We start from the raw sequence: 230,686 nt of genomic DNA, 5'->3' as shown, positions 1-230,686 counted from the left end.
ATCAAGTCTCAGGGCAGTGGCGATCGGCGGGAAGCGTGCCGGACGTCGATACAGAGCGGTCACGAGCCGCGGGTTCGACGCGGGCGGAATAGAGAGTATTGCCGGGAAACTAACGTTCGTAAGGGACGGGCGAAATCACTCATTTGAATGCCGATAGACTATCGTAACTACGTCGACGGTGAGTGGGTAGAATCGAGTTCGGGCGAGACGTTCGAGGTACTGAATCCCGCGAACACCGACGAGGTCGTTGGAACGTTTCAGTCGTCGACGTCCGAAGACGCCGAGGCGGCGATCGAGGCTGCGGTCGCCGCCCAGGACGAGTGGGCGTCGACGCCCGGCCCGGAACGGGGAGCGATACTCGCGGAGACGGCGCGGTCGCTCGAGGCCCAGAAGGACGACCTGGCCGAGACGCTGACCCGCGAGGAGGGCAAGACCCTCGCCGAGGCCGGCGGCGAGGTAGGGCGGGCGATCGACATCTTCGACTACTACGCGCAGAAGGCCCGCGACCTCGGCGGCGCCGTCAAGTCGCCCAGCGGGACGAACAAGAACCTCTACACCAAACGGGAGCCGCTCGGGACCGTCTCGCTGATCACGCCGTGGAACTACCCGATCGCCATCCCCGCCTGGAAGCTCGCGCCCGCGCTGGCGGCCGGCAACACGGCCGTCCTCAAGCCCGCCTCGGCGGCGCCGACCGTCGCCTGGAAGCTGCTCGAGGCGCTCGACGAAGCGGGGCTGCCCGCCGGCGTCGCCAACTCCGTCACCGGCTCCGGGAGCGAGGTCGGCGCGCCGCTGACCGACCACGAGGGCGTCGATGCCGTCTCCTTTACCGGCTCCACGGCGGTCGGCACCGCGGTCGCGAAGGCCGCCGGCGACGACCTCACGCGGGTCCAGTGCGAGATGGGCGGGAAGAATCCGACGGTCGTCATGCCAAGTGCCAGCGTCGACGACGCGGTCGACATCGTCGGCGCCGGTGCGTTCGGCGTCACCGGGCAGGCCTGCACCGCCTGCTCCCGAGCGATCGTCCACGAGAACGTCTACGACGAGTTCGTCGAGGGCGTCACGGCGTACGCCGAGTCGCTCGCGATCGGCTCCGGTCTCGACGACGTTGACATGGGCCCCCACGTCACGCGCAGCGAACTGGAGGGAACGCTCGAGTACGTCGAGATCGCCGCGAAAGAGGACGGCGCCACCCTCGAGACCGGCGGCGAGCGGCTCACCGGCGGCGAGTACGACGACGGCTACTACGTCGAACCGACCGTCTTCTCGGACGCGACCCGCGACATGCGCATCGCCCAGGAGGAGGTCTTCGGCCCCGTGCTGGCGGTGCTGAAAGTCGGCAGCTTCGAGGAAGGCCTCGAGGTCGCCAACGACGTCGACTACGGCCTCTCGGCGAGCATCGTCACGCAGGACCTCACCGAGGCCAACGAGTTCGCCGAGCGCGTCGAGGCGGGCGTCGCGAAGGTCAACGAGAAGACGACCGGGCTCGAACTGCACGTCCCCTTCGGCGGCTACAAGGAGTCCTCGACGGACACCTACCGCGAACAGGGCGACGCCGGCCTGGACTTCTTCACGTCGACGAAGACGGTCTACATGAACTACTAGAGCGCCTGTCGCCGACCGTTCCACAGCGCTCGGTTTTCTCGCTCGGACCCTCGTCGAGTCGGTCGTTCGAACCGCGACCGTTCCGCTCGCGTCGACACCAGCTACCGCGATCGCCGCGGTGAACGGTAAAAGACGGCTACCAGGTCCGATCGCGGGACGACGTCGGCGGTCCCAGGACGGCCGCCGCCGGCGTTGATCACGCCGGCGGTTCGTCCCACTCCTCGCCGTCGTCTTGCGGATCGTAGCCGATCCGGGCCCGGGCGTGCTCGAGGCCGTACCAGCGCCGGCGGTTGTCGCTGACGCCGCTGAACACGTCGAACTCGACGCTGTCGTCCTGCAGGCAGCAGTCGATCTGGTGGGCGAAGTCCCGGCGGGACTGCCAGGTCGCTTTCATCCGCGCGACCTCCTCCTCGTACTCGGCGCTGCCTCGCTCCCACTCGCCCTCCGCCACGCCGATCTCGGCGTCGCCGTAGGGGTGGTCGTACTCCTCGCTACGGACGCTGCAGATCCGGAGCGTGTAGAACCGCTTCGGGTACTCATAGCCCTCGACGTAGTAGCGACCCAGGTCCTCGCCGAAGCTCTTCGACGCCCCGTAGTAGGAGTCGGGGCGCACGGGGTCGGTGTGGTCGATGACGAGGTCGTGGTCCCGCTCGTAGATCTCGGGGGCGTTCTCGAGTTCGTACATCCCCATCACGTGGTTGGTCGACCCGAAGACGATCGACTCGACCTCGGCCTCGCGGGCGGCCTCTAAGACGTTGTACATTCCGAGAATGTTCGGCTCGAAGATGTCGGTCCACTCGCCGTCGGTGTAGGGGTAGGCGGCGAGGTGAACGACGGCGTCCTGCCCCTCGCAGGCCTTCCGGAGCGCCTCGTAGTCGGAGATGTCGCCGACGACCGTCTCGTAGCCGGCGTAAGGACCCTCGTCTCGGTCCGATCGGTTGTAGTACGTGAACTCGTACCGGTCGTCGTCGTGCAGGTGATCGATTATCGCCGTTCCGCAGCGTCCGTACGACCCGGTCACTAGTACGTCCATACGCCATAGGCTCGCGGAATCACTATCAAAATACCGGTCTCCACGGCGGGCTCAGCGCATCCGCACGGTCACCAGCCCGTCGAAGTTGAGGAGGATGCGCTGGGCGACGTCGCCGAAGATCGCCTTGCCGGTTGGCGATCGCTTGCGCCCGACGAGGAAGACGTGATCGCAGTCCAGGCGGTCGGCTGCCGAGAGTATCGCGTCGTCGAGATCGCCGTCCTCCGCGATGACGGTCTCGATGCGCACGTCGCCGTCGTCGCCAATCACGTCGTCGACGAACTCCCGGGCGAACTGCCGCGTCATGGCGTCCGGGTCGGTCTCCTCGTACGTCGTCCGTTCGACCTTCTCGACCCACTCGAGCGCGTCGATGCGTTCCTCGGCGGCTTCCGGTGTCGTCCACGCGAAGGCGACCAGGTCGGCGCCGTCGGCCTGCGCGAACGCGGCCGCTTCGGCGAGCAGCTGTCTGTGCGATTCCGTGTCGTCGATGACGACGAGTGCGCGATCCATACCTCCCACCTCGAACGGTAGTCAGATAAAAGTACCTCCGAGCGGGAGGCTGGACGACGGGACTCGCCCCCGGCACCGGGTCAATCTGCGCGGTATCGCTCCAGGGCGGCCGCGTCGATCTCGATTCCGAGGCCCGGCTCCTGTGGGACGTCGATCGTCCCGCCCGACGGATCGAACGGCGTCTCCAGCAGGTCGCTCCGCAGCGGGTTCTCGCTGCGGTCGAACTCGATCAGCATCGGCTCGGGGACGTTCCGCGTGTGGGGGTAGTTCGACACGCTGGCGGCGAACTGCACCGCGGCGGCCATGCCCACGGCGCTGTTCCAGATGTGGGGCCTCACGGCCACGTTCTCGGTCGACGCCATCCCCGCGATGAGGCGCGCCTCCGACAGGCCGCCGCAGCGGCCGAGGTTCGGCTGGACGATGTCGACCGTCCGATCGTCGATCAGCCGCTTGAACGCGAAGCGACCGTAGTGCGCCTCGCCGGCCGCGATCGGGACGTCGATCTTCTCGCGGAGTTCGCGGTATCCCGATCGGTTCTCCGGCGGCACGGGCTCTTCGATCCACGCGACGTCGTACTCGCCGATCGCGCGAGCCGATTTGACCGCCTGGTGCGGGCGGTAGTTGCCGTTCATGTCGACCATCAAGTCGGCGTCGTCGCCCAGGATCTCCCGCGCCGTGCGCACGCGCTCGACGTCCGACTCGACGCCCGCGCCGATCTTGATCTTCGCGGCGGTGAACCCCTCGGCGACGGCCTCGCGGATGGGTTCGTCGATCGGTTTCTCCGCCTCCGTGAAGTACATCGTCGAGGCGTACGGCGTCAGCCGTTCACAGCGCGTCCCGCCGAGCAGCCGGTGGACCGGACGCCCGACGGCCTTTCCGATGATATCCCAGCAGGCGACGTCGATCGCGCTGACGGCGCTCTGGACGAACACGTCGCCGCCGAAGTGGTACGGATCGACGTAGGACCGTTCGGCGAGCGACTCGACCTCGAAGGGATCCATCCCGACGACGTCGTCGGCGAACAGCGTTTCGATCGTCGCCGTTCCGATCGGGCCCGGCGCGAAGGCCTCGCCCCAGCCGACGAGGCCGTCGTCGGTCTCGATGCGTACCAGCGTCGTTCCGCGGTCCGTTCCGAAGCCCCGCGCGTCGCCGAGCCCCCGACCGTCCGGCAGCGAGTGTGCGAGCGGAATCGCCCGGATGTCCGTGATCTCCATGGAGACAGCGACAGACTCGCGGCCAATATAGCTTGCGTTGATTCGGTCGAGATTCGATCCGGAACGGCGCTTCTCGCAGAGCCCCCCCGCACCGGTGACCGACGGAGACCCCAGCGATCTCGGCGCCGACGCGGCGCACGGGGAACACATTTATTACGGACGTTCGGCGTAGTAGCGGTCACCACATGACCAGCGCTGCTCTCAGAGATCGCTTTCGCGACGTCGCGTTCACCACCGCGGTGCCGTTCGGCGACGACGGAGCCGTCCTGTTCGATGACCTCGCCGAGAACCTCAGGACGCAGTACGAGGCCGGTGCCCGGCTGTTCGTCCCGTGTGGCAACACCGGCGAGTACTACTCGCTCACCGGCGAGGAGCGGATCGCGATCGTCGCCGCCCACGTCGAGGCGACCGGCGACGACGCGACGATCGCCGGCGGGGTCGCCGGCAGCGTCGCGGAAGTCGGACGACTCGCCGACGCCTACGAAGACGCCGGTGCGGACGCCATCATGGTGATGCACCCGGATCACACCTACGTCCACGAGTCCGGGCTGGCGAACTACTACCACCGGATCTGCGATGAAACCGACCTCGGCGTCGTCATCTACAAGCGCGGCCCCGAGATCACGCGCGACGTGCTCGTCGAGTTGAGCGATCGCGAGTCCGTCGTCGCGGTCAAATTCGCGGTGAACGACATCAAGGAGTTCTCGCAGACGGTTTCGGACGCGCCCGGCGACGTGACGTGGCTCAACGGAATCGCCGAGCGGTACGCCCTCGCGTTCGCGATCGAGGGTGCGACGGGGTACACCACCGGGATCGGCAACTTCGCGCCGGAGGCGACGCTCGCGCTGTTCGAGGCCGTCGAGAGCGAGAACTGGGAGCGCGCCCGCTCGATCCAGCGGCTGCTCCGCCCGATCGAGGACCTCCGCGAGGAACCGGGCGTGGGGAACGCGCTACCCGGCGCAAACAACGTTCCCGTCGTCAAGTACGGAATGGAGCTCGCGGAGTACTCGGGCGGCGCGGTTCGCGATCCGCTGGTCGACCTCGCCGAGAGCGACGCGGCGCGTCTCGAGGAGCACTACGATCGACTGCGAAGCGCCCCGCTGCACGAACCGGCCTAATCCCCTCGTGTCGTGATCGCGTCGCGACGGCGTATCGTCGGTGCCCGGTCCGACGTCACGGTGCGCCGTCGATCGGAGCGGAGGCTCGAGTACAGGTCGGCGTCCGGCTACTCGTCGTAGCGGAATTCCGTCCACGGACCGTCGACGAACGGATACTCGTCGAGGACGTCGAGATCGACGTCGATGCCGAGGCCGGGCGCGTCCGAGAGGAGCAGGCGGCCGTTCTCGACGGTCGGCTGTCCGTCGACGATGTCGAACGCGAGGTCGAACGGGTACATTCCGGGGTCGATCTCCGTTTCGGCGAGCGCCGGATCGTTCTCGAAGACCGGGTATTCCAGGAGCCCGACGCCCGGGGCCGCGGCGACGAGGTGCGCGTTGGCCTGGAGCCCGAGCCAGGTGCCGAAATTGTGCGGAACGAACTCGACGTCGCCGTCGGCGCAGCACTCGATCGCGTCCCGACAGCCGGTGTACCCCTCGTGGTGGCGAACGTCGCCCTGGAGGAAGTCGACCGCACCGGTCCGGCCGAGACGAACCAATCCTTCGGGCGACTCCTCGCTTTCACCGCCGGCCAGCGGTGCGCCGGATTCGGCCAGTTCGACGTACCCCGCGTGATCGTCGGGTTCGACCGGTTCTTCGACCCAGTAGGCGCCCCGCTCGGCGGCGTGTTCGACCAGTTCGCGGACGGTGTCGCGCCCGTACGAGTCGCGGAGCTTCCACCACGTGTGGACGTCGAGCATGAGCTCGATGTCGTCGACCGCGTCGGCGAGCAGGTCGATCGTCCGCCGGTCCTCGTCGGGGCCGATTCCGGGCCGGTACTTGTACCCGAAAAAGCCCAGTTCCTCGAGCGCTTCGGCCTGCTCGACGTACCCCTCCGGTTCCATGTACATCCCCGCGCTGGCGTACAGCGGCATGTCGGTCTCCGGTTCGGTTCCGTACTCGTCGGCCAGCAGTTCGTAGATGGGCGCGCCCAGTTCCTTCCCCCGGAGGTCGTACAGCGCCACGTCGATCGCCGAGACCGCCTCCGTTCGGAGGTGCGCGGGGAGGTCCGTCGCGGCGAGCAGGTCATGGGCGTCGCGGATCTCGGCGATCGACTCGCCCTCGAGCGCGTCGGCGACGGACTCCTCGACGACGTCGGCGAACGTTCCCTGCGAGTCGCCCTCGAAGTACTCGCGCATCGCGGAACTGCTGGCGCCCGCGGTCGAGAATCCCCGGCGGCCGTCGCGGGTTTCGACGACGACGAGTACGACGTCTCGCTTGCGAAGCCGCCGCGCTCCGCCGTGGAACGGTCGGTCCTGGACCGGATCGATCGGGGAGGACAGCGCGTGCCCTCTCACGGTGGCGATATCCATACCTCGTCCATTCGCGGCCTGACCTATAAATCATCCGAGTACTTCCCCGGCGCGCACTCGACGAATTTCGCGCGGAGCGCCGATCGTAGCGGGATTTTTCCTGGGCTCCCTTGCTGCCCATCCGACGGCGCGGAGGCGGCTCTGCGATCGGTGTGGTAGTCGATCGTTCCCGTGACGGGAACAGAACGCGCCGCGATCGGGCGGCAATCGACGAGTGAACTGCCGATTAGCCGGGTACTGTCGGGTTGATGCCCTCGCGACGGTCACCGCACCGACTCTTTCGATGCCGGCCGAATCGTTCGCGACTTGGGAACGATTTTGCGGGAGAACGGCCGTCGCTCACGCCTGGTAGTTCGATCTAACGATGGCGTTCACCGCCCCGCGGGCCGGTTTCCTCGTCCGTCTCGCCAACGCGTCCGAACTGTCGCTCGGTTCGCACGTCCCGTCGGCATTCGGGATTTTCCCACCGCGAATGCGCCGATATCGGGACCATCTGTCCCGATGCGCCCGAAATCCGGCGAGTGGGTCATCTGTCCCTCTGTGGTTCGAATCTGCAGCGGCGGTTCCACCCGTACGATTTACAGTAGTACTCGTGTAACTCATCGTTACAATAGTACGGTTGTAATGTTCCCTATAGGGGAACGAGAATCTCGCGATCGGGCCTCGATCGCGGCCGCGAGAACGGCTCATCGCCGACCGACCGCAGCGTCGACTACCCAGTGGATTCGGCTGTCTAGGCGCTATTGTACCCGTCCGAAGAGCCGTGCTGCCAGTCGCAGGCGGGTTCTCGTCCGAGCGACGGGAAGGGGATCGATCCTGGGGCCGAATCGTGACACCCTGACGTGTCCGCGATCACGGGATTTATCACCGTTCCCGACGAGCCCCGCGTATGAGCGTTCAGGTTACGGTTTGGAACGAGAACGTCCACGAACGGGAGGAGGAGTCGGTCGCCGAACGTTATCCGGACGGCATTCACGGCGCGATCGCTGACGCCCTCGACGGTGACGGACGAATCGTCCGGACGGCCACGCTCCGGGAGCCGGACCACGGTCTGACCGAGGACGTCCTCGCGAACACCGACGTCCTCGTGTGGTGGTCCCACTGCGCGAACGACGAGGTTTCGGACGCCGTCGCCGATCGCGTCGTTGATCGGGTTCACGAGGGGATGGGGTTCGTTCCGGTTCACTCGGGGAAGAACTCGAAGCCGTTCAAGCGGCTGATGGGGACCACCTGTAACATCAAATACCGCCACGGCGGCGAAACCGAACGCATCTGGGTCGCCGACCCCGGCCACCCGATCGCGGACGGCCTCGACGAGTCGTTCGACGTCCCCTCGACGGAGATGTACGGCGAGCCCTACGACGTGCCGGAACCCGATCGAACCGTCTTCGTCTCGTGGTTCGAGGGCGGGGAAGTGTTCCGCTCGGGCATCTGCTACCGCCGCGGTCGGGGGCGCATCTTCGCGTTCCGCCCGGGTCACGAGGAGTACCCGATCTTCTATCAGGACGAGGTCCGACGGGTGCTGAACAACGCCGTCGACTGGGCGGCCCCGACCGAGGGCGCGCAGGCGGTCTACGAGGAAGTCGAACCCATCGAACCGCTCGAAGACGATCACTGAGTTGGCTGCCGTCGCGCGCCGCCGAGGAAGACGGGGAGCACCGCCACGCCCGAATCCGGTATCCCTCACCGTCGTCCCATTCGGTTCGATCGCTAGATGAATTCGCGTCGAATCTGCTTGACGGGGGCGATCGGCTCGACGGGGATTTTCCTCGGCGCACTCGGTGGCGCATCTGGATCGGCGGCCGAGGTCACCGGCGTCGAAAACGGCGCCGAATACCGGATCACGCCAGCCCACAGCGGTACGACGCTGGATCTGGGCGGGCGCCTCGATCGACGACGAGACGTCGGTTCCCGGGGCTGGCGAACTCGTGACCGGTTCGATTCGGTCTACCGATACAGAGTTCGATTTACTCCCCATTTCCGCTGATACATATCGTGATATACTAGAATAAACTTATAGTAATTGCTCCTTACATTCTGAACGGTGTCAAAAAGTGGCACACAATAGACGCGCGTTTTTACGCGCCATCGGAGCAGGAGGTATCGGCGCCGCGGTCGCGTCCGGCGGAACCGCCGCGGCAGCAGAGACAATCACTGTCGAAGGGGCAGGAGCGGACATCTGGAACGATTACGACGAGTTCCACTACTACTACGAGGAAGTCACCGGCGACTTCGACGTGACGGTACGGGTAGACTCCCTCGAAGACACGAGTGAGTACGCGAAAGCCGGCCTGATGGTCCGCCAGACGCTGGCGGACGACGAGGAACACGCGATGGTCCGGAAGATGCCGGGTCACGACACCTCGTTCCAGTGGCGATCGAACAGCGGCGACCAGGCGGTGAGTACGACGTCCGACGGCGGCAGCGGCGAGAGCGAGGTTTCCGGTGGGACGGTACAGGCCGCGTACCAGCGGCTGGTCCGGTCGGGCGACACCATCGAAGCCTACGGCTCGACCGACGGCAGTAGCTGGACGCTCATCGCCGACATCTCGCCGGGCGAGATCGACTTCGCCGACAGCGCCTACGTCGGGCTCGCGGTGACGAGTCACAACACCGGCACGCTCTGTACGGCGGAGTTCTCCGAGCTATCGGGGCTCACACCGACGAACAACCAGGACGTCGGCGACGTCGACGTCGCCGGCAGCGTCACCGACGACGGCGGGACGGCTGATCCCGCACCGATCGTCGCCACGGGCTCCGTCTCGAATCTCGGCACGTCCTCGGTGACCCTCACCGGATCGCTCCAGGATCTCGGCGATGCTGCCTCGGCGGACGTCGCCTTCGAGTACCGCCAGTCCGGGGCGAGTTCGTGGAGTACGACGGGGACCCAGGCCCGATCGTCGACCGGGTCGTTCAGCGCGGACGTCTCCGACCTATCCAGCGAGACGGAGTACGAGTATCGCGCGATCGTTACCGCCAGCGACGGCGACGCCAACGTCGGTTCCATCGACACGTTCACCACGAACGGGGACTCGGGCGGCGGCGGCCCGATCACCGTCAACGGTGCCGGCGCCGACATCTGGAACCAGGCCGACGAGGGCCACTACTACTTCACCGACGTCAGGGGCGACTTCGACGCGGTCGTCGAGGTCACGAGCGTCGAGGACACGGACAGCTGGGCCAAGGCGGGCCTGATGTTCCGCGAGTTCCTCGCCGCCGATTCGAAGAACGCCATGGTGCGGAAGACGCCGGGGAACGACTCGTCGTTCTCCTGGCGCGAGAGCACCGGCGGGACCGCGGAGAGTACGACCTCGGACGGCGGCGACGTCATCCGGAACGGCGGGCAGATGGCCGCCGACTGGCAGCGACTCGTCCGCACCGGAGACACGATCCGGGCGTACCTCTCGACCGACGGCAGCGACTGGACGCTGATCGCCGAGTTGAATGCGTCGACCTTCTCGACCGAGGGCTACCTCGGACTCGCCGTCACGAGCGCGAACCCCGGAACGCTGTGTGCGAGCGAGTTCACCGACCTGGCGGGCGTCACCCTGACGAACAACCAGGATCTGGGCAACCCGGACGTCTCCGGAAGCGTCTCCGGCGGAGCCGGCGGCGACGACACGCTTCCGCTCGTGTCGACCGGCTCGGCATCGAACGTCCAGGATGCGAGCGCGACGCTGTCGGCATCGCTCGACTCGCTCGGGAACGCCGCGTCGGCCGACGTCTCCTTCGAGTACCGCGAGACCGGCGCCGGTTCGTGGACCGCCACCGGATCCCAGACGGTCTCCTCGGCGACGGCGTTCAGCATCGACGTCTCCGGGCTCTCGAACGACACGGAGTACGAGTACCGGGCGGTCGCCGACGCGAGCGACGGCGACACCGACGTCGGCTTCGTCGAGACGTTCACGACGCGGCCGCCGGACACTCAGCCGATCGTCTCGACGGGCTCGGCGTCCGACATCTCCTCGTCGGCGGCGACCCTCTCGGGATCGCTCGACGACCTCGGGGGCGCGTTCCACGCGGACGTGTACTTCGAGTACCGCGAAAGCAGTGCCTCCTCGTGGACCGAGACGACGCCCCAGAACCTCGACGAGACGGGGTCGTTCGAACAGACCGAATTCGGACTCGCCAGCGACACGAGCTACGAGTTCCGCGCGGCGCTCGAAGCCGAAGACGGCGACACGGCCGCGGGTGACGTCGCGACGTTCTCGACGACCGAGGGCGTCAGCGGCGGCTCGCACTTCGACCTCGAGGACGGGTTCGCCGACGCCTCCTGGTTCGACGACAGCATCCAGGTCATCAAAGTCGGCGCGAACTACGGCGAGATCCAGGCCGCCCTCGAAACGACGGGACCGCGCCTGGTCGTCTTCGAGGAGAGCGGCGTCCTCGACCTGCAGAACCAGACGCTCGAGGTCACCGAGCCCAACTGCTGGGTCGCCGGTCAAACCGCCCCCTCGCCGGGCATCACGTTCACCAACGGATTCTTCCAGGTCGACGCCGACGACTGCGTCGTCCAGCACGTCCGCGTCTTCCGCGGCGACGAGAGCGGCGGCGAGGGTACCGACCCGATGAACAGCGCCGACGGCACGCAGAACGTCATCTTCGACCACTGTACGGCGTTCTGGGGTCGCGACGAGAACCTCTCGATCGGCTACGACTCGACCAACACCACCCTCTCGAACTGCATGATCGCGGAGGGGCTCGAGGACCCCGAGGAGAACTCCAACGGGACCCTCGTCGGCGACGGCGCCGACAACGTTGCCATCCTCGGGACGATCTACGCCAAGAACAACGACCGGAACCCGCGGCTCAAATCCGACACGCGGACCGTCGTGGTCAACGGCCTCAACTACTACCACGACAAGGCCATCTGGATCGACGAGAGCGCCGAAGCGTCCGTCGTCGGCAACGCCTACATCCACCGCTTCAGCTTCCGCGACCCGATCGTCTTCGGCGACGGCAGCGTCCACATGGAGGACAACTACGTCGCCGATCCGCCCCTCGACGGGCGGCCCTTTTCCGACGTCGGCACCGAACTGAGTTCGCCGCCGCTGTGGCCGAGCGGACTCGAAGCCCTGCCCGCCGGGGACGTCGAGAGCCACAACAAGACCTTCGCGGGCGCACGACCGGCCGATCGAATCTACCAGGAGGAGAAGATCGTCCAGCAGATCACCGACCGCTGGGGCAGCCTCGACGTCGATCCGAACGACGACAACGCCGGCTACTCCGACATCCCGGACAGCGCCGCGGAAGCCGGCGGCTACCCCGACCACGGCGGCACCACCCGCACGCTCGACGTACCCGACTCCGGCCTGCGCGACTGGATCGACCAGCACGCGGTGGCCGTCGAGACCGGCGACGGTTCGTCCGGCGGCGGTGGCGGCGGTGGCGACGCCGACCCGTCGGTGACCACCGATTCGGCGTCGGAGATCGGCACTTCGTCGGCCACGCTCAACGGGTCGCTCGACGGCCTGGGCGGCGCCGACGGCGTCGACGTCTCCTTCGAGTGGCGAACCACGACCGACGACGCCTGGACGACGACGGGAACGCAGGCGCTCTCGTCGACCGGGTCGTTCAGCGCCGACGTCTCCGGCCTCTCGAGCGGGACCAGCTACGAGTATCGCGCCGTCGCGAACGCGAACGACGGCGACGCCGCGACGGGATCGACGAGCACGTTCAGCACGTCGACGGACACGGACTTCTCTGGCGGCGCGTACTTCGACCTCGGCGACGGGTTCGCCTCGCCCGACTGGTTCGACGACAGCGTCGACGTCTACCGGATCCAGAACGCCACCCGGAGCGAACTCGAGGACGCGCTCACCGCGAGCGGTCCCCGGCTGGTCGTCTTCGAGACCAGCGGGACGATCAGCCTCGGCGGAAGTCCGCTGCAGATTACGAACGACAAGTGCTGGATCGCCGGCCAGACCGCGCCCTCGCCCGGCATCACGCTGACCGAGGGGCTGTTCCAGATCGACGCGAACGACTGCGTCGTCCAGCACATCCGCTCGCGCGTCGGCCCCGGTCCCAACGGGGACATCCAGGGTAACGACTCGTTCAACACCCAGGACGAGACGACGAACAACATCTTCGATCACTGTACGGCCTCGTGGGGCGTCGACGAGTGCATGTCCGTCGGCTACGACACCGACCGAACCACGTTCGCGAACTGCCTCATCTACGAGGGGCTGTACGACCCCTACGGCGACGGCTCCGACCACAATTACTGCACGCTCGTCGGCGACGGCGCCGACCACGTCGCGCTGCTCGGGACCGTGTGGGCGAAAGCGCGCAACCGCATCCCGCGGCTCAAAAGCGACACCAGATCGGTCGTCGCCAACAACTTCTGTTACTTCTTCGACGAGGCGTCGAACGTCGACAGCTCCGCCGAGACGACGTGGGTCGGCAACAAGTACACCGGCCTTCTCGCGACCGGCGAGTCCATCGTCGAGGGTAGCGGGACGGTGTACAGCGAGGACAACATCACGGCGGACCCGCCCACGGACTCGGACGTCTCGTTCGTCGAACAGAGCACGACGAGTTCGCGTCCGCTTTGGCCGAGCGGTCTCTCGGCGATGTCGTCGGGCGACGTCGAGAGCCACAACCTCAACTACGCGGGCGCGCGACCCGCCGATCGGACCGGGAACGACTCCCGGATCATCCAGGAGATCCGCGACCGCGCGGGTAACGACCGCCTCGACTCCGAGTACGACTACTGGATCGCCGACCACGAGGAGGTCGGCGGTTACCCCAGCCTGCCGGAGAACGCGCACACGTTGAACGTGCCGGACGCCGGTCTGCGCGACTGGCTCGAGCAGTGGGCGCTGGCCGTCGAGGAGGAAGACGCCAGCCCGCCCTGATCGGCGACGACGACGGAGACCGTCAGCGGTGCCAACCGGCGCTGGACGTTCGAATCGGTGTACCGACCGCGAACCGCGACGCGACGGAGACGCCGCCCGAAGCGCCGCGTTCGAGCCACCCGCGAGCACTCGGCTCGCGCTTCTCCCGCCGTCCGGATCTATCGTTCGCCGACGCTTCCGTCGGCCCGGTGCCCCGGCGATCGATCGAAGCCGAGATCCGTCCCCGCGAGTTCCCGGACGCGATCCTCGTCGATTTCGATACCGAGCCCTGGCTCCTCGGGCAGATCGAGGTAGCCGTCGGTCGGTTCGAATATCGACTCGTTCTCGACGTACCGCATCGCCTCGTCGTCGTCGAGGATTACCTGTTCCTGGATCAGCGCGTTCGGCGCGGCCGCGTCGACGTGGAGCGACGCCGCCAGCGCCAGCGGCCCGATCGGGCAGTGGGGTGCGATCGCGGCGTCGTAGGTCTCGGCCAGATCGGCGATCTTCTTCGTCTCGGTGATCCCGCCCGCGCTCGAGACGTCGGGCTGGACGACGTCGACCGCGTCCGCTTCGAGGATCGGCCGGAACTCCCACCGAGAGTACAGCCGCTCGCCGGTGGCGATCGGGATCGACGTCGCCTCGGCGATTCGGGGAAGCGCGTGGCCGTGTTCGGGCGTCACCGGTTCCTCGACGAACATCGGTTCGAAGGGTTCGAGCGCCCTCGCCAGGCGGCGGGCCATCGCTTTCGAGGTGCGGCCGTGGAAATCGAGCGCGACGTCGACGTCGGGACCGACAGCGTCGCGAACGGCGCCGACGATCTTGCGTGCGCGCTCGACGGCCGCCGGCGCGTCGATCAGTTCGAGCCCGGCCGTCGGAACGAGCTTCACCGCGGTGTACCCCGCCTCGGCGTGTTCGTGCGCTTCCGCGGCGGCGGCCGCCGCCGGATCGGTGACGCCCTCGGCACCGTGGGCCCTGACGTGGCGGTAGAGCCGGACGCGATCTCGAGCGGGTCCGCCCAACAGTTCGTAGACCGGCATCCCGGCCGCCTTTCCCTTCAGATCCCACAGCGCCTCGTCGACGCCGGCGATCGCGCTCATGTGAACCGGGCCGCCGCGGTAGAAGCTGCTGCGGTACATCGCCTGCCAGAGGTACTCGATCCGCCGCGGGTCCTCTCCGAGCACGTACTGGTGCAGCAGCTGGTCGACCGCGCTGCGCGTCGCCGGCTCGCTGCCACCCGCGAAGTGCCACTTGGTGTACACCTCACCCCAGCCGGCGCGTCCGTCGCTCGTCTCGAGCTTGAGAAACTGCCAGCGCGGCGGGACGTCGTAGAGCTCGTAGTCCGTAACGTGCATCCATCGGGGATGCGGACGGTCCGGTCTTGAACGTTCCGGCGAACGGACGCGATTACCCGCGCGAGACGATCGCGACCGCGGTGTCAATCGTCCGACGTCATTGTTTCAGCCCGAGTAAAATTATAAATATCCCCACCTATCAGTAGGTGTCATGGCGAAAGGTAGCAACTGCCAACGGACCGGCACGACTCGACGAGACGTTCTCAAATACGGCGCTGCGGGCGGGATCGCGCTGGTCGCGGGATGCACGAGCGGATCCAACAGCACCGATCGGTTTCGCATGTTCGACGCGGAGACGAGCGGCGCGCCCCCGTCGGAACGACACTGCAACCCGTGGAACTTCGCGCAGCGCGGGGCGTGGCACCCGGGCGCGCTCGTCCACGATCGCCCCGTCGTGTACAGTCCGGTGGAGGACGAGGCGTACCCGCTGATCGCGACCGAGTGGGAGATGGCCGACGAGACGACCGTCGAATTCACGTTCAGCGACGAGTGGACCTGGCACGACGGCGATCAGGTCGTCGCCGACGACTGGGTCATGCAGCTGCAGATAGCGCTGGAAATCCTCGACTATCAGTCCCAGTCGGACGACGAGCGGCCCCACGAGTTCATCGAGTCCGCCGAGGCCGTCGATGAACGGACGGCGCGAGTCAGCCTCCACGACCCGCTGGTGACCACGTACGCGGTCCGGACCGCCGTCTCCGATCTGGTCGGCGACGAGAGCCGCGGCATCTTCACCAAGCACACCGACGACCAGTGGGCCGAGTGGCACCAGCGACTGCGGGACGGCGACGGGGACGAAGTAGACGCTGTCGTCCAGGAGCTCACGACGACGAACTACCCGTCGCTCGACGAAGTGGTCGGGAACGGACCGTTCGAGGTCGCCGACGTCGGGGACAACCTCGTGATCTTCGAGAAGTACGACGACCATCCGAACGCCGACAACCTCAACTTCGACGAGTGCTCGGTACGCGTGTTCGAAAACGACGATCCGACGCAGCCGTACGCCGCCGGCGAGGTCGACGCCGCGCACATCCAGTTCCCGGTCAAGGACGGGTCCAAGCAGCAGCTCCCCGACGGACACACGCTCGTCAGGGAGAACCTGTCCACTAACCTGCTGTTCACGTTCAACTGCGGGCACGGCGTCGACTACGACACGCCGTTCGCGAGCGCGAACGTCCGCAAGGCGGTCTGTCACGTCTTCGATCGCCAGCAGGCCGTCCAGCTTTTGGAGGGCGTCAACCGCATGTTCGACTGGCCGCCGTGTCGCGTCCCGGGAAGCATCCTGGGAGACGGCTCCCACGAGGCGACGGAGTGGGTTCAGGACTTCACCAAGTACGGGCAAAACGACACCGAGCGCGCCGCGGAACTCCTTCGAGAGGAAGGGTACGAGCGCGACGACAACGGCGAGTGGCTGACGCCGGGCGGCGAGCGGTTCGAGATCGACATCATGAACGGAACGGATCGGAAGGATTTCGGGGTACTCAAACAGAACCTGAACGACTTCGGCATCGCGACGAACCAAGAGCAGGTCGACGACGCGACGTTCGACGAACGTCGGCACGCCGGCGAGTACGACATGATGCCCGACAGATCGTCCGCCAACGGCGTCACCGCGATGTGGGGACTCGACCTCGTTCCCCGCTGGCTCCAGTCGATCGCCCACTTCGAGCTCGAAGCGGAGATCCCGATGCCCGTCGGCGATCCGGACGGCTCCGGCGGAACGAAGACGATCAACATCGAGGAGCACATCCGTCAGTGGCAGGTCACCGGCGACGACGAGTACCACCGAGAGCTGATGTGGTGGTGGAACCAGACGCTCCCGCAGATGGAGGCGATGTTCCAGCCGGACGCCGGCGCCTACAACGCCGATACCTGGAACCTCGACGCGCCGGAGGGGGTCATCGACGGCACCGAGGACGCGCTGTACCTCGTTCCGAAGATGCGGGACGCGACGATGGAGTACAAGGGCTGAAACCGGAGTTCCGCCATCTCGCTCGGCCACGCCGTCGGCCGTCCACGCGGATTCCGGCCGGCTGACGGCGATCGGCGATGAACGCTCCGTTCCGAGCGGCGTCACGCAGGCGACGCGCCGGATCCGATCGCTCGGCCCGTGAAAATACTTCATAGTTAAATATATATATCACCTCCCGACAGTATAGGGTATGCCGAAGGGTAACGACTGGCGGAGTTACGAAACTAGTCGGCGAGACGTCCTCAAATACAGCGCCGCAGGCGGTGCAGCGGCAGTCGCGGGATGTCTCGGTGGTGGTGAGAGCGAGAGTACGGATCGATTCCGAGTGTTCGACCCGGAGACGAGCGGCACGCTCCCCTCGGAGCGTCACTGTAACCCGTGGAACCCGACGCAACGCGGGACGTGGCATCCAGGCGCGCTGATCTTCGATCGGCCCGTGGTGTACAGTCCGTCGGAGGACTCGGTGTATCCGCTGATCGCGACCGAGTGGGTGATGCCCGACGAGACGACCCTCGAGTTCACGTTCAGCGACGAGTGGACCTGGCACGACGGCGATCAGGTCGTCGCCGACGACTGGGTCATGCAGTTGCAGATGGCGCTCGCGATCATGGACTACCAGTCGGAGGACGGCGAGCGGCCCCACCAGTTCATCGAGTCCGCCGAGGCCGTCGACGAACAGACCGCGCGGGTCAGCCTCTACGATCCGCTGTCGACGACGGTCGCGGTCCAGAACGTCGTCGCGGACCTCGTCGGCGACGAGAGCCGCGGCATCTTCACCAAGCACACCGACGACCAGTGGACTGAGTGGCACAGGCGGCTTCAGGAGACCGACGACGGCGAGATGGACGCCCTCCTGGAAGAGCTCACGACGGAGAAATATCCGCGGCTCGAAGACGCGGTCGGAAACGGACCGTTCCAGGTCTCTGACGTCGGGGACAACATCATGGTCTTCGAGAAGTACGAGGATCACCCGAACGCCGACAACATCAACTTCAGCGAGTACTCGCTCCACCTCTACGAGAACAACAACCCGACCCAGCCGTACGCGAACGACGAAATCGACGCCACGCACACGCAGTTCCCGGTCGAGGACGACGTCAAACAGCAACTCCCCGACGAGCACACGCTCATCAAGCAGAGCTTCTCGACGAACAAACTGCTGACCTTCAACTGCGGGTACGACGTCGACTACGACACGCCCCTCGCGAGCGCGAACGTCCGCAAGGCGATCTGTCACGTCTTCGATCGCCAGCAGGTCGTCCAGTTGCTCGAGGGCGTCAACCGCATGTTCGACTGGCCGCCGTGTCGCGTCCCGGGGAACGTATTGGAAAACGAGTCTCACAAGGCGGCGGAGTGGGTTCAGGACTTCACCAAGTACGGGCAAAACGACACCGAACGCGCCGCGGAACTCCTCGAACGAGAAGGCTTCGAGCGCGACGATAACGGCGAGTGGCTGACGCCGGACGGCGAGCGGTTCGAGATCGACATCATGAACGGGACCGAGCGAAAGGACATCGGCGTGCTCAAAAAGAACCTGAACGACTTCGGCATCGCGACGAACCAAGAGCAGGTCGACGACGCGACGTTCGACGAGCGCCGCCAGTCCGGCGAGTACGACATGATGCCCGACGGGTCGTCCGCCAACGGCATCAGGGCGCTCTGGGCGCTTGACCTCGTTCCGAACTGGGTGCAGTCGATCACCCACTTCGAGCCCGAAGCGGAGATCCCGATGCCCGTCGGCGATCCGGACGGCTCCGGCGGAACGAAGACGATCAACATCGAGGAGCACATCCGTCAGTGGCAGGTCACCGGCGACGACGAGTACCACCGAGAGCTGATGTGGTGGTGGAACCAGACGCTCCCGCAGATGGAGGCGATGTTCCAGCCGGACGCCGGCGCCTACAACGCCGCCAACTGGAACCTCGACGCGTCCGACGGCATCATCGACGGCACCGAGGACGCGCTGTACCTCATTCCGAAGATGGACGAGGCGACGATCGAGTACACCGGCAACTGACGCGGCGCCACTCGCCGAGTTCCGGATCCGCGAACGAAGATTTAAGAGCGCTTCTGAGAACCGTTTCGTATGGGATTCCTCAAAGCCGCTTCGCAGCTCGTTCTCGGGGTGAGTATTCTGTTTTTGTTACTGCTGGGTTTCTCGTTTCTCTACCTCGAGCCGGGATCCGGCCCGTACGTCGTGGCAGTGCTAACGCTCGTTCCGATCGTCCTCTCGCTGGGCGCCAGTATCGTGATTCTCTACACCGGGTGGGATCCGTTCTGATCCGCGCCGGCTCCCGTCACCCCTGCCGAATCGACGTTCTGCAGGACTGCTCGGCCGATCGCATCCGTTATGGCACCGGAAGTCGGGCGTTTTCGCACCGACGACGCGATCGTGTCCGTCTCCGTATATGTCCGCGGTCAATGGGAAACCTTGATTACGGCTCATTCTGAAAGAATAGTCATTCAGTATGCTAACGATAGACTGGCGTATCAGGCGATTAGGCCAAGCAGTGTTCACGGTGTGGGCCGTCCTCACCCTGTCCTTCGCGTTAATACGCCTGATGCCGGGAAACATCATGGGCGCGATGATCACCCGAATGGCACAGCAGGGGATCAATCCGGTGAGAGCTCGCGAACTCGTCGAACTCCGCATGACGATCGATCCGGACAAGCCGATTCACATCGCGTACGTCAACTACCTCGCGAATACGCTGCAGGGGGATTTAGGGGAATCGGTGACCTACGCTAAGCCGGTCACGAAGGTTCTCGCGGAGGCGATGCCGTGGACCCTCTTCGTTCTGAGTTGGGCGGTCTTCATCAGCTTCTTTATCGGAATCGCCGTCGGCGCGCTGATGGCCTACTGGGAAGGCGGAAAGCTGGACGTCGGCCTGACGTCCTACGCCGTCTTGATGGGATCGATCCCGTTCTACGTGCTCGCGATTCTCCTGTTGATCTTCCTCTCGTACCGACTGGGCTGGTTCCCGAGCGGCGGCCGGCAACCGACCGGCGTCGACCCCGGGTTCAATCTCCCCTACATCAGCGGCATCGTCGCCCACGCGTCGTTACCGGTGCTGTCCATGCTCGTCGCCTCCGGCGTCGCCTCTCTGGGAATGCGCGGCAACAGTATCCGGGTCCTCGGCGAGGATTACCTCCGCGTCGCCCGCCTTCGAGGCCTGTCGGACATCACGATCTCCACCCAGTACGTCGCCCGCAACGCCGTTCTGCCGATGTACACGACGCTGCTGATCAGTATCGGCGAGATGTTCGGCGGTTCGGTCGTCTTGGAGCACGTGTTCCAGTACCACGGGCTCGGCTGGTACATGTTATCGGCCACGCACCAACGCGACTACCCGCTCATGATGGGCGGCTTCATGGTCATCACGCTGGCGCTCGTCACCGCACTCCTGCTGGCCGATCTGACCTACGGCTACGTCGACCCGCGGGCACGGAGGGCACAATGACTCGAAACGACGATCGAGACCCCGCGGCGGATGACCCGCATGCGGATCTCGAGAGCGCGGTTGGCGACGATCGAGACGAAGCGCTAGAAACCGACGGCGGCGCCGTCAGCACGCCGTTCGAGGTCGTCTCGGAGTACGAGGAGACGAGGCGCGACCGGTACCGGAAACTGTACGACGCGTACGTCTACGCACCGGTCGCCATCGTCTGGCGCGACTGGCGGGCCCGAATCGGGTTCACGATCGTGGTGCTGTACGTGCTGATGGGGACCGTCGGCACGCTGATCGTCGAACCGACGGGCGTAACCGAAGGACCGGCGCTGGTCGCGCCGTTCGAAACCTTGGAGTACCCGCTCGGAACGGACGCGCTCGGGCGCGACCTGTTCGCCCAGACCGTCCACTCGACGTCCACGATCCTCAAGATGGTCGCCTCGGGCGCCGTGTTCACCGTCGGTATCGGAACCACCGTCGGCGCCATCGCCGGCTACAAGGGCGGTATGACCGACACCGTGCTGAGTTCGATCACCGACGTGTTCATCAACATCCCCGGATTCCCGCTCGTGATGGTGCTGGGGCTCATGTTCTCCGACGTGATCCTCGGCAACCCGTACGCGGTCGGGTTGTTGCTCAGCATCGCGGCGTGGGGCGGACTCGCTCGGGCGATTCGGTCCCAGATGCTCACGCTCCGCAGGGAGTCGTTCGTCGAAGCGTCACAAGCGATGGGGATTCCGACGCGCACGATCGTCTTCAAGGAGATCGTTCCCCACCTGATGCCGTTCGTGGTGATCAACCTCACGAACTCCGGCCGGAAGGTCATCTTCGAGGCGGTCGCCCTGTACTACCTCGGCATCCTGCCGTTCGAGAACCTCAACTGGGGGAACATCCTGCAACTCGCCTACGAGGGGAACGCGCACGCCCGACCCGACGCGCTCCACTGGTTCCTCGTTCCCATGTTCGCGATCGTGTTCATCTCGGTCGGGCTGACCCTGCTGGGCCAGTCGCTGGATCGCGTGTTTAACCCCCGCGTTCGGGCGCGACACGAGAAGACGAGCGCCGACACCGCGGGCGCCGACGACGACGAACCAAGTACGACCGACACGATGGGAGGTATCTAACCATGACCGTTTCCGAAACCGGCTACAAACACGACACGACCGTAGACGATCCGATCCTGGAGATCCGGAACACGTCCGTCACGTTCGACATGGAGCGCGGCGAATCCCGCGTCCTCGACGACGTCGACCTGGACATCCAGCGAAACGAGATCCTCGGCGTCGTCGGCGAGAGCGGCAGCGGCAAGTCCATGCTCGCGTCGGCCCTGCTCGACGCGATCGTCGACCCGGGCATCCTCCACGGGGACATCACGTACCGGCCTCCCGACGGAGAGCCGATCGACATCCTCAATCTCGACAAACAGGGGCTCAAGGAGCTCCGCTGGGAGGAAATTTCGATGGTGTTTCAGGGGGCGATGAGCTCGTTCAATCCCGTCCGAAAGATCCGCACCCACTTCGTCGAGACGCTCGACGCCCACGACTACGACATCGATGAGGGCATGGAGCGAGCAAAGGACATTCTCGCGGACCTGTACCTGGATCCCGAGCGCGTCCTCGACTCCTATCCCCACGAACTCTCCGGCGGGATGAAACAGCGGGCGCTGATCGCCTTGAGTCTGGTGTTGGAGCCGGAGGTGCTCGTCATGGACGAGCCGACGGCGGCGCTCGACCTGCTGATGCAGCGGTCGATCATCTCGCTGATCCAGGATGTCAAAGAGGAGTACGACCTGACGATCGTCTTCATCACGCACGACCTGCCGCTGGTCGCGGACATCGCGGACCGGATCGGCGTGCTGTACGCCTTCGAGTTCGTCGAACTCGGCCCGACGGACGAGATCCTCGAGGACGCCGCCCACCCGTACACGCGGTTGCTCTTGAAGTCCACGCCGAACCTTCAGGCGCCGATCGAAACGATGCAGCCGGTCGAGGGAAGCGCGCCGGACCCGGTGAACGTCCCGGCGGGCTGTTCGTTCCACCCGCGGTGTCCGCTCGCGGACGGCGAGTGTCGCGACGTCGATCCCGGACCGTACGAGGTACACGGGAGCCACCACGTCCACTGCCACCACTGGGGGGACGCGCGCGCGAAGATTCCGATGACGCACGACCTCGACGAGCTGGCGGGAGGCGACGGGCCGGCGATGACCGATCCCGGAATGACCCCCTCGCGGTCCGCGTCGGCCGAGCCGGTCGTCTCGCTCGACGACGTCGAAGTACACTTCGAGAAGGAGAAGGGGTTCCTCGACATGTTCGCCGACCCCGAGGTCGTCGAGGCCGTCGACGGCGTCTCGCTCGACATCTACGAGAAGGACGTGGTCGTGCTCGTCGGCGAGTCCGGCTGCGGCAAGACGACGCTCGGCAAGACGACGGTCGGCCTCCAGAAGCCGACCGGCGGGAGCGTCACGTACCGCGGTCACGACATCTGGGACGTCAAAGCGGGCGCCGATGACGGAAGCTCGTGGGGCGAGATCCGCCGATCGCTCCAGATCGTCCACCAGGATCCGGGCAGCGCGCTGAATCCGCACCGTCGAGTCAAGGCGAGCCTCGAAGCGCCGCTCAAGCGCTGGAACGACGAACTCGACGGAAACGACAGGCGACAGCGCATCCTGAGCCTGCTCGAGCACGTCGGGATGTCGCCGGCGGAAGACTACATCGAGCGCTACCCCCACCAGCTCTCGGGCGGCGAGCAACAGCGCGTCGCGATCATCCGGGCGATGCTGATGAACCCCGACGTGATCATGGCCGACGAGCCGGTCAGCGCGCTGGACGTCTCGCTGCGCGTCGAGATGATGGACCTCCTGATCCAGCTTCAGGACACGTTCGACACGTCGTACCTGTTCGTCTCTCACGATCTCTCGAACGCCAGGTACATCGCCGAGAAGACCGGTGGACGGATCGGCGTCGTCTATCTGGGTCGTCTCGTCGAGATCGGACCGCCGGAACAGATCATCCACGACCCACAACACCCCTACACGCAGGCGCTGTGCTGGGCGACGCCGGAGCTGGGCGCTGACAACGACGACGAGTCGCCGATCCGGAAGATCGACATTCCAGACCCGACGAACCCGCCGAGCGGCTGTCGCTATCACACGCGCTGTGCCAAGGCGAGGGAGGTCTGTCGAGCCCAGGATCCGTCCTCGTTCGACGTCCCCGACGGCGAGTTACACGAAGCCGCCTGTTTCCGCGTCGACGACGACCACGAGTACTGGAACAGCGCGTCGATTACGATGGACGACGACCCGATCGCAACGCAAAGCGATTGAGCCGTCTCGAACCCGTCTGCGCACCCCGCCCCCTCACGCCGATCGGCCGGCGGAGTGGCGTCTCGAATCCGTCGATCGCTCTGCCGTCGGGTCGGCGGTCCGAGTCGCGCGATCGCGTCGCGGCTCTGGTCGCCGGGGGTGACTCGTTCAGCAGGGATAATCGAACAGTACGCAGCGGTGATACGAATCGGAAGGGCGCGTTCACGCCATCCGATGGACTTATACCTCATTGGATATATGTGGAATCTATGCCATTGTCAGCCGAGCAGGTACGGACCCGTCTCCGCGGTGTTGCTGTCGGTCTCCTGACGCCGTTCGACGACGACCTCGAAATCGAACACGAGAAGATCGCGGAAAACGCACAGGAGCTATACAGCGCAGGGGTTCGAACGTTCTTGGCGACCGCCAACATCAGCGAGTACCACTCGCTCGCCACCAACGAACGCATCGACGTCGCCGAGACGAGCGTCGATGCGCTTCCATCGGACGCTTGCGTCCTCGCCGGCGTCGGCGGAAGCACGGACGATGCGCGGAATCTGATCCACGCGTACGATCGCATCGGCGTCGACGCGATGATGATCATGCCGCCCGATCACACCTACATCCACGAACAGGGACTGCTTGAGTACTACCGGAGTCTCTCCTCGGCGACGGACACGCCGCTCGTTCCCTACGTCCGCGGATTCGACCCGTCCATCGAGTATCTCGCCAGCCTCACCCGCGTCGAGGGAGTCGTCGGGATCAAGTACGCGCTGAAAGATCCGGTGAAGCTCGGCGCGGGCGTCGCCGCCGGCAGCGACGACGTCGTCTGGGTCGACGGTCTCGCGGAACCGTTTGCCGTCTCCTTCTGGGCCGAGGGCGCGGAGGGCTTCTCCGCGGGCGTCAGTAATTTCCGACCCGAGATCGGCCTCGAACTGTTCGACGCGCTCTCCGACGGCGACTGGGACCGCGCCCGCGAACTCCGGAACATCTGCCTTCCCTACCAGAACTTCCGGGACGAGACCGGACAAGGAAACGAGATCGAGGGCGCGATCAGCGTTTCGGCGGTCAAGAAGGGGCTCGAACTCGCCGGCCTCAACGGCGGAAACGTTCGGGAACCGATCCGACCGCTGGCGTCCGAAGAGGAGCGGAAAGCCGAGGAACTCTACAGCCAACTCGAAGACGACATCGACTCCCTCATCGACTGATCCGTACTCGCAGGCCGAACGGCGACAGAAGCACTACCCCGTTCGTGAGCCACAATTTTGGCAGAGAACCTCGATTCGGGAGCGGACGGTGCGGCGGCAGTCGACGATAACTCGATCGCAACGACCCGCGAGAACTGGTCGAACGGCCGTCGCTTGCAGCCGAACTCGATCGGCAGATCGCGCGTCCGATCGCCGATCGTTGGTTCCCCTATCGGGAACCACAATTGCGCCGATGCACCTTAGTAGCCGTCGGAATCCGAGATCGGGTCCGCAGTACTTCCGCGAATCCCATCGGGAGGGCAACGGGGAAGCGGCCGACACTGGCTATGCATCGCGATGATGCGACGATCGGTGCCGCTCCGTCCGCACGCCGTCGGACGAGCAGCGCCGCCAATCCGGGGCGGATCGGATCGCAATCTGCTATTCACTCCTGGGGAACGAGGGAGTACGGTCCTCGGAGCCGTCGAAAACCGCGGCTTCGGCTGAGCTTCGGTCCCAGCGTGACCGATCGCTAGCGAGACGAACGGCTCCCGATCGCGGGATTCGGCGAACTTTATTACATTCGTACCGATGTAATCGTTCGCGCTGTGTGAACCACCCGCACCGATCGGCGGTCCGAACCTCGGAACGGGAGCGAGCGTCGGACCTTGATACGCGAGCCGAACGGGACATCGTAATCGCGTGAATTTATGGGTCTCCGCCGCGCCAGTCAGAACTCAGGACATGGCTCCGACAGACGACGGCCCGCCGAGACGATCCGGTAGCGACCACCTGTACGACGCCCTCGTCGACGCCGGAATCGACCTCCTCGTCGGCATCCCCGGAACGCAAACGCTCCCGCTCGATCGGACCGTCGATCGCCGGGACGACGTTCGATACGTAATGGCGCGCCACGAGACGGCGATCCCGCACATCGCGTGGGGATACTACGAAGCCGGCGGCGGCGTGGCCGCGACGCTCACCGTCCCCGGGCCCGGCGACACGAACGCGATGCACGGGTTGAAAAACGCGCTCGACGACCGCGTCCCGTTGATCCACGTCGCCGCGGAGGCCGATCCGGACGACAGGGGGAAGGGGCCGATCCACGAGATCGAGCCCGAAACGTTCGATACCGTCGTCAAAGCGAACCACTCGATCGAGCGCCCGGCCGAGTTCCACCGGCTGGTTCGTTCGGGGATCGAAACCGCGCTGACGCCGCCGTACGGGCCGGTCAGGCTGGGCGTTCCGAAGTCCCTCCTCGACGCCGAGTTTCGTTCGCCGCCGGTGACGATCGAGCCGCCGACGAGCCGGTTCGACGGCGACGCCGAATACCGAGCCGCGACGCGCGCGCTCGCCGGCGCCGAGCGGCCGCTCGTCTACCTCGGCGTCGGCGCCCGTCGATCGGGCGATCCGGAGGCGATCCGCGACCTCGTCGAGACGCTCAACGCTCCCATCGTCGCGTCCTACAAGGGGAAAGGGATCTTCCCGGAGGACGATCCACGCTGGCTCGGGGTCACGGGGAGTCACCTCCCGGCGGGCGCGAGACGGGCCCTCGAAGCGGCCGACGTCGTTCTCGCGCTCGGAACTCGGTTCGACGGCGTCACCACCGCCGACTGGTCGCTCCCCTTCGGCGAGACGCTCGTCCACGTCACCCTCGACGCGAGCCGAATTAACGCGTCCTACGAGGCCGACGTTCCGATCGTCGCGAACGTCGCCGACGCGGTCGACCGCTTGCACCGTCGCCTCCGGTCCGAACCTCGCCCCGATACCGCCTGGGACGGGGCGGTCGTCGGCGATCGCGTTCGGCGGGAGTACGACGATCGCCTCCGTGCCCGCGGGCTCCTCGAGGACGAGACACCGATCGCGACGGCCGGCGCGCTTCGGACGCTCCGGGATGCGTTACCGGCGGAAACGGTCGTAACGACCGACATCGGCGGCTTCCGGCTCTGGGCCAAACAGACCTTCGAGACGTACGAACCCGAGACGTACGTCACCGCCGGCTCGTGGGCGGGAATGGGTGTCGGGATCCCCGCCGCGATCGGCGCGAGCCTCGCGTCGCCGGATCGGCCGGTCGTCGCGCTGACGGGCGACGGCGGCGCCATGATGTGTCTGCAGGAGCTCCACACGGCGGTCGAACACGAGATCGACGTGATCGCGATCGTCTTCAACAATCAGGACTACGGGATCATCAGCAAGTCCCCGGAGATCGATCGGTACGCCGAGGGGCATCGGTTCGACTGGTCGTCGCCCGAGTTCGCAACCGTCGCGGGGGGCTTCGGCTGTCGGGGCGAGACGGTACGAACGCTTGCGGGTCTCGCGGACGCGATCGACATCGCGGTGGCGCGCGCGGACGGCCCCGAACTGATCGACGTTCGCATCGATCCGGACGAGCCGACGGCCCCCTCCGCCGGGGACTACGATACCGACGTCTCGTTCTAGGTCGTGCGCTGTTCGCCGCTCGCGAAAGGCGACGTCTCGCGAATCGGCGCAATCGGATACCCGACGGTTCCCGGCACAGTTATCAGATTTCAATATTGCCAATACATTGGAAAGTTCGCACCGAACGGGGGCAATCTCCCGGCTAGAACTGAGCGGACAAACGCAGAATCACAGTCGAGGATCCACTCCGATCGTCTCGCGCCGCGATCGGCGAATTTGCAATTCGACTCGGCGATCGGTGCTACTGTTGCTGTCCACCTGCTTGTCCGAAACGGACGATCCACCCCTATCAAATCACATCCAACGCGGATTAGCAATTACCGACATGCTTCTCAGCGAGCGAGAACGGAGCGCGACGGCGTTGCATTCTGTTACGATTCCGTGCCCGAATTCAAAGCTGTACGTCCCGCCGCGAGTTTCGATTCCGACGCGAAAAGCGCGGTACTCGGAACGCTGCTGAATATATAGTTTAGACATCATATTCATATACTTATCAACTATCCACTATTGGAGAAACGGCCCGGAAACCGTTGTAGTGTTCTATCAAAGCTAAACCTGAATCCAGTTCCGTCCAAGGGACGATATTCCTCCCGGCACCGATCGCGCCGATCACGTTCCATGCGAACGGACTCTCACCTTGCGTCGAGGTCCAGGGGTGGTAGTGGTCGGAGATCATCGCGTACTCGAATGCCGACCGATCGGCGAGGGTGGCGTACTCGACGAGGTCGTTCGGACCGTGCTCGTCGCGGATGAGTTTGTAGCCGAGTTCGGTCACGTGTAGAACGCGCGACCACGGTCGGATCCTTAGCGTGTGCCCTTACAATCGCGACACATCGTGGAGCCGTTGTATCGAGACCTCGGCACGCGACTCCGCAAGCGGGTAGTCCGACGACTTTGCGGGCGATCGCCGGTCACGAGCGCACGTCGCCGGCTCCAGTGGGTGCTGGTGGGACGGATCTTCGGCACCTTCGCGGCGGGCATCGACGCGCATCCGGCTTCAGCGTCGAGCTCGACGGTGCTGATCCGGATCGACGAAACGGATATCGTCTACTGTCGCGTTACGTAGTGTGTGAGCAATAATCGCGCGGACGAACCAGCCGGAAAACTCGTCGTGGGAACGTTTCTGACGCTCGACGGCGTGATGCAGGCGCCCGGCGGCCCCGACGAGGACCGCGACGGTGGATTCGAACAGGGCGGGTGGTCGGTCAATTACTGGGACGAGCGGATGGGTGCGGTTATGGACGACCAGTTCGCCGAGGCCGACGCGCTGTTGCTCGGCCGGAAGACGTACGAGATCTTCGCCGCACACTGGCCTAACGTCGAGACGGAGGACGATCCCGTGGCGGCGAAATTAAATAGCATGCCCAAATACGTCGCCTCCAGGACCCTCGACGAGGTTGAGTGGAACAACTCGACGTTGCTCTCTGGAACCGTCGAGGAAGCCGTCGCGGATCTCAAGAGCGATCGCAGGGACGTGATCTCCGTGCAGGGAAGCCACGACCTGATTCAGACGCTGCTCGCGCACGATCTCGTCGACGAGTTCTGGCTGTGGATCTTCCCCCTGGTCGTCGGGGACGGAAAGCGGTTGTTCGGCGATGGGACGATTCCCGCGGCCCTCGAGCTGACGGATGCCGAAACGTCGAGCACTGGGGTCCAAATGCTTCGATACGATCGAGCGGGGGAGATCGAGTACGACTCGTTCGCGTTGGACGATGCGGCGGAGTGAATCCCGGTGTTTTCGCGGCTCAGTGTATCGATCGTTGTTCTTCGTTACGAGACTAATGCTGAACGCGGTGTTACGTATAAGTGATGTAGAGAGCAGACAGGATCTGCCTATCGATTTAGAAGGCGGTCAACTGTTGTCCCGAACACCGCTAATAAAACAAGGGTCACTGCAACTTGACCCAGCGTACCGAGTGTGAGGAGGTCAGTTGCAATTACACCGAAAAGGACGGCAACGGCGGCTGTGATTGAAGCAATCCAAGTTGGGAGGGTGCCCGAGAATGTAACGGTATCCATGGTTGATTCTCGGATGCGAGTTTGTCGTGACGAGGATTATATCTTCTGGGTGGACGGATGGTGCGACAACAGGAATGATATGTGCGCATCTCTATATACCGATCGTCGTCCTCTATCACGTGCTGGTGCGAGTGAATGGTGTGTCCGTACAGGCGAAAGGCAGGGGAGGGGTGATCGACCACTACGAAAGTTCTATCTCACTCATGGAGACAACAGTAGTACGATGACCGTGACACGGATCACGAGACGGCGGGCAGTCCTCAGCGTTGTCGGTCTTACACCGCTGCTCGGTAGCGGTTGTCTCGACAATCCCCTTGCTGAAGACGATCACGAACACGAACACGATGATCCGCCGTGGGAATGGGGCGGTCTGTACGAACTCCGGTCGGGGATGTACACGTACACGTACTACGAGGGGCCCGATCCCGAGATGCACCTCGCGGTCGTCCCGACGGACGAGAGCGGCGATCACGGCCTCTTCCACGCGGGAGAAACAGCGACGGGACTATTCGAGGAAGACGAGGCGGGGACGGTGGTCGCTGACGGTGACGCCGTACAACCCTCGTCCGATACGCTGTATCGCGTGGACTTCGAGCCGAGCGGCGAAACGACGATCGAACTCCGCGTCGCGTCCGATGGCTTCTACTCGATTTTCACCGCACACGTCCCCGAGGAGTTCGAGGCAGAACTTCGATCCGAGGCTGACGACGAAGTAACGCCGATTGTAACGGAACTCCACTCGAGCCACAGCCACGGAAACGAGAGCCACGATCACGACCACTGACGAGCCAGCAGTTCATTCGGCCGGTTCGCATCGCTACGTGCCGATCGTCGTTCTCCGTCGCCGACTGGTGCGAGTGAAGGCGTGGTCCACACGGAGAAGTCGTTCATCTTTTCGCCTGTCGTACAACTCACCACTATTTGCCCTGAAAATACGCACGTTGTCTGCAGCACGACGTTGGTAGCGTTATCAGTAGCCGATAGAAGTACCCGGAGTAGGCCCGATAGCTTGCTCATCAAACTCGTGGGGGAGCGACGCGGTTCGTTCGGCCGCTGAGTAATCGATATGTCGATCGCTATCGCCCTTCTCTGGGCTTCTTGGGCGCTTGGTTCTTCCGAAAGAGAATCGTTCGTATCCGATCGCTGCTGCTCTGAGAGCGGTCTCGGTCGACGTCGTAGCGGATCGCCTGGAAGATTTGCTCGTGAAGCGTGTCAACCGGTAGTTCTGCACGGAATGACAGCCACTCGGGAGTCGCACAGTCGTCGTACAGGTCGATTACGGTGGCGTAGTACCGCTCGTCGACCGCCCGATCGACGGCGTCCATCCGCGCCTGGACCGTGGTGAGGTCAGCGTCCAAGTAAATCGTCCGCCACGGTTGGGGAAGGAGATGCGAGAGTGGGATACCCGCCGATCCATACACGTCATAGAAGAACTGGTGGTAGTACCGATCGAACACCACTATTTGCCGCTTGTTGCGACCCCGGACGGAAACGATCCCGATCGTGAGCAACGCGAACCAAACGCTAACGAGACCGAACAGCGCTCGTCGAACGAGGTAGAACGGGCCGTGTCCCGGCGCTTGGGTGCGCGTTTTCCGCGGCCCGAGACGTCTCCGAAGTCGGTCTGCACAGGGGACGGTGTCGGAAAGATAGTACAGGGCGTGGACGTACTGCGCATCGTAGCCGGTCGCCTGCAGACGCTCGACGAGGAGTTTTGCTTGCGTGGTTTTGCCGCTTCCATCCGGCCCGACGATGGCGACCGTGCGTGGTAGCTGTGGCATTCGGTGAGAATCCTATAACCGTTCGCATCGGACGAACATATCCCTTCCTCCGACGTCGGAGTGCGACCCAGTGCTCCGTGCGTATCCCGCTGCAACGATCGCCGCACTTCGTTACAGAGTGATGTGAGTGAATACTGCGTTCCGTTCAGGCCAAGCAGGAAACAGTTCAGCAGTCGATCTAACTGAAATCTGTCAAGATTGCCGTGCTGAATACAGAAGGTGTATTCAGCAAGTGTATTCTGTGAACTCACTATTACAGCGGTCGCGTGGTTACTCTGTCCGAAGGTTGTTCAGGAAGTATCTTTGCGACGGAAACGGTGAACGATTTCATCGCCAAGAGTCAGCAGAGCCAACCCTATGACCGCAAAGATGAGTAGCCACGATAATTGAGCGACCGCCTGTGATTCAGTTGTGATTGCGATGAGATGGGAGGCGGTCAAGGCCACGAGTCCGAGCAGGAGAGCCTTTGCGGGGAGGCGCATACGTATTGTTCCTTGAGAAAGGCAATAAAACCCTCACACCGTGCGTAGATTCTCTGTCCGTAACTACGTCTGACCGATACGCGCTCTGTATTCAGCACGGCTCTACTATCACTACCGTTAGTTGATAGAAGGAACCGTGTTAGGTTCGCATCTCTACGTACCGATCGCCGCGTTGTCACAGTCTACTGCGAGTGACCGGTTTCCGACCGGATCTACCGGATTCGCGCAGTCGGCGACGTCCTCGGAGTCACCCGTCGCCTTCGCCGATCGAGCTGTCGCCGTGCGCCACCGATGACCATCGCGTTCTGGTGCCAACCTTATCGACGCTACCAAGCCGGATAGAATTCTCGATGGGATGGTCGGCGTGTGGGGTCAACAGGACGACCAGTACGACGTGACGATTCGGGCCTCGGCTCGATGGAGGATTCGACTGACCACCGATTTGTGAACCTTCAGAATCGACGCGAGATCCGTCACCGTGCACGATCGAGGTGACTCGTAGTATCCGTGTTCGATCGCTAATTCGACGACTTCCCGCTGCCGATCGGTGAGTAAGTCCCGCGCGTCGGTCGTCGCGGATACCTGGACGAGCTCGTACGCGATCCCCGCCGCCTCGAGTTCGTCGCGAAACGCGGGCAGTTGGTTCTTGGACGCGGTAAGATCGCCGATAAGCCACCCGTCTTCGAGCCGTAACGGGAACGAGGGCACGATCCCCGACTCCGCCATCGCGCCGTGGGGGTCGGGAATCGGGGTGTTCGCTTCGAACAGGATGGACCGCTCCGTCGCGTGTCTGAGTTCGACGGCTGTCAGTTCGGGTATCTCCGCTATCGTCTCGGTAAGCGACGGGAGCTCGATCGCAGACGTTTCGACGAGTACTCTGAGCTTCCCGTCGGTCGGCCACGCGCTCCGGACTTCGAACCGGACGTCGGGATGCGACTTCGACAGCGCGATCAGCGCCTCGTTGGACTTGAGTTTCAGTGTCGCCCGTGGCATCGTTCCGATCGATCGCGTCTTATTCGCTCGTCGGGTCCACTCCCAATTGGTTCAAGAGCCCGAGTTGGTCGCTCTGGGTCCACGTTTCGATGAGTTTCCCGTGCTCGAAGCGATTGATTTCGATGGCCGGGAGTTCGACCCGCCGTCCGGTCGGTTCCACGCCGAACGTCGTTCCCCGATGCATGCCCGTCATCGTCCACCGGAGCGCGACCGTCTCACCGGCGGCGACCGTGTCCTCTATCGCGAACGCCATATCGGGAAAGACGGCTCGCGCTCCGCTCGCGAGCGCCTTGTACAACTCGGGCCCCCGAAGTTCCGCTGCCAGCTCGCGATCGTGGATGACGTACTCCTCGTGTACGAGTTCGTCCGCCGTATTCGGATCCGTTCCGTTCCAGACGTCTTCGTACAACCGCTCCAGCGCGTCCGCGGGCGTTTCCATGTCGTACGGTATCGCTGCGATCGGGGGTACGTGTTGCGGTCAACATGTTGCTGTCGGCGTGTCGGCAGCGGGCACCGATCCGCCACGGGATGGACTCGTGCTCTGGGTGAATACTCGTAGATATAGTTCACTGGCGATCGCTGTCACGGACGCACATCACTCAGCGCGGTTACGCGTCCTCCGGAGACGCTCACGAAGATGGCATCCGGAGTCGCGACGATTTCCCCGGTACCGTCCGTCTCGACGTCCCACTGTGGTGTTCCGTCGGCTTGTCCGAGTGCCGTTAGGGTCCTCCCGTCGTAGATGAGCACCTGATCGCCGGCGATCGTCGGAGGACGGTCCGCCTTCGCGGAGAGGTCGACGGACGAGCGGTCTCGAGAAACGCACCCGGCGAGTCCAACGCCGGCCTGCCGGACAGTGCGAGTACGCGGCGGCGCGTGTGGGAGGGCATTTTCTCATCCGCCATCATGATGTCTAATTACTACTTCGCTTCTCAACGCAGCTACCTGGTGAGCAGATGAGACCGGACATGGGAACGCTTCCGAACGTCCGCTTCACGGGAGAAGCTGACGCAGTATTAGAAACGGCTTCGATTCGCCCTTCCGGAACTTCCGATCGCGGCTGCTGAGGTGCGCGCTGCTGGCGCCAGCGGATCCGAACGATGCCCGCCGACGGTCGCTCCCGTTACGCCCGGAACGGTTGGTGGTTACGTCCCGCCGACGCCGAGGTACTGCTCCTGAACCGAGTCGTCGGCCTCCAACTCGTCGACCGAGCCCTCGTAGACGATCTTCCCCTGATCGAGAACGTAGACCCGATCCGCCACCTCGAGGACGGTGTTTAGATTCTGTTCGACCAGCAGGATCGGAATCCCTCGCTGTTTGATCGACTCGATCGTTTCGATTACGTCTTGGACGATTTGCGGCGCGAGCCCCTCGGTCGGCTCGTCCAGCAGCAACAAGTCCGTCTTGCTCACCAGCGCGCGCCCGATCGCCAGCATTTGCTGCTCGCCGCCGCTCAATTTCGACGCCTTCAGGCTTTGCCGTTCCGCGAGTCGAGGCATCCAGTCGAGTATCTCGTCGATCGTCATGATCCCGCCGTTGTCCTCGATCGCGCCCATCTGAAGGTTTTCGTGGACCGTCAGATCCGGAAACATCGCCCGTTCTTCGGGAACGAAACTGATGCCGCGGGTGCTGATCTCGTAGTCCGGACGATCGGTGATATCCGCTCCTTCGAACTTGATCGTTCCCTCGCGCGGCGTGAGGACGCCCGCGATCGACCGCAGCGTCGTCGTCTTTCCGGCGCCGTTTCGACCGAGTAAGCCGACGACCTCGCCGTCTCGAACGTTCAGAGAGGCGCCTCGGAGGACGAGTCCGGAACCGTACGACGAGCTGATCTCGTCCACTGACAGTATCGGTTCGGCGGTCATCCGATTAGTCCTCCCCCGTACCGATGTACGCTTCTTGAACCGATTCGTTCGACCGGATCGCCTCCGGGTCGCCCTCCGCTAAGACTCCCCCTCTGTGTAGCACCGTAATTCGATCTGATATCTCCATTACCATTTCTATATCGTGTTCGATCACGATCAGTTTTATATCTCGCTCCTCGGCGATCCGCTGTATCATTCGCACCATGGCTCTCGATTCCTGCTTTCCCATTCCGGCCGCCGGTTCGTCGAGAAGGACGAGGTCCGGTTCGACGGCGATCGCGAGACCGATCTCGAGTTTTCGCTGGTCGCCGTGGCTGAGCGCGTCCGCTCGCGTCTCGGCGAACTCGTCCAACTCCAGTTCGGCCATGAGGTGCTCCGCCTTTCGAACCGGGGTCGAGAGCGAATCGGCTTCGGCCCAGAAAGAATTCCGCCGATCGTCGAGGGATTGCGTCGCTATCTGTAGGTTTTCCTCTACAGTTAATCCCTCAAATAAATCATTTATTTGAAAAGATCGGCTGACGCCCTTTCGGACGATCTTCCGGGGCGCGAGCCCGGTGATGTTCTCGCCCCGGTAGTGGATTTCCCCCGCTGTCGGGGAAAGGTATCCGGTCAACAGGTGGAACAGGGTCGATTTTCCCGCGCCGTTCGGGCCGATGACCGCGTGGATCCCGTCGCGCTCGATGTCGAGATCGACGCCGTCTACGGCCGTCAGTTCGCCGAATTTTTTCGTGAGGTTGTGTGTCTCGAGCATGCTTATCGTTCAGGTTTCGCGGAGTCGCCGTCGCCGTCGGAGGCGATCTCCGCGTTTCGGTCGACCAACGGATTCCGATCGCCGGAGACGAGCTCTTGAGCGATGTAGTAGAAGCTAACGAGACCTCGCGGAGCAAAGAGCACGATCACGATCATAATCAACCCGAGGATCAGCCGCCAGTGGTCGAAGTAGATCGTCAGTATCTGATCCAGGCCGATCAGCACGGCGCCGCCGATAATCGGTCCGAAGAGCGTCCCGACGCCGCCGAGGATCATCGCGAACAGCGCGTCGCCGGAGACGATCCAGACGAGCGTCTCCGGGCTGGTAAACGTCTGGTGGGTGACGAACAGCGCACCGGCGACGCCGCCGATCGCGCCCGAAATTGCGAAAATTCGCCGTTTCGCCTTGTTGGTGTCGTAGCCGAGGAAGGCGGCCCGCCGTTCGCTTTCGCGGATCGCCTTCAGCTGCAGCCCGAACGGGGAGTACATGATCCGCTTTGCGAAGTAGTACAGCCCGACGAGAAGCGCGAGCGAGACGTAGTAGAACGTGAGCGTCTCGGACACGTCGATAACGCCGACCAGCTCGACGCGGTCGATGGCGAGGCCGTTGCTGCCGCCGGTGAAATCGGACCACGTCACCGAAAGCTCGTACAGCATCTGGGCGACCGCGAACGTGACGACGGCGAAGTACAGACCCGACAGCCTCGCCGAGACTGCACCGACCAGCCACGCGACGATTCCGGCGAAGAGCATGGCGAGTACGAGCCCCAGGAGGAACGAATTGGTGACGTGTATCGTACCCAACGCGACCGCGTACCCCCCGATCCCGTAGAACGCCGCGTGGCCGAACGATATCAACCCCGTGTATCCGGTCACGGTGTCGAGACTGAGCGCAAGGATGCCCCACACGAACATGAGCGCGACCAGGCCCACGCCGTACATGCTCATGAAGGTGTTCAGGCCGACGAACGGCAGGAGCAACAGGACGAACAACGCGGAGAGCACCTTGCGATCGGTGAGGTTCACCGGCGGAATCGTCTCGTCGTAGGATAGCTTCGCGGATTGATCGCGTATCTCGTACGCGCCGAGTATCCCCTCGGGCTTCAACAGGAGTACGGCGAGCAGCAGGATGTAAAACACGAATCCCGACAACTCCGGGACGAACGTGTTCGCTGCGGTTTGGGCGAGGCCGACGATGATCCCGGCGACGATCGACCCCCCGAAACTCCCCAGGCCGCCGATGGCGACGATAACGAACGCGACGATGAGCGCTCCGTTGCCCATCTCCGGGTTGACGCTCAGAAACGGCGCGGCCAACACGCCGGCGATCGCGGCCAGGAGGGTTCCCAGCCCGAAGACGAGGGTGTAGTACTTCGAGATGTCGACGCCCATGAGCCGCACCGTTCCCTGATCCTGAGCCCCCGCACGGACGATCAGCCCGAAGTCGGAATACCTGAACAGGAGCCACGTGGCCAGGGCGACGACCGCACCCGCAACTATCGTGAAGAGTCGATATCGGGGATACATGATCGGGCCGACGGTCGCCGCGCCGCTGAGCGCGTCCGGGGTCTGGAAGAACTGCGTTCCCGTTCCCCAGACGATTTCGACGAGATCGGTGACCACTAGCAACACGCCGAAGGTTATCAACACGTGATACAGCGGCGATCGATCGTAGATGTGGTGAAGCGTGAGCCGTTCGATTAGTACTCCGATCCCCGCGACGGCCAGCGGTGCCAGGAAGAGCGCCAGGAAGAAACTGCCCGTCGCGTCGACGACGGTCAAGGCGAGATAGGCGCCCAGCATATAGAAGATACCGTGTGCGAAGTTGAGCACGTCGGTGATGCCGAAAATGACCGCGAATCCCGACGCGATCAGGATATACAGCATGCTCAGCGCGAGGCCGTTCAGAATCAGGAACGCCAGCCGCTCCGTACTTATTCCGATCGCCAGTACGTGGACATCCGGTATCATAGTGACAGAGTGTGCATAGTCGGCATGGACGCTACAGCGAGGGCATCTCGCAGCCGGTCTCGCCGCAGTCTCGAGTGATTTCTTCGGCCGGCCGTTCGGCGACGATCTCCTGTCCGGGCCAGTCGTACTGATCCGGCTCCGTGATCCGCCCGATGAAGCCGTCTCGAAGGGCCTGGTGATCGCACTCTCGCAGGGTCGTCGATCCCATCGGCTCGTCGCTCTCGAGACCCTCCAGCGCCGAAACGATCGCGGCCGTTTCGAGGGATCCCGCTTCGTCGGCGGCCTGGGCGTACAACCGAAGGCTGGTCCACATTACCAGGGCGTGGTCCGTCGGCGGCTCGTCGTGCGTGTTCGTGTACTGATCGACCAGCGTCTGGTTGGCCTCGCTGTCGTAGGCGGGATCGTATCGGATCGTGGTGTACGTATCGACGGCCGAACTTCCGGCGCCCTGGCGGAGCGGGAGGTACGTGTTCGTCGTGCTCATGATGTCCTGCTGGAGACCGAACTGTTCGGCCTGGCTGAGGAAGTTCACGGCGTCGCTCCCGCTGAAGCCCTGCAGCACCCAGTCCGCATCCGACGCCTGGATCTCGCTCAGGGTCGCCGAGAAGTCGTCGTGTCCGAGCGGGGTCTGCGTTTCGTTGACGATCGTGTAGTCCATCCCGGACGCCTCGAAGGCGCGTTTCCACTCCCGCCGGATGGATTGTCCGAACGCGTAGTCCGCGATGTGGATCCAGACGTTTTCGCCGAGATTCTCGATGGACCACGCCGCGCCCGTCCGCGCGATTTGAGCGTCGGAATACTGGTATCGGAACGTCGTCGGTCGACACTCGCTCCCCGTCAGCTCTTCGGGGCCGCCGTACGCGAAATACGGAACGCCGGCGTCGGCGGCGTAATCGGAGATGGACAGGTTCACGGCGCCGGAGACGCCGCCGATCAGCACGTCGACCTCGTTCGTTTTGACGTGCCGTCTGGCCATATCCCGACCCTGACCCGGATCTCCTTCGGTGTCCTCGACGAATCGGACGACTTCCCGGTCGAGAATCCCGCCGAGATCGTTGTTCACGTGATTTACGGCCACCTCGGATCCCATGTCTTGGGCGTCGCCCAAGGCCGCGAACGGCCCGGTGAACGGGTGTAAGTAGCCCACTCTCACGGCGTTCTCGTCTACTTCGTCGGGGTCGGGGTTGTTCGTGCCGTCGCCGCCGTCCCCGTCGTCACCATTTCCCCCGCCCGTACAGCCGGAGAGTGACGCCATCGCGACGATTCCGGTGGCGCCGGCTCCGGTTCGTTTCAGAACGGCCCGTCTACTAGGATTGTCACTGCTTACCATATCCCACATATGAGAGTTATACTATATAAATGTTCTTTCATCTAGTTTTCAAAAGTGAAAGACTAGGTTGCGATCGTCTGTACGATCGGGTTCGATACTCGCCGCGGAATACCCTAGCGCTTCTCGTTGGCCTCGGCGAGGAGCAGTACGGCCCCGCCGAGAAGGGCCGCGTTCTTGAGGAAGTTGATTTTGTTCGCGGCCCGCTCTCCGCCCTCCATGTTCCAAAAGTCGTGAATCTTCGGGGTCGTTCCGAGGAAGAAGCCGATAACGGCGACGGCGGACGCCCGCGGATATTTCCAGAGGAGGATACCGACGTTCGCCGCGAGAAGCACCGCGGTAACGGCCGGCACAAGCAGTTCCGGCATCGGGACGCCCTTCGATCGGGCGATCTCGACGCGCTTCTCGTTGTTTTTGAAGCCGTCGATCGCCATGTAGGCGAGTACGCCGCTGTAAAACGCTCGACCGAGCGGAGACGGTGGATCGCGATCCGTGGACGAATCAGTCATGGGACACCACGTGTACTGTTCCGGCTTGCGTGCTGAGTACTACCATCCTTCGCTGAGAAATTGCGGTACGCCGCATATATTTGTATCGAATACCCGGTCAGACGCCGCCTCGACCGCTCCGTTCCTGCTTCCCGATCGGCAGACCGCCGCACAGGCGACGGGGCGGCAAGCAGTCATTCCCAGCACGAACCCGCGTCGACGTTGATATCCTGTCCGCTGATGTGACGGGCGTCCTCGCTGGCGAGGAACGCGGCCAGGTCCGCGGTGTCGCGCTCCTCGATAAGGGCGCCGAGAGCTGCGTTCCCGGTGAACAATCGTTCTTTCGTCTCCTCGAACGAGAGGCCTAATTTCTCGGACTGCTCCGAAATGGATCGCTCGATGCGCTTCCCCCGGGTCGCTCCCGGACAGATCGCGTTCACGGTGATCCCGTCGTCGCCGAGATCCAGCGCGAGCGATCGGGTCAGGGCGATGACGGCCATCTTCGAGGCGTTGTACGGCGCCCGACTCGGGATGACGTCCTTCGCGGCGGTCGACGAGACGTTGATGATCCGTCCGCGAGGACTCTCCCGGAGGTGCGGGACGGCCGCCCGCACGGTGCGGACCTGCCCCAGGAGATTCACGTCGAGCGTCCGCTCCCACTCCTCGATCGGCGTGTCTTCGATCGGCGCCGTCGGCCCCGCGATACCCGCGTTGTTGACGAGGCAGTCGAGCCCGCCGAACGTTTCGACGGTCTCCTCGATCGACCTCGCAACCGAGTCGGAATCGGTCACGTCCGTTTCGACGGCGAGCACTCGATCGGCGTCGTCGACGAGGTCGACCGTCTCGTCGATCCCGTCGCTTCGGGCTGCAACGGCGACGTTCGCCCCGCGATCGGCGAACGTGAGCGCGATCTGTCGGCCGATGTTCTGGCTCGCGCCCGTAACGAAGGCTGTCGTTCCGTCCAACATGAATTCGGGTTGCGCAACCACGCTCTTAAGCGTTCCTGCCGGGCGTTCACGCGATTCCCGACGCGTCGCTGCGCGGCCGGCCGGTATCGACCGCCACACTCGACGAGAAGCCGCGCTCAGATGATGATTTGGTCGAGGAACGCAGCCCCTTTTTCTATCCCTCCGTGAAGATCCTCGGGCGTGTTGAGCTGTTGGATGCTCACCGGACCGTCGTACCCGACCAGATCGAGGGTGCTGATGATGTCGCGCCAGGTTTCCTCGCCGTGCCCGTAGCCGACCGGACAGAACGACCAGGATCGGTCGAGCGCGTCGTCCAGCGGCGTCATGTCCCACGTTCCCTTCACCGCGAGGTTCGAGTCGTTCCGCCTGACGTCGGAGGCCTCGACGTGGAAAATCGCGTCGTCCTCGGCGAGGTAGCGGACCGATTCGACGGGGTCGATCTCCTGGAGCCACAGGTGGCCCGGATCCAGGTACCCGCCGATCCGCTCGTGGGTTTCGCGTCGCAACGTCCGCATCGTCGCCGGGCTGTTGACGAGCGTGTTCACGTGGATCTCGATCGCGACGTCGATGCCGTAGCCGTCCGCGTACTCGCCGAGTTCCTCCCAGTACGGGATCGCGACGTCCTCCCACTGGTACTCGTAGTACTCGTGTTGCCGCCCCGGCGGCACGGGCGTCGCGATCCAGTTCGGCGATCGATCGTCCGGCGTGGCGCCGGGAAGCCCCGAGAAGGACGAGACGACGTCGACGCCGAGCTGGTCTGCAAGCCGGATCGTCTTCCGGAGCCGCTCGTCGGCCTCGTCGGCCCGTTCGTCGACGGGGTGGAGCGGATTGTACCCGGTCGCCCCTAGCATGCTGATCGTCACGTCCCGTTCGGCGACGGTTTCGAGCAGGATCTCTTGCTTTTCCGGATCGTCGAGGTAGTCGTCGGGTTCGCACCGCCAGTCGATACTCTCGACGCCGAGATCGGCGAGGAACTCGACCGTCGATTCCAGTGGCTCGTCGAACGGAAGCGTCTGTACTGCGAGGTGCATGCCATCACGTGGCGTGCGATTCGTTATAAAACTATAGGAGCGACGGGACGGCGTCGCGAGTTAGACCGGTTCGATGCGGCTGATATTCGCGTCGATCCGTCCGACCGTTTCGTAGTCGCCGTCGCCAGTTCGCCGCATGAGACGGCCCCGGACGTCGTCGCGCTGATCGGGAACGTCGAACAGCCCGGACCCGCAGATCACGTCGCCGCCGTAGACGGCCCACGTTTCGACGACTTCGTGCGGTTCGCCGGGGAAGGAGACGCGCTCGAAGTCCCGGCCGAAGTTCGTCGACTCGAACAGCGCCGCCTCGTGGTCGTCGTTCACCCACGCCGGCGGCGCCTCTTCCCCGCCGCAGAAGAACACCGTCCCGTCGTGGACGAACACGCGCCTGATGTACGAGAAGTCGTTCCCCGTATCGATTCGCGTCCACGATTCGCCGGCATCGGTCGTTCGGTAGAGGCCGCCTTCGCCGACGGCGTGACCGAGGCCGAGGTTTTCCAGGTCGTGGTCGAGGTAGCCGGTCGCAGCGAGCCACACGTCCTCGGAAACCGGGAGGATCTGGTGAATGTCGTCGATGATCGTGTCGCGACGATCGATCCACGTTCGCCCCGCGTCGACGCTGAGGTGGACGCCGCCCGCTTCGACGCCGGCGATGAGCCGTTCCGGACGGCCGGGCACGCATTCGAGCGCTCGTAGCCGCGCGTAGTGGGGATCGATCGGTGATTCCCAGCGCCCTCGAGACGGAAGGTCTCGGAATCCCCTGAGTTCGGTCCACGTCTCGCCGTCGTCGACCGAGCGGTACACGTACGGATCGTTCGTTCCGGCGTACAGCGTCCCGTCGGCGGTCGCCAGGATCGACCAGACCTCGCTCTCGCCGGCGTGCCAGAAGCGGTCCCCCAGCGGAACGCCGAGGACCGCCCACGTCTCGCCGCCGTCGAGGGAGCGGTACGCGCCGGTCGACGACGCGACGAACACGCCGTCCGTGTGGTCGAACGTTCTCACCGCGGTTACGGTGCCGCAGTCGAGCACCCGCTCCGGGTCTCCGTCTTCGAACGGAATCGCGTCGACGCGGTACAGTCCGGTATCCGTTCCGATCAGCAGCGTCATACCGTCCATGTGAACACGACCCATAATAAGTTTTAGCTATCCGAAAAGTGCTAAGTGCCCCTCTCGCTAATAACGGACTCGACGGCGAGATCGGCCGCGCCGGCCGTTCGGACGCCGTAGATCTTCGAACCCATGACACCGACACCGCCAACGAAGCGCCCGACCGACGCCGCATACCTCGACGACGAACCGTTCGACCCGCCGACGGAGCTTCTCAACCAACCCTGGATCGACGTCCACAATCACGCCCACACGCTCTCCTGGGACGACCGAGAGCGGTACGCCCTCTCCGGCTGTGAGGCGATGGTGATGGTCGCCTCCGGCTACCACTGGACGCCGTACAAGCCGGTCAGGGCGGCGGACGTCCGCTTCCTCTGGGACGACGCGATCAACCGACGCGCGGCGATCGAACGCAACCACTTCTTCGAGGCCAAACTCGGCCTCGGTATCCATACGGGCGTTCGCATCGAGAACCCGGACGAGTTGCTCGACGCGATGGACGACTACTGCGCGCTTGACGAGGTCGTGGCGATCGGCGAGACCGGCGTCACGCCGTCCCAGCACGTCAGCGCCTGGGACGTGGACCAACAGCGAGCGATCGTGCAGGCGCAGATGGAACTCGCGGACGATCACGACCTGCCGGTTATCCTGCATACCCCGAATCGATCGAGCGAGTCGAGACGATCGTATCGAGCGGACGTCCAGATCCCCGGCTACGAGAAAAACACCGGCCTCGGTCAGGAACCCGTGATCACCGGTGATAACCCCGCGCTCGAGGCGGTGAAGATCGACGTCGAAGCGATGCGCGACGCGGGGCTGGACGACGAGCGAGTCGTCGCCTCGCACGCGGATCGGAACAATACCGACTATCTCATGGCGGAGACGGAGTGCTACCTGAGTTATACCATCGGCCACTCGTGGCTGATCGGCGTTACCGCCGCGGACGTCGCCGACGCGATCGACGAGTACGGGCCGGAGCGGATCATGATCGACACCGACTGCGCGAACGTCCTCCGGACGGATCCCTTCGCGCTGAAACGGGCCATCTTCGAACTGTATCGGTACGGGATCGACGAGGAGGCGATCCGGAAAGTCGTTCGGGAGAACCCTCGAGACGTCTTCGACGTCGCGAGATGAGTCGCTCGGCCGGGACTCCCCGTCATCGGTGCGGTCGGTGCGGATCCGCGTCGATTTTTCGGGTCCGCAGCCCCGATCGCGGTGCGAACGTCGTCCTCGAAACTCGCGGTCGCTATTCGACGGCTATCAATCGGGGCTCGGCGGCCTCGATTCCGTCGCGAAGCCGATACGAGCCGGCGAACGTAACTCGGTCTCCGATCGAAACGTCGTTAGCATCCAACTGGGCGATCAATTGGATGTCGCCGAATCGAACGAGACCGATCCAGTTCGGGCTTCGGACATCGGGCGGCGTCACGGCGATTTCGGTTCGCGCGACGAGTTCGCCGTCGCCGAGTTCGTACGTCGAGGACTCGTCCGCGCCGCAGTCGGGGCAGCGACTGCGCGTGTAGTACCACCGACGGCCGCAGCCGGTACAGACGAACGCGCGATCGGCCGGAACGGGCGGCGTCTCCGAGGACGAATTGCGGTCGGTCATGCTTGTAAGAGCGTGCACACGCTGTTGTTCCCGAAACCCGCGACGTTGATCGCGAATCCCGTCTCCGCGCCGGGAACCTGCCGTTCGTCCGGAAGGTCACCGCGTAACTGCCACGTCAGTTCGACGAGTTGGGAGACGCCCGTCGCACCGAGGGGATGGCCGCGCGCTTTCAGCCCGCCGCCCGGATTCACCGGAAGCTCCCCGTCGAGGCGCGTTTCGCCCTCAAGCGTCGCTTCCCACGCCGCCCCGCGATCGTAGAAGCCCAGTTCCTCGAGCTCGAGGAGTTCGAGGACGGTGAAGGCGTCGTGAACGCACGCGACGTCGACGTCTCGAGGGGAGAGGTTCGTTCCGTCGAACAGCCGTTCACCGGCGATCCGAACGCTCTCGATCGCGAGCGGATCGGCTCGATCCGCGACGGCGTGGGTCCCGGTGGCACTGGCGGTACTCGCCACGCGCACTCCCCGCTCCCGCGAAAGGACGAGCGCAGCGGCGCCGTCCGTCATCGGGCAGCAGTCGTACAATCGAAGCGGGTCGGCGACGAGCGGCGACTCGAGCGCGTCAGCGACGGAGATCCGTTTTCGGAACTGCGCGACCGGGTTGTGTACCGCGTTCGCGTGATTTTTCACGGCGACGGCGGCGAGCGCTTCGCGTGGCACGCCGTACCGGTCGAGATACGCGCTCGCCGCCAGGCCGGCGAACGAGGGGAGCGTGAGCCCCTGTACGTACTCCCGATCGTGGACGAGCCGACTCATCGACTCGGTCACGTCGGCCGTCTCGGCGACGGACATCTTTTCGACGCCGACGACAAGTGCGACGCTCGATCCGCCGCTTGCAACGGCTTCGACGCCGCGATGAACGGCGCTCGCCCCGCTCGCACTGGTGTTCTCGATTCGATCCGCACGAACTCCCTCCGCGCCGAGGCTGGCCGTAACCGCGTTCGCGATCCCGGTCTGCGTTCCGAGCGCCTCCGCGAGCGCGTTACCGACGTGAATCGACGTGACGTCCGTCGTCGCGTAGCCGGCATCGGCGAGCGCGTCGTCCGCCGCGGCGGTCGCGAGTTCGAGAAGGGACCGATCCGATGCCGCCTCGAATCGGGTCATTCCGGCGCCGGAAACGCGTGTGGCCGTCATTTGCGTTCACGCCCCGGAATCGCGTTCTCCGAAGACGCCGGCCGCCTCCATCTCGTCGAGTTCCGCGTCCGAATACCCCGCCTCTCGGAGCACCTCGCGGTTGTGTTCGCCGAGCAACGGCGGCGGCAACTCGAATCCGCTCTCGGCGCGATCGAACTTCAACGGATGTTCGATCACGGGGATGTCGCCGAGTTCCGGGTGTTCGATTTCGGTCAGCGCTTCGCGGGCTTCGACTTGCGGGTTATTCAACGCCTCCTCGACGTCGAACACGGGACCCGCCGGAACGCCGCCGTCCTCGGCGATGATCTCGATCCACTCGTCGGTCGTCTTCGTCCGGAGCGTGCTTTCGAGCTCCGTTTCGAGCTCCTCGAGATGTTCGACGCGATCGGCGTTCGTTTCGAAGCGATCGTCCGCCGGCAGGTCGGGTCGATCGATGACCGCGCACAGTTCTCCCCAGAGTTTCTCGTTCAGAATGCAGATGTTGATGTAGCTGTCTTCGGTCTCGAACGTCTGATACGGTGCGAGAACGGGATCTTTCGTCCCCATCCGTCGGGGCTCGCTGCCGGCGAAAACTTGACCGGCTTGTTTGGTGAGCCACGGAAGCGCCGACTCGAGCATTCCGAGGTCGATGTACTCGCCGTCGCCGGTCGATTGTCGTCGATAGAGGGCCGCCGTCGCCCCGAACGCCGCCCACATCGCCGTAACGAGGTCCGTCATCGGCAACCCGACCTTTACGGGCCGTCGTCCGCTTTCGCCGGTGACGCTCATGATGCCGCTCATCCCTTGAATGAGCAGATCGTACCCGGAGCGTTCCCGCCACGGACCGGTTTGACCGAACGCCGAAATCGCGAGGTAGATGATCCCTTCGTTGTGTTCGGCTATCGACTCGTAATCGACGTCGAGACGTGCCGCAGTACCCGGACGGAAGTTCTGAATGAAGATATCCGCCTCGGAGGCGAGCTCGTACAGGACCTCTTTGGCCGTCGGGTTCTTCAGGTCGAGTTCCAGACTCCGCTTCCCGTAATTCACCGTCCAGTAGTACGGCGATTCGCCGTCGACGAACGGCGGCCCAGTATGCCGGATAGCATCGCCGTAGCCGGGTTGTTCGATCTTGATGACTTCCGCGCCTTGATTTGCGAGCATCGTCGAACAGAATCCCCCGGTGACGAACGTGGAGAGGTCTACAACCGTTACGCCGTCCAGTATTTTTTCTCTATCTTCCATAGTCGCGTTTGTGGTGTCTCGGGTAGTATCGTTTTCTGCCATCGGTTCGGGCTGGTGGGCTAGGCGCCGCCTCGTGCGGTGAATTGCGGGGCTCGAACGCGATCCGATCGGAGTTGATTGGGGTCGTCACTGCGTAGTGAAACCGCGCGTGTCGAACTGCGATCGCTGGTCGTGACCGCGACGGTCACCGGAGCGTCGTGACGGGTTCGCCGACCGAACTTCGCCCGAGAATCTGCACTATCAGTAAACCGGCTCATGACCCACAATACGCGTATCCCTTTGTAAAGCTACCGACGGAATATAACACGTGTAACATATTCGCGGTCACCCGCGCGGTAAGTCGCTTCGTAACCTGGGACGAGGCTGAATCTTCCCGGTTTTCGTTCACCCAGATCGTAGTCGCGTTCGAACCGAAACGAATTCGTTCCCGACGCGAGTGATCCCGTATTTCGGGATGGGTTACGTGCGTGGATATCGGCATTATCGCCGCTAGTTTCGCGATTTGGTCGCCTTCGACCTCATCGACGGGACTCCCGGAAACCGGGGCCGGTTTATTACAGTTGTACATGTGTAAACACACGGTTCACACGCGCTAACAACGCACGTGATCCGATCACGATCGACCGGTCTATCCCAGAATTCGGGATCAGAATTTTACGGCAGTACGATTATAAAACCCCGACTGCCTCACGATGTCACCGTCGATCGTAAACGGCGAAATCAGCTTCGTTCGCATTCTGCATGCGTTTTTTGGCGGCAAACAACCCAACCCCGGAAACTGGGATCCGCGTTCGGCCGGCGTATCCGTGGCACGATCGGTAGGGGAAGATCGCAGCCAGTCTCGCGTCCGAGATCTCACGGTCAGTAGTCTCGGTACGTTTCCAGTACGATAGTCGAATTCACGCCGATCGATCATGCGATCCGAATATGCGGGATTTATTGTGTTCGAGTACCATGGATGGGCATGGCAAACGAACTCCGCTCGACGGTCAAGACGACCGAAACGTCGATCGAGATCGTTCACGCGATCCAAGAACTCGACGGCGCGACTATCGAAGAGATTTCCGCGTTCCTCGGCCTGTCCCAGAGCACCGTCCACCGTCATCTGGTGACCCTCAGAACGCACAACTACGTGGTAGCCGATCGGGAGAAATACCAGGTCGGTCTCGGGTTTCTCACGATGGGCGGGTACGCACAGCGACAGGTAACCGCCTATCCGAAGATCAAAGAGAAGGTCGACAAACTCGCGGCGGAAACGGGAGAGCGCGCGCAATTTATCGTCGAAGAGCATGGGGAACGCGTGTACCTCTACACCGAAGTGGGCCAGAGCGCCGTCCAGACCGGAGCACACGTGGGCAAACGCGGAGAGATACACACCAGTGCGGCGGGGAAAGCGATTCTCGCCAATCTGCCGGACGAACGCGTTACGGCGATCGTCGCGGAACACGGTCTCCCGGAAGGAACGCACAACAGCATTTCGACGCGAGACGAACTGTTCGAGGAGTTAGAGCGGATCCGACGACGGGGATACGCGTTCAATAGACAGGAAACGACGGGCGGCGTGAACGCGGTTGGTTCCGCGGTACTCGATTCCGAGGAGGCCGTTATCGGCGCCTTGAGCGTCTCAGGCCCCGCCAATCGGATCAAGGGCGAGTGGCTGACCGAGGAGCTACCCGAGCAGGTTCTCGGCGCGGTCAACGAACTGGAACTCGATATCAAGCACTCGGTTTGATACCCGTCCACGATCGAAGTCCGCGGGATCTCCTCGATTCATCACGTCTACAGGTACGCACAGCTATTCGTCAATTCGCCGATTCCGTCGATCCCGATCGTCACGCTGTCGCCGTCCTCCAGGAGCACCGGCGGCTCCCGGTAGACGCCCACTCCGGGGGGCGTTCCGGTGAAAATCAGGTCGCCCGGCTTGAGCGTAAACGCCTGGCTGCAAAACGACACCAGGTCGTCGACGCCGAAGATCAGGTTCGACGTGGACGACTCCTGCAGGCGCTCCCCGTTCACCTCGGCCCAGATGTCGAGGTCGTGGGGGTCGTCCACCTCGTCGGTCGTCACGAGCTCCGGACCGATCGGCGCGAACGTATCGAGGCTTTTCCCGCGAACCCACTGGCCGTCGCCGTGCTGGAGGTCCCGTGCGGAGACGTCGTTGCCGACCAGATAGCCGGCGACGTGATCGAACGCGTCCTCCCGATCGACCCGCCGCGTCTCGCGACCGATCACGACGACCAGTTCCGCCTCGTAATCGACCTTCTCCGTGAGGTCCGGGTCCCAGGTGATCGCGCTTCCCGGACCAGTTACCGTCGTGGGGAACTTCGAGAAGAGCACGGGTTCGTCGGGGATGGGGTTGTCGCCTTCCTCGGCGTGATCCCGGTAATTGAGGCCGACGCACACCACCTTCTCCGGATCCGTTATCGGTGCAAGTCGGTCCACCTCGTCGGTATCGTAGACGCCGGTTCCCGTCTCCGCGGCGTATTCGACGGCTAATTCGACCTTGCGTTGCCACTGCCAGTCGGTCAGTAAGTCGGTGCTCCGTCTCGGGATATCGACACCAGCGGCGGCGCCGGCTTTCGGGAGGTTGATAACGGTTCTCGCGTTCGTCGTTACGCCGCACCAGAGCTGTCCGGTGTCCGCCGTCTCGTATTGTCCAATTCGCATACGCACTGTCGATTCGGCTCTATTTTTTAATAACTCATTCGGTACGCTGAAAGACGGACGCCGCTACGGATCGAGTTCTGTTTCGGTGATCGAAGATTGCCAAACCGCGCGAACCGATACGATCGGGTACTCGATCAGATCCCAAAATACCAGTTCCGAATATAGTATGTGAATAAGAGCGATACAGCATCGATCGAGTACGATTAATGTCAGATAGCTGAGTACACAAAACCGATCTACAGTCGACGGACGGGAAAGTACCCGGATCGCGTCGCGATTGATGAAGCCGTGACCCAGCTCACCGATCGGCGGTGCTGATCGTACATTGCAGCGATCCTCTACCCGTCTTATTTCCCGCATCAGGCCCTATACGCCCAGAACCGAAGACGCGGTTTCGATCTTCTGCTCGGAGCCCACCGAGAAACACGGTGTTCTCGACGTCGCGTTTCTCGACGATTTTGCGTCCCGGCCGAAAGCAGCGATCCTACGACACGACTTCGATTTCGACGCAAAAAACGTCGAAATCAGAATGCCACTGAATATTTCTGTAGAGAGATAAAACGGTGTATCATCCGGTTTGAGAACAGTTTCGGAAACACCGATTCCGAATTTGAGAGAAGGAAGTGTATCACATCAGATATTTTTACAAACTTGTATGTTTAGAAAAATCCTCAATTAGACGATTAGATGAGAATACAGTACAGTATTCGACCGATTACTCTCATGAAACGTAAACATACAATCCAATGCGGGAAAGATAACAAATACATCTTTGTTGAATTCTCTCGTGCGATGGACGACCTCACCGGATTCCAACGGGACCTGTTGTACGTCATCGCGGGCGCCGACCAGCCGTCCGGCCAAGAAGTCAAAGACGAAGTCGAGACGTACTATAGCGCCGAGATCAATCACGGTCGGCTCTATCCGAACCTCGATACCCTCGTCAACAACGAGTTGGTCGAGAAAGGGCAACTCGACAGGCGGACTAACTACTACGCCATTACCGACGCAGGGAAAGAGACGATCGACGACCGACGAGAGTGGGAGAGCCAGTACGTCGATCTGTAAGTCGGCCGCCTTCGCCCGCCGATGCGATCGCAACGGCAGCAGAAAGGCCGGTACCACGCACCAGCGGCGTCACCGCGCGCTCGCGTAGCGCGGCCAGCACCGTAGATTCCGCGCCGCGAAGTGCGAACCCGCCTGCCGTGAGAGACGTCTCTCGAAACTCGGGGCCGGAAAATCCCCAGACGCCGATCCCGAGAACGAACAGGAGAGACAGCCGAACGCTGTGAGGGAGTACGGATTCGCGTCGCCGAGCGCGAGCTCGGTCATCGATTCCGGACTTCCCGCCCGTCCAATCGTCTTTTTGTTCTCGTATATCTCCAATTTTGATATTTCAAGTATCACTGATATTTCCAAATTCTATCAGTGAGCTGTGGATGCTCCGAAGTACATAGTCCAGACGGCGAGCAAGCTGGGTAAGACGTAGACCGCGGCGAAGAACGAATAGACGATCGTCAGCGCCGTGACGAGACCGAACTGCTGGAGACCGGGCTGAAACGCGAAAGCGAGCACGCCGAAGACGCCCGCGGTCGTCGCCGCGCTTCCGAGAAGCGCTCCACCCGTGCCGGTCACCGCAGTGTTCATCGCCGTCTCCGGCGCGTGACCATCGTTCAACTCCTGCGTATAGCGCTCGCTCAGGTGGATGCTGTAGTCGATCCCGAGACCGATGGTGAGACTCGTGATCATCCCCGTCAGCGGGTTGAACGAGATATCGAGGAGCGCCATCGTTCCGAGAATCCAGATCAGAACGAAAACGACCGGAAGCATCGTCACGACGCCTAACACCGCACTCCCGCTCATCAGCCGATACCCGACGACGAGAAGCGCCGCGATAACGACGAGGGCGACGGTTAGCGTCGTAACGAACGTGTCGTGTATCTCGCTGGAAACGATTTCGAACAGGATCGGATCGCCAGTCGCGGTGGCGCGGGTGGTTTCACCGTCGGCGACCGCCGCAACGGCTCGCATTTCGTCGGTGACTTCGCTGTGGGTTACGTCGCCCGCTGTCACAACGGTCATTCGAAGGGCGCGATACTCGCCGTCGTCGGTCCGATGGATGACTGCGGCGGCGCTGTCGGGCGCCGTGTCGAACAACTCGTCGTACACCTGCCGGACGTTACGATCGGGGTCACCGTCACCGTCGGTATCAGCCGCACCGAGGGTCGCCTCGAAGGATTCGTTCTCCGCAGCGACCCGCTGCATCACGCCGGTTGGGGACTGAGTTCGCGCCTCGCCCGTCGAAAGGCGTTGCGTTATCGGGCTTTCGGCCGCCTTCGTCTCGGCCCGATCGAGACGCTGAAGAGCGTCGGGATCGGTCACGTTCCCTCGGAGAAGAATGTACGCCTGGGAGTCCTGACGGGAGAAGTGGTCGTTGAGATACGCCAGATTCTGCTGCATCGAATACTCGTGGGGTTCGAGCGCCTCCGGCAAGTGGTCCATCCACTCGGGCGAGTCCGCCGCCAAGAAGTCTTCCCGTGCGAACTCCGCTTCGACTTGTGCGGCGCCGTACAGTCCGCCCGCGCTCACGAGAAGCACCAACGCGATTACGATCGCGGGCGATTTGTGAGCGACATTCGAGCCGAGCGAGAGAATCCGGCTGAACCGTCCGCCGTCGGTGCCGAACGCCCGTTTTTCTCGATCGTAGCCGCGCGCTTCGAGCGCGCCGTCGATCTCGATTTTCAGGGCGGGCAATAAAACGGTAAAGACGACGAACGCCGACGCGATTCCGATGGCGCTGATCACGGCGAAATCGCGAATCGGCGCGACCGGGCTCAGGAAGTTCATGAGGAATCCGATCGCCGTCGTCGCCGTCACCCACACCAACGCCAAGCTGACGTCGGCGAGCGAAACCGCCATCGAATCCCGGACGCTCCCGCCGGAGTGCTGTCGCCGTTCCCGGTAGCGCATGATCACGTGAAGCGCGAAGTCGATGGCGAGTCCGATCAGCAGGACGGGAACGGCGATGAAGATCTGGTTGAAATCGATCCCGAGCCAGCCCATGGCGCCGAACATCCAGACGAAGACGACACCGAGGCCGGCGAGACCGAGGAGGATGTCGAGCAGGTCCCGATACGCGAGTATCAGCGTCGCGAGAACGAGAACGAGCGCGAACGGACCCGTAATTTTGAGGCTATCCGCCATCGAGCGGTTGATCTCGCCACCCATGGCGCCGATCCCGAATACGAACGCGTCGACGTCGTGCGAATCGGAGAACTCCTCCGCGATCGATTGCATCGCGAGTTGGGAATCGATGATCTCGGGCGGCGCGGTGTCCGGATCGAGAATGACGTCTTCGCCGGTCTCCTGTGCGATAATGACCATCGTGGCGTTCGCCGTCGTCGACCCCGGATCGTAGTCGACCGGCATCAGTGCGAGCGCCTCGGTCGAATCGGACGCGTTCGGATCGAGAACGCGTTCCAGTAGTCGATCGATCGCCGACTGATTCATCGATTCCAGCTGCTTGGCCTGCTCTTCGAGCGTCGGTGAAGCTGCGCTTTCGAGGCTGTTCCGACCCGCTCGCAGATCCTCGCCGAGCGTTTCGAGTCGGTCTTGCGCAGCTCGCAGTTCGGCACTTCGTCGCTCGAAGTCCGCGTACTCTTCGGCCAGCACTCCCCGTGTGCCCATCTCGTACGCGGTCTCGGCCTCTGAGTCGGTCTCGGCCGCACGCAGCAATCGGACCGCATCGGCGAACGTTCGATAGTCGCTCTCGTTCAGATCGAGCTCCGAGTTCGCGCGTACGTCGTCAAACGCGTCTTCGGGTGACGCCGACCGATTTTCGTCGAGCGCTTCGAGACGGGTTCGAAGCAGCTGCTGCGTTTCGTTCACCGCCGTACGATCCTGCTGAAGCGTCTCCGCCCGAAGGCGGACGGTTCGGTTCAGTTCTTCGAATTCGTTCGCCGCCGTCTCCACTTCTGACCGCTGCTCCGCAACGACGCCTCTCGTCGCGACGACGTTCGCGATACCGATCGGCTGTTGCGAATCGGCGAGCGTGTCGTTGATCTCCCGATCCGCCTGGAACGACTGCTGCAAGCGGATCGTTTGAATCAGCGACTCTTTCGAGAGAACGTTCTCGCCTCTCACGACGACTTGAACGTAGGTCGTGTTCTCGCTTCCGGCCGAAAAGTTGTCAGCGACGTACTCGTGCGCCTCCGCAGCGTCGGTATCGCTGTAGTACTGATCGAGTGATGAATCCTGTTCGACGAATCCCGCGCCGGTCCCGATGACGAGCGTAAATGCGAGCAGTATAGCGATGACAACCCGACTGTGTGCCGTGATCGCGGCCGAGAAACGATCGGTCCATTCCATACCCGTTCATGAGTCTATGAGTCAATAGCTTTTTCGCTCATAGACTCAGGAGCTCATGAGCGAAAAGGCCATTTATTTTTAATTCGAGAGTAGAACCATGCGCGGCTTCAGCGACGAGGAACGCGACGAAATACGAGACGAACTCGTCGAGACGGCTCGACGGTTATTCGAGGTGCACGGATTTCAAAAGACCACGGTCGAGGACGTGACCGAACCCGTCGGGATCGCCGAGAGCACGTTTTATAGGTTTTTTGACACTAAGTCGGAGCTGTATACGGAAGTTCTCATCCGGGAGAACGAACAACTCATGGACGCGATCGAAGGGGAAGTCGCGACGGCGAACGATCCCGAGGAGAAGCTTCGACGGTTTCTGCAAACGTGGGCTCGCGAATTCGAAGAACGGCCCCTGCTGATACAGACGCACCAGAATCCCCAGGAGACGTATCTCCATATCGATGAATCGATGTTCGAGTCCGCTGTGGACAGATTTTTCGACCGCTTCCTCCCGATCATGGAGGACATCCAAGCGCAAACTGACGGCTTTATCTCGAATGCGGACCCGGGAACTATCGTAGAAGTGTTGGGAGTCATCGAACTGATAATAGCTCAGAGAGAGCTCTACGAAGAGTGGGGGAACACCGACTATTCCGAGTTCCAGAGTGCCCTGCAAACAGTATTAGTACGGGGTCTGCTAGCGGAACCGTAGGTTATAACACCGCTCTCGGGTAGTCGAATCCGCGTGAATGGTTGCAGTTTAAAGCGTCAACTAAGTGATTTTGATTGCGAACGCGCGGCATCGGTTATCAGGTCAACGCCGCGAAAGCGGGAGCTCCGCCGAAACTACTCGGCGAACGATCGACGAACTCGACGCGACGCGAACGTCACGACTCGTCTACGATCTCGACCGTCCCTTGCGCGCCGTCGATTCGCACTCGCTGTCCGGTTTCGATGCGTCGGGTCGCGTCGGGGACCGACACCACCGCCGGAATCCCGTACTCCCGAGCGACGAGCGCGCCGTGGCTCATCCGACCGCCGACTTCCACGACCATCCCCGCCGCGTTCAGGAACAGTGGCGTCCACCCGGGATCGGACGACGGTGCGACGAGTATCTCTCCCTTCGCTATCGTCTCCTCAGCGGGATCGTAGACGACCCGGGCCCGCCCTTCGACGACCCCGCTTGAGACGCCGGTTCCGGTGAGCGTCCCGTCCGGCACGTCCGCGGACTCCCGACGCGAGGTCGGCGCTTCGCCTTCGCTCGTGAGCACCGGCGGCGCGTCTAACGACGCGTGTTAGGATAATATTGCTGGAGCAGTGGTAAATAGAACGCGCGTATAACGTACTAAAATAGCGGGCTACTGTATACTTATATTGCTATCGCCGAGCGCTTATATGTCCGCACCGATATACAGAGGCCATGGGATCTCCTGGGCCAACGCCGCGAATCACGAAAGATGACCTCCGGGAGATCTTCGACCGAGCAGACAAGCCGCCAACGCCGTTCTTTACCGAGGAAGTCGCTGATGCGCTGGGGTGTACGCAGCAAACTGCACGCCGCTATCTAGAGGAGCTCGCCGAACAAGGAGAAGTTCAAACCAAACAAGCGGGCGATTCAGACAGAATCTGGTGGCTGTCCGAGGAGCAACGATCGGATTCCCGACAACCCGACGAGGAGCAGTTCGGCGCCTTCGTGAGCGCGGTCAAAGATTACGCGATCTTCATGCTCGATCCCGAGGGCACGATCGTCAGCTGGAACCAGGGGGCAGAGCGGATCAAGGGCTACTCGAAGGACGAAATCGTCGGCGAACACTTCTCGACGTTCTACACCGACGACGACGTCGTCGACGACGTGCCAGATCGGAATCTCGAAATCGCTGCAACCGAGGGCCGGGTCGAGGATGAGGGGTGGCGCATCCGCGAGGACGGCTCGCGCTTCTGGGCGAACGTCACGATCACCGCCATCCGGGACGACGAGGGCGCACTCCAGGGATTCACGAAGGTTACCCGCGACATGACCGAGCGTCGGGAGTACGAGCACCAACTGGAGGAGCAAGCAGCGCGACTCGAACGCCAGCGCGACGACCTCAAACAGGAACTCGACGATATCTTCGAGCGGATCGACGACGCCTTCTGCGCTCTCAACGACGAGTTCCGGTTCGAGTACGTGAACGAACGCGCCGAAACATACCTCGGCAAGCCAGCAGGAGAACTTCTCGGACGGAAACCGTGGGAAGTGATCGATGTCGACGAGACCAATCCGCTCTTCGAGACACTGGAGAAGGCGATGGCCACCCAGGAACCGGTGCGTTTCGAGCGGGAATTGGACCCGCTGGGGATTTGGGCGGCGGTACGGGTTTACCCCTCGGAGTCCGGCCTCTCCGTGTACTTCGAAGATATCACCGATCGCAAGGAGCGCGAACAGGAACTCGAACGAATCCGTGAACTTCTCGAAAAGACGGAACGCATTGCGGACGTCAGCGGTTGGGAGATCGAAACGGCTACCCGCGAGGTGTTCTGGACCGATCACGTTTTCGATATTTTGGGGGTTCCCCGCGACGAGGAACCGCCGCTGGAGGAGGCGCTCGATGTCTACCACGAGGATGACCGACCGATCGTCGAGGACGCCGTTGAAACGGCACTCGATTCCGGAGAGCCGTTCGACGTAGAGGCCCGGTTTCGAAGGCCCAGCGGCGAGGTGCGCTGGCTCCACATCAAAGGAGATCCCCACGTAGAAGACGGAGAGATCGTCTCGGTCCGCGGCGCGGTTCAGGACGTAACCGAGCGCAAAGAGCGCGAGCAGGACCTCCAACGTATCCGAGAGCGAATGGAGTTAGCCCTCGATGCGACCGACGCGGTCGTCTGGGACTGGAACATCGAGACCGATGAAGCGTCGTTCTACCCTTCGGCGGAGTCGCTCTATGGGACCACGGTCGAAAACTGGGAGGGGTTCGTCGGAGTGATTCACCCGGAGGACAGAGAGAGGGCTCGCGAGGCGATCGACAATACGCTCGAAACGGGCGATCCGAAGCACGAGGAGCTTCGTATCGTTCGAGATGGGAATGTCCGGTGGATCACGGCCCCCGGCTATCTCGTCCACGATGCTGACGGTTCGACGCGGATGGTCGGCGTCGCTCGCGACATCACCGAACGGAAGACGTACGAGCATAAACTCGAGGAGTCGAACGAACGCCTCCAACAGTTCGCCTACGCGGCCTCTCACGACCTCCAGGAGCCGTTGCGCATGATATCGAGCTACCTCCGGCTCATCGAGGATCGATACGCCGGCGATCTCGACGAGACCGGGGAGGAATTCATCGAGTTCGCCGTGGACGGTGCCAATCGAATGCGGGAAATGATCGACGGCTTGCTCGAGTACTCTCGCGTCGAGACGCAGGGTGATCCGTTCGAACCGGTAGACCTCAACGCCGTCCTTGCGGACGTACTGGCCGACCTCCAGTTCCGGATCGAGGAACACGACGCCGAGATTACGACCGAGGACCTTCCGGATGTCAGGGGTGACGCCAGTCAGCTCCGCCAGCTGTTTCAGAACCTGCTCGAGAACGCGATCGAGTACAGCGGCGACGAGCCCCCGCGCGTTCACGTCGCGGCCGAGCGGTCGGGATCGATGTGGGAGGTGTCGGTCCGCGACGAGGGGATCGGCATCGACCCCGAGGATCAGGATCGTATTTTCGAGGTGTTCCAGCGGCTCCACACGCAGGACGAGTACACCGGTACCGGTATCGGGTTAGCGCTGTCCAAGCGGATCGTCGATCGCCACGACGGAGAGATCCAGGTCGATTCGGAACCGGGGGAGGGAGCAACGTTCTCGGTGTCGCTCCCGACGCCGGACGACGCCTGAGTGAGCGCAGACACTGACCGGTTGAACACATCTCTGTATCCAGTACGCCATTTCCGACAAGTAATAGGGAGGTCGGAATCCATCGCGTTACACTGTTTCATCGATTCGGGCTCTGCTGGTGGGTAGTTCCCCGGTGTGAGTCGTGCTCTCCAGCGTCCAGACAAGGCTCGATTTCGTCCCCTCACGCTCGCTTGCCTCGATCCTGATCTCGACGAACCGCCGCAGCCGGTAGCCGGCGGGCTACGCGTTCGCGGCCAGCCGGCGGAACGGACGAATAACTCGCCGTGGAAGCCAGACGAGGGCCTGGACGGCTGGATCCAAGCGACCCCATCGGGGCGGCACCGCCCGGTACCGATTTTCTATCCGATCGACGCGGCCCTTGGTTTCCATAAATCCGAGGGCGCTCTCGACGCGCGATTCGGTGAGATCGAGGTCGGCGGCAAGCGCCGCGGCCGTTTGCGGTTCCGAGGCGTCTCTGAGACCCTGATACACCACGTTCAACGTCTGCATTCGAAGCAGTATCTCGCCCGAATCGTCGTCATCGAGGTCGGACACGTACTCGTGGTCCTCCCGAGACGGCTCGTACCGCATCGTCGTCGCGCCGTCGAAGACGAACCAGAGACCCGTGAGGGCCAAGAGACCGCCGACCTGCGGGGGAGAATTGACGATCGCCAAGTACGCACCCGCGGTAAAGACGGACGTTCCGTAGACGAGTAGGTTCGTCCCGTCGGGCAGGTCGTACTCCTCGTCCGCAGCGTCGTGTAACAGCACCGCGAAAAGCATAACGGCTAACGGGACGGTCGTTCGCAGCGTCATCTCCGTGAAACTCACGAATACGGCGAGGACGCCGATCGTGCCGATGACGGTCCGGAACGGCTTGTTCTCGTAAAGGGAACCGATGCGGGAGAGCATTCGTACTATACTAGACAGGTCCAGGTATTAAATATTCGTGCGAGCGATGCATGTGCGCATTCGTCACCGACAGGTTCGATGCCCGTTCACTCCGTTTCGGTCGTCACCTCCAGGAAGACGTCTTCGAGCGTCGAGTCGCGACCGGCTTCGAGTCGGTCGCGGAGGTCGTCCGGCGACCCCGACTCGACTAACCGTCCGTCGTAGAGGATCCCGACCGCCGTCGCGACCCGTTCGACGACGGGGAGAACGTGCGTCGAGAGAAAGATCGTCGTCCCGCCGTCCGCGAGCTCGGCGATCAGGTCTCGAACCGTGCGCACGGCCCGCGGATCCAGTCCGGAGGTTGGCTCGTCCAAAAAGACTACGTCGGGGTCGGTCACGATCGCCTGGATGAACCCCGTCTTCTGGCGCATCCCCTTCGAATAGGTGACGATTCGATCGTCGGCGTCGGCGGCCAGATCGAGCCGGTCGAGCAGCGTCTCGATCCGCTCCTCGAGCGCCTCCGGATCCATCCCGCACAGTCCGCCGTAGTACTCGAGCTGTTCGCGGGCCGTGAGCTGTTCGTAGATCGGCGGCGTCTCGGGAAGGTAGCCGATGCGGTCGATGAGCGCCTCGCGGTCCGTGATCGACGCCCCGGCGACGGTCCCGGAACCGCTCGTCGGGGGCGTCAACGCGGTCAGCATTCGAATCGTCGTCGTCTTTCCCGCCCCGTTCGGGCCGAGAAAACCGTACACCGAGCCGGCGGCGACCTCGAGGTTCAGCCCCTCGACGGCCGTCGTCGCTCCGTAGGTCTTGGTGAGGTCGTTCGTGACGATGGCCGGCTCGTCGTTCGGTTCCGCGTTCGAGTTCTCGAATCCGTCGGTCGTTGCTCTGGTCATAGCTCACTCGAGGTGGTAGTCGCGGTAGCGGTCGACGGCGACTCGAAACGCGAGCCTCGAGACGCCGATCGCGAGGACGATCGTACAGCATAGCGCGCCGATGCGGACGGCCGCGGTGGGGATTCCGAGTGCGGCCAACGGTTCGAACACCGGTCGCGACGTGCCGAGAAACGCCGGGACGGTTACGACCGAGACGACCGCGAACGTCTTTGCCATCCCGTAGAACGCCGATACTCCCGTTTCCGAGTACACTGGAACGTCGATGAAAAAGCCGGGCACCCGAACGAGATCCGCGCGATCGGCGTTCATCTCGAAGGCGACGTTCACCGTCGCAGTACACGCACAGATCGCGAAACCGGTGCAGATCAACGCGAGCGTCTCCGCGAGACTCGCGTCGCTCGCGATCCCGAGCAGGAGGACGACGGCCGCGATGAGCGGGGCTCCGAGGACGAGACTCGCGAGTAGCAGTCCGCCGACGAAATCCCGCCCTCGAACCGTCGTGAGTAGCATCGGAAGGACGCGGTACGTCTTCCCGATCGGCTCGGTGCCGAAGACGAGTCCGGTCGCCAGCCCGAGGGTGAACACGACGAGCACGAATCCGGGCGCACCCAGGAGGACTCCGAACAGCGGCATGCCTACCAGACCGACGAAACAGAGCGCATAGCCCGCCGACAACACCCCCCGCGGGACGCGTCGCTCCGCGAGCAGGCGCTCCCTGGCGACGACGAGGCTCGGACGCGAGACGTGCTCGCCGAGAAGCCGTTCTAACCGCCCGTCAACGACCAGCGAGTGCGAGCCGGACGACCGCGCCGATCGCGTCGAACCTGCGGGATCGGTCTCCCAGAGTCGACGGGCGAACACGGTCGCGAGCGTGAGCAGCAGCGGGACGGCGAGCGCGACGGTTCCGAGCGCGGCCAGTCCACGGATCGGTTCGACGCCAGCGCGCTCGCCCGCACCCAGCAACGCGAGATCGGCCAGGAGCGCGAGCGGCAGGTACTCGAGCCACGACGACAGCTCGTCGATCGGCACCGACAGCTCCTGACGCAGAACCCAGAGGGCCGCGATCGGAATCCAGCCGAACGCGACGAGCAGATCCCGGTACAAGCCGCCCCGTGCCAGCCGTCGACCGACTATCGTACCCGCGAGTCTGCCGGCGACGCCGACCGCGGCGGCGAACGCCGCGAGGGCCGTGATCGCCGCGATCGTAGAGAGCGCGACGGCCGCCGATCCGGCGCCGAGCGCGAGTCCGACGGCGACGCCGATCGCCGGAATCGCGAGCGCGACGCCGACTCGAGCGAACACGAACAGCACCAGGCCGACGGTGGCCGTCCGCGCGGAAACCGCCGTCAGCAGGGCGTCGGGAGCCAGCTGCTCGAAGCGTCCGTTCGTCAGCGACGAGCTCCGGACCGCGAGCAAGACGAACCCGATCGCCGCCGCGAGCGACGCCTCGGAACGCGGCGGCTGTCCACCGGTGGCCAGTTCGCGACCGAGTAGCCACGAAACGACGCCGAGGGCGACGGCAGTCGCACAGAATACGAGAATCAGGGCGGCTCGGCGGCCCCGCGAGTGGCCAAACTCGCGGCGGTAGCGTCTCCACTCGATTCGGGCGATTCGCACGCTACCGTCGAGCCAGGTGGCGATCATTCGATCCCTTACCGTCTGCACCTGCACCTTCAGCGTACTTATTTTTGGTCAAATAATATCCGCCGGACTACAAGTACGATCTGAGACGGCCGTGTTGAAATCCTCGGGGGCGTACAGGCTCAGTCGATACAACGACCAGAAAACACGACACACAGATCGCTCCATCGCCGATCAACCAGAACACCGACGACGTTGCGATTCACCACGGCGACAAGGGCCACGAGACCAGAAGATTCGCGCAGTAACCCATGGAGAAGGACACGTCCCCTCATCAAACACCGCGACTTCTCGTCGGTCCACAAGGAGTGGAATGCACGATTAGACGCTGAGTTGCACGCTTCTGGGTCCGGGCTCTCGGCCGCTTGTCCGACCCTGATGACAGCCGCGAAAATATCGAGGAGTGGTCCGACCGAACGGTCGCGGTCAGATAAGCTGGTTCCTGCGAACGCACCAATTTGAGCCACTGATCAGCAATTGGTGCTTCGGCGTTGCTGAAGAAGTTTGAAAACGGTACGGTTTGTCGTTTTATCTCCCAAAATATATGTTTGACACTGTTCCGATTCCCATGTCGTTCGCGTCTGAAATCGAGAGCGTGCCACTGGCGAGCATAGTTCAGCGTCTTCTCGTCATCGATGAGAAACACGGCGTCGTCGACATCGTGTTTCTCCCGCAGATCCGTAAAGAACAAACTGGCTATCCTCGGTTATAGCCGGTTCAAGCGCCGTGTGAAGCACGTCGTTCGTTTCGGGTGCGACAGCAGCATACAGCCAGTACTGTTCGTCGTTGAGTCGGATCACGGCTTCATCGACCGCGACGCGATCCGGGTTCCGTCCGGACTCGGACTGTAGATCGACTTTGTGCGCTCAGTTATGACGGGCGATCGTACCCGGGTCACACCGAATATCTCGGTATCTCGAACAGTATTCGAAAGCGAGAGTCAATCGAGGTGGAGCGGAACACCGAGCTTCATCAACAGCCGTGGTGTTGCTTCTCGATCCACAAAATCCAAATCGCTCCGGCTGAGACGCCTGTTGAGACGAATTTTCGGGCATAGACACGTATGAACGCTCTGCCCACCTTTCAACCCTTATCTGAACACCGCCGTTGAGGCGGTCTTCGCATCTCACCTGCGACGTGACGACGACTAAAAAGGCTCGTCTTTTTCCGAGTCGCGCGATCTCCGCGGTCAGGCGAGCGATTTATCGCGTTTCCCGGATCGTTTCAGTCACGGATACATACCTGTCGCCGCCGATGTAGCGAACGTTGCCGTGGATCAAAACCACCCTCATTTTCCCACGGTCGACATCAGAGCCATAGACCGAACTCAGAGCGATGAAACGGTTTGCCGGATTTCGCGGAAGCGATGGTCGAACCAGAAGCGTGACGATCGTACGGACGATAGCGGGTCGAGTCGATGAAGGGAAGACCGCTTCCGTTACGGTTCAAATGGAGCTATCATCTCGTCGTCGAACGGAACAGCCGCCCCGGTCCGGTCGAAGCAGCCGTATTCCGTAATTCCGCTAATATTCGTTTTTCCACCGCTGGTCAATTCGTGAGCGACTCGAATGGTCTCTCGATCAACGCTTACCACAGTACATTCGACGTGGAGTTCAGTTTGAAACCGAACGGGTGACCGAAATTCCCACTTCCAATCACGGATCCGATACGGCTGTTTCTCCTCGGCGAGTTCGCCGAGACTCGTCCCGCACTCGATGAGATACTCCTCGAGAGCTATCCCCGCGAAGCGAGGATACTCCTCGAAGTAAGCCAGGTTTGCACCCTCGACGTAGGGACTCCGAATCGGGACCGACGTCGAATACGAGGGCAAGTGCGCTCCTTCATTTGTCCCGGTCGCCGGACCGACTTCGGGATCGCGGTCAACACATGCCTCGGCGAACGCCGATTGAACCCGTTCGGGTAACGCGAGTGCAGCGCCAGTCGACGAGATAGTCACGTGGGTCATTCGTGCCGTCGCAAGGCGTTCTCCGTCGCCGTCGATAATTTCGTAGAGGAGTTCGACGCTCGATCTCCCGACGTCGATCGGGACCGTCGAGACGGTGATACGATCGCCGAGAGCTGGATACCTGTGGACGGACGTCTCGACCACGACAGGCGCGTAGGGAATGCCGTCGTCGTCGAGGAGTTCCTCGAACGAGTAATCGAAGGCGGCGGCCACTTCCTGTGTCGAAACCAACTGCCAGTCGAAGAGGACGGAGCCGTGAACAAGCGGTCCAGCAAGCTCCCCGAATCGTACCTCCGTATCGCTAATCGTTTTCACACCGCGTCCGTACTGGGTCGAGTACTACTATACTACAGGAAACGGCAAACGAAGTTACATCCAGGTACGAGTTCGACCCGGTTTGGTGCGCTGGAAGGCTCGTCGACCGAGCGGCGCGTCTTTCTGTACGACGACGGGCATTCGGTGCTATGGCCGCCACGATGGTTCGAGCCGAACGTCTCCTTTCTCACGACGATCGAGCACCCACTCGAAGCTCGATCGGAGCCGTTCGTACGGCCGTGGAGGCGACTACACGACGTTGTCCGCCGCGGATGCTTCGTCTAGCAAAATTTAACAGCCGCGGCGGAATTGGTGGCGTATGATCGTCGACGACGAGAACGGCGTGCGAACGGTCACGTTCGATCGACCCGACTCGCTGAACGCATTCACGGCCGAGGCGGCCGAATCGTTAGCTGACGCCATCGACGGCGCCGACGCCGACGGGCACGACGCGATCGTTCTCACCGGCGAGGGCGACGCGTTCAGCGCTGGTGGCGACCTCGAGGCGATGGCCGAGCGCGACGAGACCCCGAAGGAATCGTTCGACCGGACGAGCGAGACGCTCGGCCGAGTCGTCGAAACGGCCCTCACGTCCGAAGTACCGATCGTCGCGAAAGTAAACGGCGATGCGGTCGGTGCCGGACTCGCGGTAACGGCCGTCAGCGACTTCGCATACGCCGCCGACTCAGCGTCGTTTAGCTGTGCGTTCGCGCGAGTCGGACTCGTCCCGGATACCGGGGGGACGTTCTTACTTCCGCGACTCATCGGCCTTCGCACCGCCAAACGGCTAGCGCTGACCGCCGAATTCGTCTCCGCGGCTGAAGCCGCGGAGATCGGCCTCGTAAACGAGGCCGTCCCGGACGGCGACCTCGAGGCGACCGTCGACGACCTCCTCGAGACGCTCCGACAGCGTCCAACGACGACGCTCGGGCTGACAAAACGCGCGATTCACGAAAACATGGGTCGGTACTGGCGGGAGGCGCTCGACCACGAACTTCTCACCCAATCGATCGCGTACGGCACGCCGGAACACGAAGACGGCGTGAACGCGTTCTTGGAACGGTGATCCCGGACCGACTGTCGGCCGTTCGATCGTGGATACGTTCGAACTCTTGCCGAGCCACATCACTGGTCGCCCCGCGACTCGAGGCTCAAACGGCTTCAAGCCGGCGGTCAACGCAAGCCGCGAGTACGAGTCGGTACGATCGCCAGCACTTGTAACGGAATCCCACATCGCGGGTAGTGGATCGACGTAGCTGGATCGACTCGTCCCGTAAACCGCAACCAGGTAACGTCGGTCAGCCCGTTCCAGCGCGCCGAATTTCGCCGCTCGACTAGCTCGTAATTCTCGAGTGAGAGTACCTCGGTTTCCGTCCGGTTGGTCACCGAGATCCGTTCGCGGACGACGCCGGTGGTCGGATCGCTCTCGGACGGGCGACTATCGAGAACCGTCGTCGTCACGGAGAGCGTCTCGCTCGGCCGAACCGGTTCGTGCCAGCGGACGTCGTCGATTCCGAGACCGGCGATGACGGCCCGTTTGCTTCGAACTTCCTCGACGACGAGCCGAACCGAGAGGGAGAGCGTGCGGTAGCCGCTAGCGATGAGGCCGCCGTATCGACTCTCCGACGCGGCCTCCGGATCGGTGTGAAACTCGAGCGGATCGAATTGCTCCGCAAAGGCGACGATCTCGTCCGCCGAAACGGTGATTTCGCCACACTCTTCTCGTCGTTCCGGTTTCGATATTCTCGAGATAGCGCGCCTTCTGATCGGCGCTGAGCATACGTCCAGGTAGCCACTCTGGCCCCATCTCTGTTACTACTCGACGGACACGGCGGAGGCGATAGATACAGTCGGACGAGGCGATCCGAAACGGGATTCGATCAGCGTCGTTCTGTCGGAACGAGACTTCCCTCAAAACGCGCGAATATGTTAGTTAACTTAGATAGGGTTTTTATTTGGAGGACGAGCGACTAGTCGACAACTGGCATGGCAGGGAAATACGTTACGTCGGAAAGTAACCTACCCGACGATCCAGAGGGGGAGGAAATCCAGTTACAAGTGAGCGACGAAGAAACGAAAGAGATCTTCGACATCCGGGCCAAGATCGATCGAGATCCGGACAATCTCACCGATCCGGACACGCTGACCGTCGTCAAAGGGCCGCACGAGAACACCAAAGAAGAGTGGTATCTCGACGTCCTCGAGACGGACAGCGGCGATTCGATCGATACCGATCTGCTCGAGTCGACGATGGCCGAGGTCGAGGAACAGTCGACCGTGATCAACACCAGGTCGAAGGAAGTGAAGACGCTCCTGCAGTATCTCACGGAGAAAGGAGAGCACGAGTCCGTCTCCGAGGCGAGCCGAACGATCATGCTCGACTACCTGTCCGATACGTATCCGGAACTCGTGAGCGAGTACATCGACCTCAAAGTGCAGTCCGAGCGCGACGAACTGGCAAACGAGTTGCACAATCACAAATGACGATCCACAGCTTCCGACAGTACCTTCAGACGCTCGAGACGAGAGGCGATCTCCATCGGATCTCCGAGCCCGTTTCGTGGAATCTCGAGGCCAGTGCCGTCACGATGCTGTTGAACGTCGAAGACAGCGCCGTTCCGCTGTTTGAGAGCGTCGAATCGGCGCAACTCGTCGGCGACCCGTATCGAGGAACCCAGCGCAGACCGTGGGATCGAATCGCACTCGGGCTGGGATTGCCACCGGATCTCTCGTACAGTGAATACTACGAATCGGTGATCGATCGACTGAAGGATCCGATCGAACCGGTGACGGTTTCCGCGGACGATGCACCCTGTAAAGAAGAAATCCGGACAGGTGACGAGATCGATCTCCTTGACTTCCCGTGGCCGTACATTCACGCGGGCGACGGCGGGCGCTATTCGAACGTCCACACGCTTATCGCACCGGATCCCGATTCCGACTGGGTCGACTGGTCGAATCATCGAACGATGATCCACGACAGCGAAACGAGTAGCGTCCTCCTGTTAGCGGGCGAGCAAACACCGAACCTCTACTACTACAAGTACGAAGAGCGAAACGAACCGATGCCCGTCGCGATCGCCGTCGGCGTCGAACCAGCGGTCCGGTACACGTCCGTAATGTGGATTCCGACGGGTCGGAACGAGGCCGAATACGCGGGCGGGTTGAAACGGGAGCCGGTTGAACTCGTTCCGTGTGAAACGAACGATCTCCTCGTTCCGGCGACAGCCGAACTCGTCATCGAGGGCGAGATCCTTCCGAACGAGCGCCGCGACGAAGGCCCCTTCGGCGACTATTTCGGCTATATGCACGGTCCCAGAAGATCGATGCCCCTCTTTCGAGTGACAGGAATCACGCACCAGACGGATCCGATACTCCCGTTCTGCGTCGAAGGTACCGGCGTCGGGCATTCGGAGAACACGACCAGTTCGATGGAGGTCGGTTGCGTCGGCCCGGATGCGACGCTCGGACTACGAACCGCCCAGTTCGACGTCGAGTGCTGTGCCCCGTGGAAGTCGACGCCGCGAACGATCTATACGATCTCGACCGAGAAGACCAATCCCAGCTATCTCCACGATATGGCGAATTTCATCTTTACGACGTGGGGGATGCTCCACGTCGACTTCTTTATATTCGTCGACGCGGACGTCAATCCGCTCGACCAACGAGAGGTACTCGAGGCGCTCGCGTTATACGCGGATCCGGATACCGACTTTCACCAGTTCGGGGTCGAAACGATGCCGAAAGTTCCGCTGAACATCTATCAAACGCCGACCGAAAAGGGCGACATCCAGACCGGAACGTCGAAAGCGAAGACGGCGAAGGCGTACATCGATGCGACCAGCGATAGGTCTGCGCGGAAATCGCAGCCGACCGGCGACGTCGAGCGCAGATATCGGGCGCAAAAGATACTCGAACGGGCCGGCGTCGACACGAGCACGCTGTCGTTCGTCGATCCCGGGGAGGGTGCGCAATGACGGCGCTACGACGACATCTCGAGCGACTTCGGGAGACCGACGACCTGGTTTCCGTTACGGAACACGTCCACTGGGACGGTGCAGTCGCCGAGGTCGCGAGCGAGGCGATCCGCCATAACTGTCCCGTCACGCTCTTCGAGAACACGTCCGGTGCGGTCCGCCCGGTGAGCGGCGTTTACGGCGGCGCCGACCAGTTCGCCAGCGCCGATCAACAACCGTGGCAACGCATTACGCAGGCCCTCGATCTCGGCGCGGAACGATCGTATATCGAACTGATCGAGCGCCTGGCTCGGTGGCAGTCGTCCGCGGTCGACGACCGCGTCACTGACAAACCGGCCGCAACCGTCCGTGAGGGGATCGATATGTACTCCCTCGGGCTGCCGACGGACGGTAACGGGACGCCGCTCGTCTCCATGGGTCTGCTCGTCGTGGAGGCCAACGGCGTCACGACCTGGGCTCCGATCAGGGGTCGAGTACAGCGGAGCCGGACGTTACGACTCGCTGTCCCCGAGGCGGTCACCAAGTGGTGTTCGCCGTCGGCCGACGTAAGCGTCGTTTTCGGTGTCTCGGCCGCCGCTCTCATCGCGGCGCTTCAGGGGTGGACACAGGGCCAGACGACGCCGACCGTCCCGGAATTGGCAGCGGGATTGACCGACGTCCCTGTGACGACGATCGATTCGCGGATCGTTCCGACGGACGCCGAAGTACGCATCGACGGCCGGATGAGTCCCGTCGAATCGGAGGCAGTGATCGACGAAACCAAGCCGAAAGCAGCGTGGGAACTGGCGTGCGAGACGACGACCGTCGATGTCGACGCCGAGGCGATCGCACTCCGTGAGGAACCGATCGTTCCGTTTACTCCGCTCGGCGAGCCCTTAACCGACGATCTGCACCTGATGTGTCTTGTCGAGACGGCGAAGCTCTTCCGTCGAGTGAACAACTACTGGGGCGTCTCGCCCGTCGAGTGGATTCAGTTGCCGGTCGAAGGGCAACTTGGCTTCTGTATCGTCTCGAGCGAAATCCTGTACGCCGGATTCGAGTGGCAGCTCGCTAATACGCTCTTCTCGTTCTCGGACCTGTTCGACAAGGTACTCATACTTGACGAGCAGGCTGATCCGTCGAACCTGGCTCGAGCGATCGACGACATGTGGGTCAAGGCCCACCCCGCCAACGACTGGATCTTCAGCGAACCGAACGCCTCGAGCGCGACGGCGCCGCTATACCGTTCCGACGGATCGAACGGCTCCCGGCTCTACATCAATGCGACGTGGGATCCGCGGTGGGACGAAGAGTACATCGCACCTCGCGTGAATTTCGAGACGTCCTTTTCCGAGAACGTGCTGGAGTCGGTCGCCGACAGGTGGGAGGAACTAGGGCTCGACGCGCTCCTCGACGAGCGCGGAGTGAGCGACGTCCGTGAGTGACGTCGTCAGGGTTTCCGTCGGCGGCGGATCGCCGGAGGGAACGAACTGTGCGTACCTGCTTCCGGCCCGCGGCGTCGTCATCGATCCAGGTCCGCCGTCCGATACTGCGTGGACTGCGCTTCGGGACGGGATCGCGGACGCCGGGATCGCGATAACGGACGTGGATCACGTCCTTCTCACCCACTGGCACATCGACCACGCCGGCCTCGCGTCCCGTCTCGCGGATCGCGCCGACGCCTCGATACACGCTCACGCCGATGATACGCTGCTGATCGGCGACTACGCGGCCGCTCGCGAGCGGCGATGTCGTCGCGATCGACGGGTTCTCGAGCGATGGGGCGTCCCGGAGTCGGTTCGGGACGACGTCTCGAGCGCCGATACGCCGTCTCCGGTACCCGACTCGTTCGCGGTGACGCCCCACGGAGACGGTGATACTGTCGTCGACGTCGAGTTCGTTCACACGCCGGGTCACACCGTCGGTCACGTCTCGTTCCGGACGGACGAGGGGATCTTCCTCGGGGACCTGCTGCTACCAACGTACACGCCGAACGTCGGAGGGAGCGATACGCGACTCGACGATTCGCTCGGTCAGTATCTCGCATCGCTGAATCGCTTCGAATCGATACGGACGGACGGATACCCAGGACACGGTATGGAAATCGAGATTCCGACGGCGATCGACGAAGCGCGACGCCACCACCGGAACCGGGCCAGAGCGGCCTTTCGTGCGATCGCGACACCGGAACCGTCGGCGCGGACGCCGTGGGATGTAGCGCGAGAGCTGTTCGGTGAACTGCGCGGTATCCACGCGAAATTCGGCGCGGGCGAGGCGGCCGCGCACCTGCGGCGACTCGCCGAACTGGGTCCCGTCGAACGTCTTGACGGAACGCCGGTTCGATACCGTCCTGCGATCGACTCGTATCCGACCGGCCTTCTGCTGACGCCGTAATTCGAATCGGCGACGGCCGCCGTTCTCTGGTCGACGCCCTATCGTGGCCGCAGCGTTCGCCGCGAGTCGTCGGTCGAGACGAAGAGATACGGCGGCGCCTCTCTCGTCTCTTCTCGCTACGGGCTGAGAACGGGCGCGGACGGTATGTCAGAGGCGAGACCGACGGTACCGCGAGCGACCGTTACTCCTCATCGCCCGGTTCCTTGTCGCCGAGTTCGACGCCCACGAAGTCGGGCTTGCGGTCGTTGAGGAAGGCGTCGACGCCCTCCTTCGCGACGTCGGAACCGAGGAGGCGGTTCTGCAGTTCGCGCTCGTGGGCCAGCGCGTCCGACAGCGGCATTTCGAGGCCCTCGTTGACGGCGAGCTTGTTGTTACCCACCGCGACGCTCGGCTTCTCGGCGATCTCCTGTGCGAACTCGAAGGCGGCGTCTTCGACCTCTTCCGGCGGATGGATCTCGTCGAAAATCCCCCTCTCCGTCGCTTCTTCCGGCGTGAGAGTATCGCCGGTGAGCATCATCCGTAGCGCTTCGGAGCGATCGATGTATCGAGGTAGCAGTTGCGTCCCCGCCTCGCCGGCGATGAGTCCGAGGTGAATCTCGGGCATGCCGATGTTGTAGTCGTCATCGTCGCCGATGTATCGGAAGTCACAGCCGAGCGCGAGCTCGAGGCCGCCGCCCATGCAGTGACCGTTGACCATCGCGATGAAGATAGTGTCGGTCGTCCGCATCTTCATGATGATCTCCTTGCTCGTCTGACTCGCGTAGCCGACCTGCCGACCGGACTCCTCCTGCAGAACCTGAATGTCGAAGCCCGTCGAGAAGAACTTCTCGTTGGAACTGCCGAAGAGGACGGCGCGGACGTTCTCGTCGAACCGAACGGCCTCGATGGCGCGCTGGAGGTCCAGCAAGACCTCGATGTCGTGTGCGTTCGCCGGCGGCCGGTCGAGGCGAAGGATACCGACGTGGCTGTTTATTTCCGTCGTGAAATACTCCAGATCTAGCTCACTGAACGCTGGGAGCTCCATACAGGACTCACATCGCTACCGCGCCATAAAAAGCTTTCTAAATTCGGAAAATATATTTTGTGTAAATAATGGGGAAGCTGTCGCTATGGGTACCGAGGGCGAACGTCGAACACGAGGTCGGTTACCGACCGGTGTCCGGATTCGCGCCGTCGTATTTGATCCGTTCGAACACTGTGTTGCAGCCGTTGCAGTAGTACTGGGCCTTCGAAATTTCGCTGCCGAAAGCGGACTCCCGTTCCGTATCCGCCGACTCACAGAACGGACACGTCACGGTCAATTTCGAGAGTCGATCGTTCATTCCCATCATCAGTTCATAAAGAACAGCTCGTTCTCTTCGCCGCGGAGCTGTCGGACGTCTTCGTCGCTGATTGCCCCGCCGCCGGCGCGTCGTTGCGTCTCGTCCCACTCCTCGAGAGCCGGAGCGTTCCAGTCGACGTTCTCGAGAGAGACGTCCGTTTCCGCGAACAGCTCTCGGTAGTGGTTGGCGAACGACTCACGGATCTCGGCGACCGGCCGATCCGTGAATCCGGAACCGAACACCGGATCCTCGTCAGCATCGTACGCGGTCGGACCGATCAGCGAGAGCGTCTGCGGGAGCGTCGTCTCCAGGGTTCGCTGGATCGTTTCCGGATCGTCTTCGGCCAGCGTTTCCAGCCGGGCGTCGTGGTACTCCAGGTGGAAGTACTCGTCTTCGCCCATCTTGGTGATCAGGCCGAACAGGTCGTCCCGATCGATCGCGTCGATCAGGTACCACGACGCGCGGTCTGCCGGAGCGATCGACGCGATGTACGACGGCCACTCGCCGTCGATGCGGTCGAGACAGGCCGCGTTGGCGAACTCATCGGGCTCGCGGTCGCCGCTCAGCCAGTCGGCGTCTCGACCCTGTCCTTCGAGTTCGCGCGCTAGCTGGCGGACGTGGCCGATTTCCTCCTGTGCGGCGCTCGCACCGCCGATGTCGTCCTCGAGCGACGGACCCGAGAGGCTCCACTGGGCGTACCGGTGTCCGAGCAGGAGCTTCGTGTCGTAGACGGCCTGTACGTAGTCGAGCGCCAGTTCGGGCCAGGTATCGTCACTCACTGGCACTCACCTCGAGTTCGGGTCGGCCGCCGGTCACTTCGAGGAGATCCGCCTCGTTGATGACGGCGAGGAAGTCCCAGTCTTCTTCGTTGAACGTGTTGTGTGCGTACATCTTTGCGAGTCGATCGCTCTCCGCGGTGACGTTACCGATATGTTTGGTATCATCACCTTGATTGATTCGTGCGAATACTTCGTATTTCATGGCGGTTAGAGGCTGATTCCTGCTTCGCGCATCTTTTCTCGGACGGCATCGGTGAGCATGTCCTTCGACCAAACGGGATCCCAGACGACGTCGATTTCGACCTCGTCGACGCCGTCAACGACCGCCAGACAGCTCCGGATATCGTTGTGGATCATGTCGTAGGCCGGGCAGCCCATACAGGGGAATGTCAACTCGACGGTGACGTGGCTGTCCTCTTCGCAGATGTCGTAAACCATCGCCATTTCGACGAGGCTCACCGGGATGTGCGGATCCGGAATCTCGTCGAGGATATCCCACAGCTCCCGCTCGAACGGCGTCGCATCGGCGCGGCGCCGTTCGACGAACTCACTGGTCAGTGACGCGTTCGCCGATACATTCGCCGGTTTTCGTGCACTCGACATAACTAGGCCCCGATGTCAACGGTACTGGACTGGATCATGTCGATGTACTTCTCGTTCGCCGGACCGCGGGAGCGCCAGCGATCCATCACGTCGGACCACGAAATTGGCTCGTCGAAGCGCCACTCCTTGTTGTCGGCGTCGAAAGCGACCGGCATATCGTAGTCGAGGACGTACTCGTCGCGCTTCTCGTCGTAGCGGGCCGGCACGTCAAGCTCCAGTTCGTTCGTCAGCGGCAGCGTTCGGGACAGCCAGTCCTGGCGGAGCTCGTCGTTGGACTTACCCTTGATCCGGTACTCGAGCTGGTCGTCGTGTTTCTTCTTGTCGTCGGGCATGCCGAACCACTCGACGCCCATCGGGAACATCCAGTCGACGGCCTCCTGGAGACGCTGCTTGGTCTTGTCGCTGTTGTTCGCAAGTCGCCGCATCCACGTCTCGCCGTGACGGAGGTGGAACTGCTCTTCCTTGCTCACTTTTGTCAGCGCGCGCTTCCACGGCGCGTAGGAGGTGTTCTCGTGGATGTCGCTGAGGAGAACGATCCCTGCGCGGTCGAACAGCCCGTGGGCCGTGACGAGCTCGGCGAAGTTGTCGATGTGCTGGTCGAACCCGTAGGTATTGCGAAATTCGTGGGGTTCGCGCTCGTAGATGAGTTCCTCGCGGTCCTCGCCTAAGTCCTCGAGCAGTCGGTAGGCGATGTGGCCGTGGCCGAGCTCGTCCTGAATGACGCTGATACACGACGCGCGGGCGTCGAGCGACGGCGCGTTCAGCGACTGTTCGTAGTACGCTGGCGCGCTCATCAACTCCGTATCGCCCGATACCGTCAGGATCTGTTTGAGCGCCTTCTTGTACCCGTCGGTCATCTCTTCCGTCGATTCGATCATCCGCCCGTTCTGCAGCTCCTCTTTGAATCGCTTCTCGGTGGGCATAGCTCTAATCTTCCAACAGAACCTTTCTACTCGAAGGTAATAATTGTTTCCTGTATACGGTTCGTGTATCTACCGAATTGGGGCGCGACGGGATTCGCGGTTCGATCGGTCCGACGTGAGCGCCCCGGCGACCCCCGATATCCCTCGGTCTCCATCCGGGTATCCATCGCTCACCAGCTGCCCCGCGCCACTTCGGACCGGACCAACCGCGAAAAGTGTAAAAAAACGGAACTCAATGACCAGTGCATTTTTTAGTAGTCCATCTCTGACGATAATGCATGACGTACGAGATACGCCAGGCAACCTTAGATGACGGTACCGAACTGCTGGAACTGTGGCACGGGTTCACGAGCCACCTCTCGGAGTACGACGACCGGTACGAACACAAGGAGAGCGCCGACGATCGCTGGCTGCAGTACTTCGAGAATCAGCTCGTCGGTTCGAAATACGGGACCGTTATCGTCGCTGAAGAGGAGAGGACGGGCGAACTCATTGGCGTCCTGGAGGCACGCATCATGGGGAATCACCCGATCTTCCGGCTGCAGGACCACGGGTACATCAACGGCCACTACGTCGCGGAGGAATACCGGGGTAGCGGCGTCGGCGCCGCGCTGCTGGACGAAGTTCACGACTGGTTCGAGCAGTCGGAGAAAGACATCGACTTCTATCGCGTCGACGCGATCCACGGCGACGAGTCCGCGGAAGCGTTCTATGAGTCGAACGGCTTCGAACCGGTCGAACACGTCTTCGAACGATCTATCGATCGAGAGCAGTAAGCAATGGTCGAGAGTTACACAGTCGAGTTCGTCGACGAGGGACAGACGATCGAAGTGCCGGCCGACAAGCCGATCCTCGAAGCGGCTGAGGAAGCCGGCCTCGCCCCGCCCTACCAGTGCCGAATGGGCGTCTGTGGGGTCTGCAGCGGCATGCTCGTCGAAGACGGTGAAGTCGACCAGACGGAAGGAATGTTCCTCTCGGATAGCGAGAAAGAGGAAGGATACGTCCTGACCTGTATCGCGAAGCCGCGCTCGAACCTCCGGATCCGGACGGACGAAAGCCCCTAAAACCGACAGGCGGATCACACTCTTTTCGCTCCGATCGTACCACCTATACCGCAGTATCCGTCGCGGTTCGCTACGACGATCCCGGTCGCTGGACGGTGCGACGGGCGCCGGCTGTCGCGAGACGATCACCAGCGAGTCGCCGATTCGCTGTCATCTCCTCCGGGCAGCCGTGGCTGTCCCTCCGTCTCGTATACGGCTAGCGTATACGCCACTATCCCGTTCGTCGAGTTGTGTTTACACCAGTACTACTGTAATAGAATCGATCGACGTTCGACGGAGTACGATGCTATCGGAACGAGTGGCGAGCTCACTTTTTTTACAACAGTATGTGTGTAATATATCGCTGTTAGTACCGAGCAGTTCAGGACGTGAGATGGTGGAGTGACCTGGTATGTATACGATTTACGAATACGAATCCGTATACGCCATATGTTATCGTTCACCATCAGTAACAGCGTCCCGGCGAAGCCGTCCAGAACGGGTGATTTATCGCTGCGATCGTCGGAACCGACGTACTCACCCGCGCGTCGCATGCGGTTTCCACTGGTTGATGGACTGAACCGGTCGGGAGTTCAGTTTTCTACCCGAGGTGGCGTCGCTGGGAGGAAATCAGTGTGCGGCGTCGATTGATCCGCGCCTCGAGTCGATCGGTGACGCGGTCGAGAACGAGCGCTACCGAGATATTCGACCAGGGCGGCTGCGTGTTCTATCGCTACTGGTGTTCCGCTTCTCGCAGTTCGGTTCGTCGGATCTTCCCGGTTTCCGTTCGCGGGAGCCCTTCCCGGAACTCGACCTCGCGTGGGTACTTGTACGGCGCGAGCACGTCCTTGACGTGGTTTTGAATCTCCGTGATGAGTTCTTCTCCGGGCTCGACGTCGTCGTAGAGGACAACGAACGCTTTCACGATCTCACCGCGCTCCTCGTGGGGACTGCCGACGACGGCGACTTCAGCGACCGACTCGTGTTCTTCGATGACCGCCTCGACCTCTGGGCCGGGGATGTTATACCCACTCGAGATAATGAGATCGTCGCTGCGGGACTTGTACTCCAGTCGACCGTCCTCATACTGGACGAAGATATCGCCTGGGATCGACCAGCCGTCCTGATTGACCTCAAGTTGCTTTTCGGGGCGGTCCCAATACGCGATCCCGGTCGGTCCGCGGACCGCGAGCAGACCCGCTTCGCCGCGTTCGAGGTCCTCACCGGTGTCGGGATCAACGATCTTACACTCGTATCCGGGGACCGGATAGCCGGTCACGCTTGGATCGATCTTCTCGGTATGGCGGTGACTGATGAAGATGTGAAGCATCTCCGTCGTTCCAATCCCGTCGAGGAGGTTGATCCCGTACTCCCTCTCGAAGTTCTCGTAGGTCGTCGGCGTCAGCGGCTCGCCGGCGCTGAGACCGAGTCGCAACGACGAGACGTCGTACTCCTCGGGACCGTCGGGGTGCTGGGAGAGGATTTGATTGAATCCGGTTGGGATCGAACAGAGGATCGAGATCCCGTGATCCTCGATCGCTTCCAGCAGGTCGCCGGGGTCGGCGTCCGCGACGAGGCTCGTACTCGCACCAAACCGGAGCGGGAACGTGACGAGATCGCCGTAGCCGTACGCGAAGGGAAGCGGCGGATTTCCGCCGAAGACGTCGTCTTCAGTCGGTTCGAGGCAGTACCGCGCGTACGAGTCCGCGGTGGCCAGCACGTTCCGATGGGTGTGGATCGCACCCTTAGGTCGCCCGGTCGTCCCGCTCGTGTAGAGCAGTAACGCGATATCGTCGCGCTCGGTCTCGTAAGCTTCGAGTTCGTCGTCGGCGTCGTCGAGCAGGTCGTCGTAGCTGTGGTAGCTGTGGTCGACGCCGGTGCGCTCGGCGACCACGATGTCCCCGACCGTCTCGAGTTCGGGCAGCGCGTTCTCGACTTCGTCGAGGAGATCGTCGTAGACGACGACGGCCGACGCCTCGGCGTTGTTGATGATGTACTCGAGTTCCTTCGCCCGGAGGAGTTTCATCGACGGGAGCGCGACCCCGCCGATCTTCTGAACCGCCAGACAGGAGACGATCGCTTCCGGCCGATTCGGGAACCGTACCACGACCCGGTCGCCGGCGCCGATCCCGAGGTCACGGAGGGCGTTCCCCATGCGGTTGACCTTCTCCCGAAGTTCCTCGTACGTGATCGTCCGATCCTCGAAGTAGATCGCGACGTTCTCGCCCCGTCCCTCGCGGATGTGTCGGTCGACCAGTTCGTCGACGACGTTGATCCGTTTCGGGTAGTGGAGTTCCGGGAGCGAGTAAACGTGCTCCGGAGCGTTCTCTTCGTCCGGCAGATACTCCTCTGTGATACTCTCCTGCATACGACTACTCCATCATAGCTTTAAATTATATACCTACCGGTTCCTTCGGATGCAGTATCTCTGAAAAATACAGTAGTCCGTTATCCGTTTCCGCTCGAACGATTATTCGGACCGTCCTGCTCTGCCCGGACTTCGTAGCGTCCGTCGTCAGCCCGTCGGACCGCCGCTCCGATGGTAGACCCCCTCGTCGGGGATGGCCGGAGCGATCCGCTCGTACGTCTCCCCCTCAAGTTCGCCCGTTTTGACGACATCTGTCGACGCGAGGTCGGCGACGCGGGTTTCGGGGGTCGATTCCTCGAGGCCGGTGATGCGCGAGTCCGTTCACCGAAAAGTGAGTTGCCGGCGACTCGGTGAGTAGCGCGCTGATGAGTTCAGGTCCAGAACCCGTCCGGATCGAACGTCCGAACGAGGTCCAGTTCCTCGGCCGTCGGTTCGGGCGTTGTTTCGACGGCTCCGTCGCCGACATCGTCGGCCGTCTGTACGTCCCACGGGAAGGCCGCAAGTACGTCTTCGATCTCGGATCCGGGATGGACGCTGCGGAGGTAGAGTTCACCACTGTCGTCGAATCCGAACGTCGCCTTCGACGTGACGAGCGCGCTCGGACCGCCGCCGGGTGCGGGACGGTCGTCGCGACCGTCATCGTCGGCCGGATAGCCGGGACTTGTCACGTACTCGACCGACTCGGCGAACCGGCGCGGTTCGTGGGGCATAAGCAGGACGGTCCGATCGGCCATACACGCGATATCGCAGGCGCCGCCGCTGCCGGGGAGGCGGATCTCTCGATCGCCGGCGGTCACTCGAGTCGTGTTCAGGTTCCCGTAGCGGTCGATTTCGGCGCCGCCGAGGAACCCGACGTCGATATCGCCGCGCTGGAGGCGGGACATGATGTCGACCATGCCCGTCGTCGAGACGGCGCGGTCCAGGTTCGGAAGATCGCACATCGTGTGAATGAAGCCGTCCGCGGGCGAATCCCGGACGACTCCGCTCTCGTAGACCGCCAGCGCGTTCGGCGCGTGCGTGCTGACCGCGACCTGAAACGCGATCAGCGGCAGTCGCATGCCGACGAACGCGGTGTCGCCGTCCTCGATTTCGCGCGCAGCGGTGGTGACCATCAACTCGCGATCCGTGTATTCGCTACTGGCCATACTGCACCTCCGCGGCGATGGTCGGCTCGGTGATCTCGAGGTCCGCGTCGACGAGCGTCGCGTACTCCTCGCGATCGGCGACGCCGTACACCCATTCGTCTGCCCACTCCTCGAATCCGCTCCGGCTCTCTGTCCGGCGATCGTACCGAAGGTAGTACTCGTTGTCTCGGTTGTAATAGCCGGCGACGGGCGACGGATGCGCTCCGAACGGGCACTCGACGACGCTGGCGACCTGTTCGCGCGTGATCGCGACCCTGCTCGGGTCGCTCTCGATGACGTCCGGTTCGACGATCTCCTCCGCGGTGACCAGCACGTTTTCGGCCGCGCCGACCGCCGGGCCGACGATTCCGGTGTTCCCCCACAGGTGGACGTCGCCCCGCGGGCTCGCACGTTGGGCGTGAACGATCGCCCAGTCGGGTTCGATGGCCGGGACGAGCGCGATCCGATCGCCCTCGAACGGGTCGGTCGCCTCGACGAACAGCTCGCTCCGTTCGAAGATGTCGCTTCCGAGTAGCGAGCGCGTCGGGAGGTACGGCACGCCCATCGCGCCGGCCTGTAGCGCGAGCGCGATGCTGAAATTGGAGTGGTCTTCGACCGCGATTTCCCCGCCCTCGACGGCCTCCCGGAACCGGTAGCCGGTGCCGGTGCTGACGTTTCCGACCCACGCGGCGCGGATCTCGGATGCCGCGCCGCCGCCGATCAACTGATCGAACAGCAGGTCGCTGATCGGTCCGATCAGGGTGAGATCGTCGATTCCCCGTCGCAGGAGTTCGTGCCCCGCCGCGAACGGGATCGCGTGTTCGAGCGCGAGGCCGACGGCGATCGAACTTCCGGGGTCGATATGCGATACCGCAACGTCCAGTGATTCGGTGCTTGCTACCACACCGTATCGAATGCCGATGGTCGCATATAAATCCTCGTTGGATATCTGCAAACCGACGCTCGTTTCCGCATATGATCGGAATCTATATGTATGATACCGCCTCACGGGAGTGTATGGTTCGCAGACCCACGGGTGAGTGTGGCAATCGAGCGGGGAGCAATCGGGCTTCGACGCCGACGATATCGAGACGTCAGTATCTGGCGGGCAGCGCAGCGGTCGGGGTAGGATCCGCGTTCGCCGGTTGTCTCGGCGGCGAAGACCGGTTGACCGTCGGTTACGCGCTCCCGTTTACCGGCACGTACGCGATACTCGGGGAAAGTATTGTCAACGGGTTCGAGTTGTACCTCGAGCAAAACGACGGCGAGATCGACGGTGAGGAGGTCGAAACCATCGAGCGGGACACGGAAGCCGATACGAACCGCGGCGTAGATGTGACGCGAGAGTTGCTGGTCGAAGAGCAGGTCGACGCGCTCGTGGGTCCGGTCTCGAGCGCCGTCGCGATCACGATGATGCAGACCATCGAAAACGAGGCGAGCGCGATCTGGCTGAACGCCAATGCGGGCGATTACCGGGTCACGGAAGAGGGCTGTCTGAACTACCACTTCCGGACGTCGTTCAACGACTGGCAGACGAGCGCGCCGCTTGCGGGGTGGGTCTACAACAACGTCGCGGACACCGTCTGTCTGGCCTACGCCGACTACGCGTTCGGCCAGAACTCGAAGAACTTCTTCAGGGAGGCGTTCGAAGACGCCGGCGGCGAGGTCGTCGCCGAAGTCGGCGCTCCGCTGGGGACCGACGACTACTCGACGTACCTGGGCGACATTGAGAACAGCGGCGCCGACGCGGTGTTCTCCTTCTTCGCGGGGAGCGACGCCGTCAACTACATCACGGACTTCGCCGACTACGGGCTCAACGAGGAGATGACCCAGACCGGGAGCGGCTTCCTGTTGTCGGAGGACACGCTCCCCGCACAAGGCGAGGCGGCGCTTGGCATGTACTCGCTGCTTCACTATGCGCCGACCCAGGAGACCGATCGAAACACGGAGTTCGTCGAGAACTACCGCGACGCGTACGACTCGTCGGCCAACGTCTACGCCTGTCAGGGGTACGATTCCGCACAGGCGTTCGCCGCCGCCGTCGAGGAGTCGGGCGGTTCGGATCCCAACGAGATGGCGGACGCCCTCGGCGGAACGGAACTCGACAGTCCACGAGGCAGTTTCCGGTTCAATCCCGAGACACACGAGCCGATCCAGAACCTGTACGTCCGGGAGGTCGTCGCAAGCGACGGGGAGCAACCCGTCGAAAACCAGGTCGTCGAAACGATCGAAGGAGTCGAAAGTCCCAGCTGGGGATGCAGCCTGTGAGTAGTATGATCCGGCGAATCCGCCGATACGTGCTCGATCGGACGGAAGGCAGTAGCCGACCACCCGACTCGAGTGGAGGATTCAACTGAGATGGTCGAAACGATACTCCGAGCCACGTTGCTCGGTCTACAACTGGGGGTGACGCTCGCGCTGATCGCCGCCGGCCTGACGCTGATCTTCGGTATGCTGGACGTCATCAACTTCGCACACGGGGCGCTCTACATGCTCGGCGCGTACTTCGGGGCCGTCATCGCGGCGGAACTCGGGAGCTTCTGGCTCGCGTTGGTGCTCGCACCGCTGTTCGTCGGCGTCGTCGGCGCCGCGATCGAAGTGCTGTCGCTTCGCCCCCTCTACGGCCGCAACCCCCTCTATCACATTCTCCTTACCTTCGGGTTTGCGATCATGATTCAGGGCACGGTCCTGCAGGTCTGGGGCGGACAGGCCAGACGGATCGCCCGACCGGACTTGCTGACCGGATCGGTCGCTATCGGATCGCTCAACTATCCGCTCTACCGCCTGTTCGTCCTGGTGGTGGGCACGATCCTGATCGTCGCCATCTGGCTCGCGATTGAACGGAGCAACTTCGGCATCCTCATGCGAGCCAGCGCCCACGATACCGAGATGGTAAATGCCCTCGGAATCGACGTCTCGAAGGTGTTCACCGGCGTCTTCGTCTTCGGTGCGGTGCTGGCAGGACTTGCGGGCGTCCTGCTGGCCGTCTCGCGATCGGTCAACCCCGGAATGGGGATGGGCATCATCATCGAAGCCTTCGTGATCGTCGTAATCGGCGGTCTCGGGAGCTTCCGTGGCGCTGTTTACACCGCGTTGCTCATCGGACTGGTCACTTCGTACGGGGCGTTGATCGCGCCGACGCTGACGGAGTTATTCCTCTTCGGACTGATGGCCGTGGTACTGATGATCAAACCAAACGGATTCTTCGGCACGACAGAGGCAGCATAGATGCAATCAGCACTCGAGTACATCCGACAACGGGACGCACCGCAGACCGGGAACCAGATCCTCTCTCGGCCCGGTCGACTCGCGTTGGTGGCGGGCCTCCTCGTCCTCGCCGCAGTAGGGCCGGTCATCCAGTCGGTCCAGCCGTTCTGGCTGAACCTCCTGATTCGAATGCTGACGTTCGCGCTGTTGGCACTGAGTCTCGACTTCATCTTCGGCTACGCCGGACTCCTATCGTTTGGCCACGCCGCGATGTACGGCACCGGCGGGTATGCCGCGGCGCTCCTGATTACGGACGTGACCGCGAGCGCGCTGGTCGTCCTGCCGATCGCGATCCTCACCGGCGTCGTCACGGCCGCGGTGATCGGCTGGCTCAGCGTACGAGCTCGTGGGATCTACTTCGCCATGCTGACGCTGGCGTTCGCACAGATGCTCTACGTCGTCGCGTTCACGGACCTCCCGGCGACGATCGTCGCCGCGGAGACGGTGACTGGCGGCGACAACGGGCTTTACGGCATCCAGCTGTACGAACTGTTCGGGATCGACTTTCGCGATCGGCTCAACTACTACTATCTGACGCTCGGAATCGTGGCGCTGTCGCTGGCCGGATTGGTTCGACTCGCTAACTCTCCGTTCGGTCGGGTCCTCCAAGGAATTCGCGAGAACGAAGAGCGCGTCGAATTCGTCGGCTACGACGTTCAGCGGTACAAAGTCATCGCGTTCTCGATTAGCGGCGGGTTCGCCGGTCTCGCAGGTGGGCTCTACGTCCCGTTTCAAAGCGCTGCCAATCCCGGACTGCTCCATTGGACCGTCAGTGGCGAGCTTGTGGTGATGGTCCTGCTCGGTGGCATGGGAACCTTCTGGGGGCCGATGCTCGGTGCCGGACTCGTCGTCCTGCTCGAGGATCGTCTCGGCGGCGTCGCGAGCTGGGAGATTATCCTCGGCGGCCTGTTCGTCGCCGTCGTAATCTTCGCCCCCCGCGGCCTCGCTGGGGTGATCGTCTCGTTCCGGAACGATCCCCGCGCTGCCGTCGGGCAGGCACGACGAGCGATCGAAAACTACGTCGAAACGGTGAGAGGCTAACGATGAGCGAGAACGTAGACGACCTCGAAACGGCGATCGAGACCGAGACCGAAACGTCGACCGACGCTCGGTCGGAGCCGCCAAGCGACGTGATCCTCCGAACGGAGGGCCTCACCAAGATGTTCGGTCCGCTCACGGCGATCGATTCCGTCTCGCTCGACGTCCTCGCCGACGGGATCACGTCGATCATCGGGCCCAACGGGGCCGGGAAGACGACGCTGTTCAACGTGTTCTCCGGGAAGTACACGCCGACCGACGGCCGAATCGAGTTCCGGGGTGAGCCGATCGGCGGGCACCCGCCGCACGAGATCGTTCGCCGCGGAATCGTCCGGTCGTTCCAGATCACGAACTTCTTCTCGGAGCTCACCGCGCTCGAGAACGTCCGACTCGCGGCGCAGGCCCGATACTCCGGCTTCGGCGCGTCGGACTTCCTCGCTCATCACGCGTCGTTCGAGGGGCCGATCGCCGATGCCGAGCGGATTCTCGAGCAAGTAGACCTCGACGACGTCGCCCGCGAACCCGCCTCGAGCCTCTCCTACGGGCAGCGACGCCACCTCGAGATCGCGATCGCCATCGCGTCGGATCCGAAGCTCCTGTTGTTGGACGAGCCAACGGCCGGGATGAGTCCCGAAGAGACTCGGGAAACGGTCGAACTGATCGAGGACATCGCAACGGATACGACGATCGTGATCATCGAGCACGACATGGATATCGTTATGGGAATCTCCGATCGGATCGCGGTGCTGAACGAGGGATCGCTACTCGCGCAGGGGACGCCGACGGAGATCCAGCGGGACGAACGCGTCCAGCGAGCGTATCTACGAGGTGGTGGGCGTGAGTGAGCGATTGCTCACTGTCGACTCGATCGACACCCACTACGGGGAGAGTCACATCCTCTTCGATCTCTCGCTCGCCGTCGACCGCGGCGAAATCGTCGCCCTCGTCGGCCGAAACGGCGCGGGAAAGACGACGACACTTCGGAGCATCATGGGGTTGACTCCCCCGACGGACGGAACGATCGCGAAGGCCGGCAGCCGGATCGACGGACTCGACCCACACGAGATCCGGAAACGGGGTCTCTCGTGGATTCCCGAGGAGCGACGCGTGTTCGGGAGTCTGACTGTCGCGGAGAATCTACGACTGGCAGCACACAGCGGCGCTGACGATCAGACCGAGCGATTCGAGGAGATCTACGAGCAATTCCCACGACTCGACGAGCGCCGGGCCCAGAAGGCCGGGACGATGAGCGGCGGCGAACAGCAGATGCTCGCGATCGCTCGCGCGCTGCTGGGCCCCGAGACGGACCTCCTCCTGCTCGACGAACCGAGCGAAGGGCTGGCGCCACAGATCGTCGACGACGTCGCCGACATCGTTCGAGAGCTGAACGAACGCGGCGTTACGATCCTGCTCGTCGAGCAGAACGCCGAGATGGCGCTCGAGCTGGCCGACCGCGCGTACGTCCTGGAGACCGGCGAGATCGTCCACGAGTCCACCGCCACGGAACTGCTCGACGACCGCGAAACGATGGAGGGATATCTCGGTGTCAAATGATCGTCGTACGCCTCATGTCCTCAGAAACCACGACGCGGATCAGTAGCGGTTCGATGCGCGTCTCGAGGCTATCCGAACGCCTAACTGCACGCGGCTACATCCGTGTGACTATGCGGAACGCAACCGAACGCATCAAGGGAGGTGTATCGACGTGGACGTAGCGTCCGAGCGAATCCACGACCTCGTTCGCGTCGAACACCTCGCGGACGACGCCGTCGCTCGCCTCGTGATGGAGGAGGGAGAGTCGCCGATGAACGTCTTCCAGCCCTCGAAAGTCGAGGCGATGGCGACGGCGGTCGAAGTCCTCGCGGGGGACGTCGATTGTCTCGTTCTCTACGGCGAACCGGTGTTCTCCGCGGGTGCGGACCTCCGTTCGGTCAAGCAGATGCCTCAGGAGATGCGTTCGGCGAAAATCGACACGATCGCGGCCGCGTCGAACCGGTTTATCCGATCGGTCAGGGAGTTTCCGGCCCCGGTCATTTCGGCCGTCACCGGCGTCGCGGCCGGCGGCGGTCTCGGCTTCGCGCTCGCATCGGACCTGATCAGTATGCACGAGGACGCGGTATTCGACACCGCGTATTCCCGAATCGGACTTACGCCGGACAATGCGACACCGTTTTTCCTGGTGCGGACGGTCGGTCCGCACCGGGCTCGGGAGTTGCTGTTCGATCCCGATCCGATTTCCGCAGTGGACGCGGTCGATCTCGGACTCGCGAACGAGCGGTACGAGGGCTCGGAATCGGCGTTCCTCGAGTCTGTGACCGAAGACGCAATCCGGTACGCGAACGGGCCGACCGAAACGTACGCCCAGACGAAGCGCCTCCTCGATACCGCTTTCGACGGCGCGCTCGATCAGCACCTCGAGCAAGAGCGATCGACGATCAAGCGAATGAGCGATTCGGACCTGTTTGACGAGGGGTTAGCAGCGTTCTTCGAGAAACGCCAGCCCGACTGGGGCTGATTTCTTCCGCCCTTTCGACCGGATATTAACTGATGCCGGGAGAGATCACAATCGTACATACGTAGATGAGCGGTTAACCTCCATAATCTATTCACCACAGTAACCCATTGGTGTCCCTGCGTACCGTGAGTGATATTAGCAGGCGAAGCGTGCTTAGAGCGTCGACACTAGCGCCGGCCGGGCCGATCGGACTCGCCGGCTGTCTCGGTGGGCTACGAGACGGGACGGGTACTGTTCGACGTCGGCTTCGCTATCGAGGAGGGCGAGATCGTCTCCCTGTTGGGACGAAACGGCGCCGGAAAAACGACGATGCGATCTGTCGTCGGCGCAGACGTGCCTCGCGTGAGCGGCGGCCAACAACATGACGAGACGACCGGCATCACCGGCCGAACGATCCGCACCGTCGGCGACTCCGTCAGCATCGTTTCGGCTTCCGAAATCGAGCGAACCGCTATCAGCGAGAACGGGTGGACGACGAATCGGCTCACGGCGGCGCTCCAGGACGAACTGGGGCTCGACGGTGATACCGGCTGAGACGCTCCCAGCTTCGACTCCTCGAGCCGCGGTACCGACAGTACCGCCGAGTAAGTCGACTGATATCTGGTCGTTTTATCAGGTCCGGCCGCAAGCGTTCACGTGATGTCGACCATCTACTTCGAAGACATTGCGGAGGGAACCGTCAGAGACCTCGGAAGCTACGCGGTACCGAAAGACGAGATGATGGCGTTCGCCGAACGGTACGATCCCCAACCGATCCACGTCGACGAGGAGGCGGCGGCGGAGTCCGTCTTCGGTGCAGTGATCGCCAGCGGCTGGTACACCGCGAGCGTCTGCATGCGACTGTTCGTCGACGGGTTCCTCGGCGAGACGGCGAGTATCGGGTCACCGGGGCTGGACGAACTCGCTTGGTCGGAACCGGTGTACGCCGCCGACACGCTGCTCGTCAAGAACGAAATCCTCGAGACGCGCCCGTCGCGGAGTCGGAACGATCGGGGTTACGTGCGCAATCAGATCCGCGCGTACAACCAAGACGGTGACGAGGTGCTCGAGTGGACTGGAACCAACATACTCCTCCGTCGCGACGCCGACTGACTACCGACCAGTCACGCGGAATTACGGTCCCAAGCTCATCGCCGGTAGCGACCCCGAGAATTCGATCGACGGCTGATGCTGCGGATCTCCGTCCTGCTTCGCCGATCCGTTAGCGACCGGAATATCGATGCTAATACAAAGGTGAACGGTATTCTTACACTCGAGTATGACGACTGCTAGCATCGAGAAGGTAGCCGTGCTCGGCGCCGGAAGCATGGGTCACGGTATCGCGGAAGTGGCAGCGATAGCCGGATACGACGTGACGATTCGCGACCTCGTCGAGGACGGAGTCGGCGACGTCCCGGACGCGCGAGCGGTTCCCGACAGTCCGGAGACGGGACTTATCCACAACCTCAGTGGCAACGGCTCAGTACACAGCGTCATGACGCTCGCGAGGGACCCACAATGACTGACGACGACCTACCACGCAAAACCGTATCGATTCCCGACGAGATCGAACTTCTGCGATTGCTCGACTTCTACGAGCTACAGGACCCAGAGCACACCCGAATCCACGAGTTCTACGATAACCTCCGCGCGGGCGAGTTCACCACGACTCGTTGCGAAGAGTGCGAGACCGTCCACTTCCCACCGCGGATCGTCTGCCCGGAGTGCCTGTCGGACGACCTCGAGTACGTCTCGCTTCCCCACGAAGGCGAGATCCACTCGTTCACCGAAGTGCGGGGTACCGCTGCGATCGGGATGAACGAAGACACACCGTTCGTCGCCGGGACCGTCGATCTTGGCGACGTCCGCCTCTCGGCGCGGATCGATGACGCTGGCTACGACGACCTCTCCATCGGCGATCCGGTTCGACTGAAGACCGTCGAGATTGACAATTCGATCGATCAGGACCGAGTCTTCTATCGGTTCGAGACGGTCTAGTCGGCCACTCGCTTCGGTAGTCCGTTCGTCGCACCACTGCGATCGAGCCGTTGACTTCGCTGGGCGGACCGAGAGATGTCGTTCGACGAGTTCACGGCTCTTGACCGATAACACAGGGATCGTCGTCTCGATCGCAAGCGCGTCTCCCGGACGTACCCGTCTCGATGTCCTCGAGGTAGTGAGTCGCTCGGAACGCATGGTTCCGTCTCGGAAGGGGAACGGGCATAAACCGGTCCGCGAACATCTCCTGCTCCCTTCGTATCGCGCGCTCGCGGCCAGCGTCGGAGCCGAACGACGCCGTGGTGAGAAAGAACCAAGATACTCCCGACCGTGCGTCCGATCATGACGTTTGAAACGCTTGAGGTGTCAGTCAGCAAGGGCGTCGCGACGGTTCGGATCGCAAACGATCCGGTCAACGCGATCGACCAACAGATGCGCTACGAACTCGCCGAAGCCGTCGACGTCCTCCGCGAGGACCGGGTCTGCGTCGGGATCATCACCGGTGACGACGAGGTGTTCTCGGTCGGCGCCGACGTCGGACTCTTCGAGGAGGCACAGTCGTGGACGACCGACGAGTTCCGCTCGAACTCGCGCATCCTCGGCCGCGCGTTCGACGGGATCGAGGCGATGGAGAAGCCGGTGCTGGCCGCCATCGACGGTACCTGCGTCGGCGGCGGCCTCGAGCTCGCGCTGGCGTGTGACGTCCGGATCGCGAGCCCCGACGCGACGCTCGGCTTCCCGGAACACAACATCGGTCTCATTCCCGGATTGGGCGGCTGCTCCCGCTTCGTGAACCTCGTCGGGCCTGGGACGGCGAAGGATCTCATCTTCAGCGGCGAACTCGTCGACGGCGAGCGTGGGCGCGAGATCGGCCTCGTCGAGCGCATCGAGGCCGATCCCGAGGCCGCCGCCCGCGCCTATGCGGACGACCTCCTCGAGAAGCCCCCGCAAGCACTCGGCCTCGCGAAACGGGTCGTCAACGCCGCCCGCGACGCCGACACGCAGACCGCGGGTCTCCTCGAGTCCCTCGCGCAGAGCACGCTGCTGGAGACCGACGACCACCGGGAAGGGATCGAGGCGTTCCGAGCGGACCGCGAGCCCGAGTTCACCGGAGAGTAGCGCCCCTTCAGCGTTCGTCATCGCTTCAGTCGCCGCTCGTGCCGACGCGCTCGCCGTCTTCCCAGACGTAGAACCCCTCGCCTGTCTTCTTGCCGAGTTTGCCCGCGCGGACCTTTCGACGAAGCGACTGGGGCGGCTTGAACCGCTCGCCGAGTTCCTCGCGAAGGTGTTCGGCGATGTGCAGGCGGACGTCCAGCCCGACGTGGTCGGTGAGTTCGATCGGTCCCATCGGATGGCCGTAGCCGATCTCCATCCCTTCATCGATATCCGCGGGGCTGGCGACGCCCTGCTCGACCATCCGGATCGCCTCCAACCCGAGCGCGAGTCCCAGCCGCGAGGTCGCGAAGCCGGCCGTATCCCGGACGACCACGTCCTCCTTCTCGAGGCTCTGCACGTAGTCGACGGCGACCGCCTCGGTGCGCTCGTCGGTTTGTTCGGCGACGACGATCTCGACGAGGTCCATGATGTGCGGCGGGTTGAAAAAGTGCAGTCCCACCGCCCGCTCGGGGTTCTCGAGGACGCTTGCCATCTCGGTCACCGACAGCGAGGAGGTGTTCGAGGCGATGACCGTCTCGGCGCCCGTCGCGGCCTCGACGTCCGAGAACACGTCCTGCTTGAGGGCCATGTCCTCGGGGACAGCCTCAATCACGAGGTCGGCGTCCGCAACGGCCGTCTCTAGATCGGTCGTGCCCTCGATTCGGTCGAGCGTCTCCGCCACCTCGGATTCGGTCAGCTTATCGCGATCGACGCCGCCCTGGAGGTTCTGCCGAATCCCCTCGAGGCCGTCCCGGACGAGGCCGTCCTCGATATCCCGCAGGACCACGTCGTGGCCCGCCATCGCCGAGACCTGTGCGATTCCACGTCCCATACTCCCCGCTCCGAGGACCGTTACGGACATGGACGAGTGGACTCGGGTGTCGACGAAAAAGGTTCCTATCGCCGCGAGCGGAGACAGCGGCGAATCGACGCGAGCGCGGTCGGCCGCGTGTAACTCGCAAGCCGCGGTCGGTACGGACAACGGTCGCGTTCGCTCGCGTCCGAGAACTCGAGACGATAAACTGGAACCGCAATAGTGGGAGACCGTCGGCGGTTCGAGGACCGGCGTTCAAAGTGAATTGTCCCGACGATCCAGTTCTCACTCCTCGTCGGCCGTTCCGAACGTGAACACGTCATCGTTCCCGATGTCGGCACCGTCGGATTCTTCACCGCTCTCGGCATCGTCGACGTGTTCGGTCGCGCCATCGTCTCCGTCGCCGTCGAAGTCGAACGCCGACTCGGATTTCGCCGGCTCCGTGTCGGTGTTGAATTGATCGAGCGCTTCGGACAGCCGCGTGGCCTGCTGGGAGAGACTCGAGGCGGATCTCGTCACTTCGGTCAGCGCCGTGGTCTGCTCTTCGGCCGCTGCGGCGACGTTTTCGGCCTCGGAGGTCGTCTCCTCGGAGACCGTCGCCGCGTCGTCGACCATCGCAACGACCTCCTGAGTCGAGGCCGCCTGTTCTTCGGTCGCCGCGGAGATCTTTTGGACGCCGACGTTGGTTTCCTTGGCGAGGTCGGTGATTTCCTGGAGCGCGCTAACCGCTTTTTGGACCTGTTCGCTGGCGTCGTCGATCTCTTCGCTCGTGTTCTCGACTTCGGCGGCCGATTCCTCGGTCCGTCCGCGGATCGCCTCGAGGCGGTCCTCGGCCTCGTCGGCGGCCTCGGCGACGTCCTCCGAGAGGACCTTGACCTCCCTGGCGACCACGGAGAACCCTTCGTCGTCGCTGCTGTCGCCCGCAGAGCGGGAGGCCTCGATGTTGGCGTTCAGTGCCAGCATGTTGGTCTGGCGAGCGATCTCGGAGATCGTGTTGATCAGTTCGTCGATCTGCTGGACTTCGTCCTCAAGCCGGCGGATCTCGGCGACGGCGTCGCCGGCCTCGGTCTCGATCTCCTCCATGGCGGTGATCGCCTCTCGGGCGGCTTCCTGCCCCTCTCGCCCGGTGGTGACCGTCCGTTCGGCGATGTCGGCGACCTCGTTCGAGGAGGCGGCGATCCCCTCGGTCGTCGTCGAGAGGCCGCTCATCTCCCGGTTGACCGACTGCAGCGACTCGTTCTGTCGATCCGCACCGTCGGAAATCTCCTGGATCGACTCGGTAACCTGCTGGGATGCGGAGCGAACCTCCTCGCTCGAGGCGGTCACTTGTTCGGAGGCGGTCGCGACATCGGTTGCGAATCGGTTGAGTTCGGCGATGGTTTGCTCGAACGCGTCGAGCATGTCGTTCCCGTACTCTCCGATCAGTTGCATCTGCTCGTTGTCGCTCGTGACGTCCGCGCGGGCGGTGAGGTTGCCGCCGGCGGCCGCCTGAAACACGTCGCTGTACTCGTCGGCGGCCTGCTCGAGGTCGTCGTTGATCTCTTCGACGCGTTCGCGTTCGCGTTCGGCTTCCTCGCGGGCGGCTTCGGCTTCGCTGATCTGTTCGCGCAAAGCGTCGCGCATCGAGTCGAAGCCGTCGTAGAGCCGCCCGATGTTGTCGATCCGCTTCGTCTCGAGGTCGACGTCGAGGTCGCCCTCCTCCATCTGGCTGGCCTTGTCGGTCAGCCGATCGATCGAGACGGCGGTGTTCCGTCCGAGGACGGCTCCGATCGCGCCGATCAGGAGGACGCCGAGGATCGTCGCATAGATCCCGTACTGATTGACCGAATTGACGAATCCGAGGGCCTGATCGGCGGGCTCGTGGGTCACGACGACCCAGTCGGTGCCGAACACGCGCGCCGAACTCGTAACGTACTCGTCGTGGCTATCATTGCCGAAGCCGTAGGGATCGGTCCCGAAGACGAGCGACGAACTCGAGACGCGCTCGGTGTGTGTGCCTCCGTTTCGCGCCGCCTGCACGAGCCCGGTCGCACCCTCGTACGTGAGACCGAACGCCTCGTAGTCGTCGCCGTAGACGGCGTTGTCAAGGGCGATCTCGTCGTCGCCGTCGACGATCATCGTCACCGCGCCCCGCTTGCCGTGAAGCCGACTCGAATACGCCTCGAGATCGACGGTGTAGACGATCGCCCGGTTCTCGTCCGTAGTCGATCGCTGGACGTAGCTCATCACGACCCTCTTCTGCCCGTACTCGTCCGTGGCGCGGTACGGCTCGGTGTTCGAGGCGTAAATTCGCGTGCTGGCAGCGTAGACGCTCCCGGGAACGCCCTCGAATTCGGACATCGGGGCTCCGCGAAGCGATTCGTTGGTACTCGCGAGCACCGTCTCGTTCTCGAGATCGACGTGCGAAATCTCGAACGTATCGGCGTCGAGGCCCGATTTCCATCCGGAAAACTGCTCTTCGATCGCCTCTGGATCGCCGTCAGCGACGACCTCGGATTGCGCGATCATCCCGACGGTGTGTTCGTTCCGATCGTGCCACAGCTGGAAGTTCTGTGCGTCCTGGCTGGCAGCGTCCGCGTGGTCCGCCTGAACGCGGTCTTCGACCTGATCGGTGATTTCGGCGGTCGCACCGTATCCGATCAGGCTGATCGAAAGCCCGAGAATCAGCAACACGATACCGAACTTGATGCCGTATCTACGACGGATGACCGTCGGTACTAGCTCCCGCGGCGAATTCATGGTATGGGATACCATTAATATACTATCATATAAATGACTGGCTCAGGTTATCAGGGGCGATAATCACGATGGTTCAGTCGTGCTCGACCGGACAGCGACAGGAACGGGCGACGGACGATACCGTTAGTCGGTATCCGCAACCGGCTCGAACTTGACACCGTACCGCGGGACCCCTTCCTGCGTGTATATCCGCCGGACCGTCGCCACGACGGTGTTACCGACGGCTACGGACTGCGGATCGGCGTCCGCGATCTGGGCGGGAAGCGTGACGGACCCGTAGTCAGTTTCGAGGGAGACGATTGCGACGGCGTACGCTCCATCCCGCTGCTGGAGCGAGGCGAATTCCGGGGGAGCGCCGCCGCGCCCGATGACGGTCACCGCTCGAATCGTCCCCGTCCGAGGCGCTTCGAACTCGTCGAACTCGACGCGTGCGTGGCACTCCTGGCAGGCTCCGTCGGGCGGGAACGTGACGCCGCCACAGTTCGGACACGCACCGGCGACGAGGCGGTATCGGCGATCGAGTCCCCGCTGCCAGTTCGGGACGCTCACGTTCGCACCGCCGCCGGCAACCTCGCCGTCGACGATGTATCCGCGTTCGCGGAGATACGTCGAATAATCGATCGTCTCTGCCGACTCGATATCGGTAACACCGCGGACCGAAAGTGATCCCTCGCAGGCGAGTGCCGCTGCACTCCCACCGCCGAAGAAGCCGGCGACCGTCAGGTCGTCGCCGACTTCGTCGAGCGCCGAGAGCAGGCCGATCGGGACGGTCGCCGCGCCGACGTCGCCGATGTGATCAGCGACGGTCCCCGTCGCGACGGACTCGGACGAAAGCGAGAGCTCGTTCGTAATCCGGTAGGGGAAGCTCCCGTCGCGCTGGTGGACCGCTGCGCCGACGGCATCAGCCGCGTCGACGTCGAGCGACGACACCGCGGCGGTTACCGCCTCGCGAACGGCGTCCCGTTCGTAGGTCGTGATCCCCAGCGAGTCGACACCACGGTCACCGCGCTCTCGGAATCGAATCCCTGACGTCTCGTCGCTGTGCCACGCGACGTCGACGACCGGAACGACTGCGTCGTCGTCGATCACGAACGCCGCTCCCGCGGCGCCGAAGGGGTGGTCCGCGTCGGCCGGCGTTCCCTCCGGACAGTCGGCGACGGCCACGAGCGCGGGGCCATCGGCGTCGAGCGCGCGTGCGAGTGCCTCTGCCCCGGCCGCGGTGTGCTGGGTCGCGGTCGCAGTCGCGACGGCCGCAGGCAAATCGAGCGCTCGGACGAGCCGCGAGACGAAGTCCCCTTCCTCGAGCGGCGGCGTGGTCGTCGCGGCCGCGACGGTCTCGATCGCACCGCGCTCGAGCGGCGCATCCTCGAGCGCTCGTCGAGCCGCCGCGATGGCCATCGTCAGCGAATCCTCGTCGGCGGCCGGGACGGCCTTTCGTTCGACGCCCGCGGCGCGGTTCGTTCCCCAGGCCCTCTCGAGTTCGTCGGTCTCGAGTCGAAATCGGGGAACGTAGACGCCGGCGGCGACGAGCCCTCTCATGCGATCACCTCCTCCTTTTCGAAGACGTGAACGGTGACGCCGCCGCCGCTCCCGCCGACGTTGTGCGTGAGCCCGTATCGGGGGTCGTCGACCTGAACGTGCGCCTCACCGCGTAACTGATCGAACGCCTCGACGATCTGTCCGGTGCCGGTCGCGCCGATCGGATGTCCCTTCGACTTCAGTCCGCCGCTGGTGTTCGTCGGGAGCTCGCCGTCGGGACCGGTGACTCCTTCCCGGAGCAGTCGGCCGGCCTCGCCGCGGTCACAGAAGCCGAGGTCCTCGTAGGCCAGCAGTTCGGCGATCGCGAAGCAGTCGTGGACCTCCGCGAAGTCGAGGTCCGACGGCTCGATGCCGGCTTCCTCGTAGGCGTCCTCGCCCGCGCGGACCGACGCCGGAATGGACGTCAACGAGCCGCGCTGAAAAAGACCGACGCGACCGCTCGAGGCGCCGCTGCCCGCGACACGAACCAGCGCGTCCGCGTGCTCTCGAGCGACGTCCTCGCTCGCGACGAGGACCGCGCTGGCGCCGTCGGTCGTCGGACAGCAGTGATAGAGGTTGAGCGGGTCCGCGACTGTCGGTGCGGAAACCGCGTCTTCGAGCGAGCACTCGAAGCCAAGGTGGGCCTTCGGATTCCGCGCACCGTTGCCGTGGTTTTTCACTGCGACGCGGCTCAGGTCCTCGACGGAGGCGTTGTATTCGTCCATGTACGCGCTGGCCATCTGCGCGTAGACACCCGCGAAGGTCGTGCCGCTCAGGCGCTCCCACTCGGTCTCGCCGCTGACGCCGAGCCACCAGCGGGTGTGATCGGAGCTCGCGTCGGTCATCACTTCATAGCCGCCGGCCAGCGCGACGTCGACCGACCCCGAACGGACCGCGGTCACCGCTTGCCGAAACGCGTAGCCGCTCGCGGCGCAGGCGTTTTCGATTCGAGTCGCTGGCACGCCGTGGAGTCCGACGTGTTCGGTCACCGCCGGTCCGGAGAGGCCGATCTGTCGGCCGCCCACGCCGAGCGTCCCGAGGAACGCCTCGTCGATCGCGTCCGGTGAGAGATCCCCGTCGACGCTGTCGATCGCCGCGTCGAACGCGTCATCGAACAGCGAGAGGTACGTTCGATTCGAGAACGACCCGAACGACGACTGTCCAGCTCCCAGGATGTATGCGTCTCGCATGGGCCGAAGTATCCTACCGGGGAGACTTATAGATGTCCCACGGCGACGATCGGCTCCGATACGGCCGGTATCAAATACCTTTTTATCGATCCGTCAGGAAGGCGTGAGTGTATGAGTTACACCGGTCCGACAGAGCTGTATATCGGCGGAGAGTGGATTGCGGCGACGAACGGCGAAACGCTCACGACCGAAGATCCGGCGACCGAAGAGACCTACGCCGAAGTCGCAGCGGGGTCGGAAGGAGACGTCGACCGTGCCGTCGAAGCCGCGGCGGCGGCCGTCGAGCGCGACGGCGAGTGGCGCTCGCTCGAGCCACGAGAACGCGGCTCGTACCTGCACGTGATGGCGGACGCGATCGAAGACCAAAAGGAGGAGATCGTTCGCATCGAGTCCCGGGACAACGGAAAGACACCGTTCGAGGCGACCCTCGACGTCGACATGGTGATCGACACGTTCCGGTACTACGCCGGCTGGACCGACAAGATCGAGGGAGACGAGGTACCGGTCCCCGGAAACCGATTGAACTACACCATGCGCGAACCGGTCGGCGTCACCGGTCATGTGATCCCGTGGAACTATCCCTTTCAGCTCGCTGGGCGGAGTCTCGCACCGGCGCTGGCCTGCGGGAACGCGGCGATCCTCAAGCCGTCCAGTACGACCCCGCTGTCGGCGCTGTACTACGCCGTCGCGGCCGAAGATGCGGGGATTCCCGACGGCGTGGTAAACGTCATCCCCGGTCGCGGGAGCACCGCTGGCGACAGGCTCGTCGAACATCCCGACGTCGACCACGTTGCGTTCACAGGGAGTACGGGCGTCGGCAAAGGCGTCATGGAGCGTGCCTCGCAGAACGTCACCGGCGTGACGCTCGAACTCGGCGGGAAGGGTCCGAACATCATCTTTCCGGACGCGGACCTCGACGCCGCCGCCGCCGGCTGCCACTACGGCATCTTCATGAACGCCGGCCAGATGTGCTGGGCGGGATCGCGACTGCTCGTCCACGAGTCGGTCCACGATACGGTCGTCGATCGCGTCGTCGAACGTGCGGAAGCGACGCCGCTCGGGGGCGGAATCGACGATGACGGGCAGATGGGACCGACGGTCAGCGAGGGTCAGCAGCAGGAAGTCCTTGACTACATCGAGACTGGAAAGGCAGAGGGCGCGACCGTCGCAACGGGCGGCGGCGCCCCCGCGAACAAGGAGCGGGGCTACTTCGTCGAACCGACCGTCTTCACCGACGTGACGAACGACATGACGATCGCCCGGGAGGAGATCTTCGGCCCGGTGCTCTCGGTCATCGAGTTCGCCGACGGGGAGGAAGCCATCCAGATTGCCAACGACTCACCGTACGGGCTGATGGCGGGCATCTGGACGTCCGATCTGAAAACCGCCCACAAGACCGCCGAGTACCTCGACTACGGGATGGTGACGATCAACGAGTACCCCGTGACCCAGCCCCAGACGCCGTTCGGCGGGTTCAAACAGAGCGGCCACGGCCGCGAACAGGGCACCGAGGCGCTCCGCGAGTACACCCAGACGAAAAACGTCAACGTTAATCTCGAATAGCGACGCTCGAGTCCGAAGAACAGCGGAGGCGCTGGAAGGCATCGCACAGCATATCGTCCATCCGTCCGCGGTGAGAGTCGACGAGGAACCGAGCCGGACGCCCCGGACCAGAGTTCGTCACGCGCTTGCCCGGCTGCTCGGTCGAGAACTTTTATAGTGGTGTGCTCCGGCTGTAGTACTGTAATGAGCCTCATCGAGAACGCGCTTTCCGACGAGCACCGCGAGTTCCGCGAGCGAGCGGCAACGTTCGCGGACGAAGTCATCGAACCGGAAGTCGACCGAATCGAACGAGGAGACGAGTTTCCGCGTGCGGTACTCGAAGCGGCGGGTGAACGAGGGCTGTTGGGGATTTTGCTTCCCGAGGAGTACGGCGGCGAGGGATCGGACTTTGTCTCCTACTGTCTGGCGATCGAACGGATCGCACAGGCGAGCGGTGCCGTCGCCGAGACGATACAGGGACACACGTTCGCGGCGCTTCCCATCGCGAACTTCGGGACGGAGGCCCAGAAGGCGGAATACCTCGAACCCATGGCTCGAGGCAATATCGTCGGCTCGATGCTGCTAACAGAGCCGGACGCCGGGAGTTCGCCGAGCAAGTTATCGACGGTCGCGGAAGCGACCGAAGACGGATACCTCCTCGACGGTGAGAAAGCGTTCGGGACGAACGCCGGCGTCGCGGATGTCCATCTGATCGTTGCGCGAAAGCGACCCGCGCCCGAGGAGGGCCACGGCGTGAGCGCGTTTCTCGCGCCCGGCGTCGACGACCGTGAGGGATTCACGTTCGATCGAACGGAGTTCATGGGTATGCGCGGCCACGTGACGGGCGATTCGACGCTCGAGAATGTCGCCGTCGACGACTCCGCGGTACTCGGGGAGATCGGTCAAGGGTTTCGGATCGCGATGGGAACAATCGACATGGCGAGAACCGGTCTGGGCGCGATCGGGACCGGCATCGCGACCGCCGCCTTCGAGGAGGCCGTCGACTACGCCAGGGATCGCGAACAAGGCGGACAACCAGTCGGCGAATACCAGGCGGTGCAGGTTCTCATCGCCGACATGGACGCGCGACTCGACGGGGCGCGACACCTCGTCTACAATTCAGCAATCGCGATCGCGTCCAGGGACGGGAGTACACGTCAGTCCAGCAAAGCGAAGTACGTCGCGAGCGACGCAGCCGAGTTCGTCACCCGAAACGCAATACAGGTCCACGGGGGCAAAGGGTATCGGACCGATCTGCCGCTCGAGCGGTACTACCGAGATGCGAAAATTCTGAGTATCATCGGTGGGACGACGGAGATTCAAAAGACGACGGTCGCGAGCGAGGCGCTTGGCCTCTAGACCATCGGACAACCCCCCGTTCGTTTCGGTGAAATCGGACGGCGCGGCTAGTTGAAACCCGAACGCACTGTTCCCAGAGAGCACGATACCCGTTTCCGTCGGCCGAGACAGAAGGAACTCAGAGGGCGTCAGCTCTCTGAGAGAAACCGAAACGGTCCGATCAGTTCGGGCAGCGAACTCCCACCGTTTAGAATCATCCCTTACTGGGGCCCTCCTCGTCTGATTCGCTGAGGAGTCGTGCCCGTTCTGTTCGCTCCGTAGCATTGATCGATCGAAACCGTGCATCTGAAACGGTGACGCGACCGCTCAGGCGGCGTATACTCATCTCGTATACCGATGACACTATTCGGATGCCTGTGAACGGCTTCCGACGACGTCTCCTGGCGTTCGCGACCGTTCCTCGAGACGACTACCGCGGCACTAGTAATATTGCCCTCGATCGTATACCCATTCCGAATACAGGGAAGCGCCATAGCGTATCGGGATGACTGATCGCTGCACGATCCTATCGAGCGGGCCAACGTGAAATTACGCTTGTACAGGCGTAAATAACGAGCGATACCGGTTTGGTTGGAGGCATCCGTAATCGATCGCGAACCCAGACGATATCTTAGACGGCAGCGCGCAGTCGTGCCAATCTCCAGACGCGTATTCGGCGTTTTCGCGGGTTCACCGTCGTCCGACGGCTCCGCCGCTCGACGATCCGTCAGATGGAATTCCGCGCTACTCGCATCTTCTAAGGCGCATAGCGCTTGCTCTCGCCGAACCGGAGTTCCGCCCACCCGACGAACGTGGCGAACAGCGCATCGATGAGACGCGCGTCGGAGACCGAGATCGGGTCGCGCCACTAGGGACGTAACGAGGATGTACCTTGCTCGGATTCCGGCTCGGTAGGAATCGGCCGGACCCGCATATACGGAGTCTTCATAGATTTACATGTACCATGGGAAACCGCACTGAGACGTCCGGACCGAGAGTATCGCGCCGTGAAGTATGCGCAGTAGCCGGCATCACGGGTATCTCGGCTCTCGCGGGCTGTTCGGCGAGGAATACGACTCCACCGGCAGCCGAGAGCGCAAAGACGATAACGGACCACTCGTCTCCCGACCTCGAAAAGTGGGTCGACGAGCTTCCCCGTCCGGACGTCGTGGAGGCGTCCGGAACGAAGAACGGGCGGCCCCGCTACGAGGTAGAAATGCGCGAGTTCGAGCGGAAGATACACCACGATCTCCCGGCGACGACCGTCTGGGGGTACGACGGTCAGTATCCCGGGCCGACGATCGAAGCCGAGCAGGGCGAACCGATCTACGTCCGGTGGAAGAACGCCCTCCCGGACGAGCATCTCCTGCCCGAAGACGCGACGATCCACGGCGACATACTCCCGTACGATACGACGGGTGTTCGGGTCGTAACGCACCTCCACGGCGGGAACGTCGAAGCCGAGAGCGACGGCAACGCGCAAGCGTGGTTCACTCGGGATTTTCAGGAGACGGGACCCGAATTCGAGAACAAAGACTACTACTACGTGAACGACCAGCCGCCGGCGACGCTGTGGTACCACGACCACTCGCTCGGTATCACGCGCCTAAACGTGTACGCCGGCCTCGCGGGGTTCTATCTGCTGCGGAACGCCCATGAACGGAATCTCGGCCTTCCCGACGGCGAGTATGAGATTCCGCTCGTGCTCCAGGATCGGAGTTTCAACGAGGATGGATCGTTGTTCTATCCGACGGCCGTCTCGGACGAGCACGGCGGCGGAGACGGTTCGCATCCCGATCCGAGTATCGTTCCGCAGTTCTACGGCGACACGTCGGTCGTCAACGGGACGGCCTGGCCCAGGCTGTCCGTCGAACCCAGACCGTACCGGCTCCGGCTGCTCAACGGCGCGAACAGTCGCTTTTATACTCTCAAGCTCCTCCGGTACGACGAGTCGTCGGGCGAGACCGGGCGCGATGGACCGCCGTTCGTCCAGATCGGGAACGACGGCGGTCTCCTCTCGACGCCGATCGAGATCGACGGCCGCCTCGAACTCGGCTCGAGCCAGCGTGCCGACGTCGTCGTCGACTTCACCGAGTACGCCGGAGAGACCCTGCTTCTCCACAACGACGCGCCCGCGCAGTATCGTGGTAAGCTGAGTTCGGCCGACGACGACATCGTACCGCTGTCCGAGATCATGCTCGTGGACGTGAGCGATGCGGGGGATCCACGAGACGTCGATCGACTCCCCGACGAACTGACCCGGGTTCCGGAACTCCCCGTCGATTCGGTCGACAACGAACGATACCTCACGCTCACTAGCGGACAAACCGACGAGTACGGACGGCGGCTACACTTGCTCGGAACGGCCCAAGCGCAGGACGGTCTCAAGATCACCGACCCCGTGACCGAGGAACCCGCGCTCGGCAATACAGAGATCTGGAGTTTCGCTAACCACAGCGGGATGTCCCATCCGATCCATCTCCACCTCGTGCACTTCCAGGTGCTGGGACGACAGCCGATCGGGGACTACGATCCGGCCGAGGATGATATCGAACCGGACGCGCTCGAGGCGCCCGAACCGTACGAACGAGGATGGAACGACGTGGTCACCGTCGACCCAGGCGAGGTAGTCCACGTAATTGCCCACTTCGGGGAGTACGAAGGGCTGTTCAACGATCAAACGGGAACGTACATGTGGCACTGCCACATGATCGAGCACGAAGATCACGACATGATGCGACCGTTCAGAGTCGTGCCGAACGCCGCCGAGAATACCGATAGCGACAGCGCCAACGAGTCTCGAAAGCACGACAGCACTGGACGGCCACGGAATCGGTAGGTAGCGACTGCCCTCGTCTTCCGTTTGAGCGGCGCACCGGTTGTTGACTCGCACGTATTCGAGAGACGTCGGATATCCGTCGTACGCTGTCGCAATCAGCAGCGGTTCGACCTCGACGACTCTCGGAGGAACGCTGTCTGGACCACCGTTCTCCGCAGTACTTCAGGTGTGGATCCAAAGGTATGTTTGGTGAAATAACACCTATACTATTCCTGTCAAGATATCCAATGAGTGATCTCGATCGTATGCTGCAGAAGGAACCGAGACGAGAATGATTCTCGACGCGGCGTTACTCGAACGACACGACACTGATCCGGCGGTTGGTGGTTCCACATCGACTCGAGGGGAACGCGATCGCCCGCGTATCGGAACTCTCGTCGATCAATTCGACTATCGTTCTTCCCTTCCCGGATAGAATCGATCGGCTACATCAGCGACACCGAGCGAACGCCGATCGAAAAGCGCAGTCATTCGACGGTCGAACGCTACCAGCAGCGCTACACTGGACAGCCCCTGGGAAAAAGATCGCCGATCAGGAAACGAGCAATCAACCACATGTCATATTATAGCTAGTCTCCCTCACACATAATCCACACAATATGTTTAGTACATCTCTCAACGTGAGGGGATGACGCCGTCCGTCGAGGCGAGCGGATCCGCCGAGCGGGCGATCAAGCCCGTACCGGCACTTGATCATGATCGCGTCGATCGTCTCCTGCGACGTTTTGACGAGGGCGCGCTGGTAGTCCTCGTCCGTGATCCGGCCCGTCGGACCGACGATGCCGATGGCGCCCTCCAACCGATCGTTGACGACGATCGGCGCAACTGGCTGTACACTGCTGTCGGCCAGAAACGGACGAAACTCCTCCATTCATGCTCTCTATGGTTTAAACGACAGAACTTACTCGTTGTTTCTCAGTGAGCCGTGAGAGGAACACTATTTGACATCATCATATGTAGAGCTACTACGATATAAAATACAGTATTATGAATACGTATTTAACACATCATATGGGTGTGTGAAAGCGGAGCACTTCGTATCAACACGCACATTACAGAAGTACAATTGTAAATAATAGCTATAGATCGGATAACGAGTACGGAGCACTTACGCAAATGATTTGATTGCTTCAAATACTTCGAATAGGCGTTTTACTAGAGAATGTTCCGCTGAATCCTAGATTACAACTACCGCTGGCGATTACGTGAGGAGAATTAACTTAATGAATGGAACTACAGCATTCTCAAAGCCTGAACCGTAAGAGATCGGCTCTGTAGCCTGTATTTAGTTATTCATCGTCTCAAGAGTATCCATGTCAGCGATCTGATCCTGGCCTTCGAGGTATTTGTCGGCGTCGAGTGCGGCTTTTGAGCCCATTCCGGCGGCGGTGACGGCCTGTTGATAGTAGTAGTCGACGATATCGCCGGCGCCGAAGATGCCGGGGACAGCGGTTTCGGTCTGATCGCCGCCGTCGCCGCCTTTGATTTTGAGGTAGCCCTCATCGTCTATTTCGGCGCCGGTCCCCTCAAGATACTCCGTATTCGGCGTGTGGCCGATTGCAAAGAAGACGGCGCCGACGTCGAACTCGAACTCCTCGGTTTCGGGATCGGCGATTCGATCGGTCGGATGGCCCTGCTCGTTGTGGACGAGGGTGACGCGGTCGACACCCTCCTCCTGAGAGCCGTGGATTTCGATCAGTTCGGTGTTCTTCATGATCTCAATATCGCCGTTCTCGACCTGTTCGTAGACGCGGTCGATCCAGTACTGTTCGGCGCGGAACTCGTCGCGACGATGGGCAATGTAGACGGTGTCGGCGAACTTCGTTAGGAAGGTGGCTTCCTCCATGGCGGCGTCGCCGCCGCCGACGATGAGCATGTCCTCGCCGCGGAAGAACGCGCCGTCACAGGTCGCACACGTCGAGAGGCCGTAGCCCATGAGTTCGTCTTCGCCGGGGATGCCCAGCGTGCGGGCGCTCGCGCCGGAGGCGGCGATGATGGCGTCGGCGGTATAGACGTCGCCGTTAGTCATCTCAATATGGAACGGATGACTTGAGTCGTCGATACCGGCGATGACGCCGTTTTTCAGTTCGGCTCCGAACCGCTTGGCCTGCTCTTTCATGTTGTTGACTAACTCAGGACCGCTGATACCGTCCGGGAAGCCGGGGTAATTAGCAACGTCCGTGGTGAGGGTGAGTTGACCGCCCGGTTCGTCGCCTTCGATGACTAACGGATCGTTGTTCGCGCGGCCGGCATAGATCGCGGCCGTCAGCCCGGCGATGCCGGTGCCAGCGATGATGAGTTTCCAGTGTTCCCTCGCGTCCTGCTGTCCGCCATCCGTGACCGCGGTTGTTCTCGCCTCGATGTCTCGGCAGTCGATCATATCGCGGAATGACCGGTCGCCACTGGCTTGTCGGAGAAAACTGTGAGTATTCCGGCGATCGCTCATATGTAGTTGCTCGCGAACAACGATTAAAAGCGTTCTCCAAAAGGCGAATCCTATCCGGATTCCTTTGAAAAAGGAACGCTACATTAGACGCGATAGCAACGAGGGATCAATGCGAGGGTTGCCCTGACCAACACATTTAACAATAAATAATGTAGTCTATCATGCATGAGAGCTGCACTCTTCTACGGTATAGAAGATATGAAAGTTGAAAATATCGACGAACCGACTCCTAACGCCGGTGAAATACTGGTGGATATAGCGGCGTGTGGGATCTGTGGATCCGATCTCCACTTTTATACAGAAGGGTTGCACGGAAACGCGGAACTACCCGTAACGCTTGGTCACGAGGTCGGCGGAACGGTTATCGAAACCGGTGAAGATGTCGATATAGAGGTGGGGACAGACGTCGTCCTCAGTCCGCACACTCCCTGTATGGAGTGTTGGTATTGCGAAGACGGGCTTTACAATCTTTGTACGAACCTGAATGCAACCTCCGCGCGGCCGGGTGGGTACGCGGAGAAGGCGGTAGAGAACGCCGACAATGCGATCGTGCTCCCGGAGGGCGTCTCGCCGGAAGATGCGGCGATCGCCCAACCGGTCAGCGTCGGTCTACATGCTGTCCGCGAGTCTCCGTTAGGAATTGGTGACAGTGCAATGGTGGTCGGCGCGGGGCCGATCGGGTTGGGTGTGATCCAGTTCGCGAAGTCAGCGGGCGCGGGCCCGATCTACGTCTCGGAGCCTCAAGAGTCACGTCGGGAGGTCGCAAGGGAGTTCGGAGCAGACGTTGTAATCGATCCGACGGACGAGGATCCAGTCGAACGCGTCCGCGAACAGACTGGAACCGGCGTCGATGTCGCCTTCGAAGCCGTGGGCCATCAGACAACGCTCAATCAAGCCATCGAATCAACGCGAGCAAACGGCCACACTACCGTCATCGGCGTGTTCAGCGACGAGGTCGAGATCTCCCCACAAAGTCTTGTTGGCCATCAGCGGTCGGTGTCGGGATCGACATCTCATCAGTTGGGACCACGAGTCACCAAGGAGTACAACGCGGTACTCCGTCAGCTAGAGACCGGTAAACTTGACGCCGATCAATATGTTACTTCACGTATAGACCTTGAAGACGTCGTCGACAGAGGATTCGAAACACTCCTCAGCGAGGATAGCAAGGAACGCAAAATCCTTGTCTGCCCCTGAAGACGGATGTAATGGTGTCAGGCCTGGACTTCGATCTCTCGCTGTCGTTCGATCGTACCGACGTGAGCGTCATCGCCGATGACGTTGCGACGGACTGTGCATCGGTCGTCAATGCGTGATCCCGGATCTCATCAGTCAACTCGAGTTCGGTGTGCGTCGACGAAATGGCGTTCAGCCAGCCATCGTTATACGGCAAAGAAGGCGGTGAAAGCAGTCGATTTGTGTTCCGTAGGCACCTGGTTTCTACCGCTGTATCCTCTTCCCGCTCGCATTCCCTTTCGGCGCTCGCTGAGGATGTGGGCTCAGCGTCTCAATTAAGCTAGGAAACCGATGTGATTGAAACGAATATCGTTTCGAAGGAGCGGAGACGAGATGATCGTTTGGGTTACAGGCTGGCATCCGTTCATATCTTGTTATGAGGTACAGCCAATCCTCGAGAGTCGCTGGCGGTTAATCGTAGAATCCTTCGGTGGGGACCCATTCGCGTTCGATCGAGTACTCCTCTAACAGCGACTCCCAGTTATCCGGGAACTCGATTTTCTTCGTGACTGGTCCGCCAATTGATGTTCCTGCAATGGCGTTGACGCGACCGGCCCCGCCGACGGCTACGATATTGATGGATTCGGTGTCGGCATACTGCTTGACCTGTCGCGGAACGACCTTATCGGTCTCGAGCATCGAGTTGGACGTCCCGTCGGTCTTCCGGTAGGAGTTCTCGACGATGTATTCCTTGATCTCTTCCTTGCTCAGGTCCGCCTTCTCGAGTTCTTCCGCATTGTAGGGATTGACGAAGTGAGTGATCGTGGCGTTCAAATCTTCGCCAGTACGAGCGCGCATCGACTCCGGCGTGTTATCGATCATCCCGCGAAGGACGTCTTCCGCACTGTTTTCGTGCGGGAACCACTGGACCCAACTGTTCGGACCGGAGAGGGAAATCGTACTGTCCTCCTCGTCGAAGCCGTTTGTGACGTGGTAGGGTTCCCATGGACTCGTCTCTTCGTTTTCGCCGGCGAGGAAACTAAACTTGGCAGGATTCCCCATCACGCCCATATCCTTTTCGCCGGGGTAGATCTCCGCGGTGTTTCGGTAAGCGATCCCAAGGGCGCGTGGGATAGTCTGGTTGGCGTGGAAGCTCGGGCCGAACGCGCCGGACCCGCTCTCGATGTCGAGATTGTCTTGAACGGGACCGTTGACGATCCACTGGTACGCCCACGACCCGGTGCTGACAGAGAACTGGATGGAGTTGGATTGCGGATCGGCGAGCGCTCGCACTCCGGCTTCCAGTACCGGCATGTACGTCGGCAGACAACCCGCCATCACCGCGTTCGACGCCAACTGCTCGATAGTGAGGGGATTTTCGTTGTTTCCGAGTTCTCCGAGAACGTGGTCGCGGGGTTTGTCGGTCCCCCGGAGCATTTCTTCCACTCGCTCATCCGTTGGGGGGATGACGGGCAAGCCGTCGGTCAGCCCTTCTCGATACAGTGATTGGTTGATCTCTTCTAACGACTGCTCTTGCTGTGTTTGATTGGACATTGTCTCCCTTCAGGGCTGGTTCACTGCGCTGCTTGCTCTGCGCGTTCTTTGTCGTTCAGCGACCGCGTGACCTCCTCGACGATTCCGTCCACAACTTCTTCACTTACTTCCTCGCGAACCCGATCGAGATCCGTCGTCTCGCATCGGACGGGCGTCTTCTTGTACCGAAGCGGACGGCCGCGCTCGATGGCATTCGACTGGTAGTCGAGCTCGAACCCTTCGTCGATTAGACCCACGCCTGGTGTGCCGGCATCCTCAACGAGTTCGATACCCCATGCGAGGAACTTGGTACAAGAGCCGCAATCGCCGATCGCGCCGATGGCGGTGTCAACGTTTTCAGCCCAGTCGACGACGCGCTTCTGTTCGTCATCGTTTTTGATCTGGTTTAGGTGTTCAACGTGGTACCATTCGAACGTCGCGTCAGGATACTGCTCTGCGAGTTTCTCCTGGACGGCAGTCAGTAGCGGTTCGGCAGCCGGCTTCCCGTTGTCGTACAGTCCAATATGTTTTCCTTCGAGGGAGTCGACTCGAGGGACAAGCGGTTTCTGCTCGGTATCATTACCCGTCGAAGAGGGTGTTATGAGTCCCATATGGGTGAGTGACACTCGCACGGGGCATATAGTTTTTGGTGACAAGTCGAAACGGCTTTTACGACACGAGATCACCACCGATGACGGTTTTACTCCTCGACGGCGTACTCCGTTGCCAGGGTATCCCACTCGGACGGGAACTGGATTTTCTTCGTGACTGGTCCGCCAATGGACGGACCGAGGACTACGTTTGTTTGACTCTCTCCGTACTCGCCTGCGACGACTTTCACGTATTCGGGCCCGCTGATCTGTGGGACCTGTCTACTATCTACTTTACCGTGGTAGTCGTTCAAGGCATTATCCCAAAGAACGCCCTTCTGGAACTCCTCAATCGGGATATAGGAGTTCTCGGAGATGTACTCTTTGACTCCCTGTTTGGTGAGATTGGCGTCAGCGAGCGTCTCGAGGGCTTTTGGGTTGAGTACGTGGAAAATTGTTTGATCAAAGTCTCCACCTTGCTGTTCCCCGCCGACCATTGACGGCGGGGTGTTCTTGATCATTCCGTGGAGAACGTCCTCGGGACTGTTCGGCTCGGATTTCCACTGGATGAAACTATTCGGGCCAGCAAGCGTGATTGTGCTGTCTTCCTCGTCGAAGCCGTTTGTGACGTGGTATGGTTTCCACGGGCCACCCGATTCGTTCTCAGCGAGGAACAAACTGAATTTGAGCGGATTACCCGTCACTCCCATGTCTTTTTCCCCGGGATAGATCTTTGCCGTATTTCGATAGGCGATACCGAGCGCCCTTGCGGTTGCTCGGTTCACGCGGGCATTTCGTCCGAACGGCCCGCTACCGTGAGTAATACCGAGATCTCTGAGAACGGGGCCGTTCAGGACCCACTGGTACGCCCAGCCGCCCGTACTGACGGAGAACTGAATGGAGTTGGATTGCGGATCGGCGAGCGCTCGCACTCCGGCTTCCAGTACCGGCATGTACGTCGGCAGACAGCCCGCCATCACCGCGTTCGACGCCAACTGTTCGACAGTGATCGGAGTGTCGTCGTTGCCGAGTCGACCGAGGACGTAATCGCGCGGATTATCGGTACCCCGTAGCATCTCCTCGATGCGCTCATCTGTTGGTGGGACAATGGGCAGTCCGTCCGTCATCCCCTCTCGATAGAACGAACGAGAAACTGTGCTCGTTGAGTCGTTGTGTAGCTTGTGTTCGGACATCGATTTCTCCAGTACGTATACGATATCTACTGGAGTGACTTGGTACTTTGCCCTAGATGGGGCGTCATACGCCTCGGAACGCAGATACCTGGGTCCGGCGATGGTTTACACCGAAAACCATTAGTTTCTTTTCCGAGAAGAGTGAGAATGTCTATCATGTACGACTACCTGATCGTCGGTGGCGGGAGTGCAGGGTGTGTGCTTGCCCACCGATTAACCGAATCCGAAGACGTCGACGTACTACTGCTTGAAGCAGGCGAACCAGCGGGAGACAAGGATATGGTGAAAGATCCTACTCGAGTGTGGGATGTCATGGGCTCCGAACTCGATTGGAAGTTCGAGACGGAACCTCAGCCGGGGATGAACGGTCGAACCATCGACTGGCCGCGGGGTAAAGCGCTCGGCGGCTCGAGCGTGATCAACGGGATGGCGTATGTCCGCGGCCACCCCTACGATTACGACAATTGGGCTGACATGGGGAACAGCGACTGGAGTTACGATGACCTGCTTCCATACTTCAAGAAGTCCGAAACCCTGAACGCCGACGGGGACACGGACTTTCACGGCAACGACGGTCCGCTGAGCGTGTCCCGTGGGATGCCTAGCGACTTCTCGAAGACGCTCGTCGAGGCCGGGACGGAAGCTGGATTGGAGGGTAACATGGACTTCAACGGTGCGCAGCAGGAAGGAATCGGCTACTATCACACCACGACCAAAGACGGCCACCGTCACAGCGCCGCGGCGGCGTTCATTAAGCCGATTCTCGATCGATCGAACCTCCACGTTGAGACGAGTGCGCACGTCACCAGAATCACGTTTGACGGCGATCGAGCAGCGGGTGTGGTGTACGAGCAGAACGATGAGAGACACGAGGCGAAGGTAACCGACACCGGTGAGGTGATCCTCTCTGCAGGAGCGATTCAGTCTCCACAGTTGCTCATGCTTTCGGGTATCGGCCCAGCCGAACACCTCGAGGAGCACGGCATCGACGTGAAACGCGATCTCCCCGGCGTCGGCCGCAACTTGCAGGATCACCTCCGCGTGCCAGTCGTCTTCGAAAGTTCAAAACAGATCGACTCGGCACCGGAACCAATCGAGGCGGAGGACGGTGACCAACGCGGAACCCGATATGACCGCGTTCTGGTTGGCGCGTTTGAACGGTCCGATCCCTCTTTGCCCGCGCCAGATCTCCAGTACGGGCTTTCACCTGGATCGGAAGAGAATCCGCAGGCAGGGTTTTCGATTATGGTCCTCCCGCTTAATCCGGTCGCTCGCGGGCGCGTTATGCTCCGATCGAACGACCCGTACGACGACCCCAAACTCGATCCCGAATACATGGTCGACGAAAAAGACGTCGACGACTTCATCAGGGGAATCCGTCGAGCACGGCGCATCGGAACGACGGACACCCTCTCGGAGTACCGGGAACGAGAGATAAAACCCGGTGAGGATGTCCAAAGCGACGAGGGAATCGCGGAGTACATTCGAAACAACGCCGTGTCAGGGTATCATCCGACCTGTACGTGTAAGATGGGAACCGACAAACTGTCCGTCGTCGACAGCGATCTACGTTTACGCGGCATCGGCGGTCTTCGAGTCGTCGACGCGTCGGTGATGCCACAGGTTCCGAGAGGAAACACGAACGCGCCGACGATCGCTATCGCCGAGAAGGGCGCGGATCTCATCAAGAACGGATGACCGGCATCTCCGGTCGGGATCGTACCTTCCCGTCTGAGCGCGTCTGTGACGAGTGAGGCGCTACTCGGCGTAGTACCGCCGATCAACGGAAGACGGAACCCGCTCGCGTATCACGAGCAGCCGGTTTCCAGCTAACCGTCAGTTTGAATACCTGCTATCGTGATCATATACGCGATGCTACGTGAGATAGAGCGCGTTGCAGTGCTTGGAGCGGGGAGTATGGGTCACGGAATCGCCGAACTATCGGCGATCGCAGGTTACGAGGTCTCCCTCCGTGACATCGAGGAACCGTACGTCGAAGACGGCTACGAACAGCTCGAGTGGAGCGTCGAGAAACTCACCGAAAAGGGACAACTCGGTGACGATCCTGTCGCCGTCCTCGAGCGCGTCCGCACGACGACCGACCTCGACGAGGCTGTCAGCGACGCGGACATCGTCATCGAGGCTATCCCGGAGGACCTCGGGATGAAGCGGAATCTATTCGAAGATGTCGAGGACGCTACCGAAGACGACGCGATCCTCGCGACGAACACGTCGAGTCTCAGGGTCAGTGACATCGCGGAACCCCTCGAGAACCCGGAGCGGTTCTGCGGGCTCCACTTTTTCAACCCGCCGGTGAAGATGGACCTCGTCGAAGTCGTCTCCGGGGAGCGGACCGCCGACGATGTCGTCGATGCGGCCGACAAGTTCGTCGAGTCGCTGGACAAGAGGTCCGTTCTCGTCCGAAAGGACGTCCCCGAGTTCGTCGTGAACAACGTGTTGGTTCCCTTCATGGAGGAGGCCGCGTGGATGTTCGACGAGGGTGAAGCAGAGGCCCGACAGGCCGACGCAGCCATGGTGTTCCGGCGGGGCTACCCGATGGGACCGTTCGAACTCGCTGACTTCGGCGGCCTCGACGTGCTCGCACACAGTCGCGAGCAGTGGAAGAAATCCCTCCCCGATTGCGTTGAAACGCGCGTCGAGAACGACGAACTCGGCCGGAAGACCGGATTGGGATTCTACGACTACGAGGACGGCGGCGTCGACTACGAACCCGGCGACGGCGACGGCTTCGACACGCTTCGCGTCGAGGCGCGGATGGTGAACGAGGCGGCGCGTCTCGTCGGTCAGGACGTGGCGGACCCCGAGGACGTCGACATCGCGATGCGTCTCGGCGGCGGTCTCCCGGAGGGAACCTGCCGGACGGGCGACAAGCTCGGCCTCGATCGGGCGCTCGAGACAGTCGAGTCGCTCTACGAGGAGACCGGCGCGGCGCGCTACGAGCCGGCCGATCACCTCGTCGAACTCGTTGAAGCCGGTCACACTGGGGAAGACGCCGGCAAAGGATTCTACGATTACGCCGACGGCGGCCCCTATCACTACGTCACGCACACCCTTGATGACGGCGTACTCGAGGTAACCTTTGATCGCGAGGAGCGCCTGAACGCGCTCTCGACGGACATGCTCGACGAGGTCCAGCGGCTGCTCGAGTCCGTAGACACGAACGAGGTGGCCTGCGTCACCTTCGAGGGGGCCGGCGACAGGGCGTTTAGCGCCGGCGCCGACATCACCGGCTTCACGATCGCCGAGCCGACTGACCTGATGGACGTCGACGAGGCCGTCGAAACGATCTACGAGTTCGAACGACCGACAGTCGCGAAGGTCGACGGGCTCTGTCTGGGTGGTGGCTTCGAGATCATCCTCGCTTGCGACATCCGTATCGCGACCAAGGGATCCAAACTGGGGAGTCCAGAGATCAATCTAGGGCTCATCCCAGGTGGCGGCGGGACTCAGCGGCTCGTTCGCCTCGTGGGCGAAGCGCGCACGAAGGAGCTCATCTTCAAGGGCGAGCAGATCAGCGCCGAACGCGCGGCCGACTGGGGTATCCTGAACCGTGCGGTACCGGACGACGAGTTCGAAGAGACGGTCAACGAGTTCGTGACGACGATCGCGAACGGCCCGCAAACGGCACTCAAAGCGGCGAAACAGGTCATCAACGGGGGGCAGAACGCGAGTCTGAATACGGCGATCGCGATGGAAAGTCAAGCGTTTGGCCTCCTGGCCACGACCGACGACATGCTTGAAGGCGTCGAGGCGTTCACACACGACCGCGACCCGCAGTTCGACTAGCCTCGATCGGTACCCTCGATATCGGTCCTCCAGACTCCTCACCACCGACACGAATATCTAGTACAAATGAAATAACGTTTAATGCCCGCAGTCGTAATTTTCTCAGTGGAATGGACGAGACCGACCGGCTCGAGAACTACTATTTTCACGAGCAAGGGTTCGACACGATCGAAGCGGCGGAGGAGTGGTTCGAGTGGGAAATCCCCGAGACGTTCAACATCGCTCACTACGTCTGCGACCGGTGGGCCGAGGCGAAGAAGAACGACGTTGCCCTATATATCGACGCGGAAGGCGAGCGACGGAGCGCGTACACGTTTCGCCAGCTCCGGCACTACGCGAATCGGTTCGCGAACGCTCTCGAGGACCGGCACATCGGACCGGGCGACCGGGTCGCCGTTAACGGCACGCAGTGCCTGCAGTCGCTCGTCGCCCACCTCGCCGCATTCAAACTCGGTGCTGTCACCGTCCCGCTTAGCGTCCTCCTCGGCACCGACGGGCTGCGATATCGACTCGCAAACTCGGGATCCACCGCGTTCGTGGTCGCTCGAGATGCAATTGAAACGTTCCGAGAGATTCGCGACGATCTCGACGCCCTCGAGCTAGTCGTGACGACCGAGGGGTTCGACAAAGAGGGCGAAGTCAGCTTCTGGGAGGTCATCGAGGGCTACGCGGCGGACTTCGAAACGCGGCGGACGGACTCGGAGGACGACGCCTGTATCATCTACACGAGCGGGACGACTGGCAAGCCCAAAGGCGCGGTCCACGCGCACAGACATCTCTTGGGCCTCCTTCCGCAGTTCATCAGTCTACAGCGACACAACACGGGAGGCGATCAGGTCGCGCGGACGATCTCCGAGTGGTCGTGGATTATGTCCCTGAATCAGATGGTCCTCCCGCCGCTTTTCTACGGGATACCGGTCGTCGGCTCCCCGAGAGGGAAGTTCGAGGCCGAGAAGGAGTTCGAACTCGTCGACCGGTTCGGCATCACGCACCTGAATCTCCCGCCGACCGCGGTGCGCAAGATGATGCAAGTGGACGACGCGGCGGAGAAACACGATCTGAGCAGTCTCCGATCGTTCTCGACCGGCGGGGAGTCCGCGGGAGAGAGCATCATCGACTGGGCGACCAGCACCTTCGAGAACGCGGCGTTCGTTGAAGGCTACGGAACGACCGAGATTGGAGGGCTCATCTGCGACGACCCCGCTTTCGGTATCGCTCACCGAACCGGCTACTTCGGGATTCCGTCGCTCGGACACGAGGTCGCGATCCTCGACCTCGATACAGGGGAGCCGATCGAGGCGCCTGGCAAAATCGGTGAGCTTGCGGTTCGGTACGAGGACGACCCGATGCTGTTCGTAGGCTACCTCGACAAGCCCGAAAAGACGGCAGAGAAGGTTCAAAACGGCTGGCTCCTCTCTGAGGACCTCGTATCGATCGACGAGGACGGCTACTTCCGATTTCACGCCCGCGACGACGATCTGATCATCAGCTCCGGCTATCGGTTCGGCCCGGACGAGATCGAGGAGGCGCTGGTCACCCACGAGGCCGTGGCGGAGGCGGGCGTCATCGGTGTGCCCCACGAGACGCGCGGCGAGATTCCCAAGGCGTTCGTCGTCCTGAGCGAGGGGCGCGAGCCGACCGAGGAGCGACGCTCGGACCTCCAGCAACACGTCAAGGACCGGCTGGCGAAGTACGAGTACCCGCGCGAACTCGAATTCGTCGAGAAGCTTCCTCGTACTTCGACCGGGAAGATCCGCCGAACGGCACTCCGTGGGCGCGAGGGCGTCGCCGAGTAGGGGTCGTCGAGGAGCGACCCGGGCTACGGTCATTCCGCGACGAAAGAGTTTTATCATCGTTTTTCGACCATTCGGCATGGAATTACTGAACGAGTTACTGGTTCCGGAGTCAGTTCGGACCGCCAAACACGAGGCTCGAGCGTTCGCACGCAAGTACATCGAGCCGAACGCCGAGCGACACTTCAACGACGGGACGTACCCGACGGCGGTCGTCGACGCAGCGAGCGACGCCGGCTTCGTCGGGATCGAGATCAGCGAGGAGTACGGTGGGCGCGGCGCGTCGCTCCTCGAGAGCCTGGCGATCACGGAGGAGTTTTTCCGCGCGGACGCCGGGATCGGGATGGCGATTCGGGGGCGGAGTTTCGGCACGAATATCCTCGAGCGATACGGGACGGACCGACAGAAGCGAACGCGCCTACCGCTGATCGCGTCGGGCGAGGAGTTCGCCGGGATGGCAATATCGGAACCGGAGACCGGGAGCGACCTCGCGGGGATGACGACCGCCGCGGAGCGCGACGGCGACGAATGGGTGATCGACGGCGAGAAGTACTGGATCGGAAACGGGATCGACGCTGATTGGGTTCTCGTGTACGCGAAGACCGGGTCCAACCCCGAGGATCGACACGGGAACCACTCGCTGTTCATCGTCCCGACGAATACGTCGGGGTACACCGCAGAACACATCCCCGAGAAGATCGGAATGCGAGCGTCCCAGCAGGCCCGCATCGAGTTCGACGACTGCCGCGTTCGGGAAGAGAACCTCGTCGGCGAGGAGGGAGAGGGGTTCCGAATGGTCGCCGAGTTTTTCGATCACGGCCGCGTCTCCACGAGCGGGCACGGCATCGGAATCGCGGCCGCGTCCCTCGAGGAAACGTGGAAATTCGTCGAGGAGCGCGAGGAATTCGGCCGGTCGGTAAGCGAATTCCAGTCTGTCCGACACGACCTCGCGGACGCTCGGACGGAGTTCGAGAGCGCACGCGCGCTAACGTGGCGCGCCGCAGAGCGCGTAAAAGGGACGAAGGATGCAACCGACTGGGCCGCGATGGCGAAGATGAAGGCGACCGAGACCGCCGTTGAGTGTACCGAAACCGGGATGCGACTCCACGGCGGACGCGGCATCCTAAACGAGCGACGAATCTCTCGACTCTACCGCGACGCGCGCCTCCCGATCATATACGAGGGCGTCAACGAAATCCAGCGCGACCTGATCTACCGCCACACGTAGACGGCCTCGATGGGGTGGGGAGTGGTGTTGCGAACGGCGGCCCCCTCAGAGCCCGTAATCGCGCGGTTCGTGTTGCACGCTCGTCCACTTCGTCTGCGTGAACTCCTGGAGCACCTCGTCGCCGTTGTAGCGGCCGATACCGGACGCCCCGACGCCGCCGAAGGGCATGTGTGGTTCCTCGTTCACTGGTTGATCGTTGACGTGAATCATCCCGGTGTCGATCCGCTGTGCGATTTCCCGACCGCGACCGACGTCGCCGGCGTAGACGCTCCCGGAGAGACCGTACTCGGTATCGTTAGCGATCTCGACCGCCTCGTCCACATCGCCGGCCGGAATGACGGGCGCGATGGGGCCGAAGTGCTCGTTGCAGGCCGTCGGCATGTCGCTCGTCACGCCGGAGAGCACGGTCGGCGCGACGACGAGGGAGTCTTCGACGCCGTTGAGGGAGACGACCTCGCCGCCCGTCTCGAGCGTCGCACCGGCGTCGACCGTGTCGTCGATGAAGCGGAGTATCTGCTCGCGTTGAGACTCGTTGATGATTGGGCCGACGATGGTCGCCGGATCGTGGACGCTGCCGGTCGCTATCTCTTCTGCCCTGGTCGCGAGTTTTCCGACGTACTCGTCGTAGATGTCCTCGTGAACGACGTGGCGGTTGATGGAGAGACACACCTGCCCGGAATGGATGAACGAGCCGAACGTCCCCGCTTCGACCGCCTCGTCGATGTCAGCGTCCGCGGTGACGATGTGTGCGTTGTTCCCGCCGAGTTCCATCGCGGCGATGGCGAGGTTCCGGCCGGCGGTCGCGGCGACTTCGCGGCCGACGCTCGTCGACCCCGTGAACGCGACGACGTCCGCGACGGGATGGCCGGCCATGTTGTCGCCGATATCCGAACCGCTGCCGGTGACGACGTTCAGGACTCCGTCCGGGAGCGCCGCCTCCTCGAAGAGTTTGGCGACGAGGAGTCCGCCCGTGACCGGTGTCTCCGAGGAGGGTTTGAGGACGACGGAATTCCCCGTCGCGATAGCAGGTGCGACGGCCCGCATCGTGAGGACGAGTGGGAAGTTCCATGGCGTAATGACCGAGATAACCCCCTCCGGCCTCCGTTCGACGATGTTCTCCTTGTTCGGGATGTTCGAGCCAGCGTGTTCGCCCTTCATTCGCGCCGGGAACGTCGCGGCTTCGCCCATCGTCGCCAGCGTGTTCTGGGTCTCGATGGTAGCCTTCGCCGTCGACGAACCACCTTCCGAGATCAGGAGGTCGACGACGTCGTCGAACGATTCTTCGAGGGCGTCCATCCCGTCGAGAATGGCTCCCTGTCGTCTGCTCGGACTCGCGTCCGCCCACTCGTCCTGCGCCGCCGCCGCGGCCTCGAACGCCGCGTTGACGTCGTCCTCGGTCGCGGCCGGGACGTCGAAGAGGCGATCTCTCGTGGACGGATCAGCGACGGCGAGCGTCTCCCCGCTCGGGGATGGGACCCACTTGCCGTCGAGAAACATCCGGGACCAATCATCGTCCGCGATAGTTGGTGTCATACAAACTCCGAATACGTCAGTGTCGATTATATGTGTTTTCGTGGTGATCGGTTCCGTCGGAACACAGAGACTGCGCAGAGAGCGGCGGAAGGCTCGAGGACTCAGCGTAATTTCAGGACGCTGTGGACATCCTCTCCGTCGAGGAGGTTTGCGTACGCCTTGTCGACGTCGTCCAAGCAGTATTCCTGCGTGATCAGTTCGTCGAGCAGGTAATCGTCGTTGAGATACCGATCAATGACCTCCGCCGTCGTCCGCCGGGGGCTGGCTCCGCCGTAAAGACAGCCTTTGATCTCCGTCTCGCCGTCAAGGAGTTGCTGTGGCGAGATGGGAATGTTCCGACTCGGCGACCCGGCCGTGATGATCAGTTCTCCACGAGGACCGAGGAGCGGAACCGTATCCGCGATGAGCTCACCGCTAGCTACGCCTACGGAGAGCACGACGACGTCCGCGCCTAGCGGAGCGATATCGTGGACGAACTCGACCGGGTCGGTAACGTCTGGGTCGATGGCGTAGTCCGCGCCGAACTCGAGTGACTTCTCGCGTTTCAGGTCCACGAGATCGCTCGCGATGACCGTCCCTGCGCCGGCGTGGGTGGCTCCCTGAATGGCGTTCAGTCCGACGTTCCCCGCCCCGATGACGACCACCGTGTCGTTGGGCTGGATGTCCGCGCGGTGGGCCGCAGACCCGTATCCGGTCACGACGCCACAGCCGATGATCGACGCGACGTCGGTGGGGAGAACGTTCGGAATCGGGTACACTTCGGATTCCGGAACGACGATCTCTTCGGCGAATGTCCCGAGGGTCAGGAACTGCGCTAGATCCTCGTCACCGCGGTGGAATCGGCACGTTCCGTCGAGAAGGTAGCCTTCGTAGAGACTCTCACCGCCGCGAACACAGAGGTGTTGGTGACCCTGGACGCACATCTCACAGGCGCCACACGAGGGAACCCAAAGGGTGAGAGCGCGGTCGCCAGGTTCGACGCTCGTGACACCCTCACCGATCTCGACGACGCGTCCAGCACCTTCATGACCCGCGACCACCGGATAGTTCCTCTGTAATGCACCTTCAACGGCGTGCCAGTCCGTGTGGCAAGCGCCCGCATACTCGATCTCGAGGCGTACCTCACCGGGTTTCGGATCGTCCAGTTCGACATCCGTCACCGTGAAGCCGTCCGTCTCCGGCGCTTCGACGACCGCAGCCTTGACACTATGTGTCATAAGACTATTATAGACACATCGGTCAATAAATATACCTGTTAACGTACAGATTGGTGTTCAGGAGGTTCGAGGTGTTCAGCCGGAGTAGTAGACGAGGCCCCCGGCGCGCTCGCGGGACGCTCGCCCGCGATTGACCAGATAGGCAAGCGTACTGAGGATCTCGGGGAAAAAGTGCATCGCGTGAGCGTCATCCAGAACGTTTTCAGCGACTTCGGCTGCCGTCATCGGCCCGGCGGCGAGTGCGTCGGCTACGCCCTCAATCCGGCGGTCGAGACTGGTACGATCGTTCCGGAACGATTCGGTCGGATCCTCGTGGACGGGGCCGTGGCCCGGGAAGACCCGATCGAAGTCGCGCTCCTCGAGACGGTCGAGGGAGCGCTGGTAGCTCACGACGGCGTTGTGGTACTCGCGGTCCAGGCGGTTGTTGAGGAGAACCGCACGGAACGGTTCGATGGCCATGTCGCCGGAGAAGAGGACCGACTCGCCGTCAACCGTCGTCGCATAGCAGTGGTGGTCGGCTTGGTGGCCGGGCGTCCAGATCGCATCGATAGTCCGTTCGCCGACGGTGATGCGCTGATCGTCGACGAGCCAGTGGTCGACGGCATCGAAGGGGAAGTTCGTCCGCATCCACCGCTGTAAGCGCGTTTCGTCGTCGAACAACTGTTCCTGTTTGGACTGATCGAACCCGCTCTCCGCGATCGTGTTCCGGATCCGGTCGGTAACACTCTCGAGAGGTCGATTGAGCCTATCGCGCGCCATGAGCGGGGCGTACACGTCCGCGTCGCTTCCCTCGACCAGTTCCCGAAGACGACCGATATGGTCGGGGTGGGGGTGAGTCAGGAAGACGTGGTCGATTTCCTCGAGGGCGTAGCCGCACTGATCGGCGAACGTAATCGGCTGTTCCATCGACCTCGAGGCGGGGCCGCTATCGAACAGAATCACCTCGTCTCCATCTAGGACGTACGCAGCGACGTGTCCGGGCGGGAACTCGATCGGGAATTCGATGCACGAAATCGTCACACTACTCTCCAGCATCTATCGCGGATGTCGTCGAACACGGGTATAGTTCTTGCTCGTTCTGGCCGCCTGCTGCCCGCCGGGCTCCTCGCCGCGGACTGAGCATCGGTAAAATTATTAATCATGAGGCTATTGTAACTTTCTACAGCGGTTCACCGAAACACCGTTGTTGATATACTATGTCCGATTCAATAGATGACACGTACGAGTTGTTTATCGATGGCGAAACGGTAGAGGCCTCGAACAACGATTATCTCACGACGGAAGATCCCGCAACCGAGGAACCGATCGCGGAGTTCGCGGCAGGGACCGCCGAAGATGTTGACAAGGCGGTCACGGCCGCACAAGATTCGCTCGAGGAGTGGCAAGCGAAAAAACCCGATGAGCGAGGAGAGATAGTCCAGCGAATCGCACACGGCATCCGCGAGCACGCCGAGACACTCGCAGAAGTCGAAACACTCGATCAGGGAAAGCCGTTGACCGCATCCCGGAGAGCCGTCGAGGGGGCAGCCAAGTGTTTCGAGTACTACGCGGGCGCGGCGGACAAACTCGAAGGTAAAAGCATCCCAGTAGGTGAAGATACGCTGGATTTCACGCTTCGAGAGCCCTACGGGGTAAGCGCCCAGATCATCCCGTGGAACGCCCCGCTCAACCTCAGTGCGCAGGGAACCGCACCAGCACTCGTCGCGGGAAATGCGGTCGTTATCAAACCTGCACCGACGACGCCGCTTTCGTCTCTCCACCTCGCGGAGATCTGTGAAGAGGTGGGCGTCCCTGACGGCGTCATTAACGTGGTTACTGGGGCGACAGAGCCTGGGGCTGCGTTGTCTTCGCACGAAGGTGTCGACACGATCTCGTTTACCGGAAGCGTACCCACGGGGCAAGCGGTGATGGAGTCCGCAGCGGAGCACATCACGCCGGTCACGCTCGAACTCGGCGGCAAGAACCCGGCGATCGTGATGCCCGACGCCGATATCGACGAGGCCGTAACCGCGATCTCGATAGGGATTTTCAGCAATACAGGACAGATCTGTGCCGCTGCCGATCGGGCCATCGTCCACGAGTCTATCTATGACGAGTTCGTCGAGAAAATTGTCGAACGGGCGGAGGCCTACACGCTGGGCGCGGGCATCGAAAACCCGGATATGGGCCCCCTCAACCACGCGGAACACTACGAGAAAGTGCTCAACTATATCGACATTGGCCTCGAAGAAGGAGCGACGCTCGAGACGGGCGGAGAAGCGCTCGATAGGGAGGGATACTTCGTTCAGCCGACCGTGTTCTCGGATGTCCGTAACGAGATGCGGATCGCTCAGGAGGAAATTTTCGGTCCGGTGCTTACCGTGATACCGTTCTCGGACCGGAAAGAAGCCGTCGAAATCGCGAACGATGTCGAGCTTGGACTCACTGGTGGGATCTTCTCGTACGATGTCAAACAGACGCTTCAGACAGCACGCGATATCGAGGCTGGAACGATCTACGTTAATCAGTGGTTCGGCGGATCGACGGCGACGCCGTTCGGCGGGATGAAGAAAAGCGGAATCGGTCGCGAGATGGGGCTCGAATCACTCGATTCGTACCTCCAGACGAAGAACGTCTGTATAGACCTCACGCTGGACGGGTAGACGCCTCCGGGTTCATCCGGTAGATATTCCGCATCGTCCGACAGTACAGGCTTTCCGGGCGCGAAAAAATAGCCGCTCAACGCACCGCACCGATTTTCTCCGGTTACGGACGGACCAAGACCTTTACCTCCTCGCTGTCACCATCGGCAAGTGCTTCAAATCCATCGTCGACGATGCCCTGAAGGCCGATCCGCGATGTAACGAGAAGTTCCGGATCCACCGCGCCGGTGGCGAACTTCTGGAGAACTGCGCCAAAGTCTCGGTCGGCAAGCGGCCCCGTCCGATAGGCCGCCGAGGCATTGACGGATCGTTCCTTGTTGATGAGGTCCATCGGCTCGAACTCGACCGCTCCCTTGAACACGCCAATGAGAGTGGTGTGTCCACTTGGTTTGGTGGCCTTGATCGCGTCGTTAAGCGCGGATTCTCTGCCGGCCACTTCGAACGCGACATCGACGCCGCCATTTGTCTCGTCGCGAATTCGCTCGATTGGATCCGTGTTTCTCGAATCGATCACAACGTCTGCACCACACTCGTGAGCGATCGCTCGTCGTGCTTCCCGGTGTCCTGAGGCGTAAATAGGGCCTGCACCGGCAGCCTTTACGAGCTGAATCAGTCCAAGCCCGATGGGGCCGAGCCCGACGACCGCAACAGACTGACCCGGGCAAAGTGGGGATCGCATGAGGGCGTGGAAGGCCACTGCCACCGGTTCGGAAACCGCGGCCATCTCCGGCGAAACGCCGGCCGGAAGAGGAACCACGTTCCCGACTGGCGCCGTGACTCGTTCGGCATAGGCCCCGGGTCGTTGCGCCCCGATAACTTCCAAGTTTTCACAGATGTTGTACTTTGCTTCGTCGCAACACCAGCACTCTTCGCAGGCGACAAGCGGATTCAACACGATCTCGGTACCAACCTCGACATCAACATTCTCGCCGGTCTCTGCGATCGTTCCACCCGCTTCGTGGCCCATCGTATACGGCACTCTGTCATCGGACCGTGGCCCGTGGAGGTATTCTCCGAGATCAGAGCCGCAAATGCCGCAAGCTGTCACGTCGATCAATACCTCGCCTTCATCCGGGGACGGTTCGTCCATATCCGTAACTCTGATATCTCTGTTCCCGTAATATTGAGCTGCTTGCATGACCGATGACGAGTACGAACCGATCCGACATAAAATACAGGGACTAAAACCGGATCAAGCTTCGATCGCGTTCAGATTACGGCCTTTTCGGCGATTCCAGTTCCAATCGACTGGCGTTTTTGAGTAGACCCGCCCCTTTCTCGGCGATAGCGATCGTCGGCGCATTTGTATCCCCACTCGAAATCTTCGGCATAATCGACGCGTCGATGACACGGAGGTCCGACACCCATGTACGCGAAAACCCTCAAATCGCCCTGGGTTTGTTTGATGCTATCAAAGATCACGATCGATGCGACCGATCCCCGTTCCCGCATCGATTTATTGTAGACTCACAATACGTCCGATGCCAGAAACGCCGGCTGATGCGGAGGATGCTATCTTGAATAGACAGTCGATTTTCCTCTTTTTCAGTGCACTATCCCCAATGTGTGGCCCATTATGCCTATTTTATCACTCTTTCTGGTCGACTCTGACTGTTATCTCATTAGCAAACGCAAATCAGTTCCTTTACAGTAGTACGAGTGTATAAAATCACGAGGAACCTGTACCTGTCATTTGAGAAGGTCGAATCTCATAGGAAGCCAGTTTCCGTATGGATGTTGATTTCGATATTGTTCGCCGATCGGATAACTGCCTTAGCGAGTTCGTCCTCGAGTTGTTTTCCCTGCCAGTTATTGGCCGGTCCAGAGATACTGATCGCGCCGATGACCGACTCGTGCTCATCGATAATCGGCGCGCCGATCCCCTGATTGCCGTAGACGACTTCCTCGTTGTTGACCGCGTATCGCTGATCGCGGATCTGCTCGAGCTCTTCATACAGCGCGTTCTTATCCGTTATCGTGTGCGACGTATATGCGGGTAATCCCTGCTGCTCGATGATTTGATCGACCCTCGATTCGGGCAAGTGTGCGAGTATCGCCTTTCCACCGGCTGTACAGTGGGTGTGCACTTGCGGCGCGTCTCGTTTCTTGGTGTGAACCTCCTTTCCGATAGCGTCTTTACCAAACATTTCGTAAAGAATGAGTGTCTTTCCCTGATATTCAGTTATCAAGTGTGCAACGGCGTCGTATTCGTGAGCCAATTTCTCGATTTCCGTCTTTCCAGCTCGGAAGAGATCTGTCTGGCTCCGGGCCCGCTCGCTGAAAGGAATAAATTCCATTCCCAACTTGTATTTTTTCCCCTCTTGCTGAACGAATCCTTTCGACTTGAGGGTTGCCAAATGAGTATGTACAGTCCCTGGTGAGAGTCCGACCTCTTCAGAGATCTCCAAGATACTGCTACAGCCGTTTTCGCTGATCTGACGAAGTATCTGAAACGCCCGATCAACCGATTGAATTCGGCGTGTTTCATCTGACATGGATTCTAATACACAAAGGGAGTATATATTCTTTTGCGAGGATCAAATAAGATGCATTTTCACCTCTCCCTATATTAGTTCGATGTTTGACGTGTAGGGGCCGTGTGCAATGGAGGCCTCAGTAGGAGCAGTCGATCAAAGATATGCATCTTCAACTTTGGGCAAACAACCGTTCATTCAATAGCGGTGTCGGCCGTTCGCTTGCGTTTGTATCCGGTTGTTTGCAAAGGCACGAACCGATAGACTGAATTAGATAGGCAGTGAGTTAGCATATCATGGTTGACGTCTACGACCTAATTGAGATCGAACCATGGGAAGAGGTGCTTGTTAAACACGAGCGACTTCTACCCAACCAACTTGAATATCTCACGGAGCAATCAGCGTATTATCGCCGTCTGTTCGAGGAGTGGGACGTCAGACCCGCAACTATCGATACGTTGGACGAGTTCACTGAACTTCCGTTCATGACGAAACAGGACGAACGTGACAGTCAAGTGTCTCAGACGCCAGCTAAACCCCTCGGCGAACATCAGACTGCCCCTACCTCGGCACTCAACCGTGTCATCTCGTCGTCCGGAACAACGGGCAAACCCACCTACTTCGGCCTCACGTCCCAGGATCGGCGCGACTGGAACACCGTCCAAGAGCGCGCGTTTTACACCACAGGGGTACGCTCCGCAGATATCGTGTTGTTCGGAGCGGGACAAACGATGATCACGGGCGGAACACCGTATTTCGAATCGCTAACGAAATTGGGTGCGAATGTCGTCCCTGCGGGAGGTGAAAGCACCGATCGATTGCTTTCTGTCGCGACCGACATCCATCCGGATGTCCTCTGGACGACCACGTCTCATATTCGATACCTCTCCGAACAGGCAGAGGAAGTGTGTGGTATTTCGCCAGCAGACTTGCCCATGACGAAGGTTATCGGCGGAGGCGGCCCCGGGATTTCTAATCCGGAAATCCGATCCGAATTTTACGACGCGTGGGACGCGAGCTTAGTCCGCGAGGCGATGGGATTAGGTGACGTCGTCGGCTGTATGTGGGCTGAGTGTGAGGAGGAATCGGGTATGCACTTTCATGCTCAAGGGTATGTCCACGTCGAATTGATTAATCCGGAGACAGGCGATACCAGGCCCTTCGAAGAAGGAGCAGAGGGCGAACTCGTTTACACACATCTGCGCCGAGAAGCGACGCCACTGGTTCGATTCCGATCGGGTGACTACGCTCGCGTAACCGGAACTGACTGTGATTGTGGTCGAACATCGCCGAAGATTCACTGCATCGGACGGACCGATGAGATGCTCATCTACAAGGGAATGAACGTGTTCCCGTCAGCGGTTCGCGACGTCATCTCCGAGGTAGAGGGCGTCGCACCTCGCGTCCGAATGATTGTCCCCGACGAAAAGAAAGTCCACTTTGAAAATCCGATCTCGATCGAGATCGCTTCCGAACCGGGCACCTCCCGGACCGAATCGGAGCTCATCAATGAGGTCGTCGATGTCGTTCGCGGCCAGCTCAAAGTCCGCGTCGATCCGACGGTCGTCGATATTGACGAGCTCCCAACGGACGAGTATAAGACGGACCTCATCGAAGTCCGCAACTGATTCAGTGGAAGTAACACCGTGTCCGGAGGCGCAGCTATAGCCCACACCGCGATCGTCATCTAACGGTCGGATTCGAGCCGTCGGATTACGGCTCTTCTCGAGCTAATGAGACGACGCGCGTCCTAAACCAGCCTCAAGGAGGTGCCAACTTCCGAGACAATTCGGTACGCTTTTCCTTGTTCCATGAGAGCAGAATACATGATCGATATCGATCTGACAGACGAGACTGCGATCGTCACCGGTGGAGCACAGGGATTCGGACGCGGAATCGCCAAACGCCTCGGCGAGGCCGGAAGCAACGTCGTGATCGCCGATATTCAGGTCGAAAAAGCCGAGGAGACAGCTGAGGAACTGCGAAATGGCGATATCGCGGTGGAGGTCGTCGACTGCGACGTGACCGCCCCAGCGTCTGCAGAGGCACTCGTTGAGGCCACAGTCGATCGGTTCGAAAGCGTGGAAATCCTCGTCAACAACGCCGGTGGTAGCACGTCTGACCACTTCAGCGAACTCGCTTTCGATACGTGGTCCGATGGAATCGGGCTAAATCTCTCGGGACCGTTCAACTGCTCGAAAGCCGTCGCTTCAGAGATGCAAAAGCACGGACGAGGACGAATCGTCAACATCTCTTCGATGGCGGGTCGAAATGTTACCGTCCACGGAGACCCTAGTTATACCGCCTCGAAGTGGGGTCTCATCGGCCTCTCGAAGCATACGGCTCGAGATCTCGGGCCTGACGTTCGAGTGAACGCGGTTTGTCCCGGCGGCGGTCCGAGCGGACCGCTTGAGCGTGGCGTCACGTCTGAGGATATCGCGGATAGCGTTCTGTTCCTCGTGTCCGATCTCGCCGGCTACATCACCGGGACGGTGCTCGAGGTCGACGGCGGCGGGAATCTCAATGAGCGGCCTGACTATCTCGAGAAGCCACCCGAAGAGTGGCCCGAGTTCCTCCAGGACCAGTAAGGCTGCGTCGGACACTGGGTTTCGTTTCTCAAGCGGTCGTAATGAACGAGCGAACTCGTACTGGTTCTCACGGCGATCGAGGATTACTGCGCGTGTCTGAGAGTCTTCGCCCCTCGCTCGAAGGCTTCGAGGGACACTCCAACTGCCGGTCACGTGATCCGTGATGACGGCACCGACGGCCGCTACTCCGATTCGTGTCCGACGGGCTCGAACCGGTAAAAAACGCGGTCCTCATCACGCGGCCCGTCGATATCCACGATTTTCAGCGTCACTCGATCTCCGATCGAGAGATCTTCGTATGCAGCTCCGTCGATACGAGCCGAGAGACGAACGTCGATCCCCTCGAGATCGACGATACCTATGACGAACGGGACATCTTCCGCCATGCCGATCGGCGCGCTTCCGCGGACAACGGAGAAGGCAAATAGCGTCCCGTCATGCGGGAGTGCCGTATAAGAAAGATCGTCACTCATACACTTCGGACAGACCACACGCGGCGGGAAGTGGATCGCGTCGCAGTTTTCACAGCGCGTCGTCGATAGTACACCCTCACGAAGCCGGTCATAGAATCCGTGTATGCGCGTCTCTTCCTCGGATTGGAGCTCGTAGAAATCGAGTAATCGTGGAAATTCGATTCGTTCCGGGACGTAAACGGTATCTCGTGGCGGCACTGAGTCATCGTTCATTGTGGATCCCTCGCGAGCGTCATAACGCTGTGTACGGACGCACTGCCGCTGAGATTGTGAATGAGCCCGGTTTCCGGACTTCCCGGAACCCGTCTTTCGGGCGGAATGTCGCCGATGAACTGACGGTAGATTTCCAACGCCTGGGAGATGCCAGTCGCACCGAGCGGATGTCCGCAACCGAGTAGCCCGCCGCGAGGATTGACGGCAATGTCACCGTCGAGGGCGCTTCGGCCCTCTTCGACAAAGCGCCCTCCCTTACCCTTTTCGACCCAGCCGAGATCCTCGTACTCGATGATTTCGCTGATAGAGAAGCAATCGTGTATCTCGGCGACGTCGAGCTCTTTTACGGGATCATCGATGCCGGCCTGCTCGTACGCTTTTTCGGCTGCGACGGTTGCCTGCGGCCATGCTGACAGTGACGGGAGATTGTTGATGGAGTTGCTCGCCATGCACGATTGACCGCTTCCCGTGATGTAGGCGGCCGTGTCGGTGAGTTCGCGAGCCTTCTCCTCGCTTACGAGCACAAGTGCTGCCGCGCCGTCGGTGATCCCGCTACAGTCGAACAGATTGAGCGGAGGCGCGATCGGATAGGACTCGAGCACGTCGTCGACATCGATTTCCTTCTGAAACTGTGCGTAGGGGTTATTGGCCGCGTGAGTCTTGTTTTTCTCACTCACCGCCGCGAGCTGTTCCTGAGTCGTCCCGTACTCGTGCATATGGCGCTGGGCGATGAGCGAGAAATACGACGGGGCGTTCAATCCGTTCGCACCGTCGAACTCCCTGTCGACAACGTTCGTCATGCTCGATTGCATTTCCTCGGTATGCTCGTCCGGGAGATTCATCTTTTCGACGCCGACGACGAGTGCGACGTCTAGTTTCCCGGCGGCGATAGCGAGCCACGCGTAGCGGAGTGCTGCCTGTCCACTCGCGCAGGCGAGTTCCGTCCGAGCGATCATCGAGTCGACGTCGATCCCGAGCAACTCTGCGACGAGCGGCGCCACGTGCGACTGGAAAGCGAACCGCTCAGGCTGTACGGAGCTGACGAACAGTCCCTCTACGTCGTCAGGAGTGATAGGAGCGTCATCGAATGCTTCTTTCCCGGCCTCTTGGGCGAGATCCTTCCACGTCGCCTGTCGCTTGCCCCAGCGAGTATGTCCACCACCGACGATCGCTGCAGTCTGCGTCATCAGTTCCTCACCCGGCTATTCTTACAGTCCCCTCGCGCATCTAGTGCCTGCTCGTCCGCGGATAGAAAGGACTCGGGTACGTGTACGCCGCTGTGATTCAGCATCGCTTTCGAGTTCAGGATGATCGCTATTAGTGTTTGCGCTACAACGCACGAATGCCCGCCTCTGTCGTCTCGCTGCTGGACTTTCATCGTGGTACTTCGGGTATCACGAGTCGAGAATCGCACTCTCCACCTGTATGAATCGTGTGTTTTCCTTCATTAATCGTTTCTAGCCCGAGTGCTGTTTCTCCTCGTTTCCTGGCGGGGTATTTCTCTGTCAGGTCTTCGTGTCCGAACAGCGTCCCCGAAACCTCGACTTGCAGCGTCTCCCCTTCTCGATAGTAGGTGCCCGACGGCCGGATTGGAATCTGACACTCGACGGTTTCCCCCGGATTCACCGGATCAGGGTCTGCTTCTCGCTCAAGGACGGGCTCCCACTGAGTCGATTTCTCCTCGTTCAGACTCCGGTGTGAAAGCCGAAGGAACCCGAGTGCGGCCGGGTGTGACAACGGCGCTGCGTATCCGTGAAATTTTACTTCGTTATCGCTCCGATCGAGCTTCCGGACGGTAACGAATAGATCGCCATCAGTCGCATCTTCAGGCGTCACCCACAGCTTCAAGCCCTGATACCCGATCAACGAGGTCTCCTCGTCGAAGGTGACCTCGAACGTTACGCTGTCTGTAGTAGTTGCATCGTAGCTGATCGTGCTCTCTCGGTCCGGGTTTCCGTCAATAAGAGATCCGTCTGTCGCATCGAGGTGAAGCGTCCGATACTGCGTTTCGGGCAGCGGAAAGTCGTCTGCTGTCCGAACGGACCAATTGCGGAGCGAGTCACGAACTTCCGCCCTGACCGGCTTTTCGTGTAGGATTCTCGTATCGGTACACTTCAAGAAGTGATCGAAGAACCGCTTTCGGAGCGCCTGCGCTTCCGTTTCGTAGAACGTGGCCCATTTCTCCCTGCCGTGGTTGTAGAGCCACTTGTGCTTGGAGGCGATATTCCGAAACGCCCTGAAATCGCCTCGGCTAAAGAGGCCGTGGCTCGACCAGGAGCCACAGATAAGGGCGGGTTGGGTAATCTCCTCGTATATCTCGTCTTCGGGCCTATTTTCGGGCGTTGGCGGGTTCGTGTCTTCCGGCGCAGGCCAGACGGGGTCGTGTGGGACGGGAAAGTCTTCGGTTGACGTCGGAGAGGTAACAGGACCGATCCCACCGTGTCTGTACAAATCATCCGGGGTGCCCTGCCAGGGGCAAATCGCCCGTAAATGAGGGGGGTTCATTTCGGCTGCATAATATTGGAGGATAGAAAAAATAGAAACGCCGCTCATGCCGACGTTTCCGTTGCTCCACTCCTGGTTCGCTGCCCACTCAATGGCATCGTACATGTCCCGTCCCCACGATTCGAATCCGTTGAATTCTCCCGGCGAGCGACCGAATCCTCTCCCGTCGACGACGATGTTTACGTATCCCTGAGGGACCCAGAAGTTGTGGTTCTCCGATTCGAATGTACACGAGTATGCGATCGGCGGGCTCCACGGTTCATATCCGACTCCCGTTCCCGGCCACTGCTCCCCGAACAGTTCCTCGGCTTCGCCCCAATAGATATCTTTCCCCCATCCGGTAAACTCCATAATCACCGGGTATTCGCCGGGAACCTCGCCGAATGTTTCGCCGGGTTCCACGGGCCGGTAGATGTTACTGGCCAACTCTAATCCATCGCGCATCGGAATCGGAATGTCGGTCTCCTTGGCGATTCCCGTCGCGACTCCTTCGACCGACGACTCCCAAACGTCGCCAGATTCTGTCCCCGTTTCGGTTCCGCCGTTGCCCTGGGCGGTCCAGTGCTTAGCGGCGTGATCGTCTGGCTCTCCATTGGCTTCTTGTGTCTTATGATCTGCCATGACCTCTCTGGTTCCCTATCACGGACCATACACTTAAGAAATGGTATCGAAGATCAAACGAGGCACTATCGAATAGACAGAAAAGGACAACACAGAGATCAGGAACCGACGAGCGCCGAACGACGGTTGTCGGCCGAATAGAGGGGAACGTTTTTTATTGGGAAGATAGCAACTACTGCTAGACAATGGTTTACGATATCGCAATTATCGGTACCGGACCGGCCGGGCTCAGCGCGGGCGCCTATGCGGGACGGAGAGGGTACGACACGTTGTTCTTCGAGGACGAGTCGATAGGCGGAGAACTCGTGAACCGACACGAGATACAATCGTACCCAGGGTTTCCGGACGGAATAGCCGGTACGGAGCTCCGGTCACAGCTCGTGAATACCGCTGAAACGTACGATCCAGACGTCGAAATGGCCGCCGTCGAAGACGTCGACCCCGGAGCACCGCACGAACTCCACACGCAACACGGGCAGTTTCAGGCCTCGGCTGTCGTCATCGCGACCGGAAGCAGTCCGAAGCGACTCGGCGTTCCCGGAGAGTCGGACTACTGGGGACGGGGCGTGTTCGACTGTGCGACCTGTGACGGCCCGCTCTACGCTGGCGAACGAATCGCCATCATTGGAGGCCGAAACCACGCCATTATCGACGCACTATTCTTGACGAACCACGCATCAGAGGTGCTGTTAATCGAACGAGCGGAAGAATTGACCGCCGACGAGTCGCTTGCGGCCGACGCTCGAACTAACCAGCAGATCAAGGTTCTGACCGGTATGTCGGTAACGGAAATCCAAGGCGACGATGGCGTCGTCACCTCGATACAACTGCGGGACCTCGAAAGTGACGAGACGAGCACCGAGTCAGTCGGCGGATTAAACGTCAACATCGGCGCCGTTCCGAACGCGTCGTTCCTCGAGGACACCGTCGACCTCGACGACGACGGAAGCGTGATCGTCGGCCCGGATATGGAGACGTCCGTCAAAGGGATCTACGCAGCTGGAGACGTCCGGATGGATAGTCCGCTGGAAGTTGCCGCAGCGGTGGGCGATGGCGTTACTGCCGTCCGGTCGGCACGAACGCATCTCGAGACGAACTCGAGTTCATAGCGGAGTCGCCGGTAGAAGTCCGAGAACCGCTTCTCAGCCGCTGTGAATCGGCGGAGAGAGCCGCACGACAGTCCCATCATACAACGCCGTCTCGTTGTCCTCCAGCGTCTTGAGGCTCCGCTTGTTGACGGTGATGTTCACGGATATCACGTCGCCCTCAGCTTGCCCGTCAAGAACGGCTCGAACATCATCTAACTCCGGGTACGACTGCTCCAGCAGGTCGCCGACGGTCGCATTCGACTCGAGCGTGTATCGATAAAACTTTCTTTCGATAGTCTCACGAACTGGTCCGAAGGTCCGGACTTCAATGTACATACCGCGGATTTGGGTTTCTGTTACCGCTCGTTCGCTGACGTCCAGACTCGGCAGCGGGCCGTTTCGTGAATCATATCTCATCATTGCTGATGCAGGACTGTAACGGGATTTAGGCGCTTCTTCAGCGAAAGGTCGATCGCGGAAACCGGCTATCGACATACCGAATACCAACCACTCGGTCCAAGGACGTCCAAGGAAACGATTCACGGCTATAGATAGAACACGCTGGACAGAGAACAGAGCGGGACAGCCGCGGAGACGGAGTCTTATTTGACGACCCCGAATTTCGGTGTGAACAATGGCCGTAATAGAGGATGAGAACGGACGGTATCGACGGCATCTCGAAGAGGCAAACGGTCGGTTGCGAACGTCCTCATGACACCATGAGAACGAGGTGTTTTGTCAGCTTCAAAATCAGACTCCGACGACAGAGCAGGGCTATTTACACGCGTACTGTTGTAACAATACTGGGTAGGTCCCATGTGAGGAACGACATTATACACAAAATGAATTTGTGGTTGTAAAATAATAACTTTCAACCTTGGGTATTCTCCATCTATTGCGACAGACTAGGGGATTATCGTACAGTATCGGACCAAATGCCAAGAGCTCGTGCGGTCCCCATCAACGAACGAACCGCCCAGATGCATAACTAGGAGTAGACGAGGGGATGAAGTACGCTATCACGCGCAATCCGGATCGAAAGACGTGTGTTTGACATTACCAAATACCTGGCGAACGGATCGATCGATGTGCTGATTTCCAGGGATACTAACCCTGGAAGTCGCGTCGGGACTCGAGCGAAAATTGCCGCGCCCGAATCCGACGAATCATCACAAGAAACGCCGCCGAACAGGTGTTGAGTTCGAAGCGATGTTCCGTTTCAGTCATCGGTTCAGCCGATCGCCCAAACTGTGCCGGTAACTCTTTCAGCGTTTGTTCATCACATTTCATCATGAAGTTAGAAACTTATATATATAGTGATGAATAACACATGCGTGTGCTACACATGCACAAATGGGAACAGGTGCCATCTGGATTATAATGAGTAACGAAGACGCAAACCACGAGCGAAGTATTGATAGACGAACGTGTTTAGGTGCGCTCTCGGCGGCTGCTGGGATGACTCTGGCAGGGTGTATGGGTGGAGGCTCCGAAGAACACGAGCCAGGCGAACCGGTACCTACCGTGTACCTGGAATCGATGACGGGTGTGACGTCAGAATCAGCGATCGAACAAGCGCACCTTCACCTCGCCGACGTGCTCGAGAAAGAACTGGGAGTTCCAGCGGATGTTTCGACGAAAGAAATAAACACGATGTGGTCCGAGCTTTTTAACGACGACCGATCGCGTCACCTCCACCTCGACGTCAATCCGGACATGCCACAACTCCTAGAGCCGCACAATATCCTCCGGTCGTTCCAGGCCCAACGGGCGGGCGCGAACGGATTGGGCAACGTAAACCAGTACGCAAACTGTGAGTTCACTAATCTCGTCGAGGAGCAAGTCAGCATCTCTGACCCCGACGAACGCGAATCAGTCATCCACGAAGCGGCGAGTGTCTGGTCGGAGGATGTGGCTTCGATCAATCTGTTCTCGATGTACGTTCGATCTGTGTATCGGCCGGATGGAGTGGATATCGCCGACGATACTGGTGCACAGGGTATCGCCGACCGGAATACGGATCTGTTCATCAGGGACATGGCTCCGTCGGACGGGAACACGATCAACACCAACATAACGAGCACGGCGATGCAGTCTTCCACCTACATGGTGAATACGCCGTCGACGATTTGGGGGACCGTTGTTCACTCTCCGTTGGTGTACTTCGATAAGAACAACGAGCTCCAGCCCTATCTTGCGACGGATTGGGAAATCGAGGACGAGGCAACGACATTCACGTTCGAACTCCGCGAAGAGGCCACGTTCCATAACGGTGATCCCATCACTGCCGAGGACGTCCAGTGGACGATGGAGTTCGTCAACGAGAACACGGCTCACTTCCAAGAGGCCAGTGAAGTCCCTTACAAATCGATCGAAGTTATCGACGATCACACCGTCGAATTCAATTTCGAAGAATCTTACGCACCCTTCCTTCGAGGAACAGCAACAACGTGGGGTATCGTGCCAAAGGACGTCTGGCTGGATGGCGGGGCAGAAGAGAATCCGTCTAACGTCGATCTAGACCCCGTTGTTGGATCCGGCGCCTACCAAGTGACCAACTGGAGACGAGACGAACTCCTCCATCTCAAGCCGTACGACGATCACTGGGTCGACACTGAAGGAGAACTCGTCATGCGAGCGTTCGAGGACCAGACCGGTGCCGTCCGAGCGTTCGAAGCCGGTGACCTCGACGTCATATTCAGCATCGGTAGCGACCTCGCGGCCAAACTTGAAGACGAAGACTACGCTGAGCTCGAAGGAGTTCCAGGATTTGGCGATTGGTGGCTTCAGCCACAACATAGTTTCCCTGTTACTCAGTTCCGCGAGTTCCGGCTTGCACTCTCGGAAGCCATCGATCGGAAGTACCTCGCGGATCTCTTGACGAGAGGTGATGGGGAGATCCACCTTTACTCGTCGCCGTGGGGAGAACGGCATCCGTTCTATCCCGACGACGCGGAAGGATTAACGCAAATCGCTCAATCCCCGAGTGGGAATACTGAAAGAGCACGAGAGATCCTCAAAGAAGCAGGTTGGACCTGGAATGATGATGATCGGTTAGTCTATCCGGATGACATCGACACGGACCCACGTTGGCCGGCAGGCGACGCTCCGACCGATCACCCTGATGAGTATCCCTGCGTTGAGTAACGCACTCGAACTGCTCTCGTGGTTCCTTTGACGAGCCCCGATACGGCATGATACAAAAACAACTAAATATACTCGATAATCCGGTACATCATTTTGACTGAGTTTGACGGGAGGTCAGAATGCAATGCTACTGACACCGGGTGGGGTTCTGATGAATGCAATTGAAGAAAACTTTTATGTGGGTCCCCTGCATGACATTCTAACACATATCCAAAGATGAGTGAATCCACCAAAGTACGAATTCGGCTTAATTCTTTGTTCGAGAACAGTTATATTGAATCGTTCAGAATAAGTATCAAAAGGTATCTTTCAGATCGGATAACAATAGTCTGTCTCATTTTTCTGGCGATGCTAGTATTCATCAGCGTGTTCGATCAAAGCTTAATGCCGTACGAACACACGACGGTCCATCGTAGTCTGGACGGTGAAATAGCCAGACTAGCACCACCGTCGATGGAACATCCGCTTGGCACGACTGCGTCCGGAGAGGATGTTCTCTCTCGGTTAATTTACGGGGCGAGTTCGACCTTACTCACTGGCATAGTCGGTGGTTTGATTATCGTCAGCGTTGGTCTCACCATTGGAACGTTATCAGGCTACTATGGTGGAAAGGTTGATAGCTTACTCATGCGAGCGACTGATTTCGCGTACGGGATTCCGATTATCCCGACTGCAATCGTGCTCGTCGCCTACTTTGGGATGGGTTTCTGGAGTTCGGTCCTCATAATCGGACTATTACTGTGGCGAGGAAATGCGCGCGTCTTCCGGTCACAAGTGTTACAGATCAAAGAACGTGAACATATCAAAGCCGCAAAAATGCTGGGTGCAAGTGACTGGTACGTCATCACGCGTCATATTCTGCCGAATATGATGGGAATGGTAGTGCTTTTCCTAGCACTTGGGACCGGGATAACCATTTTGATTAGTGCTGGGCTTGCCTTCCTAGGATTCATGGATCCGTACATTCCATCGTGGGGCGTGATGCTTCGAAACGCATACTCATCCGGAAATATGACCGAAGCCTGGTGGTGGGCAATTCCCCCGGGAGCGATGATTTCCTTGACAGTACTCGCGGTTTTTCTTCTCGGACGGAGCTATGAGCGAGTCAACGAAGAGCAAGTCAATCAGGTTGCCTGAGACAATGACAGAACCACTACTCGAAGTTGAGAACATAGACATCACGTATCGGATGAACAGTGAAGATGTTCACGCTGTGACCAATGCGTCGTTCACGATCGGACCAAACGAATACTTTGGACTCGTGGGTGAAAGTGGCTGTGGAAAGAGTACGCTCGCTAAATCAGTGATTCGAGGGCTCGATTCAAACGGCGAAATTTCTTCAGGGACGATTCGGTACAAGGGTCGCGAAATTCAGGATCTCTCAGAAAGAGAGTACAACGAAGAAATTCGCTGGAAAGAAATCGCAGTGATTCCACAAGCGGCGATGAACAGTCTCAACCCCCTCGCAAAGTTGAGCGATCAAGCGATCGAAATTGCACAAGTACACACCGATTGGTCAGGTGAGAAAGCAGTGGATCGGCTCAAGGAATTGTTCGATATCGTCGGCCTTCCGCAGTCGAGGGCCACCGACTACCCGCATCAATTCTCGGGAGGGATGAAACAGCGCGCGATAATTGCAATGTCATTGCTGCTGAATCCCTCTCTCATCATTGCTGATGAACCCACAACGGCACTGGACGTGATCATGCAGGATCAGTTCCTCAAGCATATCGATGGCCTACGTGACGAGCAAGAGCTTGGGCTGCTTCTCATTACACACGATATCGCGGTCGTCTTCGAAACCTGTGATTCGATGGCGGTAATGCACGGAGGGCAGATCGCAGAGAGAGGAACTACTAAGGAGATATTCTCTACGCCGAGACATCCGTATACGATACTCCTCCAAGAGTCGTTCCCCGATGCTCGATACCCCGATCGCGAACTCGAGGTTATCGAGGGAAGCCCGCCCGCGTTGCGCGACGAGGTAGACTATTGTACGTTCGCGAGTAGGTGCCCGTGGGCCGAACAGAAGTGCCGAAAGTCACTCCCTTCAGTTGATTCACTAAACGGGAACAGCAGCCATGCCGTCTCTTGTTTCCGAAGCAACGAGATGGAATCGCTGGCAAGCGAGCACTTGAACAAAATCGAGAGACCACAGACAAACGCTATTGAAAACGAGGGATACGAAAATGACGACTGACAACGAGACGGGACCGATACTGGAACTCCAAGATGTCGAAAAACATTTCGAACAGTCAACGAATATCGCGGAAACCATTCGCCAAATAATCGTCGGAGGTGGGCCCCAAGAGCCAGTCCGTGCGGTCGACGGCGTCAACCTTGAGTTGGCGGAAAACCAAGTCCACGGTATCATTGGGGAGAGCGGATGTGGAAAGTCGACGCTTCTCATGACGCTTATGGGAGAACACAACCCGACGTCCGGGGAGATCCTGTACAATGGGCAGCCGATATCGGAGTTTGACAAAGCAGATTGGAAAGAACTCCGTCGGAAGATTCAGGTGATATTTCAGGACCCGTTTAACACGATGAATCCACATTTCTCCGTCCGAGAAACTCTCAAAGAGCCGTTCAAGATACACGGCATCGAGGCCGACGAGGAGGAACTCCTCGATATGCTCGAAACGGTCAGGCTAACGCCGGCCGAGGAGTATATCGATCGCCGTGAGTCACAGCTGTCAGGTGGCGAGAAGCAACGCGTATCAATCGCTCGAGCGCTGATCCTCGAACCCGATGTCGTTCTCGCCGACGAACCGGTGTCCATGCTCGATGTCTCCACCCAAGCGTCGATTCTAAAGCTCTTGAGCGAACTCACCGACGAGTACGACGTCGCGATGTTTTATGTCTCCCACGACCTATCCACAGTGTCGTACGTGTGTGATAGAGTAAACGTCATGTATCTCGGTCGGATCGTCGAAAGCGCGCCGACGCGGAAAATCCTCTCCGATCCGAAGCATCCGTACACGCGAGCGTTGATCGACGCGATACCGGTACCCGATCCGTTCCACGATCGGGCCCGGACCGAACTCGACGGAACACCGGGAGATCCGCAGAACCTGCCGACAGGTTGTCGTTTCAAGGATCGTTGTCCGGAACGGATGGACGTCTGTGATCAGCGACCTGCATTCGAAGTACACGACGACGAAACCACGCATCAGGTCGCCTGCCACCTTTACGACGGTGATCCTATCGGTGGATCTCCAGGCGAGATCAACAAAACGGAGGTGTCGGAGTCATGAGCAAAATCCAATACTACATCCGACGCCTCGTCGTGACGGTATTCTTAATATTCGCTGTCGCATCCTTCCTGTTCATCGCGTTCCGGCTCATGCCGGGAGACTACGCGACGGTGCTGGCAGGCGGTGGCGCCTCACCCGGCGAGTTAGAAGAGATCCGGGAATCGTGGGGACTGAATGAGCCGCTGCACGTTCAGTACTATCAGTTCATGAGCAACCTGGTGACCGGAAACCCCGGTACTTCCCGCGTCTCGAACGAACCGGTCTGGAGCTACGTTCGCGAGCCGCTCATGAACTCGCTTATACTCGTTATCCCGGCCGTCCTCGTCGCTTTCGTTATCGGATCGGTTTACGGAGCACTGCTGGGAACGAAGTCGGGGACGGCATTCGAGCGCTATGGGATCCTCCCGCCCACGGTCATCGGAACGACGCCGAACTTCTTCATCGGAATCGTGCTTCTGCTCGTGTTCTCATCAGTGTTCGAGCTGTTCCCCGTCGGAGGGATGGCGACGTACGAGACGTACGCCGCTATCGATTCACACTACGAGGTCTATCTAACACGCGATTTCTGGAAGCATTACGTACTTCCGTTCTCGACGATCGTTTTGACGTTCTTGTACTATCCAGCGCTGATAATGCGAGGGAGCGTTATCGATGTCAAGGGTCAGGAGTATACGTACTTCCAGCGTATTGCGGGGTTGCCAAGTAAGACCCGATTCAAACACCTCATGAAGCACTCCTCGCTCCCAGTCATCACGCTTCTTCCCGCTCAGACAGCGACCGCGATCAGCGGACTCGTCCTCATTGAAACCGTCTTCAACTGGCCCGGCATCGGAACGCTTCTGTTCGAATCGGTTCTCTCACGGGATACACCGACGATTCAATTCCTCTTCATCATTGTCGCAGTCTGGATTATCGTCGGAAACCTAATCGTCGATATCTTCTATACGGTAATCGATCCGAGAATTACGATCGAAGACTAACGTCTTCGATACATCCCTCGGTACCGATGCGTTCAAATTCAGCGACGACGCGAACGGATTAGCAGTCTCTCAAGGGGACGGCGTCTAATTGAGGCGCCGACAAGCGTTCTACAGATGGGAGATCGATCGTTACTCGGTTCAGCGGACTCACCTCCGCGCAACCAGCGAGATCGCAATCATCGAGAGCACGATTTCACCATCTTGATTCGTGACTTCCCTCCGCGTCTTAATGTGGCCACGATCCGGTTTGCTTTCAGATGGCTGTTTATCGACGACTTCAACGCGGAGTGACAGCATGTCGTCGGGTGTGACTGGGTTTTTCCACCGGAGTTCATCGACTCCGATACCAGCTATGGTCGCGTACTCATCCCCCATTTCGTCGGCGCTCAGTCGCATACATATCGCCGCGACGTGCCATCCCGACGCAACCAATTCTCCGAATACTGAATCCCTTGCAGCTTCCTCGTCCGTGTGAAACGGCTGCGGATCGTACTGTTCTGCAAACTCGATAATTTCCGTTTTTGTAATGTGGTAGTCTCCGCACTCTCGAATCTCACCGACCGTGATGTCATCATAATATTGCATGCTAACTTATAGCAGGAAACGGTGGAAAAGCGTTTCCATCTCGTCGTATAATTATTATGAAGAGGAATCCGCATCGGCAGTCTCTATGGATGTCGTCGGTTCACCGCCAGCATGGGTTAGACGGTCGCGATCTGGTTCGGAGCCGTCATCGCTATCGCGACACTGCTCGTATTCGTCATAGTAGTATTGGCCGTAGCGAGCGTACATACGCCCGTATGCGGAGGCCAGGCTGCTCCCCACACCGGTGTTAGTGATGGCACCGTCCCTCCACGTTTTTGTATCTGGATGCTCAGTGACGGCAGAATCCCAAGCGAATCTTACGGGTGCTCTTGAGATTGAATCAGATTGCGTTTAAATACGTAGCACTCAACAATTCACGAGAAAGGGTGTGGGTCCGAGTATTTCAGATGAAGCCCGATCCGTCTTTTCCTGTTCTTTACGATAGTATGTATGTAATAGCATTAAATACCTTTTAATAAATTGTATTTTTAAAATTTGTATCGTATAATTTCAATCCCATGGTACGGGAATGGTATGGAGTCGGGTTCTGTTGCGAATTCAGCTCGGAATAAAACCCAAAGAACGCGGAATATCGGGATAATGCGGGTATTTCGGATATGAGGGCTCTGAAACGCCCGCTAGTATTGAAGACCGTATTTCATTGCCCCGTCTCGGCGCAAGAAATTGAATCATGAACGAAAGCAGAAGGCAACGGATCGGAGAGTTCGGCCGCTACTCCCGCTCGCATTCTGATTCTACCGTTATCTCTCGTTATTAGTAATGCTTCGCTCTCAAGAGACGAGTTGCAAAGGAATTCTCCCACCGGTTCGTCACTCCGAATTCCGGAAGTAGTCCGAGATACTCATAGAAGTCGTGAGTGTCCAAGAGACGGTAGATTTTAGTGGCTGGATGCCGAGTGGATAAACGACGACCCCGATCAAAGCGTGGTGTTAGAGATGAATACAGACTTAACTGAAATCACAGTCGTCGGTGACGACGACGCCGGCCTCTTGGCAGAGATCACGACCCTTCTGTTCGAACACGAGATCAATATCGAGGAGTTAGATCAGGCCGTGCGCGACGAGTTGTTCCGAATGACCATGCACGTCGATGTGAGCGACATGGACTGTTCGCAGTCCGAACTTCGAAACGACTTGGAGACGCTCTGCGACGAGTTAGGCGTCGACGTACGCGTCCGGTTCCCTGCGGAAGAGCCGCAATCCCTTGCCGTCCTCGTGACGAAGGAGAGTCACTGCCTCGAGACCTTACTCGAAGAGGCCGATAGCGGCGAGCTCGAGGCAGACATCGACGTCGTCATCGGGAACCACTCCGATCTGGAACCTCTAGCGAGGGAGTACGGCGTCCCCTTCCACGACATCGGAGATGAAGACGGCAAACCGGATGAGGCCGAACTGCTCGACTTATTGGAGGGGTATGGTATCGATCTGATCGCCCTCGCGCGATACATTCGGATCCTCAGTCCCGACGTGGTCTTCCGGTACCAGAATCGAATCATCAACGTGCACCCCTCTCTGCTACCAGCGTTCCCTGGCGCCCGGGCGTACATGCAGGCCGTCGAAGAAGGCGTTCGTATCGGCGGGGTCACCGCCCATTACGTGACGCCCGATCTCGATCAAGGGCCGATCATCACACAGCGAGCGTTCAACGTGCCCGACAACACAACGGAAGTGCAGCTCCGAGAGATCGGACAACCCCTCGAAGCCGAGGCGCTGCTCGAGGCCATCGAACTCCACCTGGATGGAGAACTCATCGCCGGTCGCGGCCGGACTCACGTCCGCGATGGGACCGATGCCCAGCTCGGCCTCCCAGAAGAGATCGATCGGCTGAATCCCGAAGAACCGGTCGATGTCGAGAGCGCGCCGGGATCGACGAAGGTGGCCGGTGATTGACCGACAGGCGTCGGCAAGTTCCGAGAGCAGATGATCGCTTCGGGACGAAGCGCTGAAAGGTGAGTGTCGCGTTATCTACGAACGTTCTACTGCCGTTCTAACGGTTGCGACATCGTCTGATCGCATCACAACCCGGCTGGGAATCGACTGTACCATAGTGGTATCGGTACAGGTACAACGAAGAGCTGTCGTGATCAAACGAAATAAGGACGACTATCGCGTCTGTAGCCGCTCTTTCCGCCACGATTCAGTGTCTGGGACTCGGTTGAACGTGTAAATATGCAGCCCTCGAATACCGTAGTCGGAATCGTCGGCGTACGGTTCGAGGCCATCGACGAGGTCGTCCGGTTCGTACTTTCCGCGGGATCCGACGAACTGCTTGACGAACCCGAAGATCCCGGTCGTCTTCTTGAGGAACCTGACGGAATCACCGACGCCGACTTTCTGGGAAATATTCACTAATTTCTGATATTTCATCACGCCCGGGATGCCGACCTCGACCGGAAGTTCGGCACCGCGGTCGCGGACCTCGCCAATCCAATCCAGAATCGTGTGCGGATCGTAGCAGAGCTGCGTCGTGATGTAGGTCGCGTACGGCGCCTTCTTCTTCATCGATTCGGCGAGCGTCTCGTCCGAGAGGAACTCGTGACCCTCTGGATAGCCGGTAATTCCGATGTCGTCGAACTCGTATTCGATGTCCTTGAGCGCTATGAGGAGATCGTAGGCCGACTCGAACTCACCGATCGGCTCCTCTCGGTCGCCGCCCGGGACGAAAATGTCCGTGATACCGACGCTTCGGAGGCGTTCTGAAATCTCCGTGAGGTGATCTCTATTGCGTACGTACCGAGCCGAAACGTGTGGAACGACCTCGAAGCCGCGCTCTGCCGCTTTCTCGGCCCACTCGATGGTCGCCTCGAGTTCGAGCTGCGGTGAAGCGGTGATCGTAACCGTCGCATCGTTCGGCAGGTGCTCGATCTGGTCGCCGAAGCTCTCGAACGGCATCAGTTCGTATCGCGGATTACGGAGCAACGGAGAACTAGTAGGCGTCTTTTCACTTGAAGTTCCGGCTTTCATTATCGTATTACCTCTTGTTACGGGATTCTCCGGATCCGTTCGGAACGTCCATCTCCGGCGAGCGACAGGCCGATTCGGATCCTTGTATTCGTTACAAACGGCTTCGGGATGATAAACATTTTCATAGCACGGTTATCTGGGTCTGGTTGTCTCTTCGCGATCCAGCTCGCCGAGAGGTGCGGGAGACGGTCGCTGGAATCGCCTATCGGTTCCAGTCGCCGATCCGCGGATCGACGGGCGTCTCGCGCGACGGTGCGTTCCACCACCTACGCAGTGTGACCGGATCGAACGCGAGCAAGGTCGCAAAATTAGTTACCCAGCCCGAATGTTCGCCTCACGCGGCGTCAAAATCGAATTTTTGTCCGACATATTCGGATGCTATGGACGACAGGTACACTTGAGAGGCGGACGAAGAAATGCGATACGAAGAAACGATCTCGTCGGATAGTAAGCCGCCAACTCTGCAAAGATTCGGGCCGGGGAGACGACATTTGCCCCGGTAGCGATCGGTATTGGGTGATGAGTGATAACCGGCTGCAGCGGGGGGTCGCAACTCGCGGCTCCGGATGAATACTGCTCGGAGCAAGAGTCAACGGCTGCTCCGAAGCCGTGTATTTACAATAATATGATCGTAAATCTGACGCGCCACGTCCGAATCCGAGTATATCGGAAACAGTACGAATCAGCCGCCGACACCGATTTTTAACCAGGTCAGCTCCGGTCAGGTCCCGTACTGATAGTTCAACGTGACCGTATTCTCCATTTCGCGTAATTCCTGCAGAAGCGTTTCTCTGTACGGCTCGTTCTGGAGCCGTTCCGTGGGGACGGCAAGGCCGAACGAGCCGATTACTCGGTCGTCGATGAGGATGGGGACCGCCAGCATTCCGAGGCCGATGACCTGTTCGTTCGAATCGATCGCGTACCCTTGTTCGTGAATTTCCTCGAGTTCGGCCTTCAGTCGATCCGGATCTGTAATCGAGTGCTCCGTCCGTTGTTCCAATCCCCGCGTGGTAATGATCTCGTCGAGTCGCTTTTCGGGGAGATGCGCTAAGATCACTTTTCCCGTCGCGATCGTATGCAGCGGATGAGCGGCTCCGGGATAGGTCCCGACGCTCAGCGCCTGTTGTCCCTCTTCTTGGTGAAAGACCACGCCGACTCCACCGTTCTCGATGGTGAGCCCGACCAGTTCGTCCGTCTCCGCCGCGACTCGCTTCATCTCCGGTTTCGCTACTTGGAAGAGTCGGTTGCGATGTTTCATCTCGCCGCCAATCGTGAGGAAATACGTACTGAGACGATACTCGCCGCTCTCGCGGGTCACGTACTTCGTATTACTCAGTGTCCGAAGGTAGTCGTACACCGTGCTGTTCGGGACGTCCATACGCTCGGCGAGTTCGGTCGGTCCGGCACCATCTAACTCCCAGAGGAGGTCCATAATCTCGAACGCTCGTTGAATCGTGCTGAGAGTGGGCGGATCTTGGTTCATACTCTAGCTATGCGGTGATATCCTTTGTATATTCTGATTATGTCGGACGCCGACTATCCCCGCACTTCGTCTCCTCATTTTCCTTTCTCTCGAAGATGCGAACGAACTCACCGAAGGATCGGCGATAGATTAATAATTCGGAACCGTTGAAAACGGATATGGAGTATTTCGAGGCAGTCAACTATCTAGCCGGTTTACAGGATACTCGACCGAAATTCGGAACGGGAACGACCGCGGAGATGTTAGACGCCCTTGGAAACCCGCACGACGGCCCTCGGTACGTCCAAATCGCGGGATCTAACGGAAAAGGGAGTACAGCGTGTATGCTCGCACGCGTTCTCCGGGAAGCCGGGTTCGATGTCGGACTGTACACGTCGCCGGACTTGAACGGCCTCCGAGAGCGAATTCAAGTCAACGGGCGAAAGATCCCGAAACGGGAACTGACAGCGCTCGTTGAGCGGATACGTCCCCACGTAGCGGACCGGGCCGCCGCTGATGATGCACCGACCCAGTTCGAGGTTGTGACTGCGCTCGGACTGGCGTACTTCGGCCGGCGAGATGTCGACGTGGCGGTGCTCGAGGTCGGAATCGGCGGCCGCCACGATGCAACGAGCGTCGTCGATCCCGTCGCTTCCGGCGTGACGTCTGTCAGTCTCGAACACACGGACATCTTGGGGGATACCACCGACGAGATCGCTCGCGATAAGGCACAGGTCGCGCCGACGGATCGACCGCTGGTAACCGGTACGACGGGCGAGGCGCTCTCAGCGATTCGCGAGGAGACCAACGTCGTAACCGTGGGAGAAGAGGACGCGGACGTCCTCGTGGAGCCAAACGGGCTCACGTCGCGAACGGAGGAATCGATCGCGATCGAAAGTGCTGACTGGCGCGTCGAAACGCAACTTTCGTTGCTCGGCCGCCATCAGGCGGTCAATGCCGGCATCGCAGCGACGCTCGCGCGCCAATTTGCGGACATCGACGAACGAACACTGGCTCGAGGCCTCCGAAAGGCGCACTGGCCCGGTCGATTCGAGATCGTAGATTCAGATCCCTGCGTCGTACTCGACGGCGCGCACAACCCGGACGCCTGTTCGAAGCTAGCGACGCTCGTCGAACGGTACGACTACGACGACCTCCACCTGGTTTTCGGTGTTCTGCAGGACAAGGATCACAAAGAAATGGCCAAGAATCTCCCGTCGGTCGACGGCGTCGTACTCTGTCGACCGGCCGTCGATCGCGCAGCGAATCTCGACTCGATCAGACGGATTCTCGCGCGCCGAACCGGCGCACCCATCGACATCATACCGTCGGTTCTCGACGCCGTCGAACGGGCGATTCATAGGGCGGATCCCGACGATCTCGTGCTCGTAACGGGATCGCTGTACACCGTCTCCGAAGCCCGCGATCGGTGGACGAGACCGGTAATCCCGAAACGAATGGCAGATCCAACGAGCGTTACTGAACTGTCGTCTTTCGGCGAGCAGTTAGCGGAAGTCGACGTCTCCGAATACACCGTCAAAACCTACTGCCGACCCATCCGGGCCGAGCGACTCAAGGCCCTCATGCTCTCGCTCGGCGGGACGGCGGCCGTTTCGGACATCGACGGCGTCCACCAGCACGTTGACGTGGTTTTGAATGGATCTGCCGCTGAGTTCCGCCGTCTCATCGATCTCCTCGAAGTTAGGGCGGGAGAGCTCTCCCATATCGCCGCTCAGCTCAGAGCCATCCTCAACTTCGACGACGAGCGGGAGACCAGTAGTGCGTTCCCGTGGGACCACCCGGCGATCATGGGGATCTTGAACGTCACCCCGGACAGTTTTCACGACGGCGGCCAGTACGACTGCGTCGAGGACGCCGTGGCCAGAGCGAACCGGCTCGCCGCGGAGGGAGCGAGCATCGTCGACGTCGGCGGTGAGAGTACTCGGCCAGGCGCGGACCCGGTGTCTGCCGAACGGGAGATCGACCGCGTCGTTCCCGTCGTCGAACGACTCGCGGATCGATCGGTCTCGATCGCGGTAGACACACGAAAGGCCGCCGTAGCCGAGGCCGCAATCGAGGCCGGTGCCGACGCGATCAACGACGTGACGGGACTCTCGGATCCCGATATGCGTCGCGTGATCGCTGACCACGATGTTCCCGTCATTGTGATGCACAGCATAGACGCGCCGGTGAACCCGGACCGATCGGTTACCTACGACGACGTGGTCGAGGACGTCATCGGAGAACTCACGGAGCGGATTCTGCTCGCCGAACGCGCCGGGGTCGATCGGGAGCGAATCGTCGTTGATCCGGGAGTCGGGTTCGGAAAGAGCGCCGCGGAATCGTTCGAACTGATCAATCGACTGGATGAGTTCCACGCGCTGGAGTGTCCGATTCTAATCGGTCACTCTCACAAATCGATGTTCGATCGGGTCTCCTGCGGACTGGACGATCGCCTCGCGCCGACAATCGCTGCGACCGCTCTCGCCGCCGACCGCGGCGCCGATATCATCCGCGTCCACGACGTCGCCGAGAACGTCGCGGCGATGCGAACGGCCGAGGCGATGCCGGACTGGACGTGAAGGCGTATCCAAAGCGATCAGGGCGTTCGAACTACGGCTACGAGCCGCACTCCGCGCTCGCGACGGCTGTTTCGGTGGTAACGTTTACGACCTCGGGATATCTACAGGAACAATGCTGCGCTCGTGCACCGGGTGCAGTAGATAGACGACAGCGGACCATGTCAGATCCAGAAATCGAAACGACGTTCAACTCGTTTGCGCGTACAGCTGCCCAAGCGCCCGCAGGTGCTCGAGTCCCAGTCGAAGTCCGGGTCACTGTTTCGGACCCGTTCGAAGCGTATCGGCGGGCGCGAGACGGTTCCGGCGGGTTCTATCTCGAGACGACCGGGGGCCAAGAGGGGTGGGGCTATTTCGGTATCGAACCGAGCGAGCGTATTCAGGTCGGAGCGAACGCGACATCGTTGTGCGAGCGCGAATCGTCGCTGGCCGCCGTCGACGGCCTGCTCGAAAGGGAACGACTCGTTCGAGGCGACTGCAACGTCCCGTATCCGTGCGGCGCCTTCGGCTGGCTCTCCTATGATATCGCTCGCGAACTTGAGGACATCTCGGAGCGGACGCGAAACGAGCGGCGACTTCCGCGGCTCCAGTTGGGCGTCTTCGACTGCGTGGCCGCATGGCAAGAACCTCACGATAGCGATGTCACGCTTTGTATTACTGCCTGCCCCGTAGTCAACGACATGGAGGTGGCCTACCAACGCGGGCTGAAAGCCGCGTTGGACCTCGCGTCGGCTGCAACTACGGGTACGACGGATGTCTCGTCACCGCCTCGGGCGGCGGGCACCGCAGAGTTTGAAAGCGAGTGCGGCTCCAGCGGGTTCGCCGATCGGGTCGAGACCGTAAAGCGGTATATCCGCGACGGTGAGACGTTCCAAGCGAACGTCTCTCATCGACTCACAGCGCCAGCAGCTGTCCATCCCGTGAACGCCTACGCGGCGCTGCGCGACGTCAATCCGGCACCGTACTCGGGGCTGCTCGAGTTTCCGGGCGTAGATCTCATAAGTGCAAGCCCGGAGCTACTCCTCGACGTAGCGGGCGATAGACTGGCGACCGAGCCGATCGCCGGAACGCGACCTCGCGGAGAAACGCCGACGGTGGACGACAAACTCGAGACCGACCTCCGCTCCGACGAGAAAGAGCGCGCGGAACACGCGATGCTCGTCGACCTCGAACGGAACGATCTCGGGAAAGTCTGCGAATACGGAACGGTCGATGTCTCGGAGTACCGGCGCGTCGACCGGTACTCCGAAGTGATGCATCTCGTCTCGCTCGTCGAGGGTCGACTCGGTTCGGAGGCTTCGATCGCTGACGCCATCAGCGCCGTCTTCCCAGGGGGAACGATCACCGGGGCTCCGAAACCGCGGACGATGGAAATAATCGACGAGGTCGAATCGACACGCCGGGGTCCGTATACCGGTAGCATCGCCGCTCTCGGGTTCGACGGGCGTGCTACCCTGAACATCGTCATCCGAACACTTGTCGGATACAAAGACCAGTATCATCTCCGGGTCGGTGCGGGGATCGTCCACGACTCCGAACCGGAACGCGAGTACGAGGAGACCTTGGACAAGGCCGCCGCGCTCATTACCGCCGTCGATTCTGCGCTGGGCGATTGCGCGTCGCTCTCCGTAGAGACGTCCGCGGAGACGCTTGAGGGATCACAATGATACTGATCATCGACAATTACGACTCGTTCGCGTACAACCTCGTTCAGTACGTGGGCGAAGTCGTTTCGTTCGAGGGCTCCATCGCGACTGGGCCCCATACGGACGACGCGTCGTCGCTTGTGGTCCGACGAAACGATGAGATCAGCGTGGACGCGATCTGTGAACTGGATCCCGACGGAATCGTCATCTCGCCGGGACCGGGAACGCCCGAGGAAGCCGGTGTGTCAATGGCCATCTTCGAAGAGACCGAGTATCCGACGCTCGGTGTCTGCCTCGGTCATCAGGCGCTCTGTGCAGCTTACGGCGCTTCGGTCGGCCACGCTCCGGAAGTGATTCACGGAAAGCCGTCGGCGGTAACGCACGACGGGAAAGGACTGTTCGCGGGACTTCCGGAGACCGTCGAGGTCGGTCGATACCACTCGCTGGCCTCGGCCGAAACCGATCTCCCGGAATGCCTCGTCCCGACGGCGCGGACGACCGACGACCGGAACGTCCTCATGGGCGTTCGTCACGACGAGAAGCCACACGTCGGCGTCCAGTTCCATCCGGAGAGCATTCTCACCGACGGCGGGAAACAGATGATCGAAAATTTCTGTGAACGGATCGCAACCGATCGGCCGGCAGTCACTACGGAGTAGCTGTGACGCTGCAGACCGGGCGCTCCGTTCACCGAAATTATTTTCCATATCGGATGTGTTGTTTCGCACGTCGTGATGGGGATTCGGATCGGACGCGACGTGAAACTGGAGCCGGATTCGGTCACAGGATAGCCGGCGTATTCCGCCCCCGAATCGCCCGCTCAACGAGAGGTGTTCACCACGAGATGGCACACGTTATCGACGGTAACGAAGTCGGTGTCCGAATACAGAACGAACTGTCCGCGAGCGTCGAACGGCTTTCCGACTCGGGCGTGACGCCCGGTCTCGCCACCGTTCTGATGAGTGACGACGGCGCGAGTGAGACGTACGTCTCGATGAAGCAACGCGCGTGCGAACAGATCGGGATCGAGGGGTATCATTACGAGATCGGTCCGGACGAACCGGCCGACGAGTTGTTCGACCGCATCGGTGAACTCAACGAGGATCCGTCCGTTCACGGGATTCTCGTCCAGATGCCGGTCCCCGACCACGTCGACGAACAGCGCGTCCTGCGCCGGATCGATCCACTGAAGGACGTCGACGGGTTCCACCCCGAAAACGTCGGCCGACTCGTGGCCGGTGATCCGCGATACAAACCCTGCACGCCGCACGGCGTCCAGAGGCTGCTTGCGGCAGCGGACGCCGATCCGGCGGGAAAAGACGTCGTCGTGGTAGGCCGTTCGAATATCGTCGGGAAACCGCTCGCGAACCTCTTGGTGCAGAAGGCCGACGGCGGAAACGCGACGGTCACCGTCTGCCACTCGCGAACCGACGATATAGCGGCGAAGACCCTCGAGGCGGACATCGTCGTCGCGGCCGCCGGCGTTCCCGAACTGATCGACGCGGAGATGATCACGGATGGAACCACCGTGATCGACGTCGGCGTGAACCGAGTCGACGCGGACAACGAGAAGGGGTATGAGCTCGCCGGTGATGTCGACTTCGAGGACGTCGAGGAGAAGGCCGAGGCGATCACCCCCGTTCCGGGCGGCGTTGGACCGATGACGATCGCGATGCTCCTCTATAATACGGTCAAAGCCGCGAGCCTGCAGGAAGGCGTCGCGATCGAGTTGCCAGGCCAGTAGACGTTGGGCGGAGTCCGCCCTCGATCTCGTCTCGAGTCAGGCGCTGCCTTTAGCGGCGGTAATCGAGTCCCTCGAGGCGTTCCGAACGGAGCGACGGGGCCCGGGTCGAAACATTTATCAAGTTCTGAAAGGTCTCTTGACGTGTGCTTGGGGAAATCGATCACATCGAGATAGAAGCGAGTGACGCCGAAGAAATAGCGGACTTCCTGAAGAAGCTCGGATACGAGGAGCTTCGAACGACGGAACACCACGGGGAATCGTTCGAACTCGAACCTGCGGCCGGCGACGGTCCGATCTTCGAGATCCACACCGTCGAAGGCGAAGAGGTGCCCGGGATCAACCACATCGCGTTCGCCGTCGACGACATCGAGGATGTGACTGACCGGCTCGAAGAAGCCGACGTCGATTCGATCGTGGGTCCCTACGACGTCGAAGCAACCGGTCGCACGATCACGAACTTCCGCGATCCCGACGGGCGTCGCTTCCAGGTCGTCGCGGACAACGACTGAGGCGAACCTGCGTTTTGGTCAGTTCTCCCCTTCGAGCGGGACGTCAAGCAGCGCGGTATTGCTCGAGACAAATCGCACGGGGAGCCGCAGGATTCCGGCCACGAATCGTGATCGGCGAAGAAATTAAGTCAGTCGGAAATGAAGGGGCTTCTATGTCGGAACCAGAACTGGCTCGACTAGGCCACGTCGCGCTCGAGACACCGGACCTCGACGAATCGATGGCGTTCTTCCACGACGCGGTCGGCCTCGAAGTGGTCGATCGGGAGGAGACAACGGCGTATCTCCGCGCAGCCGACGAGTTCGATCATCACTCGCTGATCCTCTCCGAGAGCGAGTCAGCGGGGGTGAGTCACATAGGATGGCAGACTCGGGAACCGGAACACGTGAGCGCGTTCGCCGACCGACTCACCGAGCAGGGGATCGACGTGACTTGGATCGGCGCAGGTGACGAACTCGGTCAGGGAGAAGCGATCCGGTTTCGAACGCGAAACGGACACGAGTTTGAGATCTATTACGAGATGGAAAAACCCGATCCGCCGGAAGAGCGGCGATCGCGCCTCAGAAATCGCGTATACTCGCCTACGGAAACGAATCCGATCGCACCACGGGATATCGATCACGTCCAGATATGGGACCCAGATGTGGTCCGGATCTCGGAGTGGCTGCAGGAGACTCTCGGGTTCGAGGTCCACGAGTACTACGACCTCGAGGACGGGTCGCGGTGGGGGACATGGCTCAGCGCCGGGGGTTGTAAGATCGACGTCGCGATTATCCGGGACGACGACGCAGACGTCGCGTCGTTCAACCACGTCGCCTACACCGTTGACAATGCGAACGCGCTGTTCGACGCGTACGATGCGATGAAAGAGCGGGAGCTCCCCGTCGACGGTCTCGGTCAGCACTCCGTCTCGAGGGGGAAATTCTGCTACACGAGGGATCCCGTTACCGACCACCGGATCGAGTTCAGCGACGGCGGATACGTCGTCTTCGATCCCAACTGGGAACCGATCGCGTGGAACGAGACCGATCTAGAAGAGCGGCAGTGGATCGGCGGGTTCGACGGCTTGGAGTCCGTTCGGTACTGACGAATCTGTTCGCGAGCCGGTTTCTACCGATCACCGGTGGTCGCGGGGACGCTGCCATTCCGGAGCATGCTGCACTGAGATGAGCTGCGGAGGGGGAGCAGAAACACGGCTGACAATCAGAGGCTGAGGTTGGCTGTGTGTTACCGTTCCCCTCCGACTGTATTTGTTGCGCCCGGAAAGAATAAATGTCACGGAAATTTTTAGCGCGTTACGTGATCGATAGAAGAACAGCATGAATCATCATGCGGTTCCCTATCTGCCGCCGTCGGATCCCGTAGCGCCCCACTGACGCGGTCAGAGCGGCCTGCACCGGTATCGGTACCGCTCGAGATTCGCTTCGAGCGGTAACCCCTCTTCGAGAAGCTCGAACCATCGTTCCGTAGCGGTCCGTCCGGTCGCGTTCGACGGCCGCCTTATAGAAGGTGCCGAGACAATGGCACTATCTAACGCCGTTCGGACGCATTGATATCCAGCCACTCGGTAACGCCGCGCAGTGTTTCCGAGTATATCGGAGACAGATTGGCGTCACCGTCGTCTTATTGCAGAAGTACGGTTGTAACGGGGTGTCATTTTAATGATTTTTCGAGCACGGATGATAGTAGCTGGTTCGAGTATTTCGGACGCAGATAGCAGGATGATAACACCAGCCACGCGATCGACCGGGATCCAATTCGTCGGTCGTGGTCCCGTTCTTGACGAGAGCGGCCTCGAATGACGACGAAAAACTATTTGTATGGCACCCCCAATATGGTTCGTATTGACATGGTAAACAAGAACGCAGAGCCAACCATGGGTGTCAAGAGGCGGAATTTTCTGGGGACCGTCGGCGCGACGGTCGGGATCGCCGGACTCGCCGGCTGCTCCGGGACGTCCAATAGCGGTGTTACCCTCGGACTGCTGATTCCGAGCAGCGGGTCGTTTTCGCTCACCGGACAGGAGGTTCGTCGCGGGGCGGAGATGGCGAGCAAGCACCTCGGCGGAGAGATCGACGGCATGGATCTCGGATTCATCGAGCGAGACACCGGATCGGAGCCCGACGGCGCCCTCGAGGGTGCACGGGAACTGGTTCGAGAGGAGAATGTCGACGCGATCATCGGACCCTCCTCGAGCGCCTCCGCGCAGTCGGTCCTCCCGTACATCCACGACCAAGCGCAGGTCCCGATCCTCCCGACGCAGGCGTCCAGCGTCGACGCTCGCACGGGGGATAACTGTACCGAGTACTCGTTTTTTATCTGGCCGAGCAACCGACACACGGCACCAGTCGGCGTCGAGTTCATCTACGACCTTCCCGGCCACATCGATCGGGACTTCAATCCGGACGAAGTGCACTTCGTCTCGCCCGATTACGCGCTCGGGCAGAACAACCAGGAGTTGGTCGAGGAAGAGATGGCCGCCCAGGGAGGGGAAGTCACCGGCTCGACGCTCGTGCCGATCGGCACACAGGACCTGTCGTCCTATCTCGCCGAGATTCAGGACAGCGATGCGGACGTCGTGACGGGCGTGCTAACCCCGGACATGGCAACCCGGCTGATCAATCAAGCGGCCGACTTCGGCCTCGCCGAGGAGAAGATACTGATGTTCAACTCGGGGAAGCCGGTCGACCAACTCACGCAGGCTAGCGTCGGCGAAACGGCCAGCGGCTGGTTCGGAACGACGTTTTACGATCCGACGAGCGACTCGGAGATCAATCAGGCCTTCCAGGACCTGTATCCGTCTGACTCGGACCTCCTCCCGAACACCTCCTGCGGCAGCGGGTTCGAACCGGTCCGGGCCGTCGCGACCGCGGTCGAGCAGACCGGATCGACGGATGCTGACGATCTGACCGACGAGCTCAGTGGTCTCGAGTGGGATTCGATCTTCGGACCTGCGATGTTCCGAGAGGGCGACGGACAGATCGAACTGAACTTCACCGGCGCAGCGAGAGACGGGACGGAGTTCCTATCGCTGGAGGAGTACAACAACGTTATCCCGGAGAACAGTTGTTGACTCGACACGCTGCGAACGGTCGTTCGGTCTCGTCGGCGCGGCGCCGACCCGATCGAGGGAATCGTCCTCAGTACTACTATCCGAATTTCCCGCACGATCACGGCACAGCGAATCGAAATGTTCTCTGTTCGCTGATATCCGATCGCTCACGAGCAGCGAGATGGAGTAGTTCGGCTCGGCGGACGGGCAGTGATGACCGGGATAGCGGTTCGGCCAGTCCCTCGCGAGTCTCGATGCCGCATTCGGCCGGACAACCGAGAGAGTATTCAGCCATGATCCACGTCATTGACGGCGACGATATCAGAGATCGCATCAAACGGCAACTGACAGCGAGCATCGAGACGCTCGGAGGCGTCGGCGTAATGCCGGGGCTAGCGACCGTTCTCACGAACGACGACGCGAGCGAGACGTACGTCTCGATAAAACAGCAGGCCTGTGCTGACGTCGGAATCGAGTGTACGCGTATCGATACTCCCGAAAACATTAACCCGCCTAGGAGAGACGTACCGATATACGACACCATGGATCGCGTGACATCGTCGTTCGATTCGAACCCAGGCGGAACGACCGAGGCGGCGGCCGGTCCGAACCAGAGTCAAAACACGGTATTAGAGACGAGCGGTCTCACGAAAGAGTTCGACTCGTTACTCGCCGTCAACGACGTGAATTTCGCGCTCGAGTCGCAGGAGATTCACGGGCTCATCGGTCCCAACGGCGCCGGAAAAACAACGCTCGTCAACCTCATCACGGGCAAGTTGCAACCGACTGACGGGACGATCGAATTCAAAGGAGAAGACATCGCCGGTCTGTCGCCGTCTGAGATTGGACGACGCGGTATCGGCCGCTCCTTTCAGGTCGTCCAGTACTTTCCCGAGATGACCGTCAGGAAGCACTTTCATTTGGCCGTGCGCGATCCTACGAGGACGATAACGAGCGTCTTCGATCGGAGTACCGATCACACTGACCGCATCGAAGAGATAGCGGAACGGGTTCACTTGACGGATCGACTCGACGACGTCGCGAAAGACCTCTCGCACGGGGAGAAGCGATTTCTGGACATCGGTCTCGTCCTCGGACTCGACGCGGACGTGATTCTGTTCGACGAGCCCGCAGCGGGACTCAATACCGCCGAGTCGGAGGAACTGATGGAAATCATCAGGGAGATCCGAGACGAGTACACGATACTGATCATCGAACACGATGTCGAACTCGTCCGCCGCCTCGCCGATCGGATCACCGTCCTCCACGACGGGGAGACCCTCGCGACGGGCACCCCGGACGAGATCGTCACGAACGCTCGCGTCAAGGAGGTGTATCTAGGTGAGTGACCTCCTGACCGTTCGCGATCTCTCGGCGTACTACGGCGAGAGTCAAGTCCTGTTCGACGTCGATATCGACGTCGAGAAGAACGGCGTGATCGGAATCTTCGGTCGGAACGGAATGGGCAAGACGACGCTGTTGGACAGCATCGTCAACCGGATCGACAGGAAAGCGGGGACGATTCGATTTCGCGGAACCGATATCACGGACTGGCCCACTCACGACATCATCCGCCAAGACATCGCCTACGTCCCCGAGGATCGGGAGATCTATCCGGCCCTTTCCGTTCGCGAAAATCTCGAGGTCGCGACGCCGAAAGGGCTCTCGGACGAGGTGAAAGCGGAGCGGATACGGACCGTGTACGATCGGTTCGAGCGATTGGAAGAACGAGCCGGACAGCGAGGGGGGACGCTCAGCGGCGGCGAGCAACAGATGCTTGCTATCGGACGGGCGCTCGTCACGGAACCGGATCTGTTACTCCTCGACGAACCGACTGAGGGGCTAGCTCCGATCATCGTCGACGACGTCGTCAGCGCGCTCGAAGAGTTGGCTGCTCGGGACCAAGCGGTATTGCTGGTCGAGCAAAACATCACGAAGACGCTGCCGCTCATCGAGCGCGGATACATCATCGAGGGTGGAGAGATCGTCGTTGAAGGGACAGCAGACCGACTCAGCGACGAAACGCTCCACGAGGAGTATCTGACCATTTGATCGACCCGCTTCGCCGAAGCGAACTGTCGTCGCAAACCGGCCTGCTTATTCGTTGCTCCGCGCGATAATCGTCCCGACCGTCAGTAAACGGTCGGTCGAACCGACGGCGTCAGTTCGATCACAGAAAATATAATAGGGGATAGAACCGTGCTAACTAGTGTAATGAGATCTACCCGCAGGTCGATTGAAAGGGAGATGTCTTCTCGGACGAGACGGATGATTACGAGAGGGATACCCGATGGGGGGACATGATGTACTACGTTCAGTTCATCTCCCCGGACCAATTCATCACGTACTTTCTGAACGGTCTCAGCGAGGGAATGATCCTCTTCCTCGTCGCTAGCGGTCTCACGCTGATCTTCGGACTGGTCGGGCTAATCAACTTCGCACACGGCGGGATGCTCGCGTTAGGGGGATACATGACGATGGTCATCCTCCAGCGAACCGGTAGCTTCTGGGTGAGCCTGATTGTGGCGATGCTGCTCATCGCGGCGGTAGGTCTGGCTCTCGAGCGAACGATTATCCATCGCGTCTACGAGAAACCGCTCCTCGGGTTTCTCGGCACGTTCGGAATAGGATTGGTCATCGAGGAGCTGATATCGTACCGGTTCGGAGATCAATCGTACAGCATCTCGGCGCCACTCTCCGGCGGGGTAGAGGTATTCGGCGTCAGTTACCCCCGTTATCGGATCTTCGTGATCTTCATCGGTGCGACTACCGCGTTGCTCATCGGAGCATTACTCACGCGGACGCGGCTCGGGTTGGAGGTGCACGCGACAGCGAACAAGCCGTCCACGGCTGAGATCCTCGGTGTTGATTCGACGAAGGTGTACACGTTAACCTTCGTCCTCGGAACGGCGCTGGCCGCGCTCGCGGGCGGGCTCACGGCACCAGTTACGTCGGTGTCGCCCGGAATCGGGATGGAGTACATGACCATGGCCTTCCTCGTCATTATCGTCGGCGGGATGGGGAGTTTTAAAGGGTCGTTCTTCGTGAGCATGATCGTTGGACAAATCAACGCGTTTGGATGGTTGTTCCTCGAGCAAACCTACGTCCAAATACTGATATTCATTAGCGCCATGATTTTCATCCTGTTCAAACCACACGGGTTCTTTGGAAAACCGGAGGTATTCGAATGAGTGCTCCTGTGGAGCGCGTACGGGGGTACCTCGGACACGATCCTCGTCGGTTGGTGCTACCGATCGCTACCTTCGGATTACTGGTCCTCCCGATCGTCAGTCCAAACGATGTCAGCATCGCCACACAAGCGCTACTCTTCGGCTTGTTCGCCATCTCGGTCGACATCGCCTTGGGCTATACGGGCCTCCTCACCCTCGCTCCGGCGGCATTCTTCGGAATCGGGGGGTACTCCCTCGCGAAAATAGTCGTCGACTACGGCGGCTCGTTCTGGCTCGGATTCCCCGTCGCGATCGTCGTCGCGGCTGTCACCGCACTTCTCATCGGATACACCCCGATCAAACAGCGGATCAGCATGGTCTACTTCGCACTGTTCACGTTAGCGTTCGGCGTTATCGCGTACGATTTCGTCTACGTCACGACGTCGTTCACCGGTGGATCGAACGGTCTCGCGTTCATTTCGCCGCCGACCGTCTTTGGCGTCGACCTGAGCGACTTGGTCGCGTACTACTACTTCACGCTCTTAGTGGTCGCCGTCGTCGCGGGGGGACTATATCTCTTGCTTCGTTCAGACTACGGCGACGTCCTCCATGCGACACGGCAGAACGAACTTCGGATGCGCTATCTCGGCTACAACACCGACCGGGAGAAACTGATAGTGTGGATCCTCTCCGCCGTCGTTTCGTCCATCGCGGGCGCCGTGTACGTCGCGTCTATCGGTATCGCCTCGCCGTCTATCATGTCGTTTGCGCTCACCGGCGAGGTCCTTATCTGGGTCGTCGTAGGGGGCGCCGGCACCTTCGCCGGCCCCTTCTTCGCGGCATTCGCCCTGACGTTCCTAGAGAACAGTCTCGGTAGTCTCTGGGCAGAGGGTTACCTACTCGTCCTTGGGATTCTCTTCGTCGCGTTCGTGTTCCTCTTTCCCGAGGGGATCGTGGGTCGATTCTGGGATGAGAGCAAGTGAGATCATGTGGGAAACTATTTTTCGGCTGCACCACCGCGGTTTCGTGTGCGAGCGCCGAGCGCCCGTTCTCGAATTCGGCGTCGGTGAGCGAACGAGGCTCGTAGTCGGTCAAGGCGACGTCGCGACGTAGCGCTCGTTGACCGGCCTTCCTGCGAGGAGTCGCTTTGTGTTCGTCGCAAGCCGATCGATCCCCTCCCGTCGACTCTCGAGCGTCATCGCAGAGATGTGTGGCGTCGCAACGACGTTGTCGAACTCCAGCCACTCGGCGGTCGAGTCAACCGGTTCCTCGGCAAAGACATCCAAACCGGCCCCTGCGATCGAACCCGACCGGAGTGCGTCTACAAGCGCACCGTTACGGACGACGGGTCCGCGAGCCGTATTGATGAGCACGGCGGACGGTTTCATGCAATCGAGTTCCCTCTTACCGATCATCCCACAAGTCTCGTCGGTCAGTTCCGTCGTCAGCATGACGACGTCGCTCTGTTCGAGGAGATCTTCGAGCGAGACCATGCTCGCACCTACCAGTTCGCTATCGATATCATGCACGTAGGGATCGTGAGCGAGGAGATCGACGTCGAAACCCGAGAGGAGGGTCCCGACTCGCTTTCCGACATTGCCGAATCCGACGATACCGATGGTCGACCCGAAGAGCCGAGAGCCGAGCGAGTACTCGTCGCGCCACGCATCGCATTCGATGAGACGGCGCGCTTCCGTCAGTCGGCGCAGCGTTGCGAGGGTCAATCCGACGGTGTGTTCCGCCACCGAGAGCGCGTTGTGTCCCGGCGTATGAGTAACCGTGACGCCACACTCGGCGGCCGCTTCGATATCGATCGAATCGATGCCGGTTCCCAGCTTCGCGATCACATCCAGCTCCGGGGCGCTCTGGATCACCTTACGAGAGAGGGGGACGCGAGAGGTAACGAATGCGATGTCGGCCGTCTCGATCGTTGCCCCCAGTGCTGGCTGTTCGATATCGATTCCTTCGATCACGTTCCATGCGTCCGGTAGCTGCTCCGTCAGCCGCGATGTCGGTGTAATGTCTTGGTCGATGATAGCTCGAGTCACGAGTCGACGATCGTTTTACAACTACTTGAGGCTACTGCCATTTCGCCGACGAAACGGGAGACAGGAGCCGGAGATCACCGTCGATCATCGGTGTAGGGAACCGGTGCGACGGTGACGCTGATTTCCGTCCGTTCGTGACGCTCGATGTGCGTACTCGACGCATCATCCGGCTCGCCCCAGACGAGCGTGAGCTCGGTACCGGGTTCGCTGAGATCGGTATCGACGACGGCCAACGAGAGCATTGCCCGTTCGTTGTACGTATACGCAGCCCACATCGACACGCCAACGGTATCTGTCCCGTTCAGTACCGCGTCGTAGTGTGCGGCCGACCGCCACGGAACCGGGAAATCCAAGAATTTCTCCGTGGAACCCTCCGTGAACAGGGAACCAAAGACATCGATCACGTCCTCGGCGTTCCACTCGAGGGTTACGAGTCGGCGACTGGGGTCCTCAACCTCTTCCTCGAGCGCCTCGCGCCCGACGAAGTTGCGATCGAAATCGATGAGTCGTCCGTAGCCGAGTTCGACCGGCGTGAGGTAGTAGTCCGTGATGTCATCCGACTCGAAGCTCCCGGCGATCGAGTAGTTGGCCTCGAGACTGCGGGCGCTCAACCACTCCCGATACTCCCGCATCGCTCCGCCGTCGTAGATAGCGGCCAGCGGCATCCCGACCCAGCCAGAGATGACCGACGAACTGCCGTAGCTCTTCGATCCCAACCGACGGATACCGTACTCCTCGCCGGCTTCGAGTACTGTCTCTCTGACCTCGTCGCTGTCCTTCCAGTCGCCCCAAAACTCGAAGCCGGGTTCGCCCGCCATCCCGTGGCGCAGGAGATCGACGTCGTGCCCGCCGATCGAGGCCGACTCGAAGTTGAAGAAGCCGATCTCGGGCAGGGGTTCGTCCGTCACCTCTTCCATGATCTTGATCGCTTCCGGCCCCTGCACTTGGTATCGGAAGTTCGTCGGCGGGCCGTCTCGAACGCCCGACGTCTCGTCGCGTTCGACGGTCACGTCGTAGTCGCCAGCTTCGATGTTGAACTGGAGCCAGTTGGGCGCTTGCGGTGGACCGACGAAAGCGAGTTCGTCCTCGTCGAGACGAAGCAGGATTCCGTCGCCAATGAAGTATCCGTCTGGGTTACAAACGACCAACTGTTTGGCTTGTCCCACTGTGAAGTTATCGAAGTCATTGACGGCGTAGTCGGTGAAAGCCTCGAACACGTCCGGTCCCGTGACCCACATATCGACCATGTGGTGTGATTGGTCTGCGAACGCGCAACTCTCCTTCCACGCTCGTTGTTCCTCGATCCAGTGGGTATACTCGTCGGAAACGACCGGGAATCCGAACGCGCCTCCCTCCAGCGTTCTGAGCAGATCGACAGGGGACTCTGCGTCCCGTACCACGTCCTCTAGGCTTTGCTCGTGCATGATCTTACTACATGCGAGACATTGCCACCCCTCCAAATAAGCGTTCCTCTCGGAACGATTCTTCACGGATCAAGGACGAAAACGAAGCGCTCGCCGTGAGCGGATTATATCACGAGTCGGAGCAGACACCTTGCGTTATGTCGCTCGTTACGAACGGCGATGATCCGCATCGCCGGTTGTGACTTCGATATCTGGCCCGCGAAACGGTGGCGTACGAGTCGAGTACCGGGGAAACTGCTGCTTCATACTATGCTGCCGGGCCGAGTCCCATTGTCTATCGGTTGTCCTCGCTGTACGGAGAGGGGGCGACGGTCGCACGGATCTCCGTTTGGGCGTGGCGTTCGACCTTCGGATTGGTGTTGTCCTCGGGTTCTCCCCAGATGAGCGAGACTTCGGTACCCGGGTCACTGTATTCCGTGTCCACGACCGCGAGCGAGAGCAACTCACGCTGGTTGTAGATGTAGCCCTGCTCCGTCGAAACGCCGACGTGGTTGCCGTCTTTCAGTACTTTATTGTACTGGCAGGCAGACGAACGCGGATGCGGGAACTCCATGAACTTGTACGTCTCGCCCTCGCTGAACAGCGAGGCAAAGACATCGATGACGTCCTCATCGTTCCAGACCAGCGTCACCTTCTCGCGGTCAGGATCCCCGACTTCCTTCTCGAGGGGTTCCTTCCCCACGAAGTCTTGATCGAAGTTGATGATGTGGCCGTAGCCGAGTTCGGTTGGGGTGAAGTAGTAGTCCGTGATATCGTCCGACTCGAAGCTGCCCCCGATCGAGAGAAGGCCCTGGCCGACATCCAGCCACTCGCGATAGTCCTGCAGTTCCTCCTCAAAGATCGCGGGAACGACGAGGGGAATCCAGCCCAGGATTTTATTCGGCGTCTGGTAACTCTCGGCACCGAGATGTCGGATACCGTACTCCTCGCCAGCGTCGAGGACGATATCCTTGACCTCATCGCCGTACTCGTACGGGCCCCAAAACTCGAAGCCGGGTTCGCCCGCCATCCCGTGGCGCAGGAGATTGACGTCGTGCCCGCCGATCGAGGCCGGCTCGAAGTTGAAGAAGCCGATCTCGGGCAGGGGTTCGTCCGTCACCTCTTCCATGATCTTGATCGCTTCCGGCCCCTGCACCTGGAACCGGAAATTGTTCGGGTCCTCGCCGGTCGCGACGGGTCGGGGCTGAATTTCGCCTGAGACGTCGTAGTCGCCCGTCTCGATGTGGTACTGGAGCCAGTTGTGAGCGGCCGCACCGCCGACGCTGAGGAATTCGTCGTCGTCCAAGTGGAAGAGAATGGCGTCACCGATGAAGTAGCCGTTGGGGTTCGCGACCACGAGCTGTTTGGCCTTCCCGGGTTCGGACGTCTCGAAGTTGTTGACGCCGTACTCCGAGTAGAAGTCGACTGCGTCCGGTCCTTCCACGTAGTGATCGGTCATGTGATACGACTGGTCGGCGAACGCACACGTTTCCCGCCAGGACCGCTGTTCCTCGATCCAGTGAGTGATCTCGTCGGGAACCTTCGTGAATTTGCCGACGCCCAGGTCGCGCATCAGATCGACGGGGCTTCCGGCGGCTTGCGCCGCTTCTTCCATACTGTCGCTAAAGGACCATGCTCTCTCGTTACTCATTGGCAAATCGCAATTAAAGGGTCTTTCTTCGACCACTTATAACTTTCGCATAATGGCAATAACGCGTCTCGCCCGGCGATCGTTGCTGCCGAGCTAGAATCGGTTCACCGACCTCTCGTGGCCGATCGGACGAACGGTGACCAAGCGGATTACTTCAGGTTCTTCGCGCTTCGTCGATCGAGTTTGCCCGTCGCAGTCCGCGGTAGCGATTCGTCTACAAAGTGGTACGTTCGTGGTCGCTCCATCCGAGCAATCTCGTCGCTCTCGAGGCACCACTCGTCTAGTTCCACCGCCGTGAGCTCCGGATCCGACGGATGGACGTATGCAGTAACCTTTTCACCGTATTTTTCGTCCTCAACGCCGACGACCGCGGATTCCTCTACGCTGGGATGCGCGTTCAGTCGCTCCTCGATGGGGGACGGATACACCTTGATCCCTTTCGACATGATCTGGAAGTCAGTTCGGCCTTCGAGGTAGAGGAAGCCCTCCTCGTCTCGGTAGCCGACATCCCCGGAGTACCACCAGCCGTCTTCGAAGACCCGCTCGGTCTTTTCGGTCCGTGACCACGCCCAAACCGGACAATCGGGGGCTTTAATGGCGATTTCGCCTCTTTCACCGGTCGGTTTCACGTCCTCGTAGCTCCCGTCTCGGTCTACGATCCGGATCTGTACTCCGGGGACCGGTTTGCCGACGCTCTCGATGCGACCCTCCTCGAGTTCATCATTCGTCATCACGGTGGCATATGCCTCGGTTGCCGCGTACGAGTTTCGGACGACGTCACAGATGTTCTCGCGCAACCGCTCGAGCGTCGTCGCGTCGAGCACCTCTCCTGCCGACGTGATCACCCGGAGGGAACTCACGTCATATTCGTCGAACGAATCGAGGTTGAGAATCTCCCGCCACATCGTGGGAACCAAGAGCGCAGTCGTCATCTCGTGTTCGTCGATCATCCGAAGATACGTCTCCGGGTCCCACGAGTCGAGGAAGTAGGTGGTCGCGCCGGACGCGAGCGCTGGCAGCATGACCGAGTACCACGCCGCAAACGAGGGGGTGAAGACGTGCGGTTGTCGCGCCGACCGATTAACGTCGTAGACGCTGACGAGCGTCGTCGCCCTAGAGTACAGTCCCCGGTTCGTGTGACACCAACCCTTTGGCTTCCCCGTCGTCCCCGACGTCCACATCACCGCGGCGATGTCGTCTTCGCGGATCCGTACGTCGGGTTCAGTGGTCGATTGATCGGCGAGAAACGAGTCGAACGATCGCTCGTACTCAGCCCGCGCGTCGCCGACATTGGCGACGAGATCGAGGTCGGTCGAGATCTTCTCCCGTACGCGTTCCTCGAAGAACCCCGACGTCTCCTCGTCGACGACGAGCGCTCGCGGTCTAATCGTATCGATGCAGTACTCGAGCGTATTCGGCGAGGCACGAGTGTGAAGGTTCGAGACCGTACAGCCCGCCTTGAGCGCTCCGTTCCAGAGCGTCGCGTGCTCGAGGGAGTTCTCGCAGAGGAACGCCACTCGATCGCCTTGACCGAGCCGTTCGTTGAAGGCGTTCGCGGCCTGTTTGCTTTGCGTATCGAACTTGTTCCACGTCACCGTTCGACCGTCGAGCCCGTTGCCGAACGCGGTCTTGTCGGGATTGTTCTTCGCGGCGATACTCGAGAGGTCCTTTATCGCCGGAACTTCGGGTGTTGAAGTGTGATGCATAGTTTACTTCAGCTGGCTCGTTTACCGCTCGAGGGCTTTGCTATGTGAGTAGCGTGAGCACGAAGTATTTCGGCGCGGTCAAGATACAGTGTTTGTGTTTCTCTCACCATCTACCTAGCAGTGGCGATGGCAGAATATTAAAAATTCCGCCGTGTGAGGGAGAGTGCCAGTCCCGGGATACGCTTGTTGACGCGCTGTACTCTCACATCGGGGAAAGTTACTTATGAAAGTGCGGCAATTCTCGGGTGATGTTCCAGTACGAGTGGAAGTGCGCTTGGGGACACGTAGATCCCCACGGTATCGCCTACTACCCAAGACTTGTCAACGCGATGCACCGTGCCGGTGAGGAATTCATGGACGACATTGGCATGGCGTATTGGGATATCCCGGACGAACACGATGTTCACTTGCCGCTTGTAGCGATGAACATGGACTTTGAGCGGCCGGTGGAGGTCGGCGACGTCATTCGAATCTCCGTCGAACCCGATATCGGTAACAAGAGCCTCGGAATGGAATTTACGGCCTCTCACGAAGACGGAACGACCGCGTATACCGGTCACGAACAGCACGTCTGCGTTTCGACGGCAGATAACCAGAGTTGCACGCTACCCGAGGAACTCAGCCGAGCTATCGCGAACGGAGTTGAGTAATCAGCTAGTCCACGCGCGACGCACTCCGAAGCCACTGTTTTCGCCTGCTGGTCGTTCGACGATTTCAGTCGTAGTACGGCACCTGACGATCAAATCGAGGCCTTCTCAACTGTGGTTCCTCGTAGTGATCACCGAGAGGCGATTCTCGGTGAGGAGCACGCCTCCGAACGTGACCGACGCCCGCAACGAGGCAAATCAACCTTCTTCGAGTCGCGGGTAGCGATACGGTTTGAGAACAACACGCCCTACACGAGGGCTCGCTTCGAGCGTCACCGACTCGCGGGAGTGCCCGGCCATCGCAGCCCTTCCGGACCAACTCGACTGGGTTTTGCCAGCTTAAGGGATACCCGCAGGCGCCATATTGTTTCCGAGATAGTCGGATAGTTCGTACCGATATTGATACTGATCCGCTTTCGAGGGCACAAAGCGCCGACAGTCCAGCGTTCGAGGCATACATCTATTACACTAGTACGGCTGTAAAATATGGACAAGGGCCTGAGTGAGAGGCTCTATCGTACGAACGCCGACTCGACGTCCAAGAATCACATCCGGATATTACGGATCCACCAAACAGACCCATTCCAATCCCCGTCTAGAGTGAATCCGGTCGCTATAGCGGCGTCCGAGAGCGGGCGTATCGAAGTATTGTGATCCAGACAGATCCACCGTAACCTGCAAGTGTGATTCCGCGGATCTTCGAGGCTTCGGTCGTCGATACCGCGTCAGCGCAGTTGCCGATCGGTCGTGGCTTTGTCTGCCTTGCCTCCGGAGTACCGGTTCAGTTGGGTGAATCGATACGAGGGAGAAACGTACTGTACACCGATTTCTCTCACGCGATCGGAGGGATTTGCGGCGGGTTTCCACAGTCGATCAACTATGTCCTCGGTACTGGTCGACGATCCCGATACGTCGATCAACTGATTCCGAGCATGCGAGTATTTCGGATATCTCAGTTAGGATCGCACGACGAATGATTCTAACCGGGAGCGCGCATCTCGGCGGATTCGGCTCCGGCTATGGGCTCTCATCTTTTCCTCTACCGGTATATTTAACACATTAGCAAAAGACGCTCACGACATGATAGGAGAGATAGATCACATCGAAATCGAGGTTAGTGACGCGGACGAGATGACAAATTTTTTGAAGAAGTTAGGGTACGAAGAGCTTCGAACGACGGAACACCACGGAGAATCCGTAGAACTCGAGCCGGCGGATGGTGACGGTCCGATCTTCGAGATCCACACCGTCGAAGGCGAAGAGGTGCCCGGGATCAACCACATCGCGTTCGCCGTCGACGATATTGAAGGAGTGACCGAGCAGCTCGAGGCCGAGGATGTCGATTCGATCGTCGGCCCCTACGAGGTGGAGGCGACAGACCGGCAGATCACGAACTTCAGAGACCCCGACGGACGGCGTTTCCAGGTAGTCGCGGACGAGTAGATCACAGCGGCCAGCGTAAAACAGCAGACACCATGGACCAGCGAAACAGCTTGCGAGAACGGATCGAGAACGGAGACGTTGTCTACGGAGCGCGCGCTTCGACGTTTTCCCCGACGATCGTCGAGATCTACGGGGAGCTAGGGATCGACTTCGTGTGGTTGGACTTCGAGCACATGGGCCCAAGTCCGTACGATAGCACGGTTTTCGAGGAACTCACACGCGCCGCAGAGGTCGGCGGAATCGACCTGTTCGTTCGACTTCCGTCGGGCGATCCGCCGCTCGTCCGAAAGGTGCTCGATGCGGGCGTGCGGAACCTCCTCATCCCGCGCGTGGACACCGCCGACGAGATCCGAGCGGCAGTGGAAGCGAGCCGCTTCGTCTACGAGGGTGAACCAGGCGAGCGGGGAATGGCTAGCGGTCGATCCCGGACCTGGGGTTTCACCGACGACTACGTGGCGACAGAAGACGACGAGGTCTGCGTCGGCGCGATGATCGAGAAGACCACCGCGATCGACGAGCTTGAGGGAATCCTCTCCGTCTCGGACCTCGGGTTCGTCTTCGTCGGCCCCTCCGACCTGTCAGTGCAGATGGGGCATCCGACGAACAAGAATCATCCCGACGTGAGGGGCCAAATCGAAGAGATTGAGGCCGCTTGTCGTTCGGCCGGCGTTCCGATGGGCAGGATCGAGAACGAGCCGGACGCCATCGAGGCGGCGGTCGAAGACGGTTATCAGATTATTCGAATGGGCGGTGACCTTAGTTCGATCCGTTCGACGCTTGAGGAGCGGCTCCGGCGGATCTCCCGGTGAAGAACGTACCGGCGGGATCGAATCAACGCCGTCGTTTGGTCCGCACGTTTCTGGAAGGCTCGTGTAACGACGGACGCGACTAACCGAAGAGTGTATACTTCTGTGTGTGAGTGTATCTATTACACACGATGAGGAAGGAGTTCGAACTGCCGGACGTCGGCGAGGGCGTGGCCGAAGGAGAACTCGTCACTTGGCGCGTCGACGTCGGTGATCGCGTAGAAGAGGACGAGGTGATCGCCGAGGTCGAGACCGACAAGGCGCTCGTCGAAATTCCATCGCCTTACGACGGGGAGGTAGCAGAACTGCGCGCCGAGGAGGGTGACGTCGTTCCCGTCGACGAAGTGTTCATTGTCTTCAGCGTCGACGACGAAGTTGCTACCGGCGACGACACGAACGAGAGTGAACGAGGGAGTGACGAAGCTACAGATGTCGACGCGTCCGCCGAGACTGCCGTGAGCTCCGAATCGGCAGACCTGCCAGGGTCGCCAAATGAGGAGAACGAATGCGTTCACGACGAGCGCGCGTTCGCACCGCCCAGCGTGCGGCGACTCGCACGCGAACTGGACGTCGATCTTGCGGCGCTCCGGACCGACGGCGCTCGGGTCACGAAACGCGACGTCCGCGAGGCCGCGCGGGAAGCGAGTGAAGCGGAGGAGACAACCTCGACGTCCCGTGATGGGGCGAGCCCCGAATCGACCGTGGCCGGATCTCCCGATGCAACGTCGGGAATCGACACCCATTCAGGTACCGATAACAGGATCCGATCCGTGGGCGACGATGAGCGCGCCGACCGCGACAGGACGCTCGCGATGCCGGCGACTAGGCGGCTCGCCCGCGAAACGGGAATCGACATCGATGTCGTGCCCGCTAGCGAGCGGCGAAACGGCGAGGCGTTCGTGACGCCCGAGGACGTTCGTGCTTACGAGGCGGACGATCACTCGTCGGACGCTGCAGCAGCCGAGACACGGTCCCGGCGTCGAGAGCGGACGACCGGGGATCCCCGGCCCGGCGATCGAATTCCCTACACCGGCATCCGACGAACGATCGGCGAGCGGATGGCGGAGTCAAAATACACGGCTCCGCACGTGAGCCACCACGACGAGATCGAAGTCTCGAAGCTCGTCGACGTACGCACCCAGCTCAAAGCGCGTGCGGAAGAGCGTGGAATCCGGCTCACCTATCTTCCGTTCGTCGTCAAAGCGGTAGTGGCGGCGCTGAGATCGGTTCCGCAAGTCAATGCCGAACTCGACGAAGAGAACGAAGAGATCATCCTCCACGGCGAATACAACATCGGGATCGCCGTCGCCAGTGACGCCGGTCTCATGGTCCCGGTGATCGAAAACGCCGATCGGAAGGGGCTGCTCAAGATTGCCCGCGAAATCGACGACAAGGCCGAACGGGCCCGAGAGCGATCTATCAGGCCCGAAGAACTCCGCGGAAGCACGTTTACGATCACCAATATCGGCGCCGTCGGCGGCGAGCACGCGTCGCCGATCATTAACTATCCCGAGGCGGCGATTCTCGCGCTTGGTTCGCTGGAGGAGCGACCGTGGGCCGAAGATGGCGAGATCGTCGCCCGGCCGACGCTTCCGATCTCCATGTCGGCCGACCACCGAATCATCGACGGGGCCGAGGCCGGACGGTTCACGAACGAGGTCAAACGATACCTGAACGATCCCAACCTGCTACTGCTCGAATAATGGTCGTTGGAGACGTACCAACTGGAACGGACGTACTGGTCATCGGCGGCGGTCCGGGGGGCTATACGGCCGCGATCCGCGCCGCACAACACGGACTCGATGCGACGCTCGTCGAGAGAGAAGCGTACGGTGGGACCTGCCTCAACTACGGGTGCATTCCATCGAAAGCGCTGCTCGCTGCGACTGATATCGCTCACGAGGCTCGTAACGCCGAGGAGGTGGGCATCCACGCCGATCCGACGATCGATATGCGGACGCTCGTCGAGTGGAAAGACGAAGTCGTCGATCAGTTGACCGGCGGCGTCGAGACACTCTGCGAGGCCAACGGCGTGAATCTGATCGAAGGAACGGCGGCGTTCGTCGACGAGCGGACGGTTCGTATCGCCCACGGCGGAGAGGGTCAGGGAAGTGAATCAGTCGAGTTCGAACACGCCGTTATCGCGACGGGAAGTCGCCCGCTGACGATCCCTGGCTTCGACTTCGAGGACGACCCCATCTGGTCTTCGCGCGATGCGCTGGATGCCAGTACAGTCCCGGACGAACTCCTCGTCGTCGGCGCGGGCTACATCGGGATGGAACTTTCGACGGCGCTCGCGAAGGCCGGCGCTGACGTTACAGTCGTCGAAATGCTCGACGACGCCCTTCCGAATTACGGAGACGACGTCACCCGAGTGGTCCGGGATCGGGTGGAAGCGCTCGGCGTCGAGTTCCATTTCGGCGAGCGGGCGATCGAGTGGCGAGACGAGGACCGAATCGAGGTCGTGACCGAAATCGACGGCGGCGACGAGGCCGTCTATGCTGCCGATCGCGTGTTAGTCTCCGTCGGCCGCGAGCCCGTGACCGACGGGCTGAGGCTGGACGAGATTAGTCTCGAAACCGACGAACAGGGCATTCTACCGACTGATGACCGCATGCGGACCGACATCGAACACGTCACGGCGATCGGCGACGTAGCCGGCGAACCGATGCTTGCTCACGCGGCTATGGCGGAGGGGCTCGTCGCCGCCGGCGTCGCGGCCGGCGAACCGGTCGCCGTGGATCACCGAGCCGTTCCCGGGGCCGTGTTCACCGATCCCGAAATCGGGACTGTCGGGATGACCAAAACTGAGGCGGCAGACGCCGGTTACGAGCCCATCGTCGGAACGATGCCGCTGCGGGCCAGCGGTCGGGCGCTCACCATGTCCGAGCCGGACGGGTTTGTGCGGCTCGTTGCCGACAAAGAGACAGAGTTCGTCCTCGGCGGAGAAGTCGTCGCCCCTGAGGCCTCGGAGCTGATCGGCGAAATCGGCCTCGCCGTCGAGATGGGGGCGCGCCTCGAGGACGTCGCGTTGACGATCCACGCGCACCCGACGCTCTCGGAGGCGGTGATGGAGGCAGCTGAAAACGCTCGAGATCGAGCCATCCACACGCGAAACCGGTAACCACGGCGTCGAGCGTAGAGGGACTCAGTAGGAGACGGTCTCCGCGATCGCTTCCTCGATCCGCGGCGGATGCGGGAGGTAATAGTCTTCCATCGAGAGCAGCGGGACCGGGGCGTCGAAGCCGGTCACGCGGTTGACCGGAGCCTCGAGGAACATCAGCGCCTCGTCGTTGATCGTCGCAATGATCTCACCACCGAACCCGCCGGTTTTGGCCGCCTCGTGAACGACGACGCAGCGGCCGGTCTTGCGGATCGACTCGAGGATCGTCTCGCGGTCGAGCGGCGAAATTGACCGCAGATCGATCACATCGGCGTCGACGCCGAGATTCTCGACGGCCTCGAGCGTGTTGTGCATCATTGCGCCCCACGAGATGACCGTGACCGCTTCGCCCTCCCGTCGGATGGCCGCCTCTCCTAGCGGCTCAGTGTAGGTCCCTTCGGGAACATCCTCGCGCAGCGAGCGATAGACGCGTTTGGGCTCCATGAACAGTACAGGATCGGGATCGCGAATTGCGCTGATGAGCATCCCCTTGGCGTCATGGGGGGTCGACGGGATCGCGACCTTGAGACCGGGGACGTGGCTGTAGGCGCCCTCGAGGCTCTCGGAGTGGTGTTCGAGTGCGCGGACCCCGGCCCCGTACGGGGTACGGACGACCATCGGTGCCGTGAGTTCGCCACGGGTACGCCAGCGGATCCGACTGGCGTTCGTCACTAACTGGTCAAAGGCCGGCGGGAGAAATCCCGAGAACTGGATTTCCGCGATCGGCCGGAAGCCGTGAGTTGCAAGGCCGATCGCTGAGCCGACGATAGCGATCTCCGATAGCGGGGTGTCGAGGACGCGTTCGGCGCCGAACTCGTCTTTGAGCCCCTCGGTCGCGCGGAAGACGCCGCCGGATTCGGCGACGTCCTGTCCGAAGACCAGCGTCCGGTCATCATTGGCCATCTCCTCGTGCATCGCGTCATTGACCGCCTGAATGATCGTCGCGTTCATGAGTTACCCCTTCGGTCGCTGTTCGATGTACTCGTACATCTCCGGTCGCTCCTCCAAGAGTTCGCGGAACTCCTCGAGCTGGTGTTCCAGTTCCGGTGGCAACTCCGCGTAAAGATATGCGAAGATATCTTCGATACCCCGTTCCTCGAACGCGTCGGCGGCGTCGACCGCCTCAGAGAACTCCCGCTCGACCTCCTCGCGAATCGCGTCCTCGTCGATCGCATCCCATCGGTCGGTCTCCTCGAGGAAGGTCTGGTACCGATTCAACGGATCTCGCTCTTTCCACTCCTCGACTTCCTCGTCGGAGCGATACCGCGTCGGATCATCGCTGGTCGTGTGCGCGCCGCGCCGGTAGGTAACAGCTTCGACGAGGACAGGATCACCGTTGAGCGCCCGTTGGCGAGCGGTCGAGACCGCGTTGTAGACCGCAAGCACGTCGTTCCCGTCGACGCGGATGCCCTCGATACCGTAGCCCAACGCCTTCTGCGCGACCGTCTTGGCGTTCGTCTGATCGTCGAACGGGAGCGAGATAGCGTACTGATTGTTCAGACAAAAGAACACCGCCGGGACGCCGAGGACGCCGGCGAAGTTCATCCCCTCGTGGAACGCACCGGTCGACGTCGCACCGTCGCCGAGGTTCGCGAAGGTGATGCTGTCCTCGTCCGCGAGTTGCATTCCCCACGCCTTGCCGGCGGCCATGGGGACGTGCGACCCGACCGAGATGGATAGCGGGAAAATGTTAGCCCCTTCCGTTCTCGCCGCGTCTTCGACGCCGCGCCAGTACAGCAGCAGGTCCCGCATCGAGAGCCCGTGCATTACCAGCATACTGGCCTCCCGACCGTAGGGGAATACCCAGTCGTCTCTCGAGAGCGCGTATCCGCTACCGGCGATACTGGCTTCCTGTCCGCGGCCGGATGCGATGGTTCCGAGCCGCCCGCGTCGTTGGAGCTTCGTCGCCCGGTCATCGTAGACTCGTTGCAGGAGCATCCAGCGGTAGAGGTCGCGGAACTCGTCGTCGTCGAGGTCCGGTACGCGATCGGCGACGATCGACCCATCGGGATGTATCACGCGGTGCGTTTCGATCTCCACGTCGCTCTGTGAGACCGAGTCGACAGCGACGTCTATCGGCGTAGAGGAGATGGACTGTGGACTGTTATCCATTGTACGACCGTACATGTCCGAACCAACACTATATGGTTTCTGCTGTCGGAGATATTCTCCCCCACCTGTTTAGTGGCTCAGAGATAATGTCTCGTTCATTTTACACTCTCGTGATCGCGGTTTCTATACGTATTGCATCTTCCTTGTGATATCCACAACACTTTTTATCAATGTTGTACAATGGAGGTCATATGCTATCGAGTAGCAGGCGGAGATTCCTCAAAGCGGGTACTATAGCGACGGCCGCCGGTCTCACTGGGTTAGCAGGGTGTCTGGGCGGGGATTCCAACAACACGCTCCGATTCAACTACGTTGTCCCAATCGAGAACTTCGGATCGCTACTGGATATCCCGGAGATTCAAGACGAGATGGATAGCCTCGGGGAAACGTATGAACTCGAGGTTTCGCACGACGCTAGTACGCCCGACACGGTAAACGCGATGGCGGCCGATCAAGCTGACATGGGCATGGTCACCATCGCGAGTTTCGGCAACGCGATCGTTTCCGATGCCGTCCCCGGCGGCATCACGGCGATCGCCACCGACTTCTGGGATGCTCATCCGGACCATTTCGCGGTTCCAGTTTATTCGCTTCCCGACTCGGACATCACCGGTCCGGAAGACCTCGAAGGGGCGACGTTGGCCGTCAATGCGCTCGGAACGGGGATCCACGCCGTGTACCAGAAGATGTTGACCGAAGTCGGCCTCGATCCCGAAGAGGACGTGGAATTCGTCGAGCAGAGTTTCCCCACCTTCATCAGCGGGCTCGAGGACGACATCTTCGATGCGGCGATCTTCCCCGCGCTGTTCGCCGTAACGGCACGGAATAACGACTTTACGCAGGTGTTCACGTCTCGAGACGCATTTGGGGAGGAACTTCATCCGTATCCCTTTACGTTCACAGCGGCGTCCGGTACCGCGCTCGACGAGAAGGAAAACGAAATTCAAGCGTGGGTAGAGGATTTTCAAGGCGTATTCGAATACGTACAGGAGAACCGCGACGAGGTCGTCTCGATCGCCGCGGAACACTTCGAGCTCCCCGAAGATCAGGTGGACGAGTTCTTCATGACGGAGTATGGGTACTATCGAGACTTCGAAAACGATACCGATGCAATTCAGGGAATCATGGACGAACTGTACGAGTTGGACATTCTCGAGGATCAGTTTGACGCCGAAGCGCACGCGACCAACGAGTACCTCTCGTGACCCCACACGCCGACGGATACCGGATCGCAAAGCATTCAAATAAAACTATGTGGTAACAGCAAGCACGATGGTCGAAGGACACGTTACGATATCGGATCTCGAGAAGGTGTACGAATCAGGTGACGAACGCACGACGGCAATCAAAGACCTCTCGCTCGAGATCCCGAGCGGAGAGTTCCTCAGCGTCGTAGGGCCGAGCGGATGCGGGAAGAGCACGCTGCTGTACCTGATCGCCGGCTTTCTCGAGGAGAGCACCGGCACGATCAGTGTCGACGGACAGTCGATCGACGGTCCGGGGACCGATCGCGGAGTCGTCTTTCAGGACTACGCCCTCTTCCCGTGGCGGACAGTTATGGGCAACGTTACCTATGGACTCGAACAGAAGGACATCGACAAGGCCGAACGACAAGAGACTGCACAGCGGTTTATCGATATGATGGACCTCGCCGGGTTCGAAGAGAAGTATCCGAAGGAACTCTCGGGAGGGATGAAACAGCGCGTCGCGCTCGCACGGACGCTGGCGTACGATCCAAAGATCCTGTTGATGGACGAACCGTTCGGAGCACTTGACCAGCCGCTCCGCGAGTCGCTGCAGGATCACCTCCTCGATATCTGGCGCAACCTCGAGAAGACGGTGATCTTCATCACTCACGACGTAGAGGAGGCGGTCTACCTCTCCGAGCGGGTGATGATCATGACCCGCCACCCCGGAACGAAGAAGACGACTACTGAAATCGACATCGACCGGAACCAGAGTCGCGAGGAAATAGTCATGTCTGGAGAATACACTGCCACCAAAAACGAAGTGTGGCAGTCGCTCAGAGAGGAAACAAAACCGGAAGCCCAGCTGTAACACCATGTCATACGCCGATTTCCGATTAGAGGGCTTGGAGGAAACGTTCCCGGAGCCGGTCCGGCGAGTCGTGCTGTTCGTCTTCGAGTGGGTCCCGATTGCGGTTCTCGTAGGGCTATGGTCGGTCATGAGCGGCACCGTCGTCGACGAACGAATTCTCCCGTCGCCGTCCGATGTGGGCTATGCCACGTGGAATATTCTGACGACCGGCCAAGTACTACCGCATCTCCAGGTATCGCTCTATCGAATCGGCGTCGGACTCGGACTAAGCATCATCGTCGGGGTGCTCCTCGGTGTCGGAATGGCGCGATCACGGTCCGTTGAGAACGTCTTCGAAGTGTTCTTGGCGCTGATCTATCCCATTCCGAAGTCAGCGCTGGTACCGCTGGCGATCCTCTGGCTTGGCGTCGGCACTGAGACGGCGATCCTAATCGTATTCTTAGCCAGTCTCCTCCCGATCGTGCTCAACAGCTACAACGCCGCGCAGAACGTCGATCGGAACCTCATTTGGTCGGCCCAGATGATGGGGATGGAATCGTGGAAGATCCCCCTGAAAATCGTGATTCCGACGGCGTTTCCGAGCATCTTGACTGGGATCCGGCAGGCGATTCCGATTTCCTTCATCGCACTGGTGAGCGCTGAACTCATCGCATCAAACGAAGGAGTCGGCTACGAGATCCTCAGGTACAGCGAGATTGGGGCCTACACGGAGATGTTCGCCGTTCTCGTCGTCATCTCGCTGACCGCATTCTTCGCCGTCCGCGGCTACGAGTGGGCCGAACGGAGGCTGGTACGATGGACGTGAGGTCCGCCGCGCTCGACCGAACAACCCTCGTCGACGCCGCGAAGGCGACCTACTCGCTGGCTATCATACTTGTCCTATGGGAGATCGTGACGCAGTTGGGATTCGTGCATTACTACTTCCTCCCGCCGCTCTCGGATATCCTGCTCAGATTCGCCGAGATGACGGTTGACGGTACGATGATTCACAACGGATACCTCACGATCCGCCGAGCGCTGATCGGACTGCTCCTTGCTTGCGGTGCAGGAATCACAGTCGGTGTTCTGAGCGCTCGCAGTCGCATCATGGGATGGTTCTGGGATCCGATCATCGAGGTCGGATATCCAGTGCCGGTGATTGCGCTCGTCCCGGTATTCCTGTTCTGGTTCGGAACCGGTGATCTCCCCAAGATCGCCCTCGTCACACTGGGTTGCTTCTGGCCTGTGGCGCTCAATGCACGCAACGCGACTCGAAACGTCGACGAGAACCTCGTCTGGTCTGCGCGGATGATGGGAACGTCCGATCGACACTTGCTTCGCAAAGTCATCGTTCCAGCCGCAGCACCAGGAATCATCTCCGGGGTACAGATCGCGCTGCCGATCTCGCTGATCATCACGTTCGTCTTCGAGATGGTCGCCGGCGGCGGCGGTCTCGGTCACATCGAGATCCAAGGTGTTCGGTCGTTCGACTCGGCCCAAGTGTACGCAACCCTGATCGCGATAATGATTATTGGCTTCGTCCTCGATCGCGGACTTCGTACCGCGCGCTCGAGACTGCTTGCGTGGACCTGATGAGAGACAAGCGCTCACTCGCACACCGAACGAACCAATCGCGATAACCGACTTCACACGACCGAATCAATGCACGTAGTCATTATCGGCGGAGCAAGCACGATCGGCGTGACGGTCACGTACACGTTGATATCGGCGAACCCGACATTGGACGTCACGCTCGTCGATCCCGACGAGGCGACCGCGTGGGGTCACTCCCTCGACATCACGCACTCGCGCTTTCACTCCGCCGGAGCGCCCGTCGACGCCGAAACGGCCGATTCATTCGGAACCGTTCGATCCGTCGGTGTCGACGAACTCGCGAACCTCGATCCCGACATCGTGGTCTTTACGGCGGCAGCACCGCAGCCCGCTGATGCGACCGACGCCGACGCTCGAGCGGCAGAGCTCGAAGCGAACCGTGCGATCGTCGATGACGTCGCGGGCGGATTACGAACCCTTGATCCCGTTCCCGTGCTCGTTCTTTCGAACCCGATTGACCGAATCACGTATCGGCTCTGGAAACGGCTCGGCTGGTCGCGAGATCGGTTCATCGGCTATTCGTTATCGGAAACGTCGCGGACAGCGTACCGGATCGGCGAGTTGCAAGATGTACATCCAGCGACCGTTTCCTGTCCCGTCATGGGGGAACACGGCGAAGGAATCGTGCCGATTTTCTCGAGGCTCCGCATCAACGGAGAACCGATGTCCCTCCCTGAACCGCAACGAGCAGATGTCCGCGGGTATGTGCGAGCGATTCCGTTCGAAATCGCGAAGGAGCGCGGCGTCTCCGAGACGTCCAGGTGGGTGACTAGCGCCGGGGTGGCACGACTAATTCGGGCGATGTCCACCGATGGAACGGCGACGCTCTGTCTGTCAACGCCCGTCGACGGCGAATACGGGCTCGTAGACGGTTGTCTGAGCGTACCGGTCTCGCTTACCACTACTGGCGTTGACGAGATCATCGAATGGGACCTCTCTGATGACGAGAACCGGCGGTTACGGTCCGCTCACAGCGCGATTCGTGCAGATATAGAGCTATAAGTCGGTTCGCGCGACGGGCGGGGAACGTTTCCGGTCGATCGATACGGTCAGATCGCTACGGTCACACTATACGCGGGCAGGCGAAATACCGTGGTTAAAGTCCGTGGGTACACGTCGCCACTTCCTCGAGACAAGCGTGGGAGGATCCTCGCAGAGAAGTCCTGTAATGGCGGGTTACAATGGGTACTCTCGCGGTTCGTGCTGGATCGAGATCCACTTCGTCTCGGTGATCTCCTCGAGGAAGCCAGTGCTGTTGTACGTTCCCATCCCGGATGCGCTGGTCCCGCTGAACGGGATGTGAGCCTCGTCGTTGATCGGTTGGTCGTTGATGTGGACGTTACCGGTCTGCATGCGATCGGCGATGTCCTTTGCGACCTCGAGATCGCCGGCGTGAACGGCGCCGGAAAGGCCGTATTCGGTCGCGTTAGCGATCTCGATCGCCTCGCCGACGTCCGAGAACGGAATGACCGGAGCGATCGGGCCGAAGTGTTCGTTACACGCTGCGGCCATCTCGTTCGTGGCGTCCGAGAGGACGGTGGGTGCGACGACTAGCGAGTCCTCGACGCCGTCGACGGAAACCGTTCGCCCGCCCGTCTCGAGTGTCGCGCCCGCTTCTACCGTCTCTTCGACGTACTCGAGCATCTCGTCGCGTTGGGGTTCGTCGATGATGGGGCCGACGTCGGTTTCCTCCTCGTGGGCGCTCCCCGGCGTGAGGGACTCCGCTCGCTGGACGAGCCGGTCGACGTACTCGTCGTATATGTCTTCGTGGATAACATGTCGATTAATTGATATACACACCTGGCCCTGATGGACGAACGACCCGAACGTCGCCGCATCGATAGCGCGGTCGAGATCGGCGTCATTCGCCACAATAAACGCGTTGTTCCCGCCGAGCTCCATCGCGGGTACGGCGAGGTTCTCACCGGCTATTCCGGCGACGCGTTGGCCGACCTCCGTCGAGCCCGTGAACGAGACCACGTCGCTCTTCGGGTGACCGGCGACGCGATCACCGATCTCGGATCCGAGACCAGTAATAACGTTTAACACACCACCGGGGAGATCCGTCTCTTCGAACAGTTTTCCGAAGAGCAGTCCCCCCGTGATCGGGGAGTTCGTGGACGGCTTCAAGACGACGCTGTTGCCCGCAGCGATGGCAGGAGCGACCGCTCGCATTGAGAGGTTGAGCGGAAAGTTCCACGGCGAAATGACCGTGATGACGCCCTTCGGTTTGCGCTGTGCGAGATTTTCCTTCCCGGGGATATTGGATTCGGCATGTTCGCCCTTCATCCGTCGGGGGAGGGTTATCGCCTCATTCGCATGGTCCGACGCGATGTGAACGGACGTCTCACCCATGAGCCGCGTACCACCGACCTCATGGGTGAGCAGGTCGACGATCTGTTCGCTGTTCTCCTGTACCTGCTGGAGAAACTGCTGGATGACCTTCTGGCGATGTGCTGGTGGCTGTTTCTCCCATTCTTTCTGTGCTTCGGCGGCGGCGTCGTACGCTACATCAACGTCGGCTTCGACGCCTGCAGGTACCTCCGCGACGGACTTGCGCATCGAGGGATCCTCGACCGTCACCGTATCACCGCTCCGGCTCTCAGTCCACTCACCGTCGATGTACAGCGTGTTCCAATCGGAATCAATGGATAAACCGTCTGTCATCGGTATACTATACCATGACACAGGCCCTTATAGAGATTTGGTACAGTAGATATTGCACACTCGAATAATACAATCTGTGTATTATGATATTCTAATTATATTGTGCGTTCAGATAGTATGCGAATGAGACTGCGCCTCCGTAGCTGTAACTCGCCGGAATATGGCGGTCTCGAGCGGCGAATCGGTCGTCAACGTACTCTCCGGTGAAACGTCCGGAGATCGTCGACGAACAGGTTCGGTATCTCCACCGCCGCGAAATAACACCTCGGGCATCCGCTCCGAATGAACGATATCGTAGACCTCCTCGGTCCACGATCGAGGTATTTTGATGATCTCCGTGGGATACCGTATCTTACTGACTGGACGGCGACTTCGTCCGCGAGCCGCCGCGATTCGTGAACCGGATCAATCTCTCGCGAGCTACCGGAGTTCCATCTGTTCGGCGCGGTCGATCGCGAGCTCGGTGATTTCAGGGACGGAACTGTCGGATCGGTCCGCGAGCACGCGGAGCAACATCCCGAGCTGGATTGCCGCTGACTCCCGGAGTTGCGCTGCCTCCTCCGTGTCGTTAGCAAAGTAGTACTCGTGGCGACCGTCTTCGTGAATGAGACCGGTGTACACGGAACGGAGATTGTCCTCGGTGACCGCCTCGGCCGCCCGGTTCCGAACGTCGTCAAATTGCGGGTTCGCCATCATTTTACCGATCCGTTCGACGCCTCCTCAAGCCTTCGATACAGCCCGGTGTACGATCGCCCGTGCCCCGATCGCAACGTTACATTCGGATGTTTTTTACTATCGTGCCGAAAATAGTGTGGGTATCGATGACAAATGAGACAGGAGTCGCTCGTCGCTCGCCGGTCGTTCGTGTCGCGGCGGACGTCGCGACGGACCGGGCTGACCGGGTCTATGCCGCAGCACGTGATGCCACAGACTCTGTGCCGGTCGTCCGAACCGGTCCCACCGGCATCGACGAACTGGAGCCGCTGATCCTGGCGACCGGCGGTGGCCGGACCGCGTTCTTTCAGTCGCCGCCCCCGTCGGTGGCTCGAGACCTCATCACAGAAATCGCCTCGTGCGGGCTCCCGATATCCCGCGCCGATGCGATTGTCGAACACGACCCGGAGGCACAGTCGCTCCCGATTCCGGAAACCGGTCCGCTCGCGACGGGGCGGCGACTCGTCCTTGGCCCGTGTGGCTGGGTCGACCCGCTCGAGCCAGCGGATTACACACTGTGCTCGACTGAACACGACGCGAGCGCGATGACGAACGCGGGGATACTCGCCCGCGGACGGGGCGATGCTGTCGCCGACGAACCGGCGGCCGATGCCTGGGACCGGGCCTGCGACGCCGACGGCGATCCGATCGTCGTCGTCAACGCGAACGAACCCGACGACCGACAGCGCGCGGATCGGACGCTGCTCGCCGGCGCACCAATCGCCGTTCTCGACGGCGTCGCAGCGGTCGCAGAGTACGTTGGTGCTGAGGACGCGATCGTCTACCTGAACAAACGCGATACCGCGCTCCAGCGACACGTTCGGCTGGCCGTGGACGCGGCTGCGGACGTCCTGCCCGTCGTTCCGGAGCTCGTCGCCGGTCCCGACGAGTACCGCGCAGGCGCGCCGACGGCCGCGATCGAGGCGATGGAGGGCGCAGATCGGATCGAGCCCCGGCTGCAACCGCCGACGCCGGCCGAGTACGGGCTCTACGGTCGGCCGACGGTCGTTCACACGCCGCGGACGTTCGCGCAGGTCCAGCGCGCCGTTCGCGCGCCGGAGTCGTTCGACACCACCCCGTCGGATCCCGGAACACGACTCGTGACGGTGACCGGCGACATCGAGACGCCGGTGACCGTTGAACTGGACTCGAGGGCGACGCTCGAGGCGGCTCGGGACGCCGTCTCGATGGACGGGTCGTTCAAGATGGCCTGCGTCGGCGGCGTCTTCGGCGGTATCTCGTCGGACCTGAGCGTCGAACTCACTGCACAGTCGCTTTCCGCCGCGAGTCTCGGGACTGATGGGGCGGTCGAACTGCTGAGCGATCGGCGGTGTGTGGTCGCGACCGTCGGCGAGCGAGCGCGGTTCGCCTCGGAGGCCAACAGCGGACGGTGCGTGCCCGGTCGAGAGGGAACGAAACAGCTCACGGAACTGCTCCGCGATCTCTATGCGGGTTCGTTCCGGAGCGACGAGATCCGTGAACTTGGCAGGGTTATGGGCCGCTCGAGCAACTGTCGGATCGGTGCCACCGCACCGCGTCCCGTGATCACCGCGATGGACGAGTTCGAACCGGAGTTTCGCGCCCACGCCGACGGGCGGTGTCCGAGCGGAACGTGTTCCGATCAGCTATGAGTGCGAACGACCCACTTCCACGAGTCCCGGCGGTCAACGATCCCCGGGAACGGACGCCGGTCACGGCGACGTTCGAGACCGGCACTGCGAACGATCCCCCCGTCGGCACGACCGGCGACGGACCGACGACCCTCTCGATCAACGGGCAGCCAGTAACCGTACCGTCCGGTTCGATCGTCATCGACGCGATGCAAGCCGTTAACGACGAGACGGTCAGCGTCGACCCGGGTGCCGACAGCCTCGAGAGTGATGCCGACGTGCCCGCCCTGTGTTACTACGATCGCGAGGGCGACGCGAGCGAGGAGATCGGTCCGCGAAGCGAGTGTCGAACTTGCATGGTCGAGACCGACGAATACGGACTCGTTCCCTCCTGTTCGTTCCCCGCGGAGGACGGGATGTCGGTCAGGACCGACACGCCCGACGCCGCGGAGTGCCGGAGCGTGAACCTCGATCTCGTCCTCTCGAACCATAATCTACGCTGTACAACCTGCAACGGGAACGGTCGGTGTGAACTTCAGGAAGCCGCGATCAGCGAGGACATCGATCACCCCCGCTACGGCGTGTTCGGCGACCGGGACGAATATGAACCGATCGACGACACCTCCTCGTTCATTCAGATCGATCGCAACAAGTGCATCCTCTGTAACCGGTGCGTCGAGGGTTGTAACGACGTACAGGTCGAGGGTGTACTCCGGATCGAAGGTCACGGGGAGGACACTCGGATCGGATTCCAGTCGGACGCGGAGACGATGGCCGACTCTGAGTGTGTCTCCTGTGGTCATTGTGCGACGGTCTGTCCGACCGGCGCACTCACAGAGAAGGGGATCGGCGGCCCTGGAACACTGCCGCTTCCCGGTTTCACCCATCGGAACTCGATCGGATCGGTTATCGAGACTGACGAGGCGGAAACGCTGGACGACACCACAGCCCCCAACCGGTCTCCCGATCCCGGGAGTGCCGTCGGCCCCACCGGTGAGACTGGCAGCGACGATACGTCGTCGGCCCGCGTCGTTCGCTTTATGGAGCGCGCCAAGAATCGCGCCGCGGAGGTGGTGAACGAATACGGTCATAAAACGGTCTTGGCCGGCGAACACACCGCAGAGAGCATCGCGACGAAGACGCTGCCCGAGGGCCGGCTCTTCGATATCGCCGATTTCGTCAGCGATGTTCGCCTCAAGAGCGTCGCTGCCGAAGAGACGACGTGCGGCTTCTGTGCGGTCGGCTGTCGGTTCGAGATGTGGGGGAAAGATGGCAACTCGATCGGGGCCGTCCCGATCGACGACCCGTCCACGGCGCCCGCCAACAATTTCTCGACCTGCGTGAAAGGGAAGTTCGGCCACGAGTTCACGAACAGCGATGAGCGACTCACAGAGCCCCTCGTCCGGACCGACGCCGGCGAATTCGAGCCCGTTTCGTGGGACGAGGCGCTCGAGTACGTCGCGGAAAACCTCAGCGAAATTCAGGATCAACACGGCGTCGACGCGGTCGGCTGCCTTGCGTCGTCGAAGGGAACAAACGAGGAAGCTTACCTCGTCCAGAAGTTCGCTCGACAGGTGCTTGGAACCAAGAACATCGACAACTGCGCTCGCCTCTGTCACTCCTCGACAGTCGCGGCGCTTCAGCAGACGCTCGGATACGGCGCGATGACCAACCGGATCAACGAGGATATCGGCGAGGCCGACGCCTACCTCATCACCGGCTCGAACACGACCGAAAGCCATCCCGTCCTGGCGACGAGAATCAAGCAGAACGTCCGCGATGGTGCCGATCTAATCGTCTTCGATCCACGGAGAGTCGGTATTTCCGAACACGCCGATCAGTATATCCGGACCAAGCCGGGCTACGACGTGGCCTGGATCAACGGACTGATTCACTACGTCATCGAGAACGACCTCCACGACGAGGCGTTCATCGAACGGAACACTACCGGGTTCAACGACCTCCGTGAGAAGGTTCAGCCGTACACGCCCGAGCGAGTCGAGGAAATCGCCGGCGTCCCGGCTGATCAACTCGAATCGGCCGCTGAGTCGCTCGCCGCGGCCGATACCGTCGTCTTTGGGTGGGCAATGGGGATGACCCAGTCCAGCCACGGCACACAGAACGTCCTCGCGCTCGCGAACCTCGCGCTCACGCTCGGCCAGCTCGGGAAACCCGGCGCCGGCCTCTCGCCGTTCCGTGGCCAGAACAACGTGCAGGGCGGTGGCGGAGACATGGGAACGCTTCCCGGTAGTCTGCCGGGGTATCAAGATCCGTCTGACAACGAGGTACAAGAGAAGTTCGCGAACGAATGGGGCAAGCGGCCACCCACTGAGCCCGGTCTCACGGTCCCACAGATGTTCAGTGAGGCCCACGAATGCAACCTCCGTGGGATGTACATCGTCGGCGAGAACCCTGCCCTCTCTGAACCGGACGTTCGACACGCCGGCGAAGCGCTCGAGGCACTGGACTTCCTTGTCGTCCAGGATATATTTAAGACCGAGACGGCCGAGCACGCCGATGTGATCCTCCCCGCTGCCACGTCGCCAGAGAAACACGGGACGTTTACGAACACGGAGCGGCGGATCCAGCGCGTCCGTCCTACGGCCGAACCTCCCGGCGATGCACGGCAGGACTGGGAGGTTACTCAGGATCTGGCGAACCGTCTGGGTTATGAGTGGGACTACGACCACCCTCGAGAGATCATGAACGAGATCAGCGACCTCGTTCCGATTTACGGTGGCGTCACCTACGATCGCCTCGAGGAGGGGCCCCAGCATGGACTTCAGTGGCCGGTTCCCGACGAATATCACCCCGGGACGCCGTATCTGTACGATTACGAAACAGGCGAGTTCAACTTCCCGGACGGACGCGCTCGCTTCGTGCCGGCGGATAGCGGACAGCCCGGCGAAATCCCCGACGAGGAGTACCCACTGACGCTCACGTCCGGTCGTGTCCTCTATCACTGGCACACCGGACAGCTCACGCGCCGCGTCGAAGGCCTCATGAGTCACATCGGCGAGAGCTTCGTCGAGATCCATCCTGAGCTGGCCGAGCAACTCGGCGTCGCCGACAGGGAGTACGTCCGCGTCGAGTCACGGCGCGGCGAGATCGTGGTCAAAGCACAGGTCACCGAGCGGGTCGATGCAGGGACGCTGTTCATCCCGATGCATTTCGCTGCCGGCGCAGTCAACAAACTCACCCAGGAGACGTTCGACCCGCAGTCGGGCATTCCCGAATACAAAGTCTCGAGCGTCCGCGTCGAACCACTCGGTCCGGAGACCGATGCCGACGTCCTTCGAACGCCGGACGTCGGAGAGACCGGCAACGGAACTGCGATCGGTGATAACTGACGTATCGGTACTCTACGCACAATCTCCTCGACGAGCAAGTTGATCGGTTTGCCCGTGTCCTCAACGGCTATCTCGCGTTCTGACTGTACTACGCCGAATAACGTCTGCTTCTGACGGGCGGACGCTCCTAGATCGAGCAGTCGCAATCCGATCTCTACGTCTGACTATTCTTCACGACGTCGCCCTCGTGCTCGAAGATCGGAAGGCCATTGTATGGTCTGACGGCGAGAGCGCGGAACTGCGCGCCGAGAACGGGCAGAGGGCCCATCGGGACATAGTCGTGGTGTTCGAGGTCGACAAGGACACGCCGGGTACGGAACCGGCCGCTTTGACGACGCGTCGGCAGACGAGACGATATCAGAGACGGAAAGTTCTGAAACGGTGGATAGACCGGATGAGCCGGTTAGCACCGAGACGGCGGTGGTTAGCGACTCCGACGGATCGATCGTCCTGGACAGTCGCGTTCTCGCGCCGTCGACAGATGTCGTTACAGGTCGAGGCCGGTGGAACCCGTATCACCAGACGTCCTCAAGACCGACGACCGCAATTTCATCGAGACGGACGATCGCGCGCAGACTGATCACGAACACGCGTTCGCCGTTGTCGACGGCGCGTAGCTCGACGGGTCCCCGGTCCTGGTTCTGAGCCGATCGTGTGCCTCTCGCCGCCGGTCGACGGTGAGTACGGTCTCTCGGACGCGTCGAATCGTTTCTGTACTGATATCCAAGATTGATCGTTCGCTCTCACGAAACACTTCGCCGTGCGTTCTCCTTCTATCACGCTTAACCGACGGCGGCACTAACCCTGTATGCACGGGGAGTGGAGACGGCGATCCTAGAAACCGAACCGAAGGGCCGCCGTGGTCTCGGCGCGGCGATCGCGGCCTCGGCGTAGAAGTTCATCGACTCGAGGATCGGCCGAACGGGCGATCAGGTTCCGTACCGATACTTGATCGTAATCGAGTCGATCGTCTCCTGCAACGTTTTGACGAGGGTGCGCTGGTAGTCCTCGTCCGTGATCCGTCCCGTCGGACCGACGATGCCGATGGCGCCCTCCAACCGATCGTTGACGACGATCGGCGCCGCGACGAGGCCCATCCCCGTCACCTGCTGGTCCCAGTCGACGGCGTACCCTCGCTCGCGAATCTCCTCGAGTTCGGCCCGGAGCGTCTCCTCGTCGGTGATCGTCTCGTCGGTCACCCGCGTCAATCCCCGCGCGTCGAGGATTTCGTCTGTCCGTTCGTCGGGGAGGCTCGCGAGGATCGTCTTTCCCGTCGCGTTGGTGTGAAGCGGCGTCGTCATGCCGGAGTAGATCCCCAACTCGAGCGATCGGTCGCCGGACGCCTTGTGCAGGATCACCGCCTGCCCCGACTGTTCGACCACGAGCGACACCAGCTCGCCCGTCCGATCGGCGAGGTCCGTCATGAACTCCTCGGCGACCTGAAAGAGGCCGTTTCGGTGTTTGATCCGCGAACCGGTCGTGAGGAACTTGTAACCGAGCCGGTAGTCGCCGTCGTCGTTGATGACGTACCCCGTCTCGGCTAACGTGCTGAGGTGCGCGTGCGCGGTGCTCTTCGGAACGTTCAATCGATCGGCGATCTCGGACGGTCCCGCGCCGTTCGTCTCCCAGAGCACCTCGAGGACGGCGAACGCCCGAAGAACGGACGACATCGAAGACGATCGTTCGGTCATACTCGTCCATCCGACCGCCGATCAATAAAACGTCCGATAATGATGGACGGTGGTAGTCGCGCGCTCGACTCGTCGTTCGCGACGACGGTTCCGAGCGGCGGATCGAGACGCTTCTCTCGATCCGGCCAGTACTGCTGGACGACGATTTCGAAAACTGGCAGAACGGAGCGTGGTATTACACCCATATGGTTGTAAAGTGAATGTCGATCGAAGCGGAAGTCACTGGTTTCTACGTGAATGTCGGGGAGGAGAAGGCGTGGCGTCCACTAATATTGGACGGATGGTTCGGAGGGATTCTCGGAGACGGATCTCGACGACGGACACTCACCTCGAAAACCGGACGGTAAACGAGAGGGGGCAGACGACGCGGCTATTCCGCGAGCGGCAGCGCGCCGTACTCGTCGACGAACTCGTCGCGCAGGGCCTTCTTGTCGAACTTCCCGGTCGTCGTCTTCGGGATCGATTCGCAGAAGAAGAGTCGGTCGGGAAGCCACCACTTGGGGAACCGCTCGAGGAGGTGCGCTCGGAGCTCGGCTTCGGCGGCGCCGTCGTGCGAGGCCACGACGTAGGCGACCGGGCGCTCCTCCCACTTTTCGTGCTCGACGCCGATCACCGTCGCCTCCTCGACGGCGTCGTGGGCCATCAGCTCGTTCTCGAGTTCGAGCGAGGAGATCCACTCCCCGCCGCTCTTGATGACGTCGTCGAGGCGATCGACGACCTCGAGGTAGCCGTACTCGTCGATCACGCCGACGTCGCCGGACTTGAACCAGCCGTCCTCGGTGAACGACGCCTCGGTCTCCTCGGGCCGGGCGTGGTACTCGTCGATGAGCCACGGCGATCGGACCTGGATCTCCCCGGTCGACTCGCCGTCGCGAGGGACCGGATTTCCGTCCGCGTCCCGGAGCCGGATCCGCACCCCCGGAGCAGGGATGCCGGGTTTCATCTGCTGCCGGTACCGATCGCTCTCGGACAGCTGCGCCACCTCGGTCGTCGTCATCGTGTTGACGAGGTGCGGGGCCGCCTCGGTCATCCCGTACCCCTGGTGGATCGGCGCGCCGATCTCCGTGTCGAACTTCTCCATGAGCCACTCTGGCGGGGACGTCCCGCCGATGAGGACGCGATCGAGGCTCTCGAGTTCCACGCCGTCGCGCTCGTCGTAGAGCGACGCGACCTCAAGCCACACCGTCGTCACCGCCGCGGTGACGGTCACGCCCTCCCGTTCGATGAGCTCGACGATCTCCTCGGCGCCGGTTTTCGGACCCGGGAGGACGAGCTTCGAACCGCACATCGTCGACGTGTAGGGCAGCCCCCACCCGTTGACGTGGTACATCGGGACGACGGGCATCACGGCGTCGTTCTCGCTGATCGCGAAGACGTCGACGTGGCTGTGGGTCACCGTGTGGAGGTAGAGGCTCCGGTGGGTGTAGGCTGCGCCCTTCGGGAGCCCCGTCGTCCCGGAGGTGTAGCAGATCCCCGCCTCCCGATCCTCGGCGACGTGGGGCCAGTCGTACGTCGGATCCTGATCCGCCAACAGATCCTCGTAGGCGTGGACCGGCTCGAGGTCGGTTTCGGGGACCTCGTCGTCGAGGACCACGTAGCGCTCGACCGTCTCGAATTCGTCCGCCACGCGCTCGACCGTTTCGACGAACTGGGGATCGACGAAGACGATCTCGTCTTCGGCCTCGTTGACGATCTCGACGAGGTGCTCGTCGGGGAGCATGTGGTTCGTCATGTGGATGCTTCGGCCGCTGCACGGGAGCGCGAAGTAGAGCTCGTAGTGGCGGTAGTGGTTGATCGCCATCACCGACAGGCGCGTTCCGGGCTCGATCCCGAGGTCGTCGAGCGCGTTCGCCAATCGGCCCATCCGGTCGTACGCGTCGGCGTACGTGTACCGGTGGGTCGTTCCGTCGGGCAGTTCCGAGACGATCTCCTTGTGACCGAACAGGTCGGTCGCCCGTTCGATCATCACCTGTAGCGTGAGCTCGTAGTTGTTCATGCTGAATCACCGTCGGGTACCGGTTCGAATCGGTAAAACACGCGTTCCTCGTCGGTCGGGCCGTCGATCTCGACGATCTTCAGCGTCACCGGATCGCCGATCTCGAGGTCGTCGTGGGTGGCGCCGTCGACCCGGGCCGACAGCCTGACCGGTCCGAGGTCGACGACCGCGACCACGTACGGGACGTCGTGTTCCCGAAGTCCGATCGGCAGGCCGCCTCGCACCGCCGAGAAAGCGTACAGTTCGCCCTCGTGAGGGAGGTCGACGTACTCGAGGTCGTCGCCCGTGCACTCGGGGCAGACGATCCGAGGCGGGAAGTGGATCTCCTCGCAGTCGAGACAGCGGGTCGTTGTCAGCCGACCCTCCCGGAGGTTGTCGTAGAACGCGTGGATCCGCGTGTGGTTGTCGGTCTGTAGCTCGTAGAAATCGAGCAGTCTGGGCAGCTCGATCTCCGTCGGAACCGAGACGCGCTCTCGCGTCGGCTCCCGATCGATCGCGGTCGAGTCGTCGTCAAATCTGTCTGTGTCGGTCATTTCGGATCACGGTCGAAGACCATCACGCTGTGGACCGACCCGCTTCCGCTTAAGTTGTGGATGAGGCCGGTTTCGGCGCCGTCGACGAGCCTGTCTCTCGGGACGGTGCCCTTGAACTGGTTGGTTATCTCGAGCGCCTGCGAGACGCCCGTCGCGCCGAGGGGGTGGCCACAGCCGAGGAGGCCGCCGCGGGGGTTGACCGCGACGTCGCCGTCGAGGCGGCTCCGGCCGTCCTCGATGAACTGGCCGCCCTCGCCGCGATCGGCGAAGCCCAGCTCCTCGTACTCGATGATCTCGCTGATCGAGAAGCAGTCGTGGACCTCCGCGACGTCGATCTCCGCGAGCGGGTCCTCGATGCCCGCCTGCTCGTAGGCCGTCCGCGAGGCAGTCCGGGCCTGGGGCCACCCGCTGAACGAGGGAAGGTTGTTGATCGAGTTCCCCGCCATCGAGGACTGGCCGCTGCCGACGATCCAGGCCGCGGTGTCGGTGACCTCGCGGGCCTTCTCCTCGCTCATCAGGATCGTGCCGGCCGCGCCGTCGGTGATCCCGCTGCAGTCATAGAGGTGCAGCGGCGGTGCGATCTCGGGCGACTCCGTGACGTCCGCCGGATCGACCTCCGTCCGGAACTGCGCGAAGTCAGTCGTCGCGGCGTTGTTCTTGTTCTTCGCGGCCACCAGCGAGAGCTGGTCGCGGGTCGTCCCGTGCTCGTGCATGTGGCGCTGGGCGTACCACGCGAAAAACGGCGGCGCGGTGAGTCCGTTGACGCCGTCGAACTCGCGATCGAGGACGTTCGACATCGACCCCTGCATCTCCGGCATGCGCTCGCGGCCGAGGTTCATCTTCTCGACGCCGAGTACGAGCGCACAGTCGAGCTGGCCGGCCGCGATGGCGAGCCACGCGTACCGGAGCGCGGCCTGGCCGCTCGCGCAGGCCAGTTCGGTCCGGGCGATCATCGCGTCGACGTCGATCCCGAGCAGTTCGGCCACCATCGGCGCGACGTGGGTCTGGTAGGCGAAGCGCTCGGGCTGGACCGTGCCGACGAACAGCCCCTCGATATCCTCGGGGCCGATGTCGGGGACGGCGTCGAACGTCGCCTTCCCGCCCTCCTGGGCGAGGTCCTTCCAGGTCGCGTCGCGCTCCCCCCACTTCGCGTGTCCGCCGCCGACGATGGCGACGTTTCGAGTCGCGGCGCCCACGGTCACTCACCCTCGAACCGCGGCTCGCGGTTTTGTCTGAACGCCGTCACGCCCTCGAGCATGTCGTCGGTGGTCGAGAGCAGCGCGAACGCGTGCTTCTCCATCGCGAGCGCCGACTCGAGGCTCGCCTCCTGGCCGTCGTTGATGACCTCCTTCGCGGCCTTGAGCGCGATCGGGGGCCCCGAGACGAGGTCGTCCACGATGTCGTCGACGACCTCGTCGAGTTCGCCTTCGGGGACGGCGTGGTTGACGATGCCCCACTCCTCGGCCCGTTCGGCGTCGAACTGCATTCCGCGGAACACCATCTCCTTCGTCCGTGCCTCGCCGACGAGGCGGACGAGGCGCTGCGTCGCGCCGCCGGCGGGGATCACGCCGAGGGTCGTCTCCGGCGTCCCGATCGTCGAGTCCGCGGACGCGACGCGGATGTCGCAGGCGAGCGCGAGTTCGATGCCCGCGCCGAGACAGAAGCCGTCGATCTTCGCGACCGTGGGCCGGTCGAACTCGTAGACGGTCTGGAACACGTCGTCGGGGTCCATGATGTCGGTCGGGTCGCCGGCGGTGAAGCCGGTGATGTCCGCGCCGGAGCTGAACGCGCGGTCCCCCGCGCCGGTGAAGACGACGCAGGAGACCTCGTCGACGTCGACGTCGGAGAGTAGCCGGTCGATCTCCGCGAACATGTCCTCCGACATCGAGTTCAGCCGCTCCTGGCGGTCCAGGGTGATCTCGAGGACGCCGTCGCCGTCGAGCTCCCAGTCGACGTAGAAGTACGGCGGGTCGACACGGTAGTCGAAGAAGCCCCTCCCGGCGTCCTCGCCGGTCCGCCCCTCTTCGACGAGGTCGACGAGGTAGTCGGCGGGGTCGTAGCGCTCGGCGTCGTACTCGGCGGAGAGTTCCTCGAGTTTCTCGAGGACGACGTCGAGTCCGACGCGATCGGCGCGGCGGCACATCCCCTCGGGGAAGTTCCCGCCGAGGCGGCAGCCGATATCGATCTCCTCGGGCGTCGCCACGTCGTTGCCGACGAGCCACGCCGCCTTGTTGATCATCACAGCCTCGGTCCGGAGCGCGTCGTACCCGCCAGCGTCGGTCGGCTCGTAGTCGACGCCGGCGCCGTCGACGGCTTCGCCGTCTGCCTGAGACGTCTCCGACGTCTCTCCGCCCTCGTAGTCGTAGAAGCCGGCGCCGCTCTTTCGCCCGAGATCGCCGGCGTCGACCTTCTCCTCGACGATCGGCGGAACCGGCTGGTCGGACTCCGCGCGGAAGTGGTAGCCGATGTCGATGCCGCCGAAGTCGTTGAGTTCGAACGGCCCCATCGGGAAGCCCCGCTCGTAGACCATCGTGGCGTCGGCCTCCCGGATCGTCGTCTCGCTGTTCGACAGCATCCACGCCGCCTCCTCCATGTAGGGGACGAGGACGGTGTTCACGACGAAACCGTGGACGTCCTTGCGGACGTAGATAGGCGTCTTGTCGATCGACTCGACCCACTCGAAGGCGGTTTCGGCCGCCTCGTCGCTCGTCTCGTCGCCGTAGGTCACCTCGACGAGATCCATCTTCACCGGCGGATTGAAAAAGTGCAGGCCGACGACCCGATCGGGACGGTCGGTCGCCGCCGCGATCTCCGAGATCGAGAGGCTCGAGGTGTTCGACGCCAGGATCGCGCCCTCCGGCGCGTGCTCATCGACCGAGGCGAACGTATCGCGCTTGGCGTCCATCCGCTCGGGAACCGCCTCGATCACGAGGTCCGCGTCGTCGACGGCCTCGGCGAGGTCGGTGGTCGTCGAGATGCGCGACAGCACGACGTCGCTCGCCTCGTCAATGCGTCCCTTCTCCTCGAGTTTCTCGAGGCTCCACTCGATGTTCTCGAAGCCCTCCGCCACGATCTCCTCGTCGATGTCGCGGATCGTCACGTCGTACCCGCCGAGGGCGGCGAGTTCGGCGATTCCGTGGCCCATGCTACCAGCACCCAGCACTGCTACGCGCTCGACAGTGTCATTCGGCATCAAGAACGGATGTGCGATTAGACACTATATATCTTTGGAGAAGCGGCGGGGTGAGAACGTCCCCGGACCGTTCCGAGACGCCGTGCGCCGCGTCAGTAGAGGAGGCCGAACAGGCCGAGCTGGAGGGGAAGCAAGAGCAGGATCGTCGCGACCGAACACGCCACCGTCGTCTTGATCAGCTCGCGCGTCTCGATGTCCCCCTCGGCCAGGATGACGATGAGAACCGCCGACTGGTAGGGGAAGAAGTACGAACTCAAGGCCATCGTCTCAGCCATCAGGACGGGCGTCAACGGGAGTCCCGCCGCCTCCGCGTACGGGATCAGGATCGGCGTGAGGACGCTCGCGACGGCCAATCCCTCCATCAGAAACGCGAGCGCGAAGGTGATGAAGAACACGCACGCGAGGATCACCGCGAGCGGCGCGCCGGTCGGTACGAAGTCGAGGAGGTGCGTGGCCGCCTCGTCCGTGAACCCGGTCTCCGTGAGTCCGTCGCCGATGGCGAACACGGCGGCGATGAAAAACAGGATGGAGAAGTCGACGTCGGTGCCGACCGCGTCGAAGTCGACGACGCCGATTCCCGGAAGGTACGCGAGCACGACGACGGCCACCGCACCGACCACCGGGTGGAGGCCGTGAACGAAATCCGTCGCCCAGACGAGCGCGCCGACGAGCAGAAACCCGAGCATGCGCCGTTCGACCGGCCCGAGGCCGTCGGATCCGGACTCGGGCAGATCGACGCTCGAATTGGGCGACGGCCGAAAGAGGAGGTACGTGACGGCGACGACGAGCAGGACGCGGGTGAGGCCCATGACCGGATACATCTGAAACAGCCACTCGGACCAGGAGACGTCGTGCCCGGCGATCGACTGGCCGAACCCGGTGATGATGATGTTCGGGAGGTCGGCGGTCAGGATGCCGGACGACCCGTAGAATGTGGCGAACAGCGGGCCGAGGTAGATCCCGACGCGAGCCTCCCGGGACTCGAAGAGCGATCCGGTCTCCCGGAGGATGGGGGCCACGACGAGGATGCGCACGAGCGAGGACGGAACGAACAGGGCGAGCGCGTGAGCCGCGAGCGACAGCGCGAGGAGGAGCCGACGGTACGTCCGAACGGAATCGGACCGAACCGCGTCGGAGACGCTCCTGATCGCGATCCACCGACCCGCCTCCGTCGCGAGTCCGCTCCGACGCGTCGCCTCGCCCATCAGCAACCCGAACCCGATGAGCCACGTCGCCGGCTTCTGAAAGCCTGAGAGCGCCAGGTCAGTCGAAGTAGTGACGGCGATCAGCCCGATGCCGATCAGGCCCGCATACGAGGGCGGAACGGGTGTCAGGATCCAGAGGACGATACAAAAGAGGGTGATCGCGAGGATCGGCGCGGCCGCAGGCGCGTTCGCGGCCGACGCCGCGGTCGATCCGGAGCCGAGCGACCACGTCGCGAGGCCGACGAGCGCCGCCAGGGAGAACGCCAGCGGCGGCGATCGGAGCGTCTGGATCGCTTCCGAACGAGTCATTGGCGCACACATCTCAGTACAACAGCATAACTGTCGCGGGTATCGATCCTCGATTTCCGGACCGGCTGCCGCCCTCGCTGCTCGGTTCTGAGCGGCCGGCGGAGACCGGCAGCGCTCGCCGAACGCCCGCTCGCCGATCGGGAATCGTCGAATCCGGGGCCCCTCACTCTCCTCCCGAGATCGATCTGATGAGTGCGGCTACGGCCCGAGCTCCGCGCTCGGGCGTGTCGAACGTCGGAATCCCGAAGGCCTCCATTCGCTCGCGCTCCTCCCGCAGCGCCTCGTGCGGTCCGGCGACCGTGAGGAGGATCGGCTTGTCGAGATCCGCCGAGAGCGCCTCGAGTTCGTCGACGGGGTAGCCGAGGGAATCATCGTAGATCTCGTAGACGAGGACGACGTCGACGTTCTCGTCGCGCGCGACGGCGTCGACATTCGGGCCGTCCAGTGCGGGCGCGTCGGCGACATCGTGCTCGCCGACCGTGTACGCGACGATCGGCGTCTCGGCCTCCCGGCAGACCGCGAGGAGGGTCTCGACGACCACCGTCCCCTCGACGTGGAGGACGATCGCCTCGGTCCGTGGATCCTCGTCGAGCGCCGGGATCACGTCCGCGAACTCGGTGTGCACCCGGTTGCCGAGGCCGAACATCGCCGAGACGCCGTACCCTTCGCGGGTCAGGTGAAACGACAGGGTGATTGCGACGCCGGCGCTCTGCGCGGCGATCCCGACGTTCCCGCTCCCGACCTCGTGGATGCGAGGGATGAACGAGCCGTACAGGTCGTCCTGCGGGATCGCGTACCCGGCCGTGTTCGGGCCGAGGACGGTAATCTTGTACTCGTCAGCGATCGCCGCGATCTCGTCCTGGAGTTCCTGGCCCTCGCCGTCCGTCTCAGCGAATCCGCCGGCGAAGATCACGGCGGCGCCGACGCCCGCCTCGCCGCACTCCTCGAGGACCTGCGGCTGTACGTGACGCGGCACGCAACACAGTGCCAGATCAGCGTCGGTCTCGGCGATCGACTCGATGAACTCGTAGTCGTAAACGGTCCCGGAACCCAGGGGGTTGACGGGATAGACCTCGCCGTCGTAGGCCTCGACGTTGGACATCGCGTCGTTTCCGAGTTTGCCCGGCGTCGCCGAGGCGCCGACGACAGCGATCCCGTCCGGATCAAAGAGATCGGATAGGCACATACCGTGATAAATCGAGTATTGCACTATAAATCACGTGGATGTATCGGACTCGGCCGGTGCGGTCGTCCCCTGTCGGCGACGATCGGCGTTGTCGAGACTCGTCACCCCGCCGGGAAGGGCGTGCGCGAGCAGTTCGATCGGCGTCGGTGGCTCTTCGCGGTCGAGCGCGGTGCCGGCCAGCGCGCTGTCGGCGGGAACGGGATCGATCCGGCCGTCGGCGAGCTGAGTGCGACAGGACGCCCCGGGCGCCGAGACGATCCTCGCGTCGCTCTCGTCGATCTGCTCGAAGAGGATGTCGCCGAGTGTGGCGACCGTTCCGTCCGCGAGGACGATCTCGCACGCCTCGACGTACGCGTCCGTTTTCCCGTAGACGAGCGAGTGGGCGCCCGTCGAGTTGTTGCCGATCGCGCTGCGGTTTCCAGCGGCCGGGTCCGGCGCGAACTTCAGCCCGTGCGGGGCGAGCGCCTCGTTGAGGTCGGCGAGAACCGTCCCCGGTTGGACCCGGACCCGTCGCTCGTCGGGATCGATCGAGACGATATCGCGCATGTGCCGAGTGAAATCGAGCACGACGGCCTCGTTGACCGCCTGTCCGGCGAGGCTCGTCCCGCCGCCCCGCGGGAGCACCGGAATCTCGCGCTCCGGCAGTAAGCGACGGTCGCGGCGACGTCGGCGGTCGATCCGGGGAAAGACGACGCTGACCGGCGTCACTTCGTACGCGCTCGTGTCGGTCGCGTACAACTGGCGCGTGTAGGCGTCGAACCGGACGTCTCCATCGACGCGCGCCCGGAGATCGCGCACCAGCGCTGGCCGCTCGACGTCGCCCGAGATCGATCCCCGGGCGACGAAGCCGCTTCGCTGTCCCGCTCGCCGCGCTCGACTGCGTCGTCGGAATCCGTGGTCATACCGTTTCCGACTCGCTCGAACGAACTAAACGGTTCGATCGGTCGCGCCCACCGATCATCGTCATTTCGGTCGAATCGAGGGACTCACCCCGTCGCTCGCCGCGGTTTTTATAATCCTCCGCCGGGTTGCTACGGGACGAAACTATGAGTTTCACGCACACGTGGACCGTCCGCTTTTCGGATACGGATCCGTTCGGCATCGCCCACTACCCGCGCATGATCGACGCGATTCACGAGACGTCGGACGCGTTCATGGAACACGTCGGCGTTCCGTACTGGGAACTGACCGAGGAACACGGCCTCGGCCTGCCACTCGTTTCGATGGAGTTCGACTTCACGGGCCAGGTCCGCAGCGGCGACCGGGTTACGATCGAACTGACTCCGGAGGTCGGCGAGTCGAGCGTCCGGTTCGACTACGTCGCAACCCACGATGGTGACACCGTCTTCGAGGGGACGGAGTATCGAGTCTGCGTCCCGGTCGACGGCGACGGCGGCGTTCCGGTTCCGGACGATCTCAGAGCGGCCATCGAAAGCGCGGCCGAGTGACAGACGCCGCGGTCGGCCGCGGGGACCGGACAACGGCACACGGCCCGAACCGCTCAGTCGCCCACGGCGCCCGCCGGATCCCGATCGGCCGTCGTTCCGAGGTACGCCTCGATGACGCGCTGATCGTCCTGGATCTCTTCGGGCGTGCCGCGGGCGATGAGTTGTCCGTTGTCGAGGACGAACACCCGTTCGCTCACGGACATCAGCGCCCGCATCACGTGATCGATGAGGAAGATGGTCTTGCCGCTCTCTTTGATGTCGCCGATGAGGTCGACGATTTCCGCCGTCTCGTCCGTGTCGAGCCCGCCCACGACCTCGTCGAACAGCATCACTTCGGGATCGGTCGCGAGCACGCGTGCGATCTCGAGGCGCTTGAGCGCGCCGACGCTCAGTTCGTCGGGGTTCGTGTGCGCCAGGTGATCGAGACCGACGAACTCGAGCGATTCGTAGGCCCGTTCGGTCGGATCGTCGATCTCGCGGCCGCCGAACTCGGCGCCGACGGTCGCGTTCTCGAGGAGGGTCATGTGCTCGAACGGGCGGACGATCTGGTGGGTCTTGACGAGCCCCCGATGGCAGATCTCGTGGGGGTCCGCGCCGGTGATCTCGTCGCCGTCGAGAAAAACGCGCCCCTCGGTCGGTTCGTGGACGCCGGTGATCAGGCGAAACAGGGTAGATTTGCCGGCCCCGTTCGGGCCGATGAGCCCGACCGATTCCCCGCGATCGATCGAGAACGAGACGTCGTCGACGGCGAGGACTCCCCCAAAGTTCTTCGTCAGGTTCTCTCCTTCCAGTAGTGCCATTTTGTCACGCGTTGACTACCCACCCGCATAAACCTACCCCATCGCACACTCGTCGGGGCGGTTCGGATCGGAAAACCGCGCGCTTCGCGGTTCGAACGTCGCTCGGTCGACGTCACCGGCGAGACCGGTGTCCAGCGAACGACGTCCACAATAAACCATACCATTTAATACGATCGTCTTACATCTGGCAAAGCAAGCCATGGTGAACTTTAGCACCGAGCGAACTAGGCGTTCGTATATCAAGTCGACCGGGGCGGTCGCGACCGCAGGGTTGACGGCCGGGTGTACGCTGCTGGATAGCGACGAGAGTAACGCCGACATCACGATCGCGACGACGATTCCGATGGAAGGGGCGTTCGAGTCGATGGCCGAGGAGATGCGACAGGGGTACGAACTCGGCGTCGCGCACATCGAGGAGACGCTCGGCCAGGAGGTCGAGTTTCTGTACGAGAGCGACGAGAGCGATCCGAGCGTCGTCAGGGATCGACTCCTGGAGATGGCCGGCGAGGCCGACGTGATCTGGGGGAGCTTCTCCAGCGAGCTGGTGACCGCGGGGAGCAGAATCGCGGAGCAGGAGGGAATTCCGTTCGTCGCCGCCTACTTCGCGCAGGAAGCCCCGCACCGAAACGAAAATTACGAATGGACGTACGCCGCGTTCCCGAAGTCCAGGGACGTCGCGCGATCGACCGTGGGGCTCCTCGAACTCGTTCCCGAGGACGATCGACCGACGAACGTCGGCATCTGGGAGCCCAACTCCGACTGGGGCGAAGAGCAGTCGGCGTCCTGGGAGGAGACGCTCGACGACGCGGGGTACGACGTCGTCCTTCGGGAGCAGTACGAGTACGGCGCGAGCGACTTCACGACGCTCATCTCCCGATCGGCCAACCAGGACGTCGAGATCCTCCTCTCGGTGCCGACGCCGCCGGACGGGATCACGATGATCCAGCAGATGGAGGATCAGGGCTTCTCGCCGGAGGTCATCAAGTTCGTCCGCGGGGCGGATCCCACCGACTGGTGGAACGCGCTCGAGGGCAACGGCGAGTACGTGTGCATGTGTCCGGGCTGGGTACCCGGGCTGACGGACAACGGAAACGAGGAGATGTGGAGCGCGTACGAGGACGAGTACGGGCTCGAGGACGGGGAGTTCATCCGCACGGCGGTCGGCGGCGGGTACAACGTCGCCCAGGTGACCGCCCAGGCGATCGACGCCGCGGGCTCGACCGATCCCTCGGACGTGCAGAACGCGCTCCGGTCGGAGACCTTCGAGACGGTCATCGGTTCGTTCAGCTTCGAGGATAACGGGTTGCCGGCCGAAGGGGAACTGACGGCGCCGACCGGGCAGTGGCTGGACGGAAACCAGTACACCGTCTACCCGGACGCCGACGACGAACGGGCCGCGGACTTCGAGTACCCGGTTCCGGCCTGGAGCGATCGATAGGGCTCGTTCTCGACACGCACATTCACCAACTACACATGGTTTCACCAGAACTCGCATTCGAGTCGTTGCTAAACGGACTTCTCATCGGGGGAATCTACGCCGTCGCCGCGCTCGGCCTCTCGCTCGTGTTCGGCATCATGGACGTCGTCAACCTCGCCCACGGGCACATGCTCATGGCGGGCGCGTACGTCGGCATTCTGCTGTTCGCCGCGACCGGGATCACCCCGCTCGTGGGCATGCTGCTCGCGGCCGGAGTGCTGTTCGCGTTCGGGGTGTTCCTGCAGCGCGTCCTGCTTGAGCGCGTGGTCGACGAGGGGATAGAACAGCCGATCATCGTCCTCTTCGGACTCGCGCTCGTCCTCCAGAGCGTCGCGCGAATCGTCCTCGGTAGCGAGCCCCAGCGAGCGAGCATCGGAATCCCCGGCTCGAGCATCCCGGTGGGCCCCGCTGTGCTGTCGTTCTCGCGGGTCGTCACATTCGGCGTCTCGGTCACCCTGATCGTCGGGGTCTGGGCGTTCCTCAGGTACACGACGACGGGACTCGCGATCCGAGCGACCGCACAGAACACCGACGCGGCTCAGTACATGGGCATCGACACCGGCAGGATCTACATCATCACGCTCGGCCTCGGAACGGCGCTGGCGGGCGCGGCCGGCGCACTGCTGTCGATACTGTTTCCCTTCACGCCGTACGCGGGCTGGTCGTACCTGCTCAAGGCGTTCGCCGTGGTCGTCCTCGGGGGCGTGGGAAGCGTCATCGGGACGCTCGTCGGCGGGCTGGTTCTCGGAGTCTCGGAGAACGTCGGCGTGCTCTTCGTCGGCGGCGGATACCGGGACCTGATCAGTTTCAGCATCTTTCTGGCCGTCCTCCTGGTGCGACCCCAGGGACTGTTCGGCACCTCGGGAGGTGAGGAGTGATGGCGGAGTCCGAACGGGGGAGCTTCGTCCGCGCGTTGCTCAGCGATCGTCGTCGAGTGGCGATCTCGATCGGCGCCGTGCTGGCGTTCGCGGCGGTGCCGTTCGTCACCGAGCGGTGGCTCGCGCAGGTCTTCTTCCGCGTGCTCATCTTCGTGATCCTCGGCGTCTCCTGGGATCTCATCGGCGGTTACGCTGGCCAAATCTCGCTCGGCCACGCCGCGTTCTTTGGGTTCGGTGCCTACGTCTCCGCCTGGCTGACGACGCCGACCCGAGCCGGTTTCTCCGAGTCGGTCCAGTCGCCGGTGATCGTGGCCCTCATCGGCGGCGCGCTCGCCGCGGGACTCCTAGCGCTCGCCATCGGCCCGGCTATCTTCCGACTGACCGGTCACTACTTCGCCATCGGGACGCTCGCGCTCGCGGCGATCATCGAGCGGGTCCTGTCGAACGAGCGCGGCATCTCCGGAGGGTCGAGCGGCTACTTCGTCAACTCGAGCTACGATCACGAGCTGCTGTTCCTGCTGACGCTGGCGATAACGGTCGCGACGGTGCTCGTCTCCTACTACGTCGTCACGAGTTCGTGGGGGCTGGCGATGCGGGCGATCCACGACGACGAGGCGGCGGCCAGCAGCCTCGGTATCAATCCGCTGAAGTACAAGCTGATCGCGTTCGGCATCTCCTCGGCCATGGCCGGGATGGCGGGCGGACTCTACGCCCAGTACACGCTGTACCTCAATCCGGCGGACGTGCTCGGCATCGAGTGGATGGTGGAAGCGCTCGTCGTCGTCGTCCTCGGCGGAATGGGGACGGTTACTGGACCCGTCCTGGGAGCCGGACTGTTCGTCGGACTGGACCAGCTCCTCAGCGAGGTGGCCAGCGGCTACTCGACGGCGATCGAGGGGCTGCTCATCATCCTCTTTATGATCTACATGCCGAAGGGGCTCTACGGTGTCATCTCCGATCGCGTCGGCGAACCGTCCGGCGGCGATCCGCCGAGCGGGAGCGTCCCCACCCCCGACGAAACGGCGAGCGACTGAGGGACCGTTCGAACCGCCCCGCCGTTCTAGTTTTCGTCCGACCCCTCGCGACGGCAGACGCCGGAGCCGGAGTCAGCGTCAGGAGCGACGACCGATCACCCGCCGAGGTACGTCGCCGTGAGGTCGTCGTTCGAGGCGAGTTCGTCGCTGGGACCCGACATGGAGATCCGGCCCGATTCGAGGACGTATCCCCTGTCGGCGACCCGAAGCGCGTTGTTGACGTCCTGTTCGACGATGAGGACCGTCGTGCCGCGATCGGTGATCTCCCCGATCGCCTCGAACACGTCGTCGACGAGCACCGGCGCGAGGCCCAAACTGGCCTCGTCGAGCAGGATCAGGTCCGGATCGCTCATCAGTCCCCGGCCGATCGCGAGCATCTGCTGTTCGCCGCCCGAGAGGGTCCCCGCCTGCTGGTCCGTGCGCTCCTCAAGACGCGGGAAGACGTCGTAGACGAACGAGAACCGCTCGTCCGCCTCGTCGGGGTTCGTGTACGCGCCCAGGCGAAGGTTCTCCGCGACGGTGCTCTGTGTGAAGATCTCGCGCCCTTCGGGGACGTGGACGACCCCTTTCGGAACGACCTCGTCCTGATCGAGGTCACCGATCGACGTCCCCCTGTACCGGACCGCTCCCGTCTCGGGCGTCAGCGGCCCGCAGATCGTCTTCAGCACCGTGGTCTTTCCCGCGCCGTTGGCCCCGAGCAGCGCCACCGTTTCGCCCTCCGCGACGTCGAAGCTCACGTCCCAGATCACCTGAACGTTACCGTACGCGACGTCGATTGCGTCGACTTCGAGCAGCGTCATCGTATACCGTGAGTCTCTCAGTACAGGGATAAAAATGTGCCTCCGCGACCGGGACCGATCCGCCGCGCGGGCGGCCGAGAACCGATCGTTGGCGGGCGATTCCGAACGGCGACGACTCGATTTCTCTCCTCAAACTGGTTCCCCGGCCCCCGATCGCCGGCGGACGGCGGTACCCGCAGATCACAACTACTATGAGAACGTGCTGCGTTGTCACGCGGCATGAGCGGGATTACGCGGGAGGCCCCGGTACTGATAGCCGGCGCCGGCCCGGTCGGAATGACGGCCGCACTGGCACTGAACGCGCGCGGAGTGGACGCGACGATCCTCGAGGCCGACCCGGAAGGCCGGGATCGGTCCGGGAGCCGCGCCATCTACGTCCACGGCTCGACGCTGCGGACGCTCGAGCGAATCCACCCGGGATTGGGGACCGACCTCGTCGACGAGGGGCTCGTCTGGCCGACGCGACGGACCCTCTACCGAGGCACGGAGGTGTTCAACCGGACGTACGACTCACCCGGCGGCTCGGGGGACATCCCCCACTTCACCAGCGTCCCCCAGGTCGTGACCGAGCGGTACATGCTCGACGCACTGGACGAGGCCGGGATCGACGTCCACTGGGAGGCCGAAGTCGAGACCGTCGACTCCTCCCCGGACGGCGTTCGCGTCGAGACCGCGGACGGCCGCGAGTGGGACTGTGAGTACCTGATCGGCGCCGACGGCGGCGGATCTACCGTCCGCAACGAGATCGGGGTGAACTTCGAGGGCGACCAGTCGGCGAACCACTTCATTATCGCCGACGTCGACGAGGTCGAGGACGACCCGCTCCCGCTCGAGCGGGTGTTCCACTACGACGCGCCCGAGGCCGACGGACGGAACGTGCTGCTCGTCCCGTTTACCGGCGGCTGGCGCCTCGACATCCAGTGTTACGAAGACGACGATCCCGAGGAGCTAAGCGGCGACGAGCGGATGCGCACGTTCGTCCGCGACGTCATGGGCGAGCGGTACGAGGACAACGTGTCGTGGGTGTCGTCCTACCGGTTCCTCCAGGTGAACGCGGACTCCTTCGTGGACGACCACCGTCGAGTCCTCTTGGCCGGCGAAGCGGCCCACCTGCTGGCGCCCTTCGGCGCCCGCGGAATGAACTCCGGCGTGGCGGACGCCGACGAGGCGGCGTCGGCCGTCGCCGTCGCGATCGACGCGAGGACCGAGGCGGTCGCCCGCGACGAGGTGGAGCTGTTCGCCGCGCGCCGGGAGAAGGCCGCCGAGTACAACATCGGGGCGGCCGGACAGGCCCTCGAGTACCTCCAGGGCGACGACCCCGTGACGGTGTTGCGAAAGGAGATCGCCGCGGAGATGGCCGACTACTTCGAGGCCGCCGGCGAGTGGCTCGACGACGCGCCGTACGGCCCGCACGGCACCCCGCCGATCGTCTCGACGGGGAGCTACTGATCCGTCTCCCGGCTGAACGCGGTTTCGCTTCTCTCGTCCGTTTCGGCGGATATCGACGGTCTCCGGCCGTCCGATTCGAAACCCGGCGATCGGTGCGCCCGTCAGCGTAGCTCCAGTCGCTTCGCGACCCAGTGATCGCGGCCGGCCAGCACGAACTCCTCCTCGTCTTCGAAGTCCGTCGTCTCGGCGATGAACTCGTGCCACTCGCCGTGGGGAACCGTCTCGAGGTCCGCGGCCGAGTCGGCGTCGCTCGGACTCGCCAGCACCAGCTCGTCGAACGAGTCGTACCGGGTGCGTTCCCGCACGAAGCGCTCGTCGAACACCTCGGTGATCGGGATCGTCTCGTCCTCGTCGTAGACGTCGGACGCGTCGGGAAGGTCGTCACGCTGTGCTGCGATCGCTTCGAGATCTGTTTCGCGCGCCATGGTCACACTCCTCGTCGAGCCCACGTAAATCCATCTCATTCGCCGTCGGGAGGGACGACGGTGACGGAGATTCCTCGGCGCGCGGCGCGGGAGCACCCGTTCTGACGGCTCGAGCGGACGGGCCGGTTTCGCCGCTCGGGATCCCTACCCCGCATCCGAGCCCCCGACGAAACAGCGTCGACGGACTCGGAAAAACGCGAGCGCGCTGCCGATCGGCGTCCCGATCCACCCTTCAGTCCGCCGTCCCCTCGACGCTCGCCTCGAACACCTGCTCCGACGGGAAGACGCCGCGGCAGTCCTCGCAGACCATCTGCCGCTGGATCGCGTACTCCCAGAGCTTTCCGCCGCAATCCAAGCAGTCGAAGTGGGCTCGGACGAACGGGTCCTCGTCGACGTACGGGTTGTCGAACTCGGCCATACGGGCTACCTAGGGCGACGATCTATAAGAGTATTGCCCAGTCGCCCGCTCGCGTAGGACGGAAACGGCGCAGTCAGCGCCCCGATCGAACGAATCCGGATTACTCGGAGACCTCGGCCTCGGCGTAGAAGTTCATCGACTCGAGGATCGGCCGATCGGTCATGCCCAGCAGGATCGCCTCGTCGTCGGGTTCGTGGTGGTGCGGGCTGTCCGGCGGTACGACGAAGAGGTCCCACGTGTCCCACTCCAGGGCCTCGCCGTCGACGTGGGTTGCGCCTTCGCCCTCGATGACGAAGTAGACCTCCGTCGAGTTGTGGAAGTGCGCGTCCGTCGGGCCGTCGTTCAGCAGCTGGGCGCGGAAGGACATCGTGGGGAACAGCGGCGGCTCCCCCGTGGCCGGGTTGACGTACGCGAGGCTGTACCCGTCGTAGGGGTCGGGATCGTCGTTGTCGGCGTACTGGTGGAGCGACTCGAGCATCTCGTCCCAGCCGAAGCGGTACGGCGGCGTCGGCTCCTTGGTCCCCTGGAACGGCCCGGGGATGGAGCCGTCGTTCTCCTCGTTCGAGGGGCGGCCGCGGCCGTACTGGGAGTCCCAGTACCCCTGCGTCTTCGTGACCGGCTGGCGCTCGAGTTCGTGGTTTTCGAAGACGTGGGTGTTGTTCAGCGTGTCGAGGAACAGCGGCAGGTCCAGGACGTCGAGCCACGCGGCGGTCTCGTCGGAGTCGTTGACGTGGTCGTGCCACTCCCACTGGGGCGTCGTGATAAGGTCGTTGTCCTTCATCGGGAACTCCTCCCCGGCGACGACCGTCTTCATGTCCTCGTGCCCGTCGATGGTAAAGCGCAGGGCGCTGGCGGCGTGGCGGTGTGCCGGCGCGGTTTCCCCGGGCGAGACCGTCTGGACGCCGACGTAGATCGTATTCGAGACGGCGTGTTTCGCGTTGATCGGGACCGCGACCCGCCGCTGGAAGCCCGGCGGAAGGTCGGCGATCGGAACGTCCTCCTCGATGCCGTCGATGGCGGCCTGGATGTCCGCCCACTTCCAGATGTTCGGCTCGAGGTCGTCGAGGAGGTGTCCCATCTCTTCTTCCACTTCCCAGAGCGGGCGGAGATCGTTCTGCTCGAGGATACTCCGCGTGTCGGAACTCAGTTCTAGGAGCTCCTCTGGCTCTTGCTGTGCCATATCCGAATATATGTCAAACGACGCCATAAGTGTGTTGGAGGGGGCGATCGCCGCGCGAGCGAACGGGGCCGATCTGGCCGTTCTCGTCCGAATCGGAGATCCGTCCCCCGACGATCGGTCGGCCGCGCCGCCGGGCGAGAGGGGATTATTTATATGGACCTGTGACAGTACATCTACCATGCGATTCGTCAGGTTCAACGACGACCGACTGGGCTTGCTCACGGACGACGACGGCGTCGTCGACGTCACCGACCGTCTCGGCCTCGAGACGAACGACCCGCTCGCGGAGTACGCGAAGAAGGGCCTCGACGCGAGCGAGTACGCCGACGAGGACCGCGACTACGACATCGAGGACGTCCGGATCGAATCGCCCGTTCGCCGGCCGGGGAAGGTGATCGCCGCACCGCTGAACTACGAGAACCACGTCGAGGAGGCTATCGCCGACAAAGACATCGTCACCGAGGAGTGGTTCACGATCGAGGACAAGGGCTACTTCCTCAAGGCGCCCTCGAGCGTCGCCGGGCCCGAGGACGGGATCGAGCTCCCCTTCACCGACCGCCGGGTCGACCACGAGATCGAACTCGCGTTCGTCATGGGCGAAGACGTCAAGGACATCGACAGCGACGACGTCTGGGACGCGATCCTGGGCTATACGATCCTGCTCGACGTCTCCGTCCGGGGCGATCAGGACCGCTCGAACCGCAAGTCCTACGACACGTTCACCATCATCGGCCCGTGCGTCGCGACCCCCGACGAGGTCGGCGACCCGCACGACCTCGAGATGGAGCTGCAGCTCAACGGCGAGACCCGCCAGCAGGAGAACACGGGCGGCATGATCTACAGCTGCGCCGACGTCGTCGAGTACGCCTCGATCGGGATGACCATCGAAGCGGGCGACGTGATCACGACCGGAACCCCGGAGGGGGTCAGCGCGATCGCCGGCGGCGACACGATAGACGCCGCGATCGAGAACGTGGGCTCGATGACCGTCGAGGTGACCGATCGCGACCTCGCGTTCGAGGACATCCGCGTCGAGAAGAGCCAGCAGGGGAACTGACCGCGTCCGAACCCGACGCCGAACCGACCGTCCTGTTCCGCAGCGGCGTCCGCGAGTTACGGCTCGTCTTCGAGGGAGACCAGCGCGTCGAGCGCGACCGCCCCGTCCGACCGCGCCAGCAGCGGGTTGACCTCGACCTCCCGAACCGCCTCGCGCTCGACGAGCAGGTCCCCGACGGTGACGATCGCCTCCGCGACCGCGGTCCGGTCGACCGCGGGAGCGCCGCGGTAGCCGTCGAAGAGCGGCGACGCCTCGAGTTCGCAAGTCATCTCCACGGCCTCGGCCGTCGAGACCGGGGCGATCCGCCGGCTGACGTCCCGCAGCACCTCGACGGTGATTCCGCCGAGGCCGACGAGGACGGTCGGACCGAACGACGGATCGCGCGCACCGCCGACGATCACCTCGAGTCCCGCCTCGACGTCGAGCCCCTCCTCGACGAGGGCCGCCGCGTCGATACCCCGATCGGCCGCGGCCTCGAAGATCCGCGTCGCAGCCGCCCGAACCGAGCCGGCGTCGTCGAGTCCGACGGCCACGCCGGCACCGTCGGCCCACTCGCTCTTGTGCTGGATCGTCGGCGAGGCGACCTTGACGACGACCGGGTAGCCGAGACGGGCGGCCGCTTCGACGGCGTCGTCGGCCGAGCCGACCGTCTCGCCGCCCGGCACCGGGAGACCGCGATCGGCGATTAGCCCCTTGGCCTCGGACTCGGTCAGTGCGGTGCGGCCGTCCGCCAGTGCAGCCTGAATAGGGTCCCGCGCGCCGGCCGGATCGGTCTCAGTCATCCGCCTGCACCTCCTCGTCCCCGCCGGCGACTGCCTCCGGCTCCCGGTTTCGCAGCGCGTACCGGACGAGGGCCGCGGCCGCGTCCGCCCCCCGCTCCGGCGTCCGGTAGGTCGGGATCCCGAGCGCCTCGATCTCCGCGAGTTCGTTCCGTACCACGGCTTTGGGGCCGCCGGTCGCGAAGACGATCGGCTTGTCGACCTCGGCCACGAGCCCCTCGAGGGCGTCGATCGGGTAGCCGATGGCCCCCTCGTACAGTTCGTAGACGAGCGCGACGTCGACGTTCTCGTCGCGCGCGACGGCGTCGACAATCTGCCCGAATTCGGGCATCGGCCGGCCCGTGTCGACCGGATTCGCCGAGTACGTCATGCCGGGCAGGAGCTCCTCGACGATCTCTCGGGTCTCCGCCGTGAGCGTCGGCAACTCCGCCCCGGCGGCCTTCAGGCGGTCCGCGATGGCGATCCCGGGACCGGCCTGCGCGGTGACGACGCCGACGTTCGGACCGTCGGGCCGGGGGCAGGACGCGAGCGCCGTCCCGGCGTCCAGCAACTCGGCGACCGAGCGGACGGTCGGGACGCCGTACTGGGCGAATCCGGCCTCGTACAGCTCGTACCGGCCGGTCAGCGCGCCGGTGTGGGACTCGGCGAAGTCGCCCACGTCCTGCTCGCCGACGTTGTAGGCGACGATCGGCGTCCCCGCCGCGCGACAGGTTTCGAGGAGACCCCGCGCGTCGTCCGTCCCCTCGACGTGCAGCAGGATCGCGTCGGTCCGCTCGTCCGCATCGAAGTGCTCGACCGCCTCCCGGAAGCCGACGGTGGCCCGGTTGCCGAGGCCGACCATCGCGGAGACGCCGCGCCCTTCGTTCTCCGCTCGGAACGCGAGGGCGTACGCGAGCCCGCCGCTCTGGGCGACGATCGCCACGTTCCCCGAGGGGATCGCGTCGACGTCCGTGGCGAACGTCGCGTAGAGACGATCGGCCGGGCGCAGAAACCCGCTCGTGTTCGGCCCGAGGACGTGGACGTCGCCCTCGATCGCGGCCTCGACGAGCCGCCCTTGCAACCGCTCTCCGTCCTCGCCCGCCTCGGCGAAGCCGCCGGCGAAGATTACCGCGCCGCCGATCCCGGCTTCGCCGCATTCCTCGATGACGTCCGGAACGATCGGCGCCGGCACGCACAGCAGGGCGAGGTCGACGTCGTCGCCGACGTCGGTCACCGAGGGGACGAACTCCCGATCGAATACCGTTCCCGACGCCGACGGATTGACCGGGTAGACCGGCCCGTCGAACTCGATCGCGTTCCGCATCGCTTCGTATCCGATCTTTCCGGGCGTCTCCGAGGCCCCCACGACGGCGATTCCGCTCGGGTCGAATAGGCTCGTCACGGCCATACGCGCCCTGTTAGTTCACCGGGCCCAAGTAGTTTCCCCAGCGCGATCGGACGCGGAACCGATCAGGGTTTCCCGGCGAACTCGACGAACGACTCGAGTTTGTCGCGCGCCCCGGAGCGCACCGAGGAGCCGTGGAAGACCAGCCCCGCGTCGAACTCGTACGCGAGGAGGCGCTCGAGGCCCTCGTCGGCGCGGGCCAGGTCCGCGGAGTAAAACGCCGGCGGGAGGACGAAGTAGTCCGCGGGCAGACCGCGGGCGTCGGAACCGAAGACGGCGTCGCCGAGGACGGCGAAGCCGCGCGATTCGTCGACCAGGGCGTGGTGATCGGGCGTGTGACCCGGAACGTGGACGGCCTCGAACGGGCCGATCTCGTCCCCGTCGGAGAACCGCTCGTCGACGAGCGAATCGTCGACGTCCGTTCCTTCGGGGGCGAACGTTTCGACCGCGTACCGCTCGGTCACGGCCTCGAACCCGCCGACGTGATCGGCGTCGCCGTGGGTGATCACGACGCGCTCGGGATCGACGCCGACGTCCTCGAGCGCGGCGAACAGCGTGTCGGTCGTGTCCGGCAGCCCCGTATCGACGAGCGTCGGGACGTCCGCGTCGACGAGGAACGCGCGGTAGCGGGCCGATCCGTCGTCGCGGAGGGTGACGTCTACGACGTCGGGCAGTATCTCGGCGTACATCAGCACGCCAGTAGATCGCGGGCCGTTATATAACGAGGGGGCCTTCCACGTCGGATCGGCGCCTACGCGCCAAAGAACTCCTCGTAGACCGTGTCCCGCTCGATGGTTCCCGTGTCGGTGCGCGGGAGCAGTTCGTTCGAGACCACGTACTCGCGCGGCCGCTTGAAGTTGGCTAGCCGGTCGTGGTCCTTGCAAAACCGATCGAGGGCTTCGACGTCGACGTTGTCGGAGCCGTATACGACGCACGCGACGCGGTGGCCCCACCGTTCGTCCTCGAGCCCGATCACGACGGCCACCTCGACCTCCTCGTGGGACTCGAGGACGTCCTCGACCTCCTCGGGATAGACGTTCTCCCCGCCACTGACGATCATGTTGTCGACCCTGCCGACGATGTAGAGGTAGCCGTCCTCGTCGACCTCGGCGCAGTCGCCGGTGCGGAGCCAGCCGTCGACGTAGGCCTGTTCGCTCGCCTCGGGGTGGTTCAGGTAGCCGTCGCTCATGCCGGGCCCGCGGGCGATGACCTCGCCGACCTCGCCCGGCTCGACGGTCGCCGACGGATCGGGGTCTTCGTCGGGTTCGGCGGCCTCCACGACCCGGAGCTCCCACGTGAACGACTCCGTCCCGATCGTTCCCGCGTGCTCGTCCTGCGCCGACGGGTGAGCGAAGGTGAGGTTCGGCCCACCCTCGGTCAGCCCGTACGTGTTGTAGATCCCCTCGGTCAGGTGCTCGGACGCCTTCTCGACGAGCTGCTCGGTGACGATCGAGCCGCCGGTCCGGATGTATGAGAGTGTGCGCACGTCGTATCCCGCCTCGGCTTGCGCGTCCGCCAGCGCGTGAAGCTGGGTGGGAACGGCGAGCATCCCCGTCGCGTCGTGCTCCTGGACGAGCCGGAGCGACTCGTCGGGATCGAAGTCGGACTGGACGACCAGGGTCGCCCCCGCCTGGAAGTGCGGAAGGATCCACGCGTCGGCCGTCACCATGTGGTACCACGGCGTCGTGACGAGCGCCACGTCCGTCTCGTCGAGTCCCATCTCCATGACGACCTGCGTACTCCCGTACCACAGCTGCTCCTGATCGAACAGCACCGCCTTCGGCGTGCTCGTGGTCCCGCTCGTGTAGAAGACGCCGTGTTCGTACGCCGGATCCGGTTCGACCGGCTCCGTCGACGCGTTCGCGAGGACCGCCTCGTAGTCCTCGACGTCCTCGCGGTCGATCGATCGCTCCCCCGCGTGGATCCCCGCCTCGAACACCGTCCGATCGAGTAACTCGACGGCCTTCTCGGCGTTCGCGTCGTCGAACAGGACGGTCGACGCCGCCGTCGATTCGAGCATCGACGCGAGGGCACCCGGTGCGGCGCGAAACGGGAGTTGCACGTTCCCGAGTCCCCGCTTCTGGCTCGCAAGCATCGTTTCGATCGCCGTCGACCCGGTGAGCGCGAGGGTCGCGGTTCGTCCCTCCGGGACGCGTTCGTTCAGCGCGTTCGCGAGCCTCGTCGTCCGTTCGTCCAGTTCCTCGTACGTCGTCGACCCTCCGTCGGTGACGATCGCTGCCTTCGTCGGATGACACCTGACGGTTCGCCGGAACGTGTCAATGTAGTTCATCGGTCACGTCGCCTATGTGTGTGACCGGCTACCGAGGGTATTAATGATTATGATACGGCGGAGCGGCGATCGATTTCCGTCGGGGACTCGCGTCGATCGGGGCAGGGCGAGTCGACCGGCGCGAGACGAAACGCGACCGATATAAGGCGGGCGCCGCCGTACGAAGCGGCGTGTCCGAACGCTCGCGTCGGTATCGCAGGATCGCTCGAGGGCTCGGGGTGCACGTGCAGCCGATATTCCTCGTCCCCGCCCCGGCCGTGTCCGCGTTCGGGGCGCTCCTCGCGGACGATCCGACCGGCGAGACCGCCGCGGTCCACGCGCTCGCGGTCGGCCTCGCCGTGTACGTGGCCCACCTCAAGGACGGCTACGTCGATTACTACGTCAGGAGCGAGGACGGCCGCAATCCGCTCGAGCCGGCCGAGATTTGGATCGCGATCGTCGCCGCCATCGCCGCGTTCGCCGTTGCGGTCGGCCTCCTTTGGACGATCGCCGGACTCGCCCCGGTCGCGCTCACCGCGCCGCTGGTCGGTCTCGGGCTGCTCCACGCGCCCTACCTGGACGCGAACCCCGTCACGTCGACCGCGGATTACCCGCTCGGGATCGGCCTCGCGACGGCGGGCGGGTACGCGACGCAAACCGGCACGGTCTCCCCGGCGGTCGCCGCCGTCGCGCTGGCGTTCGTCGTGCAGCTGGCGGGAATCGGCGTCCTCCTCGACCTCCTCGATTATCGCCACGACCGGCTCGTCTCGAAGCGGACGGTACCGGTCGTCCTCGGGCGGGACCGCGCCCCACTGGTCGCCTGGACCCTCGTCGCCGCTGGCGCCTCGCTGGTGGTGCTCGCAAGCAGTCTCGGCGTCCTCCCCCGGCGGGCCGCGCTCGCGGGCGCGTTCCCCGTCGGTGCCTTGCTGCTCTGTCTCCGCCGTCGGTACCCGACCGATCGCGCCGTCCTCGTGTTGATCGCCGCCACGTATCCGTTCGCCGTCGCGCTGTTGCTCGCGATCCGTCCGAATCTGCTCGGATGAGCGGCGGTGAAGGGGCGTCGGCTACCCGTACACGAGGCGGAGCTCGATGTCATCGACGGCCTCGAGCAGCGGTTCGGAGAGCTCCGCTTCGATCCGCTCCTCCGTGACCCGGTTTGCGGCTCCGGCGATCGCCACCGCCGCGATCGGTCTCTCGGACCGGATTACCGGCACCGCGAGAGCGTGTAACCCACGCAAGTCCTCTTGGAAGTTCACTGCATAGCCCCGTTCCCGGACTCGTTCGAGTTCCTCGAACAGCGCAGTTCGGTCGGTGATCGTGTTCTCGGTTCGCGCCGGGAGCCCGCGTCGGTCGACGATGTCTTCGACCTCGCGTTCCGGCAGGTGCGCCAGCATCGCTTTGCCCGCCGAGTTCGCGTGGAGCGGAACCCACCTCCCGATCGTCGAGTCGAACGAAAACGACTCGTTCCGCGGAACCCCGTAGACGAACATCCCCATCCCGTTTTCGGGGACGATGAGCCACACGGTTTCGTCGACATCGTAGGCCAGCTGATCGATCCGCTCCTTCGCCGCGTGGTAGACCTCGTACTGGTTCCGAACGGAGATACCATCGTTGAAAAACTGCAGGCCGAGCCGATACCGGCCGTCCTCGTTGACGACGTACCTGTGTCGCTCAAGGCTAACGAGGTGTTTGTGCACCGTGCTCTTGGCCAGGTCGAGCCTGTCCGCCAGTTCCGTCACCCCCGCGTCGCCGGTTTCCCGGAGGGATTCGATGATAGCGAACAGAGTCTCGTCAGATTTGATGGAACGCCCGTCGGTTTCGTCCCCTTCCATACGCACCCGATACGGCGACTGGGCATATAATATATTTCCAATAATTCGTGTTCGGCCGCCGAGAGGAAAGCGTCGCCGTTCGCTGTGATGAAACACAGTTTCGACCGGCGATCGCGAAAACGGACGATCGACGGGACAAATTTATACAACCGTACTATTGTAATATCCGGTAGGCCATGCACCATGTTAGCGCAATTTCTGACGTTGGCAAGGATCTAGACGTTTCATAACAGCGAACGCAGTATGCTCATTGGTATCAATCTACTCTGAAACACACGGGAACAGCATCGAACCCCTCGTCGCGCGATCCGAAATCAGCGTCTCGATCGGCGAGATGCGTTTCAAATCCGACGGCGGATCTTCTTGGGACGGTATCCGCGACGAATTCGGTAGTTGGAGCGGGAATTAGCACCGTGTCGACACCGCGATCGGCGTAGATTCGAAACCGATCGTAGCGTCGGAAGTCCGGACGCAGAGTCGCCGACCCAGCCGCCGTGTTCCTTCGCCGATCGTCTTCATACGTTGTGAGAGGAAATGTATGTTAGACCTTATACAAGCATCGTCTGCTCCTCGACTTGATATCTCTTTATTCGGCCAGATACACCGGAACCGTACTCTGTGTATCTGTGGGCTGACCACCCGGAAGAGAAGGGATAGCGGTCGTTTCCGTCGTTTCCCTACGTGGAACACCGGAGTGCGCTGCTCGTCTCGAATCGATCGCCAGTACGCTCGAGAAATGGGAGAGGCCAGCTCTCCGCCGGGGCAGAGATCCTGCAACAGCGCACCCTCGAGTCATGATCCTCGCAACGCTGTTTTGTCTTTCTAATAAACATGGCAAGCTACTGGTGAATGAAACGCAGAATCGATCGAATCGTATCCCTCAGGAAGGTCGAACTACGATGCGTGGCATCGGGTAGGAAGGGAGGAGAAGATCATCGATTTCCGGGCTGCAGCTGATTGACGGCGTACGAGCGGTTTACTCGTTCGAGAGAGGCGCCGAAATTTAGAACGCTGCCGCGAGTCCTCCGATGAGACCAGCCGTGATAACGAGTCTCCCGAGGCTTCCGAGAAACGTCGCGGCCGCGAACTTCGCGTAGTCCCGTTCGAGCACGGCAAAGGCGTAGATTGAGATCGTGTCGGGGAAAAACGGGACGGACAGCGCGATCGCCAAGCCGCCGTAGCCGTAGCGTTGTGCGAGTTTGACGGAGCGTTTCTCCGACCACTGTAAGACGTCCCATCTGGACCGCCGTAACCATCGAACGACCGGCCCGGACTGTTTGACTTCTTGGCCGATGTGGAACGCGAACACGCTGCCCGCGGCTTTCCCGGTCGCGCTGACGAGCATGATACTCGAGAGGTGTGCCCACGAAGGGAGACCGAGATCGAGTGGCGCAATCAGGACGATTTCGCTGGGTCCCGGCAGGGCGAACGCGATCAGAAACGAGTAGACGAAGATTATGCCCATCCCGGGCCATCCTGTTGCTGATTCGACGATCGTCTCAAATCCCCCGAGGAATAAGAGTGGGAGGTTCTCAAGCATGAGCAACAGTGGAATACGCGACGTGTACATATGGGATTACCTCTTTTCGTCTCCGTTATTGCCGTCTCCATTGAACGTCGAATATGTATCGATGATTCCATCGATACGGGCGCCGCCGTTCACCTTCTCTATGTCGCGAACACGAACGAGCCCAGCCTCGTCCGCCTCGGCGAGCAGGTCGTCGACGTGTTTGAGCGAGGGGCAACGAGTGAGTGTTCTGGAGCCCGGCGAGTGCGTTATTCGAACGCCTCGCGAAGCGCTTTGCCGGCGCGCTCCTGTACATCGCTCCCCGCCTCGATCGCGGGAAACGGGTCCGCAAGCTGGCTCATGTTAGCGAAGTCGTGAATCATATCTTCGTAGTGAGTATGCTCGACGGGAACGCCCGCATCGGCGAGCGCTCTCCCGTACGCGAACTGTTCGGTCCGGAGCGGGTCGTACCCGGAAGAATACATGGTTACGGGCGGGAGTTCGGCGAGAACCCGTTCGGGAGCCCGTAGCGGGGAGGCTCGCATGTTCGCTCCGTCGATATCGTCGCGGAGGTAGTGATTCCAGAACCAGACCATTCCCCGGGTCGTCAAGAAGTAATTATCCGCGTTTATCTCGTACGATTCGGTGTCGAAGGAGTGGTCGGTGACGGGATAGAACAGCAGTTGATAGTCGATCTCCGGGGCGCCGAGATCCTTCTCGATGGCCATCTGTGCGACCACCGTCGCCAGGGTGGCTCCCGCACTCTCACCAGCGACGGCTACCCCCGCACCGGCGCCCAGTTCCGTAGCGTTGTCGGCGGTCCATTTCGTCGCCAAGTAGGCGTCTTCGACGGCTCCGGGGAACGGGTGTTCCGGCCCTTTTCGGTAGTCGACGGAGACGACGACGCACTCGCCGTTAGTTGCCAGCGAGCGAGCGACTTTGTCGTGGGTGTCGATGTTACCGACGACCCACCCGCCACCGTGGAAGTAGACGACTGCAGGGAGCGTTCGGCCCGGCTCCGGATCGTAGATTCGCACGCGAATGTCCCGCGCGTACGCCGGAATCTCCCGTTCGTCTACCGAAGCGACCGGTTCGGGTTCGACGTCCGGAGTGAACAGGTCACCGAGGAGCGTGCGGGCTTGTTCGGGCGACAGCTGCGTAAGGTCGGGCGCCCCTTCGGCTTGTAGCGTATCTAGCAGTGCTTGTGCGTCCGAATCGAGTCGTTCAGCGCGGAGACCGCTGGAGTCGACCGCTGAGCGCGTGTAATCGATCTGCATCATGCGTTTCTCACATCTCGTGACCTGAAGCCGTACAACCGCATCGTCCATCGTTCAGCAACAACTGACGACTTGGTCACGTCAGCCGTCTCCGCCGACGCAGATGACGATTGTTACTGTTCCACGCAATATTGGCAAGCTTCCGTTACCAACCGAGATCGATTCCGCGTGATATCGCGTAAATGGCCTGCTGTCTGCCGAATATATGGACGACCATGTAGTCGGATCGAGCAGTCCAGTAGCTCGTTCGGGACCTGTTGGAGAGCGATCGGAGGATCCGCGTCGCGTTAATGGCTGACTGTTGGGGGGTTGTGAGATGGATCGTCGAGAAAACAACCACCCGGTCTCTGGGAGTGATAGTATTGATACCGCCGAGTCAGGGTGTGCGCTTCGAACGGTCTCGCTCAAATCTACTGTATACTCAGTCAGAGAAACTTCTCTCCGTATTGATATCATCGCTACTCTTTTTCGCCCGGATCCGTTCCACCAAACGAACCCCAAGCAGCCATTCCGGCCAGGTGAGTTCGCGTCGCTCTCGGTCTCGGTCGGGGAAGCTCCGGATTTCAGTCATACTGTAATTCACGAGCGCAACGAACACGACGCCGCCCACGGTATTCCCGAGGACGACCGGGACGAAGAACTCGAAGAAAACGGTGAAAAACCCGGCCTCGCCGGCGAACGCGAGGAACAGCACTTCGCAAGCGCCGACGACGCAGTGAAACAGCTCCGTGGCGGGGATCGTAAACATGATCAAGTAAACGAGGAAGAATCGCGAGAGGGTGTCTCGCGCGGCGTGTACGAGCCAGACCATCGTTGCGACGAGTCCGCCGGCGAATACGCCCTTATAGAAAAGCGCCGACCACGAGATACTCAGCGCGTGTTCGCCGAATTGCTGGGCCGTCTCGGCGGTCGCCGGGGGAAAGACGCTCGTCGTGGCGAGAAGATACGCGACGATTCCCGCACCGATGACGTTCGCGGCGAGAACGATCATCCAGAGGCGAAGGAGCTGTGGAAGGCTTGCGAATCGCGTCAGGACGAGTGTGACCGGTGTTAGCGTGTTTTCGGTGAACAACTGGTAGTTCCCGAGAACGATAATGACGAAGCCGATCGGATAGAGGAGGTTTCCCATCCCGGTTGGGTCGTCCGGATAGGCCGTCGTCATGGCTGCTCGCGCGAGGAACGTCCCCCCGACGCTGAGACCGGCAGCGAGGCCGCTGAAGAACAGCAGTTGTTTGCTCCGTTCGACATCTTCGTAGGCGGTCGCCGTTACGCGTTGGAAAATTTCATCCGCAGAAAACCGATCGCGAACCGCTTCGCCGGCTGCGGGCGCGCCCAGGCGGGATCTGTCGATCGTCTCTCGAAGCTCTCGATTCTCTAGTTGCATCGAGCGTTCGATATCGGTCAGGTTTCCTGCGCTCGCGATCGTCGCGAGTAACGAGTCAAACGTGAGTGGGCCATCGTAGCGCTCACCGTTAATGTAAAAGGTCGGAACTCCGTTCACGCCGCTGCGCACGCCGCTCAGCATGTCCTCTTGGATCCGTTCTTCGTACGTCTCAGCGTCTAACTCGTCCGTGAACCGATCGATGTCGAGATCCAGTTGCTCAGCGTACCCGACGAGATCATCCCGAGCGAGTGCGTTCTGGTGTTGATAGAGGAGATCGTGCATCTCCCAGAACCGACCCTGCGCGCCCGCAGCCTCGGCAGCTTCCGCTGCCTGTTGTGCGCGCGGGTGTTGTTGCGTTAACGGAAAGTTCCGAAACACGAGCCGGAGCCGAGTGCCGACCCGGTTTTGAATCCGCTGGATGACTGGGTAAGCGTCCCCGCAGTACGGGCATTCGTAGTCGCTGTATTGGACGAGCGTCACCGAAGCCTCGTCGGTTCCGCGGATATGATCGCGTCCGCTGACTGGCATCGTTAGCGTTGGCGTTTCGACTTGGCTCATCTGTTTTCTCTCCTTATGGTATCATCGCTGACGATAATCACGCGAATCTCGCAAGTTAGAGCGCTCGTTGGATCGCAGCCGATAGCAGGGATGTCGACCACGACCCGTCGTAGCGTTCACCGTTGATGTAAAACGTCGGCGTTCCGTTGACCCCCGAACGAGCCCCGCCGATGAACTGTTCGTGGATTCGCTCTTCGAAGGCGTGGCTCTCAACGTCGCGCCGGAACCGCTCGGAATCGAGACCGAGTTGGTCGGCGTACGTACTCAGCGACTCGTCGTCGAGGGCGTCCTGATGCTCGTAAAGCAGATCGTGCATCGCCCAGAACTCCGCTTCGCCCTGCGCTCCGGCAGCTTCGGCCGCCTCGGCGGCGTGCTGGGCGTGTTCGTGCACGTGGGTGAGCGGGAAGTTGCGAAAGACGAATCGCAGGTCGTCTTCGAACCGGTCCTGCACTTCCTTGATAACAGGATACGCCTGACCGCAATACGGACACTGGTAGTCGCCGTACTCGACGAGCGTTACGGCGGCGTCGTCGGGGCCCTGCCGGTGGTCGTCTTCACTTACGGGAACAACCAATCGGGAGACGTCCGATTGGATCGATCCACCGCTCATCGACTCTCTCCCACCTCGATGGTCGAGGAGAGGGCTTCGAGTTCGCGAAGGATACCGTCGGCACCCGGATTAATTCCGACCGGGGAGACGTGGCTCCACTGAATGATACCGCCGCCGTCGATGACGAACAACGCCCGCTTGCTTGTCCCGACGTCATCGCGATACACGCCGTAAGCTTTTGCGACGGCGCCTTTCGGCTCGAAATCTGCGAGCAATGGGAAGTGAAGACTCCGATCTTCCCCGAAGGAGTGGTGACACCAGACGCCGTCGACCGAAATTCCGAGCAGTTGCGCCCCGTGAGCTTGAAACTCCGGGAGGAGCTGGTTGTACAGCGACATCTGGTCGCCGCAGACCGGACTCCAATCGGCCGGATAGAACGCAAGGACGACCGGCTGACCGTGAAAATCGCTGAGTGAAACTGTCTGATCCGGCGTAGTCGGGAGCGTAAACTCCGGTGCACGCGTCCCAGCGGACAGCACCTCGCGGTGAGTCTCTCCGCACGGGATATTATAGTGATCAGTGCTCATAATTGATTGACAAGAGCCTTACGCGCACCACGTATATAAATTAGTTACCAGTGGCTGTTTTGGCCGCCAGCACCGATAGCAAGTCCTGTTCGCCACTCCAGGCGCGCCAATGACCACGCCGGAACGGAGTACGGCAGACGGGAAGGGTGCTCCGATGAACGATGCCGTATGTGAAGATCGAAAGCACGCGCAAATCGGCTGACCGTCATGTCTTACGTTCTGGGCAGGGGAGAGCCGAGCACGGATGAGGCGTTACTTTCGACAGCGAGAGATCGCCCGAAAGAGACCGTATGTCCCGATCGACGGAGCGAGGTGGCGAGCTATCCCTGGTCGCTCTCGGCGATCAAGTTTTCAAAGCCGGTCATGATCGGCGGTGGGGCTCCAGTAGGAACCATCATCGATTTACGCGTCTCAGCCCCGCTCGGATGCCAACGATTCCCACGAACAGGGCTATCGCGCCGATGACCGTCCACTGCGCTGATCGTCCGGTGATCGGTTCGCAGTCTGCGACGCACAAAACGGGACCGATCTGGACGATTCCGAGACCTTGGACTACCCATAACATCCCGAGAAGCGCCACGATGGCGCCGAGGGTTGTCATCACAGCCGCTTTCGCGTTCATGTTTCAGCACACCTGAGACGTATCCTCGCTCGAGATTCCAACGCGGATGATGAGTCATACGCTCCTCGATCGATTCGGCTGTCGGCTTCGGTACGGTTCACCGGCGTGGCAGTTCCGCGCACGAAGGGTCCGGACGGACTACCACCGAGACCCAGCGTTTCGATCTCGTCGAGAGCGACGGGGCTTGCTGCGATCAAATCGTCCGTTCTCCGATCGAGATGGGAGCCGTTGACGGCCCGTTTCCAGAGCTCACTGCTTCGAGATCGCGCGAGATATCGCCGGTGTTCAGCAAGATCAAAGCGCTCAGAGAGCGCGGAGACGATCGGCTGACCGGGAGTCGGTGGTTTCGCGTCCGTCCTGTTCGTGTTGCTTCGTTCAACTTTTCTGCTCGACATGGGGTAGTGATACGAACGAGCCGCCCCCACATACCAATGACGCCACACATCTGCACCGCCTGCACGAGCGAGTATTCGACGTCGATCGCGAGCATATCAACTATCAATACTAGCAATCTGTTTCTCGAGAGCGTTCAGAGAACGATCCCCCTCGTCCCGGACGGTCGGATTCAGTCTATTAGCCCATCTCGACTACGTATGAGTCGATAGATTCGATTTTTGCGCCCTTCGTGTGTCCCTCGAATTCGAACACTTCACAGAATGCGTGGGTGTCTCCGCTGTCGGCGGTTATGACACCGGTCACAGCGGCCATATCTCCGTGGGTGATGATGTTGTTGACCGTTATCTCGGAGATTCCGTCGAGGAAGAGATCCATCGAGTCCACGACGCTCTGACTTCCGTCGAGTGTTTCCTCACCGATGATCGCCAACCGAACATCATCGGTGAGCATCGAACGAATCGCCTCCTCGTTGCGCTCTACGAACGCGACGTAAAAGTCCGAGAGGAACTGCTTTCTGGGCGAGTTGCCACAGTCCTCTTCGATCGAAATTTCGGGCATGGCGTGTGTGTCTGTTCGATCCGGTTGCTCTCGGTTCTTCATAGAAGTTCGTACGCGAGAACTATAGATAACGCTTCGCTGAAACGGAGTTTAGTAAACGTATTGATTGATATCAGTTGGCTGCGTGAGCGATTCTCACAAAATGACCACAGTGACTACTCACACCACAAATGTGATATAATCACAGACAGGAATGGAATAGCAACTATTATTAATCATTATCCCAGTGTTAATAATCAGGCATCGCGTGAATTCGAAAAACGTCGATCGATCGGATCCGTCTCAACCCGCCCCACAGCATCGAGAAATCCGAAGTTTTACAATCAAAGTTTCACTATTACAACTTAGTTTGATGGAACGGACGATAGATGCTGATCGATTTCGAAACGACGATACCTGCCGCGAGCGGTCGAGAGCTGCACTTATTCGCCGAACGCCGCTGCGAACGAGATGCACTCGAGCGGGCAGCCGCGACGACAACTGCGACGTCTCGGGACGGCGGAACCGACGACGTCCCGATTGCGCCCGTCGCTCGTGTGACCGCGTTCGAACGCGATCGTCAGCCCCCGTCCGGCACTAACCCCGATGCTGCGCGCCCTCTTCGTCCGGTTTGGATCGCTGTCGTCGGTTCTACTCGGCGTCTCGCTGATCACGTACGGATTCGTGTTTCTGACGCCCGGCGATCCGGCGTACACGATCCTCAGAGAGCAACGCCAGAGCCCGCCATCGGAATCCGAGGTGGCGAGCTTTCGGGCCGAACGCGGGCTGGACGAACCGTTCCTCGTCCAGTACGGCTCGTGGCTCACCGACGCGCTCCGGGGCGATCTCGGCACGTCGTACTACCAGTCCGAGCCCGTCACGTCGCTGGTGCTCGCGCACCTGCCGAACACGCTCGAGCTCGCGCTGGCAGCGACGGCCGTCTCGGTGCTGCTCGCCGTCCCGCTGGGCGTGGTAAGCGCCGTCCACCGCGATACCTGGATCGACCAAACCAGCCAGATCGCCGCCCTGGTCGGCGTTTCGATGCCGAACTTCTGGCTCGGCTACCTGCTGATCCTCGTCTGTTCGCTCTGGCTCGGGCTGACGCCCGTCGCCGGCGCGGGGACGCTCGAGCACCTCGTGTTGCCCGCGATCACGCTCGGCACCGGGATGGCTGCAATCGTCACGCGACTCGTTCGAACGTCGATACTCGAGGTGCTGGAGGCCGAGTACGTCGACACCGCGCGCTCGAAGGGCGTTCGCGAACGGCTCGTGGTCTACAAGCACGCGCTCCGGAACGCCCTCATCCCGGTCGTAACGATCGTCGGGCTCCAGTTCGGCTTCGTCATCAACGGAGCCGTCGTCGTCGAGGCCGTCTTCCAGCGGCCGGGGCTGGGAACGCTGCTCGTCGACGCCGTCTTCGCCAGGGACTACCCGATCGTGCAGGGCGTCGTCCTCGTGACGGCCGTCGCGTTCGTCCTCACTAACCAACTCGTCGATCTCGCGTACGTCGCGCTCGATCCGCGCATCGAACGGGGTGAGCGATCGTGAGCGACCGCAACGCTGGGTCCGAATCGGCGACGGGGGTGACCGGACTCCTCGAGCGCGGTCGCCGTCTCGTTCGCTATCGACCCGCCGTCCGGACGAACGGCTCGATCCGTCTCGGCGGCGCCGTGGTCGGGCTCCTCGTGATCGTCGCCGTCGTCGGCCCGATCGTGTCTCCGTACGATCCGACCGCCCAGGCGCTCGAGAATCGACTGCAGGGCCCGTCGCTCGCCCATCCCCTCGGGACCGATCCGCTCGGCCGCGACGCGGCGACGCGGCTCGCGTACGGGGCCCGCGTCTCGCTGGCGCTGGCGCTCGTGGCGACGACTATTCGGGTCGGTATCGGAACGACGGTCGGACTGCTCGCGGCGACGGGCGGTCGCGTCGTCGACGCCGTGTTGATGCGACTCGTCGACATCCAGCTCGCGTTTCCGGGACTCGTGCTCGCGCTGGTGATCGCCGGCGTGCTCGGACCGAGCCTTCGAAACGTCGTCATCGCGCTTTCGGTCGTCGGCTGGGCCTCGTACGCGCGGGTCGTCCGTGGGAGCGTCCTCGCCGTCAAGGAGCGGCCGTTCGTCCAGACTGCCACGCTCTACGGGACGCCGTGGCACCGGCTCGTCCGGCGACACCTGTTGCCCCACGTCGTCAGTCCGGTGTTGGTGCTGGCGACGCTGAACCTCGGTACCGTCGTGCTCGCCGCCACCGGCCTCTCCTATCTCGGCCTCGGTGCGCAGCCGCCGACGCCCGAGTGGGGCACGATGATCGCCGACGGCCGAAACTACCTGCGATCGGCCCCGTGGCTCGTCACCGCCCCCGGCGTCGCGATCATGCTGCCCGTCATCGGCTTCAACCTGCTCGGCGACGGGCTGCGCGACGCGCTCGATCCCGACCACCTCGACGACCGACAGCGGAGGCGAACCTGACCATGACCGCGAACAACGCTCTCGAAATCGAGAACCTCCACGTTCGATTCGACACCCGTTCGGAGACCGTCCACGCGGTTAACGGCGTATCGTGTCGGATCAAACCCGGCGAAATCGTCGGCCTGGTCGGCGAGAGCGGCTGCGGGAAGTCGGTTACCGCTCGCTCGATCGTCCGCCTCGAGGCACCGGGCGAGATAGTCGACGGCAGCATCCGCTACGACGGCCGGGAGCTGACGACGGCCGACGAGCGGACGCTCCGGCGGCTCCGCGGCCGCGAACTCGCGATGGTCTTTCAAGATCCGTCGACGACGCTGAACCCGGTGTATCCGGTCGGCGAACAGATTGCCGAGGCGCTGCGGATCCACCGCGATCCGGATCACCAGCCACTGCTCCGGGAACTCGCACGCGGGACGAGTTCTCGACTACGCTCGTCCGAGGTCCGTTCGGAGGTGCTCAAGCTCATGGGGACGGTCGGCATTCCACGTCCGAGCGAGCGGATCGACGCCTACCCCCACCAGTTCAGCGGCGGGATGCGTCAGCGCGCCATGATCGCGATCGCACTCGCCCGTCGCCCGTCGCTGCTGATCGCCGACGAACCGACGACCGCGCTGGATACGACGACCCAGGCGGCGATCCTCGAGCGACTGGCTGCTCTCAACGCCGAGCACGGGATGGGAATGCTGGTGATCAGCCACGACATCGGCGTCGTCTCACAGTTGTGCGATCGGATCGTCGTCATGTACGACGGCGTCGTCGTCGAGCGGCGACCGGCCGAGGGCCTCCGTTCGAATCCCGCACACCCGTACACGAAGGCGCTGTTGGGCTGTCTCCCCCGCCGCGGCGAGTCCGGCTCCCGCCTTCCGACGGTCCAGGGGACGCCGTCGGACGGATCCCCGCCGCCCGCAGGGTGTGCCTTCGTCGATCGCTGTCCGTTCGCGACGGGCGACTGTCGAACGGCGACCCAGCCCGTCGTCTCGGTCGGACCGGACCACGACGTCCGATGCGGCGTCCCGGAGGCGCGCGAGGCGTCGCTCGAGACGATGCGCGCTCGACGAGCGCGAGCGGACGCTGCACGTAACGCGTCGGAGACGTCGAACGACCCGCGATCGGTGGCCGTCGACGGGGGCGCGACCGCGTCCGTGGCGGACGCAGCCGGCGATGCGACGCGCGAACACGAGCAGGCGCGACGCGACCGATCGACGCGAACCGACGAGCCGGTCGTCACTCTCGAGGGCGTCGCGAAGTCGTTCCGGGAGTCCGACGCCCTCATCGACCGGCTGCTCGGGACCGACGGTCGCATTCCGGCGGTCAGGGGCGTCTCCCTCGCGCTGCGCCCGGGCGAGACCGTCGGCCTGGTCGGCGAGAGCGGCTGCGGGAAGTCGACGCTCGCGAAGCTGATCGTCGGCCTCGAGACGCCGGACGACGGCACCGTTCGGCTCCACGGGCGGCCGATCGGCGGCGTCGACTCGCGGACGGACGCGCAACTGACCGAGATCGGCGTCGTCTTCCAGCACCCCGGCGCGAGTCTCAACCCTAAGCGGACGGTCGGAGCGGCGATCGCCGAACCGCTGGTCGAGGCGGGCTGGTCGCGCCCGCGCCGGAAGGATCGCATCGCGGAGCTGTGCTCGCTGGTCGGCCTCCCGAACGACGTCACCGATCGCTATCCCGGCCAGCTCTCCGGCGGGCAGCGCCAGCGGGTGGCGATCGCGCGGGCGATCGCGCTCGAGCCGTCGGTGCTCGTGTTGGACGAGCCGACGGCCGCGCTCGACGTCTCGGTCCAGGCGACGATACTGAATCTGCTCGCGGATCTCCAGGCCGACCTCGGCCTGACGTACCTGTTCATCTCACACGACATCGACGTCGTGCGCCACGTTGCCGACCGCGTCGCGGTGATGTACTGCGGACGACTCGTCGAGATCGGCCCGGCGCATGCGACGCTCTCGCGGCCGACTCACCCGTACACGCAGACGTTGTTGGACGCGATTCCGGGCGGTCGGGCGGACAGTGGATCGGGTGGGGACCAAGCCACGGACGCGCTCGCCGGCGAGCCACCCAGTCCCGCCGATCCGCCGTCAGGCTGCGCCGTTCACCCACGCTGTCCCGTCGCCACAGACGAGTGCTCCCGCGTCGAGCCGAGCCTCGACCCTGTCGGGGACGACGCCCGGTCGCGCTGCCTGTACGCGGATGCGTGGCGGGACGAGCGAAACCGGACCGCGAGCCGAGAGCGCGACGAGCGTCTCGAGGCCGACTCGAGCGCGTGCGACGCCTCCGTCGATGCCGAAAGGTCGCCGAGTGACCCCACCGACACGCCAGAAATCGACTGATGAAGGATACGCAACTCACGATGGACCGACGTACCGCGCTGCAAACGACGCTCGGAACCGCGACGCTCGCCGCGGCGGGGTGCCTCTCGAGCGACCCCGACGACGGAGCGGACTTCCGTATCGGCGGGCCGTGGAAGCCGAGCCGCGATCCGCTGGACGGCGGAAGCCAGCTTCGCCGCCTCGGCATCACCGAGGCGCTAGTTAGCGTCGACTACGACGCGAATCCGACGCCGGGGCTCGCAACGGAGTGGGAACGGTCGGACGAACGCCGCTGGGAGTTCGCGCTCCGGGAGGACGTGACGTTCCACGACGGCGAGCCCCTGGACGCGGCGGCCGCCGTCGAATCGCTCCGACGGACCGCCGACTCCGCCGCGTTCGCGGACGTCCCGATCGAGGCGATCGAGGCCGTCGCCGAGGCGACCGTCGCCGTCGAGACCGAAACCCCGTTCGCGCCGTTGCCGGCCCACCTCTCGCGCAACGAAGCGGTGCTGCTCAGTTCCGACGCCATCGATGCGGACGGCTCGATCGCCGATCCGGTGAGTACCGGCCCATTCGCCGTCGACACCTTCGAACCCGGCTCCGAGCTGCGGGCCGTGCGCAACGACGACTACTACGGGGCGCGGCCCGAGATAGAGACCGTCCGCTACGAGGTCGTCGACGACGATCAGACGCGGCGGATGAAACTCGAGAACGGCGAACTCGAGATGGCCCGCATCCTGCCCCACGAGATGGTCAGCGCGCTCGAGGCGGCCGACGGGATCGACGTCTACACGCCCGAGATCCCGCGGATCAGGTTCCTCACGTTCGACACGCAATCGGAGCCGTTCGACGACGACCGCGTTCGGCGGGCGGTCGATCACGCGATCGATCGGGAGGCGATCACCGAGTCGGTCCTCGGTGGTGTCGACGATCCCGCCGTCGGGCCGTTCACCCCGGAACTGACGGAGTGGGCGAATCCGGACCTCGAGACGGAGCGCTACGATCCGGACCGCGCCCGGTCGCTGCTGTCCGAGGCCGGCTGGACGATCGACGGGGAAGGCGACGGCGTCCGAACCCGCGACGACGACGAACTCGCCGTGGAAGTGCTCACCTTCGACGCCCGGAGCCTGCCGTTGATCGCCGAAGTGTTGCAGGCGCAACTCGCCGCGGTCGGCATCGACCTTGAGGTGACGGTCATGGAGTACTCCGCGATGGTCGATCAGGTCGGTCAGGGCTCCTTCGACATCTATTTCACGTCCTGGGGCACGCTGTGGTATCCCGACCCCGACAGGCTCGCGGAGCTGTTCCACTCGGAGGCCGCGTCGCTGCACCACGGCTACGAGAACGAACGCGTCGATACGCTGCTCGAGGAGGCGCGCGAACTCGACGACCGCGAGGCACGACTGGAACGCTACCACGAAGTCCAGTCGATCGTCCTCGAGGACGCGCCGGTCGCGGTCCTGACGAACTACACGAGCGTCGTCGGGACCGCGAGCAACGTGCGCGGCTACCAACCCCACCCGACGGAATTGCGGTACGGGCTCGAGTCGATCACGCCGGCGGAGTGACGGTCCCCCCGCCCTGAAGGGCGAGGGGTCCCGAGCGGCGATGGGTTCGACCTCGTCTTTGCTCCGATCGTCGACGACCACCTCGAGACCGCCTTCGAAGCGGATCGCCCTTTTGGCACCGTGGTGACGACCGAGTCCAGCGCGGCCGACAATATCGACCTCTCATCATGCACCAGCAGTCGCTCGAACTCGGCGTCGTGGGTCATCCTGCCCGTGCTCCTCGGTGGCCGACAGGAGTGCATCAGCGAGGAGTTAGCCGGCATCGCGGCGGCCGGCGGTGACGGGACGATCGAACCGTACGTCGATGATCGCTACGCGTTCGACGAAGGTTCCGAGACCCACCGTCGCGCCGCAGACGGTGACTTCCTCGGAAAGGTCCTGCTCGTCAACGAGGAGTCGATCGGGGTGGGCTCTTTGGAGTTGGTGTCGAACATGATTCGACGATCACTGCCCACTGTTTATCGATCATCTCACTCCAGCCAAAACATCTCTCACGTGCTATTCCGGCGTCAGCCGGGCTGGGATGCCCAGTACCCAGGTTCCTTCGCACTCGGATCAGTCAGCACCACGCGCTCGCTGGCGCGGAATACAGGTCGGTCTCTCGCGCCCATACCTTTTCTCACGCTCTGTGGGGTAGCAAGATTTCCATAGGTGAATACAGAGGGCGTATGCAACACTCCAACTCTAGCTATTTTGTAAAATTATCGCTAAATCAGTCGATATAGAAACCAACTGCCACCCCTGCGATCGGGATCATCGCTCGATTGGAGGACGCTGACGGGATCTACCGGACGGTTCTGGAGGCCCGTCGGCACGGACTCCAGGTGTTCCTCGCGCCCACCGATACTGGAGCCGACGAAATCGTCGACCTCACCGTCGAACTCGGCGTCGAAGTCGTCCCGCCACCCGAATCGGACGCCGACTGGATAACGCTCCGAAAGCCCCTCTCCTCGGCGGTTCGGGCCGCAGGCCACCCGGGGCTCGTCCTCCAGCCGGAAGGCAGCCCACCAATTGATTATGAGCGCACGCTCGAGGCGTTCAATAAGGGCGGGTTCGAGATCAACGCGATCAGCCGCCGATCCGGGGGAGTCCCCGAGCAACCCCACGTACTCGTTGGTATTCCAGCGTACAACGCGGCGGGAACCATCGCCGGAGTCGTCCGCGAAACCGCAGGCTTTGCCGATGAAGTTCTGGTTGTCGACGACGGCAGCGCAGACGGGACGGGCAATCGGGCCCGCGACGCCGGTGCGACTGTTATCACCCACGATCGAAACCGGGGTTACGGCGGCGCGCTCAAGACGATTTTCGAGGTTGCCCACAAGCGCAGGGCCGACCACCTCGTCACCATCGACGCCGACGGCCAGCATGACCCCGGCGAGATCCCACGACTCGTCGCCATCCAGGAGGACACCGGAGCCGAGATCGTGATCGCGAGTCGGTACGTGGCGGGCGCAGAGACGGAGGTACCCTTCTCTCGATCGATCGGGCTCCGGGTGGTTAACGCACTCACGAACGTACTCATCGGCCGCATTCGATCCTCGCGGAGGGTCCGTGATACCCAAAGTGGATTCCGGGCGTACACGGCCACAGCGGTCGAGTCGATCTACGGCGGGTGGGATATCGGCGACGGGATGTGGGCGAGCACCGACATCCTCTATCAGGCCAACATCGACGGCCTCGACTTTCAGGAGATCGGCACGTCAATCGAGTACGATGTCGAACACGGCAGTACTGAGAGCGCCCTCACCCACGGGTTCAGCTTGATCCACAACATCGTTGGCATCCTCGAGCGGGTTCACCCCATCACCCTGCTCGCGATCCCACCCAGCTCCACCGACCACTGTCGGCGAAGCCCCTCGACGGCGTCGAGGGCGACCTTGAAGCCGCCCAATCCGGGGAGCGTCTGTGGGCCGTCTCCGCCGAAGTGGAGGATCACTCCGGATCCGCGCTCGACCATGTGCCGGGCGGCCGCCCGGGCGGTCAGGAACTGTGTCCGCGTCGCGGCCGTGATCGGCTGGAGGAAGTCCTCGACCGATATCTCGGTCAGCGGCTCCTGGACGTCCTCATACGAGATGACGTTGAACGAAACGTCGAGACGCCCGGCTTCCTCGACGACTTCGTCGGCGAAGTCGTCGACCGCTTCCTCGTCGAGGGCGTCGACAACCGTTGTCTCGGCGTCACCACCGTCTGCGCGAATCTCCCCGGCGACCTCCTCGAGCGCCGAGTGCGTTCGACCAGCGAGGAAGACCGTCGCCCCCTCTCGAGCGAAGGCCTGGGCCACTGCACCGCCGATCTGACCGCCCGCGCCATAGATCACGGCCACCTTGTCTTCAAGTAACACGTCACTCCACCTGCCCCCATCGAAACGCACTCTGATCAGGATAATCCACCGCCGCCGTGCTCTCTCCGTTGATCTGAATCATACGATAATCATCTGCCGGTACGTACGCGCTGCGAGTATTTAGCTTAATAGTCGCTATCGTAATTTCTATTGTGGGTAAAATAGTATTGTGCTTATGATCGAGATAGACCTAGTGTCACTACTTATTGGATTACTCTGGGGACTTGCATTTGTCGTAGTAAACCATATACTCGGAGCAGAAAGGAAATACATACTTATACTAATTCTCATACATATTACTATCGTTATGGCTGCAATATATACATTATTGAGCGTAGACGGTTCTGTGATCGCTGCCGGTGTCATCACCCTCCTTGTATTAGTCTTGGCAAAATTCACTGAACTTCCGAAAAACGGTTCTAACCAGATTTAGATGAGTTCTTCAAATTTGCAAGCGTACTAGTCATCAAAGCGATAGGGCTCTGATGGAATGAAAGCCTGCTAAGTCCCTGAGAATGAATGGAAGAACTGAGTGGTAAAGTAGCTATCTTATTGGGTAACCGTCACAGACACTCCTCGGTAAGGTGCCTGTCCCATTCCGCCTGACAAGGCTAATACCATTGGTTGAGCCTGCTGCCCCACTTATCGAGATCGTCTGGTTCCAGTCGATATCGGGGCGCTTCACAGCGCTGGCATTCCCACTCATCATCAGGGACTTTTTCGGACTCGAGGGTTCTGTTGAATCGCTGTAAGACGGTGGATTTCACTGTTTGACGGCACGTTTGATGTTGTAGACGACACATATCAGAGCAATCTCACGGAACTCCCGTTACCAGCTACGCGCTCGCTCGGCTACGCCGTGCGAGCGCTTGACGGCGGAGTTAACGGTTTCGGTCATTGACCGCTGAGCGTACCGATCTTCATCAATGTGAGCGTTGTGTGCATGATCGTATGGAACGAAGATCCGATGTTTGATCAGTGGGCGAATGTCGAGGTCACGAAGTCGTTCGCGGAGTTGTTGCTTGTCATAGCCCTTATCAGCAGCCAGAGACCGCAGATCGCCCGCATTCTGGCGGGCGATCTGCCCACAGAGATCCGCGTCACTTCCTTCTAACGTCGTCGAGCAGTGAAGATCGAGCACAGCTTGCGTTGCTGTATCGATGAGTTTTGTAACTTTGAGCGTCTAAACGCGATAATTCGTTCGTTGGCAGTAGTGGCGGCTTACACGATCTCGTTCATAGAACGTAGCGTCGATTACAGCGCGCTCAGGGAGATCGTGTAGCTGCGCCGACTGGCGCAGCAACACTCGACAAACGCTCATCTCGATCCGATCAAACGCCTTACACAGCGTAGAAGGTGCGGGGAGATCGGCCTTGATTCGGCCGATTTCCTCTGTTATTTGTGGCATTTCCTTCAGCAGATCGATCGTCATTCGATAGGACGTATCGAGGTAAACCTGGAGACACTGCAGCGAAACGAGGGCATAGTCGGCGAATCCGCCGCCACCGCTCGGGGCGGCGGATTCGCCTCGTTCACCCGTAACTCTTTGTGCAATCGGGACGCAACGCTCGGTGAAGCGGGAGATTTGGGTCATGGACAACCGAAGTCGTTCCGCTTCAACTCCTTCGATTTACTGACTTACCCCGACGCCGTCTAGTGATTCAAGACAGCCCTACAAACAGTATCTTGTCTCTCTCGCTGGGCATATTCAGGGACCAACGGCTGACCACCGATTCCATTCCCGGTAACTCTGACCGGTAGTGTATGAGCTGAGACTACTCAGATGGGTTTGTCACTCGCAGTTTATCATCGACCTCGTAGAGATACCCGCGCTCAAGAAGCCGAGTGAGTGCATGATTCACGTCTTCAGGCTCGAGTTCTATTGTTTGAGCTTCCAAGAGGGTGTCAAGGGCCTGTTCTCGAGAAAAAGAAGAGATATCTTCATCGACTTCCTATTCACAGAGGACTGCATAGCACTCGAGGATCCACTCTGGCAGCGGCGGACGGGGACCGGCTGTATCGTACATCTCAATCCCGTGCTTGAACAGTTTGCTGTCCAACCGTTTAAGAATATCTCACCACCATTGCTTTTGTCACTATATTTCTCCTTGATAAAAAGTGGGCAAAGAGGACAACAGAAGGATATCACCGGAGATGGCCTTTGCTCGCCGACTTGCTTCCACAAACTATGCATCATATATTGTTTCGGGGCAGATTTAAGCGAGAATGACGGAAATATGAGGTTATGGTATCACCGGGGGAGAAATCTTACGAGGAAGGAAGCATCGCTGACTTCGCTCACCAAGCAATTTCAAGAATTCAGACGCATGCCGACAGTGATGACCCGCAGAAGAACCTGATCGGTCTTAACGCTCTGCTGTTCGTTTTTGTCACCGGGTTCATCATAGCGAGTTGGCTCTCGAATGCAGAGACAGTCTTCAGCCTCACGTTTTTCGTCATTCTCGTAGTTAGCTTGGTGTTCGCGGCTATTCTGACACTCGGGTATCTACCTCTAATGGACACAGTGAACAGCTTCGGCTCTGAGTCTCTAAACGGACTCAGGCTAGCAATATTACTCGAGTTCTTCGCGTTCACTAGCGTATATCAGATAAACATAACTGATCCAGCGGGGCAATTAACTGACCGTCAAAAGGAGGTCGTCCGGGCAGCGATCACGGAGGGATACTACGACATCCCTCGTCGTGCAACGCAGAGTGATTTGGCGGCTGAACTCGGGCTGTCACAAGGGACGATCGGCGATCATCTTCGGCGAATAGAGGCAAAGATCATCAAGTCTGTAATTGTATAACAGCGAGACTTATATTGTTTTGAACGTCTAACTGAATATTACTTCTTATGAGAAGAATTGATGCAACTCTTGAGCAACTTGTTTCGGTTTTCCATCATTGTCAGGGCCCAAATGGTCGAGACCAGTGAATTCGATTCTAGTTGCCTCTGGCAAGACAGCCTCCAATTCATCAAGACACTTCCGCAAGCGCTCAGGGCTCTTATCACCACCCAATAATAGGATTTCAGTCGATAGCTCCTCGAAATCACTCGGTGTTAGGTGAGCACTCCTAACCATCTGGAGATCATATTGAACCGTCGGAATGAGATCCGTGAGAGACACATCATTTTCATCCTCATTTTCATTTTTTAAGGCGCGATTCATAAGTGGTACTAGCAGAAATCGGGGTAAGATGCGAAATATGCGCGGAAATACACCGGTACCCTTCCCGATCGTAACAAATGCTTCAGCCAAATCACCCTGAGCAAGTTCTTTTTCATAACGTGTTCCCCAATCTATTGGATCTGATTCCTCTGTAAACAGTGGAGGTTCATACACGGCGACTTTATGTATTTCTGGCAGCATTAGTGCTGCTTGTAGTGATATAGCTGCACCTGCACTTAGCCCAAATACATTGTGAGTGTTGGTTTTGTTTAAGAGCGCATCCAGATCCTCACATTCTTTCTGGATATTGTGACTGCTAGCGTGTGGATCGCTTAAACCACGTCCTCGACGGTCAGGGATATAGACTGTAAATGGATCAGATAATATCCTTCCTAGTTTGATGAGATTCTGCGAGGATTGCATAGCTCCGTGAACAAGGACTATGCCCGGCCCCTGACCGAGTTGCCGATAGCCAATAGTAGTTCCATCTTTTGAAGTGACGGAGTTAGTTATCTGTGAATTTGAGCCCATTATTCAATAAATAATGTGGTCATCAGAAATACTTTGTTCTATCTGAGGTTGACTTAGGGTGTCATAGAACGGTTGGCATGGTTTTCGACTCACGGTTGAGAGGCCTGCTACAGTTGGTTCTGAATAGCATCAATGCCGGCTGCTTCTCAGATAGCGTTTCTTGGGCTGCTACCGAGGTATGTGAAGCGTTCTATGACACTCTAGTGGATGGCTAGGTAGCTTGCCCCATGCACAGTTGGGCTCAAAATTGACACAGACGTCTAAATTTCGCAGTTATCCATGCATGACGAATCCACATAGCCGACTTCAGGTAAGTGAAGATGATGCGGATATCACAACTGCATAAAACGCCCGCTCCCATCCCACCGATGGCGTTTGGCCGATAAGTGCCACTCCCTACAGTTATCCGAACTACCCTGACTTCTTGGCCTTGAGGAGATTATCTCGGGTATATTTCAACTCATCAAACCCATTCTTTTTTAGATGTTTCTCAACATCCTGCTTACTACTTCCAAGACGTTCTAATGGCTGGTCGTGGGTTACGATGTATGCCAGCCGTGTCGTTGGCGACGAGAAGGTCGTCGAACCGCCACGGAGCAGATTTATTTCCTCCCCCACGATGTCCGACATAACCACCGTCGGTGATGGGATACCATCATCCGAGACGACCCCATCGAGCGTTCGAACTGGCGTTTCCGTCCCCCGCTTCGAATGGCGAACTTCGCCCATCTCACCAGGCGTGTCGTGTTGAATGTCAAACGCTATCGTCCCATCCGAATTTGAGATGGCACAATCCATAACGATGGCGTCGATGCCATTCAACTCGAGGTTCGTCTCTAGGCTCCCACGCGTCTGAGGACGGGGCTCGAAACAAACGATGTCGATCTCGGGGTACTTTCGACCAATTACACAGCTATTGATGCCAATATGAGCACCAATATCGAAGAAGACGTCGTCCTCGTGTATTTCAGAAAACATATCCTCGAACAGCTCAGCATGTGCTCCGGTATCGTCGGGAAGGAATCGATGTTCTCTCGCTGATGCCGCATGGAACTGCACGTCGACACTGCAAATCGTCGTTTGGATGGGTTCTTCGATCGAACGCTCTTCATCTTGGTCCATGATAGTGAGGAGACGGTGCTAGTACGCGATATACCAATAAGGTTCCGTCACCATCCACGTGATGACTTCACACCTATCTAACAGCTGTTTCAGTTATGGAAGTATTGAACTAACAGGGTCTCAACAGAGTGAAATATCCCGAACGCGATCGGGATTCCTCCGCTCAAGGTGGAGGATGTCAACACCACCTACTGCTGTTATGGACTCGGCGTTCCGTTTCGCCATCTCTGGGGCGATTTGCGTGACGATTGGAAGTTCCTACGCCAGAAGACGAACCAGAGTTCGACCGTCGGAAGAAATACTGCCGATCGGTACCGCAACGATGAGAATTTCAACCGCTATAGGAGTCACCGGTCACTGGGCCGCTGAAGACGGTGTACAGGAACTTGAAGTACCAGACGACGAGGAGGAGAACTGGGAGTCCCAGTACGGTGACGAGGTTGAGTGCGAGCGGCGAGACGACCGCCTCGCGGACGGTCAGTCCGGTCGGCGGGTAAATATTCGGATACAATAACAGCGCGACGAGGACGCTCAATAATCCGGGGAGCGCCAGCGCACTCGCGAGCCACTGTCGGTACCGCCCGCGACGAGCCAACACGATCCCGCCCACTCCTGCAGCGATCGAGAGGCCGGCGATCGTGGCCGCCGGCGCCGAGAGAACCGTCTCCGCGACCCTGCCAGCGTCAGTCATGACGACGGTCACGAGCAGAGCGACCAGGCCACCGAGATACGCCAGCGTTGCGACGATCCCGTAATCGCGCATCTCGGCGGCGAGAGCGGGATCAGTCTTAGCCGCTAAGAACGCCGCACCGGTAGCGATTGACACCGTAACGAGTCCTACACCCGTCAAAAGCGCCGGAATCGACAGTGTTGCCGCATCGAAAACCCATCGTCCGGCGAGTACACCGAACAACAGCGGGGCGAGCGTGCTGCCAACCACGAACGAAACATCGCACGTCCATTGCCACTCCTCGTCTTCGCGCTGTTCGCGCAGTTCCGGTGCGACGCCTCGGAACAGCAACGCGAGAACGAACCCGAGTACCAGCAGGTAGTTATCGGCCAGTAACCTCGAGTACGCTCGCGGGAACGCCGCCAGCAGCATCGTCCCGAACGCGATCAGCCACACCTCGTTGGCGTCCCAGATCGGCCCGAACGCTGCTAGTAGCGTCTCCCGATCTGCTTCGTCCTCGCGGGTCGCATAGAGCATGCCAATGCCGAAATCAAACCCGTCCAGGACGATGTACATCGCAAGCGCGAACATGACGACGCCGAACCACACATCCGGCAGCTGTTCGACGAGATAGCCGTCGACAGGGAGCAGATCAGTCATCGTCACCCACCTGTGGAACGGGATCGCGATCGGTGTCACGCGACGTCTCGATCACGCTGAGTTCCCGAAGTTCATCTAAGACCATCCACCGCAAGACGAGTAACGCCACGGCGATCAATCCGACGTAGATGAGGACGAAACCGATTAGCGTCGCCGTCGCTTGGAAAGACGTCAGCGACCGCGAGATCGCGTCATTGGTCCGCAGTACACCTTGGATTACCCACGGTTGACGGCCAATCTCGGTGACGTACCAGCCGGTGAGCAGCGCGGCGTAGCCCAACGGCGACGCAACCATCATCGCTTTCAAGAACCGGCTGTTCTCGGCGAGCGTCCCCCTGTAGATGAGAGAACCACCCCACAGCGCGAGCCCGATGAACAGGAAGCCGAGCCCAACCATAATCCGAAATGACCAGAAAACGAGTGCAACTGGCGGGTTCTCTTCGTATTCGTTCAAGCCGAGCACCTCTGCGTTGGGATCACCCCCGCTGGCGAGGAACGATCCCATACCCGGGAGGCTCACCGTGAAAAGGTTCTCCGCGCGTGGGTCGGTTAGCGCACTGGGACGTGTGGGCACGGCAACTAGGTGGAGATCGGCCCGCCCCGTCTCGTAGTGGGCCTCCATAGCCGCGAACTTCTGTGGCTGAGTGTCCGCGACGTGGCGGCCGTATGCGTCACCGTGGATCGCCTGAAGCGGGGCCGACACGAGCAAGATGAGTACAGCGATCTTTAACGCGG

Annotated in this window: 183 protein-coding genes and 11 pseudogenes (1 of these 194 cut by a window edge); 96 read left to right on the top strand and 98 right to left on the bottom strand. The window is 61.6% G+C overall.

Annotated features, from left to right (window positions below):
* Nucleotides 1–147 precede the first annotated feature (147 nt).
* Nucleotides 148–1,602 carry a 2,5-dioxovalerate dehydrogenase gene (gene xacF / locus MUH00_RS21115; RefSeq protein WP_247004251.1) on the top strand — a complete coding sequence of 485 codons (1,455 nt, stop codon included), beginning with the start codon at nucleotides 148–150 and terminating at the stop codon, nucleotides 1,600–1,602.
* A 196-nt stretch (nucleotides 1,603–1,798) separates the two neighbouring features.
* Here xacF and MUH00_RS21110 read toward each other — a convergent pair whose 3' ends face one another.
* From MUH00_RS21110 to MUH00_RS21100, 3 genes are all read right to left on the bottom strand, one after another.
* Nucleotides 1,799–2,635 (bottom strand): NAD-dependent epimerase/dehydratase family protein, encoded by an 837-nt coding sequence (locus MUH00_RS21110; protein ID WP_247004250.1) that lies wholly within the window; start codon nucleotides 2,633–2,635, stop codon nucleotides 1,799–1,801.
* A 51-nt stretch (nucleotides 2,636–2,686) separates the two neighbouring features.
* The gene (locus tag MUH00_RS21105; protein WP_247004249.1) at nucleotides 2,687–3,142 is read right to left on the bottom strand and encodes a universal stress protein; all 456 of its coding nucleotides are present in this window, start codon (nucleotides 3,140–3,142) and stop codon (nucleotides 2,687–2,689) included.
* An 80-nt stretch (nucleotides 3,143–3,222) separates the two neighbouring features.
* Nucleotides 3,223–4,356: a mandelate racemase/muconate lactonizing enzyme family protein gene (locus tag MUH00_RS21100; protein ID WP_247004248.1), complete on the bottom strand. Its 1,134-nt coding sequence runs from the start codon at nucleotides 4,354–4,356 to the stop codon at nucleotides 3,223–3,225.
* A 185-nt stretch (nucleotides 4,357–4,541) separates the two neighbouring features.
* Here MUH00_RS21100 and MUH00_RS21095 point away from each other — a divergent pair, with 185 nt between their 5' ends.
* Nucleotides 4,542–5,474 carry a dihydrodipicolinate synthase family protein gene (locus tag MUH00_RS21095; RefSeq protein ID WP_247004247.1) on the top strand — a complete coding sequence of 311 codons (933 nt, stop codon included), beginning with the start codon at nucleotides 4,542–4,544 and terminating at the stop codon, nucleotides 5,472–5,474.
* Nucleotides 5,475–5,581: 107 nt separating this feature from the next.
* Here the strand turns inward: MUH00_RS21095 and MUH00_RS21090 are convergent, their stop codons facing one another.
* Complete coding sequence (locus MUH00_RS21090; protein ID WP_247004246.1) at nucleotides 5,582–6,823, bottom strand: mandelate racemase/muconate lactonizing enzyme family protein; 1,242 nt, start codon at nucleotides 6,821–6,823, stop codon at nucleotides 5,582–5,584.
* A gap of 889 nt (nucleotides 6,824–7,712) precedes the next feature.
* Between MUH00_RS21090 and MUH00_RS21085 the strand changes: the two genes are divergently transcribed.
* Together MUH00_RS21085 and MUH00_RS21080 are read left to right on the top strand one after the other, a co-directional pair.
* A complete protein-coding gene (locus MUH00_RS21085; protein ID WP_247004245.1) occupies nucleotides 7,713–8,441 on the top strand; it encodes a ThuA domain-containing protein in 729 nt (242 codons plus the stop codon).
* Between the two features lie 436 nt (nucleotides 8,442–8,877).
* Nucleotides 8,878–13,680 (top strand): DUF1349 domain-containing protein, encoded by a 4,803-nt coding sequence (locus MUH00_RS21080; RefSeq protein WP_247004244.1) that lies wholly within the window; start codon nucleotides 8,878–8,880, stop codon nucleotides 13,678–13,680.
* Between the two features lie 158 nt (nucleotides 13,681–13,838).
* Here MUH00_RS21080 and dgoD read toward each other — a convergent pair whose 3' ends face one another.
* Entirely contained in the window at nucleotides 13,839–15,014 is a 1,176-nt protein-coding gene (gene dgoD, locus MUH00_RS21075) for a galactonate dehydratase (RefSeq protein WP_247004243.1), read from the bottom strand.
* A gap of 151 nt (nucleotides 15,015–15,165) precedes the next feature.
* On the opposite strand from dgoD, the gene MUH00_RS21070 reads away from it, so the two are divergent.
* From MUH00_RS21070 to MUH00_RS21035, 8 genes are all read left to right on the top strand, one after another.
* The gene (locus tag MUH00_RS21070; protein WP_247004242.1) at nucleotides 15,166–16,986 is read left to right on the top strand and encodes an ABC transporter substrate-binding protein; all 1,821 of its coding nucleotides are present in this window, start codon (nucleotides 15,166–15,168) and stop codon (nucleotides 16,984–16,986) included.
* Nucleotides 16,987–17,176: 190 nt separating this feature from the next.
* Nucleotides 17,177–19,003, top strand: a complete 1,827-nt coding sequence (locus MUH00_RS21065) for an ABC transporter substrate-binding protein (RefSeq protein WP_247004241.1) — start codon at nucleotides 17,177–17,179, stop codon at nucleotides 19,001–19,003.
* A 69-nt stretch (nucleotides 19,004–19,072) separates the two neighbouring features.
* Nucleotides 19,073–19,267 carry a hypothetical protein gene (locus tag MUH00_RS21060; RefSeq protein WP_247004240.1) on the top strand — a complete coding sequence of 65 codons (195 nt, stop codon included), beginning with the start codon at nucleotides 19,073–19,075 and terminating at the stop codon, nucleotides 19,265–19,267.
* Between the two features lie 187 nt (nucleotides 19,268–19,454).
* Nucleotides 19,455–20,447, top strand: coding sequence for an ABC transporter permease (locus MUH00_RS21055; RefSeq protein ID WP_247004239.1), 993 nt, complete (start codon nucleotides 19,455–19,457; stop codon nucleotides 20,445–20,447).
* The gene (locus tag MUH00_RS21050; protein WP_247004238.1) at nucleotides 20,444–21,559 is read left to right on the top strand and encodes an ABC transporter permease; all 1,116 of its coding nucleotides are present in this window, start codon (nucleotides 20,444–20,446) and stop codon (nucleotides 21,557–21,559) included. Before MUH00_RS21055 ends, MUH00_RS21050 begins: the two co-directional genes overlap by 4 nt.
* A gap of 2 nt (nucleotides 21,560–21,561) precedes the next feature.
* Nucleotides 21,562–23,757 carry an ABC transporter ATP-binding protein gene (locus MUH00_RS21045; RefSeq protein ID WP_247004237.1) on the top strand — a complete coding sequence of 732 codons (2,196 nt, stop codon included), beginning with the start codon at nucleotides 21,562–21,564 and terminating at the stop codon, nucleotides 23,755–23,757.
* A gap of 248 nt (nucleotides 23,758–24,005) precedes the next feature.
* Nucleotides 24,006–24,944, top strand: coding sequence for a dihydrodipicolinate synthase family protein (locus MUH00_RS21040; protein WP_247004236.1), 939 nt, complete (start codon nucleotides 24,006–24,008; stop codon nucleotides 24,942–24,944).
* Between the two features lie 723 nt (nucleotides 24,945–25,667).
* The gene (locus tag MUH00_RS21035; RefSeq protein WP_247004235.1) at nucleotides 25,668–27,362 is read left to right on the top strand and encodes a thiamine pyrophosphate-binding protein; all 1,695 of its coding nucleotides are present in this window, start codon (nucleotides 25,668–25,670) and stop codon (nucleotides 27,360–27,362) included.
* A 598-nt stretch (nucleotides 27,363–27,960) separates the two neighbouring features.
* On the opposite strand, the pseudogene MUH00_RS21030 reads toward MUH00_RS21035, so the two are convergent.
* Nucleotides 27,961–28,137, bottom strand: a pseudogene (locus MUH00_RS21030) (TIGR03557 family F420-dependent LLM class oxidoreductase); the annotation flags it as partial.
* A 366-nt stretch (nucleotides 28,138–28,503) separates the two neighbouring features.
* Here MUH00_RS21030 and MUH00_RS21025 point away from each other — a divergent pair.
* A complete protein-coding gene (locus MUH00_RS21025; protein ID WP_247004734.1) occupies nucleotides 28,504–29,088 on the top strand; it encodes a dihydrofolate reductase family protein in 585 nt (194 codons plus the stop codon).
* A 516-nt stretch (nucleotides 29,089–29,604) separates the two neighbouring features.
* Nucleotides 29,605–30,165 (top strand): hypothetical protein, encoded by a 561-nt coding sequence (locus tag MUH00_RS21020; protein ID WP_247004234.1) that lies wholly within the window; start codon nucleotides 29,605–29,607, stop codon nucleotides 30,163–30,165.
* A gap of 292 nt (nucleotides 30,166–30,457) precedes the next feature.
* Here MUH00_RS21020 and MUH00_RS21015 read toward each other — a convergent pair whose 3' ends face one another.
* The 11 genes from MUH00_RS21015 to MUH00_RS20965 form a co-directional block, all read right to left on the bottom strand.
* A complete protein-coding gene (locus MUH00_RS21015; RefSeq protein WP_247004233.1) occupies nucleotides 30,458–31,162 on the bottom strand; it encodes a dTMP kinase in 705 nt (234 codons plus the stop codon).
* Between the two features lie 854 nt (nucleotides 31,163–32,016).
* Nucleotides 32,017–32,637 (bottom strand): helix-turn-helix domain-containing protein, encoded by a 621-nt coding sequence (locus MUH00_RS21010; RefSeq protein WP_247004232.1) that lies wholly within the window; start codon nucleotides 32,635–32,637, stop codon nucleotides 32,017–32,019.
* A 19-nt stretch (nucleotides 32,638–32,656) separates the two neighbouring features.
* Nucleotides 32,657–33,076 (bottom strand): ester cyclase, encoded by a 420-nt coding sequence (locus tag MUH00_RS21005; RefSeq protein WP_247004231.1) that lies wholly within the window; start codon nucleotides 33,074–33,076, stop codon nucleotides 32,657–32,659.
* 706 nt (nucleotides 33,077–33,782) lie between these two features.
* Entirely contained in the window at nucleotides 33,783–34,502 is a 720-nt protein-coding gene (locus MUH00_RS21000; protein ID WP_247004230.1) for an ABC transporter ATP-binding protein, read from the bottom strand.
* 4 nt (nucleotides 34,503–34,506) lie between these two features.
* The gene (locus tag MUH00_RS20995) at nucleotides 34,507–35,253 is read right to left on the bottom strand and encodes an ABC transporter ATP-binding protein (RefSeq protein WP_247004229.1); all 747 of its coding nucleotides are present in this window, start codon (nucleotides 35,251–35,253) and stop codon (nucleotides 34,507–34,509) included.
* 2 nt (nucleotides 35,254–35,255) lie between these two features.
* Complete coding sequence (locus MUH00_RS20990; protein WP_247004228.1) at nucleotides 35,256–37,223, bottom strand: ABC transporter permease; 1,968 nt, start codon at nucleotides 37,221–37,223, stop codon at nucleotides 35,256–35,258.
* A gap of 31 nt (nucleotides 37,224–37,254) precedes the next feature.
* Complete coding sequence (locus tag MUH00_RS20985; RefSeq protein ID WP_247004227.1) at nucleotides 37,255–38,553, bottom strand: ABC transporter substrate-binding protein; 1,299 nt, start codon at nucleotides 38,551–38,553, stop codon at nucleotides 37,255–37,257.
* A gap of 113 nt (nucleotides 38,554–38,666) precedes the next feature.
* The gene (locus MUH00_RS20980) at nucleotides 38,667–39,059 is read right to left on the bottom strand and encodes a DoxX family protein (protein WP_247004226.1); all 393 of its coding nucleotides are present in this window, start codon (nucleotides 39,057–39,059) and stop codon (nucleotides 38,667–38,669) included.
* A 173-nt stretch (nucleotides 39,060–39,232) separates the two neighbouring features.
* Entirely contained in the window at nucleotides 39,233–40,006 is a 774-nt protein-coding gene (locus MUH00_RS20975) for an SDR family NAD(P)-dependent oxidoreductase (RefSeq protein ID WP_247004225.1), read from the bottom strand.
* A gap of 116 nt (nucleotides 40,007–40,122) precedes the next feature.
* Entirely contained in the window at nucleotides 40,123–41,037 is a 915-nt protein-coding gene (locus MUH00_RS20970; RefSeq protein WP_247004224.1) for a sugar phosphate isomerase/epimerase family protein, read from the bottom strand.
* A gap of 60 nt (nucleotides 41,038–41,097) precedes the next feature.
* Entirely contained in the window at nucleotides 41,098–42,144 is a 1,047-nt protein-coding gene (locus MUH00_RS20965) for a WD40/YVTN/BNR-like repeat-containing protein (RefSeq protein WP_247004223.1), read from the bottom strand.
* 132 nt (nucleotides 42,145–42,276) lie between these two features.
* Here MUH00_RS20965 and MUH00_RS20960 point away from each other — a divergent pair, with 132 nt between their 5' ends.
* Complete coding sequence (locus tag MUH00_RS20960) at nucleotides 42,277–43,281, top strand: TatD family hydrolase (RefSeq protein ID WP_247004222.1); 1,005 nt, start codon at nucleotides 42,277–42,279, stop codon at nucleotides 43,279–43,281.
* Nucleotides 43,282–43,393: 112 nt separating this feature from the next.
* Here the strand turns inward: MUH00_RS20960 and MUH00_RS20955 are convergent, their stop codons facing one another.
* The 3 genes from MUH00_RS20955 to MUH00_RS20945 are packed head-to-tail and all read right to left on the bottom strand — an operon-like array spanning nucleotide 43,394 to nucleotide 46,110.
* Nucleotides 43,394–43,756, bottom strand: a complete 363-nt coding sequence (locus MUH00_RS20955) for a Zn-ribbon domain-containing OB-fold protein (RefSeq protein WP_247004221.1) — start codon at nucleotides 43,754–43,756, stop codon at nucleotides 43,394–43,396.
* Nucleotides 43,753–44,886 (bottom strand): thiolase family protein, encoded by a 1,134-nt coding sequence (locus MUH00_RS20950; RefSeq protein ID WP_247004220.1) that lies wholly within the window; start codon nucleotides 44,884–44,886, stop codon nucleotides 43,753–43,755. The genes MUH00_RS20955 and MUH00_RS20950 overlap by 4 nt, the downstream gene beginning before the upstream one ends.
* A 6-nt stretch (nucleotides 44,887–44,892) precedes the next feature.
* On the bottom strand, nucleotides 44,893–46,110 hold the full coding sequence (locus tag MUH00_RS20945) for a CaiB/BaiF CoA transferase family protein (RefSeq protein ID WP_247004219.1): 1,218 nt from the start codon (nucleotides 46,108–46,110) through the stop codon (nucleotides 44,893–44,895).
* A gap of 964 nt (nucleotides 46,111–47,074) precedes the next feature.
* Between MUH00_RS20945 and MUH00_RS20940 the strand changes: the two genes are divergently transcribed.
* Complete coding sequence (locus tag MUH00_RS20940) at nucleotides 47,075–47,842, top strand: IclR family transcriptional regulator (protein WP_247004218.1); 768 nt, start codon at nucleotides 47,075–47,077, stop codon at nucleotides 47,840–47,842.
* 47 nt (nucleotides 47,843–47,889) lie between these two features.
* Here the strand turns inward: MUH00_RS20940 and MUH00_RS20935 are convergent, their stop codons facing one another.
* A complete protein-coding gene (locus MUH00_RS20935) occupies nucleotides 47,890–48,777 on the bottom strand; it encodes a fumarylacetoacetate hydrolase family protein (protein ID WP_247004217.1) in 888 nt (295 codons plus the stop codon).
* 792 nt (nucleotides 48,778–49,569) lie between these two features.
* On the opposite strand from MUH00_RS20935, the gene MUH00_RS20930 reads away from it, so the two are divergent.
* Nucleotides 49,570–49,845 (top strand): PadR family transcriptional regulator, encoded by a 276-nt coding sequence (locus tag MUH00_RS20930; RefSeq protein WP_247004216.1) that lies wholly within the window; start codon nucleotides 49,570–49,572, stop codon nucleotides 49,843–49,845.
* 357 nt (nucleotides 49,846–50,202) lie between these two features.
* Here MUH00_RS20930 and MUH00_RS20925 read toward each other — a convergent pair whose 3' ends face one another.
* Nucleotides 50,203–53,145: an efflux RND transporter permease subunit gene (locus tag MUH00_RS20925; protein ID WP_247004215.1), complete on the bottom strand. Its 2,943-nt coding sequence runs from the start codon at nucleotides 53,143–53,145 to the stop codon at nucleotides 50,203–50,205.
* Nucleotides 53,146–53,242: 97 nt separating this feature from the next.
* Here MUH00_RS20925 and MUH00_RS20920 point away from each other — a divergent pair, with 97 nt between their 5' ends.
* Nucleotides 53,243–53,851: a TetR/AcrR family transcriptional regulator gene (locus MUH00_RS20920; protein WP_247004214.1), complete on the top strand. Its 609-nt coding sequence runs from the start codon at nucleotides 53,243–53,245 to the stop codon at nucleotides 53,849–53,851.
* A 175-nt stretch (nucleotides 53,852–54,026) separates the two neighbouring features.
* Here the strand turns inward: MUH00_RS20920 and MUH00_RS20915 are convergent.
* A pseudogene (locus tag MUH00_RS20915) lies at nucleotides 54,027–54,434 on the bottom strand (PEP-utilizing enzyme); the annotation flags it as partial.
* 125 nt (nucleotides 54,435–54,559) lie between these two features.
* On the opposite strand from MUH00_RS20915, the gene MUH00_RS20910 reads away from it, so the two are divergent.
* Nucleotides 54,560–57,001, top strand: a complete 2,442-nt coding sequence (locus MUH00_RS20910) for a PAS domain-containing sensor histidine kinase (protein WP_247004213.1) — start codon at nucleotides 54,560–54,562, stop codon at nucleotides 56,999–57,001.
* A gap of 240 nt (nucleotides 57,002–57,241) precedes the next feature.
* Here MUH00_RS20910 and MUH00_RS20905 read toward each other — a convergent pair whose 3' ends face one another.
* The 3 genes from MUH00_RS20905 to MUH00_RS20895 all read right to left on the bottom strand — a co-directional run bounded on the left by MUH00_RS20905 (nucleotide 57,242) and on the right by MUH00_RS20895 (nucleotide 60,432).
* Nucleotides 57,242–57,913, bottom strand: a complete 672-nt coding sequence (locus MUH00_RS20905; protein WP_247004212.1) for a hypothetical protein — start codon at nucleotides 57,911–57,913, stop codon at nucleotides 57,242–57,244.
* Nucleotides 57,914–57,999: 86 nt separating this feature from the next.
* A complete protein-coding gene (locus tag MUH00_RS20900) occupies nucleotides 58,000–58,788 on the bottom strand; it encodes an ABC transporter ATP-binding protein (protein WP_247004211.1) in 789 nt (262 codons plus the stop codon).
* Between the two features lie 3 nt (nucleotides 58,789–58,791).
* Nucleotides 58,792–60,432, bottom strand: a complete 1,641-nt coding sequence (locus MUH00_RS20895) for a hypothetical protein (protein WP_247004210.1) — start codon at nucleotides 60,430–60,432, stop codon at nucleotides 58,792–58,794.
* 128 nt (nucleotides 60,433–60,560) lie between these two features.
* On the opposite strand from MUH00_RS20895, the pseudogene MUH00_RS20890 reads away from it, so the two are divergent.
* Nucleotides 60,561–60,780 (top strand): annotated as a pseudogene (locus MUH00_RS20890) (IS5/IS1182 family transposase); the annotation flags it as partial.
* Nucleotides 60,781–60,886: 106 nt separating this feature from the next.
* On the opposite strand, the pseudogene MUH00_RS20885 reads toward MUH00_RS20890, so the two are convergent.
* Nucleotides 60,887–61,484 (bottom strand): annotated as a pseudogene (locus MUH00_RS20885) (transposase domain-containing protein); the annotation flags it as partial.
* Between the two features lie 383 nt (nucleotides 61,485–61,867).
* Entirely contained in the window at nucleotides 61,868–62,710 is an 843-nt protein-coding gene (locus MUH00_RS20880) for an acyl-CoA thioesterase (RefSeq protein WP_247004209.1), read from the bottom strand.
* Between the two features lie 319 nt (nucleotides 62,711–63,029).
* On the opposite strand from MUH00_RS20880, the gene MUH00_RS20875 reads away from it, so the two are divergent.
* Nucleotides 63,030–63,776 (top strand): enoyl-CoA hydratase/isomerase family protein, encoded by a 747-nt coding sequence (locus MUH00_RS20875; protein WP_247004208.1) that lies wholly within the window; start codon nucleotides 63,030–63,032, stop codon nucleotides 63,774–63,776.
* Nucleotides 63,777–63,883: 107 nt separating this feature from the next.
* On the opposite strand, the gene MUH00_RS20870 is transcribed toward MUH00_RS20875, so the two are convergent.
* Nucleotides 63,884–64,396 (bottom strand): MaoC/PaaZ C-terminal domain-containing protein, encoded by a 513-nt coding sequence (locus MUH00_RS20870; RefSeq protein WP_247004733.1) that lies wholly within the window; start codon nucleotides 64,394–64,396, stop codon nucleotides 63,884–63,886.
* Between the two features lie 300 nt (nucleotides 64,397–64,696).
* Between MUH00_RS20870 and MUH00_RS20865 the strand changes: the two genes are divergently transcribed.
* Genes MUH00_RS20865 through MUH00_RS20850 form a run of 4 tightly spaced genes read left to right on the top strand, consistent with a single transcriptional unit; the run spans nucleotide 64,697 to nucleotide 69,060 of the window.
* Nucleotides 64,697–65,194 (top strand): hypothetical protein, encoded by a 498-nt coding sequence (locus tag MUH00_RS20865; RefSeq protein WP_247004207.1) that lies wholly within the window; start codon nucleotides 64,697–64,699, stop codon nucleotides 65,192–65,194.
* Complete coding sequence (locus MUH00_RS20860; RefSeq protein WP_247004206.1) at nucleotides 65,191–66,687, top strand: UbiD family decarboxylase; 1,497 nt, start codon at nucleotides 65,191–65,193, stop codon at nucleotides 66,685–66,687. The genes MUH00_RS20865 and MUH00_RS20860 overlap by 4 nt, the downstream gene beginning before the upstream one ends.
* On the top strand, nucleotides 66,684–68,111 hold the full coding sequence (locus tag MUH00_RS20855) for a UbiD family decarboxylase (protein ID WP_247004205.1): 1,428 nt from the start codon (nucleotides 66,684–66,686) through the stop codon (nucleotides 68,109–68,111). Before MUH00_RS20860 ends, MUH00_RS20855 begins: the two co-directional genes overlap by 4 nt.
* The gene (locus MUH00_RS20850) at nucleotides 68,104–69,060 is read left to right on the top strand and encodes an MBL fold metallo-hydrolase (RefSeq protein ID WP_247004204.1); all 957 of its coding nucleotides are present in this window, start codon (nucleotides 68,104–68,106) and stop codon (nucleotides 69,058–69,060) included. Before MUH00_RS20855 ends, MUH00_RS20850 begins: the two co-directional genes overlap by 8 nt.
* A 181-nt stretch (nucleotides 69,061–69,241) precedes the next feature.
* Here MUH00_RS20850 and MUH00_RS20845 read toward each other — a convergent pair whose 3' ends face one another.
* The 6 genes from MUH00_RS20845 to MUH00_RS20825 form a co-directional block, all read right to left on the bottom strand.
* Nucleotides 69,242–70,084, bottom strand: coding sequence for an enoyl-CoA hydratase/isomerase family protein (locus MUH00_RS20845; protein WP_247004203.1), 843 nt, complete (start codon nucleotides 70,082–70,084; stop codon nucleotides 69,242–69,244).
* A gap of 121 nt (nucleotides 70,085–70,205) precedes the next feature.
* Nucleotides 70,206–70,382, bottom strand: a complete 177-nt coding sequence (locus MUH00_RS23285) for a PaaD-like zinc ribbon domain-containing protein (RefSeq protein ID WP_425603074.1) — start codon at nucleotides 70,380–70,382, stop codon at nucleotides 70,206–70,208.
* 8 nt (nucleotides 70,383–70,390) lie between these two features.
* Entirely contained in the window at nucleotides 70,391–71,161 is a 771-nt protein-coding gene (locus MUH00_RS20840; RefSeq protein ID WP_247004202.1) for a Phenylacetic acid catabolic protein, read from the bottom strand.
* Nucleotides 71,154–71,363, bottom strand: coding sequence for a phenylacetic acid degradation PaaB family protein (locus MUH00_RS20835; RefSeq protein WP_247004201.1), 210 nt, complete (start codon nucleotides 71,361–71,363; stop codon nucleotides 71,154–71,156). Before MUH00_RS20835 ends, MUH00_RS20840 begins: the two co-directional genes overlap by 8 nt.
* A gap of 5 nt (nucleotides 71,364–71,368) precedes the next feature.
* Nucleotides 71,369–71,764, bottom strand: coding sequence for a metal-sulfur cluster assembly factor (locus MUH00_RS20830; protein WP_247004200.1), 396 nt, complete (start codon nucleotides 71,762–71,764; stop codon nucleotides 71,369–71,371).
* Nucleotides 71,765–71,766: 2 nt separating this feature from the next.
* Nucleotides 71,767–72,687 carry a Phenylacetic acid catabolic protein gene (locus MUH00_RS20825; RefSeq protein WP_247004199.1) on the bottom strand — a complete coding sequence of 307 codons (921 nt, stop codon included), beginning with the start codon at nucleotides 72,685–72,687 and terminating at the stop codon, nucleotides 71,767–71,769.
* Between the two features lie 278 nt (nucleotides 72,688–72,965).
* Here MUH00_RS20825 and MUH00_RS20820 point away from each other — a divergent pair, with 278 nt between their 5' ends.
* Complete coding sequence (locus MUH00_RS20820; protein WP_247004198.1) at nucleotides 72,966–73,463, top strand: GNAT family N-acetyltransferase; 498 nt, start codon at nucleotides 72,966–72,968, stop codon at nucleotides 73,461–73,463.
* Nucleotides 73,464–73,466: 3 nt separating this feature from the next.
* Nucleotides 73,467–73,751, top strand: a complete 285-nt coding sequence (locus tag MUH00_RS20815; protein ID WP_247004197.1) for a 2Fe-2S iron-sulfur cluster-binding protein — start codon at nucleotides 73,467–73,469, stop codon at nucleotides 73,749–73,751.
* 712 nt (nucleotides 73,752–74,463) lie between these two features.
* Here MUH00_RS20815 and MUH00_RS20810 read toward each other — a convergent pair.
* The 3 genes from MUH00_RS20810 to MUH00_RS20800 all read right to left on the bottom strand — a co-directional run bounded on the left by MUH00_RS20810 (nucleotide 74,464) and on the right by MUH00_RS20800 (nucleotide 78,126).
* Nucleotides 74,464–76,098 carry an acetate--CoA ligase gene (locus tag MUH00_RS20810; protein WP_247004196.1) on the bottom strand — a complete coding sequence of 545 codons (1,635 nt, stop codon included), beginning with the start codon at nucleotides 76,096–76,098 and terminating at the stop codon, nucleotides 74,464–74,466.
* 371 nt (nucleotides 76,099–76,469) lie between these two features.
* Nucleotides 76,470–77,243: a CoA-transferase subunit beta gene (locus tag MUH00_RS20805; protein WP_247004195.1), complete on the bottom strand. Its 774-nt coding sequence runs from the start codon at nucleotides 77,241–77,243 to the stop codon at nucleotides 76,470–76,472.
* A complete protein-coding gene (locus MUH00_RS20800) occupies nucleotides 77,233–78,126 on the bottom strand; it encodes a CoA transferase subunit A (protein ID WP_247004194.1) in 894 nt (297 codons plus the stop codon). The genes MUH00_RS20805 and MUH00_RS20800 overlap by 11 nt, the downstream gene beginning before the upstream one ends.
* A 113-nt stretch (nucleotides 78,127–78,239) precedes the next feature.
* On the opposite strand from MUH00_RS20800, the gene MUH00_RS20795 reads away from it, so the two are divergent.
* The 11 genes and pseudogenes from MUH00_RS20795 (at nucleotide 78,240) to MUH00_RS20745 (ending at nucleotide 87,138) form a co-directional block, all read left to right on the top strand.
* A complete protein-coding gene (locus tag MUH00_RS20795; protein WP_247004193.1) occupies nucleotides 78,240–79,490 on the top strand; it encodes an ABC transporter substrate-binding protein in 1,251 nt (416 codons plus the stop codon).
* A 90-nt stretch (nucleotides 79,491–79,580) separates the two neighbouring features.
* Nucleotides 79,581–80,450 carry a branched-chain amino acid ABC transporter permease gene (locus MUH00_RS20790; RefSeq protein WP_247004192.1) on the top strand — a complete coding sequence of 290 codons (870 nt, stop codon included), beginning with the start codon at nucleotides 79,581–79,583 and terminating at the stop codon, nucleotides 80,448–80,450.
* Nucleotides 80,451–81,530, top strand: a complete 1,080-nt coding sequence (locus tag MUH00_RS20785; RefSeq protein ID WP_247004191.1) for a branched-chain amino acid ABC transporter permease — start codon at nucleotides 80,451–80,453, stop codon at nucleotides 81,528–81,530. It begins immediately after the preceding gene.
* 2 nt (nucleotides 81,531–81,532) lie between these two features.
* Nucleotides 81,533–82,372: an ABC transporter ATP-binding protein gene (locus tag MUH00_RS20780; RefSeq protein ID WP_247004190.1), complete on the top strand. Its 840-nt coding sequence runs from the start codon at nucleotides 81,533–81,535 to the stop codon at nucleotides 82,370–82,372.
* Nucleotides 82,365–83,081: an ABC transporter ATP-binding protein gene (locus tag MUH00_RS20775; RefSeq protein ID WP_425603066.1), complete on the top strand. Its 717-nt coding sequence runs from the start codon at nucleotides 82,365–82,367 to the stop codon at nucleotides 83,079–83,081. The genes MUH00_RS20780 and MUH00_RS20775 overlap by 8 nt, the downstream gene beginning before the upstream one ends.
* Nucleotides 83,082–83,232: 151 nt before the next feature.
* A complete protein-coding gene (locus tag MUH00_RS20770) occupies nucleotides 83,233–84,042 on the top strand; it encodes an enoyl-CoA hydratase/isomerase family protein (RefSeq protein ID WP_247004188.1) in 810 nt (269 codons plus the stop codon).
* 207 nt (nucleotides 84,043–84,249) lie between these two features.
* The gene (locus MUH00_RS20765; RefSeq protein WP_247004187.1) at nucleotides 84,250–84,576 is read left to right on the top strand and encodes an ATP-binding cassette domain-containing protein; all 327 of its coding nucleotides are present in this window, start codon (nucleotides 84,250–84,252) and stop codon (nucleotides 84,574–84,576) included.
* A 105-nt stretch (nucleotides 84,577–84,681) separates the two neighbouring features.
* On the top strand, nucleotides 84,682–85,134 hold the full coding sequence (locus MUH00_RS20760; protein WP_247004186.1) for a MaoC family dehydratase: 453 nt from the start codon (nucleotides 84,682–84,684) through the stop codon (nucleotides 85,132–85,134).
* A gap of 166 nt (nucleotides 85,135–85,300) precedes the next feature.
* Nucleotides 85,301–85,432: pseudogene (locus MUH00_RS23280) on the top strand (3-hydroxyacyl-CoA dehydrogenase NAD-binding domain-containing protein); the annotation flags it as partial.
* Between the two features lie 107 nt (nucleotides 85,433–85,539).
* Nucleotides 85,540–86,019, top strand: a complete 480-nt coding sequence (locus MUH00_RS20750) for a Zn-ribbon domain-containing OB-fold protein (RefSeq protein ID WP_247004184.1) — start codon at nucleotides 85,540–85,542, stop codon at nucleotides 86,017–86,019.
* 342 nt (nucleotides 86,020–86,361) lie between these two features.
* Nucleotides 86,362–87,138 (top strand): enoyl-CoA hydratase/isomerase family protein, encoded by a 777-nt coding sequence (locus MUH00_RS20745; RefSeq protein ID WP_247004183.1) that lies wholly within the window; start codon nucleotides 86,362–86,364, stop codon nucleotides 87,136–87,138.
* A 25-nt stretch (nucleotides 87,139–87,163) separates the two neighbouring features.
* Here the strand turns inward: MUH00_RS20745 and MUH00_RS20740 are convergent, their stop codons facing one another.
* From MUH00_RS20740 to MUH00_RS20725, 4 genes are all read right to left on the bottom strand, one after another.
* Entirely contained in the window at nucleotides 87,164–88,036 is an 873-nt protein-coding gene (locus MUH00_RS20740; RefSeq protein ID WP_247004182.1) for a 3-hydroxyacyl-CoA dehydrogenase family protein, read from the bottom strand.
* Between the two features lie 237 nt (nucleotides 88,037–88,273).
* Nucleotides 88,274–90,727: a methyl-accepting chemotaxis protein gene (locus tag MUH00_RS20735; protein WP_425603065.1), complete on the bottom strand. Its 2,454-nt coding sequence runs from the start codon at nucleotides 90,725–90,727 to the stop codon at nucleotides 88,274–88,276.
* A 123-nt stretch (nucleotides 90,728–90,850) separates the two neighbouring features.
* Complete coding sequence (locus MUH00_RS20730; protein ID WP_247004181.1) at nucleotides 90,851–92,266, bottom strand: zinc ribbon domain-containing protein; 1,416 nt, start codon at nucleotides 92,264–92,266, stop codon at nucleotides 90,851–90,853.
* Nucleotides 92,263–93,435 carry a thiolase C-terminal domain-containing protein gene (locus MUH00_RS20725; RefSeq protein ID WP_247004179.1) on the bottom strand — a complete coding sequence of 391 codons (1,173 nt, stop codon included), beginning with the start codon at nucleotides 93,433–93,435 and terminating at the stop codon, nucleotides 92,263–92,265. Before MUH00_RS20725 ends, MUH00_RS20730 begins: the two co-directional genes overlap by 4 nt.
* A 111-nt stretch (nucleotides 93,436–93,546) precedes the next feature.
* On the opposite strand from MUH00_RS20725, the gene MUH00_RS20720 reads away from it, so the two are divergent.
* The 4 genes from MUH00_RS20720 (at nucleotide 93,547) to MUH00_RS20705 (ending at nucleotide 100,076) form a co-directional block, all read left to right on the top strand.
* Nucleotides 93,547–94,998 carry an aldehyde dehydrogenase family protein gene (locus MUH00_RS20720; RefSeq protein WP_247004178.1) on the top strand — a complete coding sequence of 484 codons (1,452 nt, stop codon included), beginning with the start codon at nucleotides 93,547–93,549 and terminating at the stop codon, nucleotides 94,996–94,998.
* Between the two features lie 183 nt (nucleotides 94,999–95,181).
* Nucleotides 95,182–96,336 (top strand): acyl-CoA dehydrogenase family protein, encoded by a 1,155-nt coding sequence (locus tag MUH00_RS20715; RefSeq protein ID WP_247004177.1) that lies wholly within the window; start codon nucleotides 95,182–95,184, stop codon nucleotides 96,334–96,336.
* Nucleotides 96,337–97,279: 943 nt separating this feature from the next.
* Nucleotides 97,280–99,154: a multicopper oxidase family protein gene (locus MUH00_RS20710; protein WP_247004176.1), complete on the top strand. Its 1,875-nt coding sequence runs from the start codon at nucleotides 97,280–97,282 to the stop codon at nucleotides 99,152–99,154.
* 628 nt (nucleotides 99,155–99,782) lie between these two features.
* A complete protein-coding gene (locus tag MUH00_RS20705) occupies nucleotides 99,783–100,076 on the top strand; it encodes a hypothetical protein (protein ID WP_247004175.1) in 294 nt (97 codons plus the stop codon).
* Between the two features lie 363 nt (nucleotides 100,077–100,439).
* Here the strand turns inward: MUH00_RS20705 and MUH00_RS20700 are convergent, their stop codons facing one another.
* On the bottom strand, nucleotides 100,440–101,600 hold the full coding sequence (locus MUH00_RS20700; protein ID WP_425603064.1) for an NAD(P)/FAD-dependent oxidoreductase: 1,161 nt from the start codon (nucleotides 101,598–101,600) through the stop codon (nucleotides 100,440–100,442).
* A 165-nt stretch (nucleotides 101,601–101,765) separates the two neighbouring features.
* Here MUH00_RS20700 and MUH00_RS20695 point away from each other — a divergent pair, with 165 nt between their 5' ends.
* The gene (locus MUH00_RS20695; protein ID WP_247004172.1) at nucleotides 101,766–102,797 is read left to right on the top strand and encodes a zinc-binding dehydrogenase; all 1,032 of its coding nucleotides are present in this window, start codon (nucleotides 101,766–101,768) and stop codon (nucleotides 102,795–102,797) included.
* Between the two features lie 450 nt (nucleotides 102,798–103,247).
* On the opposite strand, the gene MUH00_RS20690 is transcribed toward MUH00_RS20695, so the two are convergent.
* The 3 genes from MUH00_RS20690 to MUH00_RS20680 form a co-directional block, all read right to left on the bottom strand.
* Nucleotides 103,248–104,330, bottom strand: coding sequence for a hypothetical protein (locus MUH00_RS20690; RefSeq protein ID WP_247004171.1), 1,083 nt, complete (start codon nucleotides 104,328–104,330; stop codon nucleotides 103,248–103,250).
* Nucleotides 104,331–104,350: 20 nt separating this feature from the next.
* A complete protein-coding gene (locus MUH00_RS20685; RefSeq protein ID WP_247004170.1) occupies nucleotides 104,351–104,920 on the bottom strand; it encodes a UGSC family (seleno)protein in 570 nt (189 codons plus the stop codon).
* Between the two features lie 89 nt (nucleotides 104,921–105,009).
* The gene (locus MUH00_RS20680) at nucleotides 105,010–106,092 is read right to left on the bottom strand and encodes a hypothetical protein (protein ID WP_247004169.1); all 1,083 of its coding nucleotides are present in this window, start codon (nucleotides 106,090–106,092) and stop codon (nucleotides 105,010–105,012) included.
* A gap of 147 nt (nucleotides 106,093–106,239) precedes the next feature.
* On the opposite strand from MUH00_RS20680, the gene MUH00_RS20675 reads away from it, so the two are divergent.
* The 4 genes from MUH00_RS20675 to MUH00_RS20660 all read left to right on the top strand — a co-directional run bounded on the left by MUH00_RS20675 (nucleotide 106,240) and on the right by MUH00_RS20660 (nucleotide 112,920).
* Complete coding sequence (locus MUH00_RS20675; protein WP_247004732.1) at nucleotides 106,240–107,790, top strand: GMC family oxidoreductase; 1,551 nt, start codon at nucleotides 106,240–106,242, stop codon at nucleotides 107,788–107,790.
* A 219-nt stretch (nucleotides 107,791–108,009) separates the two neighbouring features.
* Nucleotides 108,010–109,899, top strand: a complete 1,890-nt coding sequence (locus tag MUH00_RS20670; protein ID WP_247004168.1) for a 3-hydroxyacyl-CoA dehydrogenase/enoyl-CoA hydratase family protein — start codon at nucleotides 108,010–108,012, stop codon at nucleotides 109,897–109,899.
* A 110-nt stretch (nucleotides 109,900–110,009) separates the two neighbouring features.
* Complete coding sequence (locus tag MUH00_RS20665) at nucleotides 110,010–111,695, top strand: acetate--CoA ligase (RefSeq protein WP_247004167.1); 1,686 nt, start codon at nucleotides 110,010–110,012, stop codon at nucleotides 111,693–111,695.
* A gap of 76 nt (nucleotides 111,696–111,771) precedes the next feature.
* Nucleotides 111,772–112,920, top strand: coding sequence for an acyl-CoA dehydrogenase family protein (locus tag MUH00_RS20660; RefSeq protein WP_247004166.1), 1,149 nt, complete (start codon nucleotides 111,772–111,774; stop codon nucleotides 112,918–112,920).
* Nucleotides 112,921–112,965: 45 nt separating this feature from the next.
* On the opposite strand, the gene MUH00_RS20655 is transcribed toward MUH00_RS20660, so the two are convergent.
* From MUH00_RS20655 to MUH00_RS20645, 3 genes are all read right to left on the bottom strand, one after another.
* Nucleotides 112,966–114,453, bottom strand: a complete 1,488-nt coding sequence (locus tag MUH00_RS20655) for an aldehyde dehydrogenase family protein (RefSeq protein WP_247004165.1) — start codon at nucleotides 114,451–114,453, stop codon at nucleotides 112,966–112,968.
* Between the two features lie 101 nt (nucleotides 114,454–114,554).
* The gene (locus MUH00_RS20650; protein ID WP_247004164.1) at nucleotides 114,555–115,670 is read right to left on the bottom strand and encodes an alcohol dehydrogenase catalytic domain-containing protein; all 1,116 of its coding nucleotides are present in this window, start codon (nucleotides 115,668–115,670) and stop codon (nucleotides 114,555–114,557) included.
* A 75-nt stretch (nucleotides 115,671–115,745) separates the two neighbouring features.
* Nucleotides 115,746–116,705: an MBL fold metallo-hydrolase gene (locus MUH00_RS20645; RefSeq protein WP_247004163.1), complete on the bottom strand. Its 960-nt coding sequence runs from the start codon at nucleotides 116,703–116,705 to the stop codon at nucleotides 115,746–115,748.
* 161 nt (nucleotides 116,706–116,866) lie between these two features.
* Between MUH00_RS20645 and MUH00_RS20640 the strand changes: the two genes are divergently transcribed.
* A complete protein-coding gene (locus MUH00_RS20640; RefSeq protein WP_247004162.1) occupies nucleotides 116,867–118,312 on the top strand; it encodes an aldehyde dehydrogenase family protein in 1,446 nt (481 codons plus the stop codon).
* Between the two features lie 103 nt (nucleotides 118,313–118,415).
* Here the strand turns inward: MUH00_RS20640 and MUH00_RS20635 are convergent, their stop codons facing one another.
* From MUH00_RS20635 to MUH00_RS20625, 3 genes and pseudogenes are all read right to left on the bottom strand, one after another.
* Complete coding sequence (locus MUH00_RS20635) at nucleotides 118,416–119,450, bottom strand: zinc-binding dehydrogenase (protein WP_247004161.1); 1,035 nt, start codon at nucleotides 119,448–119,450, stop codon at nucleotides 118,416–118,418.
* A gap of 76 nt (nucleotides 119,451–119,526) precedes the next feature.
* Nucleotides 119,527–119,676, bottom strand: a pseudogene (locus tag MUH00_RS20630) (GMC oxidoreductase); the annotation flags it as partial.
* A 345-nt stretch (nucleotides 119,677–120,021) separates the two neighbouring features.
* The gene (locus MUH00_RS20625; protein ID WP_247004160.1) at nucleotides 120,022–120,807 is read right to left on the bottom strand and encodes an IclR family transcriptional regulator; all 786 of its coding nucleotides are present in this window, start codon (nucleotides 120,805–120,807) and stop codon (nucleotides 120,022–120,024) included.
* Nucleotides 120,808–121,082: 275 nt separating this feature from the next.
* Between MUH00_RS20625 and MUH00_RS20620 the strand changes: the two genes are divergently transcribed.
* Nucleotides 121,083–122,414, top strand: a complete 1,332-nt coding sequence (locus tag MUH00_RS20620) for a phenylacetate--CoA ligase family protein (RefSeq protein WP_247004159.1) — start codon at nucleotides 121,083–121,085, stop codon at nucleotides 122,412–122,414.
* A 198-nt stretch (nucleotides 122,415–122,612) separates the two neighbouring features.
* Nucleotides 122,613–123,374 carry an SDR family NAD(P)-dependent oxidoreductase gene (locus MUH00_RS20615; protein WP_247004158.1) on the top strand — a complete coding sequence of 254 codons (762 nt, stop codon included), beginning with the start codon at nucleotides 122,613–122,615 and terminating at the stop codon, nucleotides 123,372–123,374.
* Nucleotides 123,375–123,556: 182 nt separating this feature from the next.
* Here the strand turns inward: MUH00_RS20615 and MUH00_RS20610 are convergent, their stop codons facing one another.
* From MUH00_RS20610 to MUH00_RS20600, 3 genes are all read right to left on the bottom strand, one after another.
* The gene (locus tag MUH00_RS20610; protein WP_247004157.1) at nucleotides 123,557–124,060 is read right to left on the bottom strand and encodes a Zn-ribbon domain-containing OB-fold protein; all 504 of its coding nucleotides are present in this window, start codon (nucleotides 124,058–124,060) and stop codon (nucleotides 123,557–123,559) included.
* Nucleotides 124,057–125,247 (bottom strand): thiolase C-terminal domain-containing protein, encoded by a 1,191-nt coding sequence (locus MUH00_RS20605; protein WP_247004156.1) that lies wholly within the window; start codon nucleotides 125,245–125,247, stop codon nucleotides 124,057–124,059. Before MUH00_RS20605 ends, MUH00_RS20610 begins: the two co-directional genes overlap by 4 nt.
* 187 nt (nucleotides 125,248–125,434) lie before the next feature.
* On the bottom strand, nucleotides 125,435–127,186 hold the full coding sequence (locus tag MUH00_RS20600; protein WP_247004155.1) for a CocE/NonD family hydrolase: 1,752 nt from the start codon (nucleotides 127,184–127,186) through the stop codon (nucleotides 125,435–125,437).
* Nucleotides 127,187–127,371: 185 nt separating this feature from the next.
* On the opposite strand from MUH00_RS20600, the gene MUH00_RS20595 reads away from it, so the two are divergent.
* Complete coding sequence (locus tag MUH00_RS20595) at nucleotides 127,372–128,295, top strand: NAD(P)/FAD-dependent oxidoreductase (protein WP_247004154.1); 924 nt, start codon at nucleotides 127,372–127,374, stop codon at nucleotides 128,293–128,295.
* A 33-nt stretch (nucleotides 128,296–128,328) separates the two neighbouring features.
* On the opposite strand, the gene MUH00_RS20590 is transcribed toward MUH00_RS20595, so the two are convergent.
* Nucleotides 128,329–128,694 carry a MoaD/ThiS family protein gene (locus tag MUH00_RS20590; protein WP_247004153.1) on the bottom strand — a complete coding sequence of 122 codons (366 nt, stop codon included), beginning with the start codon at nucleotides 128,692–128,694 and terminating at the stop codon, nucleotides 128,329–128,331.
* 1,038 nt (nucleotides 128,695–129,732) lie between these two features.
* On the opposite strand from MUH00_RS20590, the gene MUH00_RS20585 reads away from it, so the two are divergent.
* From MUH00_RS20585 to MUH00_RS20565, 5 genes are all read left to right on the top strand, one after another.
* Complete coding sequence (locus tag MUH00_RS20585) at nucleotides 129,733–131,421, top strand: ABC transporter substrate-binding protein (protein WP_247004152.1); 1,689 nt, start codon at nucleotides 129,733–129,735, stop codon at nucleotides 131,419–131,421.
* Between the two features lie 453 nt (nucleotides 131,422–131,874).
* Nucleotides 131,875–132,558: an ABC transporter permease gene (locus tag MUH00_RS20580; RefSeq protein ID WP_247004151.1), complete on the top strand. Its 684-nt coding sequence runs from the start codon at nucleotides 131,875–131,877 to the stop codon at nucleotides 132,556–132,558.
* 4 nt (nucleotides 132,559–132,562) lie between these two features.
* On the top strand, nucleotides 132,563–133,621 hold the full coding sequence (locus MUH00_RS20575; RefSeq protein WP_247004150.1) for an ABC transporter ATP-binding protein: 1,059 nt from the start codon (nucleotides 132,563–132,565) through the stop codon (nucleotides 133,619–133,621).
* The gene (locus MUH00_RS20570; protein WP_247004149.1) at nucleotides 133,611–134,678 is read left to right on the top strand and encodes an ABC transporter ATP-binding protein; all 1,068 of its coding nucleotides are present in this window, start codon (nucleotides 133,611–133,613) and stop codon (nucleotides 134,676–134,678) included. The genes MUH00_RS20575 and MUH00_RS20570 overlap by 11 nt, the downstream gene beginning before the upstream one ends.
* A complete protein-coding gene (locus tag MUH00_RS20565) occupies nucleotides 134,675–135,658 on the top strand; it encodes an ABC transporter permease (protein WP_247004148.1) in 984 nt (327 codons plus the stop codon). The genes MUH00_RS20570 and MUH00_RS20565 overlap by 4 nt, the downstream gene beginning before the upstream one ends.
* 147 nt (nucleotides 135,659–135,805) lie before the next feature.
* Here MUH00_RS20565 and MUH00_RS20560 read toward each other — a convergent pair whose 3' ends face one another.
* Nucleotides 135,806–136,243 carry a MaoC family dehydratase gene (locus MUH00_RS20560; RefSeq protein ID WP_247004147.1) on the bottom strand — a complete coding sequence of 146 codons (438 nt, stop codon included), beginning with the start codon at nucleotides 136,241–136,243 and terminating at the stop codon, nucleotides 135,806–135,808.
* 956 nt (nucleotides 136,244–137,199) lie between these two features.
* On the opposite strand from MUH00_RS20560, the gene MUH00_RS20555 reads away from it, so the two are divergent.
* On the top strand, nucleotides 137,200–138,153 hold the full coding sequence (locus MUH00_RS20555) for a formyltetrahydrofolate deformylase (RefSeq protein WP_247004146.1): 954 nt from the start codon (nucleotides 137,200–137,202) through the stop codon (nucleotides 138,151–138,153).
* Between the two features lie 213 nt (nucleotides 138,154–138,366).
* Here the strand turns inward: MUH00_RS20555 and MUH00_RS20550 are convergent, their stop codons facing one another.
* Both MUH00_RS20550 and MUH00_RS20545 read right to left on the bottom strand, forming a co-directional pair.
* The gene (locus MUH00_RS20550; RefSeq protein WP_247004145.1) at nucleotides 138,367–139,227 is read right to left on the bottom strand and encodes a methylenetetrahydrofolate reductase; all 861 of its coding nucleotides are present in this window, start codon (nucleotides 139,225–139,227) and stop codon (nucleotides 138,367–138,369) included.
* 721 nt (nucleotides 139,228–139,948) lie between these two features.
* Nucleotides 139,949–140,710 (bottom strand): IclR family transcriptional regulator, encoded by a 762-nt coding sequence (locus MUH00_RS20545; protein ID WP_247004144.1) that lies wholly within the window; start codon nucleotides 140,708–140,710, stop codon nucleotides 139,949–139,951.
* A gap of 158 nt (nucleotides 140,711–140,868) precedes the next feature.
* Between MUH00_RS20545 and folP the strand changes: the two genes are divergently transcribed.
* The 12 genes and pseudogenes from folP to MUH00_RS20490 all read left to right on the top strand — a co-directional run bounded on the left by folP (nucleotide 140,869) and on the right by MUH00_RS20490 (nucleotide 154,370).
* Nucleotides 140,869–143,271, top strand: coding sequence for a dihydropteroate synthase (folP, locus tag MUH00_RS20540; protein WP_247004143.1), 2,403 nt, complete (start codon nucleotides 140,869–140,871; stop codon nucleotides 143,269–143,271).
* Nucleotides 143,272–143,429: 158 nt separating this feature from the next.
* Nucleotides 143,430–144,935, top strand: coding sequence for an aminodeoxychorismate synthase, component I (gene pabB, locus MUH00_RS20535; protein WP_247004142.1), 1,506 nt, complete (start codon nucleotides 143,430–143,432; stop codon nucleotides 144,933–144,935).
* Nucleotides 144,932–145,573: an anthranilate synthase component II gene (locus tag MUH00_RS20530; protein WP_321576099.1), complete on the top strand. Its 642-nt coding sequence runs from the start codon at nucleotides 144,932–144,934 to the stop codon at nucleotides 145,571–145,573. The genes pabB and MUH00_RS20530 overlap by 4 nt, the downstream gene beginning before the upstream one ends.
* Before the next feature lie 185 nt (nucleotides 145,574–145,758).
* Nucleotides 145,759–146,658: a tetrahydrofolate dehydrogenase/cyclohydrolase catalytic domain-containing protein gene (locus MUH00_RS20525; RefSeq protein WP_247004141.1), complete on the top strand. Its 900-nt coding sequence runs from the start codon at nucleotides 145,759–145,761 to the stop codon at nucleotides 146,656–146,658.
* Between the two features lie 143 nt (nucleotides 146,659–146,801).
* Nucleotides 146,802–147,167 (top strand): VOC family protein, encoded by a 366-nt coding sequence (locus MUH00_RS20520; RefSeq protein WP_247004140.1) that lies wholly within the window; start codon nucleotides 146,802–146,804, stop codon nucleotides 147,165–147,167.
* A gap of 152 nt (nucleotides 147,168–147,319) precedes the next feature.
* The gene (locus MUH00_RS20515; protein ID WP_247004139.1) at nucleotides 147,320–148,252 is read left to right on the top strand and encodes a VOC family protein; all 933 of its coding nucleotides are present in this window, start codon (nucleotides 147,320–147,322) and stop codon (nucleotides 148,250–148,252) included.
* A 789-nt stretch (nucleotides 148,253–149,041) separates the two neighbouring features.
* Complete coding sequence (locus MUH00_RS20510; protein ID WP_247004138.1) at nucleotides 149,042–150,238, top strand: ABC transporter substrate-binding protein; 1,197 nt, start codon at nucleotides 149,042–149,044, stop codon at nucleotides 150,236–150,238.
* 233 nt (nucleotides 150,239–150,471) lie between these two features.
* Nucleotides 150,472–150,666 (top strand): annotated as a pseudogene (locus MUH00_RS23275) (hypothetical protein); the annotation flags it as partial.
* Nucleotides 150,667–150,759: 93 nt separating this feature from the next.
* Nucleotides 150,760–151,566 carry an ABC transporter ATP-binding protein gene (locus tag MUH00_RS20505; RefSeq protein ID WP_247004137.1) on the top strand — a complete coding sequence of 269 codons (807 nt, stop codon included), beginning with the start codon at nucleotides 150,760–150,762 and terminating at the stop codon, nucleotides 151,564–151,566.
* On the top strand, nucleotides 151,559–152,269 hold the full coding sequence (locus tag MUH00_RS20500; RefSeq protein ID WP_247004136.1) for an ABC transporter ATP-binding protein: 711 nt from the start codon (nucleotides 151,559–151,561) through the stop codon (nucleotides 152,267–152,269). Before MUH00_RS20505 ends, MUH00_RS20500 begins: the two co-directional genes overlap by 8 nt.
* 248 nt (nucleotides 152,270–152,517) lie before the next feature.
* A complete protein-coding gene (locus MUH00_RS20495; protein WP_247004135.1) occupies nucleotides 152,518–153,408 on the top strand; it encodes a branched-chain amino acid ABC transporter permease in 891 nt (296 codons plus the stop codon).
* 8 nt (nucleotides 153,409–153,416) lie between these two features.
* Nucleotides 153,417–154,370 carry a branched-chain amino acid ABC transporter permease gene (locus MUH00_RS20490; RefSeq protein WP_247004134.1) on the top strand — a complete coding sequence of 318 codons (954 nt, stop codon included), beginning with the start codon at nucleotides 153,417–153,419 and terminating at the stop codon, nucleotides 154,368–154,370.
* Between the two features lie 108 nt (nucleotides 154,371–154,478).
* Here the strand turns inward: MUH00_RS20490 and MUH00_RS20485 are convergent, their stop codons facing one another.
* From MUH00_RS20485 to MUH00_RS20470, 4 genes are all read right to left on the bottom strand, one after another.
* Nucleotides 154,479–155,435 (bottom strand): NAD(P)-dependent oxidoreductase, encoded by a 957-nt coding sequence (locus MUH00_RS20485; RefSeq protein WP_247004133.1) that lies wholly within the window; start codon nucleotides 155,433–155,435, stop codon nucleotides 154,479–154,481.
* Between the two features lie 74 nt (nucleotides 155,436–155,509).
* Complete coding sequence (locus MUH00_RS20480) at nucleotides 155,510–156,895, bottom strand: hypothetical protein (protein WP_247004132.1); 1,386 nt, start codon at nucleotides 156,893–156,895, stop codon at nucleotides 155,510–155,512.
* Between the two features lie 238 nt (nucleotides 156,896–157,133).
* Nucleotides 157,134–158,453 carry a hypothetical protein gene (locus tag MUH00_RS20475; protein ID WP_247004130.1) on the bottom strand — a complete coding sequence of 440 codons (1,320 nt, stop codon included), beginning with the start codon at nucleotides 158,451–158,453 and terminating at the stop codon, nucleotides 157,134–157,136.
* Nucleotides 158,454–158,638: 185 nt separating this feature from the next.
* Nucleotides 158,639–160,195: a class I adenylate-forming enzyme family protein gene (locus tag MUH00_RS20470; protein WP_247004128.1), complete on the bottom strand. Its 1,557-nt coding sequence runs from the start codon at nucleotides 160,193–160,195 to the stop codon at nucleotides 158,639–158,641.
* 248 nt (nucleotides 160,196–160,443) lie between these two features.
* On the opposite strand from MUH00_RS20470, the gene MUH00_RS20465 reads away from it, so the two are divergent.
* The 5 genes from MUH00_RS20465 to lpdA all read left to right on the top strand — a co-directional run bounded on the left by MUH00_RS20465 (nucleotide 160,444) and on the right by lpdA (nucleotide 166,215).
* The gene (locus MUH00_RS20465; protein WP_247004127.1) at nucleotides 160,444–160,845 is read left to right on the top strand and encodes an acyl-CoA thioesterase; all 402 of its coding nucleotides are present in this window, start codon (nucleotides 160,444–160,446) and stop codon (nucleotides 160,843–160,845) included.
* A gap of 1,077 nt (nucleotides 160,846–161,922) precedes the next feature.
* On the top strand, nucleotides 161,923–162,285 hold the full coding sequence (locus MUH00_RS20460) for a VOC family protein (protein WP_247004126.1): 363 nt from the start codon (nucleotides 161,923–161,925) through the stop codon (nucleotides 162,283–162,285).
* 32 nt (nucleotides 162,286–162,317) lie between these two features.
* A complete protein-coding gene (locus MUH00_RS20455; RefSeq protein ID WP_247004125.1) occupies nucleotides 162,318–163,094 on the top strand; it encodes an HpcH/HpaI aldolase family protein in 777 nt (258 codons plus the stop codon).
* Nucleotides 163,095–163,222: 128 nt separating this feature from the next.
* Nucleotides 163,223–164,794: a 2-oxo acid dehydrogenase subunit E2 gene (locus MUH00_RS20450; protein WP_247004124.1), complete on the top strand. Its 1,572-nt coding sequence runs from the start codon at nucleotides 163,223–163,225 to the stop codon at nucleotides 164,792–164,794.
* Nucleotides 164,794–166,215, top strand: a complete 1,422-nt coding sequence (gene lpdA, locus MUH00_RS20445) for a dihydrolipoyl dehydrogenase (RefSeq protein WP_247004123.1) — start codon at nucleotides 164,794–164,796, stop codon at nucleotides 166,213–166,215. The genes MUH00_RS20450 and lpdA overlap by 1 nt, the downstream gene beginning before the upstream one ends.
* Before the next feature lie 24 nt (nucleotides 166,216–166,239).
* Here the strand turns inward: lpdA and MUH00_RS20440 are convergent, their stop codons facing one another.
* Nucleotides 166,240–167,205, bottom strand: coding sequence for an alpha-ketoacid dehydrogenase subunit beta (locus MUH00_RS20440; protein WP_247004122.1), 966 nt, complete (start codon nucleotides 167,203–167,205; stop codon nucleotides 166,240–166,242).
* Between the two features lie 3 nt (nucleotides 167,206–167,208).
* Nucleotides 167,209–168,366, bottom strand: a complete 1,158-nt coding sequence (locus tag MUH00_RS20435; RefSeq protein WP_247004121.1) for a thiamine pyrophosphate-dependent dehydrogenase E1 component subunit alpha — start codon at nucleotides 168,364–168,366, stop codon at nucleotides 167,209–167,211.
* 191 nt (nucleotides 168,367–168,557) lie between these two features.
* Here MUH00_RS20435 and MUH00_RS20430 point away from each other — a divergent pair, with 191 nt between their 5' ends.
* The 5 genes from MUH00_RS20430 (at nucleotide 168,558) to MUH00_RS20410 (ending at nucleotide 173,019) form a co-directional block, all read left to right on the top strand.
* Nucleotides 168,558–169,571: an ABC transporter substrate-binding protein gene (locus MUH00_RS20430; protein ID WP_247004120.1), complete on the top strand. Its 1,014-nt coding sequence runs from the start codon at nucleotides 168,558–168,560 to the stop codon at nucleotides 169,569–169,571.
* A gap of 67 nt (nucleotides 169,572–169,638) precedes the next feature.
* The gene (locus MUH00_RS20425; protein WP_247004119.1) at nucleotides 169,639–170,424 is read left to right on the top strand and encodes an ABC transporter ATP-binding protein; all 786 of its coding nucleotides are present in this window, start codon (nucleotides 169,639–169,641) and stop codon (nucleotides 170,422–170,424) included.
* A gap of 4 nt (nucleotides 170,425–170,428) precedes the next feature.
* Nucleotides 170,429–171,229 (top strand): ABC transporter permease, encoded by an 801-nt coding sequence (locus tag MUH00_RS20420; RefSeq protein WP_247004118.1) that lies wholly within the window; start codon nucleotides 170,429–170,431, stop codon nucleotides 171,227–171,229.
* On the top strand, nucleotides 171,196–171,996 hold the full coding sequence (locus tag MUH00_RS20415) for an ABC transporter permease (protein WP_247004117.1): 801 nt from the start codon (nucleotides 171,196–171,198) through the stop codon (nucleotides 171,994–171,996). The genes MUH00_RS20420 and MUH00_RS20415 overlap by 34 nt, the downstream gene beginning before the upstream one ends.
* A 69-nt stretch (nucleotides 171,997–172,065) precedes the next feature.
* Nucleotides 172,066–173,019 carry a malate dehydrogenase gene (locus tag MUH00_RS20410; protein ID WP_247004116.1) on the top strand — a complete coding sequence of 318 codons (954 nt, stop codon included), beginning with the start codon at nucleotides 172,066–172,068 and terminating at the stop codon, nucleotides 173,017–173,019.
* A 174-nt stretch (nucleotides 173,020–173,193) separates the two neighbouring features.
* Here the strand turns inward: MUH00_RS20410 and MUH00_RS20405 are convergent, their stop codons facing one another.
* Together MUH00_RS20405 and MUH00_RS20400 are read right to left on the bottom strand one after the other, a co-directional pair.
* Complete coding sequence (locus tag MUH00_RS20405) at nucleotides 173,194–174,684, bottom strand: aldehyde dehydrogenase family protein (RefSeq protein ID WP_247004115.1); 1,491 nt, start codon at nucleotides 174,682–174,684, stop codon at nucleotides 173,194–173,196.
* A 420-nt stretch (nucleotides 174,685–175,104) separates the two neighbouring features.
* Nucleotides 175,105–175,380, bottom strand: a complete 276-nt coding sequence (locus MUH00_RS20400) for a DUF8113 family protein (RefSeq protein ID WP_247004114.1) — start codon at nucleotides 175,378–175,380, stop codon at nucleotides 175,105–175,107.
* A 125-nt stretch (nucleotides 175,381–175,505) separates the two neighbouring features.
* Here MUH00_RS20400 and MUH00_RS20395 point away from each other — a divergent pair, with 125 nt between their 5' ends.
* Together MUH00_RS20395 and fdhF are read left to right on the top strand one after the other, a co-directional pair.
* A complete protein-coding gene (locus tag MUH00_RS20395) occupies nucleotides 175,506–177,029 on the top strand; it encodes an NADH-ubiquinone oxidoreductase-F iron-sulfur binding region domain-containing protein (protein ID WP_247004113.1) in 1,524 nt (507 codons plus the stop codon).
* Complete coding sequence (fdhF, locus tag MUH00_RS20390; protein ID WP_247004711.1) at nucleotides 177,026–180,358, top strand: formate dehydrogenase subunit alpha; 3,333 nt, start codon at nucleotides 177,026–177,028, stop codon at nucleotides 180,356–180,358. Before MUH00_RS20395 ends, fdhF begins: the two co-directional genes overlap by 4 nt.
* Before the next feature lie 929 nt (nucleotides 180,359–181,287).
* Here fdhF and MUH00_RS20385 read toward each other — a convergent pair.
* From MUH00_RS20385 to MUH00_RS20350, 8 genes and pseudogenes are all read right to left on the bottom strand, one after another.
* Nucleotides 181,288–182,049: an IclR family transcriptional regulator gene (locus MUH00_RS20385; RefSeq protein ID WP_247004709.1), complete on the bottom strand. Its 762-nt coding sequence runs from the start codon at nucleotides 182,047–182,049 to the stop codon at nucleotides 181,288–181,290.
* Nucleotides 182,050–182,419: 370 nt separating this feature from the next.
* On the bottom strand, nucleotides 182,420–184,045 hold the full coding sequence (locus tag MUH00_RS20380; RefSeq protein WP_247004707.1) for a long-chain-fatty-acid--CoA ligase: 1,626 nt from the start codon (nucleotides 184,043–184,045) through the stop codon (nucleotides 182,420–182,422).
* On the bottom strand, nucleotides 184,042–184,578 hold the full coding sequence (locus MUH00_RS20375) for a Zn-ribbon domain-containing OB-fold protein (protein WP_247004705.1): 537 nt from the start codon (nucleotides 184,576–184,578) through the stop codon (nucleotides 184,042–184,044). The genes MUH00_RS20380 and MUH00_RS20375 overlap by 4 nt, the downstream gene beginning before the upstream one ends.
* Nucleotides 184,575–185,774, bottom strand: a complete 1,200-nt coding sequence (locus MUH00_RS20370) for a thiolase C-terminal domain-containing protein (protein WP_247004704.1) — start codon at nucleotides 185,772–185,774, stop codon at nucleotides 184,575–184,577. The genes MUH00_RS20375 and MUH00_RS20370 overlap by 4 nt, the downstream gene beginning before the upstream one ends.
* 2 nt (nucleotides 185,775–185,776) lie before the next feature.
* Complete coding sequence (locus MUH00_RS20365; protein ID WP_247004702.1) at nucleotides 185,777–187,771, bottom strand: 3-hydroxyacyl-CoA dehydrogenase/enoyl-CoA hydratase family protein; 1,995 nt, start codon at nucleotides 187,769–187,771, stop codon at nucleotides 185,777–185,779.
* A 92-nt stretch (nucleotides 187,772–187,863) separates the two neighbouring features.
* Nucleotides 187,864–189,285: an SLC13 family permease gene (locus MUH00_RS20360; protein WP_247004700.1), complete on the bottom strand. Its 1,422-nt coding sequence runs from the start codon at nucleotides 189,283–189,285 to the stop codon at nucleotides 187,864–187,866.
* A gap of 163 nt (nucleotides 189,286–189,448) precedes the next feature.
* Nucleotides 189,449–190,471, bottom strand: a complete 1,023-nt coding sequence (locus MUH00_RS20355) for a CoA-binding protein (RefSeq protein WP_247004698.1) — start codon at nucleotides 190,469–190,471, stop codon at nucleotides 189,449–189,451.
* Between the two features lie 270 nt (nucleotides 190,472–190,741).
* Nucleotides 190,742–191,299 (bottom strand): annotated as a pseudogene (locus MUH00_RS20350) (FAD-binding oxidoreductase); the annotation flags it as partial.
* Between the two features lie 218 nt (nucleotides 191,300–191,517).
* Between MUH00_RS20350 and MUH00_RS20345 the strand changes: the two are divergent.
* Complete coding sequence (locus MUH00_RS20345; RefSeq protein ID WP_247004696.1) at nucleotides 191,518–191,919, top strand: acyl-CoA thioesterase; 402 nt, start codon at nucleotides 191,518–191,520, stop codon at nucleotides 191,917–191,919.
* A gap of 53 nt (nucleotides 191,920–191,972) precedes the next feature.
* Here MUH00_RS20345 and MUH00_RS20340 read toward each other — a convergent pair whose 3' ends face one another.
* The gene (locus tag MUH00_RS20340) at nucleotides 191,973–192,719 is read right to left on the bottom strand and encodes an ABC transporter ATP-binding protein (protein WP_247004694.1); all 747 of its coding nucleotides are present in this window, start codon (nucleotides 192,717–192,719) and stop codon (nucleotides 191,973–191,975) included.
* A gap of 199 nt (nucleotides 192,720–192,918) precedes the next feature.
* Here MUH00_RS20340 and MUH00_RS20335 point away from each other — a divergent pair, with 199 nt between their 5' ends.
* From MUH00_RS20335 to MUH00_RS20325, 3 genes are read left to right on the top strand one after another with little or no spacing between them, the layout of a single operon-like run.
* Nucleotides 192,919–194,157, top strand: a complete 1,239-nt coding sequence (locus MUH00_RS20335) for an ABC transporter substrate-binding protein (protein ID WP_247004692.1) — start codon at nucleotides 192,919–192,921, stop codon at nucleotides 194,155–194,157.
* Between the two features lie 35 nt (nucleotides 194,158–194,192).
* On the top strand, nucleotides 194,193–195,074 hold the full coding sequence (locus tag MUH00_RS20330) for a branched-chain amino acid ABC transporter permease (protein WP_247004690.1): 882 nt from the start codon (nucleotides 194,193–194,195) through the stop codon (nucleotides 195,072–195,074).
* Entirely contained in the window at nucleotides 195,074–196,108 is a 1,035-nt protein-coding gene (locus tag MUH00_RS20325; protein ID WP_247004688.1) for a branched-chain amino acid ABC transporter permease, read from the top strand. Before MUH00_RS20330 ends, MUH00_RS20325 begins: the two co-directional genes overlap by 1 nt.
* A gap of 95 nt (nucleotides 196,109–196,203) precedes the next feature.
* Here MUH00_RS20325 and MUH00_RS20320 read toward each other — a convergent pair whose 3' ends face one another.
* The gene (locus MUH00_RS20320) at nucleotides 196,204–196,908 is read right to left on the bottom strand and encodes an ABC transporter ATP-binding protein (protein WP_247004686.1); all 705 of its coding nucleotides are present in this window, start codon (nucleotides 196,906–196,908) and stop codon (nucleotides 196,204–196,206) included.
* 219 nt (nucleotides 196,909–197,127) lie between these two features.
* On the opposite strand from MUH00_RS20320, the gene MUH00_RS20315 reads away from it, so the two are divergent.
* On the top strand, nucleotides 197,128–198,357 hold the full coding sequence (locus tag MUH00_RS20315) for an FAD-dependent monooxygenase (RefSeq protein ID WP_247004684.1): 1,230 nt from the start codon (nucleotides 197,128–197,130) through the stop codon (nucleotides 198,355–198,357).
* Between the two features lie 101 nt (nucleotides 198,358–198,458).
* On the opposite strand, the gene MUH00_RS20310 is transcribed toward MUH00_RS20315, so the two are convergent.
* From MUH00_RS20310 to MUH00_RS20300, 3 genes are all read right to left on the bottom strand, one after another.
* Nucleotides 198,459–198,782 (bottom strand): hypothetical protein, encoded by a 324-nt coding sequence (locus MUH00_RS20310; RefSeq protein ID WP_247004682.1) that lies wholly within the window; start codon nucleotides 198,780–198,782, stop codon nucleotides 198,459–198,461.
* A gap of 232 nt (nucleotides 198,783–199,014) precedes the next feature.
* Nucleotides 199,015–199,200 (bottom strand): hypothetical protein, encoded by a 186-nt coding sequence (locus MUH00_RS20305; RefSeq protein ID WP_247004680.1) that lies wholly within the window; start codon nucleotides 199,198–199,200, stop codon nucleotides 199,015–199,017.
* 100 nt (nucleotides 199,201–199,300) lie between these two features.
* The gene (locus tag MUH00_RS20300) at nucleotides 199,301–200,380 is read right to left on the bottom strand and encodes a cupin domain-containing protein (RefSeq protein ID WP_247004678.1); all 1,080 of its coding nucleotides are present in this window, start codon (nucleotides 200,378–200,380) and stop codon (nucleotides 199,301–199,303) included.
* A 178-nt stretch (nucleotides 200,381–200,558) separates the two neighbouring features.
* Here MUH00_RS20300 and MUH00_RS20295 point away from each other — a divergent pair, with 178 nt between their 5' ends.
* Nucleotides 200,559–201,437 carry a fumarylacetoacetate hydrolase family protein gene (locus MUH00_RS20295; protein WP_247004677.1) on the top strand — a complete coding sequence of 293 codons (879 nt, stop codon included), beginning with the start codon at nucleotides 200,559–200,561 and terminating at the stop codon, nucleotides 201,435–201,437.
* 56 nt (nucleotides 201,438–201,493) lie between these two features.
* Here the strand turns inward: MUH00_RS20295 and MUH00_RS20290 are convergent, their stop codons facing one another.
* The 4 genes from MUH00_RS20290 to MUH00_RS20275 all read right to left on the bottom strand — a co-directional run bounded on the left by MUH00_RS20290 (nucleotide 201,494) and on the right by MUH00_RS20275 (nucleotide 205,890).
* Entirely contained in the window at nucleotides 201,494–202,219 is a 726-nt protein-coding gene (locus MUH00_RS20290) for an acetate--CoA ligase family protein (RefSeq protein ID WP_247004675.1), read from the bottom strand.
* Entirely contained in the window at nucleotides 202,212–203,603 is a 1,392-nt protein-coding gene (locus tag MUH00_RS20285; RefSeq protein WP_247004673.1) for a CoA-binding protein, read from the bottom strand. Before MUH00_RS20285 ends, MUH00_RS20290 begins: the two co-directional genes overlap by 8 nt.
* 62 nt (nucleotides 203,604–203,665) lie before the next feature.
* Entirely contained in the window at nucleotides 203,666–204,289 is a 624-nt protein-coding gene (locus MUH00_RS20280; protein WP_247004671.1) for an MBL fold metallo-hydrolase, read from the bottom strand.
* 62 nt (nucleotides 204,290–204,351) lie between these two features.
* Nucleotides 204,352–205,890 carry a class I adenylate-forming enzyme family protein gene (locus tag MUH00_RS20275; RefSeq protein ID WP_247004669.1) on the bottom strand — a complete coding sequence of 513 codons (1,539 nt, stop codon included), beginning with the start codon at nucleotides 205,888–205,890 and terminating at the stop codon, nucleotides 204,352–204,354.
* 224 nt (nucleotides 205,891–206,114) lie between these two features.
* On the opposite strand from MUH00_RS20275, the gene MUH00_RS20270 reads away from it, so the two are divergent.
* Nucleotides 206,115–206,912: a UbiA prenyltransferase family protein gene (locus MUH00_RS20270; protein ID WP_247004667.1), complete on the top strand. Its 798-nt coding sequence runs from the start codon at nucleotides 206,115–206,117 to the stop codon at nucleotides 206,910–206,912.
* 21 nt (nucleotides 206,913–206,933) lie between these two features.
* Here MUH00_RS20270 and MUH00_RS20265 read toward each other — a convergent pair whose 3' ends face one another.
* From MUH00_RS20265 to MUH00_RS20235, 7 genes are all read right to left on the bottom strand, one after another.
* Nucleotides 206,934–207,701, bottom strand: a complete 768-nt coding sequence (locus tag MUH00_RS20265; protein WP_247004665.1) for an IclR family transcriptional regulator — start codon at nucleotides 207,699–207,701, stop codon at nucleotides 206,934–206,936.
* 1,003 nt (nucleotides 207,702–208,704) lie between these two features.
* Nucleotides 208,705–209,241: a YqaA family protein gene (locus MUH00_RS20260; protein WP_247004663.1), complete on the bottom strand. Its 537-nt coding sequence runs from the start codon at nucleotides 209,239–209,241 to the stop codon at nucleotides 208,705–208,707.
* A 236-nt stretch (nucleotides 209,242–209,477) separates the two neighbouring features.
* Complete coding sequence (locus MUH00_RS20255; RefSeq protein ID WP_247004661.1) at nucleotides 209,478–210,536, bottom strand: alpha/beta hydrolase; 1,059 nt, start codon at nucleotides 210,534–210,536, stop codon at nucleotides 209,478–209,480.
* Nucleotides 210,537–210,906: 370 nt separating this feature from the next.
* A complete protein-coding gene (locus tag MUH00_RS20250) occupies nucleotides 210,907–212,349 on the bottom strand; it encodes a formate/nitrite transporter family protein (protein WP_247004659.1) in 1,443 nt (480 codons plus the stop codon).
* A gap of 133 nt (nucleotides 212,350–212,482) precedes the next feature.
* Nucleotides 212,483–213,037, bottom strand: a complete 555-nt coding sequence (locus MUH00_RS20245) for a DsbA family protein (protein ID WP_247004657.1) — start codon at nucleotides 213,035–213,037, stop codon at nucleotides 212,483–212,485.
* Nucleotides 213,034–213,564 (bottom strand): redoxin domain-containing protein, encoded by a 531-nt coding sequence (locus tag MUH00_RS20240; RefSeq protein ID WP_247004655.1) that lies wholly within the window; start codon nucleotides 213,562–213,564, stop codon nucleotides 213,034–213,036. Before MUH00_RS20240 ends, MUH00_RS20245 begins: the two co-directional genes overlap by 4 nt.
* A gap of 1,195 nt (nucleotides 213,565–214,759) precedes the next feature.
* Nucleotides 214,760–215,182 carry a nuclear transport factor 2 family protein gene (locus MUH00_RS20235; protein ID WP_247004653.1) on the bottom strand — a complete coding sequence of 141 codons (423 nt, stop codon included), beginning with the start codon at nucleotides 215,180–215,182 and terminating at the stop codon, nucleotides 214,760–214,762.
* 543 nt (nucleotides 215,183–215,725) lie between these two features.
* On the opposite strand from MUH00_RS20235, the gene nikB reads away from it, so the two are divergent.
* From nikB to MUH00_RS23270, 6 genes and pseudogenes are all read left to right on the top strand, one after another.
* Entirely contained in the window at nucleotides 215,726–216,667 is a 942-nt protein-coding gene (gene nikB, locus MUH00_RS20230) for a nickel ABC transporter permease (RefSeq protein ID WP_247004651.1), read from the top strand.
* Nucleotides 216,664–217,584 carry a nickel transporter permease gene (nikC, locus tag MUH00_RS20225; RefSeq protein WP_425603072.1) on the top strand — a complete coding sequence of 307 codons (921 nt, stop codon included), beginning with the start codon at nucleotides 216,664–216,666 and terminating at the stop codon, nucleotides 217,582–217,584. The genes nikB and nikC overlap by 4 nt, the downstream gene beginning before the upstream one ends.
* 2 nt (nucleotides 217,585–217,586) lie before the next feature.
* Nucleotides 217,587–219,908 (top strand): dipeptide ABC transporter ATP-binding protein, encoded by a 2,322-nt coding sequence (locus MUH00_RS20220; protein WP_247004650.1) that lies wholly within the window; start codon nucleotides 217,587–217,589, stop codon nucleotides 219,906–219,908.
* Entirely contained in the window at nucleotides 219,908–221,455 is a 1,548-nt protein-coding gene (locus tag MUH00_RS20215) for an ABC transporter substrate-binding protein (protein WP_247004648.1), read from the top strand. Before MUH00_RS20220 ends, MUH00_RS20215 begins: the two co-directional genes overlap by 1 nt.
* A gap of 66 nt (nucleotides 221,456–221,521) precedes the next feature.
* A complete protein-coding gene (locus MUH00_RS20210) occupies nucleotides 221,522–222,106 on the top strand; it encodes a hypothetical protein (protein WP_247004727.1) in 585 nt (194 codons plus the stop codon).
* A 173-nt stretch (nucleotides 222,107–222,279) separates the two neighbouring features.
* Nucleotides 222,280–222,873 (top strand): annotated as a pseudogene (locus MUH00_RS23270) (glycosyltransferase family 2 protein); the annotation flags it as partial.
* A 377-nt stretch (nucleotides 222,874–223,250) separates the two neighbouring features.
* Here the strand turns inward: MUH00_RS23270 and MUH00_RS20200 are convergent.
* Nucleotides 223,251–223,796 carry an SDR family NAD(P)-dependent oxidoreductase gene (locus MUH00_RS20200; RefSeq protein WP_321576107.1) on the bottom strand — a complete coding sequence of 182 codons (546 nt, stop codon included), beginning with the start codon at nucleotides 223,794–223,796 and terminating at the stop codon, nucleotides 223,251–223,253.
* Nucleotides 223,797–223,971: 175 nt separating this feature from the next.
* Here MUH00_RS20200 and MUH00_RS20195 point away from each other — a divergent pair, with 175 nt between their 5' ends.
* On the top strand, nucleotides 223,972–224,229 hold the full coding sequence (locus MUH00_RS20195; protein ID WP_247004644.1) for a hypothetical protein: 258 nt from the start codon (nucleotides 223,972–223,974) through the stop codon (nucleotides 224,227–224,229).
* 330 nt (nucleotides 224,230–224,559) lie between these two features.
* Here MUH00_RS20195 and MUH00_RS20190 read toward each other — a convergent pair.
* Together MUH00_RS20190 and MUH00_RS20185 are read right to left on the bottom strand one after the other, a co-directional pair.
* Nucleotides 224,560–225,390: pseudogene (locus MUH00_RS20190) on the bottom strand (IS5 family transposase).
* A gap of 181 nt (nucleotides 225,391–225,571) precedes the next feature.
* Nucleotides 225,572–225,823, bottom strand: a pseudogene (locus MUH00_RS20185) (hypothetical protein).
* 218 nt (nucleotides 225,824–226,041) lie between these two features.
* Here MUH00_RS20185 and MUH00_RS20180 point away from each other — a divergent pair.
* A complete protein-coding gene (locus MUH00_RS20180; RefSeq protein ID WP_247004641.1) occupies nucleotides 226,042–226,605 on the top strand; it encodes a helix-turn-helix domain-containing protein in 564 nt (187 codons plus the stop codon).
* A 45-nt stretch (nucleotides 226,606–226,650) separates the two neighbouring features.
* On the opposite strand, the gene MUH00_RS20175 is transcribed toward MUH00_RS20180, so the two are convergent.
* The 4 genes from MUH00_RS20175 to MUH00_RS20160 all read right to left on the bottom strand — a co-directional run.
* The gene (locus MUH00_RS20175; protein ID WP_247004639.1) at nucleotides 226,651–227,499 is read right to left on the bottom strand and encodes an alpha/beta fold hydrolase; all 849 of its coding nucleotides are present in this window, start codon (nucleotides 227,497–227,499) and stop codon (nucleotides 226,651–226,653) included.
* A 411-nt stretch (nucleotides 227,500–227,910) separates the two neighbouring features.
* Nucleotides 227,911–228,621, bottom strand: a complete 711-nt coding sequence (locus tag MUH00_RS20170; RefSeq protein ID WP_247004637.1) for an FkbM family methyltransferase — start codon at nucleotides 228,619–228,621, stop codon at nucleotides 227,911–227,913.
* Nucleotides 228,622–228,952: 331 nt separating this feature from the next.
* On the bottom strand, nucleotides 228,953–229,951 hold the full coding sequence (locus MUH00_RS20165; protein WP_247004635.1) for a cytochrome d ubiquinol oxidase subunit II: 999 nt from the start codon (nucleotides 229,949–229,951) through the stop codon (nucleotides 228,953–228,955).
* Nucleotides 229,944–230,686: the 3' portion of a cytochrome ubiquinol oxidase subunit I gene (locus tag MUH00_RS20160; RefSeq protein ID WP_247004633.1), read on the bottom strand. The gene runs 703 nt beyond the window's last position; 743 of the gene's 1,446 nt are visible here — the last part of the coding sequence; the start codon falls outside the window, past its right edge — the gene reads right to left on this strand; its stop codon occupies nucleotides 229,944–229,946. The genes MUH00_RS20165 and MUH00_RS20160 overlap by 8 nt, the downstream gene beginning before the upstream one ends.

Origin of the sequence: Halosolutus gelatinilyticus (assembly GCF_023028105.1) — an archaeon.
In the GTDB taxonomy this organism is placed as follows: domain Archaea; phylum Halobacteriota; class Halobacteria; order Halobacteriales; family Natrialbaceae; genus Halosolutus; species Halosolutus gelatinilyticus.
The sequence above is the reverse complement of the archived record's forward strand: the minus strand, read 5'-3'. Positions and strand labels throughout refer to the sequence as shown.

What these genes read in the sequence shown, in the direction of transcription:
- xacF (WP_247004251.1), top strand. Translation starts at nt 148, where the DNA reads ATGCCGATAGACTATCGTAACTACGTCGACGGTGAGTGGGTAGAATCG.
- MUH00_RS21110 (WP_247004250.1), bottom strand. Translation starts at nt 2,635, where the DNA reads ATGGACGTACTAGTGACCGGGTCGTACGGACGCTGCGGAACGGCGATA.
- MUH00_RS21105 (WP_247004249.1), bottom strand. Translation starts at nt 3,142, where the DNA reads ATGGATCGCGCACTCGTCGTCATCGACGACACGGAATCGCACAGACAG.
- MUH00_RS21100 (WP_247004248.1), bottom strand. Translation starts at nt 4,356, where the DNA reads ATGGAGATCACGGACATCCGGGCGATTCCGCTCGCACACTCGCTGCCG.
- MUH00_RS21095 (WP_247004247.1), top strand. Translation starts at nt 4,542, where the DNA reads ATGACCAGCGCTGCTCTCAGAGATCGCTTTCGCGACGTCGCGTTCACC.
- MUH00_RS21090 (WP_247004246.1), bottom strand. Translation starts at nt 6,823, where the DNA reads ATGGATATCGCCACCGTGAGAGGGCACGCGCTGTCCTCCCCGATCGAT.
- MUH00_RS21085 (WP_247004245.1), top strand. Translation starts at nt 7,713, where the DNA reads ATGAGCGTTCAGGTTACGGTTTGGAACGAGAACGTCCACGAACGGGAG.
- dgoD (WP_247004243.1), bottom strand. Translation starts at nt 15,014, where the DNA reads ATGCACGTTACGGACTACGAGCTCTACGACGTCCCGCCGCGCTGGCAG.
- MUH00_RS21070 (WP_247004242.1), top strand. Translation starts at nt 15,166, where the DNA reads ATGGCGAAAGGTAGCAACTGCCAACGGACCGGCACGACTCGACGAGAC.
- MUH00_RS21065 (WP_247004241.1), top strand. Translation starts at nt 17,177, where the DNA reads ATGCCGAAGGGTAACGACTGGCGGAGTTACGAAACTAGTCGGCGAGAC.
- MUH00_RS21060 (WP_247004240.1), top strand. Translation starts at nt 19,073, where the DNA reads ATGGGATTCCTCAAAGCCGCTTCGCAGCTCGTTCTCGGGGTGAGTATT.
- MUH00_RS21055 (WP_247004239.1), top strand. Translation starts at nt 19,455, where the DNA reads ATGCTAACGATAGACTGGCGTATCAGGCGATTAGGCCAAGCAGTGTTC.
- MUH00_RS21050 (WP_247004238.1), top strand. Translation starts at nt 20,444, where the DNA reads ATGACTCGAAACGACGATCGAGACCCCGCGGCGGATGACCCGCATGCG.
- MUH00_RS21045 (WP_247004237.1), top strand. Translation starts at nt 21,562, where the DNA reads ATGACCGTTTCCGAAACCGGCTACAAACACGACACGACCGTAGACGAT.
- MUH00_RS21040 (WP_247004236.1), top strand. Translation starts at nt 24,006, where the DNA reads ATGCCATTGTCAGCCGAGCAGGTACGGACCCGTCTCCGCGGTGTTGCT.
- MUH00_RS21035 (WP_247004235.1), top strand. Translation starts at nt 25,668, where the DNA reads ATGGCTCCGACAGACGACGGCCCGCCGAGACGATCCGGTAGCGACCAC.
- MUH00_RS21025 (WP_247004734.1), top strand. Translation starts at nt 28,504, where the DNA reads ATGCAGGCGCCCGGCGGCCCCGACGAGGACCGCGACGGTGGATTCGAA.
- MUH00_RS21020 (WP_247004234.1), top strand. Translation starts at nt 29,605, where the DNA reads ATGACCGTGACACGGATCACGAGACGGCGGGCAGTCCTCAGCGTTGTC.
- MUH00_RS21015 (WP_247004233.1), bottom strand. Translation starts at nt 31,162, where the DNA reads ATGCCACAGCTACCACGCACGGTCGCCATCGTCGGGCCGGATGGAAGC.
- MUH00_RS21010 (WP_247004232.1), bottom strand. Translation starts at nt 32,637, where the DNA reads ATGCCACGGGCGACACTGAAACTCAAGTCCAACGAGGCGCTGATCGCG.
- MUH00_RS21005 (WP_247004231.1), bottom strand. Translation starts at nt 33,076, where the DNA reads ATGGAAACGCCCGCGGACGCGCTGGAGCGGTTGTACGAAGACGTCTGG.
- MUH00_RS21000 (WP_247004230.1), bottom strand. Translation starts at nt 34,502, where the DNA reads ATGACCGCCGAACCGATACTGTCAGTGGACGAGATCAGCTCGTCGTAC.
- MUH00_RS20995 (WP_247004229.1), bottom strand. Translation starts at nt 35,253, where the DNA reads ATGCTCGAGACACACAACCTCACGAAAAAATTCGGCGAACTGACGGCC.
- MUH00_RS20990 (WP_247004228.1), bottom strand. Translation starts at nt 37,223, where the DNA reads ATGATACCGGATGTCCACGTACTGGCGATCGGAATAAGTACGGAGCGG.
- MUH00_RS20985 (WP_247004227.1), bottom strand. Translation starts at nt 38,553, where the DNA reads ATGGTAAGCAGTGACAATCCTAGTAGACGGGCCGTTCTGAAACGAACC.
- MUH00_RS20980 (WP_247004226.1), bottom strand. Translation starts at nt 39,059, where the DNA reads ATGACTGATTCGTCCACGGATCGCGATCCACCGTCTCCGCTCGGTCGA.
- MUH00_RS20975 (WP_247004225.1), bottom strand. Translation starts at nt 40,006, where the DNA reads ATGTTGGACGGAACGACAGCCTTCGTTACGGGCGCGAGCCAGAACATC.
- MUH00_RS20970 (WP_247004224.1), bottom strand. Translation starts at nt 41,037, where the DNA reads ATGCACCTCGCAGTACAGACGCTTCCGTTCGACGAGCCACTGGAATCG.
- MUH00_RS20965 (WP_247004223.1), bottom strand. Translation starts at nt 42,144, where the DNA reads ATGACGCTGCTGATCGGAACGGATACCGGACTGTACCGCGTCGACGCG.
- MUH00_RS20960 (WP_247004222.1), top strand. Translation starts at nt 42,277, where the DNA reads ATGACACCGACACCGCCAACGAAGCGCCCGACCGACGCCGCATACCTC.
- MUH00_RS20955 (WP_247004221.1), bottom strand. Translation starts at nt 43,756, where the DNA reads ATGACCGACCGCAATTCGTCCTCGGAGACGCCGCCCGTTCCGGCCGAT.
- MUH00_RS20950 (WP_247004220.1), bottom strand. Translation starts at nt 44,886, where the DNA reads ATGACGGCCACACGCGTTTCCGGCGCCGGAATGACCCGATTCGAGGCG.
- MUH00_RS20945 (WP_247004219.1), bottom strand. Translation starts at nt 46,110, where the DNA reads ATGGAAGATAGAGAAAAAATACTGGACGGCGTAACGGTTGTAGACCTC.
- MUH00_RS20940 (WP_247004218.1), top strand. Translation starts at nt 47,075, where the DNA reads ATGGCAAACGAACTCCGCTCGACGGTCAAGACGACCGAAACGTCGATC.
- MUH00_RS20935 (WP_247004217.1), bottom strand. Translation starts at nt 48,777, where the DNA reads ATGCGAATTGGACAATACGAGACGGCGGACACCGGACAGCTCTGGTGC.
- MUH00_RS20930 (WP_247004216.1), top strand. Translation starts at nt 49,570, where the DNA reads ATGGACGACCTCACCGGATTCCAACGGGACCTGTTGTACGTCATCGCG.
- MUH00_RS20925 (WP_247004215.1), bottom strand. Translation starts at nt 53,145, where the DNA reads ATGGAATGGACCGATCGTTTCTCGGCCGCGATCACGGCACACAGTCGG.
- MUH00_RS20920 (WP_247004214.1), top strand. Translation starts at nt 53,243, where the DNA reads ATGCGCGGCTTCAGCGACGAGGAACGCGACGAAATACGAGACGAACTC.
- MUH00_RS20910 (WP_247004213.1), top strand. Translation starts at nt 54,560, where the DNA reads ATGGGATCTCCTGGGCCAACGCCGCGAATCACGAAAGATGACCTCCGG.
- MUH00_RS20905 (WP_247004212.1), bottom strand. Translation starts at nt 57,913, where the DNA reads ATGCTCTCCCGCATCGGTTCCCTTTACGAGAACAAGCCGTTCCGGACC.
- MUH00_RS20900 (WP_247004211.1), bottom strand. Translation starts at nt 58,788, where the DNA reads ATGACCAGAGCAACGACCGACGGATTCGAGAACTCGAACGCGGAACCG.
- MUH00_RS20895 (WP_247004210.1), bottom strand. Translation starts at nt 60,432, where the DNA reads ATGATCGCCACCTGGCTCGACGGTAGCGTGCGAATCGCCCGAATCGAG.
- MUH00_RS20875 (WP_247004208.1), top strand. Translation starts at nt 63,030, where the DNA reads ATGATCGTCGACGACGAGAACGGCGTGCGAACGGTCACGTTCGATCGA.
- MUH00_RS20865 (WP_247004207.1), top strand. Translation starts at nt 64,697, where the DNA reads ATGGCAGGGAAATACGTTACGTCGGAAAGTAACCTACCCGACGATCCA.
- MUH00_RS20860 (WP_247004206.1), top strand. Translation starts at nt 65,191, where the DNA reads ATGACGATCCACAGCTTCCGACAGTACCTTCAGACGCTCGAGACGAGA.
- MUH00_RS20855 (WP_247004205.1), top strand. Translation starts at nt 66,684, where the DNA reads ATGACGGCGCTACGACGACATCTCGAGCGACTTCGGGAGACCGACGAC.
- MUH00_RS20845 (WP_247004203.1), bottom strand. Translation starts at nt 70,084, where the DNA reads ATGGAGCTCCCAGCGTTCAGTGAGCTAGATCTGGAGTATTTCACGACG.
- MUH00_RS23285 (WP_425603074.1), bottom strand. Translation starts at nt 70,382, where the DNA reads ATGAACGATCGACTCTCGAAATTGACCGTGACGTGTCCGTTCTGTGAG.
- MUH00_RS20835 (WP_247004201.1), bottom strand. Translation starts at nt 71,363, where the DNA reads ATGAAATACGAAGTATTCGCACGAATCAATCAAGGTGATGATACCAAA.
- MUH00_RS20830 (WP_247004200.1), bottom strand. Translation starts at nt 71,764, where the DNA reads ATGTCGAGTGCACGAAAACCGGCGAATGTATCGGCGAACGCGTCACTG.
- MUH00_RS20825 (WP_247004199.1), bottom strand. Translation starts at nt 72,687, where the DNA reads ATGCCCACCGAGAAGCGATTCAAAGAGGAGCTGCAGAACGGGCGGATG.
- MUH00_RS20820 (WP_247004198.1), top strand. Translation starts at nt 72,966, where the DNA reads ATGACGTACGAGATACGCCAGGCAACCTTAGATGACGGTACCGAACTG.
- MUH00_RS20815 (WP_247004197.1), top strand. Translation starts at nt 73,467, where the DNA reads ATGGTCGAGAGTTACACAGTCGAGTTCGTCGACGAGGGACAGACGATC.
- MUH00_RS20810 (WP_247004196.1), bottom strand. Translation starts at nt 76,098, where the DNA reads ATGCAGGAGAGTATCACAGAGGAGTATCTGCCGGACGAAGAGAACGCT.
- MUH00_RS20805 (WP_247004195.1), bottom strand. Translation starts at nt 77,243, where the DNA reads ATGGCCAGTAGCGAATACACGGATCGCGAGTTGATGGTCACCACCGCT.
- MUH00_RS20795 (WP_247004193.1), top strand. Translation starts at nt 78,240, where the DNA reads ATGGTTCGCAGACCCACGGGTGAGTGTGGCAATCGAGCGGGGAGCAAT.
- MUH00_RS20790 (WP_247004192.1), top strand. Translation starts at nt 79,581, where the DNA reads ATGGTCGAAACGATACTCCGAGCCACGTTGCTCGGTCTACAACTGGGG.
- MUH00_RS20785 (WP_247004191.1), top strand. Translation starts at nt 80,451, where the DNA reads ATGCAATCAGCACTCGAGTACATCCGACAACGGGACGCACCGCAGACC.
- MUH00_RS20780 (WP_247004190.1), top strand. Translation starts at nt 81,533, where the DNA reads ATGAGCGAGAACGTAGACGACCTCGAAACGGCGATCGAGACCGAGACC.
- MUH00_RS20760 (WP_247004186.1), top strand. Translation starts at nt 84,682, where the DNA reads ATGTCGACCATCTACTTCGAAGACATTGCGGAGGGAACCGTCAGAGAC.
- MUH00_RS20750 (WP_247004184.1), top strand. Translation starts at nt 85,540, where the DNA reads ATGACTGACGACGACCTACCACGCAAAACCGTATCGATTCCCGACGAG.
- MUH00_RS20745 (WP_247004183.1), top strand. Translation starts at nt 86,362, where the DNA reads ATGACGTTTGAAACGCTTGAGGTGTCAGTCAGCAAGGGCGTCGCGACG.
- MUH00_RS20740 (WP_247004182.1), bottom strand. Translation starts at nt 88,036, where the DNA reads ATGTCCGTAACGGTCCTCGGAGCGGGGAGTATGGGACGTGGAATCGCA.
- MUH00_RS20735 (WP_425603065.1), bottom strand. Translation starts at nt 90,727, where the DNA reads ATGAATTCGCCGCGGGAGCTAGTACCGACGGTCATCCGTCGTAGATAC.
- MUH00_RS20730 (WP_247004181.1), bottom strand. Translation starts at nt 92,266, where the DNA reads ATGAGAGGGCTCGTCGCCGCCGGCGTCTACGTTCCCCGATTTCGACTC.
- MUH00_RS20725 (WP_247004179.1), bottom strand. Translation starts at nt 93,435, where the DNA reads ATGCGAGACGCATACATCCTGGGAGCTGGACAGTCGTCGTTCGGGTCG.
- MUH00_RS20720 (WP_247004178.1), top strand. Translation starts at nt 93,547, where the DNA reads ATGAGTTACACCGGTCCGACAGAGCTGTATATCGGCGGAGAGTGGATT.
- MUH00_RS20715 (WP_247004177.1), top strand. Translation starts at nt 95,182, where the DNA reads ATGAGCCTCATCGAGAACGCGCTTTCCGACGAGCACCGCGAGTTCCGC.
- MUH00_RS20710 (WP_247004176.1), top strand. Translation starts at nt 97,280, where the DNA reads ATGGGAAACCGCACTGAGACGTCCGGACCGAGAGTATCGCGCCGTGAA.
- MUH00_RS20705 (WP_247004175.1), top strand. Translation starts at nt 99,783, where the DNA reads ATGACGCCGTCCGTCGAGGCGAGCGGATCCGCCGAGCGGGCGATCAAG.
- MUH00_RS20700 (WP_425603064.1), bottom strand. Translation starts at nt 101,600, where the DNA reads ATGAGCGATCGCCGGAATACTCACAGTTTTCTCCGACAAGCCAGTGGC.
- MUH00_RS20695 (WP_247004172.1), top strand. Translation starts at nt 101,766, where the DNA reads ATGAGAGCTGCACTCTTCTACGGTATAGAAGATATGAAAGTTGAAAAT.
- MUH00_RS20690 (WP_247004171.1), bottom strand. Translation starts at nt 104,330, where the DNA reads ATGTCCAATCAAACACAGCAAGAGCAGTCGTTAGAAGAGATCAACCAA.
- MUH00_RS20685 (WP_247004170.1), bottom strand. Translation starts at nt 104,920, where the DNA reads ATGGGACTCATAACACCCTCTTCGACGGGTAATGATACCGAGCAGAAA.
- MUH00_RS20680 (WP_247004169.1), bottom strand. Translation starts at nt 106,092, where the DNA reads ATGTCCGAACACAAGCTACACAACGACTCAACGAGCACAGTTTCTCGT.
- MUH00_RS20675 (WP_247004732.1), top strand. Translation starts at nt 106,240, where the DNA reads ATGTCTATCATGTACGACTACCTGATCGTCGGTGGCGGGAGTGCAGGG.
- MUH00_RS20670 (WP_247004168.1), top strand. Translation starts at nt 108,010, where the DNA reads ATGGGTCACGGAATCGCCGAACTATCGGCGATCGCAGGTTACGAGGTC.
- MUH00_RS20665 (WP_247004167.1), top strand. Translation starts at nt 110,010, where the DNA reads ATGGACGAGACCGACCGGCTCGAGAACTACTATTTTCACGAGCAAGGG.
- MUH00_RS20660 (WP_247004166.1), top strand. Translation starts at nt 111,772, where the DNA reads ATGGAATTACTGAACGAGTTACTGGTTCCGGAGTCAGTTCGGACCGCC.
- MUH00_RS20655 (WP_247004165.1), bottom strand. Translation starts at nt 114,453, where the DNA reads ATGACACCAACTATCGCGGACGATGATTGGTCCCGGATGTTTCTCGAC.
- MUH00_RS20650 (WP_247004164.1), bottom strand. Translation starts at nt 115,670, where the DNA reads ATGACACATAGTGTCAAGGCTGCGGTCGTCGAAGCGCCGGAGACGGAC.
- MUH00_RS20645 (WP_247004163.1), bottom strand. Translation starts at nt 116,705, where the DNA reads ATGCTGGAGAGTAGTGTGACGATTTCGTGCATCGAATTCCCGATCGAG.
- MUH00_RS20640 (WP_247004162.1), top strand. Translation starts at nt 116,867, where the DNA reads ATGTCCGATTCAATAGATGACACGTACGAGTTGTTTATCGATGGCGAA.
- MUH00_RS20635 (WP_247004161.1), bottom strand. Translation starts at nt 119,450, where the DNA reads ATGCAAGCAGCTCAATATTACGGGAACAGAGATATCAGAGTTACGGAT.
- MUH00_RS20625 (WP_247004160.1), bottom strand. Translation starts at nt 120,807, where the DNA reads ATGTCAGATGAAACACGCCGAATTCAATCGGTTGATCGGGCGTTTCAG.
- MUH00_RS20620 (WP_247004159.1), top strand. Translation starts at nt 121,083, where the DNA reads ATGGTTGACGTCTACGACCTAATTGAGATCGAACCATGGGAAGAGGTG.
- MUH00_RS20615 (WP_247004158.1), top strand. Translation starts at nt 122,613, where the DNA reads ATGATCGATATCGATCTGACAGACGAGACTGCGATCGTCACCGGTGGA.
- MUH00_RS20610 (WP_247004157.1), bottom strand. Translation starts at nt 124,060, where the DNA reads ATGAACGATGACTCAGTGCCGCCACGAGATACCGTTTACGTCCCGGAA.
- MUH00_RS20605 (WP_247004156.1), bottom strand. Translation starts at nt 125,247, where the DNA reads ATGACGCAGACTGCAGCGATCGTCGGTGGTGGACATACTCGCTGGGGC.
- MUH00_RS20600 (WP_247004155.1), bottom strand. Translation starts at nt 127,186, where the DNA reads ATGGCAGATCATAAGACACAAGAAGCCAATGGAGAGCCAGACGATCAC.
- MUH00_RS20595 (WP_247004154.1), top strand. Translation starts at nt 127,372, where the DNA reads ATGGTTTACGATATCGCAATTATCGGTACCGGACCGGCCGGGCTCAGC.
- MUH00_RS20590 (WP_247004153.1), bottom strand. Translation starts at nt 128,694, where the DNA reads ATGATGAGATATGATTCACGAAACGGCCCGCTGCCGAGTCTGGACGTC.
- MUH00_RS20585 (WP_247004152.1), top strand. Translation starts at nt 129,733, where the DNA reads ATGACTCTGGCAGGGTGTATGGGTGGAGGCTCCGAAGAACACGAGCCA.
- MUH00_RS20580 (WP_247004151.1), top strand. Translation starts at nt 131,875, where the DNA reads ATGGAACATCCGCTTGGCACGACTGCGTCCGGAGAGGATGTTCTCTCT.
- MUH00_RS20575 (WP_247004150.1), top strand. Translation starts at nt 132,563, where the DNA reads ATGACAGAACCACTACTCGAAGTTGAGAACATAGACATCACGTATCGG.
- MUH00_RS20570 (WP_247004149.1), top strand. Translation starts at nt 133,611, where the DNA reads ATGACGACTGACAACGAGACGGGACCGATACTGGAACTCCAAGATGTC.
- MUH00_RS20565 (WP_247004148.1), top strand. Translation starts at nt 134,675, where the DNA reads ATGAGCAAAATCCAATACTACATCCGACGCCTCGTCGTGACGGTATTC.
- MUH00_RS20560 (WP_247004147.1), bottom strand. Translation starts at nt 136,243, where the DNA reads ATGCAATATTATGATGACATCACGGTCGGTGAGATTCGAGAGTGCGGA.
- MUH00_RS20555 (WP_247004146.1), top strand. Translation starts at nt 137,200, where the DNA reads ATGAATACAGACTTAACTGAAATCACAGTCGTCGGTGACGACGACGCC.
- MUH00_RS20550 (WP_247004145.1), bottom strand. Translation starts at nt 139,227, where the DNA reads ATGAAAGCCGGAACTTCAAGTGAAAAGACGCCTACTAGTTCTCCGTTG.
- MUH00_RS20545 (WP_247004144.1), bottom strand. Translation starts at nt 140,710, where the DNA reads ATGAACCAAGATCCGCCCACTCTCAGCACGATTCAACGAGCGTTCGAG.
- folP (WP_247004143.1), top strand. Translation starts at nt 140,869, where the DNA reads ATGGAGTATTTCGAGGCAGTCAACTATCTAGCCGGTTTACAGGATACT.
- pabB (WP_247004142.1), top strand. Translation starts at nt 143,430, where the DNA reads ATGTCAGATCCAGAAATCGAAACGACGTTCAACTCGTTTGCGCGTACA.
- MUH00_RS20530 (WP_321576099.1), top strand. Translation starts at nt 144,932, where the DNA reads ATGATACTGATCATCGACAATTACGACTCGTTCGCGTACAACCTCGTT.
- MUH00_RS20525 (WP_247004141.1), top strand. Translation starts at nt 145,759, where the DNA reads ATGGCACACGTTATCGACGGTAACGAAGTCGGTGTCCGAATACAGAAC.
- MUH00_RS20515 (WP_247004139.1), top strand. Translation starts at nt 147,320, where the DNA reads ATGTCGGAACCAGAACTGGCTCGACTAGGCCACGTCGCGCTCGAGACA.
- MUH00_RS20510 (WP_247004138.1), top strand. Translation starts at nt 149,042, where the DNA reads ATGGGTGTCAAGAGGCGGAATTTTCTGGGGACCGTCGGCGCGACGGTC.
- MUH00_RS20505 (WP_247004137.1), top strand. Translation starts at nt 150,760, where the DNA reads ATGGATCGCGTGACATCGTCGTTCGATTCGAACCCAGGCGGAACGACC.
- MUH00_RS20495 (WP_247004135.1), top strand. Translation starts at nt 152,518, where the DNA reads ATGATGTACTACGTTCAGTTCATCTCCCCGGACCAATTCATCACGTAC.
- MUH00_RS20475 (WP_247004130.1), bottom strand. Translation starts at nt 158,453, where the DNA reads ATGGAAGAAGCGGCGCAAGCCGCCGGAAGCCCCGTCGATCTGATGCGC.
- MUH00_RS20470 (WP_247004128.1), bottom strand. Translation starts at nt 160,195, where the DNA reads ATGCATCACACTTCAACACCCGAAGTTCCGGCGATAAAGGACCTCTCG.
- MUH00_RS20465 (WP_247004127.1), top strand. Translation starts at nt 160,444, where the DNA reads ATGTTCCAGTACGAGTGGAAGTGCGCTTGGGGACACGTAGATCCCCAC.
- MUH00_RS20460 (WP_247004126.1), top strand. Translation starts at nt 161,923, where the DNA reads ATGATAGGAGAGATAGATCACATCGAAATCGAGGTTAGTGACGCGGAC.
- MUH00_RS20455 (WP_247004125.1), top strand. Translation starts at nt 162,318, where the DNA reads ATGGACCAGCGAAACAGCTTGCGAGAACGGATCGAGAACGGAGACGTT.
- MUH00_RS20450 (WP_247004124.1), top strand. Translation starts at nt 163,223, where the DNA reads ATGAGGAAGGAGTTCGAACTGCCGGACGTCGGCGAGGGCGTGGCCGAA.
- lpdA (WP_247004123.1), top strand. Translation starts at nt 164,794, where the DNA reads ATGGTCGTTGGAGACGTACCAACTGGAACGGACGTACTGGTCATCGGC.
- MUH00_RS20440 (WP_247004122.1), bottom strand. Translation starts at nt 167,205, where the DNA reads ATGAACGCGACGATCATTCAGGCGGTCAATGACGCGATGCACGAGGAG.
- MUH00_RS20435 (WP_247004121.1), bottom strand. Translation starts at nt 168,366, where the DNA reads ATGGATAACAGTCCACAGTCCATCTCCTCTACGCCGATAGACGTCGCT.
- MUH00_RS20430 (WP_247004120.1), top strand. Translation starts at nt 168,558, where the DNA reads ATGCTATCGAGTAGCAGGCGGAGATTCCTCAAAGCGGGTACTATAGCG.
- MUH00_RS20425 (WP_247004119.1), top strand. Translation starts at nt 169,639, where the DNA reads ATGGTCGAAGGACACGTTACGATATCGGATCTCGAGAAGGTGTACGAA.
- MUH00_RS20420 (WP_247004118.1), top strand. Translation starts at nt 170,429, where the DNA reads ATGTCATACGCCGATTTCCGATTAGAGGGCTTGGAGGAAACGTTCCCG.
- MUH00_RS20410 (WP_247004116.1), top strand. Translation starts at nt 172,066, where the DNA reads ATGCACGTAGTCATTATCGGCGGAGCAAGCACGATCGGCGTGACGGTC.
- MUH00_RS20405 (WP_247004115.1), bottom strand. Translation starts at nt 174,684, where the DNA reads ATGACAGACGGTTTATCCATTGATTCCGATTGGAACACGCTGTACATC.
- MUH00_RS20400 (WP_247004114.1), bottom strand. Translation starts at nt 175,380, where the DNA reads ATGATGGCGAACCCGCAATTTGACGACGTTCGGAACCGGGCGGCCGAG.
- MUH00_RS20395 (WP_247004113.1), top strand. Translation starts at nt 175,506, where the DNA reads ATGACAAATGAGACAGGAGTCGCTCGTCGCTCGCCGGTCGTTCGTGTC.
- fdhF (WP_247004711.1), top strand. Translation starts at nt 177,026, where the DNA reads ATGAGTGCGAACGACCCACTTCCACGAGTCCCGGCGGTCAACGATCCC.
- MUH00_RS20385 (WP_247004709.1), bottom strand. Translation starts at nt 182,049, where the DNA reads ATGACCGAACGATCGTCTTCGATGTCGTCCGTTCTTCGGGCGTTCGCC.
- MUH00_RS20380 (WP_247004707.1), bottom strand. Translation starts at nt 184,045, where the DNA reads ATGAACAACTACGAGCTCACGCTACAGGTGATGATCGAACGGGCGACC.
- MUH00_RS20375 (WP_247004705.1), bottom strand. Translation starts at nt 184,578, where the DNA reads ATGACCGACACAGACAGATTTGACGACGACTCGACCGCGATCGATCGG.
- MUH00_RS20365 (WP_247004702.1), bottom strand. Translation starts at nt 187,771, where the DNA reads ATGCCGAATGACACTGTCGAGCGCGTAGCAGTGCTGGGTGCTGGTAGC.
- MUH00_RS20360 (WP_247004700.1), bottom strand. Translation starts at nt 189,285, where the DNA reads ATGACTCGTTCGGAAGCGATCCAGACGCTCCGATCGCCGCCGCTGGCG.
- MUH00_RS20355 (WP_247004698.1), bottom strand. Translation starts at nt 190,471, where the DNA reads ATGTGCCTATCCGATCTCTTTGATCCGGACGGGATCGCTGTCGTCGGC.
- MUH00_RS20345 (WP_247004696.1), top strand. Translation starts at nt 191,518, where the DNA reads ATGAGTTTCACGCACACGTGGACCGTCCGCTTTTCGGATACGGATCCG.
- MUH00_RS20340 (WP_247004694.1), bottom strand. Translation starts at nt 192,719, where the DNA reads ATGGCACTACTGGAAGGAGAGAACCTGACGAAGAACTTTGGGGGAGTC.
- MUH00_RS20335 (WP_247004692.1), top strand. Translation starts at nt 192,919, where the DNA reads ATGGTGAACTTTAGCACCGAGCGAACTAGGCGTTCGTATATCAAGTCG.
- MUH00_RS20330 (WP_247004690.1), top strand. Translation starts at nt 194,193, where the DNA reads ATGGTTTCACCAGAACTCGCATTCGAGTCGTTGCTAAACGGACTTCTC.
- MUH00_RS20325 (WP_247004688.1), top strand. Translation starts at nt 195,074, where the DNA reads ATGGCGGAGTCCGAACGGGGGAGCTTCGTCCGCGCGTTGCTCAGCGAT.
- MUH00_RS20320 (WP_247004686.1), bottom strand. Translation starts at nt 196,908, where the DNA reads ATGACGCTGCTCGAAGTCGACGCAATCGACGTCGCGTACGGTAACGTT.
- MUH00_RS20315 (WP_247004684.1), top strand. Translation starts at nt 197,128, where the DNA reads ATGAGCGGGATTACGCGGGAGGCCCCGGTACTGATAGCCGGCGCCGGC.
- MUH00_RS20310 (WP_247004682.1), bottom strand. Translation starts at nt 198,782, where the DNA reads ATGGCGCGCGAAACAGATCTCGAAGCGATCGCAGCACAGCGTGACGAC.
- MUH00_RS20305 (WP_247004680.1), bottom strand. Translation starts at nt 199,200, where the DNA reads ATGGCCGAGTTCGACAACCCGTACGTCGACGAGGACCCGTTCGTCCGA.
- MUH00_RS20300 (WP_247004678.1), bottom strand. Translation starts at nt 200,380, where the DNA reads ATGGCACAGCAAGAGCCAGAGGAGCTCCTAGAACTGAGTTCCGACACG.
- MUH00_RS20295 (WP_247004677.1), top strand. Translation starts at nt 200,559, where the DNA reads ATGCGATTCGTCAGGTTCAACGACGACCGACTGGGCTTGCTCACGGAC.
- MUH00_RS20290 (WP_247004675.1), bottom strand. Translation starts at nt 202,219, where the DNA reads ATGACTGAGACCGATCCGGCCGGCGCGCGGGACCCTATTCAGGCTGCA.
- MUH00_RS20285 (WP_247004673.1), bottom strand. Translation starts at nt 203,603, where the DNA reads ATGGCCGTGACGAGCCTATTCGACCCGAGCGGAATCGCCGTCGTGGGG.
- MUH00_RS20280 (WP_247004671.1), bottom strand. Translation starts at nt 204,289, where the DNA reads ATGTACGCCGAGATACTGCCCGACGTCGTAGACGTCACCCTCCGCGAC.
- MUH00_RS20275 (WP_247004669.1), bottom strand. Translation starts at nt 205,890, where the DNA reads ATGAACTACATTGACACGTTCCGGCGAACCGTCAGGTGTCATCCGACG.
- MUH00_RS20265 (WP_247004665.1), bottom strand. Translation starts at nt 207,701, where the DNA reads ATGGAAGGGGACGAAACCGACGGGCGTTCCATCAAATCTGACGAGACT.
- MUH00_RS20260 (WP_247004663.1), bottom strand. Translation starts at nt 209,241, where the DNA reads ATGCTTGAGAACCTCCCACTCTTATTCCTCGGGGGATTTGAGACGATC.
- MUH00_RS20255 (WP_247004661.1), bottom strand. Translation starts at nt 210,536, where the DNA reads ATGGACGATGCGGTTGTACGGCTTCAGGTCACGAGATGTGAGAAACGC.
- MUH00_RS20245 (WP_247004657.1), bottom strand. Translation starts at nt 213,037, where the DNA reads ATGAGCGGTGGATCGATCCAATCGGACGTCTCCCGATTGGTTGTTCCC.
- MUH00_RS20240 (WP_247004655.1), bottom strand. Translation starts at nt 213,564, where the DNA reads ATGAGCACTGATCACTATAATATCCCGTGCGGAGAGACTCACCGCGAG.
- MUH00_RS20235 (WP_247004653.1), bottom strand. Translation starts at nt 215,182, where the DNA reads ATGAAGAACCGAGAGCAACCGGATCGAACAGACACACACGCCATGCCC.
- nikB (WP_247004651.1), top strand. Translation starts at nt 215,726, where the DNA reads ATGCTGCGCGCCCTCTTCGTCCGGTTTGGATCGCTGTCGTCGGTTCTA.
- MUH00_RS20220 (WP_247004650.1), top strand. Translation starts at nt 217,587, where the DNA reads ATGACCGCGAACAACGCTCTCGAAATCGAGAACCTCCACGTTCGATTC.
- MUH00_RS20215 (WP_247004648.1), top strand. Translation starts at nt 219,908, where the DNA reads ATGAAGGATACGCAACTCACGATGGACCGACGTACCGCGCTGCAAACG.
- MUH00_RS20195 (WP_247004644.1), top strand. Translation starts at nt 223,972, where the DNA reads ATGATCGAGATAGACCTAGTGTCACTACTTATTGGATTACTCTGGGGA.
- MUH00_RS20180 (WP_247004641.1), top strand. Translation starts at nt 226,042, where the DNA reads ATGGTATCACCGGGGGAGAAATCTTACGAGGAAGGAAGCATCGCTGAC.
- MUH00_RS20175 (WP_247004639.1), bottom strand. Translation starts at nt 227,499, where the DNA reads ATGGGCTCAAATTCACAGATAACTAACTCCGTCACTTCAAAAGATGGA.
- MUH00_RS20170 (WP_247004637.1), bottom strand. Translation starts at nt 228,621, where the DNA reads ATGGACCAAGATGAAGAGCGTTCGATCGAAGAACCCATCCAAACGACG.
- MUH00_RS20165 (WP_247004635.1), bottom strand. Translation starts at nt 229,951, where the DNA reads ATGACTGATCTGCTCCCTGTCGACGGCTATCTCGTCGAACAGCTGCCG.